216 protein-coding genes, 7 tRNA genes and 1 pseudogene (1 of these 224 cut by a window edge) are annotated in these 230,686 nt (G+C 40.6%); 170 read left to right on the top strand and 54 right to left on the bottom strand.

Annotated elements, in window-relative coordinates:
* Window positions 1–32 precede the first annotated feature (32 nt).
* Complete coding sequence (gene eno, locus NH454_RS01890) at window positions 33–1,331, top strand: phosphopyruvate hydratase (RefSeq protein ID WP_138557317.1); 1,299 nt, start codon at window positions 33–35, stop codon at window positions 1,329–1,331.
* Window positions 1,332–1,379: 48 nt separating this feature from the next.
* On the opposite strand, the gene mutH is transcribed toward eno, so the two are convergent.
* Entirely contained in the window at window positions 1,380–2,051 is a 672-nt protein-coding gene (gene mutH / locus NH454_RS01885) for a DNA mismatch repair endonuclease MutH (RefSeq protein ID WP_063707194.1), read from the bottom strand.
* 540 nt (window positions 2,052–2,591) lie between these two features.
* On the opposite strand from mutH, the gene rppH reads away from it, so the two are divergent.
* The 14 genes from rppH to NH454_RS01815 all read left to right on the top strand — a co-directional run bounded on the left by rppH (window position 2,592) and on the right by NH454_RS01815 (window position 14,917).
* Window positions 2,592–3,110 (top strand): RNA pyrophosphohydrolase, encoded by a 519-nt coding sequence (rppH, locus tag NH454_RS01880; protein ID WP_138557318.1) that lies wholly within the window; start codon window positions 2,592–2,594, stop codon window positions 3,108–3,110.
* A gap of 33 nt (window positions 3,111–3,143) precedes the next feature.
* Entirely contained in the window at window positions 3,144–5,420 is a 2,277-nt protein-coding gene (ptsP, locus tag NH454_RS01875) for a phosphoenolpyruvate--protein phosphotransferase (RefSeq protein WP_138557319.1), read from the top strand.
* A gap of 241 nt (window positions 5,421–5,661) precedes the next feature.
* Window positions 5,662–6,471: a sulfite exporter TauE/SafE family protein gene (locus NH454_RS01870; RefSeq protein ID WP_135923800.1), complete on the top strand. Its 810-nt coding sequence runs from the start codon at window positions 5,662–5,664 to the stop codon at window positions 6,469–6,471.
* 14 nt (window positions 6,472–6,485) lie between these two features.
* The gene (lgt, locus tag NH454_RS01865) at window positions 6,486–7,289 is read left to right on the top strand and encodes a prolipoprotein diacylglyceryl transferase (RefSeq protein ID WP_130052128.1); all 804 of its coding nucleotides are present in this window, start codon (window positions 6,486–6,488) and stop codon (window positions 7,287–7,289) included.
* Between the two features lie 13 nt (window positions 7,290–7,302).
* Complete coding sequence (locus tag NH454_RS01860; RefSeq protein WP_135923801.1) at window positions 7,303–8,154, top strand: thymidylate synthase; 852 nt, start codon at window positions 7,303–7,305, stop codon at window positions 8,152–8,154.
* 26 nt (window positions 8,155–8,180) lie between these two features.
* Window positions 8,181–9,062 carry a UTP--glucose-1-phosphate uridylyltransferase GalU gene (gene galU / locus NH454_RS01855; protein WP_135923802.1) on the top strand — a complete coding sequence of 294 codons (882 nt, stop codon included), beginning with the start codon at window positions 8,181–8,183 and terminating at the stop codon, window positions 9,060–9,062.
* Between the two features lie 548 nt (window positions 9,063–9,610).
* Window positions 9,611–10,003, top strand: coding sequence for an SPOR domain-containing protein (locus tag NH454_RS01850; protein ID WP_168246716.1), 393 nt, complete (start codon window positions 9,611–9,613; stop codon window positions 10,001–10,003).
* A gap of 138 nt (window positions 10,004–10,141) precedes the next feature.
* Complete coding sequence (locus NH454_RS01845; RefSeq protein WP_168246717.1) at window positions 10,142–10,477, top strand: SPOR domain-containing protein; 336 nt, start codon at window positions 10,142–10,144, stop codon at window positions 10,475–10,477.
* 381 nt (window positions 10,478–10,858) lie between these two features.
* Window positions 10,859–11,452, top strand: a complete 594-nt coding sequence (locus tag NH454_RS01840; RefSeq protein WP_138558642.1) for a FlgO family outer membrane protein — start codon at window positions 10,859–10,861, stop codon at window positions 11,450–11,452.
* Window positions 11,453–11,466: 14 nt separating this feature from the next.
* Window positions 11,467–12,141, top strand: coding sequence for a FlgO family outer membrane protein (locus tag NH454_RS01835; RefSeq protein ID WP_135923806.1), 675 nt, complete (start codon window positions 11,467–11,469; stop codon window positions 12,139–12,141).
* A gap of 3 nt (window positions 12,142–12,144) precedes the next feature.
* On the top strand, window positions 12,145–12,798 hold the full coding sequence (locus tag NH454_RS01830) for a FlgO family outer membrane protein (RefSeq protein WP_235382536.1): 654 nt from the start codon (window positions 12,145–12,147) through the stop codon (window positions 12,796–12,798).
* 161 nt (window positions 12,799–12,959) lie between these two features.
* Window positions 12,960–13,034 (top strand) — tRNA-Arg (locus NH454_RS01825).
* A 223-nt stretch (window positions 13,035–13,257) separates the two neighbouring features.
* Window positions 13,258–13,620 (top strand): helix-turn-helix transcriptional regulator, encoded by a 363-nt coding sequence (locus NH454_RS01820; RefSeq protein WP_235382552.1) that lies wholly within the window; start codon window positions 13,258–13,260, stop codon window positions 13,618–13,620.
* Window positions 13,568–14,917, top strand: coding sequence for a HipA domain-containing protein (locus NH454_RS01815; RefSeq protein ID WP_253038110.1), 1,350 nt, complete (start codon window positions 13,568–13,570; stop codon window positions 14,915–14,917). Before NH454_RS01820 ends, NH454_RS01815 begins: the two co-directional genes overlap by 53 nt.
* Before the next feature lie 72 nt (window positions 14,918–14,989).
* Here the strand turns inward: NH454_RS01815 and NH454_RS01810 are convergent, their stop codons facing one another.
* From NH454_RS01810 to NH454_RS01800, 3 genes are all read right to left on the bottom strand, one after another.
* Complete coding sequence (locus tag NH454_RS01810) at window positions 14,990–16,054, bottom strand: zinc-binding dehydrogenase (RefSeq protein WP_138557381.1); 1,065 nt, start codon at window positions 16,052–16,054, stop codon at window positions 14,990–14,992.
* A gap of 280 nt (window positions 16,055–16,334) precedes the next feature.
* On the bottom strand, window positions 16,335–17,768 hold the full coding sequence (gene nhaD, locus NH454_RS01805; RefSeq protein ID WP_135923810.1) for a sodium:proton antiporter NhaD: 1,434 nt from the start codon (window positions 17,766–17,768) through the stop codon (window positions 16,335–16,337).
* A gap of 233 nt (window positions 17,769–18,001) precedes the next feature.
* A complete protein-coding gene (locus tag NH454_RS01800) occupies window positions 18,002–18,730 on the bottom strand; it encodes a glutathione peroxidase (RefSeq protein ID WP_138557383.1) in 729 nt (242 codons plus the stop codon).
* 110 nt (window positions 18,731–18,840) lie between these two features.
* Here NH454_RS01800 and NH454_RS01795 point away from each other — a divergent pair, with 110 nt between their 5' ends.
* The gene (locus NH454_RS01795; protein ID WP_235382555.1) at window positions 18,841–19,740 is read left to right on the top strand and encodes a LysR substrate-binding domain-containing protein; all 900 of its coding nucleotides are present in this window, start codon (window positions 18,841–18,843) and stop codon (window positions 19,738–19,740) included.
* Here NH454_RS01795 and NH454_RS01790 read toward each other — a convergent pair.
* Entirely contained in the window at window positions 19,711–20,898 is a 1,188-nt protein-coding gene (locus NH454_RS01790; RefSeq protein ID WP_168246754.1) for a flagellar assembly protein FlgT, read from the bottom strand. The genes NH454_RS01795 and NH454_RS01790 overlap by 30 nt on opposite strands.
* Window positions 20,899–21,026: 128 nt before the next feature.
* Here NH454_RS01790 and NH454_RS01785 point away from each other — a divergent pair, with 128 nt between their 5' ends.
* Window positions 21,027–21,485 (top strand): LPP20 family lipoprotein, encoded by a 459-nt coding sequence (locus NH454_RS01785; protein ID WP_135923814.1) that lies wholly within the window; start codon window positions 21,027–21,029, stop codon window positions 21,483–21,485.
* Between the two features lie 97 nt (window positions 21,486–21,582).
* On the opposite strand, the gene NH454_RS01780 is transcribed toward NH454_RS01785, so the two are convergent.
* The 3 genes from NH454_RS01780 to flgA all read right to left on the bottom strand — a co-directional run bounded on the left by NH454_RS01780 (window position 21,583) and on the right by flgA (window position 23,111).
* The gene (locus tag NH454_RS01780; RefSeq protein WP_135923815.1) at window positions 21,583–22,014 is read right to left on the bottom strand and encodes a flagellar protein FlgN; all 432 of its coding nucleotides are present in this window, start codon (window positions 22,012–22,014) and stop codon (window positions 21,583–21,585) included.
* On the bottom strand, window positions 22,007–22,327 hold the full coding sequence (flgM, locus tag NH454_RS01775) for a flagellar biosynthesis anti-sigma factor FlgM (protein WP_135926250.1): 321 nt from the start codon (window positions 22,325–22,327) through the stop codon (window positions 22,007–22,009). The genes NH454_RS01780 and flgM overlap by 8 nt, the downstream gene beginning before the upstream one ends.
* A gap of 79 nt (window positions 22,328–22,406) precedes the next feature.
* Window positions 22,407–23,111 carry a flagellar basal body P-ring formation chaperone FlgA gene (gene flgA / locus NH454_RS01770; RefSeq protein ID WP_135923816.1) on the bottom strand — a complete coding sequence of 235 codons (705 nt, stop codon included), beginning with the start codon at window positions 23,109–23,111 and terminating at the stop codon, window positions 22,407–22,409.
* A 142-nt stretch (window positions 23,112–23,253) separates the two neighbouring features.
* Between flgA and NH454_RS01765 the strand changes: the two genes are divergently transcribed.
* The 26 genes from NH454_RS01765 to NH454_RS01640 all read left to right on the top strand — a co-directional run bounded on the left by NH454_RS01765 (window position 23,254) and on the right by NH454_RS01640 (window position 50,563).
* Window positions 23,254–24,186 (top strand): chemotaxis protein, encoded by a 933-nt coding sequence (locus NH454_RS01765; RefSeq protein WP_135923817.1) that lies wholly within the window; start codon window positions 23,254–23,256, stop codon window positions 24,184–24,186.
* Window positions 24,187–24,207: 21 nt separating this feature from the next.
* Window positions 24,208–25,038 carry a protein-glutamate O-methyltransferase CheR gene (locus NH454_RS01760; RefSeq protein WP_135923818.1) on the top strand — a complete coding sequence of 277 codons (831 nt, stop codon included), beginning with the start codon at window positions 24,208–24,210 and terminating at the stop codon, window positions 25,036–25,038.
* 134 nt (window positions 25,039–25,172) lie between these two features.
* A complete protein-coding gene (gene flgB, locus NH454_RS01755; RefSeq protein ID WP_135923819.1) occupies window positions 25,173–25,583 on the top strand; it encodes a flagellar basal body rod protein FlgB in 411 nt (136 codons plus the stop codon).
* 2 nt (window positions 25,584–25,585) lie between these two features.
* On the top strand, window positions 25,586–26,017 hold the full coding sequence (flgC, locus tag NH454_RS01750) for a flagellar basal body rod protein FlgC (protein WP_135923820.1): 432 nt from the start codon (window positions 25,586–25,588) through the stop codon (window positions 26,015–26,017).
* Window positions 26,018–26,030: 13 nt separating this feature from the next.
* Entirely contained in the window at window positions 26,031–26,711 is a 681-nt protein-coding gene (locus tag NH454_RS01745) for a flagellar hook assembly protein FlgD (RefSeq protein ID WP_135923821.1), read from the top strand.
* Between the two features lie 56 nt (window positions 26,712–26,767).
* Window positions 26,768–28,120, top strand: coding sequence for a flagellar hook protein FlgE (gene flgE, locus NH454_RS01740; RefSeq protein ID WP_253038109.1), 1,353 nt, complete (start codon window positions 26,768–26,770; stop codon window positions 28,118–28,120).
* 149 nt (window positions 28,121–28,269) lie between these two features.
* Window positions 28,270–29,034, top strand: coding sequence for a flagellar basal body rod protein FlgF (locus tag NH454_RS01735; protein ID WP_054553307.1), 765 nt, complete (start codon window positions 28,270–28,272; stop codon window positions 29,032–29,034).
* A 21-nt stretch (window positions 29,035–29,055) separates the two neighbouring features.
* Entirely contained in the window at window positions 29,056–29,844 is a 789-nt protein-coding gene (gene flgG, locus NH454_RS01730; protein WP_135923823.1) for a flagellar basal-body rod protein FlgG, read from the top strand.
* A gap of 15 nt (window positions 29,845–29,859) precedes the next feature.
* Window positions 29,860–30,543 (top strand): flagellar basal body L-ring protein FlgH, encoded by a 684-nt coding sequence (flgH, locus tag NH454_RS01725; RefSeq protein ID WP_135923824.1) that lies wholly within the window; start codon window positions 29,860–29,862, stop codon window positions 30,541–30,543.
* A gap of 12 nt (window positions 30,544–30,555) precedes the next feature.
* The gene (locus tag NH454_RS01720) at window positions 30,556–31,650 is read left to right on the top strand and encodes a flagellar basal body P-ring protein FlgI (RefSeq protein WP_054553304.1); all 1,095 of its coding nucleotides are present in this window, start codon (window positions 30,556–30,558) and stop codon (window positions 31,648–31,650) included.
* 204 nt (window positions 31,651–31,854) lie between these two features.
* Window positions 31,855–32,811, top strand: a complete 957-nt coding sequence (flgJ, locus tag NH454_RS01715; RefSeq protein WP_135923826.1) for a flagellar assembly peptidoglycan hydrolase FlgJ — start codon at window positions 31,855–31,857, stop codon at window positions 32,809–32,811.
* Between the two features lie 13 nt (window positions 32,812–32,824).
* Window positions 32,825–34,834: a flagellar hook-associated protein FlgK gene (gene flgK, locus NH454_RS01710; protein WP_135923827.1), complete on the top strand. Its 2,010-nt coding sequence runs from the start codon at window positions 32,825–32,827 to the stop codon at window positions 34,832–34,834.
* A gap of 2 nt (window positions 34,835–34,836) precedes the next feature.
* Window positions 34,837–36,069 (top strand): flagellar hook-associated protein FlgL, encoded by a 1,233-nt coding sequence (gene flgL, locus NH454_RS01705; RefSeq protein WP_135923828.1) that lies wholly within the window; start codon window positions 34,837–34,839, stop codon window positions 36,067–36,069.
* 345 nt (window positions 36,070–36,414) lie between these two features.
* Window positions 36,415–37,380 carry a flagellin gene (locus NH454_RS01700; protein WP_135923829.1) on the top strand — a complete coding sequence of 322 codons (966 nt, stop codon included), beginning with the start codon at window positions 36,415–36,417 and terminating at the stop codon, window positions 37,378–37,380.
* 426 nt (window positions 37,381–37,806) lie between these two features.
* Entirely contained in the window at window positions 37,807–38,775 is a 969-nt protein-coding gene (locus tag NH454_RS01695) for a flagellin (RefSeq protein ID WP_135923830.1), read from the top strand.
* A gap of 162 nt (window positions 38,776–38,937) precedes the next feature.
* Window positions 38,938–39,903 (top strand): flagellin, encoded by a 966-nt coding sequence (locus NH454_RS01690; protein WP_135923831.1) that lies wholly within the window; start codon window positions 38,938–38,940, stop codon window positions 39,901–39,903.
* 88 nt (window positions 39,904–39,991) lie between these two features.
* A complete protein-coding gene (locus NH454_RS01685) occupies window positions 39,992–40,411 on the top strand; it encodes a flagellar protein FlaG (protein ID WP_135923832.1) in 420 nt (139 codons plus the stop codon).
* Between the two features lie 26 nt (window positions 40,412–40,437).
* Entirely contained in the window at window positions 40,438–41,841 is a 1,404-nt protein-coding gene (gene fliD, locus NH454_RS01680) for a flagellar filament capping protein FliD (RefSeq protein ID WP_135923833.1), read from the top strand.
* Between the two features lie 38 nt (window positions 41,842–41,879).
* On the top strand, window positions 41,880–42,302 hold the full coding sequence (gene fliS / locus NH454_RS01675) for a flagellar export chaperone FliS (RefSeq protein ID WP_135923834.1): 423 nt from the start codon (window positions 41,880–41,882) through the stop codon (window positions 42,300–42,302).
* Window positions 42,292–42,588, top strand: a complete 297-nt coding sequence (locus NH454_RS01670) for a hypothetical protein (RefSeq protein WP_253038108.1) — start codon at window positions 42,292–42,294, stop codon at window positions 42,586–42,588. Before fliS ends, NH454_RS01670 begins: the two co-directional genes overlap by 11 nt.
* Before the next feature lie 11 nt (window positions 42,589–42,599).
* Window positions 42,600–44,696, top strand: coding sequence for a 6-hydroxymethylpterin diphosphokinase MptE-like protein (locus NH454_RS01665; protein ID WP_253038107.1), 2,097 nt, complete (start codon window positions 42,600–42,602; stop codon window positions 44,694–44,696).
* A 160-nt stretch (window positions 44,697–44,856) separates the two neighbouring features.
* Window positions 44,857–45,825, top strand: a complete 969-nt coding sequence (locus NH454_RS01660) for a glycosyltransferase (protein WP_253038106.1) — start codon at window positions 44,857–44,859, stop codon at window positions 45,823–45,825.
* Window positions 45,818–47,014: a UDP-galactopyranose mutase gene (glf, locus tag NH454_RS01655; RefSeq protein WP_253038105.1), complete on the top strand. Its 1,197-nt coding sequence runs from the start codon at window positions 45,818–45,820 to the stop codon at window positions 47,012–47,014. The genes NH454_RS01660 and glf overlap by 8 nt, the downstream gene beginning before the upstream one ends.
* Complete coding sequence (locus NH454_RS01650) at window positions 47,014–48,222, top strand: hypothetical protein (RefSeq protein WP_253038104.1); 1,209 nt, start codon at window positions 47,014–47,016, stop codon at window positions 48,220–48,222. Before glf ends, NH454_RS01650 begins: the two co-directional genes overlap by 1 nt.
* Before the next feature lie 7 nt (window positions 48,223–48,229).
* Window positions 48,230–49,372 carry a methyltransferase domain-containing protein gene (locus tag NH454_RS01645; RefSeq protein ID WP_253038102.1) on the top strand — a complete coding sequence of 381 codons (1,143 nt, stop codon included), beginning with the start codon at window positions 48,230–48,232 and terminating at the stop codon, window positions 49,370–49,372.
* A gap of 6 nt (window positions 49,373–49,378) precedes the next feature.
* Window positions 49,379–50,563, top strand: a complete 1,185-nt coding sequence (locus NH454_RS01640) for a glycosyltransferase family 2 protein (protein WP_253038100.1) — start codon at window positions 49,379–49,381, stop codon at window positions 50,561–50,563.
* Between the two features lie 14 nt (window positions 50,564–50,577).
* Here NH454_RS01640 and NH454_RS01635 read toward each other — a convergent pair whose 3' ends face one another.
* Genes NH454_RS01635 through NH454_RS01605 form a run of 7 tightly spaced genes read right to left on the bottom strand, consistent with a single transcriptional unit; the run spans window position 50,578 to window position 57,561 of the window.
* The gene (locus NH454_RS01635; RefSeq protein WP_253038098.1) at window positions 50,578–51,492 is read right to left on the bottom strand and encodes a glycosyltransferase family 2 protein; all 915 of its coding nucleotides are present in this window, start codon (window positions 51,490–51,492) and stop codon (window positions 50,578–50,580) included.
* Window positions 51,464–52,816: a sulfotransferase gene (locus NH454_RS01630; RefSeq protein ID WP_253038097.1), complete on the bottom strand. Its 1,353-nt coding sequence runs from the start codon at window positions 52,814–52,816 to the stop codon at window positions 51,464–51,466. The genes NH454_RS01635 and NH454_RS01630 overlap by 29 nt, the downstream gene beginning before the upstream one ends.
* Window positions 52,809–53,468, bottom strand: a complete 660-nt coding sequence (locus NH454_RS01625) for a class I SAM-dependent methyltransferase (protein ID WP_253038096.1) — start codon at window positions 53,466–53,468, stop codon at window positions 52,809–52,811. Before NH454_RS01625 ends, NH454_RS01630 begins: the two co-directional genes overlap by 8 nt.
* Window positions 53,469–53,475: 7 nt before the next feature.
* Window positions 53,476–54,465 carry a hypothetical protein gene (locus NH454_RS01620; RefSeq protein ID WP_253038095.1) on the bottom strand — a complete coding sequence of 330 codons (990 nt, stop codon included), beginning with the start codon at window positions 54,463–54,465 and terminating at the stop codon, window positions 53,476–53,478.
* A 2-nt stretch (window positions 54,466–54,467) separates the two neighbouring features.
* Window positions 54,468–55,706, bottom strand: coding sequence for an aminotransferase class III-fold pyridoxal phosphate-dependent enzyme (locus tag NH454_RS01615; RefSeq protein WP_253038094.1), 1,239 nt, complete (start codon window positions 55,704–55,706; stop codon window positions 54,468–54,470).
* A gap of 2 nt (window positions 55,707–55,708) precedes the next feature.
* A complete protein-coding gene (locus NH454_RS01610; RefSeq protein WP_253038093.1) occupies window positions 55,709–56,707 on the bottom strand; it encodes a class I SAM-dependent methyltransferase in 999 nt (332 codons plus the stop codon).
* Window positions 56,704–57,561, bottom strand: coding sequence for a radical SAM/SPASM domain-containing protein (locus NH454_RS01605; RefSeq protein ID WP_253038092.1), 858 nt, complete (start codon window positions 57,559–57,561; stop codon window positions 56,704–56,706). The genes NH454_RS01610 and NH454_RS01605 overlap by 4 nt, the downstream gene beginning before the upstream one ends.
* A gap of 519 nt (window positions 57,562–58,080) precedes the next feature.
* Here NH454_RS01605 and NH454_RS01600 point away from each other — a divergent pair.
* From NH454_RS01600 to NH454_RS01560, 9 genes are read left to right on the top strand one after another with little or no spacing between them, the layout of a single operon-like run.
* Entirely contained in the window at window positions 58,081–59,073 is a 993-nt protein-coding gene (locus NH454_RS01600; RefSeq protein ID WP_253038091.1) for a hypothetical protein, read from the top strand.
* Between the two features lie 24 nt (window positions 59,074–59,097).
* Window positions 59,098–60,174, top strand: a complete 1,077-nt coding sequence (pseI, locus tag NH454_RS01595) for a pseudaminic acid synthase (RefSeq protein WP_135923844.1) — start codon at window positions 59,098–59,100, stop codon at window positions 60,172–60,174.
* The gene (locus NH454_RS01590; RefSeq protein WP_253038090.1) at window positions 60,171–60,911 is read left to right on the top strand and encodes a glycosyltransferase family protein; all 741 of its coding nucleotides are present in this window, start codon (window positions 60,171–60,173) and stop codon (window positions 60,909–60,911) included. Before pseI ends, NH454_RS01590 begins: the two co-directional genes overlap by 4 nt.
* 1 nt (window position 60,912) lies before the next feature.
* A complete protein-coding gene (locus NH454_RS01585; RefSeq protein ID WP_253038089.1) occupies window positions 60,913–61,452 on the top strand; it encodes a GNAT family N-acetyltransferase in 540 nt (179 codons plus the stop codon).
* 1 nt (window position 61,453) lies between these two features.
* Complete coding sequence (locus NH454_RS01580; RefSeq protein ID WP_119853507.1) at window positions 61,454–61,696, top strand: acyl carrier protein; 243 nt, start codon at window positions 61,454–61,456, stop codon at window positions 61,694–61,696.
* On the top strand, window positions 61,686–62,432 hold the full coding sequence (locus tag NH454_RS01575; protein ID WP_253038088.1) for an SDR family NAD(P)-dependent oxidoreductase: 747 nt from the start codon (window positions 61,686–61,688) through the stop codon (window positions 62,430–62,432). Before NH454_RS01580 ends, NH454_RS01575 begins: the two co-directional genes overlap by 11 nt.
* Before the next feature lies 1 nt (window position 62,433).
* Window positions 62,434–63,780: an AMP-binding protein gene (locus NH454_RS01570; RefSeq protein ID WP_253038086.1), complete on the top strand. Its 1,347-nt coding sequence runs from the start codon at window positions 62,434–62,436 to the stop codon at window positions 63,778–63,780.
* Window positions 63,764–64,807: an acyl-protein synthetase gene (locus NH454_RS01565; RefSeq protein ID WP_253038085.1), complete on the top strand. Its 1,044-nt coding sequence runs from the start codon at window positions 63,764–63,766 to the stop codon at window positions 64,805–64,807. The genes NH454_RS01570 and NH454_RS01565 overlap by 17 nt, the downstream gene beginning before the upstream one ends.
* Window positions 64,791–65,924, top strand: coding sequence for an acyl-CoA reductase (locus NH454_RS01560; RefSeq protein WP_253038084.1), 1,134 nt, complete (start codon window positions 64,791–64,793; stop codon window positions 65,922–65,924). Before NH454_RS01565 ends, NH454_RS01560 begins: the two co-directional genes overlap by 17 nt.
* Here the strand turns inward: NH454_RS01560 and pseC are convergent.
* Both pseC and pseB read right to left on the bottom strand, forming a co-directional pair.
* Window positions 65,916–67,091, bottom strand: a complete 1,176-nt coding sequence (gene pseC / locus NH454_RS01555; RefSeq protein WP_253038083.1) for a UDP-4-amino-4,6-dideoxy-N-acetyl-beta-L-altrosamine transaminase — start codon at window positions 67,089–67,091, stop codon at window positions 65,916–65,918. The genes NH454_RS01560 and pseC overlap by 9 nt on opposite strands.
* An 8-nt stretch (window positions 67,092–67,099) precedes the next feature.
* Complete coding sequence (gene pseB / locus NH454_RS01550; protein ID WP_253038082.1) at window positions 67,100–68,101, bottom strand: UDP-N-acetylglucosamine 4,6-dehydratase (inverting); 1,002 nt, start codon at window positions 68,099–68,101, stop codon at window positions 67,100–67,102.
* 193 nt (window positions 68,102–68,294) lie between these two features.
* Here pseB and NH454_RS01545 point away from each other — a divergent pair, with 193 nt between their 5' ends.
* Window positions 68,295–69,080 carry a flagellin gene (locus NH454_RS01545; RefSeq protein WP_138557424.1) on the top strand — a complete coding sequence of 262 codons (786 nt, stop codon included), beginning with the start codon at window positions 68,295–68,297 and terminating at the stop codon, window positions 69,078–69,080.
* Window positions 69,081–69,221: 141 nt separating this feature from the next.
* The gene (locus tag NH454_RS01540) at window positions 69,222–70,661 is read left to right on the top strand and encodes a sigma-54 dependent transcriptional regulator (RefSeq protein WP_138557426.1); all 1,440 of its coding nucleotides are present in this window, start codon (window positions 69,222–69,224) and stop codon (window positions 70,659–70,661) included.
* Between the two features lie 53 nt (window positions 70,662–70,714).
* Here the strand turns inward: NH454_RS01540 and NH454_RS01535 are convergent, their stop codons facing one another.
* Window positions 70,715–71,302: a DNA-3-methyladenine glycosylase I gene (locus tag NH454_RS01535; RefSeq protein WP_135923855.1), complete on the bottom strand. Its 588-nt coding sequence runs from the start codon at window positions 71,300–71,302 to the stop codon at window positions 70,715–70,717.
* Between the two features lie 128 nt (window positions 71,303–71,430).
* On the opposite strand from NH454_RS01535, the gene NH454_RS01530 reads away from it, so the two are divergent.
* From NH454_RS01530 to NH454_RS01380, 31 genes are all read left to right on the top strand, one after another.
* Window positions 71,431–72,543 carry an ATP-binding protein gene (locus tag NH454_RS01530; RefSeq protein WP_135923856.1) on the top strand — a complete coding sequence of 371 codons (1,113 nt, stop codon included), beginning with the start codon at window positions 71,431–71,433 and terminating at the stop codon, window positions 72,541–72,543.
* A complete protein-coding gene (locus NH454_RS01525; RefSeq protein WP_135923857.1) occupies window positions 72,540–73,943 on the top strand; it encodes a sigma-54 dependent transcriptional regulator in 1,404 nt (467 codons plus the stop codon). Before NH454_RS01530 ends, NH454_RS01525 begins: the two co-directional genes overlap by 4 nt.
* Before the next feature lie 169 nt (window positions 73,944–74,112).
* Window positions 74,113–74,445, top strand: coding sequence for a flagellar hook-basal body complex protein FliE (gene fliE, locus NH454_RS01520; protein WP_135923858.1), 333 nt, complete (start codon window positions 74,113–74,115; stop codon window positions 74,443–74,445).
* Between the two features lie 20 nt (window positions 74,446–74,465).
* Entirely contained in the window at window positions 74,466–76,181 is a 1,716-nt protein-coding gene (fliF, locus tag NH454_RS01515; protein WP_235382074.1) for a flagellar basal-body MS-ring/collar protein FliF, read from the top strand.
* The gene (gene fliG, locus NH454_RS01510) at window positions 76,174–77,214 is read left to right on the top strand and encodes a flagellar motor switch protein FliG (RefSeq protein ID WP_036970138.1); all 1,041 of its coding nucleotides are present in this window, start codon (window positions 76,174–76,176) and stop codon (window positions 77,212–77,214) included. The genes fliF and fliG overlap by 8 nt, the downstream gene beginning before the upstream one ends.
* Before the next feature lie 3 nt (window positions 77,215–77,217).
* The gene (gene fliH, locus NH454_RS01505) at window positions 77,218–78,036 is read left to right on the top strand and encodes a flagellar assembly protein FliH (protein ID WP_135923860.1); all 819 of its coding nucleotides are present in this window, start codon (window positions 77,218–77,220) and stop codon (window positions 78,034–78,036) included.
* Between the two features lie 17 nt (window positions 78,037–78,053).
* Window positions 78,054–79,388 (top strand): flagellar protein export ATPase FliI, encoded by a 1,335-nt coding sequence (fliI, locus tag NH454_RS01500; RefSeq protein ID WP_235382073.1) that lies wholly within the window; start codon window positions 78,054–78,056, stop codon window positions 79,386–79,388.
* On the top strand, window positions 79,388–79,843 hold the full coding sequence (gene fliJ, locus NH454_RS01495) for a flagellar export protein FliJ (protein ID WP_063706592.1): 456 nt from the start codon (window positions 79,388–79,390) through the stop codon (window positions 79,841–79,843). The genes fliI and fliJ overlap by 1 nt, the downstream gene beginning before the upstream one ends.
* Window positions 79,844–79,943: 100 nt before the next feature.
* Window positions 79,944–82,160, top strand: coding sequence for a flagellar hook-length control protein FliK (locus tag NH454_RS01490; RefSeq protein WP_253038081.1), 2,217 nt, complete (start codon window positions 79,944–79,946; stop codon window positions 82,158–82,160).
* Window positions 82,161–82,235: 75 nt separating this feature from the next.
* Window positions 82,236–82,757, top strand: coding sequence for a flagellar basal body-associated protein FliL (gene fliL, locus NH454_RS01485; RefSeq protein WP_135923863.1), 522 nt, complete (start codon window positions 82,236–82,238; stop codon window positions 82,755–82,757).
* A gap of 9 nt (window positions 82,758–82,766) precedes the next feature.
* A complete protein-coding gene (fliM, locus tag NH454_RS01480; RefSeq protein ID WP_135923864.1) occupies window positions 82,767–83,858 on the top strand; it encodes a flagellar motor switch protein FliM in 1,092 nt (363 codons plus the stop codon).
* 22 nt (window positions 83,859–83,880) lie between these two features.
* Window positions 83,881–84,282, top strand: a complete 402-nt coding sequence (gene fliN / locus NH454_RS01475) for a flagellar motor switch protein FliN (RefSeq protein WP_135923865.1) — start codon at window positions 83,881–83,883, stop codon at window positions 84,280–84,282.
* On the top strand, window positions 84,279–84,662 hold the full coding sequence (fliO, locus tag NH454_RS01470) for a flagellar biosynthetic protein FliO (protein WP_135923866.1): 384 nt from the start codon (window positions 84,279–84,281) through the stop codon (window positions 84,660–84,662). Before fliN ends, fliO begins: the two co-directional genes overlap by 4 nt.
* A 4-nt stretch (window positions 84,663–84,666) precedes the next feature.
* Window positions 84,667–85,407, top strand: coding sequence for a flagellar type III secretion system pore protein FliP (gene fliP / locus NH454_RS01465; RefSeq protein WP_135923867.1), 741 nt, complete (start codon window positions 84,667–84,669; stop codon window positions 85,405–85,407).
* A gap of 40 nt (window positions 85,408–85,447) precedes the next feature.
* Complete coding sequence (gene fliQ, locus NH454_RS01460) at window positions 85,448–85,717, top strand: flagellar biosynthesis protein FliQ (protein ID WP_054553264.1); 270 nt, start codon at window positions 85,448–85,450, stop codon at window positions 85,715–85,717.
* Complete coding sequence (gene fliR, locus NH454_RS01455; protein WP_135923868.1) at window positions 85,718–86,497, top strand: flagellar biosynthetic protein FliR; 780 nt, start codon at window positions 85,718–85,720, stop codon at window positions 86,495–86,497.
* Window positions 86,498–86,506: 9 nt separating this feature from the next.
* Window positions 86,507–87,637 (top strand): flagellar biosynthesis protein FlhB, encoded by a 1,131-nt coding sequence (gene flhB, locus NH454_RS01450; protein WP_135923869.1) that lies wholly within the window; start codon window positions 86,507–86,509, stop codon window positions 87,635–87,637.
* Window positions 87,638–87,708: 71 nt separating this feature from the next.
* A complete protein-coding gene (gene flhA / locus NH454_RS01445) occupies window positions 87,709–89,820 on the top strand; it encodes a flagellar biosynthesis protein FlhA (protein WP_235382071.1) in 2,112 nt (703 codons plus the stop codon).
* 20 nt (window positions 89,821–89,840) lie between these two features.
* A complete protein-coding gene (gene flhF / locus NH454_RS01440; protein ID WP_135923871.1) occupies window positions 89,841–91,322 on the top strand; it encodes a flagellar biosynthesis protein FlhF in 1,482 nt (493 codons plus the stop codon).
* On the top strand, window positions 91,315–92,175 hold the full coding sequence (locus NH454_RS01435; RefSeq protein ID WP_135923872.1) for a MinD/ParA family protein: 861 nt from the start codon (window positions 91,315–91,317) through the stop codon (window positions 92,173–92,175). Before flhF ends, NH454_RS01435 begins: the two co-directional genes overlap by 8 nt.
* A gap of 26 nt (window positions 92,176–92,201) precedes the next feature.
* Complete coding sequence (locus NH454_RS01430; protein WP_135926251.1) at window positions 92,202–92,912, top strand: RNA polymerase sigma factor FliA; 711 nt, start codon at window positions 92,202–92,204, stop codon at window positions 92,910–92,912.
* 40 nt (window positions 92,913–92,952) lie between these two features.
* Window positions 92,953–93,336, top strand: coding sequence for a chemotaxis response regulator CheY (gene cheY / locus NH454_RS01425; RefSeq protein WP_016708035.1), 384 nt, complete (start codon window positions 92,953–92,955; stop codon window positions 93,334–93,336).
* Between the two features lie 17 nt (window positions 93,337–93,353).
* A complete protein-coding gene (locus NH454_RS01420; RefSeq protein WP_138557430.1) occupies window positions 93,354–94,121 on the top strand; it encodes a protein phosphatase CheZ in 768 nt (255 codons plus the stop codon).
* A 15-nt stretch (window positions 94,122–94,136) separates the two neighbouring features.
* Window positions 94,137–96,413 carry a chemotaxis protein CheA gene (locus tag NH454_RS01415; protein ID WP_235382070.1) on the top strand — a complete coding sequence of 759 codons (2,277 nt, stop codon included), beginning with the start codon at window positions 94,137–94,139 and terminating at the stop codon, window positions 96,411–96,413.
* A gap of 63 nt (window positions 96,414–96,476) precedes the next feature.
* A complete protein-coding gene (locus NH454_RS01410) occupies window positions 96,477–97,616 on the top strand; it encodes a chemotaxis response regulator protein-glutamate methylesterase (RefSeq protein WP_199527889.1) in 1,140 nt (379 codons plus the stop codon).
* Window positions 97,609–98,373 (top strand): flagellar motor protein, encoded by a 765-nt coding sequence (locus tag NH454_RS01405; RefSeq protein WP_135923876.1) that lies wholly within the window; start codon window positions 97,609–97,611, stop codon window positions 98,371–98,373. Before NH454_RS01410 ends, NH454_RS01405 begins: the two co-directional genes overlap by 8 nt.
* A gap of 4 nt (window positions 98,374–98,377) precedes the next feature.
* Window positions 98,378–99,337 (top strand): flagellar motor protein MotB, encoded by a 960-nt coding sequence (locus NH454_RS01400; RefSeq protein ID WP_135923877.1) that lies wholly within the window; start codon window positions 98,378–98,380, stop codon window positions 99,335–99,337.
* Between the two features lie 11 nt (window positions 99,338–99,348).
* Window positions 99,349–100,119 carry a ParA family protein gene (locus NH454_RS01395; protein WP_135923878.1) on the top strand — a complete coding sequence of 257 codons (771 nt, stop codon included), beginning with the start codon at window positions 99,349–99,351 and terminating at the stop codon, window positions 100,117–100,119.
* Between the two features lie 2 nt (window positions 100,120–100,121).
* A complete protein-coding gene (locus NH454_RS01390; protein WP_199527888.1) occupies window positions 100,122–100,880 on the top strand; it encodes a chemotaxis protein CheW in 759 nt (252 codons plus the stop codon).
* Between the two features lie 21 nt (window positions 100,881–100,901).
* Window positions 100,902–101,399 (top strand): chemotaxis protein CheW, encoded by a 498-nt coding sequence (locus tag NH454_RS01385; RefSeq protein ID WP_054553251.1) that lies wholly within the window; start codon window positions 100,902–100,904, stop codon window positions 101,397–101,399.
* A 15-nt stretch (window positions 101,400–101,414) separates the two neighbouring features.
* Window positions 101,415–101,819, top strand: coding sequence for a DUF2802 domain-containing protein (locus tag NH454_RS01380; RefSeq protein WP_135923880.1), 405 nt, complete (start codon window positions 101,415–101,417; stop codon window positions 101,817–101,819).
* Between the two features lie 30 nt (window positions 101,820–101,849).
* Here the strand turns inward: NH454_RS01380 and NH454_RS01375 are convergent, their stop codons facing one another.
* Complete coding sequence (locus NH454_RS01375; RefSeq protein WP_135923886.1) at window positions 101,850–102,158, bottom strand: EscU/YscU/HrcU family type III secretion system export apparatus switch protein; 309 nt, start codon at window positions 102,156–102,158, stop codon at window positions 101,850–101,852.
* Window positions 102,159–102,163: 5 nt separating this feature from the next.
* On the bottom strand, window positions 102,164–104,797 hold the full coding sequence (locus NH454_RS01370) for a flagellar hook-length control protein FliK (protein ID WP_235382068.1): 2,634 nt from the start codon (window positions 104,795–104,797) through the stop codon (window positions 102,164–102,166).
* 102 nt (window positions 104,798–104,899) lie between these two features.
* On the opposite strand from NH454_RS01370, the gene ccmA reads away from it, so the two are divergent.
* The 10 genes from ccmA to NH454_RS01320 are packed head-to-tail and all read left to right on the top strand — an operon-like array spanning window position 104,900 to window position 112,612.
* Window positions 104,900–105,520, top strand: a complete 621-nt coding sequence (gene ccmA / locus NH454_RS01365) for a cytochrome c biogenesis heme-transporting ATPase CcmA (protein WP_135923887.1) — start codon at window positions 104,900–104,902, stop codon at window positions 105,518–105,520.
* Entirely contained in the window at window positions 105,520–106,206 is a 687-nt protein-coding gene (ccmB, locus tag NH454_RS01360; protein WP_135923888.1) for a heme exporter protein CcmB, read from the top strand. Before ccmA ends, ccmB begins: the two co-directional genes overlap by 1 nt.
* A 1-nt stretch (window position 106,207) precedes the next feature.
* Complete coding sequence (locus NH454_RS01355) at window positions 106,208–106,945, top strand: heme ABC transporter permease (RefSeq protein ID WP_135923889.1); 738 nt, start codon at window positions 106,208–106,210, stop codon at window positions 106,943–106,945.
* A 2-nt stretch (window positions 106,946–106,947) separates the two neighbouring features.
* Window positions 106,948–107,151: a heme exporter protein CcmD gene (gene ccmD / locus NH454_RS01350; RefSeq protein ID WP_054553244.1), complete on the top strand. Its 204-nt coding sequence runs from the start codon at window positions 106,948–106,950 to the stop codon at window positions 107,149–107,151.
* The gene (gene ccmE / locus NH454_RS01345; RefSeq protein ID WP_135923890.1) at window positions 107,148–107,627 is read left to right on the top strand and encodes a cytochrome c maturation protein CcmE; all 480 of its coding nucleotides are present in this window, start codon (window positions 107,148–107,150) and stop codon (window positions 107,625–107,627) included. The genes ccmD and ccmE overlap by 4 nt, the downstream gene beginning before the upstream one ends.
* Window position 107,628: 1 nt before the next feature.
* Window positions 107,629–109,584 (top strand): heme lyase CcmF/NrfE family subunit, encoded by a 1,956-nt coding sequence (locus NH454_RS01340; RefSeq protein WP_235382067.1) that lies wholly within the window; start codon window positions 107,629–107,631, stop codon window positions 109,582–109,584.
* Window positions 109,581–110,153 carry a DsbE family thiol:disulfide interchange protein gene (locus NH454_RS01335; protein ID WP_135923892.1) on the top strand — a complete coding sequence of 191 codons (573 nt, stop codon included), beginning with the start codon at window positions 109,581–109,583 and terminating at the stop codon, window positions 110,151–110,153. The genes NH454_RS01340 and NH454_RS01335 overlap by 4 nt, the downstream gene beginning before the upstream one ends.
* A complete protein-coding gene (locus tag NH454_RS01330; RefSeq protein ID WP_135923893.1) occupies window positions 110,150–110,611 on the top strand; it encodes a cytochrome c-type biogenesis protein in 462 nt (153 codons plus the stop codon). The genes NH454_RS01335 and NH454_RS01330 overlap by 4 nt, the downstream gene beginning before the upstream one ends.
* A complete protein-coding gene (ccmI, locus tag NH454_RS01325; RefSeq protein ID WP_235382066.1) occupies window positions 110,612–111,871 on the top strand; it encodes a c-type cytochrome biogenesis protein CcmI in 1,260 nt (419 codons plus the stop codon).
* Between the two features lie 9 nt (window positions 111,872–111,880).
* Complete coding sequence (locus NH454_RS01320) at window positions 111,881–112,612, top strand: VacJ family lipoprotein (RefSeq protein WP_135923895.1); 732 nt, start codon at window positions 111,881–111,883, stop codon at window positions 112,610–112,612.
* Between the two features lie 66 nt (window positions 112,613–112,678).
* Here NH454_RS01320 and NH454_RS01315 read toward each other — a convergent pair whose 3' ends face one another.
* A complete protein-coding gene (locus NH454_RS01315; RefSeq protein ID WP_135923896.1) occupies window positions 112,679–113,902 on the bottom strand; it encodes an HDOD domain-containing protein in 1,224 nt (407 codons plus the stop codon).
* A 370-nt stretch (window positions 113,903–114,272) separates the two neighbouring features.
* Here NH454_RS01315 and putP point away from each other — a divergent pair, with 370 nt between their 5' ends.
* Window positions 114,273–115,784, top strand: a complete 1,512-nt coding sequence (putP, locus tag NH454_RS01310) for a sodium/proline symporter PutP (RefSeq protein ID WP_135923897.1) — start codon at window positions 114,273–114,275, stop codon at window positions 115,782–115,784.
* 62 nt (window positions 115,785–115,846) lie between these two features.
* On the opposite strand, the gene NH454_RS01305 is transcribed toward putP, so the two are convergent.
* Entirely contained in the window at window positions 115,847–116,149 is a 303-nt protein-coding gene (locus NH454_RS01305; protein ID WP_135926253.1) for a YebG family protein, read from the bottom strand.
* Window positions 116,150–116,436: 287 nt separating this feature from the next.
* On the opposite strand from NH454_RS01305, the gene NH454_RS01300 reads away from it, so the two are divergent.
* Complete coding sequence (locus NH454_RS01300) at window positions 116,437–116,730, top strand: helix-hairpin-helix domain-containing protein (RefSeq protein WP_135923898.1); 294 nt, start codon at window positions 116,437–116,439, stop codon at window positions 116,728–116,730.
* 23 nt (window positions 116,731–116,753) lie between these two features.
* Here the strand turns inward: NH454_RS01300 and NH454_RS01295 are convergent, their stop codons facing one another.
* The 3 genes from NH454_RS01295 to NH454_RS01285 all read right to left on the bottom strand — a co-directional run bounded on the left by NH454_RS01295 (window position 116,754) and on the right by NH454_RS01285 (window position 118,853).
* Complete coding sequence (locus tag NH454_RS01295; RefSeq protein WP_235382065.1) at window positions 116,754–117,056, bottom strand: DUF6170 family protein; 303 nt, start codon at window positions 117,054–117,056, stop codon at window positions 116,754–116,756.
* Window positions 117,056–117,574: a disulfide bond formation protein DsbB gene (dsbB, locus tag NH454_RS01290; RefSeq protein WP_199527882.1), complete on the bottom strand. Its 519-nt coding sequence runs from the start codon at window positions 117,572–117,574 to the stop codon at window positions 117,056–117,058. Before dsbB ends, NH454_RS01295 begins: the two co-directional genes overlap by 1 nt.
* A gap of 127 nt (window positions 117,575–117,701) precedes the next feature.
* The gene (locus tag NH454_RS01285; RefSeq protein WP_135923901.1) at window positions 117,702–118,853 is read right to left on the bottom strand and encodes a chorismate mutase; all 1,152 of its coding nucleotides are present in this window, start codon (window positions 118,851–118,853) and stop codon (window positions 117,702–117,704) included.
* Between the two features lie 332 nt (window positions 118,854–119,185).
* Here NH454_RS01285 and NH454_RS01280 point away from each other — a divergent pair, with 332 nt between their 5' ends.
* On the top strand, window positions 119,186–122,185 hold the full coding sequence (locus NH454_RS01280; RefSeq protein WP_199527881.1) for an EAL domain-containing protein: 3,000 nt from the start codon (window positions 119,186–119,188) through the stop codon (window positions 122,183–122,185).
* A gap of 16 nt (window positions 122,186–122,201) precedes the next feature.
* Here NH454_RS01280 and NH454_RS01275 read toward each other — a convergent pair whose 3' ends face one another.
* Window positions 122,202–122,531, bottom strand: a complete 330-nt coding sequence (locus tag NH454_RS01275) for a stress response translation initiation inhibitor YciH (RefSeq protein WP_135923902.1) — start codon at window positions 122,529–122,531, stop codon at window positions 122,202–122,204.
* Between the two features lie 133 nt (window positions 122,532–122,664).
* On the opposite strand from NH454_RS01275, the gene NH454_RS01270 reads away from it, so the two are divergent.
* The 4 genes from NH454_RS01270 (at window position 122,665) to NH454_RS01255 (ending at window position 126,609) form a co-directional block, all read left to right on the top strand.
* Window positions 122,665–122,970, top strand: a complete 306-nt coding sequence (locus NH454_RS01270) for an STAS domain-containing protein (RefSeq protein WP_135923903.1) — start codon at window positions 122,665–122,667, stop codon at window positions 122,968–122,970.
* Window positions 122,970–124,640, top strand: a complete 1,671-nt coding sequence (locus NH454_RS01265) for a fused response regulator/phosphatase (protein WP_235382064.1) — start codon at window positions 122,970–122,972, stop codon at window positions 124,638–124,640. Before NH454_RS01270 ends, NH454_RS01265 begins: the two co-directional genes overlap by 1 nt.
* A 45-nt stretch (window positions 124,641–124,685) precedes the next feature.
* Window positions 124,686–125,345 (top strand): GAF domain-containing protein, encoded by a 660-nt coding sequence (locus tag NH454_RS01260; RefSeq protein ID WP_235382063.1) that lies wholly within the window; start codon window positions 124,686–124,688, stop codon window positions 125,343–125,345.
* A gap of 73 nt (window positions 125,346–125,418) precedes the next feature.
* The gene (locus NH454_RS01255; RefSeq protein ID WP_054553227.1) at window positions 125,419–126,609 is read left to right on the top strand and encodes an amino acid aminotransferase; all 1,191 of its coding nucleotides are present in this window, start codon (window positions 125,419–125,421) and stop codon (window positions 126,607–126,609) included.
* Between the two features lie 71 nt (window positions 126,610–126,680).
* Here the strand turns inward: NH454_RS01255 and NH454_RS01250 are convergent, their stop codons facing one another.
* From NH454_RS01250 to NH454_RS01215, 8 genes and pseudogenes are all read right to left on the bottom strand, one after another.
* On the bottom strand, window positions 126,681–127,430 hold the full coding sequence (locus NH454_RS01250) for a DUF3379 family protein (protein WP_235382062.1): 750 nt from the start codon (window positions 127,428–127,430) through the stop codon (window positions 126,681–126,683).
* Window positions 127,430–127,972: pseudogene (locus tag NH454_RS01245) on the bottom strand (sigma-70 family RNA polymerase sigma factor); the annotation flags it as partial. The pseudogene NH454_RS01245 and the gene NH454_RS01250, both read right to left, overlap by 1 nt.
* Before the next feature lie 78 nt (window positions 127,973–128,050).
* Window positions 128,051–129,700 (bottom strand): BatD family protein, encoded by a 1,650-nt coding sequence (locus tag NH454_RS01240; protein WP_199527877.1) that lies wholly within the window; start codon window positions 129,698–129,700, stop codon window positions 128,051–128,053.
* Window positions 129,694–131,571, bottom strand: a complete 1,878-nt coding sequence (locus tag NH454_RS01235) for a VWA domain-containing protein (RefSeq protein WP_235382061.1) — start codon at window positions 131,569–131,571, stop codon at window positions 129,694–129,696. Before NH454_RS01235 ends, NH454_RS01240 begins: the two co-directional genes overlap by 7 nt.
* A 1-nt stretch (window position 131,572) precedes the next feature.
* The gene (locus NH454_RS01230; protein WP_135923911.1) at window positions 131,573–132,559 is read right to left on the bottom strand and encodes a VWA domain-containing protein; all 987 of its coding nucleotides are present in this window, start codon (window positions 132,557–132,559) and stop codon (window positions 131,573–131,575) included.
* Window positions 132,552–132,992, bottom strand: coding sequence for a DUF4381 domain-containing protein (locus tag NH454_RS01225; RefSeq protein WP_138557445.1), 441 nt, complete (start codon window positions 132,990–132,992; stop codon window positions 132,552–132,554). Before NH454_RS01225 ends, NH454_RS01230 begins: the two co-directional genes overlap by 8 nt.
* Before the next feature lie 2 nt (window positions 132,993–132,994).
* Window positions 132,995–133,939 carry a DUF58 domain-containing protein gene (locus tag NH454_RS01220; protein ID WP_135923913.1) on the bottom strand — a complete coding sequence of 315 codons (945 nt, stop codon included), beginning with the start codon at window positions 133,937–133,939 and terminating at the stop codon, window positions 132,995–132,997.
* 3 nt (window positions 133,940–133,942) lie between these two features.
* Complete coding sequence (locus NH454_RS01215) at window positions 133,943–134,899, bottom strand: MoxR family ATPase (protein WP_135923914.1); 957 nt, start codon at window positions 134,897–134,899, stop codon at window positions 133,943–133,945.
* Window positions 134,900–135,258: 359 nt separating this feature from the next.
* Here NH454_RS01215 and fadI point away from each other — a divergent pair, with 359 nt between their 5' ends.
* From fadI to NH454_RS01200, 3 genes are all read left to right on the top strand, one after another.
* Complete coding sequence (gene fadI / locus NH454_RS01210) at window positions 135,259–136,569, top strand: acetyl-CoA C-acyltransferase FadI (protein WP_235382060.1); 1,311 nt, start codon at window positions 135,259–135,261, stop codon at window positions 136,567–136,569.
* Window positions 136,569–138,794, top strand: a complete 2,226-nt coding sequence (gene fadJ, locus NH454_RS01205; RefSeq protein ID WP_235382059.1) for a fatty acid oxidation complex subunit alpha FadJ — start codon at window positions 136,569–136,571, stop codon at window positions 138,792–138,794. The genes fadI and fadJ overlap by 1 nt, the downstream gene beginning before the upstream one ends.
* A gap of 138 nt (window positions 138,795–138,932) precedes the next feature.
* Window positions 138,933–139,463: a GNAT family N-acetyltransferase gene (locus tag NH454_RS01200; protein ID WP_235382058.1), complete on the top strand. Its 531-nt coding sequence runs from the start codon at window positions 138,933–138,935 to the stop codon at window positions 139,461–139,463.
* A gap of 14 nt (window positions 139,464–139,477) precedes the next feature.
* On the opposite strand, the gene NH454_RS01195 is transcribed toward NH454_RS01200, so the two are convergent.
* Window positions 139,478–139,864 (bottom strand): MmcQ/YjbR family DNA-binding protein, encoded by a 387-nt coding sequence (locus tag NH454_RS01195; protein ID WP_135923918.1) that lies wholly within the window; start codon window positions 139,862–139,864, stop codon window positions 139,478–139,480.
* 190 nt (window positions 139,865–140,054) lie between these two features.
* On the opposite strand from NH454_RS01195, the gene yeiP reads away from it, so the two are divergent.
* The 7 genes from yeiP to NH454_RS01160 all read left to right on the top strand — a co-directional run bounded on the left by yeiP (window position 140,055) and on the right by NH454_RS01160 (window position 147,364).
* On the top strand, window positions 140,055–140,627 hold the full coding sequence (yeiP, locus tag NH454_RS01190) for an elongation factor P-like protein YeiP (RefSeq protein ID WP_135923919.1): 573 nt from the start codon (window positions 140,055–140,057) through the stop codon (window positions 140,625–140,627).
* Between the two features lie 177 nt (window positions 140,628–140,804).
* Window positions 140,805–141,533, top strand: a complete 729-nt coding sequence (locus NH454_RS01185; RefSeq protein WP_235382057.1) for an RDD family protein — start codon at window positions 140,805–140,807, stop codon at window positions 141,531–141,533.
* On the top strand, window positions 141,530–142,480 hold the full coding sequence (locus tag NH454_RS01180) for a stage II sporulation protein M (protein WP_235382056.1): 951 nt from the start codon (window positions 141,530–141,532) through the stop codon (window positions 142,478–142,480). The genes NH454_RS01185 and NH454_RS01180 overlap by 4 nt, the downstream gene beginning before the upstream one ends.
* The gene (locus NH454_RS01175) at window positions 142,470–143,930 is read left to right on the top strand and encodes a hypothetical protein (RefSeq protein ID WP_253038080.1); all 1,461 of its coding nucleotides are present in this window, start codon (window positions 142,470–142,472) and stop codon (window positions 143,928–143,930) included. Before NH454_RS01180 ends, NH454_RS01175 begins: the two co-directional genes overlap by 11 nt.
* Entirely contained in the window at window positions 143,920–145,068 is a 1,149-nt protein-coding gene (locus NH454_RS01170; protein WP_253038079.1) for a hypothetical protein, read from the top strand. The genes NH454_RS01175 and NH454_RS01170 overlap by 11 nt, the downstream gene beginning before the upstream one ends.
* Entirely contained in the window at window positions 145,065–146,048 is a 984-nt protein-coding gene (locus NH454_RS01165) for a MoxR family ATPase (RefSeq protein WP_235382054.1), read from the top strand. The genes NH454_RS01170 and NH454_RS01165 overlap by 4 nt, the downstream gene beginning before the upstream one ends.
* Window positions 146,045–147,364, top strand: coding sequence for a DUF58 domain-containing protein (locus NH454_RS01160; RefSeq protein ID WP_235382053.1), 1,320 nt, complete (start codon window positions 146,045–146,047; stop codon window positions 147,362–147,364). Before NH454_RS01165 ends, NH454_RS01160 begins: the two co-directional genes overlap by 4 nt.
* A 78-nt stretch (window positions 147,365–147,442) precedes the next feature.
* Here the strand turns inward: NH454_RS01160 and NH454_RS01155 are convergent, their stop codons facing one another.
* On the bottom strand, window positions 147,443–147,919 hold the full coding sequence (locus NH454_RS01155) for a DUF4234 domain-containing protein (RefSeq protein ID WP_199527869.1): 477 nt from the start codon (window positions 147,917–147,919) through the stop codon (window positions 147,443–147,445).
* A 375-nt stretch (window positions 147,920–148,294) separates the two neighbouring features.
* Between NH454_RS01155 and NH454_RS01150 the strand changes: the two genes are divergently transcribed.
* Window positions 148,295–148,489 carry a hypothetical protein gene (locus NH454_RS01150; protein WP_135923927.1) on the top strand — a complete coding sequence of 65 codons (195 nt, stop codon included), beginning with the start codon at window positions 148,295–148,297 and terminating at the stop codon, window positions 148,487–148,489.
* Here the strand turns inward: NH454_RS01150 and NH454_RS01145 are convergent.
* Window positions 148,486–150,723: an EAL domain-containing protein gene (locus NH454_RS01145; RefSeq protein WP_135923928.1), complete on the bottom strand. Its 2,238-nt coding sequence runs from the start codon at window positions 150,721–150,723 to the stop codon at window positions 148,486–148,488. The genes NH454_RS01150 and NH454_RS01145 overlap by 4 nt on opposite strands.
* A gap of 53 nt (window positions 150,724–150,776) precedes the next feature.
* Entirely contained in the window at window positions 150,777–153,497 is a 2,721-nt protein-coding gene (locus NH454_RS01140) for an insulinase family protein (RefSeq protein ID WP_199527867.1), read from the bottom strand.
* Between the two features lie 196 nt (window positions 153,498–153,693).
* Between NH454_RS01140 and sixA the strand changes: the two genes are divergently transcribed.
* From sixA to NH454_RS01120, 4 genes are read left to right on the top strand one after another with little or no spacing between them, the layout of a single operon-like run.
* Window positions 153,694–154,170, top strand: coding sequence for a phosphohistidine phosphatase SixA (sixA, locus tag NH454_RS01135; RefSeq protein ID WP_135923930.1), 477 nt, complete (start codon window positions 153,694–153,696; stop codon window positions 154,168–154,170).
* Between the two features lie 49 nt (window positions 154,171–154,219).
* The gene (locus tag NH454_RS01130; RefSeq protein WP_235382052.1) at window positions 154,220–154,570 is read left to right on the top strand and encodes a RidA family protein; all 351 of its coding nucleotides are present in this window, start codon (window positions 154,220–154,222) and stop codon (window positions 154,568–154,570) included.
* Window positions 154,554–155,024, top strand: coding sequence for an ASCH domain-containing protein (locus NH454_RS01125; protein ID WP_235382051.1), 471 nt, complete (start codon window positions 154,554–154,556; stop codon window positions 155,022–155,024). The genes NH454_RS01130 and NH454_RS01125 overlap by 17 nt, the downstream gene beginning before the upstream one ends.
* Before the next feature lie 2 nt (window positions 155,025–155,026).
* Entirely contained in the window at window positions 155,027–155,761 is a 735-nt protein-coding gene (locus NH454_RS01120; RefSeq protein ID WP_235382050.1) for an SDR family oxidoreductase, read from the top strand.
* A 3-nt stretch (window positions 155,762–155,764) separates the two neighbouring features.
* Here NH454_RS01120 and NH454_RS01115 read toward each other — a convergent pair whose 3' ends face one another.
* Complete coding sequence (locus tag NH454_RS01115; RefSeq protein WP_235382049.1) at window positions 155,765–156,685, bottom strand: AEC family transporter; 921 nt, start codon at window positions 156,683–156,685, stop codon at window positions 155,765–155,767.
* Between the two features lie 24 nt (window positions 156,686–156,709).
* A complete protein-coding gene (smrB, locus tag NH454_RS01110) occupies window positions 156,710–157,267 on the bottom strand; it encodes an endonuclease SmrB (protein WP_135923935.1) in 558 nt (185 codons plus the stop codon).
* A gap of 101 nt (window positions 157,268–157,368) precedes the next feature.
* Here smrB and prmB point away from each other — a divergent pair, with 101 nt between their 5' ends.
* Window positions 157,369–158,304, top strand: a complete 936-nt coding sequence (gene prmB, locus NH454_RS01105) for a 50S ribosomal protein L3 N(5)-glutamine methyltransferase (protein ID WP_253038078.1) — start codon at window positions 157,369–157,371, stop codon at window positions 158,302–158,304.
* Window positions 158,305–158,369: 65 nt separating this feature from the next.
* Window positions 158,370–159,467: a chorismate synthase gene (gene aroC, locus NH454_RS01100; protein ID WP_235382048.1), complete on the top strand. Its 1,098-nt coding sequence runs from the start codon at window positions 158,370–158,372 to the stop codon at window positions 159,465–159,467.
* Between the two features lie 74 nt (window positions 159,468–159,541).
* Here aroC and NH454_RS01095 read toward each other — a convergent pair whose 3' ends face one another.
* Window positions 159,542–161,548 carry a fused MFS/spermidine synthase gene (locus NH454_RS01095; RefSeq protein WP_253038076.1) on the bottom strand — a complete coding sequence of 669 codons (2,007 nt, stop codon included), beginning with the start codon at window positions 161,546–161,548 and terminating at the stop codon, window positions 159,542–159,544.
* Window positions 161,549–161,678: 130 nt separating this feature from the next.
* Here NH454_RS01095 and NH454_RS01090 point away from each other — a divergent pair, with 130 nt between their 5' ends.
* Entirely contained in the window at window positions 161,679–163,682 is a 2,004-nt protein-coding gene (locus NH454_RS01090; RefSeq protein ID WP_235382046.1) for a winged helix-turn-helix domain-containing protein, read from the top strand.
* A 13-nt stretch (window positions 163,683–163,695) separates the two neighbouring features.
* Here NH454_RS01090 and NH454_RS01085 read toward each other — a convergent pair whose 3' ends face one another.
* A complete protein-coding gene (locus tag NH454_RS01085) occupies window positions 163,696–164,535 on the bottom strand; it encodes a LysR family transcriptional regulator (protein WP_235382045.1) in 840 nt (279 codons plus the stop codon).
* A gap of 101 nt (window positions 164,536–164,636) precedes the next feature.
* Here NH454_RS01085 and NH454_RS01080 point away from each other — a divergent pair, with 101 nt between their 5' ends.
* The 8 genes from NH454_RS01080 to NH454_RS01045 all read left to right on the top strand — a co-directional run bounded on the left by NH454_RS01080 (window position 164,637) and on the right by NH454_RS01045 (window position 176,238).
* Complete coding sequence (locus tag NH454_RS01080; RefSeq protein ID WP_235382044.1) at window positions 164,637–165,287, top strand: glutathione S-transferase family protein; 651 nt, start codon at window positions 164,637–164,639, stop codon at window positions 165,285–165,287.
* Between the two features lie 124 nt (window positions 165,288–165,411).
* Window positions 165,412–166,626 carry a GGDEF domain-containing protein gene (locus NH454_RS01075; protein ID WP_253038074.1) on the top strand — a complete coding sequence of 405 codons (1,215 nt, stop codon included), beginning with the start codon at window positions 165,412–165,414 and terminating at the stop codon, window positions 166,624–166,626.
* A gap of 89 nt (window positions 166,627–166,715) precedes the next feature.
* Entirely contained in the window at window positions 166,716–169,157 is a 2,442-nt protein-coding gene (locus NH454_RS01070) for an HD domain-containing phosphohydrolase (protein WP_235382043.1), read from the top strand.
* 122 nt (window positions 169,158–169,279) lie between these two features.
* A complete protein-coding gene (locus NH454_RS01065) occupies window positions 169,280–172,456 on the top strand; it encodes an HD domain-containing phosphohydrolase (protein WP_235382042.1) in 3,177 nt (1,058 codons plus the stop codon).
* 90 nt (window positions 172,457–172,546) lie between these two features.
* A complete protein-coding gene (locus NH454_RS01060; RefSeq protein ID WP_135923945.1) occupies window positions 172,547–173,116 on the top strand; it encodes an elongation factor P hydroxylase in 570 nt (189 codons plus the stop codon).
* Window positions 173,106–174,248, top strand: a complete 1,143-nt coding sequence (locus NH454_RS01055) for an ATP-NAD kinase family protein (protein ID WP_235382041.1) — start codon at window positions 173,106–173,108, stop codon at window positions 174,246–174,248. Before NH454_RS01060 ends, NH454_RS01055 begins: the two co-directional genes overlap by 11 nt.
* A 2-nt stretch (window positions 174,249–174,250) precedes the next feature.
* Window positions 174,251–174,529 (top strand): YfcL family protein, encoded by a 279-nt coding sequence (locus NH454_RS01050; RefSeq protein WP_135923947.1) that lies wholly within the window; start codon window positions 174,251–174,253, stop codon window positions 174,527–174,529.
* A 149-nt stretch (window positions 174,530–174,678) separates the two neighbouring features.
* A complete protein-coding gene (locus NH454_RS01045) occupies window positions 174,679–176,238 on the top strand; it encodes an AbgT family transporter (RefSeq protein ID WP_135923948.1) in 1,560 nt (519 codons plus the stop codon).
* Between the two features lie 135 nt (window positions 176,239–176,373).
* Here NH454_RS01045 and NH454_RS01040 read toward each other — a convergent pair whose 3' ends face one another.
* The 3 genes from NH454_RS01040 to NH454_RS01030 form a co-directional block, all read right to left on the bottom strand.
* Window positions 176,374–178,191 (bottom strand): DEAD/DEAH box helicase, encoded by a 1,818-nt coding sequence (locus NH454_RS01040; RefSeq protein ID WP_135923949.1) that lies wholly within the window; start codon window positions 178,189–178,191, stop codon window positions 176,374–176,376.
* Window positions 178,192–178,338: 147 nt separating this feature from the next.
* The gene (locus tag NH454_RS01035; RefSeq protein WP_054553185.1) at window positions 178,339–178,602 is read right to left on the bottom strand and encodes a GrxA family glutaredoxin; all 264 of its coding nucleotides are present in this window, start codon (window positions 178,600–178,602) and stop codon (window positions 178,339–178,341) included.
* Between the two features lie 111 nt (window positions 178,603–178,713).
* The gene (locus NH454_RS01030) at window positions 178,714–179,172 is read right to left on the bottom strand and encodes a TlpA disulfide reductase family protein (RefSeq protein WP_235382040.1); all 459 of its coding nucleotides are present in this window, start codon (window positions 179,170–179,172) and stop codon (window positions 178,714–178,716) included.
* A 330-nt stretch (window positions 179,173–179,502) separates the two neighbouring features.
* Between NH454_RS01030 and NH454_RS01025 the strand changes: the two genes are divergently transcribed.
* Complete coding sequence (locus tag NH454_RS01025; RefSeq protein ID WP_135923951.1) at window positions 179,503–179,949, top strand: Hsp20 family protein; 447 nt, start codon at window positions 179,503–179,505, stop codon at window positions 179,947–179,949.
* Window positions 179,950–180,027: 78 nt separating this feature from the next.
* On the opposite strand, the gene NH454_RS01020 is transcribed toward NH454_RS01025, so the two are convergent.
* Window positions 180,028–181,584: a cryptochrome/photolyase family protein gene (locus NH454_RS01020; RefSeq protein ID WP_253038072.1), complete on the bottom strand. Its 1,557-nt coding sequence runs from the start codon at window positions 181,582–181,584 to the stop codon at window positions 180,028–180,030.
* A 129-nt stretch (window positions 181,585–181,713) separates the two neighbouring features.
* Between NH454_RS01020 and NH454_RS01015 the strand changes: the two genes are divergently transcribed.
* Window positions 181,714–182,493, top strand: a complete 780-nt coding sequence (locus NH454_RS01015; RefSeq protein WP_235382038.1) for a DUF4124 domain-containing protein — start codon at window positions 181,714–181,716, stop codon at window positions 182,491–182,493.
* Here the strand turns inward: NH454_RS01015 and NH454_RS01010 are convergent.
* Window positions 182,488–182,949: a globin gene (locus NH454_RS01010; protein ID WP_253038070.1), complete on the bottom strand. Its 462-nt coding sequence runs from the start codon at window positions 182,947–182,949 to the stop codon at window positions 182,488–182,490. The genes NH454_RS01015 and NH454_RS01010 overlap by 6 nt on opposite strands.
* Before the next feature lie 245 nt (window positions 182,950–183,194).
* On the opposite strand from NH454_RS01010, the gene NH454_RS01005 reads away from it, so the two are divergent.
* The 22 genes from NH454_RS01005 (at window position 183,195) to purF (ending at window position 207,148) form a co-directional block, all read left to right on the top strand.
* Window positions 183,195–183,271: transfer RNA gene (locus tag NH454_RS01005), tRNA-Met, on the top strand.
* Window positions 183,272–183,566: 295 nt separating this feature from the next.
* The gene (gene rimP, locus NH454_RS01000) at window positions 183,567–184,022 is read left to right on the top strand and encodes a ribosome maturation factor RimP (protein WP_062569821.1); all 456 of its coding nucleotides are present in this window, start codon (window positions 183,567–183,569) and stop codon (window positions 184,020–184,022) included.
* A gap of 38 nt (window positions 184,023–184,060) precedes the next feature.
* Window positions 184,061–185,560, top strand: coding sequence for a transcription termination factor NusA (nusA, locus tag NH454_RS00995; protein ID WP_135923955.1), 1,500 nt, complete (start codon window positions 184,061–184,063; stop codon window positions 185,558–185,560).
* A gap of 25 nt (window positions 185,561–185,585) precedes the next feature.
* Window positions 185,586–188,243, top strand: coding sequence for a translation initiation factor IF-2 (gene infB, locus NH454_RS00990; protein ID WP_135923956.1), 2,658 nt, complete (start codon window positions 185,586–185,588; stop codon window positions 188,241–188,243).
* Between the two features lie 110 nt (window positions 188,244–188,353).
* Window positions 188,354–188,758: a 30S ribosome-binding factor RbfA gene (gene rbfA / locus NH454_RS00985; protein ID WP_036969898.1), complete on the top strand. Its 405-nt coding sequence runs from the start codon at window positions 188,354–188,356 to the stop codon at window positions 188,756–188,758.
* On the top strand, window positions 188,758–189,702 hold the full coding sequence (gene truB, locus NH454_RS00980) for a tRNA pseudouridine(55) synthase TruB (RefSeq protein ID WP_253038068.1): 945 nt from the start codon (window positions 188,758–188,760) through the stop codon (window positions 189,700–189,702). The genes rbfA and truB overlap by 1 nt, the downstream gene beginning before the upstream one ends.
* 108 nt (window positions 189,703–189,810) lie before the next feature.
* Complete coding sequence (gene rpsO / locus NH454_RS00975; RefSeq protein ID WP_036969894.1) at window positions 189,811–190,080, top strand: 30S ribosomal protein S15; 270 nt, start codon at window positions 189,811–189,813, stop codon at window positions 190,078–190,080.
* A 243-nt stretch (window positions 190,081–190,323) separates the two neighbouring features.
* Window positions 190,324–192,453, top strand: coding sequence for a polyribonucleotide nucleotidyltransferase (gene pnp, locus NH454_RS00970; RefSeq protein ID WP_253038067.1), 2,130 nt, complete (start codon window positions 190,324–190,326; stop codon window positions 192,451–192,453).
* A 128-nt stretch (window positions 192,454–192,581) separates the two neighbouring features.
* The gene (nlpI, locus tag NH454_RS00965; RefSeq protein ID WP_135923959.1) at window positions 192,582–193,460 is read left to right on the top strand and encodes a lipoprotein NlpI; all 879 of its coding nucleotides are present in this window, start codon (window positions 192,582–192,584) and stop codon (window positions 193,458–193,460) included.
* Between the two features lie 151 nt (window positions 193,461–193,611).
* Entirely contained in the window at window positions 193,612–194,646 is a 1,035-nt protein-coding gene (locus tag NH454_RS00960) for a hypothetical protein (RefSeq protein WP_253038066.1), read from the top strand.
* A gap of 212 nt (window positions 194,647–194,858) precedes the next feature.
* Window positions 194,859–197,651, top strand: a complete 2,793-nt coding sequence (locus NH454_RS00955) for a monovalent cation/H+ antiporter subunit A (RefSeq protein ID WP_253038065.1) — start codon at window positions 194,859–194,861, stop codon at window positions 197,649–197,651.
* Window positions 197,651–197,995, top strand: a complete 345-nt coding sequence (locus NH454_RS00950) for a Na+/H+ antiporter subunit C (protein WP_135923962.1) — start codon at window positions 197,651–197,653, stop codon at window positions 197,993–197,995. Before NH454_RS00955 ends, NH454_RS00950 begins: the two co-directional genes overlap by 1 nt.
* The gene (locus NH454_RS00945; protein ID WP_135923963.1) at window positions 197,992–199,509 is read left to right on the top strand and encodes a monovalent cation/H+ antiporter subunit D; all 1,518 of its coding nucleotides are present in this window, start codon (window positions 197,992–197,994) and stop codon (window positions 199,507–199,509) included. Before NH454_RS00950 ends, NH454_RS00945 begins: the two co-directional genes overlap by 4 nt.
* Window positions 199,509–200,045, top strand: coding sequence for a Na+/H+ antiporter subunit E (locus NH454_RS00940; protein WP_135923964.1), 537 nt, complete (start codon window positions 199,509–199,511; stop codon window positions 200,043–200,045). Before NH454_RS00945 ends, NH454_RS00940 begins: the two co-directional genes overlap by 1 nt.
* Window positions 200,039–200,308: a K+/H+ antiporter subunit F gene (locus NH454_RS00935; protein WP_135923965.1), complete on the top strand. Its 270-nt coding sequence runs from the start codon at window positions 200,039–200,041 to the stop codon at window positions 200,306–200,308. The genes NH454_RS00940 and NH454_RS00935 overlap by 7 nt, the downstream gene beginning before the upstream one ends.
* A gap of 8 nt (window positions 200,309–200,316) precedes the next feature.
* On the top strand, window positions 200,317–200,649 hold the full coding sequence (locus NH454_RS00930) for a Na+/H+ antiporter subunit G (RefSeq protein WP_135923966.1): 333 nt from the start codon (window positions 200,317–200,319) through the stop codon (window positions 200,647–200,649).
* Window positions 200,650–200,751: 102 nt separating this feature from the next.
* Window positions 200,752–201,546, top strand: coding sequence for a tRNA pseudouridine(38-40) synthase TruA (gene truA, locus NH454_RS00925; RefSeq protein WP_253038064.1), 795 nt, complete (start codon window positions 200,752–200,754; stop codon window positions 201,544–201,546).
* Between the two features lie 158 nt (window positions 201,547–201,704).
* Window positions 201,705–202,580, top strand: a complete 876-nt coding sequence (gene accD, locus NH454_RS00920; protein ID WP_135923968.1) for an acetyl-CoA carboxylase, carboxyltransferase subunit beta — start codon at window positions 201,705–201,707, stop codon at window positions 202,578–202,580.
* Window positions 202,581–202,605: 25 nt separating this feature from the next.
* Entirely contained in the window at window positions 202,606–203,871 is a 1,266-nt protein-coding gene (folC, locus tag NH454_RS00915) for a bifunctional tetrahydrofolate synthase/dihydrofolate synthase (protein ID WP_135923969.1), read from the top strand.
* 11 nt (window positions 203,872–203,882) lie between these two features.
* Window positions 203,883–204,536 carry an SPOR domain-containing protein gene (locus tag NH454_RS00910; protein ID WP_253038063.1) on the top strand — a complete coding sequence of 218 codons (654 nt, stop codon included), beginning with the start codon at window positions 203,883–203,885 and terminating at the stop codon, window positions 204,534–204,536.
* A gap of 572 nt (window positions 204,537–205,108) precedes the next feature.
* Window positions 205,109–205,603 carry a CvpA family protein gene (locus tag NH454_RS00905; RefSeq protein WP_135923971.1) on the top strand — a complete coding sequence of 165 codons (495 nt, stop codon included), beginning with the start codon at window positions 205,109–205,111 and terminating at the stop codon, window positions 205,601–205,603.
* Window positions 205,604–205,621: 18 nt separating this feature from the next.
* On the top strand, window positions 205,622–207,148 hold the full coding sequence (gene purF / locus NH454_RS00900) for an amidophosphoribosyltransferase (RefSeq protein WP_135923972.1): 1,527 nt from the start codon (window positions 205,622–205,624) through the stop codon (window positions 207,146–207,148).
* 77 nt (window positions 207,149–207,225) lie between these two features.
* On the opposite strand, the gene NH454_RS00895 is transcribed toward purF, so the two are convergent.
* Window positions 207,226–207,825, bottom strand: coding sequence for a Yip1 family protein (locus tag NH454_RS00895; RefSeq protein ID WP_135923973.1), 600 nt, complete (start codon window positions 207,823–207,825; stop codon window positions 207,226–207,228).
* Between the two features lie 230 nt (window positions 207,826–208,055).
* On the opposite strand from NH454_RS00895, the gene miaE reads away from it, so the two are divergent.
* The 3 genes from miaE to NH454_RS00880 all read left to right on the top strand — a co-directional run bounded on the left by miaE (window position 208,056) and on the right by NH454_RS00880 (window position 213,208).
* Complete coding sequence (gene miaE / locus NH454_RS00890; RefSeq protein WP_253038137.1) at window positions 208,056–208,814, top strand: tRNA isopentenyl-2-thiomethyl-A-37 hydroxylase MiaE; 759 nt, start codon at window positions 208,056–208,058, stop codon at window positions 208,812–208,814.
* 246 nt (window positions 208,815–209,060) lie between these two features.
* On the top strand, window positions 209,061–211,280 hold the full coding sequence (locus tag NH454_RS00885) for an EAL domain-containing protein (protein WP_253038062.1): 2,220 nt from the start codon (window positions 209,061–209,063) through the stop codon (window positions 211,278–211,280).
* A complete protein-coding gene (locus NH454_RS00880; RefSeq protein WP_253038061.1) occupies window positions 211,280–213,208 on the top strand; it encodes a HAMP domain-containing sensor histidine kinase in 1,929 nt (642 codons plus the stop codon). Before NH454_RS00885 ends, NH454_RS00880 begins: the two co-directional genes overlap by 1 nt.
* Here NH454_RS00880 and NH454_RS00875 read toward each other — a convergent pair whose 3' ends face one another.
* From NH454_RS00875 to ppiB, 3 genes are read right to left on the bottom strand one after another with little or no spacing between them, the layout of a single operon-like run.
* Entirely contained in the window at window positions 213,209–213,994 is a 786-nt protein-coding gene (locus NH454_RS00875) for a transporter substrate-binding domain-containing protein (RefSeq protein ID WP_199527842.1), read from the bottom strand.
* Window positions 213,995–214,051: 57 nt separating this feature from the next.
* Window positions 214,052–214,783: a UDP-2,3-diacylglucosamine diphosphatase gene (locus tag NH454_RS00870; protein ID WP_253038060.1), complete on the bottom strand. Its 732-nt coding sequence runs from the start codon at window positions 214,781–214,783 to the stop codon at window positions 214,052–214,054.
* Window positions 214,784–214,839: 56 nt separating this feature from the next.
* On the bottom strand, window positions 214,840–215,331 hold the full coding sequence (ppiB, locus tag NH454_RS00865) for a peptidylprolyl isomerase B (RefSeq protein ID WP_135923978.1): 492 nt from the start codon (window positions 215,329–215,331) through the stop codon (window positions 214,840–214,842).
* A 177-nt stretch (window positions 215,332–215,508) separates the two neighbouring features.
* On the opposite strand from ppiB, the gene cysS reads away from it, so the two are divergent.
* Window positions 215,509–216,888: a cysteine--tRNA ligase gene (gene cysS / locus NH454_RS00860; protein ID WP_253038059.1), complete on the top strand. Its 1,380-nt coding sequence runs from the start codon at window positions 215,509–215,511 to the stop codon at window positions 216,886–216,888.
* 135 nt (window positions 216,889–217,023) lie between these two features.
* Window positions 217,024–217,908, top strand: coding sequence for an EamA family transporter (locus tag NH454_RS00855; RefSeq protein ID WP_253038058.1), 885 nt, complete (start codon window positions 217,024–217,026; stop codon window positions 217,906–217,908).
* 50 nt (window positions 217,909–217,958) lie between these two features.
* On the opposite strand, the gene folD is transcribed toward NH454_RS00855, so the two are convergent.
* Window positions 217,959–218,813: a bifunctional methylenetetrahydrofolate dehydrogenase/methenyltetrahydrofolate cyclohydrolase FolD gene (gene folD, locus NH454_RS00850; RefSeq protein ID WP_135923981.1), complete on the bottom strand. Its 855-nt coding sequence runs from the start codon at window positions 218,811–218,813 to the stop codon at window positions 217,959–217,961.
* A gap of 341 nt (window positions 218,814–219,154) precedes the next feature.
* On the opposite strand from folD, the gene NH454_RS00845 reads away from it, so the two are divergent.
* The 13 genes from NH454_RS00845 (at window position 219,155) to NH454_RS00785 (ending at window position 229,714) form a co-directional block, all read left to right on the top strand.
* Window positions 219,155–219,231, top strand: a tRNA-Pro gene (locus NH454_RS00845).
* A 50-nt stretch (window positions 219,232–219,281) separates the two neighbouring features.
* Window positions 219,282–219,358, top strand: a tRNA-Arg gene (locus NH454_RS00840).
* Between the two features lie 23 nt (window positions 219,359–219,381).
* Window positions 219,382–219,457, top strand: a tRNA-His gene (locus tag NH454_RS00835).
* Between the two features lie 15 nt (window positions 219,458–219,472).
* Window positions 219,473–219,549 (top strand) — tRNA-Pro (locus NH454_RS00830).
* A gap of 42 nt (window positions 219,550–219,591) precedes the next feature.
* Window positions 219,592–219,668 (top strand) — tRNA-Pro (locus tag NH454_RS00825).
* Window positions 219,669–220,160: 492 nt separating this feature from the next.
* Window positions 220,161–221,465 (top strand): trigger factor, encoded by a 1,305-nt coding sequence (gene tig / locus NH454_RS00820; RefSeq protein ID WP_135923982.1) that lies wholly within the window; start codon window positions 220,161–220,163, stop codon window positions 221,463–221,465.
* Window positions 221,466–221,740: 275 nt separating this feature from the next.
* Window positions 221,741–222,358 (top strand): ATP-dependent Clp endopeptidase proteolytic subunit ClpP, encoded by a 618-nt coding sequence (clpP, locus tag NH454_RS00815; protein ID WP_135923983.1) that lies wholly within the window; start codon window positions 221,741–221,743, stop codon window positions 222,356–222,358.
* A gap of 135 nt (window positions 222,359–222,493) precedes the next feature.
* The gene (clpX, locus tag NH454_RS00810) at window positions 222,494–223,777 is read left to right on the top strand and encodes an ATP-dependent protease ATP-binding subunit ClpX (RefSeq protein WP_135923984.1); all 1,284 of its coding nucleotides are present in this window, start codon (window positions 222,494–222,496) and stop codon (window positions 223,775–223,777) included.
* 143 nt (window positions 223,778–223,920) lie between these two features.
* Window positions 223,921–226,281: an endopeptidase La gene (gene lon / locus NH454_RS00805; RefSeq protein WP_135923985.1), complete on the top strand. Its 2,361-nt coding sequence runs from the start codon at window positions 223,921–223,923 to the stop codon at window positions 226,279–226,281.
* Between the two features lie 196 nt (window positions 226,282–226,477).
* Window positions 226,478–226,768: an HU family DNA-binding protein gene (locus NH454_RS00800; RefSeq protein WP_175580427.1), complete on the top strand. Its 291-nt coding sequence runs from the start codon at window positions 226,478–226,480 to the stop codon at window positions 226,766–226,768.
* 197 nt (window positions 226,769–226,965) lie between these two features.
* Window positions 226,966–228,867, top strand: coding sequence for a peptidylprolyl isomerase (gene ppiD / locus NH454_RS00795; protein ID WP_253038056.1), 1,902 nt, complete (start codon window positions 226,966–226,968; stop codon window positions 228,865–228,867).
* Between the two features lie 89 nt (window positions 228,868–228,956).
* Window positions 228,957–229,355, top strand: a complete 399-nt coding sequence (locus NH454_RS00790) for a GNAT family N-acetyltransferase (RefSeq protein WP_253038054.1) — start codon at window positions 228,957–228,959, stop codon at window positions 229,353–229,355.
* Window positions 229,352–229,714, top strand: coding sequence for a cupin domain-containing protein (locus tag NH454_RS00785; protein WP_253038052.1), 363 nt, complete (start codon window positions 229,352–229,354; stop codon window positions 229,712–229,714). Before NH454_RS00790 ends, NH454_RS00785 begins: the two co-directional genes overlap by 4 nt.
* 83 nt (window positions 229,715–229,797) lie before the next feature.
* On the opposite strand, the gene NH454_RS00780 is transcribed toward NH454_RS00785, so the two are convergent.
* Window positions 229,798–230,559: an ATP-binding cassette domain-containing protein gene (locus NH454_RS00780; protein WP_135923989.1), complete on the bottom strand. Its 762-nt coding sequence runs from the start codon at window positions 230,557–230,559 to the stop codon at window positions 229,798–229,800.
* Window positions 230,559–230,686, bottom strand: the 3' portion of a protein-coding gene (locus NH454_RS00775) for an oligopeptide/dipeptide ABC transporter ATP-binding protein (RefSeq protein WP_135923990.1). The gene runs 865 nt beyond the window's last position; 128 of the gene's 993 nt are visible here — the last part of the coding sequence; the start codon falls outside the window, past its right edge — the gene reads right to left on this strand; it ends in the stop codon at window positions 230,559–230,561. Before NH454_RS00775 ends, NH454_RS00780 begins: the two co-directional genes overlap by 1 nt.

Genomic DNA, 230,686 nt, shown 5'->3' with positions numbered 1-230,686 from the left:
AACTCACCATTTTCGGGAAAAGAGGAATCAAGATGTCAGAAATCGTAAAAGTGATTGGTCGCGAAATCATGGACTCGCGTGGTAACCCAACTGTTGAAGCTGATGTACATTTAGCTGATGGTTCATGGGGCCGTGCTGCAGCACCGTCTGGTGCATCAACAGGTACTCGCGAAGCGCTTGAATTACGTGATGGTGATAAAGCACGTTACCTAGGTAAAGGTGTTTTAAAAGCAGTAGGCTATATCAACAACGAAATCGCTGAAGCGCTTAAAGGTCAAAACGCAGTTGATCAAAAAGCGGTTGACCAAGTAATGCTTGACTTAGATGGTACTGAAAACAAAGAAAAACTAGGTGCTAACGCTATCTTAGCTGTGTCTTTAGCAACAGCTAAAGCGGCTGCAAACTCAAAAGGCGTTGAGCTTTATGAGCACATTGCAGACCTTAACGGCACACCAGGTGTTTACTCAATGCCATTACCTATGATGAACATCATCAATGGTGGTGAGCACGCTGATAACTCTGTTGATATTCAAGAATTCATGATCCAGCCAGTTGGCGCTAAAAACTTCCGTGAAGCGTTACGTATGGGCGCTGAAGTATTCCACAGCCTAGCAAAAGTACTTAAAGCTGAAGGTCACTCTACATCAGTTGGTGACGAAGGTGGTTTTGCTCCTAACCTTGAGTCAAACGAAGCGGCACTTGCAGCAATTAAAGTAGCTGTTGCAAATGCAGGTTACGAGCTTGGTAAAGACATCACGCTAGCATTAGACTGTGCGGCATCTGAGTTCTACGACAAAGAAGCTAATATCTATGACCTTAAAGGCGAAGGTAAAAAATTTACTTCTGAAGAGTTTAACCACTTCCTTAAAGATCTGACAGAGCAATACCCAATTGTTTCAATTGAAGATGGCTTAGACGAGTCTGATTGGGATGGTTTTGCTCACCAAACAAAACTTATTGGCGACAAAGTACAATTAGTTGGTGATGACCTTTTCGTAACTAACACGAAGATCTTAAAGCGTGGTATTGATAACGGTATTGCTAACTCAATCCTTATCAAGTTCAACCAAATCGGTTCATTAACTGAAACGCTTGCTGCTATCAAGATGGCTAAAGATGCTGGCTTCACAGCTGTTATCTCACACCGTTCAGGTGAAACAGAAGATGCAACAATTGCTGATTTAGCAGTAGGTACTGCGGCAGGTCAAATCAAAACGGGTTCATTAAGCCGTTCTGACCGTATTGCTAAGTACAACCAATTACTTCGCATTGAAGAAGTACTAGGTGAAAAAGCACCTTACAATGGTCTTAAAGAAGTTAAAGGTCAGTAATTTGGCTTAGCTCATTGAGACTTTAAAAACCTCCTACGGGAGGTTTTTTTATAGCTGAAATTGCTGTTTTAGGATCTCGCCGGTGAAGCTTGTTTTTAGATAAAAGCCGCGAGGTAAGGTTTGTACTATCTGGCCATTCGGGCCAATTGCATCAGTTAGCGCTTTGCTATTGGCAGCTTTTGGCCTTATTTGCATTACATCACCTAAGTGCCCCGAAATTTCATCTACGCGACCAAGGGCGATTAGCTCCATTTGTTCTTCCCAATCACGCTGTAAAAGGGCATCTTGCTCTGCGCTTGGCTGCCATAAAAAGCCGCTGCCTATGGTACGGTGAAAAGGCAGTATTTCGCGTTCGCCTAAAATCGGTAACCATAAAACATGATTTAATTTTTTACGAACCGTACTTTGCTGCCAAGTCATCCCTGTAACATTTAATAGCGGCGTAACTGACACAAAGGTTGTTTCGAGTGGTTTGCCTTTAAACGAAATAGGCAGTGTTTTTAATTCAATTCCTAACTCTTCAAAATCAGGTGTTGGTTTTGAGCCTGCTGTTGCGCCAAGCACATATTCGATAAGTTGCCCTGTCCAGCCTTTTTCACGCAGTAAATCGTCAGGTGTTTTAAATTGGTATTGCTCAGCTAATTGCCCAAGGGTAAGGCCGGCAATAGCATCAACACGTTGCATTAATTCGTTTACTGAGGCTGGTTTTATTGGTCGCATAAGGCGTTTATTTGATTGTCTAATTAACCGGTTCATGATAGCAAATGCGCGCCTTAGTGGATATCTTTGTGTTTGGGTGTTTTTTGCGCATGTTAAGTGTGAGCTAAAAATAACCAGTGGAATATGTGGGCTTGATTGTATAACCAGTTGAAATTTATATGTTTTAGTTGTTTTGTTGCGTTGTGCTTCGATATTAAGTGATTAGTTGTTTGTATAAATACAGATATATAAACATGTTTATCCACAGTTTCTGTGGAGAAAGTGGATATTTCAACTGTGGATTGTGGATTTGTTTGCAAATTAGGCATGTTTTATAAAAGTTATGCACAAGCTGTGGGTAAGATGGTAAAAAAGAGGTTGTAAATAGTTATTTTATTCAAACAGCGTATTTTTATCAAAATAGCTTTGTAACACCTTGATTAAATGGGCGTGTTAAATGAGTTATTTTAAATCTCCTTTATGCTTGGGTGTAAAGTGTTTGCTGTATCGCGGGTTATGTGGAACAATCAATAAAAATCGACTTACAAATGAGGCACTAAGGTGATTGATGCCGAAGGTTTTCGTGCCAATGTCGGAATTGTAATTTGCAATAATCAGGGACAAGTATTTTGGGCTCGTCGTTATGGTCAACACTCTTGGCAATTTCCCCAAGGTGGTGTGGACGATGGTGAAACAGCAGAGCAAACCATGTACAGAGAATTACACGAAGAAGTGGGCTTGCTTCCTGAAGACGTCGAGATCGTCGCAAGTTCAAAACATTGGTTACGCTATAAACTACCCAAACGTTTAATTCGCAGAGACTCAAGTCCTGTGTGTATTGGGCAAAAACAAAAATGGTTTTTACTGAAACTTCGTTGTAAAGATGAAGATGTAGATTTACTTAAAACTCATCACCCCGAGTTTGATGATTGGCGATGGGTGAGTTATTGGTATCCGGTTAGGCAAGTTGTTTCGTTTAAGCGCGATGTATATCGTCGAGTAATGAAAGAGTTTGCTCCGTTTGCAATGCCGTTTAATAAACGAGAGCAACAAAAAGATCATTGGCGACAAAAACGATAAGGCCTGCCTTATCTAAATTATAGGAGCAGCATCATGTTAGCCACGCTCAGATCAATTGCTGAGGCAGTGTCGCAACAGGCGGACTTAAACAGTGCGCTAGCGTGTTTTGTGCAAATGGTAAAAGATGCCATGCAAACACAGTGCTGCTCGATTTATTTTGCAGATTACAGTCAAGACAACTTTGTATTGATGGCCACCCAAGGCCTCAACCCAGATGCGGTTGGAAAGTTTCGTATAGGCTTTACTGAAGGTCTCGTTGGGCTTGTTGCGCAGCGTGAAGAGCCTATCAATATTGCTTTTGCAAAGTCACACCCTCGCTTTAAACTCTCGCCAGAAGTTAATGAAGAAGGCTATAACGCGTTTTTATCAGTGCCAGTCGTGCACCAAAAAAAGGTTTTAGGCGTTATTGTTGTTCAACAAAAATTAGCGCGGGTTTTTAGCCCTGACGAAGAGTCATTTTTAATTACGCTTTCGGCACAACTTGCTTCTCAGCTAGCCCATGCAGAAATAAAAGAGTTACTAAGGCTAGATGATTTTGCCCATCAGACTTCGGTACTTAAAGGAGTATCGAGTGCACCAGGCATAGCGATAGGCGAAGCCTTCGTGGTGATCCCAAAGCTAGATTTTACGTCTATTGAATTACAAAAAGATGATGACATCAGCGCTCAGCGTAAGTTATTCACTCAAGCTGTTGCTGCGACGCGTAACGAGTTTAATACTTTATCGATGACACTTAGCGATTCAATACCTCAAGAAGCGCTTGCTGTATTTGATGTGTACCAACAATTACTTGATGCCAAAAGTCTAGGACAAAATGTTGAAGCCCAGCTTCAACAGGGGTGGAGTGCTAAAAGTGCACTTAAAATTGTAATCGAAAAGCTTGTTTCACAGTTTAATGCCATGCAAGACCCATACATCAAAGAACGTGCCGTTGATGTTAAGGATATCGGCTTGCGGGTTTTACATCACTTAGTGAATACCGAACATGCAGCAAAGCCTTACCCTAAAGATACTATTTTAATTGCCAGTACGCTGACACCAGCAATGCTTGCAGAAGTGCCAAAAGGGCATTTAGCAGGGGTGGTGAGTGTGAACGGGGCTGCGAACAGCCATGCTTCAATTTTAACCCGCGCGATGGGGATCCCAGCTATTTGGGGTATTGAAGATGTGCCGTTATTGCAGTTTGAAGGCAAACCAATGATTTTAGACGCCTATGCGGGGCGTTTATATATTTCTCCTTCGCAAGTGTTACACGAAGAATATAGCCAACTTAAATACCAAGAAACGCTATTAAATGATCGCTTTTTTGCAGAGCAAAGTTTAGAAGCTGTAACGCGTGATGGTGAGCACATTAGCTTACTACTTAATGCAGGCCTTGAGTTAAACACCGAGCATGATAATAAACCTTTCTGCGACGGTGTTGGGCTTTATCGTACTGAAGCTTGGTTTATGCAAAAAGGCCAGTTTCCTTCCCAATCTGATCAAGAAACTTGGTACCGCGAAGTACTAACCAGCTACCACCCGAACCCTGTGGTGATGCGTACTTTAGATATTGGTGGCGATAAAGTATTAGACTACTTCAACATAACAGAAGAAAACCCGTTTTTAGGTTGGCGCGGTATACGCGTTACTCTTGATCACCCAGAGCTATTTTTAGATCAACTTAGAGCCATGTTAAAAGCGAATATTGGTTTAGGTAATCTAAAAATAATGCTGCCGATGATCAGTGGTTCAGAAGAAGTTGATGAATCATTAAAGCTGCTTGAACAAGCATACTTTGAATTAAGTGAGCAATATCCAGAGCAAGCTATTGAACGCCCAGAAGTCGGGGTGATGCTTGAGGTTCCTTCAAGTGTATTTATGCTCGAAGAGTGGTCACAAAAAGTCGATTTTTGCTCAGTGGGTAGTAATGATTTAACCCAATATATGCTCGCAGTTGACCGTTCTAATGCTCGCGTTGCCGAGTTGTTTAATCCATACCATCCTAGTGTGCTGCGGGTGTTGTTAAAAATTGCCCAAGAGTGTCATCAACATGAACTGCCATTTAGTTTATGTGGTGAGTTAGGCGGCGACCCAGAAGGCGCACTACTGCTCATTGCTATGGGTTATCGAAGCTTGAGTATGAACTATTCATCAATTAGTAAAATTAAGTTTGTGCTCAGACGTTTAAATGTCAGTGATATGGAAAAGTTACTTGCAGAGTGTTTAATGCAGCCAACGGCAAAACACGTACTTAGATTAACGCGCAACTTCATGATAGAGCATCAACTGGGTGAATTATTTTACACCCCTAGCCAAGGGCAATCATGAGGTCAAATTGTGCTGTGAAGCTCCTATACCCAAGCCACCTCAAGATGTGAAACGCCCAAAGGGTTGGTTTAAAAGCGATTTATACTGCGTTATTGATTTTAACAATAGAACCACTATTACTTGCAATCAATGCCTTGCCTAAATCGCTTTTAATTCCAACTGAAACTCGCATCTTGAGGTGGTTTGGGTATATATATTAGTTTAGTATATGTATATAACAAACTGAATATTTGAGTGTGCTATGCATGACGTAATACTTTTAATGGTGTACTGCGCAATTTTAGGAAGCGTAGTGGGGTTTTTAGCCGGGTTGCTTGGGATTGGCGGTGGACTAATTATTGTTCCTGTTCTTAGTGCGCTATTAGTGTCGTTTAATGTTGCCGACCCAAGTCATGTATTAGTTATCGCGATAGCAACCTCGTTAGCATCCATTATTTTTACCTCGACTTCTTCAGCCCTTGCTCATCATCGCAATGCTAATGTTCCTTGGCAAATTGCCCCTTGGGTGATGACTGGAGTTGGGCTTGGCGCATTGATCAGTGGCTTTGCAGCAAGCTTTATTCCTGAACAATTATTACGTTTTGTATTTGCTGGCAGTGTGGTGTTTATTGCGCTCAGAATGGTGTTATCAACTCGGGCTAAAGCGGCTAGTGAAAAACCATTACCTTCAGGCCCCATTTTAGGCTTTTTATGTGCCATAATGGGGGCTTTATCAGGACTTATTGGTATTGGTGGTGGTGCTTTAATTGTGCCGTTACTGCATTATTTTTCTGTTGATATTAAAAAGGCCATTGGTTGTGCTGCTGCATGTGGTATTGTCATTGCGCTGTTTGGTTCAGTGGGCTATGTCTCTGCTGGATGGCAATTAACATCTTTTAGTGATGGATTTGCCGGATTTGTATATTTACCTGCTTTAGTGGGGATTGTGGTTACCTCGTCGCTGATTGCACCAATAGGTGCTAAAGCAACGCATTACTTGCCAGTGGCAACAATAAAAAAAGTATTTGCGCTCTTACTTGTCATAATTGCGCTTAAAATGGTGTTCAGTTAAAGGTTTTTATTTATATGGCTCTTCAATTTCCAGATATCGATCCGGTTATTTTTTCGGTAGGCCCGCTCAGCGTACGTTGGTACGGTTTAATGTATTTAATTGGTTTTGCTTTGGCTATGTGGCTTGCTAATCGCCAAGCAGAAAAACCAAACTCAGGTTGGACAAAAGAACAAGTAAGTGACCTGCTATTTTACGGCATGCTCGGGGTAATACTCGGTGGTCGTATTGGTTATGTATTGTTTTATCAGTTTAGTTATTTTATTGAAAACCCGCTTTATTTATTCAGAATTGACCAAGGCGGCATGTCTTTCCATGGTGGTACGCTAGGTGTTATTACAGCAATAGCTATATTTGCGTGGACACGTAAAAAGTCATTGTTTGAAGTCGGCGACTTTGTTGTACCTTTAGTGCCGCTTGGCCTACTTGCAGGGCGTATAGGTAACTTTATCAATGGTGAATTATGGGGCCGAGTAACTGATGTGCCATGGGCGTTTATCTTCCCTACAGGTGGTCCAGAGCCTCGTCATCCATCACAATTATACGAAGCCTTTTTAGAAGGTTTAGTGCTGTTTTTAATCTTACAATGGTTTATTAAAAAGCCACGTCCAGCGGGCAGTGTTGCTGGGGTGTTCTTACTTGGTTATGGTGTGTTTAGATTTATTGTTGAATACTTCCGTGAGCCAGATGCTCATTTAGGTTTATTCGCAGGCGTTATTTCAATGGGACAAATCTTATCATTGCCAATGGTCATCGGTGGCCTTGGTTTGTTAATATGGGCCTATAAAAAGCCGCAACACAGCGTGGCAAGCAAAGCATAACAAGAGCTAATCAATGAAACAGTATTTAGATTTATGTCAACGCATCGTTGATGAAGGTGTGTGGGTTGAAAATAAGCGCACTGGCACCAAATGTTTAACCGTTATTAATGCCGATCTTGAGTATGATGTGGCAAACAATAAGTTTCCACTGATCACTACACGCAAGAGCTTTTATAAGGCTGCAATCGCAGAGTTACTTGGTTACTTGCGTGGTTACGATAGCGCTGCACAGTTTCGTGAAATTGGCTGCATGACTTGGAATGCAAACGCTAACGAGAATAAGGCTTGGCTCGAAAACCCCCATCGTCGCGGCGAAGACGACATGGGTCGTGTATATGGTGTGCAAGGCCGCAGTTGGCAACGCCCTGATGGCAGCCACCTTGATCAGCTAAAAAAGGTTATTGATAACTTATCAAAAGGTATTGATGATCGCGGTGAGATCATCACTTTTTATAACCCTGGTGAGTTTGAGCTGGGCTGTTTACGCCCTTGCATGCACACTCATACCTTTTCTTTGTTGGGTGATACTCTATACTTAACATCATATCAACGCAGCTGTGATGTGCCGCTAGGCTTAAACTTTAATCAAATACAATGCTTTGTGTTACTTGCTTTAGTTGCACAAATCACTGGGCACAAACCGGGCAAGGCATACCATAAAATTGCTAATGCGCATATTTACGAAAATCAACTGGAGTTGATGCGTGATGTGCAGCTTAAGCGTGAGCCTTTCGCGTCGCCAGAATTAAAAATAAACCCAAATATTAAATCACTAGAAGACATTGAAACCTGGGTTACAAAAGACGATTTTGAAGTAGTAGGTTATCAGTGTCACGATGCAATTAAGTATCCGTTTTCAGTGTAAGAACAATAAAATTTAAGGAGAAATCAATGAAAGCTGTGATCCCAGTTGCTGGCCTTGGCACGCGAATGTTACCTGCAACGAAAGCGATTCCAAAAGAAATGTTGCCTATTGTCGACCGTCCTTTGATTCAATACGTAGTGAATGAAGCGATTTCGGCTGGTATTAAAGAAATTGTTTTAGTTACCCATTCAAGTAAAAACTCAATTGAAAACCATTTTGACACGAGCTTCGAGTTAGAAGCGACTCTTGAGAAGCGTGTTAAACGCCAATTACTTGCTGAGGTACAATCAATTTGCCCTAAAGATGTAACCATCATTCATGTTCGTCAGGGTGAAGCGAAAGGGCTAGGTCATGCTATCAACTGTGCAGCTCCGATTATTGGTAATGAGCCATTTGTGGTTATTTTACCTGATGTGATCATTGATGATGTAGCAAGCGATCTTAAAAAAGACAACTTAGCAGAAATGATCCAACGCTTTGAAAAAACAGGTGAGAGCCAAATTATGGTCGAGCCTGTGCCAAAAAACGAAGTAGACAAATTTGGTGTTGTTGACCTAGGCGATGCAAAAATTCAGCAAGGCGAAAGTGCAGCTATTTTAAACATGGTTGAGAAACCGCCAGTTGATCAGGCTCCTTCAAACCTTGCGGTTGTTGGCCGTTACGTATTAAGCAAAAATATTTGGCCACTACTTGCAAAAACTCCAGCAGGTGCCGGCGATGAAATTCAATTAACTGACGCTATTGCTATGTTGATGGAAAAAGAAATTGTTGATGCTTATTCAATGAAAGGCAAAAGCCATGATTGTGGTAGCAAGATTGGCTACTTAAAAGCAATTGTTGAATTTGCGCTTCGCAGAGAAGAATTTAAAGATGAATTAAGCGACTTTATTAAATCGCTTGTTAAATAGTTAAGCTATCTAATTAAAAATAATATAAAAAGTGCCTATACGGCACTTTTTTTATGTTTATTTACCTTCCTAATTTTTTGTTCATTATGCAAATAATGACTTTTCTGATATACCTTTGTCCTAACACATTGTTATGATTGAATGTAATTAAAATGTTTCATTGCATATTGGTTGATAATTTATTCTACTCAAGTGTTGAAACCTAGCTCATTGCATTATTTGCCATTTTAGGACGTAGACTTGAAGTGGATGTTTTTTCATGGCCGCTTTTTGAAACGCTAAATAAAAAACAATGTGTTAGTATTTTTATTTGATACCTAAAATGATCTTATTCGCCTTGGTGTACAGGTAAGTGCTAACAGCGAGTCTTCTTGAATGAGAAGAAATTTTTTATGGTATGTTTAAGAACTCTGATTATGAAATGTTGTGTGAAGCCTTTACGTTACAGTATATGCCTAGTGGCGTGTTTGACTGTGTCAGGTTGCAATAATACGACAACCTCTTTTCTTTCCCCTAAACAATGGCCCTTATTGCACCTTGTGCAATTGTTGAGTCAAAATATTATAAAAGTAGATAGCTCTCCCTCTTTCGTTAACCAACACGCAGCGCTTGAAACAGTTCCTGCTGGTTCATTGAATAGCACGTTAATTGAGCAACCGTTTAAACATGAATATGCCTTTGCTGTGCAGCTTGCATCGGTTCAATCAAAGCCATTACTCGCTTATTCTGTTAAAAAAATGACCAAGCGTGCTCCCAATATTTTTCAAGGTGAGCCTATTTTAAATATTGAAACCGCTACTGTTGAGCAACACACGTTTTATCGTCTTAAATATGGTGGTTACAAGTATTTTAAAAACGCACAAGCAGACTGCGAAGCCATAAAACGTCAAGGGATCGATTGCTTCGTAAGCAAGTACACGGATAATCGCGTTTACTTTTAATGTAATTCTTTTTAACTGGGTTGGCATTTTGTTTGCTAGAATTTATGCCTATTTTTTAGAGTTGACGATTACATGATTTTTTTTACTCTTCTTAGGCATTTGTTCATTATCTTAAGTTTATCAACTTTGGCAGCGTGTATGATGACGCAAGAGCAAGATGAGCCTGTTTACACTAAGCAGCAAGTGCAACCTGAGCTTGCTACTGACAATAATCAAGCTGCAGGTGTGCAGCTGGGGCTATATTTGTCAGTGAATAAAGTGAGTCATCAAGTATTGAAGCTAAAACATGATTATCCTAATGCTTTACAAGGGCTTAGTTTTCGCTTTAAACAGCGTGATCAAAAGGGAGTCACTTTGTATGCGCTGCGTGCAGGACCATTTAAAAACTACAGCCAGGCCAGCGCTTTTTGTGAGATTGCTAAAAAAATGGGTCAGTCATGTGTAACTGCAACATTTGTTGGCGAGATGCTTTAGCTATTGCTTTTTGTATTAAATAATAATCGCAGCTACTTTGCTCTTCATAATTAACAGCCTCGCATACTCGGCCTGAGTAGCGATTATAAACAGTAAGCAGACTTATCATTAAAAGGCTTATTCGCTTAGATAAATACCAACCCGAAATACAGAAACCACCCATGGGGATAAGCCTGAAGCTAGCTGCGTTAAAAATTACTTATCTACGATTGTATGGATGCAGAGGGTAGGGCAATGCAGGAGCAACTGCCAGGAACAGCTAAAAAACCAAATTGGTATCAGAGTTTCTCGTTTTTAGACTATCAAAGTAAATCTCGCCAATAGTAATAGTTAGGCATAATTATTGCTTTGTATTTGTCATGTTGAAAGAGGATGGCAAATATGCGTCTGTTAGTTTATTTCGTTTTTTTAGTGTTAGTGGGTTGTAGCTTAACCGAAGAGCAACAAAAAACGCCCCCTAGAGAAACGCCAAAATCACCGATGGCTCCTTATACAGTGCATCAATATGTTACTGATTTAAGTAGTCAGTTAAGTCGTATTCAAGGCCCTTACAAAGGTAATGCGCGCATTGCTGTTACGAGCTTTTACATGGCAGATGGCTTGGGTACTAAGTTGGCGCAAGACCAAGGCAGTGGCTTGAGTCAGCAAATTCAAGAGAGCTTACTTACGCAATTTACCCAGCTAGGCTTTCATACTATCGAATATCGACTAGAAAATACTTTAAATTTGCAGCCAACGGCCGATAGTGTACTTAGTCGCGATATAAAAACCTTACGCCAACGTCAGAATATTGACTTTGTTATTACCGGCACACTTACCCGGCAACAACATGCCTATATAGTGAATGCTCGACTCGTCAATACAAAAGATCAGCGTGTTGTATCTGCGGCAAGTACAGAGATCCCGATAAACGTTATGTGGGGAGCTGAAAAAGTACAGCAGCGTAATGGTCAGTTGTATCGAAGCGAATATTAAGAGGAATTCAATTAATGAAACGTTTAATTTTAAGTATGTGTTTGCCTATGGGATTTGGTTGCTCTTCGATGCTTGCTAGTGATACACCTGAACAGCACGATGAACCACAGCTAATGGCTCAACGAGAAGTGGCTGCACCGCATAGTAACGACAGCGTATTTCAAACTAATCAAGCCGTGTTAAACAACAGTAGCTTTACCGCAGCGCCAACTCGTAAAAATATCAATCATTATGTACGTGGCATCATGCAAGACTTAGTTGAAAACTTGCAATATGTGAACGATAAAACTCCCATTGCTGTTTCAAGCTTTGTGTATCTTGATGCTGACTACAACTCAACCACGTTACTAGGTAACCAGCTCGCTGAAAGTTTTATTCACGAACTGCATACCTTTGGTGTACCTGTTGTCGATTTCAAAACGACCGATTATATGCGTGTAACGCCTAGTGGTGATTATGTATTTAGCCGAGATTATTTAGAGCTTAACCAAGACCAAAACTTTAATTATGTGCTAGCCGGCACCCTAGTTAACCATCAAAGCGGGGTACTGGTGAATGCTCGTATCGTTGGTTTGGCAAGTAAAGCCGTGGTGGGATCTGCACAAGGGTTTATTCCGCAATCTGTGGTCGATGCCTTAGATAGCACCAATCGTAGCGACGGAATAATGCTAAAACAAGCAAGTGAGTAAGGTATGAAAGGTATTTTATTAGCATTCATATTATTAGCGCTGTCAGGTTGCCAATTACTTGCTGAGCAAGGTGAGGCAAATCAAAACACGGCTAACACCACATCATCACAAGCTGATTATGTTGCTATGTTGCAAGAGCTCGAGCAAAAAGAGTCGCAACAAACTAACGAAAATCACCGCTTATTTGTGCCATATCAGCATCACAAAACGCTGGTTAATTATGTTGAGCAAATGGCACTTGAATTAGTTGATACCATGCAGCAAGAAAGTGAGTTAGGTATTGCAATAACGACGTTTGTCGATCTTGATACAAGCTTAAAAAGCAGCTCGCAACTTGGCAATCAAATCGCCGAGTCTATGATGTATCAACTACAAAAGTTTGGTTATGGGGTTGTTGATTTTAAAGCGATGGATGTGATTAACGTAACCGCCCGCGGTGATTTTGTCATGTCGCGTGACGTTGAAGAACTTGCAGAGCGCCGTATCGCTAGCCATGTGTTAGCAGGCACACTAATCTATCGAACCAATGGTGTAGAAGTAAATGCCCGAGTAGTGAATTTAAATTCCAAACTCGTTGTTGCTAGCGCGCAAAAAGTGATCCCGTACTTTGTACTCAAAAATGAGTCGATTCAATTCGCAACAGCCAAACTAAATTAGCAGCTTATTAATACCAATCGGTAAAGTACCTTACCGATTGGTACAAATGCTTGATTCAAAAAGCCTTAGCCCGTTATAATTTTAGCTACAAGCTACAAGCTACAAGCTACAAGCTACAAGCTACAAGCTACAAGCTACAAGCTTTACCTCAGCTTTTGAGTGGCCTCTTAGTTAAATGGATATAACGGCCCCCTCCTAAGGGGCAGTTACAGGTTCGATTCCTGTAGGGGCTACCAAATCTCACTTTTTGAATATCACCCCCAATAATTTCACCATAAATGTAATTATTAATGACCAAAGTAATACTGAAAATTTTTAAAGTCTATCAAAGCAGACTTTAATAGAGGTATTGTAATTATTTACATATAAAGTCTACTGTATTGGACTTTATTTTGACTTTTAAGTCTTATAACTGTAAAAGTCCTTTTAAGTAGACTTTATTTGATTTTATGGTGTAGGTTGAAATTAAAGTCTGATAGATTAGACTTTAATAGAAGCATTGTTCAAATTGAGATTGTGATGGCAAAGAAAGTTAAAGCGAGTAAATCTCCAGATTTAAGTAGGGCGTTCACACCTTCTTTGCTTGGTGACGTTATTAAAGCGAAGAGAACACAAAGCAATATCACGCAAACTGACGCTGCATTACTTTCGGGTATATCAAAGCAGACATACATAAATATTGAACAAGGTAGTGCTGATGTAAAAGTAGCCTCGTTAATGAAAGTTGTCTCGGCATTAGGCGTAAAGATATCAATTGAGCCATGGCAAAGTGATAGCACAGCTAACTCACCGCTGGAGGATGAGAATGACGTCTGGGTCTGATAGATATACGCTCGATATAATTTATAGCCAAAAGCTGGTTGGTAAATTACATCTTTCTAGAGAAAGCGATAATTTATCATTGAGTTATCAACAAGAGTGGGTGGATGAGGGCTTTCCAATATCTCCTCATTTACCTTTTGGACATGACATACCTTCTGTCAATATCAGACGTTTTTTACAAAACTTACTACCCGAAAATAAGGGTCTAGATTATTTAATAGATTACTTAGGGGTATCACGGACGAATGTATTTGCTCAGATCGGTGGAATTGGTAAAGATACCTCTGGGGCTATGATGTTTTTACCTGAAGGTGCTTTAAACGATAAAGTAAAAAGTAACTTTATCGCTATTAGTGATGCTGAACTGATCAAAAAGTTATCTGATCCTCAATTTTGGCATTTGGAAGTCTGGGACGGCAAACCAAGATTGTCAGTAGCAGGTGTTCAATCAAAATTAAATGTATTGTCAGTTGATGGCAAGTTAGGTTTTGGTGAAGGAGACCTTTGTTCTACCCATATTATTAAGTTTGAAAAGAATAATCAGCAACATCTTGTTATAAATGAATTTGTAACAATGAAACTTGCAAAACTGGCTGGGCTAAGTGTTGCAGATGTTGAACTTAAATATTTTGATCACCACCCTGCATTACTTGTAGAAAGATTCGATAGAAAATTGTTTAGCCCTGAAAATGTAAAGCGCAGGCATATGATTGATGCATGCCAAGCTTGTAATTTAGGGGTTGATAAAAAGTACGAAAGAAATTTAGGTAAGCAGCGAGATGTTCGTCACATTCGTGATGGTGCAAGCTTTGAAAAATTGTTTGCGCTATCTAAACTCTGCGAAAACCCAATAGCGGCAAAAATTGAAATTTTAAAGTGGGCGTTATTTAATCTTTGTATCTACAACTCAGATGCACATGGCAAAAACTTTAGCTTTTTTGTGCAAAAATCAGGTCTAATCTCTGCGCCATTTTATGATTTAGTAAACGTTAAAATGTATCCAGAGTTTGAACAGGATCTAGCTATGAGTATAGGAGATGAGTTTGACCCTGATGCAATTAATGCCTATCAGTTAGTTGACTTTGCAGATGAAAATGGAATTTCAAAAAAGTTACTACAAAGCCATCTAACTAAAATAGCGACAAGTATTAAAAATAATTTACAACAGGCAATATCGTTTGTTGATAGCCCTTCAAAATCACAAGTGTCATATTTAAAGCATTACTTTGATATAGTTAATGCACGTTGTGAGCACTTTCTTGAACAGGCAACTGTAATCCCTGATATCGAACTATAGTTTATAGCTTAGAAATTAACGTTTGATTGTTAATTTCTAAATTGCAGGGTTATTGCTCGTTTTTAAACTAAATTAACCCGTTACTTTTTCAAGCTCACCTGTGCGCCATGGTTCAATGATGATTTTGATATGGTCATTTGGTTTAAATAAGGTGTCAAACGCACCTTGTACGCCGTCTATGCCGACTTTACCAGTACGCATTTTTTGCCATGCGATCTTGCCTGACGCGATGTTCTCAAGTGATTGTGCAAACTCTTCTGGCTGGTAGTAATAAGAGAAAATAAGGTCTAACTCTTTCACTGTGGCATAGGCAAAGTTAACGTTTAGTGGCGCGGTATGTACACCTGTTACAACGATTTTTGCTTTTGCTGGCGCCCGTAAAATGTAGTCGTTTAATAAGCGGCTTACACCAGCACATTCAAAAATAACCACTTTATTATTGTCTGCAAGGGCTGCTGCTTTGGCTACTTCATCATCTAGGGTCGGGTTGACATATTCAGTCGCACCAAACTCAAGAGCGACGTGTTTTTTACTCTCTTGTGGGTCTGAGGCAATAATATGTTTAACACCTTGCAATCTAAGTGCTGCAATTGCGGCAAGGCCAATTGGGCCACAACCAACCACGATTGCTATGTCGTCATTACTCATTTGTGCGCGGTTTACCGCATGCAAGCCAACAGCAAGGGGTTCTGTAATGGCTGCAGCTTCTGATGGTACTGCATCAGGAATAGGTAATAACAAAGCTTCATCAACGATAAAGTATTCAGAATAGGCACCATATAGCCCTGGGGTTACACCTACGCCAGCACCGCCGGCAGAGAGTAAGATTGGCACTGAGGTTACACGGGTGCCTTTAGCAAGTTCGCCTTTGGTATTTGGGCCGTAGCTGACGATTTCTGCCGCATACTCGTGACCTAGTAATACTTCTTGGTCATCACCTGCATCGTTTGCCATGATGCCCAAGTTTTTATAGATATCAAATACATCACTGGTATGGCGGGTGATATGAATATCTGAACCGCAAATACCGCAAGCAAGGCTTTTTACGAGTACTTGGCCTGGTCCTGGTGTTGGAATATCAATTTGTTTTACATGCAGTTTACCATTTTGCATGGCAACAGAGTTCATTTGGGTCATTTGTGTGTCCTCGATCAATCACGAAGAAGTTTCTTCGTTTCGATCTCTAGACTAAAGTAAAGTGACTGGTGATATCTTGACTTTTTACGCCAAAAATACAACAAATTGCGACAATGCTGTTTATAAATTCTTCATTTATGATTTTTTAAAACAAAAAGATCATGAGTATTTATTAGTTTCTTGGTACGAATTTGAAACGAGTAAGCCTTTAATTGTCGATAGAATTGAAGTTAAAACCCTAAATTAACCATCAGGGTTTTAACTTTGACATTTTTAAGGCTTAGCCGAAATAGGCAGTATTGAGGTATAAATGTGTAAATACACCAGCAAAGTAACCCAGTAAAATGACAGGCGACCATTTTAAGTGGCTATTAAATGTGTAAATCCCTCGTGCTTGGCCCATTAGTGCAACACCCGCGGCTGAACCTATCGATAGTAAACTACCGCCAATCCCAGCTGTTAGGGTGATCAAAAGCCATTGACCATGAGACATCTCTGGCATCATTTGAAGAACAGCAAACATCACAGGAATGTTATCTACTACCGCTGACATCAAGCCTAATATAATATTTGCGCCAGTTGCTGACCAATTCGTATAAAGTAAATCAGAAAGCAGTGCTAAATAGCCTATAAACCCTAAACCACCGACGCAAATAACAATACCGTAGAAGAACAATAATGTATCCCACTCAGCGCGTGATACCCGGCTAAATACATCAAAAGGAACAACGTTACCTAGGCGAGACAAGCGCTCTTTATCTCCTTCACGCTCTGCCATCGCGCGTTTTCTGGCAAGCGAGCCGGGCAGGGTGACTCGTAAAAAGTAACCAAAAAATTGTAAGTAACCTAAACCCATCATCATGCCTACAACAGGAGGTAAGCCAAAGGCTGTTTTTAGTACTACGGCGGTTAAAATTGTTAATAAAAACAGGCATAAGATTCGTAGCGCACCGCGTTTTAATTCAATATCTTCGTCGACAGTATCAGGGTGTTTATTATTGATGAATAAAGACATTACCGCCGCTGGAATGATATAGCTTACAAGTGCAGGTAAAAACAATACAAAAAACTCTGTAAATTCAACAACGTCAGCTTGCCAAACCATTAGCGTGGTAATGTCTCCAAACGGGCTGAATGCACCGCCGGCATTGGCTGCTATCACAATATTAATGCATGACATGGCGATAAAGCGGTTATCATTTGCGGCAACTTTCATTACAACTGCACACAATAGTAGCGCTGTTGTGAGGTTATCGGCGATGGGAGAAATACAAAAAGCCAGTACGCCACTGATCCAAAATAATTGTTTATAACTAAAGCCTCTGGCAACCAGCCAACAACGTAGGCCATCAAACAGTCTGCGCTCTTCTAAGGCATTAATATAGGTCATGGCGACCAATAGAAATAGCATCAGTTCAGAGAACTCAAGCAAGGCATGGCGAAATGCATCTGTGCTCAAGTCTGACATATTGTAAGCACTGTATTGCCAAGCAATTAATGTCCAAATGATACCTGCAGCAACAAGAACGGGTTTTGACTTACGTAGATGGATTTTTTCTTCAAGGATAACCAGTACATAAGCAAAGATAAAAATGACAAGGCAGATAATACCAACAGGGTGGGTGAGTAGATCGATAGTACCGGTTGACGCAGCATGAGCTTGGCCAGCGAAACTTAGCAAGGACAGGATCAATCCTTGTAGTAGTTTTTTCATTGTATGTTCCAATTAATTCATTTTAATTTCGTTACGGGTAGTGTGCATGTAGCTGCAGACATTTTAGATTCATTCTTTTGGTTATGTAACAAATTAGTAACTAAGAAGTTAGTATTTTGAATATAAATATGGATGATGGCGAGAGCAGACCAGTTGATTAATCTATATATTAATCAATAAGTTGTGGGGGTTTTAATTGAAAAGGGCTGCATAGTGCAGCCCTAACTTGAAAATTATGCAAAGTGTTTCTCTAAATCGTCAGAACCACCTATATGCTCACCACCTATAAATACTTGTGGTACCGTTTCACGGCCTGAAATGGCTTTTAAACTAGTTAGTGAAGCGTGTTTACCTAAAATAATTTCTTCGTAAACATAACCTTTGCTGTCTAACAATGCCTTAGCTTTTGTGCAAAATGGGCAGTTAGGTTTAGTAATAATGCTCACTGGCTCAGGCTTTACTTGAGCTGGGTTAATATATTCAAGCATTGTATCAGCGTCAGATACCTCAAATGGGTCGCCAGGCTTTTGTGGCTCAATGAACATTTTTTCAATAACGCCATCTTTCACTAGCATCGAGTAGCGCCAGCTACGCTTGCCAAATCCTAGGTCGTTTTTGTCGACTAGCATACCCATGCCATCAGTAAATTCACCGTTGCCATCTGGTAATAGGGTGATGTTTTGCGCTTCTTGATTTTGTGCCCAAGCATTCATTACAAAGGTATCATTTACTGATATACACACAATGTCATCAACACCATTTTGCTTAAACACACCTGCAAGTTCATTGTAACGTGGCAAGTGAGTTGATGAGCAAGTTGGTGTAAATGCGCCGGGTAATGCAAATAGCACAACCGTTTTACCTTTAAAAATTTCATCAGTAGTTACTGACTTCCATTGCTCGTCTACACGGGTTGCGAATGTAACGTTTGGTACTTTTTGACCTTCAATATTGTTTAGCATTGTTTTAATTCCTCTTGATTTGTTGAGTGCTATTATGTCGTCCATATCTTAATAGTTCCAATCGTTTGTTTTTATCGTTATGATAGTTAAAAACTATTGATGAGTTTGCGATGAATTTAAAAGATTTTGAATATGTAAAAGCGGTGGCGCAGTTTAAACACTTTCGTAAAGCCGCAGATGCTTGTTATGTCAGTCAGCCAACTCTCAGTGGACAAATTAAAAAGCTTGAACAAGAGCTTGGAGTGACAATATTTGATCGCTCTACTAAACAAGTAACCTTAACTGCACAAGGAACGCGTTTACTTAGTCAAATTTCTCTTATCCTTGAACAAACCAAGGTACTTAAAGAGTTGGCGGCAAGCTCTCACGATCCACTCAAGGGGAAGGTTAATGTTGGTATTATTCCTACCATCGCGCCTTATTTATTGCCGACCTTGTTAACTTCAATGAAGCAGGCCTTCAACGAAACACAATTTTCATTCATTGAAATGCAAACTGCACAAATACTGACAGCACTCGATGCCGGCGATATTGATATTGCGATTGTCGCTGATGTGCCAGATTTAGCGAGCTATCATATTTCGTCTTTGTATAAAGAAGATTTTTTAGTGGCAGTGTCTGAACAACACCCACTTGCAAGCCGAACAGAGGTGGCACTGCGTGAGTTAAACGAATGCGATATTTTAATGCTAAACGAGGGGCATTGCTTTAAAGAGCAAGCTGAACAGTTCTGTTTTTCGGCAGGAGTTGAAGTGTCTAATCAGTACAAAGGTAATAGCATCGAAACTTTACTTGCGCTGGTGGCGATGAATGACGGCATTACCTTTGTACCAAAACTAGCATGTACAGCACGTGCAGGAATAAATTACCTTACGATGAAACCAAACCAGCAACGTCATGTGGTTATTGCAACGCGTAAGCATTACCCACATATTGCTGGAGTAGAGTTGTTAGCGCAATGGCTAAGCCACCATGAAGGTTTAAAAGCTCATTTGCTCTTTTCCAGCTAGTTCAACAATATCGTTAATCTGAATATTTGGCAGTGGCTGTTGGTCAATGCTTATTGCAACCGCAGACTGCTGATAAAGCTGTGTAACTTTTAACTGGTTTAACGTGGTTATCTTATGGGGCAACTTGTTACCTTGCGCATCGGTTAAGTAATTATGATGTGCAATATTTAGTATTTGCCCTTGTTCAAGACCATGCGCTTTACCAAGATTAATGATTAGCCTATCGTTTTCAATATGTAGAATTTTACCTTGAGTAGGCAAGCAAGCCATAACTGCTTGCAAGTCATAGGTCAATGTTTGGTTTATGTCGGTAATGGCTTTGCCATAATCGGTTGCCCAAAATCGGTCGCTGTAAACATCGATAATTTCGGTTTTTTTGTATGGCCAAATCCCTTCTGTTTGATAGCTTTTTTGCCAAAGTTTTTCGTATGTCGTGCCATCAAATAACACATAGTCAACTTTGTATGCACGCTTAAAACTATCGTCTTGCCAAAAAGCATAGTCGTTATTGATTTTATGGTTGACCGATAAGTCGCGAATACGACTTAACAATACATATTGCGAATTGCTGCGGCTGGTGATCTCTTCAAGTAATGCATTACTGTAGTCATATTGCTGTGTAAAGAAATGATCGACTCTAAGCGGCAAATTATAATAAGCCGTGGGTTTAGCAGCCATTTGAGTGTTCTCTAAGCTGGTATACAGGTGCTCACTAATCGCTTTGTTTACGTCAAAAATTTGGCCCATACGAGCTTGTTCACGATTAGCCAACTGGCTTTGTGTAACTGCAATAAATTTAGTGTATTGATTTGCTGGGCACTCTTCAGCTTGTGGAAAAATATCTAAACGCAGGGTAATGGCATAGGTGTCGTTATGGCGGTTTTCGCTGATCAATTCAATTTTTTGTATTTCACCATGGCTACTGATCTTTAGTTGATCTTGTGTCAAAACCCCGTCAACTAAGGTTTGTACAGAGGAAACTCGAGCGCCAGAGAATACTAAAGCTTGCGTTATCGCATCTTTTATCGCGGCTGACTTTGCTTGACTAGTATCACCATTTTTGACCGTAGCATGCCCTGTAGACTCAAACCATTGAGCTAAACTATTGTTTGAAAAAACAATTGCACTGACTAAACCAAGCCATTTTATATTTGCCATAATTTTAACTTTCATGCTGACACCTAGCATTGATACTCATAGATTACAGGTAAATGAGCAAGGACTGTACCAGATGTGGCATTAAACGTGCATATTTACGAGAAATGAGTTCTAAGCGGAAGCAAATTATGCGAGCACTTTTATTAAGCGGGCTAGTTGCCTGCACAGCATTAACAGGCTGCAGCAGTATTTTCGACAAGCATGTCGAGTATCGCTATGTAGAGCCTGATAATTATCCAGTACTTAAAGCAATAGGTTACGCGCCAATTAGCGCTCAACCAAGTAGCAATGAGTCGCAACGCACCTTACTTGCAATTAAAGCGTCAAAGCTTGAAGCTTACCGTGAACTTGCTGAGCAAGTGTATGGGCAAAAAATTTCCGCAGGCACAACAGTGCAAAATAGTATTGCTCAAAACGATCAATTACAAAGCCAGGTATTAGGTGTCATAAAAGGTGCGCAGGTTATAAAAACTTATGCAGTAGGCGATACCTACGCAACAGAATTACAACTTGATATGAAACGCGTACATGACCTTTATATTGGCGAAATAAAACCACGCGAAGTGAAAAAAGTAACCTATTATTAGGTTACAACATCAGAAATGTATAATCTGCTCTAAAAAATAAAGCGCGATAATTTGGCATTATCGCACTTTATTTTTGTATTCAATTTAATATCAGTTGCTAGGCTTTTAGGTTATGTACAATTGTTTTGTCGCCTTGAACCACACTGCCGCCTTGATCGTAGGTCATCGATGAAGGCGAACCGATTAAGATGTCTTTAAGTTGTTTAACACTTAGTTGAGCTTGATGCGCAGCATGAGCGTTAACATCGTTTTTCTTTTTACATTCAGCAAGTAGGCTGTTCACTTGCTTAATAAGAGCAGTAACGTCGTCATCTTTAGAATCATTATTGACTGATAGTTTCTGCACTTCTTTGTCGATAGTTTGAATTTGTTGCAGCAAAGAGATTTTCTGTTGGGCAATACTTTTTAACCCTTCGCCACGTTTCGATGCGATTGCATTGAGTTCATCATCTAAAAGCGCAGCAATAGACTCCAAGCAAGAAACTTGTTGTGTTAGTTTACTGGCAATTAAATGATTATGATTAGCCATAGACATCAAACTCAAATGCGGCGATGTTCTTCGCTAGTTTTTCAGCATCAATTTGGTATTTACCTTCACTAATTGCTTTTTTTAATTCGGCAACTTTGTTACTGTCAAAACCAGACGATTGCTCAGCTTTTTCTTGCAAAGATTTAAGCTGCTTAGCTTGAGGTGTTAAGCTTACAGAATCTGCACTTGCTTTTGGCGCAGCTGATTTAGCTTCAGCAGCGTTAGCATTATCTTTTTGTAAATCAAGCTTTTTTTGCTTGGTATTTGTCAACACAGAGGTTTGTTGTTGACCATTATTGACATTGCTTACCATAATATTTGACCTATACATTACCCAACATATGCCTTTATATCGGCAGGCACAGCGGATACTTTAGCATAAATATAAAAAATTAAATATTTACCTGAACAGACTCGACACCATCCACACGTGCATTTAATACTTTACCTGATTTTTTGTTTTTTACACGCACTAATTCGTCTAACGTACCATCTTCAAGGGCAATGCCTGTCGTTTTAATTCTAAGGCCTCGTAGTGAAGCGTAAATAGTCACGTTGTCGCCTTTACAAACCATGCAAACCTGACTCATTACAATTGGTGTACCGTCACGCAAATTGCGCTTAATTCGACTGCCAATAAGTATAGACTCATCTTGCACATATTGCGTTCTAACAAACTGTTTTGGTTTCATTTCAAGGCGTAAATGTTCAGCCCTGATCACTTCACCACGACTTAAATGAGTTGTCACAACAACCACAGGCTCAAGCTCAATGATGCGCACGTGTACGTATTGGGTCCAACTATTTATATCTTCGCACTTAAGTTGTACAGTTACCTGCCGATTAAAAGGAGGTGTTGTTGGTACTTCTTTACTTAAAGGTGATTCGCACACTCTGTCGGGTATGCGGCTATCAAGCGGCAATGCACTCACTTGTGGTGTACTTTCTAGATCAGTAAGCTGCTCACTAACAAAATCGATAGCGATCTGTTGAAGCTGCTCGTTTTTATATACTTCTGCATGCACTTGTGTAATGGACAACAAGCTAGCAAGGAAATAAAAAACACTGTATCTTCGGCTTTTTTTTAACAAACTCATATTGTTTCGACTATGCTTATGGTTGAAAACAAGGTATAAATATTTTGCGTCAAAAAACAGACGCTTTGTAACCTTATGTAGCTTTAACACAAAGAAAGCAATTATTGTTCCGGCTCTGATTGTTTATCTTTAGGAGATTGAAATGGCAGGCATTTTAGACTCAGTGAACCAGCGCACGCAGTTGGTTGGGCAAAACCGCCTTGAATTACTATTATTCAAACTCAGAGGGCGACAACGCTTTGGTATCAATGTGTTTAAAGTGAGAGAGGTTTTGCAATGCCCACCACTCACAAACATGCCCAAATCTAATGCTTATATACGAGGCGTAGCTCACATTCGCGGTCAGACTATTTCAGTCATTGATTTATCAATGGCCGTTGGCGGTCCTGCTATCGAAAATATCAAAGACAGCTTTATTATCATTGCTGAATACAACCGCTCTGTGCAGGGGTTTTTAGTTGGCGGTGTTGAACGTATCGTTAATATGAATTGGGAAAAAATAATGCCTCCACCATCAGGTGCGGGTCGTTATTCTTACCTAACTGCGGTCACCGAAATCGAAAACGAGCTGGTTGAAATTCTAGACGTAGAAAAAATCTTGAATGAAATTTGCCCTGTAAATACAGAAGTAAGTGCAGAAGTAGTGGGTGATGGTGAAATCCAGCGAGACTTAGGTGAACGTATTGTCTTTATAGCAGACGACTCTGCTGTTGCGCGAAACCAAGTTAAGCGAGCGCTTGAGCCATTAGGTGTACAAACTGAGCTCGCTAAAAATGGTAAAGAGGCTTTATTACGGTTACGTGAGATTGCAAAACTCGATTGCCAAAACGATATTACTGAACGCGTAGGGTTATTAATTTCAGATGTTGAAATGCCTGAAATGGATGGTTATACCCTTACGGCAGAGATAAAAGCGGATCCAAAATTATCACCTTTGCATGTGATCTTACACACTTCTTTAAGCGGTGTATTTAACCAAGCAATGATCCAAAAAGTAGGTGCAGATGATTTTATTGCAAAATTTAACCCTGACGAATTAGCAACGGCTGTTAAAAAGTGGGTTCATTGTGATTAATTATTTATAGGTGGTATTACTTTGGAAAATAAGCACTTACAACAAAGCGAATACGATCAATTTCGCTCTTTTCTAGAGCAACAGTGTGGCATTGTGTTAGGCGACAATAAGCTTTACCTAGTGAAAAGTCGTCTTGCGCCATTAATGGTGCGCTTTAACGTTGAGTCTTTATCGCAATTAGTTAGTAAAACGCTCAGTCCACATGAAAGACAGCTTCGTGCTGCTGTTGTGGATGCGATGACGACGAATGAAACCTTATGGTTTCGTGATCAATACCCATTTGAATTGCTTAAAACAAAGCTGTTTCCTGAGTTGAAAGATGTGCGTAGGCCACTAAAAATCTGGTCAGCGGCAAGTTCATCAGGCCAAGAGCCGTATTCAATTGCTATGTCGGTTGCTGAGTTTCAGGCGAAAAACCCTGGCGTACTTAAAATGGGCGCGCAGATTATCGGCACTGATATATCTAATACCATGCTTGATATGTGTAAAAATGCTGAATATGACTCGTTGGCACTGGCCCGTGGTTTATCAATTGAAAGACGGCAAAAGTTTTTTAAAGACAGCGGCAATGGCATGGCGCAGGTGATTGATCCAATCAAAAAAATGGTGAGCTTTAGGCATTTGAATTTATTAGATTCTTACGCCTTAATGGGCAAGTTTGATATCATTTTTTGCCGCAATGTACTGATCTACTTCTCTCCAGAGGTAAAAGCAAAGATTATTTCTCAATTTGCTCAGGCCCTTAATCCAAAAGGGTATTTATTTTTAGGGGCATCTGAATCTATGGCTGGCTTAAGTGATAGCTTCGAGATGGTTCGTTGTAACCCAGGTATTATCTACCAGAAAAAGTAATCTCTTCTTAGCAACCTAGCTCTTAGGTTGCTAAATTATTTATTATTCAAAAGCTTACCGTGCTTTATCTATCTAGTTAATTTTGGCTTGCCTTTTGCATCTGCACTAGCAGAGTCAATTTTTTGGAGATGGTTATGGCTATCAGTTTTGATAAAGCATTTGGTGTGCACCCGCATGCAATGTTGATCCGTTCACAACGCGCTGAGTTATTAGCGACAAACATCGCTAATGCTGATACGCCGGGCTACAAAGCAAAAGATATCGATTTTGCGGCGGCTCTAAAAGCGGCAAAAAGCAACCAGCAAGGCGGCAATAACATGGTACGAACTGACGCAAAACACCTTGCCGGTGGCAGTCGGTTTGTTGGTAACGCAGAAATGTTTCGTACGCCAAATCAAGCAGATACAGGTGATGGTAACTCAGTTGATATACAAGTGGAACGAAACTTGTATGTACAGAACTCATTAGAGTATCAGGCAAGCCTGCAATTTATGAGTAGTAAAATTAAAGGCCTTAAAAAAGCCCTCGGTAGTCAAGGAGCTTAATCATGAGTTTATATAATGTTTTTGATATTTCAGGCACTGGTATGAGCGCGCAAAATGTGCGTCTTAATACAACAGCAAGTAATATCTCGAATGCGAATACGATTAGCTCTAGTCAAGACAAAACATACCGAGCGCGCCATCCTGTTTTTGCTGCGGAGTTGACTAAAGCGTCAGCAACACAAAGCAATCCTCAGGGCTCTTCTGTTGGCGTAAAAGTGTTGGGTATTGTTGAGAGCGATAAGCCTCTGCAAATAGAGTACAACCCTAATCACCCCAGTGCGGATGAAAACGGTTATATCTACAAACCTAACGTTAATGTCGTAGAAGAAATGGCTAATATGATTTCTGCCTCTCGCTCTTACCAAACAAATGTGCAAGTTGCTGATGCAGCTAAGCAAATGTTAAGTAAAACACTGTTGCTTGGGCAGCGGTAACCGAGGATAAGTTATGAGTAACGACATCAGCAGTGCGTCATCCACGTATTTAGATAATTTACGTTGGCAGGACAATCAAAACAAACCAGAAGAGAAAGATGACACTTTAACGCAAGAAGACTTCTTCTCGCTTTTAACACAACAGTTGTCGTTTCAAGACCCAAGCAAGCCGGCTGATAATGATCAAATGATTGCTCAGATGACCAACTTTACCATGGCTGAAGGGATCTCGAATTTAAACTCAAAATTTGATGCACTTACTGCGTCAATGACATCGAACTCGGCATTACAAGCTTCGACCTTAGTTGGTAAACAAGCACTATTAGAATCAAATACGATTGATTTTGATGGTAGTAACGTTGCTAAAGGTTCGGCAATTGCAGAAACGCCTGTTGAAGATCTTACGCTTCGCATTACTGATGAGTCAGGTCAACTTGTACGTACCATCAGCATGGGCGCTCAATCGGCTGGCGCAGTTCGTTTTGAGTGGGATGGTAAAAATGACGATGGAGAGCTTTTGCCTCCAGGCGAATACGAAGTTAAAGCTGAAGGATTCCAAAATGGTGACTATAGCAGTCTACCTTTAGCGACTTTCAAAAATATTGAAAGCGTTAATATCAATGGATCTAGCGGCATTATTATTAATACTAAAGAAGGCGCGGTTAGGCTAACTGATGTTGCAGAAATCGCTTAATTACACAGATTAACTAGTTAGCCTAGTGCTACAGATTGACACTTTAGAGGTGACTTATGAGCTTCAATATTGCATTAACCGGCCTTGCTGCCGCGCAAAAAGACTTAGATGTAACAGCAAACAATATTGCTAACGTTAACACCACAGGCTTTAAAGAGTCTCGTGCTGAGTTTGCTGATGTGTACGCATCATCAGTATTTAGCTCAGGTAAAACTAAAAATGGTGACGGCGTAAGAACTACAATGGTGGCACAACAATTCCACCAAGGTTCATTATCTTTCACTAATAACTCACTGGATTTAGCAATTACTGGTGAAGGCTACTTTGCCATGGCAAATGACCTAGGTGCACAAGATTTTACATATACTCGTGCTGGTGCGTTCAAACTGAATAAAGACAACTTTATTGTGGATGCTAGCGGAAACTACTTACAAGGTTTCCCTGTTGATGAAGCAACGGGTGATACAACTTCTGTTAGTTTAAGCACATCTTCTGCGCTACAAATTCCTGATGCATCAGGTTCTCCACGCGCTACGACCAATGTTTATTCGTCGTTTAACTTAGATTCGCGTGCATTAACGCCAGCAGTTACACCATTTGACCCTGAGACAAGTGCGTCGTATAACAGTTCAACATCAACAACGGTGTATGATTCTTTAGGTGAGCCACACATTTTACAGTTCTTCTTTGTTAAAACTGACGCAGCAGCGACTGGTAATGACAATGAATGGCAAGTGTTTGCAACACTTGATGAAAAGCCGTTTGCTGCTAATGGTACTGAGCAAACTGCGTCGCCATATACACCTATTTCAACTTTTCAGTTTGACTCAAGTGGTTTACCTCAAAGCACTGATGGGACTCCAAATACTGATGCTACGTTTAATCCATTAACAATACCTTCAGGCGGTATATCTGGTTTATTATCTAACGGTGCGAGTTTCCCTGATGATGTAAACATCAATTGGCGCGATGAAGCTGGTACAACGAATAAAATACCGACTCAATATGCAAGTAACTTTGAAGTGAAAGCGCTAGAGCAAGATGGTGCGACTGTAGGTCGTCTATCAGGTATTGATATTGGTACAGATGGTAAAATCGTTGCTTCTTACAGTAATGGTGATACTTCATTCTTAGGCCAAGTGGCAATGGTGCGCTTTTCTAATTCACAAGGTTTACAGCAAGTGGGTAACACGGCATGGAAGAAAAGCTTAACCTCTGGTGAGCCAATTGCCGGTGAACCAGGTTCAGGTACATTAGGTTCAATTAACTCATCAGCTCTTGAGCAGTCAAACGTTAACTTGACAAGTGAACTTGTTGATTTGATCAGTGCACAACGTAACTTCCAAGCAAATTCACGTGCATTAGAAGTTAACTCAACACTACAACAAAACATCCTACAGATCCGTTAATCTTAACGGCTCTGAGCTTAATCCGACACGAAGGCTGCTCCCTCAATTGGCAGCCTTTTTTCATTTTTACCATCCTGTTTATGCGTCAATTTTACTTTGGCACTTTTATTGCATTTCTTTAGTTATCGTATTTTTAGTGAGTCAATGTTATGGACAAAATGGTCTACATTGCCATGTCTGGTGCCAAGCAAAGCTTGCGTGGTCTTGAGTTAAAGGCTAACAACCTTGCTAATGCTAACACCACTGGCTTTAAAGCTGATTTTGCACAAGCGCGTTCCATGCAGGCTTTTGGTGAAGGCTTGCCATCACGTGTGTTTGCGATGCAAGAGCGTCCTGGTTCAAATATGGAATCGGGTGGATTCGTTGAGACAGGCCGAGAGCTTGATATTGCCATGAGCGACCGTGGTTGGCTCAGTGTGCAAGATGCATCAGGTAACGAAGCTTATACCAAAACAGGCACACTAAACATCACACCTGACGGCGCATTGATCACCAGCCATGGCCGTCAAGTTATTGGCGAGGGCGGGCCTATTATCTTGCCTTTGCCAATTGAGAAGGTTGAGTTTAGCGAAGATGGCGCGATCCAAGTGCGCCCGCAAGGTGCACCTGCCAACTTTTTAGAAGTAGTTGACCGCTTAAAAGTGATCGAAGCTGATAACACTCAGCTTGAAAAAGGTAATGACGGTTTATTTAGACCAAAAGAAGATATGTTGGTCAATGATCTTTGTGGGTTCTGTGATATTTCACCCAATGTAAAAGTACTGTCAGGTACGCTTGAAATGTCGAACGTTAATCCAGTCCATGAAATGGTCGACATGATCAGCAACCAACGCCAATTTGAATTACAAGTTAAATTGATGAAAACAGCCGAAGAGCTTGATGAGCGTCAAGATCAGCTGTTACGCATTGTTTAAGATGACTGAGAGGGTAGAGTTATGAATCCAGCATTGTGGATCAGTAAAACCGGGCTTGACGCCCAGCAAACCGATATTTCGGTGATCTCAAATAATCTCGCGAATGCCAGCACGGTCGGTTACAAAAAAAGCCGCGCCGTATTTGAAGATTTACTATATCAAAACATTAATCAACCAGGTGGTCGTTCGTCTCAAGATACTGAAATGCCATCAGGTTTAATGCTTGGTGCCGGTGCTAAGGTTGTAGCAAACCAAAAGAACTTTTCGCAAGGTAATATGTTAACGACCGAAAACTCACTGGACTGGATGATTTCAGGCCCAGGTTTTTTTGAAGTACAGTTACCTGACGGCAATATTGCTTACTCACGTAATGGTCAATTTACGACAGATGAAGACGGTCGTATCGTAACTTCAGGTGCGGGTTTCCCGTTGCAACCTGAAATGAATGTGCCAAATGATGCGCAATCAATTACGGTGTCACAAGATGGCGAAGTATCTGTTCGTGTAGCAGGTCAGGCAGAAAATGTGGTAATTGGTCAGCTCACTATAACAGACTTCATCAATCCATCGGGTCTTGAGCCAATGGGGCAAAACTTATACACAGAAACAGCTGTAAGTGGCGCACCAGTGCAAGGTAATCCGGGGATTGATGGTTTAGGTACTGTGGTACAAGGTTCGCTTGAAACGTCAAATGTAAATGTAACAGAAGAGCTGGTTAATCTGATTGAAACGCAACGAATTTATGAAATGAATTCAAAAGTGATTTCAGCAGTGGATGAAATGCTTAGTTACATCAATCAACAGTTATAAGTCGTAGGAGGCAGCATGCGTAATCTTATCTTAGTCACATCAGCAGCTTTTATGCTGGGTGGTTGTATAACAACGCAAAATCATCATGTGGTTCAGGATGACCCTTACTATGCGCCTATGTACCCAGAGCCTACAACAGAACAAATGGTGCCAACAGGGTCTTTGTTTGATAGCTATACATCAAACGATTTGTACTCTGATAAAAAGGCACTGCGTGCTGGCGATATCATCACTGTTAAATTGCAAGAGTCAACGCAAGCAACTAAAGCAGCAAAAACTGAAACCGATAAAGAAACAGATGCTAACTTAGACCCTGTAATTGGGTTAGGTGGAAATCCGGTTAACATTGGTGGTGACAGCATTCAATTTGGCATTGGTTCAGGGTCATCATTTAAAGGTGACTCAAAGTCGAATCAATCGAATAGTCTATTTGGTGATATCTCTGTCAATGTGATGCGCGTTTTACCTAATGGAAACTTAGTGATCCGTGGTGAAAAATGGCTCACGCTAAATACCGGTGAAGAGTTTATTCGTTTGGAAGGGTTAGTTCGTCCAGAAGATGTCTCAGCAAGTAATACAGTCACGTCAAACCGTATAGCGAATGCACGTATACAATATTCTGGTAAAGGGCAAATGCAAGAAACACAAAGTGCTGGCTGGCTTTCTCGATTCTTTAGCAGTTCGCTTTTCCCATTTTAGAGGAACAAAGTCATGAATGGGTTTAAATACATTATTGCTCTTTGCTTAATCAGCCTGCAGTTTTCTGCTCAAGCTGAGCGAGTTAAAGATGTGTCTATGGTTGAGGGTGTACGCTCTAACCAGTTGGTAGGCTATGGCCTTGTTGTTGGTTTGCCAGGCACAGGTGAGCAAAGCCGGTTCACACAACAAAGTTTTAAAGCCATGCTAAATGGCTTTGGTATCACTTTACCTGATAGCTTAAAACCCAAAATAAAGAATGTCGCAGCGGTGGCTGTGCACGCCGAGCTTCCAGCGTTTAGAAAGCCTGGGCAAACTATTGATATTACGGTTTCGTCTATAGGTAGTGCGGGCAGTTTACGTGGCGGTACTTTATTACAAACCTTCTTAAAAGGGGTTGATGGCAATACTTATGCGATTGCACAAGGCAGCTTAGTTGTGGGCGGTCTAGGTGCTGAAGGTGCTGATGGTAGCCGAGTTATTATTAACACACCCACAGTGGGCCGTATTCCAAACGGTGCCATTGTAGAGCGTGCTATTAAGAGCCCGTTTATGCAAGGTGACTACATTACCTTTAATTTAAATCGTCCTGATTTCACAACGGCTAAACGCTTAGAGCAAACTATTAATGATTTAGTGGGTCCTGACAGCGCTCAGGCAATCGATGCAGCTTCAGTACGAGTGTTAGCACCGCGTGATGCTTCTCAACGTGTTGCTTATTTGTCGACACTTGAAAACTTAGAGTTTAAGCCAGCAGACACAGCAGCAAAAATTATTGTGAACTCTCGCACAGGCACAATAGTGATTGGCAAAAACGTGAAGCTACAGCCTGCGGCGATTACACATGGTGGTTTAACGGTCACCATTGCTGAGCAGCAAAATGTGTCACAGCCAAATGCTTTAAGTGATGGTGAAACCACGGTTACCAATCAAAGTATTATTGATGTGAACGAAGATGATTCACGTGCTTTTGTATTTAATCCAGGTGTTAATCTTGATGATCTCGTGCGCGCAATCAATGAGGTTGGGGCTGCACCGGGTGACTTAATGGCAATACTTGAAGCTTTAAAAGAAGCGGGGGCGATAAACGGGCAACTGGTTATCATTTAAATTAAAACGCGCTCTAGGGCGCGTTTTTTGTTTTCATATCTTTTAGCACTTTTTATATCTTTCACTCTTCAAGCATTAGCTAAAACTATTGTTTTAAAGTTAGTCAAAACCAATATCACTTATTAGCTATTCATTTCTAAAGATTTTTATTGGCGCAATTTTTGCATTTTAATTTGCATTATTAACTATTGTGTCAAAAAGCTGATGGATACTAATCATCTCGACAAGCAAAACTTTTTTGATTTAGGTAACTTAGACTCACTACGTCAAAGTGCCCTGAAAAGTGATGCCTCTAGCGATGCGTCAAAAGAGGCGCTGAAAAAAGCGGCGGCACAATTCGAATCTATCTTTACGCAAATGCTGCTTAAAAGTATGCGTAAAGCCAATGAGGCATTCGAAGATAAAGATAGCCCATTTAATTCAAGTGGCGTGAAGTTCTTTGAAGAAATGCATGACCAACAGCTTTCAGTCGAGTTGTCGTCGAATGGCTCGCTAGGCTTAGCTGATTTAATCGTTCAGCAGTTATCACCAGACGGTAAACAGTTTACCCCAGGCTCAGTATTAAGAACGACGACTGAGTTTGATAGTGATAAACGAGCAAGAGGGCAAGATGATGCTAATGCTCAAACTAAATCGGTTACAGATACTGAGCTAAATGAGCAGGCTAATAATCGTTTTGACGATGCTGAATCGTTTATTAGTTCTATCTGGGAACATGCCAAAAATGCTGCACAAAAGATTGGCCTGAATCCGGCGGTTATGGTTGCTCAAGCCGCACTTGAAACGGGTTGGGGTAAACACATCATCAGCAAAGCGGATGGTACAAGCAGTAACAACTTATTCAATATTAAATCAGATCAGCGTTGGCAAGGTGATAAAGCAAGTAAGCTTACCCTTGAGTTTGAACAAGGCGTGCCTGTTAAAAAACAAGCAAGTTTCCGCGCATATCAATCAATTAAAGACAGTGTGAATGACTTCGTTGACTTCTTAAATGAAAACCCACGTTACGAAGAAGCACTAAAAAACACTGCAGAACCTGCTGCCTTTTTAGATTCGTTACAAAAAGCAGGTTATGCAACTGATCCAAATTATGCCGATAAAATAAAGCAGGTGCTGAAGCGTGTTGAGCTTCAAAGTGTCGCTGCTTCATTGGTACGTTAAGGAGTAAACCCTCATGTCATTTAGCTTATATGACATTGCTAATGCCGGTGTAAGAGCGAATTCTGAGCTTTTACAAACCACCAGTAAAAACATAGCGAATGTGAATACTGAAGGCTATGTGCGTGAACGCACTGAGTTCACAACCATGATCGACAACCAAGTGGGTCGTGGCGAAACGTATCGCTTGTTAAATGAGTTTGCCCAAAAGCAATTAAATCGTGATACCTCAAATAAGGCATTTTTTGATCAGTTTGTAACTGAAGCAAGCCGAGTAGATAGCCTGTTTTCAGAAGAATCAAATAGTTTATCGACCAGTATCAACTCGTTTTTTAACAACGTACAAGAAAGCTTAAATCAGCCTTCATCAAGAGTCGCTCGTTCACTAGTAATGACTGATGCACAGAACTTGATTGATCAGATGGATAGGTTATCGAGCATCGTGGTTGATCAAAAAGCGGTTGTGAATGAACAATTAGAAATCTTCTCAGATGAGGCGAATAACCTTATCCAAAATATTAGTGATTTGAATACTAAAATTGCGGCGGTACATGGTACTGATCGTGAGTCAGTCTCTAGTGGTTTATACAATGAGCGTGATAAAGCAATTCGTGATTTATCTGAGTTGATAGATATTGAAACACTTGATGGTAATAACGGCGAAAAACAAGTGTATTTAGGCTCAGGTCAAGCACTTGTTATGCAAAGCGGTACATTTAACCTGTTTTCATTTAGTGGCGACCCCGATCCAAACTTTAAAGAGTTAAAGCTCGATGTCAATGGTGGCAAAGCTGTGCCGCTTGAAGTTGATGTAAGTAAATTAAAAGGCAAAATTGGTGGGCTGCTTGCTTTTCGTGATGACATTTTAGTCCCTGCCCAGAATCAACTTGGTCAAATGGGGTTAGCGCTGGCAGATGCATTTAATCAGCAAAACCGCCTAGGTATGGACGCCAATGGTGAAATTGGTGGTGATATATTCGCTATTCCAACCGTTGATGCATTTAGCTACCAAGCCAATACCGGTTCATCAACCATGACGGCAACGGTTGAACCAGGTAAAGGCAGCGAATTGCCAGCAAGTGATTTTATTGTCACCTATACCAGTGCTACCACTGTCGAAATTCAAGCTATTGATAATAAAGGTGAGCCAATTGGCACAGCGTCAACAGCGAATGTGACGGCAGGGGTGATTGATTCATCAACCATCACAGGCGGTGAAGCGTTTGGTTTACAGCTTAATGTATCAGGCACAGCAAATGCCGGTGACCAATTTATGGTGAAGCTTAACTCACAAGCAGCAACAACGTTAGAGCTTGCAACTGAGCGTCCTGAAGACTTAGCGCTTGCTTCGCCCATACGTACTCAAAATGATATAAACAATACCGGTGACGCTAATATTTCGCCGGGTACGGTTACTGACATAGCAAACTCGACGGGTATAACAGTGGGGCCTCCACCTAGTTTGGCTAATAGCGATATAACATTAGTAAAAACAGCGAATGCTAACGAGTATCAAATCACAGACGGTAACGGTACTAGCACCTTTACAATCACACCTCCGGCAGAGAATATTCTTGCGCAAGCAGGGGCGCCATATGATAGCTACGGTTTTGACTTTAATATAGAAGGCACACCTGCTACCGGCGATACCTTTACGCTTGAATTTAACACAGGTGGTTTTGATGATAATCGTAATGGTTTATTACTGGCAGGCTTACAAACTGGCGACTTAGTGCGTCAAAATGTTGAAGCAAGCAGCACCGCTGATAATCATAAAACATTCAACCAAGCATACTCTGGCATTGTCACTGATATTGGTGTTGTTACGAGTCAAGCGCAAACCAATGGTGCGGCCTTTACCGCATTGGCTGATCAATCTGAAGCTTGGTACGAGTCATTATCTGGTGTAAACCTTGATGAAGAAGCGGCAAACCTGCTTCGTTTTCAGCAGTCTTATGCGGCATCAGCGCAGGTACTTGCAACAGCACGTACTATTTTTGACACCTTATTAAGTGCGGCGAGGTAATTATGCGTATTTCAAATAACATGATGTATAAGAATAACCTTAATTCTATTCTTAACTCACAGCAAAATGTTAATAAAGCACAAGAGCAGGTTAATACCCAAAAGCGCGTATTAACTGCTGCGGATGATCCTTCAGCAACTGCACGTGCGTTACTTTATAGCGACCGCATTCAAGGTAATGAACAGTTCACAAAAAATATCACTATGCTGAATAGTCGTTTAACGACGGAAGAAAGTGTGCTGCAAAACATCAAAGGCGCACTTGAATCTGCTTATACATTATCTATTCAAGCAGGTAATGGTGCTTATAGTGATATCGACCGTGAAGGTATTGCTGAAGAAGTTAAAGCATTGCAAAGTACGGTGCTTGATTTAATGAATGCAAAAACGGAAGACGGAAAATATATCTTTTCTGGTTACCAAGATAACACGCCTACTTATAGCTATGACAGTGCATCAGGTCGTTACGAATACGGTGGTGACCAAGGTCAGCACAAAATTAAAGTGGCCGAAGGTGTAGAAATAAAGTCGAGTGATAATGGTTTTGATACGTTCGAAAAAGTAAATGCCCGTTTAAATGTAGCGTCAAATAACGGTACTGTGTCAGGTGGTATCACAAGTTCTAAAATTTATGTCACAGAGCAGGGCGATTTTGATAGCTTCCATAAATCTAACTACAATGCTGATCCGGCTGCAGCAGCGAATGCAAATACATTAAGCTTTATTACCACCACAGGTACACCAAATACTTACGTGGTACAGCAAGCGGGTGTAACAATTGGCAGCGGTAGCTTTGATGAAGGCAAAATTAATTTTAAAGGAATGCAAGTCACTATTGACCCTGTTGCTAACGGGCAAGTTGATGTAGACCTAGAAGCACCACAAAAAGAGAATGCCCTTAATACCTTAGATGATTTAATTGCTGGCCTTACAGCGCCGAACTTAACGCAAGAAGAGTTTGATCAGGTGCTTGCCGATGCTGTTGTACAGCTAAATAATGCTAAAAACCAAGTATCTCTGGTTCAAGCCGGTTTAGGTGGCCGTTTAAACACAGCAAAGAAAATTGAAGAGTCTAATAGCGATCTTGATATTAACAACAAAGCTGCAAAAGCCGAGTTAGTTGAGCTTGATATGGCTGAAGCAATTACAGAGCTTACTAAACAAGAGACTGCACTGCAGGCATCGCAGGCCACATTCGGTCGTTTAGCCAATCTTTCTTTGTTTGATTATCTATAATTAATCTAGGTTAAGCTCATTTTTTGGGCTTAACCTTTAAAACCTGCTTTAAATTACCTACCAAAGAGCCTTTTGAGCGAAATATTTATAAAGTTTTAAACGTCTACAATACATTTCTAAAACTATTTTTTAGCTACTCTAAAATGATTGATAAAGATTTTTAAAATTAATTTTCATTTAAATACAGTGATTTAAATAAAAAATGAAAAATTGTTTAAAAATTCGCTAAAGGATTTTTTGACCGGACCGATAACTTAATTAACCAAGCAGCGTAGCAAATAACAGTTACCGCTTAATTAGAGTAAGTTTGAGAGTAAATGATAAGTTTACTTCGGGAGAAATATCATGGCACTTTATGTAAATACAAATGTTAGTTCATTAAACGCACAAAGACAATTAATGAATTCTGGTAATGCACTAGACACTTCATTCCAACGTTTATCATCAGGTCTTCGTATCAATAGTGCGAAAGATGATGCGGCAGGTCTACAAATTTCAGACCGTTTAACATCACAAATTAACGGCCTAAACCAAGGTAACCGTAACGCGAATGATGGTATCTCTTTAGCACAAACAGCTGAAGGTGCATTAGACGAAGTAACATCAATGTTCCAACGTATGCGTACACTTGCACAACAAGCAGCAAACGGTTCAAACACTGATGAAGACCGTTTAGCAATCCAAGAAGAGATGCGTTCTCTTTCTGCAGAAGTTAACCGTGTTGCAGGTGATACAACTTTCGGTGGTCAAAACCTACTAGATGGTACATACGACGCGAAGTTCCAAGTAGGTGCTGATGCAGTACAAACAATTAACTTCAGTATGCAAACGGTAGGCGCTACAACGAATAGCCTTGAAGCAAATGGCGGTTTCACTATCTCTGGTATCGCGGGTGTTGCTGCAGGTGTAACTGGTAATACACTAGCTGAACTTGCTGAAGGTATCAGTGCAATTGATAGCTCTGTTACAGCGGCATCACTAGATTTCGCAACGACATTTACAGCGGGTGGTATCAGTGTATCTACTCAAGCAAATGCACAGGCTGTACTAGCAGGTATGGATTCACTTATCGCAGTAGTAGATAAGAAACGTGCAGAACTAGGTGCGGTACAAAACCGCTTCCAATCAACAATTCGTAACCAATCGAATATTGCTGAAAACCTAAGTGCTGCTAAATCACGTATCAAAGATACTGACTTCGCTCAAGAAACAGCTAACTTAACTAAGATGCAAATCTTACAACAAGCTAGCCAAACAATCTTAAGCCAAGCAAACCAACGTCCTCAAGCGGCATTAAGCTTACTAGGTTAATAGTTGGGAACTTGAGTTGAAGTGAAGTCAAAACTTTGACTCAAAAGAAAAGCGCCTTTGTCTAATGGGGTATTAACAAAGGCGCTAAGATCGGATTATAAAGCGGAGGCGCTCAAAATCCTGACAGTAGTGTTCTAACATTTGTAAGAACATAAAATACTAAGCACAGACTGTGCCATAGTTTGTGTTGATTTAACCCACTCTCAACTTATCTCTTTCAAGGCTCCTTTTAGGAGCCTTTTTTCATTCTGTTACTATTTTATCAATAGTTGGCCTATTTATTGCTCTATTTAATTCAAGTTAACTAACTAACACGCAAAGTGGCAGCTTTTTGCCTTAGGCAACTTAGAATTGCCGCCTAGTAAGCCACTTTGTCAAAACACTTTTAAAGTGACTTAACTTTGACAGATAAGAAGAGAGTTTATTATGGCTTTATATGTAAATACTAATGTTAGCGCATTAAATGCACAAAGACAGTTAGATCGGTCTGGTACAGATTTAGACACTTCATTTAAGCGTCTGTCATCGGGTCTTCGTATTAATAGTGCTGCCGATGATGCTGCTGGTCTACAGATTTCTGACCGTTTGCAATCACAAATCCTAGGCCTTAACCAAGGTAACCGAAATGCAAATGACGGTATTTCTTTGGCACAAACTGCTGAAGGTGCGTTAGACGAAATTACTTCAACGTTCCAACGTATCAGAACCCTGTCGCAACAAGCTGCCAATGGTTCTAATACAGATGAAGACCGATTAGCTCTTCAAGAAGAGATCCGTCAATTATCTGCTGAAGTAAATCGAATTGCTTCAGATACAACCTTTGGTGGTCAAAACTTACTTGATGGTAGTTACTCAGCGAGCTTCCAAGTGGGTGCTGATGCAGTGCAAGTTATTGGTTTCAGCATGCAGTCAGTGGGTGCTACAACGAATAGCCTTGAAGCGAATGGTGGTTTCACTATTTCAGGTATCGCTGGTATCGCTGCTGCAGTTGGTGGTAAAGATTACGATGTACTTGCTGCAGGTATTAGTGCTATTGATGGTACAACAACAGCGGCCTCTTTAACATTTGAGTCAGTGTTTACAGCTGATGGTATCAGTGTTTCGACCCAAGTAAATGCACAAGCTGTGCTTGCAGGTATGGATTCACTGATTGCGGTTGTTGATAAAAAACGTGCAGAGCTTGGTGCTGTGCAGAACCGTTTCCAATCAACTATTCGTAACCAGGCTAACATTTCAGAAAACTTGTCAGCAGCGAAATCGCGAATCAAAGATGCTGACTTCGCAGCAGAAACGGCTGCATTAACTAAAAACCAAATTCTACAGCAAGCAAGCCAAACAATTTTAGGTCAAGCAAATCAACGACCTCAGGCTGCTTTAAGCTTATTACAAGGTTAAAGTTAAAAAATAAAGTTAAAAATTTACAAATAAAGCTAAAGCTTTCGCTTTATCAGACGATAACTGAGTTAGAGAACTATAAATCTAGGACTCTAAGTCGGTTAAATAGCAGGGTAGGGGTATCCCGCTGTTTAGCTATAAAATGATAAAGCGGAGGCTAATATGGCTTTATACGTAAACACTAATGTGAGTTCATTGAACGCACAACGCCAGTTAATGAAATCTGGCAATTCACTTGATACATCTTTTCAGCGTTTATCTTCAGGTTTACGCATTAACAGTGCAAAAGATGATGCTGCAGGTATGCAGATTGCTAACCGTTTAACTAGCCAAGTTAATGGTTTAAATCAAGGTAACCGAAATGCTAACGATGGTATTTCACTAGCGCAAACTGCTGAGGGTGCACTTGACGAAGTAACGTCAATGTTCCAACGTATGCGTACACTTGCACAGCAAGCGTCAAATGGTACAAATACCGACGAAGACCGCTTAGCACTACAAGAAGAAATCCGTTCACTTTCTTCAGAAGTAAACCGTGTTGCTGCAGATACTACATTTGGTGGTCAAAACCTTCTTGATGGTAGCTATGATGCGAAGTTCCAAGTAGGTGCTGATGCAGTACAAACTATCAACTTCAGTATGCAAACTGTAGGTGCAACAACAAATAGCCTAGAAGCAAATGGTGGTTTCACTATTTCTGGTATTGCGGGTGTTGCTGCAGGCGTGACAGGTAATACACTAGCAGAGCTAGCTGAAGGTATCAGTGCAATTGATAGCTCAGTTACAGCTGCATCACTAGATTTTGCAACGACATTTACAGCGGGTGGTATCAGTGTATCTACGCAAGCAAATGCACAAGCAGTGCTTGCAGGTATGGACTCTTTAATTGCTGTTGTTGACAAGAAACGTGCAGAGCTAGGTGCTGTGCAAAACCGTTTCCAATCTACAATTCGTAACCAATCAAATATTGCTGAAAACTTAAGTGCTGCGAAATCACGTATTCAAGATACAGACTTTGCTCAAGAGACAGCTAACTTAACGAAGATGCAAATCTTACAACAAGCTAGCCAATCAATTTTAAGTCAAGCAAATCAACGTCCTCAAGTAGCGCTTTCATTACTAGGCTAATTTACTTGATTTATAAGCCACTTTGGACTTAGGCATTTTTTCCTGAAGTGGCTTATACTTTTGACTATGAACATTTTGAGGTGCGATTATGATAGATCTTAATTCAACACAAAGGTCTAGTGACAACCTATCAACAGCGAGTGGGGCAGCTAATTTAAAAGCTGAATTAAATGACTCGAAGCTAGTTAAAGGCACGGAACTTGCTGGTAGGGAGCCAGTAGATATAGATACGGCAGCCAAAGCTGAGCAAAAAGATAAAAAAGATCTGATTGCTGAAGTTAAGCAAAATCTAGAAAAGTTAAATGATTACATACCAGTAACGTCAACTAATTTAATTTTTGAATTTGATGAACTTGGTGATCCACCCATCATAAAAGTACTGGATAAAGAAAACGATGAAGTGATCCGAGAGATCCCGACAGAAGAGTTTCGAGAAGTTGCTAAAGCTTTGGAAGAATTTGCCGATAAACTAACCAATAAAGGTTTGTTGTTCAATAGAACCGCTTAGCAGTATTAGAATTTGGGAGTATTATTATGCCATTAATCACATCCGCAGGGGTTGGCTCTGGATTAGATCTTGAAAGTATTATCAGTGCGACTCTTGATGCTGAGAATACCCCTAAATTAGCTGCGTTTGCAAAAAAAGAAGAAACGTTACAGGTTGAGCTATCTTCGTTAGGAGAAGTAAAATCTGCAATGTCTAAACTGCAAGACACCATAGAAAAACTAGCAGATATCGATAACTTCAATAAGCGTATTGCCAATATTCAACAACCGGCAAGTGATGACGGTGATCTTATTTCAGTTACACCTACATCAAAAATTACTCCAGGTGACTTTAAAATTGAAGTACTGGAGCTTGCACAAGGTAGTCGCGTTACATCTAATGATGGTTTATTTACCTCAACTGATGACGTTGTCAGTGCGTCAGGCGGAACGTTGTCGTTTGCTGCGGGTGACAAAAGCTTTGACCTAACTCTAGAAGCTGGCGCTACACTTGCAGATTTACGTGATGCAATAAATGATTCTGAAGACAACTTTGGTGTGACCGCGAATATCGTGAATACCGGCACAGAATCAAAACTTGTACTCACTTCATCGGTAAGTGGTACAGGTAATGACCTTGTAATAACAAACGATAATGCCGAACTTGATAAGGTTTCGACACTGGCAAATGATGGGGTCACTGCAGGCGGAATGGCTATTGCAGCCGGAAACGAAGCCTCTAGTGCGATGATCAAAGTGGATGGTATTACCATCACAAATGATACAAACACCTTCAAAGACGCTGTTCAAGATATGACAATTGTAGCGAAACGCCAAAGCGTTGACGGAGAAACCGCAAAACTATCTGTTGCAGTTGATAGAAACAGTGTTACCAAATTGGTTGATGAACTTATAACTAATTACAACAACTTAATTGGCCAAATTGGTTTGCAAACACGTGTTGGTAAACCGTTAAATGCAGATTCGACAATTCGCTCATTTGATTCACAATTATCAAGCACATTAGCTACAAAGCTAACTGATGCAGGTCCCTTTACAAGTATTTTTGATATTGGCCTGACAGTCAACAAGGATGGATACCTTGAAAAGTCTAGTCTTGTCCGTAGCTTAAATGAAGCAATGGATGAAAATTATGACGATATTGGCAAGGCTTTTGCAGGTGAAAACGGAATTGCTAAGCAATTAGAATCACTTCTAGATAATTATGTTGATTCTAAAGGTATAATGAAGCAACGTGAGGATTCGTTAAATTCGCAACTAGACGAATTAGAAGATGATGTTATAAATCATGAGTTTCGAATGGAATCACTGGAAGCGCGTTTAAGAAAGCAGTATTCGGGCTTAGATGTTTTGCTTGCGCAAATGCAATCTACTCAAACGTATTTAAGTGCCCAGCTTTCAAGCTTACCAGGCTTTTCGAAACCTAAATAAGCGAATTTAAATTTATTATTTAAGACCAAAGGTGAACTATGTATAACGCCAGAGTAAAAAACTATCAAAAAGAAGCGCTAAAGACGCGAGTCGCCGGCGCAGACAGATACGAAATTATTCAGATGCTTATGTCAGGTGCAATTGAAAAGATGGTCTTAGCAAAAGTAGCAATCGACAAGAAGCACTTAGAAGCTAAAAGCGAGCATTTATCTAAAGCTTCCGCAATTTTAGAAGCGCTTAGAGGCTGTTTAGATTTTGAAGTAGGCGGTGAGGTTACTGAAAATCTATACGCTCTGTATTCTTATATGATTGATCGTCTAATTGATGCAAGCGTTAAAAATGACACTAGCATCATTGATGAAGTTTCTGGTTTATTAAAAGAGATTAAATCAGCATGGGATGCAATTCCTGTTGATATACGCAATCAAACCTTTGCTGAAAATAGTGCTCATGCAAGCTAAATTAGAGCAAATTGAGTTAACTCTATCTGAACTAGAAAAACACTTAAATGAGCTAGATATTAATGAATCTAGCTCTCGTATTCAGCAGCTTACCACTAGCTTAGAGTCTATTTTCGATTCGGAAGACCCTCTCACTGAACAGCAAAAAGAAGTGCTCACTTCTATTAACTCTCGTTTGATAAAGCTCTGTAAAGACACAGCTGAAAAGAAAGAGCAAACTAAGCAAGAATTATCTACACTTGTAAAAAATAAAAAAAAGGTTGGGATCTATAACCAACTGAAATAGGCATACTACTTATGACCCTCCCAGAAAATTTTAACGAAGAATTTAAACAGCTCGAGCAAAGATTAACTGAAGCTCAAGCACATGAGCTAAGAGAGCAAAAGTTTGCTATTGAAGCGAATGAACGATTTTCTAAAAACCTCGCAGCCTTTGAACAATACTACCCAGATGTATTTAAAGCGATTCAGGAGTTTCAACCGAGAGAAGATTTTTGTATTCATGTGACTAAGTCTGGTCATGGCAATTTTGTGCCAAAAGGCAAAAAATTACCATTGTATGATGAAAATCCACTTGAGCAAGTAAGCAAGCAGGTGTCAGAAGCAATTAAAAACCCAGTTTTTACTTTAACTGAGTACACTAAGTACAACCCAAATAATACAGATTTGAGGTTGCATATCAGATATATGCAAAGCTTAGGAAAGCTTATGCACGAGATGAAGGTTGAAGGCGAGCCTGAATTATTGGAAAGTTTACCGAATAAATTTCCAACAGCATTACTATTTGGTCTTGGTTTAGGTTATCAAATTGAGTTGCTAATTGAGCATACGACGTTTGATTATATGTTCATTGTAGAGCCTGATTTTGAAGTCTTTTATGCTAGCCTTTATTGTATAGATTGGTTTTCTATTATTCAAAAAGTTGATGAAAATCGAAATTGTTTATTTTTGCATATAGGCTCTACAGAACAAGAGCTTATAAATGATATAAATTTGGTTGTCGAAGATATTGGTGCGTATTCTATTGTACGTAGTTTTTGTTTCCAACATTACAAGGACGAAACTTTATCGGCTTTAATGGCGAAGTTTTATTCAGATTATTTCCGCTTCCAATTTGGATTTGGTTTCTATAACGACGCAATTACTGGTTTAGCGCATTCATTTCAGTTATTGAAAAAAAATACACCATTCTTTGATGCTCAAGCAGCAAAAATTGATTCATTAAAAAACTTGCCAGTATTTATTGTAGGTAATGGACCTTCACTAGATGAAGCTGAAGAGTTTTTAAAAAATAATCATAAGAAGGCAATTATTTTTGCTTGTGGCACGGCTCTTGGTTCATTAACCAGTATGGGTATTAAAGCTGATTTTCATATATTAGTTGAACGTCCATATAGAAACTATCAAGCTGTACTTGATATGGCTAGTTTAGACGTTTTCAAAGAAATAAACTTATTGGCACTGAACACTGTATACCCTGATACAGTCGATTTGTATAAATGGGCTGGTCTTGCGTTGAAAGGGAATGAGGCTGCAACTGATTTTATAAATATAATGCTAGCATTACATGGGTTAGGTAGCTATATGACGGCTCCATTTTCGAATCCAAATGTTGCAAATGCAGGGCTATCTTTTGCCTTGTGCTTTGGCTTCAAAGATATATATCTCTTTGGTGTTGATAATGGTGTTGTAGAAACTGAGCATCATTCGAAATACAGTATCTACAATTACGAAAAAAAGACTGAGTTTAGATACTTTCCAACAAAAGTAGGTGAACACCTTCTTCCAGGTAACTTTAACAAAACAGTTAAGAGTAACAGTATTTACGCTACTTCAGTTAAGCAACTCGAAGATCTTATAGAGTATAAACCAGGTGCTTCCATATACAATGTTGGTAATGGAGCTGTTATCAAAGGGGCTAATGAAACCCATGTAGAAGATCTTATGGAGTTACATGGTGATTTGGAGAAAGAAAAGTACATCAATGAAATCAAGGATAAATTTAAGTTACTGCCCATAAATAATATTAAAGAGAGTGATGTGTTTATCGATAAAGCCATAGAAGTTGGGGAAGAGCTTCTTGGAATGGCAAAATCTGATTTTTCAACAGTCGCAGAAGCCAATGAAGTAATTAAAAGACAACAGAGATACCTTTACTCTTTTAGAGGAAGTGTATATAGCCATATTTTTCAAATATTTAAAGGTAGCTTACTTTATTATCACTGCCCGATGATTACTGTATTGTATAAGTACAAAAGTGAGGTTGAGTGCTTAGGTGTTTTTGCGCAAGTTAATGAGCTTTGGAAAGCGTATTTAACTGAAATTATTGAGCACTTGAAGGCTGAACCTTTGGCGAAGTGTGACTGGGCTTTCTATGAACATATGAGGAAATAAATCAGAGAAAATTAGATATGCCTTTAAAAATGTTGATGACTTTACCTTAGTAAATCTAAAGATATTTTTATCTTTCAAGTCATACCTTGCTACTTTTTTAAAGTGAACTGTTTTTAAATTTAAAGGCTTATATTTATAAGGTTAATTGGAGAGTAGCTTTTTGAAATTAAGTGTTATTATACCTGCGTACAATCTTGAAAAATACATAAGTGAGTGTTTGCTCGGTGTGCTTGAACAGGTTACATCATTTTCATTTGAAGTTATTTGTATAGATGACTGTTCAATTGATGGGACATGGGGATTATTAGAAAAACATTCTAAAGAGTACACAAACTTAAAAGTCATAAAAAATAGCTCAAATTTGGGGTTAGCAAAAACTCAAAAAGAACTGCTTCAACTTGTAACTGGTGAATATATAGCTTACCTAGATGGTGACGATGTTGCATTACCTGGAAAACTACAAGCATTAGTTGACTATATGGATGATAACACTTCATGTGCCTTGGCTTATCATGAAGCAGAGGTGTTTGATTCAGATACAGGTGAAACACTAGGTTTATATTCAAAAGGCTTTTACAACGCAAAATACGTGCCTCAACGTGCGACGGTGGAGCACCTTATAAAGTATGGTTGTTTTGCAAATGCTAGTTCAATTATTTTCCGCAGGCATGAAAACCTGATGAATGCTATTGAAGAGAATTGTAAGATTATATTGGATTACCCATGGCATATACTGAACGTTCTACATATAGGTGGTACAGTTGATTTTATAGATAAAGTATATGGACGGTATCGAATCCACAACCAAAGTTTTGGTGGCCAAACGAGGAAAAACCCTCATAGAAGGGTTCAATCCATGAATGATCAAATCTTAGCTGTCAATAATGCGAGTAAATTTGGAGTTGTTCAAGAGGTAATTGATAAAGGTATTGCCCATCACCAGTTTGCAACAGCATTGTATTTTTTAAAGCTTCGTGATTTTGAGCGTTTCCAAAAATATATAGAACCAGTAGGTCTGCAAGAAGTATTCTTCGATAAAAGACATACTTTTGCTTTTGCTAACAGAGAGCATCCCGAGCTAGTTTTGCAAAAGTTATTCCCAGAAATAATGGGTGATAATAATGTTTAGTTGGAAAGGCAGAGAGTTTGATGTATTAGTTATTGGCGCTGGCTTTTCTGGAGCTGTAATGGCTGAAAGGTTCGCTTCACAAAAAGGGTATCGTGTTTTAGTTCTTGAAAAAAGAGCTCATATTGGTGGGAATTGTTACGATAAATTAGATGAAAATGGCATTAGGATTCACCAATATGGCCCACATTTATTTCATACTAGCCATGAAGATGTTTGGAGTTACTTAAATAAATTTACTGAATGGCACCCATATGAACATCAAGTTCTAGGTTTTATTGATGGAAAATTAGCACCCGTTCCATTTAACTTAAACTCAATAGATGCCTTCTTTCCAGAAAGTCATGCTAAAGAACTTACTAAGCGCTTGCTCGAAAGGTATGAGTTTGGAGCAAAGATACCAATTTTAGAGTTATTAAGGACAGATGACTTAGAATTAAAAAAACTATCTGAGTTTATATATAATAAGCTATTTGTAAATTACACATGTAAACAATGGGGCTGTAATCCTGACGAAATCTCACCAGAAGTAACAGCAAGAGTGCCTGTCGTTATTTCAAGAGATAATAGGTACTTTCACGATAAATACCAAGCCGTTCCTGCAAATGGTTATACTGGATTGGTTGAAAATATATTAGCACATAAAAATATTAAAGTAGATAACAGTGTAGATGCTAAAAACCTTCTCACGCTAAAATTTAGTGAGGATACTATTATATTTGATGGTAAGCCCTTTAATGACCCAGTTATTTATACTGGAATGCTAGATGAGCTTTTTGATTTTACTTTAGGGGAGCTTCCTTACCGCTCTCTCAAATTTAAGTTTGAACATCATAGTCGTGAAAAATTTCAACCAACTACTACCGTCAACTACCCTAATGACGAGGCGTTTACCAGAATAACTGAATTTAAGCATATAATGCCAGAAGAGCAAACGAAGCTGAGCGTTGGTAGCACAATAGTCAAAGAATACCCACAAGACTATAACAGAGAAAATCCTAGTAAAAATATTCCTTATTACCCTATTTTTAATGACGAAAATGAGCTTTTGCATAAAAAGTATTTGAAAAAATTAAAAAAGTATAAAAATTTAACGTTAGTAGGTCGCTTAGCTCAGTACAAATATTTTAATATGGATGATGCGATAAAGAACTCTCTAGATACATTTAATATTCTGAAGGAGAGACTATAATGTACTTAACATCAATTAGTATTAATGACCTCCCAGATAGTTATGTGATTGTAGGTACTGGAAGGTTTACTGAGAGTTTTTTAAAGTTATTAGAAAATACTACGTTACCTCGCCCACATGTAATTTTAGACCTCAATACACCTCACCATCATGATAAGCAGTATGGTATTCCTGTTTTAGGTTTTGAGCAGTATGATTCCAACCTTTCAGAAAATATAGTTTTAGGATCTGACGTTTACCAGGTTCAGTTAATAGATAAATTTAATGCACACTTTAACACTCTTGTTAGTTTTATAGATGTTTCTAATGATGTACAGGTTTTCAACAACAAAACACATTGTTTTAATCATTTGAAAGAAATTACATCTGATTATGTTTTGTTTTTTTCCGTTGGTTCTAAACTTCCTTTAGCAAAGTGGTTGGGAAACTTTTATCAATGGTTAAATATTCAGGGTATTCATTTAGTTTCAAGGCATCCAATGGAGTACGTTTCTGAAGAAGAGTTAAAAAGTGCTAAGGCTATTATTTTATGGAATGGTGAAACTCCTCATTTTTTAAGTTTAAAGTCTAAAATTAGCAGCTTGGGCTTATTAGTTACATATTCAGAATGCGGTCACTTTCCTCAACATGAAAATTACTATTTTGATAAAAGAGGCGTTAACTTTAACTCACAATTATTACATGATGATTTAAGTTGGGTTGATACGCATGACTATAAAGTTATGAAAACTGTGCGTGAACATTTTTTTAAGGGTTATAAAGGCAAGAATGAAGGCTATGTTTTTGTGCCATTGCAAATCGAGTCAGACTCTAACCTGCAAAATTACTCTAGATTTAAATCAGGAATGCAAGAATTTATTGATTTTATAGAAAAGCTTTATCCACAAAAAAAATTGATTTTTAAAGCTCACCCAAAAGATATGTATAAAAATAAGTATCGTTTTAACCATGGAATCCTTTCTAATTTAGATACGAAGGAATTAATCGTAAACTCCTCTTTTGTACATGGAATTAACTCAGGGGTTTTATTCGAAGCAGTGCTTTTTGGAAAGAAGGTAATTGCTGAGGGCGAGTGTTTATTAAATCATAAAGCTGCAACGATGGAGGATGTTGTAGCTGCTATGCTAAGCAGGCAAAAAAACATAAAAGATACTCGATTCAATGCTGAGTATTTAGATAGGTTTACAAATTTTACTGGAATACGTTGAGCTAAAAATGAATTCAATCACTATACAATATGCTTCAAGAAGTACGGTTACAATTATAAAAAATGAATCTACTGAATTGTTCACAACACTAGCATGGCATGTCTCGAAAAGCATCTCAAATTGTGGGAAAATAGTAAGCGATAATCATTTACAATATTTAACTAACATGGAAGCTGATTCGTGTCTAAATGATCTCCATAATGCACTGAATATTGGTGGTACTTTGGAGTTAAATGTCCCTGATTTTGATTATGTAGTTAGCTTATGGCAGGAGGCTACTTGGAAGGAAGCTGAAATCCGTAATCCACACTCTGCAGCAAGTAGCAGCATTAAAGGGATTTTTGGAGAGCAGCATAACACTAATCCTATGTTAGAAAATTATGACAACAAATTGTTGAATAGCTTTCACTCTTGTTATTCTAAAGCAAGATTGAAGTTTTTGTTAGAGAGGGTTGGTTTTACTGATGTGCAAGTTACTTCAAATGCTGGCTGCTTGAACGCTATTGCTAATAAAACAATGAATAAAGGTGAACGTCAAATATCAACCTCATTGGATAATATTAGACCTGACCATCTCAATAGATATGAATTTGCAGCTGACTTTCTGAAGAACAAGATTTCGCTTAAAAAAAATGCAACGCTAAATATTCTTGATTTAGCATGCGGAATTGGTTACGGCTCTTGGATTTTGGCAAACTCGCTAGATGCCAGTGTAACATCTGTAGATGTAGATTCTGGAGCTATTGACTATGCAAAAGAATATTATCAGCATGAGAAAATTAAGTATTTATGTGAAGATGTCAAAACGTGGTCAGAAGTAGACAATGAAAGTTTTGATGTAATTGTATCTTTTGAAACAATTGAACATATCACTTTTGATAAATGGTTATTAAATAGATACTTTCAACTTTTAAGGCCGGGTGGGCTATTAATTGTTTCAACACCTAATGAGACATATATGCCTTTTGATAAGCATATGTTTCCTTTCCATGTAAAGCATTACACAAGCGAAGAAATCTGTGGCCTTTTAACATCTTGTGGTTTTGAAGTTATCGATGAGTTTATGCAGCTGGATAACAAGACCGGAAAAATAGAAAGAGGTAATAGTGGTGTATTCTCTTTATTACTTGGTAGAAAAAAGGAATTATAGGCAAGTATGCTATTCTCTGTTGTAATTCCAGTATTTAATAGGGTGTTAGAGCTTGAGAGGGCCTTAAATTCAGTTGCTTCTCAAACATATAAACCTGAAGAGGTAATAATCATAAATGATGGCTCTGAACTGCAATATACTAAAAAGATACAGTGTTTAATAAAAAACTATGCTGAGATAAATGTTAGACTGATAACTTACCCAAACAATGTTAATGGTGCATACGCGCGCAACGTAGGTATTAATAACGCTAAGGCTGAATTTATTTGCTTTTTGGATTCTGATGATGAGTGGGAAATAGATAAACTTGATAGAATAAGGTCATTACATGTAAATAATCCTCAATGTCAATTTTTTTATAACCAATATCGAAATGTCATAGCAGGCAAAGCTCGAGAACCTTTGCCAGTTAAAGGAATTTGTAAGGATCAGTCTGTAGCTGAATATACTTTCATTAGTAATCAAGGTAAGTCAGGCATTCAATCTAGCTGTATTTGTATCAAAAGTAATTTAGCAAAGCTTATAAGATTCGATGATAGCCTAACAGGACATCAAGATTGGGATTTTGCCATTCGCGCTTTAAGCAACTGTGATGACGTTTTATTTATAGAAGAAGCCCTTACTCTAAGGCATGTAGATGGTTCTGAAGAAGGGAAGGTGTCTACAAGTCTAGCTTATGATTTCTCCTGCTCATTTATTAAAAAACTAGAAAATTATTTTAGTATTAAGGCTATGGCTGCATATGCGCTTAATATTCTTTTGCCTAAAAAATTATTTTCAAATAAACCATTGATTTACATTAATAAATATGAAGTGTTGGCTTTTGTTTTTTATCCATTTGAATTTATGTCTGAGTTTAGAGCTCATTATTTGTTTAGGAAAAGATACACTAGAATACTAAGGCTTTGTAAAAAGAATGATTTTAATAAAGTAATTTTAGTTGGTTGGAATAGCTATAGCCGATACATTGAACAGCAGATGGTAAAAAGTGGGATAGAAGTCGTGTGTGTTATTGATAAATATAAGCGCATATCCTCACATAATTCAGTAAATGTATTAGGGTATGATGTTTTAAATACTGACTTAACCAAAGATGTTAAATGTGTTATTACTGTAACTGATCTTCACCATGAAAGTATGGCGGCTGATGTTCGCAGTTATCAGCCAAAAACTAGATTAGAGTATTTCTAAATCTAATAAATATATTATTTCCTTATGTAGCCAAAAAATAACCCAAATACAAATGAAATACTTGCCATTTTATAAACACATGCATTAATGCTTCTAAACTTTTTAAAATCCTCGTAAGGAGAGAGTTTATGTAACTTTTGAGTAGAATATCTCTTTAAATTTTCATAATCCTTTTTCTTATTGTATATTTCCCAAAAATCTCTTCCCAAGGCAAACTGTTTTTTCCATGACCATACTAAAGACTGTTTTTTCAAAGGTGTTAGATGTATCATTTTCCATAGTTTACTAAACCCAAGTTTATATCCAGCCATAGCTAAGTTTCTTTGAGTATGTATTTCTTCACCATAGCTAATTTTATTATTACTCATACCTATGTCAGTAGGAAAGCCACCAACAGACTTCAAAGGTAAAAGTTTGTAAGCTGCAATACCTCCAGAAAAATATGAAGTTTTTAATATACCTTCAGACTCATCTTTTGGAAACATGTGTACGTTGGTTTCAAATTCATCATAAAACCATGCTTTTTTTCCTTCGGCATACCAAGGAGTGTATAAGCCCCCAAAAGCATCAAACGGATAAGTACTTGCAATGCGATTAAGTTGAATAAGCCAATCATCAGCTACCAGAGCATCATCATCGAGGTAGACAATCCATTCTGTGTCACAATGACTTATAGCTGCATTTCTTGCATTGCCTAAACCAACCTCAGTACAATTTATAGAATCAATTTTTTCATTTTTTTCACTAATAAACTTTATATATGAAGCCGTGTTATCTGTTGAGTTATTATTGACTATTAATAGTTTTGATTCATTAGATTGGTTAATTAATGTTAGTAACTGCTCTACTGTTTTTGATAGATACTTAACCCTATTTCTTGTACATATTACAATTGTATACTTATGGGATATAGAAGATGTTTTTGTCATAGGTAAAGCCTAATTCTTCCAACATTTTACGTGCAAAGAAGTAATGGTATGTTGTTGTTATTAATACTATATCACTGTCAGGGGTGAGAAGGTGCGGTGATAAAATTGGTAGTTCAAACCTTGAATCATTTTTCTTAGCAGGAGATAAATCAATAACTCCTTTTAAAGGAAGTATTTTATTTAGATAGTAATCATTTAAACAATGAAGAGTTTCACTACCAGCACTATATAAATAGTAGCTTTTATCTTTTTTAAAGGGGATTAGGTCTAGAAAGCTATGAGCTCCTTTGTTGTTTGAATGTTCTACTTTATTAACTCTAAGGTCATTACTTTCTACCCTTAGATCAAAAGTTATTATATTTTCAAATACTTTGCCTTTTATTTCTTTTCCTTTGTACTCTAATGTTGCTTCGTTTTTTGATAGGCTTTGAATACTTTTGTCAAAAATAAGGCAAATACAACCAAGAGATTTTAATCTTAAAGTATGCGTTGTAGATTTTTTTTCTATTTCGGCACCACAACAAATAAAGTGTATTTCAGCTATACTTGTGGGAAGTCTCAGATAAGCGGTATCTTCATATACTTCATAGCCAAGTTCTTTAACATAATTAAATTGGTAGTTTTGTAATGCTAGATCTATGGATGGAATTTTAGTTTTCCATTTAGAGAGTACAGATGAATTTTTTTTATGTACTCCTTGCTCTTCACTCATAGCAGTATCTTGAGCATGTGATATTCGTTTCAAAAGTGGGAACAGCATACTCTGGAAATAATTAACATTTAAAAAATTTGATAACTTTCTTAAGGTTTGCTCAGGAATTGAGCAAAGCTGCTCATATTGTATTGTTATGTACGGATTTCCACTTTCCTCTACAACTTTAGTAATGTTAAGTAAATCTTTTCCAGAGTTGTAATGACCAATACCTGTACTCAATAGGGATAAATGAAGATCTCTGGGATCTCTCAAAAGCAAGATTACTCTAGCTTTTGGGTAGAGAGCTATTAAATCCTTTATGTATGGTATATTCCTTGTGCCGATAAATTGAAGCCCCCACTTTTTACTTTTAACATCATCAAACAATATTGAGTGGGATGCTTTTATAGCTTGCCACCACAATGAAGGTGCTGGTAAGTGTTGGGCTGAAATATCATCAACCTCAAAAAAACGGTGATATTGAAGTCCTGCACTTTTCATATGTGGAAACCAGTGAACTTCATCACTTAAATGGAGGCTAGGATGACTGTTAACAATAGATTGGAACAAGGTAGTACCACAGCGACCTAAGCTAAAAAATAAAAAATGAGGCTCATTAATTTTATTCATGCAAAGGTCTCATTTGGAAGTGACCGTCAGTATGAGTTTCATTATCATCATAATACTCTGCGCTTATTAGTTGCCATTCATTCATATTTGCTAAGAAGCGTTGAGTTCCATCAAAATATGGTAATTTTTCGAGCCCATACTTTTGTTCTCTAGCGAAGGCGTTTGAGATAATAAGTAAACCATTTTGCTTAAGAACTGCTCTAATAGAAGATAAAGCTTCTTCTATATCGTCGACTATATACCACAATAACTGGTTCAAAATTACAACATCTACAGATTTTCTAGAAAACTGTGAAGACAATTCTTTTGCGTTGCAAACGAAAAAGTTAGGGTCGGAAAATAACTTTTGAGCTTTAATTATAGCTGTTTGACTTAAGTCTACACCAAAGACTTCTGATGTCGGGTGGTGAACTTTTATTTGGTTTGTAAAATGTCCTAAACCACAGCCAACTTCTATAATTAAGCTTTTTTCTTCTTTATTATCAATTTTATTGAGAATTCTCTGTCTTGATTTTTGGTAGTATCTTGCCATATCACCTTGGCCACTTTGGCACCAAGGGTCTTCATCCGCTTGGTAAAATCCTTCAAAATCACCAATAAAGTCTAGTTTGCCATTCGTATTTTTGAAAATGTAATCCTTTGAATCAGCCATAATTTTCCTAACTTTCAATTGAAGATGTAGCGATGTAATCTGATAAAAGTGATTGTTCATTACAAACACTTAATTTTATCCCATTTGGCTTTAACACCACTCTATCGATAAGATTGATATATGTAACTATATCTAAGCAATTTAACTTCTCAGTGATCTTTCTATCAGCACTGGCATGGATTTTTGTTACATTTTGATTCCATTGAGCTATTTCATAGTCTCTGCGAACAGCCTCTCTTACGCCGGAGTAAATGCCCTCTTCGTCATCTTGTTGATTCCAAAAATAGTCGCTATTCCCAAGATCTACACCCAAAAGTCGAATGTCTTTATATCCCAATTTACAAGCAAAATGTATAGCGCAGTCTAAATTAGAAGCATGATGAATCAACGGGTGATTATTATCTAAGAAGTGTCTTTTTAAATAGGATTCTATAAATTTTTCTTCTCTGGATTTGAGTACCAAAGGGGAATAGAACTTTATTCTAGAGGCATTATTAGGCTCTAAGCTATTTGGGTTCTGTAGCAGGTGGCGTATATGGACAAGCACTGATTCATTGTGCCTTGTAGAATTATTTATAAGTTTGCTTTCAATTAAGCGGAAAGCTTCACTAGATTTACCTAGTTCTACAATATGTATGTCAGGACTAAAATGGTGGTTATAGAAATAATTTACACCGATTGAATAGTTTTCTTTTATTTGTGACCAATTTTTATCCGATAACTCATTTATACTTGCGCCACACCCAAGTATATATGCAATATCGCCTTTGGTTGTAATATTATTAAAATCCTTAAATTCTTCGCCTTTTAAAATCCTAGACTCCTTTAAGAACATTCTCGAAAGAAATCTATCCCACTTGATTTCTTGTAACTGCTTATGACTGATGTTTTCATATTGACCAAATAGTATGCTTAATTTTGACAACATACCATATGATTTAAATAAAAAAGGTGCATACTTTCGATATGTTTTAGTTTTGAAAGATAGGCTTTTCATTTTTACAAAAACTCACATGTTTCAATACAACTTGATATTATGGCCTCTCTAGCTAACCTGAGTTCGGGTTCTTTATGCTCAAAAGAAGGAAGAATAATTCCGTTTGTTGGCCAGAAAATCTCCTTTTTTTTAATTATGTCCTTAAACGTTTTTTGTAAAGTAGCTGGCATTTCAAGCTTATCTCTCTCAGCTCGAGACTTAAAAGGTTTATCTGTGAATGCAAGCCTCAAGAATGGGCCATTGGAAATTATTTTGAATGGTAAGTTTTTGCTTAGTAACTCGGAGTTTATAGTGTTTTTAAAGGTATCCGATTCAGTATTAAAAGAAGTATAATTTTTTTGTATTAACTGCTTTAATGTTGCCGTTGCAGCTACAGCCATCAAAGGGTTCGCAGAATATGTTCCACCTGTAATCACTGCATTTTCAGGATTCCCAAAACTCATTTGAGATACTTTTTCATTTATAACAGTAAGCCCAACTGGTAAGCCTCCTGCGAAAGATTTTCCATATGTAATTATGTCAGGTTTCAAGCCTAATTTAGGTGATGCGCCAGAGAGTGATACTCTAAACCCTGAAATGATCTCATCCGCAATTATTAAGATGTTATGTTGTGAACAAAAGGCTGTTAATTTTTTAAGAAACCCAGAAATATTTTTTTGTGGGTTAGAGCCTTGGATCGGTTCTATAATAATTGCAGCTAACTTTTCTTTGTGCCTTTCTAAAGTTTCGAAAGTTTTATCACAATTATAAGGAACAATTAATCTATCTCTATTAATAGAAGTAGGTATACCAAAGTTTAATGCTTGCTTATCTAGATCAAATCGTGAGCCTGAATCATGTAATGTCCATTCATTTGAACCATGCCAGCCGCCTTCAAATGAGGCGATTAATGATTTGCCTGAGGCTAACCTAGAAATTCTTATCGCTTTTTGAGTTGCTTCAGTTCCACTATTACTAAATATATAGTCTGAATATTCAGAGGGAACTACTTGTGATAGGAGTTCACAAGTCTCATGTATATATTGATTGTTTGAAAGGTAAATAGTGCCTTTACTCACCTGACTTTGTATTGCAGATACAATTTCAGGGTTAGAATGACCTAGAAGTTGAGAACCTGCAGCCATACATAAATCAAGTAGTCTTTGACCTCTTTTAGTATAAAGGTATGCACCTTCAGCTTTTACTATTTGATTTGAATCTTCGTTTGACTCATAGCCAGCATGCCTGAGGGAATAGTTCATAATCATCTTACTTTCTGAGCTATAACAAAAATATTACCAGCTAACTTGCAGTCACTTAGTAACTGAGAAAAGCCTGACGCAAATTGTTCATTATAAATTTGGGTTTGTAGAAACTCTCCAATAGAGTTGCTGGAGTTTTCTAACAGAAATTTCTGTACGTATGAAACATCTAAAGAGCCATTTAATGTAAAGTAATCGACTAGTTTAAATCCTGATTTTTCAAGTAAGACATTAATAGAGTCAAGATTGAACAGGTTTATATGTCCTGGTGGCAAAATTTGTACATGCTCAGTACCTGCAATTTGCCACTCGAAACTTGAAGTATTTGGAGTTGAGAAAAACCAAAAGCCATCCTCTCTAAGAACTTCACTGATACTTTCAGAGAGAGCTATAGGATCACGTATATGCTCAATCGTATCCCACATTGTAACTAAATCAAAAGCCTGAGGGTTATTCAAGTTCTCTATAAGAGTGGTGTATATCTCAATATCGGGATAGCGAGATTTTAATTTATTACATGCATCTACGCTGGGATCACAACAAGTTATATGGAAGGACGAAGCATCTCTTTTTAAGGCTTCAATAAAAATACCAATTGCACTCCCAACATCTAGCAATTTACCTGACGAGATATAGTTTTTAATTTTTTCAATACGTTTGGTGAATATCGGAACTCGATTTTCGAAAGACTCTTCAAAAAACTCATTTTCGAACTCCTTCATTTCACTATTATAATAAATCTCTAGTTGCTCTTCGCTAGGCATAGGGTTACAAAAAATATGAGAGCACTCTGAGCACTTATCAAGATTAAAGCCAAATTTCTCAGTGAAATCAATTAAACTCTTGCTGCTACAAACTGGACAGCAATCTAAAGACTCTGAATTTTTCGTTTGACTTAAAATCCTCTCAGCAATCTGACTCATCATATCTTTTAGCTTTATTTGCTTTTTTTTGGTGTGAACTTGGTCAAAAGTTATATTATTTGAATGCTCTTTTGTCATAGTTTAAGTTCCCAATGCTCTTTATGCTTGTACCCGTGAAGAGTGCCATCTGTATTACACTTATGGCATGGGTCACATGTTCTTGATCCTTTTAGAAGCTTCTTTCGATAGTTATTGAATGCTTGCCCTTGCCAAACATCTAATAAACTTTGACCGGCAACATTTCCAAATTTAACTTTCTTATTCCAATCTTGCATGCAGAGTAATACATCTCCATTCCAGTCGATTGTCATTGAGTAAGCCGTGTAATAGCATGGGTGGTTGGGGATTATTTCAGGTTGATCTCCTGTTTGAATCGTGCCTGCTCTGTTTGTTAGCTTTAAACCAAAGTCATCCTCACCAGTATGCCATCTATCTCTTAATATATAGTCATTCTCAGATAACCCAGATTCGGCAAAAAGACTTTTAAAGTGTTCGATTTGCTCTGGGCCATCATACATACTTACAACGAAATAATTTAGCCCAGCTGCTTTTAGCTTTTGTATATAGCGAGGTTTTAACTTATCGCCATTTGTAACCATTTCAAGGCGAATCTCTTTAGGAAAAGCGGCTATGATTTCCTCAAAGTGCGGACATAAAGTAGGCTCAGAGTACCCTGAAAATACAACAACACCTTTATAGTTTAATTCTAGTAGTTCTTGCCCAATTTTTCTTGCTATATCAACAGACATATGTAGGTTTTGGTTCGGGTAGATTGAATCATCAATTCTCGGGCAAAATTCACATTTTCTGTTGCAAAGCTCTGTAATATTAATATCTAACCAGCTAAAAAGAGGCACATCATCAATAAATTGAACATCGTCGATATAAGAAGATTTTCTTCTAAGGTTACTTTTGGTCGCTTCGTTGAGCATAATTCTCTCTTTTTTTAGCGCTATACAGTATACAAACATGCAAGCATGTTTGATGCCATTTTGTCAATTTGACTCAAACTTTAATGTTAGATAATAAACACACTTTTAGGGTAAAAGTTAAATCACGCTTTGTTCTCTAAAAGTAATTGATTTCTTCACAGTTTGAAAGCTAGTTAAGAAAGAACAAGAAGTTACAGTGTTGTTTTTAATTGCTAAACTTTCAATTGAGTGTCAATTTGAATCTCAGTTAATATTTATCGGCAATAGTTTAATTTTCTAAATGGCCTAGGCTATTTTGTTACCATAAAGTTGCTTCTAATGATTATTTAATTGAACGACAAAATTCATCTTAAACTATTTTGAGCCTAAATTTCAGTCCATCATAATAGTAGCGGTCGTTACATAATGTGATTGTATCATGTTTTTTTTGTTTTATTTTCAATGTGTTGTGGTTTTTATTAAAGAAAGGTGTTTTGTGAACCTAAACTAAATATTATGACTATTTAATGGGCGAATTAAGTGAAGGTAAGTGCAGTTTTAAATTTAGCAATCTATGCAAATGCAAGCCAGCAAATTGGCTATGGGCATGTAATGCGACAAATAGCGTTGATCGAAGTGCTGCTTAACAAACAGCATAAGGTCACACTTTTTTACCGTGATTTAGCCCCTCAATTGCATGGTAAACTCAGCGGGATGGGGGTGGTTCTAAAGTGTGCTGTAGATGAAATCGCTCTTGTAACCATGCTATCAAAAGCCGATATTTTAATTGTCGATGATTATGCTCTATCAAACGAAACAATAATTCAGTTAAAAAACACCGTAAAACAACTTGTTATATTTGATGATGGCACGTATCAGGAGCCATTAGAATTTGATTTAATCGTCAATCCTAGCGATGTAGTCGATACAATTCATAAAGCGCCTAGGGTGTTACAAAGTTTAGATTATCGGCTAATAAGAAGTGAGTTTAAATCGTATAGGGCGCGCGAACGCTTTATTGAAAAGAGTATCTTCATTAGTTTAGGTGGTACGGATGTCAAAATGTTGACTCCCGAGCTTTGCCAACAACTTGTTGCTAGTAATGATATTACAAAGCTCGTTGTTGCAGTGAGTAGTAGTTGTTCAGAAAATACACTTACTTTGCTCAAAAGGTTAAAGCAACATGCTAAATTTGAATTACATATTGATTATCCAAATCTCGCTAGATTAATGAGTGAAGCTGATATTGCTATTACGTCAGCAGGGGGGAGTTTGTACGAATTAATGTATTTAGGCGTACCAACGATTGCTTTAGTTTTGGTTGATAACCAATCTCAAGCATTAGACTCAACACTAAACAATGCGGCTTATCAATGCATAGATTTTAGAAGTGAGCAGCCTGACTTTGCTAATGTGGTAAAACAGGCTCTATTTTTGCTTAATTCAGCCGATAAAAAGAGAAAGTTGTCACTTTATAGCCAACAGGCAATTGATGGCATGGCAGCAGAGCGCATTATTGAAGCGCTAGATTAATCAAATAATGGTCGAAGTAATATAATGAAAAAATTTGATGTTGGGCAATTGCACAAGAGTATCAATATTGATGGTGTCGATATTGGTGAAAATTATCAACCTTACACGATTGCCGAACTTTCAGGAAATCACGGTGGCGATATTAATAAAGCACTTGAACTAATTGATGCAGCAGCAAAAACGGGTGCAAGTGCAATTAAAATTCAAACATATCGTCCAGATACAATTACCCTGGATCATGATGGTCCTGAATTTGTTGTGAAAGATAAATTATGGCAGGGTCGCACCTTATATGAATTATATGAGGAAGCACATACACCTTGGCATTGGCACGAGGCATTATTTGCACGAGCTAAAGAGCATGGCATCACTTTGTTTTCTTCACCATTTGATAAAACAGCAATTGATTTACTCGAAGATTTAAATTGCCCTGCATATAAAATAGCCTCATTCGAAATTACTGATATTGGTCTGATTCAATACGCTGCTAAAACGGGTAAGCCTATCATCATGTCGACGGGGATGGCGACGCTCGCTGAGATTGAAGAAGCAGTCACTGCTGTGAAAGAAGCGGGTGGCACGCAGTTAGCTATTCTTCATTGCGTGAGTGGGTATCCTACTCCAATTGCTGATTGTAATCTTTCAACCTTGGCCTATTTACATCAGTATTTAGATATACCTGTAGGGTTAAGTGATCACAGTTTGGCGGATACTGCTGCGATTGCCTCTGTTGCCTTAGGTGGCAGTATTATTGAAAAGCACTTCAAAATGGCGAACGATACAACAAGTGTCGATGCCGCTTTTTCATTAGATCCAAATGAATTTTCTCGCATGGTGTCTGCGGTTAAAAATACCAAAAGCGCACTGGGTGAGCCTAGTTTTAGACTGGCAAAAAGCGAGCAAGATAATGTTGCATTTCGTCGTTCACTTTATATTGCAGAAGATATCAAAGAGGGCGAGTTATTTACCGAACAAAACCTGCGTTCTGTACGTCCTGGCTTGGGATTGCATCCGCGTTATTTAGATGAATTAATTGGTAAACCTGCGAAACAAGCGTTAACGAAAGGAACACCGATGAAACTAGAGTACGTAACACAATGAAGATTGTAGCCTGCTCACAAGCGCGACTTGATTCAACACGGTTACCTGGAAAAGTATTGCTACAGGTTGGGGGGAAGTCGTTACTTGACTACCACATCAGCCGTGTTACTCAAGCTACAAAATTGGTTGAGCATGTTATTGCGACCAGCGAGAATGAAAATGACAATAAGATAGTCACATTTTGCGAGCAACGAGGCGTTAGAGTTATTAGAGGCAGCAAAGATAATGTACTGCTTCGTTTCAACACAGTGGCAGATGAATTAGCATTAGATAACGAGGACCGTATTATTCGTTTGACGGCTGATTGCCCATTAGTTGATAGTAAATTGATTGATGAGTTAGTTAGTAGTCACTTAGCGCAAGGTGATGACTATACAAGTCTTAATACGGGCAATCTTATTCGTGGATTTGACGCAGAAATTATGTCAGTTGCAGCACTTAGGTATGCAGCTAAACAGGCTACTAAAGACTATGAGCGTGAACACGTTACACCTTACATCTATCAGCATCCTGAGTTATTCAAATGTGGTCACTTTAAAGCGTTGACTAATATCAGTAGTGCTGCGAGGTTATGTATTGATGAGCCTGCCGATTTTACAATGTTTGAAGCGCTAGTTGCTGCCTACCCTGATGATCTTCTGTGTGCAAGCAGTCGAGATATAATGGCTTTTTTAGCACAGCATCCAGCTATTGCGCAGCTTAATTTACATGTACATCAAAAGCGCTTAGGTGAATAATATGCACATCGCAAATTATGCTGTTACATTAAAGCGGGTAACCGAACAAGATTGTGAGCGTGTATTGCAGTGGCGCAACATGCCACATGTGCGTCAGCAAATGACCAACCAACAATCTATCCCATGGGATGATCACCAAATTTGGTTTAAGAATATGTTGGTTGATAATTGCCAACGTCATTTTGTTATTTACTACAAAGAGCAGCCAATAGGCGTGATTAATGTTAAGTCAGATCAGCCGATTGAAAACGCCAACCGCGCTGAAATTGGTATTTATATCAGTGACACTCATTTTTTGGGTAATTTAATTGCCTTTGCGCCTTCGCTTGCATTGATTGATTATCTTTTTAATGAGTTAAATGTTAAAGAGTTATATTCAGAAGTAAGGCGAGAAAATACAGCGGCAATCCGCTATAATCAACAACTTGGCTACCAATTGGCAGACCACCCAACAAACCAGGCGTTAGTCAGTATTTCGTTAACTCATGACGACTATTTTCATGCAACGCCTAAACTTAAGTCATTTTTAAACCGAGGTTAATGTGTCACTTAATAAACTGACAGATGCGTTTGTTAGCGTATTAGAAATCGAACAAGACGAAGTATGTGACCAGTTAAGCTATTCAGAGCATCCCAAATGGGACTCTATGAGCCATATGATGCTGGTAGCAGAATTAGAAGCGCAATTTGATATTATGCTTGATACGGATGATATTATTGATATGAGTTCGTTTTTAAAAGCCAAACAAATTCTATCAAAATATGGGGTGTCATTTGACGAGTAATAGCAGCCGAGTATTGATCACTGGTGGTAGCAGCGGTATTGGCTTTGCGGTGGCAAAGCGACTGCTAGAGGATGACTCAAAACTATTATTGGTAGCGCGGGACGAACAACGTTTACAAGCAGCGCAGCAAGCGCTTAAAGCGGATTATCCAGATGCAGATGTTATTGTTTTTGTTGCCGACACGTCTGTTCCTGCTGAAATAAAGAAAATATTTGCTTATTTGCAGCAACAAAAATGTTCATTGTCAGGGCTTATCCATTGCGCGGGAAGTATGCTTGAAGCGCCATTGATGATGGTACGAGAAGAGCAAATTGATGATCAATACGCTGTCCATTTAAAATCTGCACTAATGCTTTGTCAAAGCGCCAGTAAAATGATGCTTAGAGCGAAACAGGGCAGTTTAGTCCTGGTAAGCTCTGTTGTGGCTGAACAAGGAAGCAGTGGGCAAGTTGTTTATGCAAGTATGAAATCAGCAATGAGCGGGTTGGTTAAAAGTCTTGCTCAAGAGCTTGGTACATTTAATATTCGCGTTAACTGTGTAAGCCCGGGCGTAATAGACACTCCTTTGCTTGCTCACTACGATGATGAAAAAAAGCAGCAACTGGCTGAAAAGTCAGCACTAAAACGCTTAGGCAAGGCAAGCGAAGTCGCTAATTTAGTTCGTTTTTTATTAGCTGATGAAAGTCGCTATATTACAGCTCAAAATATCGCTGTTGATGGTGGTTTAAGGTTGTAATATGCATGGTGAGTTTTGGCAATTAGATAATAAAAACCCTGAGGCAAAGCTTTATTACAAAGACCATTGCATAGATTACAATGAGCTAGAAGCTCAAGTGCAGCAGGCCGTAAACTCATTGCCATCTGAGCGATGTTTAATTGCTTTAGTTGCGCAATCAACTCTCGATTTTGTCATTTTTTACTTAGCAGCGCTTAGACAATCTCATGTTGTGTTATTAGTTGATGCAGCCCTCGCTGAAAACGACAGAAATGCGCTACTAGAGCACTATCAAGTTAATCTGCTTATTGAAGGAAATAAAATTCACTCATTAAGTGATTACACACATCAATTAGCTGATGAACTATGTTTGTTACTATCAACCAGTGGTTCAACAGGCTCCCCTAAGTTGGTAAAGTTAAGTAAAGCTAATTTGGCTGCAAACTGCGCTTCAATAAATCAGTTTTTACCGATACTTAAAGATGATGTGGTAATGACCTTTTTACCGTTATCCTATTCGTTTGGTTTGTCTATTTTGCATACCCATTTAGCAATGGGAGCGAGTATTGTGTTGCAATCAGATAGCCCTATGTCGGCTGATTTTTGGCATAATTTTGAGCACTATAAGGTGACCAGCTTTTATGGTGTACCACTGAGTTATCAATTACTTAATAGACTGGGCCTTGAAAAAATGCCGCTTGGCAATGTTCGTTACATGGCGCAAGCTGGTGGTAAGTTACTCGCACGTGATTGGCAATTATTAAGTGATTACACGCACAACAATGACATTGATTTTTTTGTTATGTATGGTCAAACCGAAGCAACAGCGCGCATAGCCTATTTACCCGCAGAGTATTTTAGTCGTCAAATTGGTTTTATTGGTAAAGAGATCCCCGGTGTTGAGCTACAGCTTCTTGACTCAGAAGGTGAACGAGTTGAGCAGTTTGATAGCCAAGGTGAGCTGTGTGTTCGTGGTGGCAATATATTTGGCGGTTATAGTGAAACACTGGCAGAGCTGGGCTATTTCGAAGATATTTCTTTGCTCCATACCGGCGATATTGCAATACAATCGCCATCGGGTTTATATCAAATTGTCGGGCGCTCTAAGCGCATCTGTAAAATAGCTGGGCGTCGGATTAATCTTGATGAATTGCAATCGTGGCTCGACGCTTTGTGCCAATTTGAAGTGGTCTGTGTTGGTAGTGAAGATGAAATAGTTGTTTACTCAGAGCAACCTATCGAAGCGGAAGTAATAAAACAATTAGCCGCTAAGCTTAAGTGCCATAGTCGTTTAATACAAACAGTCGTGCTCGAAGCGATCCCAAGACTAAGTAACTCTAAGGTGGACTATAATGCACTTAAGCAATGAGCAACTCCTCGAGTTGCCAATTTATGGCTTAAACAAAGCGCAAAAGCAGGCGTTTCTTGCATCGCAATTAAGCTTTTTAGATAACTACCACATTCAGCACTGTGCCTTGTATCAGCGCTTACAACAATGCTGTGAGCAAGTATCGCCTTTGACAGTACCATTATTTAAAGAGTTTTTGTTAACCAGTATTACAGCCCAGGATCAGCATCGTTTGCTAACCTCATCAGGCACGCAAGGACCTACCTCTAAAATAACGTTAGATTCTGAAACTGCGCAGTTACAAAGCCGAATTTTAACGAAAACTTTACAGCATTGGCTAGGGAAGCAACGGCTTCCAATGCTTGTTATTGATGCAAAGGCAACCATACAAAAGAAAGCTGGTATGTCCGCCCGCGCAGCTGGTATTCAAGGCATGTTGTTTTTTGGCCGCGATCCACATTTTGCATTAAACGATGACATGACATTAAATATTGAAGTCATTGAGCAATTTTTTGCGAAGTATAAAGACACCCCAGTTTTTATGTTTGGCTTTACTTTTATTGTTTGGCAGCAGTTTATTCAACAGCTGGTGCAAATGGGGAAACGCTATTCGTTTTCAAAAGGCATGCTACTTCATGGTGGTGGCTGGAAAAAAATGCAGCAATCAGCGGTAAGCAATGATGTGTTTAAGCAGCAAATAGCTCAATCTCTTGGTGCTATTAGCGTGCATGATTATTACGGTATGGTTGAACAAACTGGTACCATTTATATTGAGTGTGAACATGGTCATTTACACGCACCTGTTTGGTCAGATATAACTGTTGTTGATGCAGCCACCGCTGAGCCTCTTGGTAACAATCAAGCGGGCGTGATTCTTCTTAATTCGGTTTTGCCAAAGAGTTACCCTGGTCATCGATTATTGACCGAGGATTTAGGAGTGATCCATGGTGAAGATGATTGTGCTTGTGGTCGCTTAGGTAAATATTTTTCAGTGCTTGGCCGTTTGGCGAAGTCACAGGTGAGGGGTTGCAGTGATACCTTTAGTTGATGATCCTCAAGTAGAGTTTTTATTTGGTAACCCGGCTAACTTGAGCAGTTTAGACACCGCATTTAGTGATGATGTCATAAATGAAATAACTGCTTTTTCAACTTTTCTTTTAAAAGCACAGCACTCTAATGCTCATTCGGCGTTGGGCTTTTGGTGCCGTAAAAGTAACGTATTGGCAATGAAGAGCGATTTTAAAAGCTTTGCTCACTCATCATCGAAAGGGCTTATCTTTCATATTACCCCAGCAAATGTTGATACCGTTTATTTTTACAGCTTAATCCTTAGTATTCTGTGTGGTAACAGCAACATAGTGCGCATTAGTGATCGAAGTGGGGATGAAGCGTATCAGCTAATTGATTCTCTAAAGCGCTTTTTAAGTCAGCGTCCTCAATCAGTATTACATGCTTTAATTTGCATTGTTTCTTACCCAAGTTCAGCTGAAGAGCTAACACGATATTTTAGTGAACTATGTGATATGCGGGTAATTTGGGGCGGTGATGACGCAATTGCTAAAATTAACCAGCAATCACCCGTAACAAACCAGATTTGCTTTCCGGATCGCTTCTCCATTGCCGTGTTACACCTTGAAAGTGAAGCTGAAATAGAAGATGCTGCTATACGCTTTACACGTGATTATGTACCTTTCTCACAACAAGCTTGCTCTTCTATAAAAGCTGTTTTGTGGCATAAAACAAGTAAATCTTTACAAGCATTATTCTGGCAGTCTTTAAAGGATAAAGTGCAGTACAATGATGAAGCATTTTCACAAACCGCTCAATATAATCGTTTATATAACTTTCAGCGATTATTATTGATGCATCAATTTAGTGTCGACAACACTTATAAATCTGTTGCGGGTTTAATTTGTGAAGCTGCACCTTTTGATTTAGCTATTTTAGCTGATCACAAAGGCGATGGACTCTTACTAAGCTTTGAACTGGAAAATTTTGATTTTGCAACACATGCAAAATTACAAACTGTTTCTTGTTTTGGCTTAACCACTTCCGAGCTTGAAAAGTTATCTTTCCAAGCGCTTAGAATAACACCTCTCGGTTCAGCGTTAACGTTCAATTACCTGTGGGATGGCGAAAATCTATTAATGGCGTTTTCAAATTAATTGCTGATAGGTTTTAAGCACAGCCTGCTTAATATAATCAATGTCTTGTGATGACAAAGATGGATGCAATGGAATTGTCATTGCTTGTTGGTAATACTGCATGCTTTGCGAGAAGTCACACTTATTAAACCCAAGTTCTTGGTAGTAAGGCTGTAAAAAAATCGGAATGTAGTGAAGGTGAGCTTGAACATCTTGCTCTCTTAGCTGTGTAACCATCTGAGCTTGTTGTTGCTGGGTCGTAAAGTTGATTTTTAAGATATATAAATGATAACTGCTGTAACACTCTGACTTTTGTTTTAGCGGCTCAAGCCCCTGACTTGTAAAGTACTTATCAAAATCTTCAGCTATTTGGTTTCTAATAGAAATAAAGTTATCTAATTGTTTTAACTGGCTAAGCCCTAATGCGGCTTGCAATTCAGTCATTCTATAATTAAAACCAAGTTCAATTTGTTGATAATACCAAGGGCCGTGACTTGGCTCGGTCATTTCATCAGGATGATTTGTAATGCTATGACTTCGTAAGCGTTTCATCTTTTTATCAAGCGCTTCACAGTTGGTAACAGCCATACCCCCTTCAGCAGATGTGATTATCTTAACTGGGTGAAAGCTAAAAACAGTGATGTCAGAGTAATCACAACTGCCAACAGGGTTGCCTTTATACTTGGCGCCAATAGCATGAGAGGCATCTTCAATCACTTTAAAGCCATACTCTTTGGCAAGTTCATTGATTGCTGCCATATCGCATGACTGGCCTGCTAAATGAACTGGGATCACAACTTTAGGGAGTCGCTGGTTTTGTTTGGCTATCGCTAGTTTTTCTTTAAGGGCAACAACAGACATATTGCCTGTCTCAAGGTCGATATCAACAAAGTCGACACTTGCGCCACAATACAGTGCGCAGTTACTTGATGCGACGAATGAGATTGGTGATGTCCATACGATGTCACCAATACCTACACCTAAAGCTAGGCAAGCAATATGTAACGCTGAAGTAGCACTGTTGGTGGCACAAGCATGGTTAGCACTGCAATATTCAGCAATAGCACTTTCAAATGCGGGTACTTTAGGACCTTGTGTTAACCAGTCAGACTGCAAGACATCAATTACGGCATTAATGTCATCTTGCGAAATACTTTGCTTACCGTAGGGAATTAGCTTGTTTGTCATGAGAAGTATTACAGTAAAGCTTGAACATTGAAGTTTTTAATCTCTTCAATGCTCATATAATCAGGGTTATCAAGTGAGTTATACTCAAATCCTTGCGCTACTTTTTTACCCTTCTCACCAATAGCATTAACTGTAAAATCGTTACTACGGCTACTAAATTTAATGCCCGGTGCGATAACAAAATGATCATTGTATTCGTACGTTTCAAAGCATAAGTCGGCCGGGCACATGACTTCATGTAACTTTTCACCTGGGCGAATGCCTATAACCTTAATTGGTAAGTCAGGTGCCATGGCTTTGGCAAGATCAGTAATACGAATTGAAGGGATCTTCGGCACGAAAATCTCACCACCCAGCATACGCTCAAAATTAGTTAGAACAAAATCAACACCTTGTTGTAGGCTAATCCAAAAGCGGGTCATTTCTTCATGAGTAATCGGAATATGGTCACGGCCTTGGTCGATAAACTTTTGGAAAATAGGCACTACAGAGCCACGCGAGCACACTACGTTACCATATCTAACTACAGAAAATGTTGTACGATTACCGCCAGCAATATTATTAGCAGCAACAAATAGTTTGTCTGATGCAAGCTTCGTTGCGCCATATAAGTTGATTGGGTTCGCTGCTTTATCAGTCGACAGTGCAATGACTTTTTCTACGTTATTATCAAGGGCAGCATCAATGACGTTTTCAGCACCATTAATATTGGTTTTGATACATTCCATTGGGTTGTATTCAGCGGCAGGTACTTGTTTTAATGCTGCTGCGTGAATCACATAGTTCACGCCGCGCATAGCACGGCGAAGCCTGTCTTTGTCACGTACATCACCAATGAAATAGCGCATACAAGGTTGGTCAAACTCTTGTTGCATTTCAAACTGCTTTAGTTCGTCCCGTGAAAAAATAATGATCTTTTTAGGTTTATAGCGTTCGAGCAGTGTTTTGACGTATTTTTTACCGAATGAACCGGTACCACCGGTGATTAAAATCGTTTTGTTGTCGAACATAGCGTTACCTAAGTTATTTATCATTGGCGTTTGATACGCAAAAAGAGAATTTTGACTCAATTCTCAGTAATTTAACTATTAACTAATACACTAGCAAGTCAGATGCCAAGTTAATTTATCTAAACCATGGTACAAAGTACAAATTTTGGCAAATTAAGCTATAATTTAAGCAATCGGTTTGTCGGAGGCCGCCATGAAAATTCAATCACCCAATACCGGGTTTTTAAATCAGACTCAGCAAACAGGTAATAAGCTTGCTGAGCAATTAGCGTCAGGTAAAAAAGTAAACTCAGCAGCAGATGATGCCGCTGCACTGCAAATTATTGATAGGTTAACATCGCAGCAAGATGGTTATAGCCAAGCTATCAACAATGCCTACGATGGTATTTCTTATTCACAAGTTACTGAATCAAACCTATCAGGTGTAAATGATGCAGTATCACGCATTAGAGAGCTGTCTATCCAAGCGGGTAACGGTGCGCTCACAGATACTGACAGAGCAGCACTTCAAGAAGAAGTGTCACAATTGCAAACGCAAATTTCAGAAACATTTGAAAATGCGACATTTGCTGGCAAACCTTTATTTGATGGTGAGCAAGTGTCGTTTCAGGTTGGTCCTGATGCCAACACGACGCAATCAGTAACGCCATCTGATGGCAGTATTGCTTCTGTGATTGCGGGTATTGATATATCTACCCAAGCAGGTGCGCAAGCGGCCATTGATATCAGCGATCAAGCTGCTGAAGAGATTAATAATCAGCGTGCTGAACTTGGCGCTTTCCAAAACACTTTAGAAAGTACGATAAAAGGGTTGGGAAACCAACGGGAGAACATTGCTGCGAGTCGAAGCCGCATTGAAGATACTGATTACGCAAAAGCAGTGTCTGATCAAGTAGCTAACGATATTTTGTCGCAAGCTTCAATCGCTTTACGTGGTCAAGCGAATCGTTCAGCAGAATCTATCCTAGGTTTACTTTAATACTTTAGTCTTATTTTTGGGCGTTAAGTGACTATTTTTTGGCGTTGATGTCAATAAATTGCCGCTTAGCGCTTGCATCCCTCCTAAACTCGCTTACAATTTAACATTAACAAACCCCGTGGTAACTGTGGTTCGCCAATAATGATCTTAATTTTAGACAATAATAATAATCGTGCGATAGGTTTACATGCTTCACTCACCTTCATTGGTGAAACAGCACAATTAGTTGATGAAACAAATCTTCAAGCATTTTGTGAAAAACACCAGCAACAAGAATGTATGGTCATTTTGGGGGCTCTACAGCAGCTTAATCATGAAGCTGTGATCAAACAGTTTCCAGCTATTCCATTTTTGTTAATAGGTGAAACCCTCAAACCCCTTCTTAGTATTGCTAATGTTGTAGGCTTGATATGTGAGCCTTTCAATCATGACGTAACCACTCAGTTATTGCATGACTGTCAGCAATATCAGCGTATGCTGCCTGGTGCTCATAAACAGTCTAAGTCGCAAAAATCGTTTGATGGACTTGTTGGTGAAACTGATGCTGTAAAAGATGTTCGTTTTTTAATTGAGCAGGTGGCTAAAACCGATGCCAATGTACTTATTTTAGGTGAGTCTGGCACAGGTAAAGAGGTGGTAGCACGAAACGTTCACCTACTATCTAAACGAAATAGCGGGCCATTTGTGCCAGTAAACTGCGGTGCTATTCCTGGTGAGTTACTTGAAAGTGAGTTATTTGGTCACGAAAAAGGGGCGTTTACTGGGGCAATTTCAGCGCGAAAAGGGCGTTTTGAATTAGCACAAGGCGGTACACTGTTTTTAGATGAAATTGGTGACATGCCACTGCAAATGCAGGTTAAGCTTTTACGAGTATTACAAGAGCGCAGTTATGAACGAGTAGGTGGGACAAAGCCTATTCAAGCTGATGTACGAATTATTGCTGCTACCCATCGTAATCTTGAAGAGATGATTGAAAAGGGCGACTTCCGCGAAGACCTTTTTTATCGCTTAAACGTGTTTCCAATTGAAAACCCTTCGCTAAGTGAGCGTGCTGACGACATTCCTCTACTTTTAAAAGAGTTAATGCGCCGTGTGAATGAGCAAAGTGGCACAACAGCAAAATTCACCGAACGGGCAATTCAAAGCTTAAAAGAGCATGCATGGCCGGGAAATATCCGTGAGCTAGCCAACTTAGTGGAGCGCATGGTCATTATGTTCCCTGATAAAGTGGTTGATGTGCCAGACCTACCAGCTAAATATCGTTACATTGAGGTCGAAGCCTATGAGCCTGAGTACCCTGAAGAGCTGATGGAACGAGATGCTTTCAACGATATTTTTAGCACAGGCTTTAGTGATTACGAAGACGAAGAGCTTGATACGCCAGCAACAACAGTTGATTCTGGTTTATTACCCGATGAAGGCATTGAGCTGAAAGAGTACCTTGCTGAGCTTGAAATCAGCTTAATTAGCCAAGCATTAGAGCGCTATGATTATGTCGTAGCGCGTGCGGCAGAAATCTTAGGTGTTCGCCGTACAACTCTCGTTGAGAAGATGAAAAAGTATAACCTATCGCGAGATTAACTCGCGGTAGGTTTAACGCTCTCTACATAAAGCATGTTTCTGCAGATTTGCGGCTAATATTCACTCACTATTTCGGCTTTTCTAAAACAATCATTACTGTGATCATTCACCATACCGCAGGCCTGCATATGCGCATACACAGTCGTTGGGCCTAAAAACTTAAAACCACGCTTTTTTAAATCTTTGGCAAATGCTGTGGAGGCTTCAGTAATAGCCGGGTAATCCTCTAGTTTATCTAGGTTGTTTACCAAAGGCTTACCACCTACAAACTGCCATTGGTAGTTTGAGAAACTACCAAACTCTTTTTGAATTTCAATAAAACGCTGCGCGTTATTGATAGTCGCGGCGATCTTGGCTCGATTACGAATAATGCCATCAAACTGCATTAACCGCTCGACGTCGTCCTCAGTCATTTTGGCAACCTCTTCAACAACAAAGTTTTTAAAGGCGCTGCGATAGCCATCACGCTTTTTAAGTATGGTATACCAACTAAGCCCGGCTTGTGCTGACTCTAAGGTTATAAACTCAAACAAACGGTGATCATCATATAATGGCACCCCCCATTCTTGGTCGTGGTAGGCCACATAATCTTCTTTGCTGGTGTCGAGCCACGGGCAGCGACAGTGGTGTTCTTTTTGCATTGTTCCCTCGCAAATGTCATTTTTTTGTCGGTGTTTATTTTGATTTTAATTTATTGAAATAAAACAAAAATAATTATGGTATGAATTGTGCATTTAGCTGTGTAGACACGATTTTTTGAGTATCGATTATGGCCTTGGCACATGTATTAAAACCACAATTTATCACAGCTAATCAATATAACCCATGCTTACAGCAAGAAGAGTATGTTGGCGAGTTGAGTGAGCTTCGCCAGCAAGCTAGTTGGCTAAGTCATTTAGTGCATACTATGCCTGCGGGCGTTGTGGTTTTAGATGGTCGAGGCATGATTGCAAAAGCAAATCAAATTGCTATTGATATGCTGGGTGAACCGCTTGAAGGTGAAAAATGGTTTAGCGTTATTCAGCGCTCATTTCGACCAAAGCAAGATGATGGTCATGAGGTATCACTCAAAGATGGGCGTTTAATAAAGCTTGATATTACTGCGCTTGCACCTGAGCCAGGGCAGTTAATTTTAATGACAGATTTAACAGAAACTAGGCGTTTACAAAAACGAGTAGCACATATGCAGCGCTTAAGTGCGCTTGGTAAAATGGTTGCTTCGCTTGCTCATCAGGTCAGAACGCCGTTGTCAGCCGCTATGCTTTATGCCGCAAACTTGGGTTCAAAGCGTTTACCAGAAAGCTCGCGTGGTAATTTTCATACTAAATTAATGTCACGTTTAAAAGATTTAGAAACCCAAGTAAATGACATGCTGTTATTTGCAAAAAGTGGCGAACAGCAAGTTGTTGAAAGTGTCTCGATGCAACAGTTACTCAATGAAGTAAAAGCGGGGGCGGATGCAATGGTTGCACAAAACCAAAGTACCTTAGCCGTTAACTTGCCAGAACCAGACATTGAGATTGTGGGTAATAAAACCGCACTTGCCAGTGCGATTCAAAACTTAATTCATAACAGTATTCAAATAATTGGCAAACATGCAGAAGTATCGCTTAGTGCTGAGCGCGACACCGCAAATGATAATAGTGTTCGCATCAGTGTAAGTGACAACGGTCCTGGCGTAGATATGAGTCAGGCCGAGAAATTATTTGAACCTTTCTTTACTACAAAAAGCCAAGGCACAGGGCTTGGACTTGCTGTTGTGAGTTCAGTCGCTAATGCGCACCAAGGACGGGTTGAAGTGACTAATAATGCCCATGGGGGGGCATGTTTTAGCTTGATCCTGCCAATAAGTGCAGAATTTACGTCAGCGGAGGCAAAATGAATACGAACGCAATTTTAGTCGTTGAAGACGACGCAGGCTTACGAGAAGCTTTGATTGATACACTCGAAATGTCAGGAATTGATTGCATCGCAGCAGATAGTGCTGAGCAAGCAATGGTGCTTTTAAAACAAGGCACGTATTCATTAGTGGTCAGCGATGTACAAATGGGCGCGATGAGTGGCCTTGATTTACTTCGCAGTATTAAGCTCAACTACCCTGAACTACCTGTACTTATGATGACAGCTTATGCCACCATTGATGATGCAGTTGAAGCGATGCGTTTAGGTGCGATTGATTACATGGCAAAACCATTTGCCCCAGAAGTATTGCTTAATATGGTCAGTCGTTATTTACCTGAAAAGGAAAAAGAAACAGACGGGCCAATTGTTGCAGATCCATCGAGTATTAAGTTACTCGAACTTGCGAGCAAAGTAGCGCGTTCAGATGCCAGTGTTATGGTTCTTGGCCCAAGTGGTTCAGGTAAAGAAGTGTTAGCCCGCTATATTCATGATAAATCGAATCGTGCAGATGCTCCCTTTGTTGCCATTAACTGTGCCGCTATTCCTGAAAATATGCTTGAAGCAACCTTATTTGGTTACGAAAAAGGCGCGTTTACCGGTGCCATTCAGGCCTGCCCTGGTAAATTTGAACAAGCACAAGGCGGTACCATCTTACTTGATGAGATCACCGAGATGGATTTAGGTCTGCAAGCAAAATTACTGCGTGTACTACAAGAGCGTGAAGTAGAGCGCTTAGGCGGCCGTAAAACGATTGAGCTTGATGTTCGTGTCTTAGCTACGAGTAACCGTGATTTAAAAGAAGCGGTGAGTGAAAATCTATTTAGAGAAGATTTATATTATCGCTTAAATGTGTTCCCGCTGATGTGGAAACCATTAGCAGAACGCCCGGGCGACATTGTTGTATTGGCAGAGCATTTAATTGAGCGCCATTGCCTGAAAAGTAAAGAACCCATTGCTATGTTGACCGAGTCAGCTAAGCAAAAGCTGCTAACACATGCTTGGCCGGGTAATGTGCGAGAGCTTGATAATGTTATTCAGCGTGCGCTGATATTATGTGATGGTAACAGCATTCATGAAGATGATGTCTTCATTGAAGAGTTACTAACGGTAGAGATAAAGTCAGTTGCTACGCCACCGCACAATGCACCGGTGTATCAAGAGCAACCCGTTGAAGTTAATTTAGATACAGTGCCACAGGTGAGTGAGCAAGGTAATTACAAAGACGAGCTTAAAGACAAAGAGCATCGTATTATTTTAGAAACCCTCGCACGCTGTAATGGTAAGCGAAAAGAGGTGGCTGAGACCTTAGGTATTAGCCCTCGCACCTTGCGATATAAGCTAGCGCAGATGCGCGATCTTGGGATTGCACTGCCAGCCTAATCCCCCTGCCAAAACAGTGTCAAACAAGCTCACAGCATGTGGGCTTGTTTGCTGTCAAAACTCTGACAAGCAAAATGAATTGTATAAGCCATTGAAAATGTTGGTTTTATTTTGTGGCACGGTTTGTGCTTTATCAGTTTATAAGTAAACTGTATTGTCAGAGAGTATTATGAAAGTTCAAAACAGCGCATTATTTCAAGAAATGCAATCTATGGCCCTTGAAGCTAGCCGTAGTAACTCAATTACAAATTTACCAACTCAGACACAGCCTACATCAACGGCACAATTTGGTGATCTACTTACCAATGCATTAGATACAGTGAATGGCTTGCAACAAGAAGCCAAGCAAAAAGTGACCGCTCTTGAAATGGGTGATCGTAGTGTATCGCTTGCAGATGTGATGATTGCTTCACAAAAATCATCAGTTGCATTCGAAGCAACGGTACAGGTTCGTAATAAACTTGTTGAAGCATATAAAGAAATCATGAACATGCCTGTGTAACTAGGTAGTGGAGAATTATCGTGGCGCAATCTAATCAATCAACTGATCTAGCCCTAGCCGGCGGCGGTATCGATTCAAACGATACCGATGATCAACAAGAGCAAAAGTCAGGCTACTTAAGTGCCTTAAACGGTGTAGATGTTTTACGCCAGGTAACTTTAGTGATTGCTTTGGCAATTTGTTTGGCTATCGCAATTTTTATTATCATTTGGGCACGTCAGCCAGATATGCGTCCGCTTGGTAAAATGCCAACGGAAGAGCTTATTCAAACGCTAGACTTTTTAGACGCGCAAAAGATTGATTACGAACTCGATGGTAATGTCATCTCTGTTGAAGAAGGTGAGTACCAAAACATTAAGTTATTGATGGCTCGTGAAGGCCTTGAGCAAGCGCCAAGCTCAGGTACTGACATCATCATGCAAGATATGGGATTTGGTGTAAGCCAACGCCTAGAACGTGAACGTTTAAAACATGGTCGTGAGCAACAACTTGCTCGCACTATCGAAGAGCTAAAAAATGTTACTCGCGCCAAAGTACTTTTAGCTATTCCAAAAGAAAACGTATTTGCTCGTCGCGAAAAACAACCTTCAGCTACAGTGGTTTTAACACTTAAACGCGGCCGTACGCTTGATGGTGAAGAAGTTGACTCAGTTGTTGATATTGTTGCCTCAGCGGTACAAGGTTTATCGCCAGAGCGTGTTACTGTTACCGATCAAAATGGTCGCTTACTAAACTCAGGCTCACAAAACTCACTCGCTGCACGTTCTCGTAAAGAGTATGAAATAGAGCGCAAGCGTGAAGAAGAGTACTTAAATAAAATCGACAGTATTCTCATTCCAGTGGTTGGTTTAGGTAACTACACTGCACAAGTTGATTTAAATATGGACTTTAGTGCAGTAGAAGAAACTCAAAAACGCTATAACCCAGACTTACCCGCTGTGCGCAGCGAAACGACTTTCGAAGAAAATAACATCGGCGGTCTTGCTGTAGGTATTCCTGGTGCGCTTACAAATCAGCCACCTGCAAACTCAAATATTCCTGAAATTGCTGGTCAAGGCAGTGCAGGCTCAGCGACTAACCCTAGCCGTTCTCACAAAGAAGCAACACGCAACTACGAGTTAGATACCACGATTTCTCATAAGCGTCAGCAAACAGGTGTTATTCGTCGTATTAGCGTATCAGTCGCTGTTGATTACGTACCAGAAGTTGGTGAAAACGGTGAAACGACTATGGTGCCTCGTTCTGTCGAAGCATTGTCAAATATTCGTCGTTTACTACAAGGTGGTGTAGGCTTTGATATGCAACGTGGTGATGCACTTGAAGTGGTCACAGTTCCGTTTGTTCGTGAAAACACAGAAATGGCGATTGAAGTGCCGCTGTGGGAACAAGACTGGTTCATGAAAATGCTTCGCTTAGCGTTAGGTGCCTTGGTTATTATCGTACTTATCTTGGCTGTTGTTAAACCAATGCTGAAACGCTTAATCTACCCAGACGATACACTTGAAGAGTATGATGAAGATGCGTTAAGTGCGGGTGTAGATATTGGTGATAGCACGCTAGATATGCTAAATAAAGACTTTGACTCTGCTGCTGTAGGATTCTCAAGTGATGGTACACTACAGCTGCCAGATTTACATGGCGATGAAGATTTACTCAAAGCAGTTCGTGCATTGGTTGCTAATGAACCAGAACTGTCTTCTCAAGTGGTGAAAGCGTGGTTAACTGAAGATGACTGATCAAGAACAAAAACAACTACCACCGGCGTTTGATGTTGATAAATTAGACGGTGTCGATAAAGCAGCTATTTTATTGCTGAGTTTATCGGAAGAAGATGCTGCGCAAATTCTAAAACATTTAGAGCCTAAGCAAGTACAAAAAGTAGGTATGGCGATGGCGGCGCTGGATGATTTATCACAAGCGAAAATTAGCGCTGTTCACAACTTGTTTATTGAGCAAATTCAAAGCTTCAGCACCATAGGTTTCCAATCTGAAGACTTTATCAAAAAAGCGCTTACAGCGGCACTTGGTGAAGATAAGGCTGCCAGCCTTATTGACCAAATTGTTATGGGTTCTGGCGCCAAAGGCCTTGATTCACTGAAGTGGATGGACTCAAAACAAGTAGCGAATATTATTCGTAATGAGCACCCGCAGATTCAAACTATTGTTTTATCGTATTTAGAGCCTGAGCAATCAGCTGAAATCTTGTCGCAATTTCCTGAAAAAGTGCGCTTAGATTTAACCATGCGTATTGCTAACCTTGAAGAAGTTCAACCAGCAGCACTCCAAGAGCTAAACGAAATCATGGAGAAACAGTTCGCAGGTCAAGCAGGTGCGCAAGCTGCGAAAATGGGCGGCTTGAAAGCAGCGGCAGATATCATGAACTACCTAGATACCAATATTGAAGGTCAGTTGATGGATTCGATCCGTGAGCATGACGAAGAAATGTCGCAGCAAATCCAAGATCTCATGTTTGTATTTGAAAACTTAATGGATGTTGAAGACCGAGGCATTCAAGCAATTCTTCGTGAAGTACAACAAGATGTACTTATGAAAGCAATTAAAGGAACAGATGAAGCACTGAAAGAGAAGATTTTAAGTAACATGTCGAAACGTGCTGCTGAGCTATTAGCTGATGACCTTGAGGCGATGGGACCTGTGCGTATCAGTGAAGTTGAAGCCGCACAAAAAGAAATCTTGTCGACAGCACGTCGTTTAGCTGACTCAGGCGAAATAATGCTTGGCGGCGGCGGTGGTGAGGAGTTCCTATAAACCATGTCTAAACCTTCTTTACATAAAGGTCGGCCAATTCACCCTAGTGAAGCAGTGGATGAACTTCTTGAAAACTGGCCAATTCCTGATGTTGCACAAGACACCAGAAAGTTGGCTGGACGTTCAACTGCCTATGGTACGCCTTTAGCTGACATGTACCGCAAGGAGCGTCAAAAACAAGCGGTAGAAGAACAGCCCGAAGAGCCGGAAATTCCTGCTCTGACCATGGCAGAGCTTGAAAAAATTCGCCAAGATGCTTACGAGGAAGGGCTTAAGCAAGGTCATGAGCAAGGTTATATTGATGGCTTTGAAAAAGGGGCTCATGAAGGCAAAGAAGCAGGCTTCAAAGAAGGCGTTGAACTAGGCAAAGAGCAAGGCCAAGAAGAAATAAAGCCAATTTTAGAAGAGCAGTTAACTACACTGAGAAGTTTGCTTGATAGCTTATCTCAACCATTAGCAAAAGTTGATGAAAGTGCAGAGAAGCAGTTGGTGCAGTTAGCGGTCATGCTAACTGAGGTATTAGTTTACCAAGAAATTAAAACTTCACCAGAAGTCATCTTGCATGCATTAAAGCAGGCCATTGACGCATTAGGCGAAGAACAAGCGAAAGTACGTATTCACTTACATCCTGATGACATAGCATTAATTACACAAAGTTATGGCGAACAAACTATTGCAGATAATCACTGGCAGTTAGTTGCAGAGCCGACCTTAGAACGTGGTGGTTGTGAAATTAAAACCCCGCAGTCGTCTTTGGATATGACAGTTAAAACTCGCGTCAAAGAAACGTTGGAAAACTTTTTGCATAGCAGTGGTATATAACATTTATTAGGCTCTTTATGAGTACTCACGCAATGACCCTTAGCGATCGTTTAAAACGCTACGAAAAACATATCAAATCCCCAAAACCAGCTGTTGCTGGTATTTTGACGCGTGTTGTTGGTTTAACACTCGAAGCGAAAGGGCTCAGAGCGCCGGTTGGTAGTCAATGTAAAATTGAGACGATAAATGGCTTTGTTGATGCAGAAGTGGTTGGCTTTAACGACCAAACTTTGTATTTAATGCCCAATGACCATATTTCTGGTGTGTTGCCTGGGGCACGAGTGATCCCACAGATGAATGAAACTGGTTTACCTGTGGGTATGAGTTTGCTTGGGCGTGTCGTTGATGGTCTTGGTCGTCCACTCGATGGTTTAGGGGCGATTAATGCTGAGCACCATCTTAAATTTGCTCAAAATTCCATAAACCCCCTTGCAAGACGTCCAATTAGCCAGCCTATGGATGTAGGTGTACGGGCTATCAACTCTGTTATTACCGTAGGTCAAGGCCAGCGTATGGGGCTATTTGCAGGCTCTGGTGTTGGTAAGTCAGTGCTACTTGGGATGATGACACGTGGCTCTGAGGCTGATGTGATTGTGGTCGGTTTGGTGGGTGAACGTGGCCGCGAGGTAAAAGAATTTATTGAAGAGATTTTAGGTGTTGAAGGTCGTAAACGTTCAGTTGTAGTAGCTGCTCCGGCCGATGCTTCACCATTAATGCGTTTAAAAGGTTGCGAAAGTGCAGTAACCATTGCTGAATATTTTCGTGATCAAGGTCTTAACGTATTGTTGTTACTGGACTCTGTTACCCGTTATGCCATGGCACAACGTGAAATCGCTTTAGCGGTTGGCGAGCCGCCTGCAACCAAAGGTTACCCGCCTTCAGTATTTGCTAAACTGCCTGCGCTGGTGGAGCGTGCTGGTAATGGTGGTGAAGGGCAAGGTGCGATTACGGCATTTTTCACCGTGCTCAGTGAGGGCGATGATATGCAAGACCCAATTGCAGACTCTGCCCGTGCTATTTTAGATGGTCACATTGTTTTATCTCGGGATTTAGCCGACAGTGGTCATTACCCGGCTATTGATATCGAAAAATCAATTTCACGTGTTATGCCACAGGTTGTTTCAGAAGCGCATATGCAGCAAGCGCGAGTGCTTAAGCAAGTGTATTCAATGTATCAACAGAACAAAGACATGATCACGTTAGGGGCCTATCAAAAAGGCACCGACCCTATGCTCGACCAAGCAATCAATATGATGCCGCGAGTCAATCAATTCCTTCAGCAAGGCATGAAAGACGTTATTAGTTATGATGATGGTCTGCAAGGTCTTGCGCAGTTATTAGGACAAGGCTAATGGCTAAAAGTAAACTTGATTTATTGTTAAAACTTGAGAGCGATAAAGAAGAATCGTTACGTATGGATTACTTAAAAGCGCAGCAGCACTTACAAAGTAATCAACAAAAACTGCAAGGGCTAAATAACTTTCGCATGGAGTATTCTCAGCAGTTACATTTGAAAGGGCGCTCAGGTTTGTCTAGCGCTGGGTTTAGCCAATACCATGCCTTTATTGCCAAAATAGAAGAAGCGATTCGCCAGCAAGCAAGCACTGTTAATACTGCAAAGCAAGTTGTTACGCAGCGCAAAGCCTTGTGGTTAAAACAGCAAGTGAAAGCAAAAGCGGTGGCAAAGTTAATTGAGAAACAAGCTGAAAAGCAAGCGATGCTAGTGGCAAAAGCGGAGCAAAAAATGTTGGACGAATTTGCTTCAAATCAGTTTTATCAACGTCAGCTTAAAAACGCACTTCTCTAAAATCCTAACCTTTTTAGGCATGTTAATTGCATTTACTTAATCAGAAGCATTAATTTTGGCACTTGCGGCGGCAAATTGCCTCTTTCTTTTTAGGTGAATTATGGCGATCAGTGATATCAATTTGCAGGTTAAAACTGAGCAAGGTACTGGTTTTTCTAGCAAAGAGACGGAGTCTTACGATACAGCTTCAGGGTTACGCTTTTTAACGTCATTAACAGAAGCAAGTGAAGCGGCAAATGCCCAAACAACCTCTCAATCTAAAAATGACAACGAGTATTCTCGTCTTGAAAAAAGTGAGCAAGAGTCTGAAGAGCTGACTGTCGATACAGACAATGACCACGAATCAGCCACAGCAGATGAAAGCGATAGCAAAAAGAATACGAATGAGACTGTAACAAAAGAGCAAGATGAGTCACAAACAGACTCAAGCCTAAATGAAGAAAACTCATTACTTTCGCAAATTAATGCAGCCCAAGCGATGAGTACACGGGTTAATAAACTTATTGAAGATAATGAGTTAGGCGATGATGTAACTGCTAAAAAGCCAGTCTCTGGTGATTCTGTTACTCCAATAATTCCATCACCAATGAACTCTATGTCTGATGCTGATAAGTCTGCTGGCAATTCTGATATCAACAATACTGCTGCGAGCGTATTACATAAATCAAAAGTTGCGACAGCTGTCGATAATCAGTTAAAAGCTGGTACTGAAATACCGCAGAAAGATGCAAAAACGTCTGATACTGATAGCCCATTAATCGATAAAAAACTGACTGTTTCTGCAGCTGATACGCCAAATACAGTGCCGCAACAGTCAGAATCAGCTAAAGAGACAAAAGCAAACCTCTCGGAAAAAAATAGCCTTAATAGTCTGTTAAAGGCTACGGGAGAGGCTGATGCTCAAAAACCAACATCAGCACAGCTCGCCGCTCAAAATAACCAAGCTAGTGTCGCAAGCTCAGTGGTTGCAGAAGTCACTAATGCCAAAACTGCTTCCTCTACTGAGCAAAACCTTGATTCACCTAAAGTTAACCAAGGGATAGAAAATTCTGTAACAGATAAATCAATTATCAGTTTGTTTGCTAAGGTGCAAAGCGGTGATGGTAAAGCTGTCAGTGAATTTGCAAAAGGTTTATCACTTACCCACGAGCAGCAACAACAGCTTGAACAACAAATTAATCAGTTAAAGACAGATCACAAGTTAGACTCAAAAGACGCTGAAACTATTAAAAACTTGCTTACAGAATTGATGAACAAAACTACACCGTTGCAAGTCACGCAAAATCAAGCCTCACAATTAACGGCTGATGAGTCGCAAATACAGCAAGATGTTAAGTTATCTGAGCAAAAAACAAGTGACTTTAAATTGCCTGTAGGTGTTGAAAAGCAACTGGCTGCATTGACAAAAGATGAGCAACAAGCGCTGTTGAACAAGGTTAATGCACAACTACAAACAGTCACAGCTGGTACTAGCCAATTTGAAAAACTAACAGCAGCTAAGGCTTGGCTTTCAGAGGCTGTTAACACTACCGAGAAAACAAATCTAACTACGCCGGTTACTTCAGCCAATGCAAGCGCGGTAGAGAATAGTAATACAACACCTACGCGAGCTGAAAAGTTAGCCCCTGCGGTAGGTAACGTAAATAATTCTGAAGAGTCATCAGCTGAGCAAGATATTAAGCTTAATGCTGAACGTTCGCAGGAGGTTAGTACCCCGCGAGTTACTCAGTTATTAAATCAGTTAACGTCGCCTGTGGCGACGTCGATTCAGCCAACAGCACATGATATTGCTCAGCATCATCATGAAAATGCAATAGATGCGCATATTATGCAGACGCAAACAACTCAGCAAGCACAGAGCAAGTCGGTGAGTGTAGATCCTGGGGTTATGCAAGCGATTAATATCATTAAAAGTGATGCCGCGAAAATGCTTCAGGAACGAGTCAGTGCTTTGTTAAATATTAATAATAAAGAAGCTGAAATCCGTCTTGATCCGCCTGAAATGGGCAGTATGCAAATACGTATCCGCAGTGACGCAGAGCAGGCACAAATAAACTTTGTAGTACAAAACCAGCAAGCTAAAGAAGCGCTTGAACAATCTATGCCGCGACTACGCGAAATGCTTGCTCAGCAGGGAATAGAGCTAGGTGAAAGTAGTATTCAGCAAGGTAGCCCTGAGCAGCAGCAGGATGGAGAGCCTGGTCAAGGCCAGTTAGCTGGTAATCAGCACAATGAAGAGCAGCAACAAGAGGTAACAGCACAAAGTGCAGAAACTTCTCGACAACAATCTTCATCATCAATAGATTACTATGCATAAGTCCTGCTATTATAAGAAATAAAATAGTTACAATGAGTATATTTCCTAACTGTTGTAACGCTTAAGGAAGTGACAATGGCCGAAGAAGCAAATTTAGAAATAGAAGATACAGGTAAAGGTAAAAAGAAGCTCATAATTATCATTGCTGCGGTCGTTGTGATAGTGGCTGCTGCAGCAGGCTACTTTTTATTTATGGGTGGTGAAGAACCAGTAGAAAGTCTTGCCGACGAAACAACGGCAGCAGAAGCCGCGGCACCTTCAAGTTCTGCTGAAATTGGCTCTGCTTTGTATGTTGCTATGCCTCGTCCTTTTGTTTTCAATGTACCGGGCGCTAGTCGTGACCGTATTGTGCAAATTAAAGTGCAGCTTTTAGTACGTGGCGAAGTAAATGAAGAAACGGCTAAAAAGCATATTCCACTCATTGAAAGTACCTTATTAAGCGTACTGTCAACAACGACAGCGGATGAGCTAGGTACCAGTGAAGGTAAAGAGTCTGTTCGTGTTGCAGCACTTGAAAAAGTGCAATCTGCTTTAAATGATGTGGAAGGCAGCAAAGTGATCGAGCGGGTACTGTTTACCGGCTTTGTGATGCAATAAGGGGTCAGCGTGAGCGATTTATTATCTCAAGACGAAATTGATGCGCTCTTACATGGTGTTGATGAAGTCGATGAGGAAGATATTCACGAAGGTGATGACTTAGACAGTAATACACTGCAATATGATTTTTCTTCACAAGATCGTATCGTACGTGGTCGAATGCCGACGCTGGAAATCGTGAATGAACGTTTTGCGCGTCACATGCGCATTAGCTTATTCAATATGATGCGCCGCACCGCTGAAGTCTCGATTAACGGCGTACAAATGATCAAATTCGGTGAATATATTCATACCTTATTTGTTCCTACAAGCTTGAATATGGTGCGTTTTCGTCCGTTAAAAGGCACAGGGCTTATCACCATGGAAGCACGCTTGGTGTTTATTTTGGTGGATAACTTCTTTGGGGGTGATGGTCGTTACCATGCTAAAATTGAAGGCCGCGAATTTACCCCAACAGAACGCCGTATCGTGCAAATGCTGCTTAAAATTATCTTCGAAGATTATAAAGAAGCATGGGCGCCGGTAATGGATGTGTCGTTTGAGTATTTAGACTCAGAAGTAAACCCAGCCATGGCCAATATCGTTAGCCCAACAGAAGTGGTTGTTATCAGTTCATTTCACATTGAACTTGATGGCGGTGGTGGTGATTTTCACATCGCCTTGCCTTACTCAATGCTTGAACCTATCCGTGAATTACTTGATGCCGGTGTGCAATCAGATACAGAAGATACTGATTTACGCTGGAGTAAAGCACTGCGCGACGAAATTATGGATGTTGAGGTTGACTTATCAACACAGCTTCTCGAAATAGATTTAACGCTACAGCAGATTATGGAGCTTAAAGCGGGTGATATTATTCCGGTTGAAATGCCAGAGCATATCACTGTGTTTGTTGAAGAGTTACCGACATTTAGAGCAAAAATGGGCCGCTCTAGAGATAATGTTGCTCTACAAATTAGCGAAAAAATTAAACGCCCTGAATCAGTTAAGTCTGAGCTTCATGTGTTCACAAAAGGTGGCAAAAAACTGGATTCAGATGCAGAATTAGCAGAACTAGAAGAAGATCTACACCTTTCTGATGGTGTCGATTTAGACTGGTAGTCGATTTATAAGGTTAAATATAATGAGTGATGATCAAGATACAATGGACGAATGGGCTGCGGCCTTAGCCGAAGCTGAGGAAGCCGAAAATGCCACAAGTGATGCTTCTGTGGCAGAGCTTGATGAATTAAAAGATGAAAGGCATGAGCTCTCAAGTGACGAAAAACGAAAGCTTGATACCATCTTAGACATTCCGGTGACTATTTCGATGGAGGTCGGTCGTTCAAAAATCAATATTCGTAACTTATTGCAATTAAACCAAGGTTCTGTGGTTGAACTTGATCGGGTTGCAGGTGAACCGCTTGATGTGTTGGTTAATGGTACGCTAATTGCGCATGGTGAAGTGGTCGTTGTAAACGACAAGTTTGGTATTCGCTTAACGGATGTGATTAGCCAAGTAGAGCGTATTAAAAAGTTACGATGAACGCACTTATCGCTTTATCGAGTGCGTCGAGCACTGTGTTTCCAACGGCATCACCGACGGCAGATCTTCTGTCTATGGTGATGTCTTTGCTTTTGGTGTTGGTTGTTATTATTGGATTAGCCTTTTTTGTAAAAAAGCTTAATCCGAATCTCGCTAACAGTGATGAGTTTAAAGTTGTCCGAAGTTTACCGTTAGGCTCACGTGAGCGATTAATGGTAATTGAAATAGATAACGCTCAACACTTAATTGGTGTGACACCTCACAGTATTAATTACTTACATAAGCTTGAAACACCCTTAAAAGAAAAAGAATTGCCAGAACTAGCAAAACGATTTGGCAAACTATTAAACCCACAATCACCTTCTAATAAAAAGAATTAACGCTATGATCAAGTGGCTCGTTATTTTAGCAAGTGTGTTGTTTTTACCTTCCGTCAATGCAGAAGGTGTCGAAGCGCTCACTATCACCACTAACCCTGATGGCTCGCAAGATTACTCGGTAACGCTGCAAGTGTTAGCGATTATGACTGCGCTGAGCTTCATTCCTGCCGCAGTCATCATGATGACCTCATTTACACGTATCATAGTTGTACTTGCTATTTTGCGTCAGGCTATTGGTTTACAACAAACTCCATCGAATCAGATATTGCTTGGTATGTCACTGTTCTTAAGTATTTTTATAATGGCTCCTATCTATCAGCAGGTAAACGAACGTGCAATTGAGCCTTATTTAAATGAACAGGTTACTTCTACACAAGCATTGGAGCTTGCAAAAGAGCCAATGAAAGCTTTTATGCTCTCGCAAGTTCGCATAAAAGATTTAGAAACCTTCGCAAAAATTGCCGGCTACGATAAATTAGATTCACCAGAAGATACCCCGCTAATTGTTTTAATTCCTGCGTTTGTTACCAGCGAATTGCAAACGGCCTTTATCATTGGTTTTATGTTCTTCATCCCGTTTTTGATAGTTGATTTAGTTGTCGCCTCGGTATTAATGGCCATGGGTATGATGATGCTCTCACCTATGATTGTGTCCTTACCCTTTAAGATTATGCTGTTTGTGCTAGTAGATGGTTGGAGCCTTGTGATGGGCACATTGGCGAAGAGCTTTGGGCTTGGGGTGTAGCCATGCAATTACAAGCACATAATTAGGTAGGAGAGACAAAATGGAACCAGAAATTTTTGTCGATATACTCAGTGACGCGCTGTTTTTAGTCATAAAGTTAGTGTCAGCAATCGTGGTGCCAGGCTTATTAGTTGGTCTTGTAGTGGCAGTTTTCCAAGCGGCAACATCAATCAATGAGCAAACCTTAAGCTTCTTACCGCGTTTGTTAATTACCATAAGTGCACTTATTATCGGGGGCCATTGGTTTACTCAAGAGCTTATGGATTACTTTACGCGTTTAGTGATGTCGATACCGGAGATTGCAGGCTAAATGGAGTTTCCATTTGCAGTCATAATTCAATGGCTCAGTGATTTTCTACTGCCGTTGGTCCGCATAAGCTCAATGATCATGATTATGGCTGGTCTTGGCGCGAAAAACGTTCCCACACGAATTAAACTAGGTTTAGCTATTGTAGTAACGTTTGTTGCTGTACCTATGTTGCCGCAGGCAAGCTTTAATAATCTTTTCTCATTTGAAATGATATTAGTCGTGATACAGCAAATGCTGATTGGTGTTGCGATTGGCTTTGCTTCAGTCTTACTGCTCAATACCTTTGTTCTTGCCGGACAAATACTAGCAATGCAAACCGGTCTTGGTTTTGCGTCGGTCGTTGACCCGTCAAACGGTATGAATGTTCCAGCAGTGGGCCAGTTTTATCTCATTTTGGCTACTTTGCTGTTCTTTGTGTTTAACGGTCATTTGATGATGATTCAAATGGTTATTCATAGCTTTGAGGTATTGCCAATCGATGGTAATTGGTGGGCAGTGGATCATTACTGGGATATCGTTACTTGGGGCGGTTGGATGTTTACCACAGCCTTAGTACTTGCCTTGGCACCACTAACAGCTATGCTGGTTATTAACATGTCGTTTGGTGTAATGACCCGTGCAGCACCGCAACTTAATATCTTTTCTATAGGTTTCCCGTTTACTCTTGTTGCTGGGCTTGTGATTATTTGGGCAACGCTTGGTAACTTTATGACTCAGTTTGAGTTTCAGTGGTTAAAAATGGTTGAGTTAATGTGCAGCCTTGTTGGTTGTACACCTTAGGAGCGAGCCATGGCTGAAGATTCAGGTCAAGAAAAAACCGAAGAACCCACCGGGAAAAAAATAGAAGATGCCAAGAAAAAAGGCCAAGTAGCGCGCTCAAAAGAGCTCGGCACTATGTTTGTACTTATTTTCTCAGCAATTTCGTTACTAATTTATGGTCCTGAAATCGGCAAAGGTTTGTACAACATTATGGGCCGATTATTGAGCCTGAATCGCAATGAAACCTACGACACAACTAAAATGTTCTCTGTGTGGGGAATTGTTGCTGATGCGTTGATTTTCCCTATGGCGATGTTCGTTTTTATCATTGTCATTGCTGGTTTTATAGGAAATACCTTGCTAGGCGGATTTAATTTTAGCTGGGAAGCCGCAGCACCAAAAGCGAGTAAAATGTCGCCTGCGAAAGGTATTAAACGTATGCTTGGCCCTCAAGCTGGCGTAGAGCTTGTTAAATCCATTTTGAAGTTTGCAGTGGTTGCAGGCTTTGCGGTGTTTTTAATTAATACCTTTTTTGATGAAATACTTCATTTGAGCCAAGAAAGCGCACCCAGTAATTTTATTCATGCGCTTGAGATCCTCTCTTGGATGTTTTTAGGATTGACCTGCACATTGATAATCATCGCAGCGATTGATGCTCCATATCAAAGCCACAAGCATCATAAAGAGCTGAAAATGACCCTACAAGAAGTAAAAGACGAATACAAAAACTCAGAGGGTGACCCACAAATTAAAGCGCGTATTCGCCGTACACAGCGTGAAATGTCGCAAAGGCGCATGATGCAAGATGTCCCCGATGCCGATGTTATTGTTACCAACCCGACTCATTACTCTGTGGCGCTAAAATATGATACAGCCAAAGCCGGAGCGCCTATTGTGCTTGCTAAAGGGGTTGATGAACTTGCTATGCAAATTCGTAAGGTTGGTAAAGGAAACGATGTGCCTATTGTTGAGTCTCCAATGCTTACTCGTGCGCTTTATCACACCACCGATGTGGGCCAGCAAATTCCGGATCAGCTGTTCACTGCAGTTGCTCAGGTTCTCGCTTATGTATTCCAGTTAAAACGCTTCCAAAAAGGGCGTGGTAAACGGCCTGTTCCACTCGACAAAAAGTTACCGATTCCAGATGGTTACAAATATTAATTCCTAGCCATATAACTTGGAATAGTTATTGCAAATTCCGTGTAGTGTCAATTTTTTGAAATTGTTGAATTATGGAATTTAAAGCGGTATTACAACAACTTAACAGAGATAAAAAAGAATATGCTAAGGGTGTCGGTACGCCACTGCTGGTACTTGCAGCCTTGGGTATGGTTATTTTACCCCTGCCTCCATTTCTTTTAGATATTCTTTTTTCGTTTAATATCGCGTTAGCTCTAGTGGTGTTACTTGTTACTGTGTACACCATGAAACCGCTTGAGTTTGGTATGTTCCCAGCGGTACTTCTGATTGCAACCATCATGCGCTTAGCACTGAATGTAGCCAGTACCCGTGTGGTATTGCTTGAAGGTCATAATGGTGGGGACGCTGCGGGTAAAGTAATCGAGGCCTTTGGCTCGGTGGTTATCGGTGGTAACTATGCGGTTGGTTTAGTCGTCTTCCTTATTCTTATCATCATTAACTTTGTGGTTATCACTAAAGGTGCTGGCCGTATTTCTGAAGTGTCAGCTCGTTTCACCCTTGACGCAATGCCAGGTAAACAAATGGCAATTGATGCTGACTTAAACGCTGGTTTCATTAGTGCTGAACAAGCCCGTGAACGCCGTGAAGAAGTAACTCGCGAAGCCGATTTCTATGGCTCGATGGATGGTGCGAGTAAATTCGTAAAAGGTGATGCGATTGCTGGTATTGTCATCTTGGTTATTAACATTGTTGGTGGTTTATTTGTTGGTATGATCCAGCATGATCTTACTTTTGGTCGAGCAATGGAAGTTTACACTCTTCTAACCATTGGTGATGGTCTTGTTGCGCAATTACCTTCGCTATTATTATCAATCGGCACCGCGATTGTTGTAACCCGTCAAAATGAATCGCACAACATGGGCGATCAGTTTAAAACGCAATTGGGTAATGAAAAATCGTTATTCATTGCCTCTGGTATCCTAATCATTATGGGCTTAGTACCGGGCATGCCACATATTGCATTTTTAAGCTTAGGTGCATTGTTAGGTTATTTAGCGTATTACACGCAACAGCAAAAACTTAAAGCTGCAGCTGAGAAAGCAGAGCAAGAAGCTAATGGCGGTGCACCGGGTACGGGTGTTGCTAACAAACAAGAACAAAAAGAACTTGGCTGGGATGATGTACAGCAAGTTGATGTGATTGGTTTAGAAGTAGGTTATCGCTTAATTCCACTTGTTGACCAATCTCAAGGTGGTGAACTGTTAAATCGTATCAAAGGTGTGCGTAAAAAGCTGTCTCAGGAGCTTGGCTTCTTGGTGCCTCCTGTGCACATTCGCGATAACTTAGAACTTGACCCTAACGCTTACAGAATCACGATGATGGGTGTTTCAAGCGGCGAGGGCGAGCTTAAGCATGGCGATGAGCTCGCGATCAATCCTGGTCAAGTATTTGGCCCAATCAAAGGCGTGGCTACTAAAGACCCTGCATTTGGTTTAGATGCGGTATGGATCAAACCAGATCAAAAAGATGAAGCGCAATCATTAGGCTACACCGTAGTCGACTCAGCAACTGTTGTTGCGACTCATATTAGTCAGTTACTTACTAACAGTGCAGCGTTACTACTTGGCCATGAAGAAGTGCAAAACTTATTAGATATGTTAGCGAAGAGTCATCCTCGTTTGGTTGAAGGACTGGTTCCTGACGTATTACCACTCACAACAATCGTAAAAGTGCTACAAAATTTACTAAACGAAGGGGTGGCAATTCGCGATATGCGCTCAATTGTACAGACCCTTGTTGAATATGGCCCACGTAGCCAAGACCCTGATGTACTAACGGCTGCAGTGCGAATTTCACTGCGCAGACTAATTGTTCAAGACGCCGTTGGTATGTCTTCAGAAATCCCTGTCATAACCTTGGCGCCTGAGTTGGAACAGATGTTGCATCAGTCACTTCAGAATGCAGGTGACGAAGGTGCCGGAATTGAGCCAGGCCTTGCAGAGCGACTTCAACAATCATTGAACGAAGCGCATCAAAACCAAGAAATGGCCGGTGAACCTTCGATACTGTTAACGTCAGGAATGTTACGTACTGTGTTATCTCGCTTCGTTAAGTACACCATCCCAGGTTTAAGGGTGATGTCTTACCAAGAGGTACCAGACGAAAGACAGATTAAGATTGTCAGCTCAGTAGGCCAACAATAGGATAGTAAAGGGGTTGAACCATGAAAATTAAACGTTTTTTTGCCAAAGATATGCGTACAGCACTCAAGGAAGTGAAAGACGAGTTAGGTGTTGATGCGGTAATTATGTCAAACAAAAAGCTAGCCAACGGCGTTGAAATCGTTGCAGCTGTTGATTATGACAAAGCAGCCCCGAAAGCAGAAGCAAACCCAGCGCCAGTGCAATCAGCACCTGCGCCACAGCATAACTTCGTCAAACCTGAGCCAATGCGTGCCAAGCCTGAGCCGCAAGCAAAAGTTGCCGATAGCTTACAAGCGTTACTAGAGCGTCAAGCCCCACGCCCTCGTTCGCCAGAGCTGGCGTCAATGTTCAGTCAGTCAGGTATTGATACGAGTGAACACTATCAACCTAAAGAGCAAAGTTATGATCAACCTCGTCCTGAATATGCTCCAAAACCACGCTATCAAGAGCAAGCTGCTCCACGTATGCAAACACAAGCGCACAGTTTAGGTTTTGATGATGACTTAGACTCAGGGTTTGATGATCTTGATACACCTACAGAGCGCAAACAAGCAGCGCCGGCAAACCAATCTGAAATTGCGACAATGCGCGAAGAAATGAATGCCATTCGTCAATTACTTGAACATCAAGTATCAGGCTTAATGCAACAAGATATGGCGCGTCGCGATCCGACTCGTGCGTGTATGATTGACCGTTTAGCTGGTATGGGTATTGAGCGTGACGTTGCAGAGCAAATGGCCTGTTTTATTCCTGACGATGTATCACGTCAACAAGCTTGGCAAGCACTTCTGCAAATGGTTGAAAACCAAATGCATACAACGAATAACGAAATCCTGCGTCAAGGTGGTGTATTCGCTTTAGTTGGCCCTACAGGTGTTGGTAAAACAACCACTGTTGCAAAACTCGCAGCACTTGGTGCACAAAAATATGGTGCCGATAAAGTGGCGCTTATCACGACTGATACTTACCGTATTGGTGCCTACGAGCAACTTGCAACTTATGGCCGTATTATTGGTTGTGGTGTGAAGCAAGTAAAAGATGCCAATGAATTGGCTGAAGTGCTATACCATTTACGAAATAAGCGTCTAGTATTAATAGACACTGCAGGTATGAGCCAACGTGATTTACGCTTAACTGAGCAACTTAATACCTTAATGCGTAATCAGCGAGTTGATATTCGTAGTTATTTAGTGTTGAGTGCTACAGCACAAATTAATGTGCTACAAGAAACCGTAAGACACTTTAAAAAGGTTCAGCTAAGTGGCTGTATCTTCACTAAATTGGATGAATCGTTGAGTTTAGGTGAGATTATTAGCATAGCGATTCAAAATCGCCTGCCAATAGGGTATCTTACTAATGGTCAGCGTGTTCCAGAAGATATTCGCGTAGCGAATGCTGAAAAACTAGTGAAAAAAGCTGAACAATTGTATTTAAAACGAGCAAAAGCACAACATTCACGACGTCAAGCAGTAGCGTCGAACACAGTAGGGATGTATGATTAACACAGTATTAGATCAAGCAAGCGGCCTGCGCAAAATGAATCAAAATAATAATAGTGGCGTTAAAGTTATCGCTGTTACTGGCGGCAAAGGTGGTGTGGGCAAAACGAATGTATCACTCAACACTGCAATTGCATTAGGTCAGCAAGGAAACCGCGTATTAGTATTGGATGCCGATTTAGGATTGGCAAACTGCGACGTGATGCTTGGTTTACGTGTTGAACGTAATTTATCTCATGTTTTATCTGGCGAATGTGAGCTTGATGAAATTCTTGTAGAAGGCCCTGCTGGTATTAAAATTGTGCCAGCAACGTCTGGCTCGCAAAGCATGGTGGAGTTAACTCCTTCTGAGCATGCAGGCCTTATTCGCGCTTTTAGCGAATTAAACACCGAGTTTGATATTTTAATTGTCGATACCGCCGCAGGTATTTCGGACATGGTATTAAGCTTTTCACGTGCAGCACAAGATGTCGTTGTGGTTGTATGTGATGAACCTACCTCAATTACAGATGCCTACGCGCTTATTAAAGTGTTAAGCCGAGAGCATGGTGTATATAAATTTAAAATTGTTGCCAACATGGTGCGTAGCATGCGTGAAGGGCAAGAATTATTTGCTAAACTTTCAAAAGTAACGGATCGTTTTTTAGATGTTTCTATGGAATTAGTCGCAACGATTCCCTATGACGAAAATATGCGTAAATCTACGCGACGTCAAAAGGTTATCGTTGAGTTATTTCCAAACTCACCAGCAGCGGTGGCGTTTAAAACATTAGCAACGAAAGCAGTTAAGTGGCCGATCCCTAACCAACCGTCTGGTCACTTAGAATTTTTTATTGAGAAACTAGTAAACGGCTAACTATGACAACATCGGTGAATAAAGCGATGGGATATCAATCAGCACAGAATTTAAATGCGATTGTTGAAAAGCACGCCTCTTTAGTCAAAAAAGTGGCGTGTCATTTGATTGCTCGTTTACCTGCTAGTGTTCAGCTCGATGATTTAATTCAGTCAGGCATGATCGGCCTTATTGAGGCGTCAAAAAACTTCGACGCTAGTAAAGGTGCAAGTTTTGAAACCTTTGCAGGTATCAGAATTCGCGGTGCAATGCTTGATGAAATCCGTCGAGGCGATTGGGCACCACGCTCTGTGCATCGAAATGCACGTCTAGTCGCAGAAACAATTGCTGAATTAGAAAGTACCCTAAACCGCGAGCCCAAAGACACAGAAGTTGCTGAAAAACTTGATATTACACTAGATGAGTACCATCATATTCTACATGACGTTAATTCTAGTAAAGTATTAGGTATCGAGGATTTAGGTGTTGATGAAGACGTAATAACACCAATGGGTCATGATTTAGCACTAGACAAACCGTTTAATAACGTTAAAAATGAGCGGTTTAACCAGTCTCTATTAACGGCTATCCAATCGTTACCAGAAAGAGATGCCCTTGTTTTGTCTTTGTATTACAACGATGAAATGAACTTGAAAGAAATAGGACACATACTCGATGTTAGCGAGTCGCGTGTGAGTCAAATACATGGTCAGGCGATGATTAAGCTCAAAGCAAAAATCAATGACTGGATTAATTAGTAGTAAGTAAATATAGGTTCAAACCTCACCGGAGGATGTTTTGGATAAAAACATGAAGATTCTTGTTGTTGACGATTTTTCTACAATGAGACGTATCATTAAAAATCTATTAAGGGATTTAGGTTTTACCAATGTGCAGGAAGCTGATGATGGTTCAACAGCATTACCAATGCTACAAAATCAAGAATTTGATTTTGTTGTAACAGATTGGAATATGCCTGGCATGCAAGGTATTGACTTGTTACGTGCTATACGTGCCGATGATAGCCTTAAACACATTCCTGTTTTAATGGTAACAGCTGAAGCGAAAAAAGAACAAATTGTTGCTGCTGCTCAAGCAGGTGTTAATGGCTACATTGTTAAACCATTTACTGCTGCGACACTTAAAACCAAATTGGAAAAAGTGTTTGAACGTTTAGGTTAATCTAAGGGGAGAGGCTTATGTCAGCACCTGCTGCGCCTCATATAAGTTTAGAGCAAGCTCGTCAACTTGTTGAGTATCTTGAAAAAGGTGAACAAGAAAAGGCAGATAAGCTAATTCTTGAAGCCGCATCAAAAGAACAATCAGAGTTGTTTGCCGAAGTCGGTAAATTGACGCGTCAACTGCATGAAGCGTTAAAGAACTTTGATCTTGATACTCGTCTCGCCGATTTAACTACCGATGCGATACCCGACGCTAAACAGCGATTAAACTATGTCATGGAAATGACAGAAAATGCAGCAAATAAAACCATGGATGCTGTTGAGGCAAGTTTACCTATTGCACAACAACTTGCTGATGAAATTGCAACAATCAAGCCCACGTGGGATCGATTGATGAACCGAGAAATTGAGCTTGGTGAGTTTAAAACCTTATGCCATAGCTTAGATAAGTTCATGAACAACTCTCATGCTAAAACTGATGAATTACAAGGCTTGATGACCAATGTGCTTATGGCACAAGACTACCAAGATTTAACTGGTCAGGTAATTCGCCGTGTTATTGAACTAGTACGAGAAGTTGAAGACAGTTTAATTAATCTCTTAACTGTATTCGGCAGTCAAGAAGATGGTCAGCAAAAACAAGAAAAACAGGCCACAGAACAAGCACCTGCAACAAGCGATACGCTAGCAGGTCCTGAAGGGCCAATTATTGATGCAGAGTCACGTGATGATGTTGTCTCAGGACAAGATGAAGTTGATGACCTATTATCAAGTTTGGGCTTCTAAGAGGAGAGTAACTGCATGAGCTTTGAAGTCGATGAAGATATTTTACAGGATTTCCTTGTTGAAGCAGGGGAAATTCTAGAGCTTTTGTCAGAACAATTGGTTCAGCTTGAGAACAACCCAGAAGACAAAGACTTACTTAACGCAATTTTTAGAGGTTTCCACACTGTAAAAGGTGGGGCAGGTTTCTTGAGTATGACAGAGCTTGTTGACGCTTGTCATGGTGCAGAAAATGTCTTCGATTTACTTCGCCAAGGTGTGCGTAGTGTAACACCTGAATTAATGGATGTTATTCTTCAAGCTCTTGATACCATCAACGAAATGTTCTCAACTATTCAAAATCGTGAGCAACCAGAGCCTGCCGATCCTGCTCTACTTGATGTACTTCATAAGTTAAGTCAGCCACCAACAGCAGAAGAGCTTGCAGGAGAAGACACAAGTGTTATTGAAGACACAACCCCTGCACCTGAAGAGCCAGTAGTAGAAGAACCTGTTGTTGATACCACTGATGTAACAGCCGACATAAACACTGATAATATTGATGAAAGCGACCCGTTTGCTTTTGATATGCTATTTGATGGTGGTGGTTTAGCCCAAGAGAGTGCTTCACAGAATATTGATGAAATCACTGAAGACGAATTTGAAAGTTTACTTGATGAGTTACATGGTAAAGGTCAAGGACCTGCAGCTGCAACTCTCGATTCAAGCAGCAATGATAGTGATGACATTACCGACGATGAGTTTGATAGCTTATTAGACGAACTTCATGGTGTGGGAAGTTTTGGTGAAGTTAAACAACCCGATACCCCTCAACCTGAAGCTCCAAAACCTGCTGTTCCTAGCACCACCAGTGTAAGTAGTGATGGTGATGACGAGATCAGTGATGATGAATTTGAAGCATTACTTGACGAATTACATGGCAAAGGGAGTGCACCAAAGTCACTTGAAAGCACCCCAACAGCCGCACCGAACGTAGAGCCAAAGAAACCAACGCAAGCAGAGAAACCTGTTGCTAAAGCTGCGCCACAACAAGCTGCACCGAGTAAACCAGCAGCACCAAGTAAAGCGACTCCTGCACCAGCTAAAGCGCCTGAGTCTGCTGCTGCACCGAAAAAAGCGCCGCCACCTCAGGCCGAAACCACTGTACGTGTTGATACAAAACGCCTAGATGAAATTATGAACATGGTGGGCGAGCTTGTATTAGTGCGCAATCGATTAGTGAGCCTTGCTAATAACACAAACAGTGAGTCAATGGGCAAAGCTATTTCAAACCTTGATGTGGTTACAGCAGACTTGCAAGGTGCGGTTATGAAAACCCGCATGCAACCAATTAAAAAGGTATTTGGTCGCTTCCCTCGCGTAGTACGAGACTTAGCACGTAGCTTGAAAAAAGATATTAATCTGCAGCTGGTTGGTGAAGAAACAGATTTAGATAAAAACCTTGTAGAAGCGTTAGCAGATCCATTGGTGCACTTAGTGCGTAACTCTGTTGACCATGGTATTGAAATGCCAGAAGTGCGTGAAGCTGCGGGTAAACCTCGCACAGGTACTGTTACTTTATCGGCATCTCAAGAAGGTGACCATATCTTACTGACCATTCGTGATGATGGTGCAGGTATGGATGCTGAAAAGCTGAAGAAAATAGCGATTAGCAAAGGGGTTATTGACCATGATCAAGCAAGTCGTTTATCTGACACCGAGGCTTATAATCTAATTTTTGCACCGGGTTTCTCAACGAAAGAAGAGATCTCTGACATTTCAGGCCGTGGTGTAGGCATGGATGTAGTAAAAACGAAGATCACCCAGCTTAATGGCTCGGTTAATATCCAATCAGAATTGGGAGTAGGTACTGCGCTTGAAATCAAGGTGCCATTAACACTGGCTATCTTACCGACCCTTATGGTTGTGGTTGGTGAGCAAACTTTCGCATTACCACTTGCAGGTGTTAGCGAAATTTTCCATCTTGATTTAACTAAAACTAACGTTGTTGATGGTCAGCTAACAATTATTGTGCGTAAAAAAGCGATTCCGCTTTTCTATTTACAACACTGGTTAGTGAAAGGAGCCAACCGCCAAGAGCGAAAAGCAGAAGGTCACGTGGTGATTGTGCAAATTGGTACCAAGCAAGTAGGGTTTGTTGTTGACTCATTGATTGGTCAAGAAGAGGTCGTAATTAAACCTCTTGATGCATTACTTCAAGGTACACCTGGTATGGCTGGTGCAACAATCACATCAGATGGTGGCATTGCGTTAATTTTAGATGTACCGAGTATGCTCAAGCACTACGTTGGCTAATAAGAAATAGTAATTTGCAGCCAATAGGCTGCATTAAATACGATAAATAACAAGAGAGTGCCAATGGCAGTCAAAGTATTAGTTGTTGATGATTCAAGCTTTTTTCGCCGTAGAGTGAGCGAAATATTAGAGCAAGACAGCAATATTCAGGTAATAGGGTTTGCAGTAAATGGGCGCGAAGCGGTTGATAAGGCCCGAGAACTAAAGCCTGATGTAATTACCATGGATGTGGAAATGCCTGTACTTGATGGCATAAGTGCCGTTAAAGAAATTATGGCAGCCACACCCACGCCTATTTTAATGTTTTCATCGCTTACTCGTGATGGTGCAACAGCCACTCTTGATGCATTAGATGCCGGTGCGCTTGATTTCTTACCAAAGAAATTTGAAGACATTGCACGTAATAATGAAGATGCAATTGCATTATTACAAAATAAAGTAAAAGAGATTGGCCGTCGTAGAATCTCTCGATTTACCCGCCCAGCACCTGTTGTAAGACCGTCAACTTCTACCAGTTCACGCAGCAGCGGTATTGTACAGCCAGATCGCAGTTTTAGTCGTTCAACACCGACTGCGGGCTCTTCATCGCCATCTGCAGCAAGTAACATTCGGGCTTCTGGTAAACAATATCAGTTGGTCGCAATTGGTACGTCAACGGGTGGCCCTGTGGCATTGCAAACTATTTTGACGCAATTACCTGCTAATTTTCCGCATCCTATTTTACTTATCCAACATATGCCTGCGGCGTTTACTCCGGCATTTGCAGCACGGCTAAACGGCTTGTGTAAAATTAACGTAAAAGAAGCACAGCAAGGCGATAAACTGGTTGCTGGCACAGCTTATTTAGCTCCGGGCGGTCAGCAAATGCTGGTAGAAGGACGTGGCAGCTCACGTACGCTACGCGTGTTTGAAGACGATAGTCCTCGTATTACTTATAAACCAAGTGTAGATGTTACTTTTGCCAGTGCAGCCAAAGCGTACGGGGCAGATGTATTAGCTGTCGTGTTAACGGGAATGGGGGCTGATGGCCGAGATGGTGCCCGCATGCTCAAGCAAGCAGGTGCGACAATTTGGGCTCAAGACGAAAAAACGAGTGTCGTATATGGTATGCCTCAAGCTGTTGCTAATGCAGGCCTTGCCAGTGAAAGTCTTGCATTAAATGATGTTGCGGCTCGTTTAACGCGAGAGACTGGCTGTGGATAAGCTTTCCTTTCTTGGTTTAATCGTTGCTGTCAGCGCAATTGCCTTTGGTTATGCGCTAGAAGGAGGAGTGGTAACAGCCTTATTCAACGGGCCTGCGCTAGTTATCGTACTTGGCGGTACCTTAGGTGCGGTGATGCTCCAAACCCCAGGCAGTGTTTTTGCAAAAACACTTAAAATTAGTCATTGGGTTTTTTTTCCTCCATATCATGATATCGACGCCGCCATTGAGCAAGTAAAACGCTGGTCACATAAAGCGAGGCAAGAGGGCTATTTATCATTAGAGTCTGAAGCACTTGCTCATTCAGACCCCTACGCGGCAAAAGGGTTGAACTTATTAGTCGACGGTATTGATGAGAATAGACTTAGAGATACGCTAGAAATCGACTTAATGCTTGAACGTGAGCGCTTGCTTGAAGTTAGCAGAGTGTATGAAGCGATGGGGGGTTACAGCCCGACAATCGGTATTTTAGGTGCCGTATTAGGCCTAATACAAGCAATGCAATTTATTACTGATCCTGAAAAACTAGGTGCTGGTGTAGCAACCGCCTTTATCGCTACCATTTATGGTGTTGGCTTAGCAAATCTGTTGTTTTTACCTATGGCGAACAAGCTGAAGCAGCAAATTGAACAAAAAATGCTTTATCATGAGTTACTTGCTGAAGGTATTATTGCAATCTCTCAAGGCGAAAGCCCACTAAATATTGAACTTAAACTTGAGGCGTACCGTGTTGATCGCCCAAGTTTAGTTGACGAGTAATATCATGTTGCGCCGTCGCTTGCGTCAAAACACTCAAAAAAGTCAGCATACTGAACGTTGGTTGGTTTCATACGCAGATTATATGACTATTATGTTTGCGTTTTTTGTGGTGATGTACGCGATCGCAATTAGTAAAAATGAAGATTTCCAAATCCTCTCAGATTCTCTTGAACAAGTTTTTGAAAAATCAGCCCGTCAGCAGCAGCAAGTTGGAACAGGTGTCAACGGCACGGGTATTTTGACTGACCGAGTCAGTCCCGAAAATGATATTTTATACGGAGAAAGCATCCGTAAAGATGAACAAGGCCCAGAGCTACTTGATGGGCAAAGTGAGACCAGTAATATTGATAAGAAGCACCTAGGTAAACCACTCGATAGCCTTCTTACCAAGTTACAGTCTGCACTGATAGATGAAATTCGCGATGGTGAGGCAAGTCTTGAGTTACATCAAGATTGGCTAATTATAGAATTGAGTTCGGGTATGCTGTTCTCTTCTGGAAGTGCGGTGGCTCAGCAACGAGCCAAGCAAGTTGTAAGCTTAGTCAAAGATATAATTGCCCCTGTAGATAACTATATTCGTGTACGTGGTTATACCGATAACGAAGGTATTCGCAATGAAATGTTTCGTTCTAACTGGGAATTGTCGGTTGCACGTGCCACTTCTGTGCTAGTTGAACTTGAAAACTTAGGTATCAACCCTGCACGTATGGCGATTGAAGGCTACGGACAATATTCACCGTTTGCGAGTAACGATACAGAACAAGGCCGAGCTGAAAACCGTAAAGTGGTGGTTGCGCTTTCTAAATATGGTTTACCACCAGAACCGACAACCCCTAGTGATGAAGACACTGAAAAGCCGCAGCAACAAGCTCCTGAAATTGAGTTGCCAAGCAATGATAACACCATTAAAGTGATTCAATTACCTCATGGTGGCATTCGAATAACCACGCGCAATGAACAATAATAAGGTGTGATGTGAAAGTTTGGACAGTAGCAAATCAAAAAGGTGGCGTAGGGAAAACAACAACAGCTGTCAGCCTTGCGGGTATTCTTGCATTACAAGGTAAGCGTGTTTTACTTATTGATACCGATCCACATGCATCTTTAACTTATTATTTTGGTATTGATTCTGAAGAGCTTGAGGTTAGCGTGTATGATATTTTTGCACGCGGCAACAGCATGGCAAGTGAAGAAATTTTGCAAGCGTTATGCCCTTCAACATTAGAAAACCTTGATATTTTACCTGCCACTATGGCAATTGCGACACTTGATAGAAGCATGGGTAATAAAAATGGTATGGGCTTAATTCTTAAGAAAGCGCTGGCAAAAATTAGTGACCATTATGACTATGCAATTATTGACTGCCCACCAGTACTAGGGGTGTTGATGGTTAACGCCTTGGCAGCCAGTGAGCGTATTTTGGTGCCAGTACAGACTGAGTTTTTGGCTCTTAAAGGCCTTGACCGAATGATGCGGACGATGGAATTAATGCAAACATCGCAGTCAAAGCAGTATCAATATACTATTATTCCTACAATGTACGACAAACGGACTAAAGCATCACTTGAAGCGTATAAAACTCTGCAGGATAATTACAAAGACAAAGTATGGTCGGGTGTTGTCCCAGTCGATACAAAATTTAGAGATGCTAGTTTAGCACAACAAGTGCCGATTCAATTTTGCCCTCGTTCTCGAGGTGTATTTGCCTATCGCGCCTTGCTTGATTATTTAGTTGCACAAGGTTAATGATGAGTAAGCATTTATTTGCTAATGAAAAAGTGATGACCCAATATTTGGGTGCTTTGCTGTGTGAAGATGAACCTAGCGAGCAGAATCTTGAACCCGTAGCTAAATTACTCGAGCAGGTTAATGAGCCTGAACAAAAGCAAGAAGAAAAGATTACCTCCACAGTAATTGCTGCTGAACCGCCTTTACCGAGTGTTGAGTCAACTAAAGAGCTTGAGAAAACCGAGAACCAAGCTAATATCAAAGATATAGTTGCAGAATCTAATGCAGATATTATTGCTAAGACATCGTCTGAGCGCCAAGAAGATTACTTTGATGGCGAGTTTCAGGCACTGTTTTTTGAAGTTGCAGGTTTAACCTTAGCAGTACCACTAAAAGCATTAGGGGGAATTCATCAACTGACAGAGGTTAACCAATTGTTTGGTAAACCAAAATGGTTTAAAGGCGTAATGCTTAACCGAGATGAAAAGCTCAATGTTGTTGATACTGCACGTTGGGTTATGCCAGAAAAATATGATGAAAGATTAGAACAAGCATTAAATTATCAGTATTTAATCACTTTAGGTGATAGTCAATGGGGATTATTGGCAGAAAAGCTCGTAAATAATATTACGCTTCAAAAAGAAGATGTAAAATGGCGAGCAAAATCAGGTAAGCGGCCATGGTTAGCCGGTGTTATCAAAGAGAAAATGTGCGCCTTGATTGACGTTGAAAATTTATATCAATTGCTAGAGCAGGGCTTAGACAGCCGTGAGCAGTAACTATTTTTACGGAGTAATAGCATGAGTGAAGAAAGACTACTGTCAGCTAATAAAAATGCTGATAGCAACGATGAAGTGTTACAGTGGGTAACCTTTAAGCTTGAAGAAGAAACGTACGGCATTAACGTAATGCAAGTACAAGAGGTGCTTCGCTATACCGAGATTGCTCCTGTTCCAGGCGCACCTTCGTATGTGTTGGGTATTATTAACCTTCGCGGTAATGTTGTAACAGTGATCGACACCCGTGCACGTTTTGGTTTGATGGGCGCAGAAGTTACCGACAACTCACGTATTGTCATCATCGAAGCTGAAAAACAAGTTATTGGTATTTTAGTTGATAGTGTCGCTGAAGTGGTTTACTTACGCAGCTCAGAAATTGACAGTGCGCCAAATATTGGCACAGAAGAAAGTGCTAAGTTTATTCAAGGTGTATCAAACCGTGATGGTGAGTTATTGATCTTGGTAGACCTTAACAAGCTTTTAAATGACGATGAGTGGGACGAGCTGAGCGCACTATAAACGCTTGGAAACTATATGCTGTTATACTCTTTGTTTGGTGCCTCAATCTTACTAGTTTTAGTGTGTTTGGGGCTTATTTTTGTCAATAACAATAAACAAGCTGCCGCAATTCAGGCTAAGCAAAAACAGCTGCAAGATGCTCAACAACAATTGAGTATATTACGCAGTGAAGTTGCAGAAATGCGTGCGGGAATGCTCAGTATTGGCAAACGTGTTGTAGCTGTTGAAGAAAAAAGTAGAGAACTTGAGCAACTACAAGACGCACAAAAATATGATGACCCGAATGCGAAAATCTATTCGCGAGCGGTTAAAATGGTTGAGCTAGGTGCTGATTTAGAAGAAATAATTCGTGAATGCGAGTTACCCAGAGCCGAAGCTGAACTTCTTATGTCTCTTCATAAACAAAAAGGCGCCCAATGAGGCGCTTTTTTATTGGAACACTTCTAAGCCCTAAGCTTGAATGTTGAGCTTACCCTGAAAATCTTGCCAACCCGGTGGAAATTTACCACGCAATACATACGAAAATGCAATTAATTCAGCAATGACATAGTAAAGCTCTTTTGGTATTTCTTCACCTAACTCAAGGTGCGATAAGGTTTGTGCTAAGTCAGCGTCTTGATGTATTAAAATGCCTTTTTGTTCGGCAAGTTTAACAATTTCGTCAGCAAGTTCACCAAAGCCTTTACTGGTTACTCGTGGCGAACTGCCCGCTTCGTAAAGTAGGCCAATAGCAGATTTATGTTGATATTGTTCGCTCATAAAATTTAGACCTTGATGTTAATAATCGCATGTGACTTGTAAAAGGCTTGATGACTTGGCGTACCTTGTTGCAAATTAAGCTCACCAACATTTAGACCATGGCTTGCTAGCTTATGACGCAGCGTTTCTAAATGCGGATGTGCAAGAGCCGTGACCTCTTGTGAAGAGGCTAATAATTGGCAATCTACCGCTGTGTCCATAACCTCTGCGGTAACTTGTAATTTACCAAGCTGCGCATAGTCAAAGTTTAGCCTAACAAACCATACATTTTTACTTTCAAGCTTGTTTTTGCTCGGCTTTTTATATTGGCCTAAGCTGATTTCTGTTTGCCCTGCCTCTGCTGGGAGTTTCATCGGTAAGAAAAATTGTGCAAGCGGGTTACTATCTTGCTGTTGGTTTATCGGCGTCGTTTGTACTTGCGTGAGAGTATTCTTTACTTGGCTTAACTCACCCGCTAAGGCTTGCAAATTGGGTTGTTGTAATTGCTCCAGTAACTTACTGCCATTAACGGCTTTAAAATTGGGTACTAGCACTTGCAATAAAGCATCAAGACCTGTTTGGTTGTTAAAGTTTAAATTAGTGGGGGCCTGATTAATAATAGGTGCAGCCAAAGCGGTTACTGCTAGTTGCTCTAGACCTTGATTAAAACTTGCTTGTTGGTTTTGTGGTGTTAAAGATGCTGGTCTAAGTATACTTAGTAGTTCACGCTCGATCGTTGCTGGGTGTATGTTTTGACTTGAAATCATGCGGTTAAATGCTTGATTAACTAACCTATTTAGATCAACAGAAGAAGACGTACTTTGCTCACTAAGAGCGACTAACTTTTCACTCAACTGCACAGGTAGTGGCGTGCTTGTGGGCTTTTGACTCTGTGGCATTGGCACTAACTTGGCTATTAGTGCAGCTTCAATAGGCCTAATAGCGAGTAGGGGTTGGCGTAAATTAGGCTCTTTTGCTGCTAAAAAAGGAGCGAGAGAAGAAACCTGATTTGTTATTGATGCAGGCAGTTCCGCTTTAACTTTTAAATGATTTGTCGTTTGCTCTGTAATTACGCCCTTTATTCTCGCTAAGGATTGCAACTGATCACCACTCACAGTTTGTTTAATCGCCTTAGTTGCAAGCGCTGGATTGTCTTTCGATACTGCGTTATCAATATTAGTGGCGATGTTTGAAGCTTGAGCGGGTATAGAGTTCGCCTTATTTATAGCATTTGCCGCTGAAGTTGTAGGAGGCTTTTCGGCTATTTGAGCGCTACTAATGAGTGCTGCTTTGTCATTGATTGCGGGCGTATTTATTAATGGTTCAAGACTTACTTTAAGTTGCTGAAACAATTGAATTAGCGGCGCCGACTTATTAAAGCTGACAGGCAACATAGGTTGTTCGCCAGCAGACTTTGTGGCGGGCAACTGCACATTGTTATTGATGGTAGGCAAAAGTGGGCCCGGCTGTTGTTTTAAAGGCGAGTTAGGGTGCATTAACCTCGACCAATTTGGGTCTAAAGACGCGAGCTTAATTATATTGATTTGTTTAGCATTATACCCTAGCTGGCTTACACTGTTGCTTATGCCCGGCGTTTGACTAACAGATAAGTTAGCTGTTGATTTTGTTGTTGCTGGTAAACGCTCAAAGTAACGCACTGCATCACTAATACGGGTTTTCAAATCGGCAAAACTGTCTTTTAACCAAGAGCGTATTGGTGAATCATTACTACTTGATGGAGCCAAAGGCGTTGTCTTACTGTCAAGTGGTTGGCTTTTAAGAGCATGTGTAAATGTATCTGAGAGTGAGTTTTTTAATAACAAATGTTGTATAGGCGCTTTGTTGACAAGTTCAATGGTCTCTTTTACGCGCTGTGATAGCAGTTTTAGCGTATGAGGATTAAATTGCCAATGCGCTTGAATTTGTTTTGCTTGTTTTGGGGGGATTGCTGCAAGTGGCAGCGTTAACTCGCTATTTTGTTTGGTTGCTAAACTCAATTGTAGCTGTTGGCCGGTGAGTTTTAAGTCTATTTCTGGGACTAGTTTAGCGACTAAATCAGCGACTTTTTGTTGGCTAACACTTTGTTGATGCAGTGAATCCCCAAAGCGATTAATGATGTTTAAGTTAAAACTATTTTGCTGATTTGTAGCTGGCAACAAGATTGCTTTGAGTGGCGCTTCAGTTTTTAACAGTGTTGCCAAGGTGTTGTTAAGGGCAAACTCTGTTTTTAGTGATGGCAGTTGCAATATTGGCTGATTGCTGGCAATAGTTGCCGGGTAGGGCATGTTTGTATTTGCATTCCCCTGTGTGAACAAGTTAAGAAGTGCTTGCATTTGCTGACTTTTACCCAGTGTAATTGTGATAGGCAGAGGTGTAATAGTGAGCCCTTTGCCATCATTACTTAATTGGATGTTTGCCGATAAGAATCGTTCAGTTTTGGGATTTTCTTGCTCAGTAGATAAACGCAATGTTTGCCATGCATTGTTGATTAATACATCCATCTGCACACTGTGTTTGCTAATCACGATATTACGGGCAGTTAGACTCTGATCAGCGAGCATTTTTAGTGCCTCGCTTGATGAATGTTGTGAAGCACTGCTAATACTTTTAGGGTCAATATTAAGCTGGGTGCTGAGAGTCAACTGGCTTTGTTTATTCATTATTTTAGATCAAATATAAGTTAATCGTTTTAAAGCAATATTCGTATTACCCTATCATTATGGTAGACTAACGCCTAATTTTGGGTATAGAGAATCGTCATCTTGTTACACATTAAGGCCGTCACCTGCATCAAGCAAGATCGTTGTTTGTTTGCGGATCTTAATTTCAGCTTAAAATCTGGGCAAATTATGCAGTTAGCTGGTCCAAATGGGGCTGGTAAAACATCATTATTGCGTATTATCGCAGGTTTCGCTATGCCTGATGAAGGTGAGGTATTATGGCAACAACGTTCTATCGCAAAATACTATGATGAATTTGCTGATGAGTTATTATTTATCGGTCATAAGACAGGTGTAAATAGTCAACTTACGGCACTTGAGAACCTTGCTTTTTGGCTGAAAATAAACGGCTATGATAGCAAGCAAGACTTATATCCGGTCTTAGCTAAGATAGGTCTAGTGGGTCTTGAAGACGTACCTGTGCGCATGTTATCAGCAGGACAACAGCGTCGTGTTGCATTGGTTCGTCTTTGGTTAAATAACGCCAAACTGTGGATATTAGATGAGCCTTTTACTGCGCTTGATAAAAGTGGGGTGGCGTTTTTGCAAGAGCGATTTGTTGAGCATCTTAATGCGGGTGGAGCTATTTTATTAACCACCCACCAAGATTTAACGGCACATTTTAGTGACCTTAAAACAGTGACTTTGGAGTATCGCCACTGATGGTAAAGCAGCACTCGTATTGGCAACTATTCTCTGCGGTTTTTTCTAAAGATCTTAAATTAGCGTTTCGTCAGCGTGCTGAAATCGTTAACCCTATCTTGTTTTTTCTTATTGTAATTACACTTTTTCCGTTAGCAATTGGCCCTGAGCCCGGTCTACTTGCTCGTATGGCGCCAGGCATTATTTGGGTCGCAGCATTACTCTCGACCATGTTAGGTTTAGATAAGTTATTTCGTGATGATTATCACGACGGAACATTAGAGCAGTTAATCGCTTCGGCATACCCATTACCACTGACCGTTCTTGCTAAAGTTGCGGCTCATTGGGTGATTACGGGGCTGCCTCTTGTGCTTATGACTCCGGTATTTGCTTTATTATTGAATTTAGAAAGTTCAGCGCTGTTAGCAACCGTTCTGACGTTATTGTTAGGGACGCCATTGCTGAGTTTCATTGGCGCCATTGGTGCTGGACTGACTGTGGGATTACAAAAAGGTGGCATTTTAATGAGTTTACTTGTTTTGCCTTTGTATATCCCTGTACTAATTTTTGCAACCTCGGCTATCGATACCAGCTCTATGGAGCTTGCCTATAGCGGACAGCTTGCAATTCTTGGTGCCATGCTAATCGTAGCGATTATAGCGGCGCCAATTGCCATATCGTCAGCATTGAAAGTGAGTGTAAGTTAATATGTGGAAGTGGTTACATCCCTACGCAAAAGCAGATCGTGCTTACCAATTGTGTAACACCTTACTGCCTTATTTCGCCGTCGTTACGGTGGTCTGTATGATTGTTGGATGGGTCTGGGGGCTTGCTTATGCCCCAGCCGATTACCAACAAAAAGACAGCTACCGAATTATTTTTATCCATGTGCCTTCAGCTATTTTATCTATGGGCGCTTACTCTTCTATGGCGATTGCTGCAGTGATCGCACTAGTATGGCAATTACGTAATGCAGAACTCGCAGTGATTGCAATTGCACCTGTTGGGGCATGTGTGACAGCGATAGCATTAATTACCGGTGCTGCATGGGGTAAACCTATGTGGGGCGCTTGGTGGGTGTGGGATGCACGCCTAACCTCTGAGCTCATTCTGTTATTTTTATACCTTGGTGTGTTATCGCTTTATCATGCTTTTGAAGATAAAAAAGCGGCGGGTCGGGCAGCCTGTATTTTAGCGATTGTCGGGGTGATCAATTTACCGATTATTCACTTCTCGGTTGAGTGGTGGAATACCTTGCATCAAGGTGCAACCATTACAAAGTTTGATACTAAAGCCATTGATCCAAGCATGTTTTGGCCACTGATGGTGAATATTGTGGCATTCGCAGCGTTCGTCGGTACGGTGACGTTAATACGTCTTAAGAACGAAATTTTACAACGTGAAAAGCACCGCCCTTGGGTGCGTGATATGCTTGAGCGAGGTTAATCATGCAGTTTGATTCTTTTGCAGATTTTATTGCCATGGGTGGCTATGGCTTTTATGTTTGGCTGTCGTTTGGCAGCTGTGCATTAATTTTACTTGGTATTTTATTTAGTTCGTTAAACGACACAAAACGTATTTTCTCTTCAGTAAAGCAGCAAGCACAACGTGAAGAGCGCATTAAGAAAGCGAAGCAAGAGGCAGGGCAATGAATCCAAGACGTAAAAAGCGTTTATTAGCGGTTGTAGCCATTATTTTTGGTGTGGGTGCAACGATTGGTTTAGTGCTGTATGCACTGCAAGAAAACATTAATTTATTCTATACACCAAGTGAATTGGTTGATGGAAAAGGGCCTAATAAAGAAAAACCGCATATTGGGCAAAAACTACGTATCGGCGGCATGGTTGTGCCAGGCTCAGTTGTCCGTGACGAATCAAGCTTAAAGGTAAGCTTTAAGTTAATCGATACGGGCCCTATGGTGACAATTAATTATCAAGGAATTTTGCCGGACTTATTCCGTGAAGGCCAAGGGATTGTGGCGCAGGGCGTGTTAGTGAAAGCGAATGAAATTGATGCCTTTGAGGTACTTGCAAAGCATGATGAAGAATACATGCCAGCAGAAGTCGCAGAAGCTGTGAAGGGTATCAAACACGAAAAACCGACCTATAACTTAGATAACGGCAATTAATATGATCCCAGAACTCGGTTATTTTTCTTTAACACTGGCCATGGTGCTCAGTGTTCTACTGTGTATTTTTCCTTTGTGGGGGGCGCATACCGGCAATTTAAGGTTAATGCGTGCAGCCCCATCACTGGCAATTGGTCAGTTCGTATTCGTACTATTATCTTTTGCAGCACTTATTTATGCCAGTTTAACCGACGACTTTACCGTTTCGTATGTTGCTTATCACTCAAGTAGCACCTTACCTTGGTACTACAAAATAACCTCAACATGGGGTGGCCATGAAGGAGCAATTTTACTTTGGTTAGTGATGCAAGCAGGTTGGACAGCGGTTGTTGCTATGCGCTCACAATCATTACCTTGGGTATTACGTGCTCGTGTACTGGGCGTGCTAGGCTTTTTAGGTGTTGGCTTTATGCTGTACACCTTATTAATGTCGAGCCCATTTGAGCGCTTATTACCGTATTTCCCTGTTGAAGGTCGCGATTTAAACCCATTACTGCAAGACCCAGGTATGATCATTCACCCGCCATTGCTCTATATGGGCTATGTTGGGTTATCTGTGTCGTTCTCATTCGCCATTGCGGCGTTACTTACAGGCAAACTTGATAATACTTGGGCAAAGTGGTCTCGTCCTTGGACAATGACTGCATGGGGCTTTTTAACACTCGGTATTACCATTGGTAGTTGGTGGGCATACTCAGAACTCGGCTGGGGTGGCTGGTGGTTCTGGGATCCCGTTGAAAACGCATCACTAATGCCTTGGCTTGTGGCAACCGCGTTGTTGCACTCATTATCAACCACAGAAAAACGTGGTGTATTTAAGTCTTGGACCGTATTACTAGCTATAGCAGCATTCTCGTTAAGCTTACTGGGTACCTTTATTGTTCGTTCGGGCATTATTGTATCTGTGCATGCTTTTGCGTCAGACCCTAATCGCGGCATGTTTATTTTAGCTTTCTTGGCCATTGTTGTTGGCGGTGGTTTATCGCTATATGCACTGCGTGTATCACAGGTGAAAAGTGAAGGCCGTTATAAGTTTGCTTCGCGTGAAGTTGCGCTTTGGCTAAATAATATTTTCTTAGTTGTGGCAACGCTGATTGTATTGTTGGGTACATTATTGCCAATGATCCACAAAGAACTTGGCTTAGGCAGTATCTCGATAGGTGAACCATTCTTCAATAAGATGTTTGCTATTTTACTCGTGCCATTTGCTATCTTAATGGGGATAGGTCCGCTGTTACGCTGGAAGCAAAACAAGTGGTCAATGCTACAGAACAAGCTGTTATTATCGGCTGTGGTCAGTGTGGTTGTTACCGGTGCATGGTTATATTCTAGCTACGACGTAATTGCGCCAATTACCTTTATTGCAACCGCATTAGCAGTATGGATTTTTGTTACTACACTGATAGATTTAGCTGCAAAAGTAACTATTCATAAAACCATAGGTGAAGGCTTTAAGCGATTAGGTCTAAGCTATTGGGCAATGGTTTTAGGTCACATTGGTTTAGCGTTTGTAATTGCAGGTGTCACGTTAACCTCTGCTTACTCGGTTGAGCGTGATGTATCAATGAAACCGGGTGACACAGTGGCTTTAAATGAATACCAGTATCGCTTTGACGGTGTTAAGTCTATTCGCGGGGCTAACTACAGTGGCCATGCTGGGGTTGTCACCGTGATGAAAAACGATAAACAAGTGACGGTTTTACATGCTGAAAAACGCCGTTATGACATTGGCATGCAATTTATGACAGAAGCAGCTGTTGATGCAGGCTTCACCCGTGACTTGTATCTAGCGCTAGGTGAGCAATTAAGCCAAGGTGCGTGGTCGTTACGTATTTACCATAAACCGTATGTTCGTTGGATGTGGCTCGGTGGCATCTTGATTTCACTGGCAGGCTTTTTAGTGCTTGGTGATAAACGCTATCGCCAGAAATCGACTAAGCAGGAGGCTTCAGCATGAACCGCAAATTGTTAGCGCTAGCGCCATTATTGGTTTTCGTTTTGTTGTGTGTGTTTTTATATCAAGGCTTGTTTGCAAACCCGCGTGAGCTGCAAACAGGGCGTATTGGTCAGACTATGCCAACATTTAACCTACCTGATTTGATGGATGAGTCAAAGCGTTGGACAGATGCCGATCTGAAAGGCGAAGTATACCTGCTGAATGTGTGGGGCACATGGTGCCCGACCTGTTTAGCTGAGTTAGGTTATTTAACAGAGCTTAGAGAGCAGGGCGTTAAGATTATTGGCTTATATTACGAGCAAGGTTATGACCCTGACTTTGATGGCCAGTTTGATATTAATGCGTTACGTGAAGATGTAACCAGCATGCTAAATCGCGCTGGCGACCCTTATCAGTTCAATATTTTGGATTTAAAGCGTACATTAGCCCTTGATTTAGGGGTATCTGGTGCGCCTGAAACATTTTTAGTTGATAAGCAGGGCACAATTTTGCTTCATCACACCGGTGATATTAATCCACGTGTTTGGCGTGCTAAATTTGCACCGTTAATGCAGGAATTACAGCAATGAGATTCGTTATTCTTCTAGCAAGCTTGCTGATCGCCTTTAGTGCAATTGCAGAGCAAGACAAGTACCAGTTCGATGATAAAGAGCAAGCTACGCGTTTTAGTGAATTAACTAAAGAGTTACGCTGCCCTAAATGTCAAAATCAGAATATTGCCGACTCAGACGCCGTTGTTGCCAAAGACTTGCGCGATAAAGTATTAGCCTTAGTAAAAGAAGGCAAAACAAAAGACGAAGTGATTGACTATATGATTGACCGCTACGGTTACTTCGTTCATTACGATCCGCCTGTCACTCCAGCAACACTTGTGCTTTGGGTTTTACCAGTGCTCATTGTGGTGCTTGGCTTTGGCTTTATTGTATTGCGTCAGCGTAAAGCATCAGTAAAGCAAACATGGACTGAGCAAGACGAGAAATTACTTGCAAAACTAATTGAACAAAATCAACGTCAGGAGCAAAGCTAAATGGCATTAATGTGGGCTTCTTTTGTTTTACTCACACTGATTGCATTGCTGTTTGTTGTCGTGCCGTTTTTTAAACGCGAACGTATTCAACGCCTTGATCACAATGCAAACTCGGAATTGATCCGAATTTATTACCAACGTTTAGATGAGCTTAAAGACGATCTTGAAAATCAACGTATCGATGCACAAATGCATGACGAGGCAGTTGTTGAGCAAAAGCGTCGTTTACTTAATGAGTTATCACCAGAAAAAGCCTTAAACAGCAAAGGTAACAATCGTATATTTGCTTTAACAGGAGCAGGCTTTTTAATCGTTTTAACAGCTATTTTCTATGCCTACACTGGCAGTCAGCAGCAAATAAAAGGCTGGCATGATGCAATGGCAAATCTAAAGTCATACGGTGAGCGAGCTGTGATGCAAAATGGTGAGCCGTTGACTGCAAATGAACTTCAAGCATTTGCATTAGCGCTGCGTACTAAACTTGATCAAAGTGGTGATGACGAAGTAGCTTGGATGCTACTTGGACGTGTTGCGATGTCGTTAAATGAATTTGATATGGCAAAGCAGTCATTTGATAAAGTATTGAAAATGAATCCGGATAACAAGCAAGTGCTGATCAGCTACTCGCAAGTTCTGCTGATGGAAGGCAATGACGCGAACATGTCTCAGGCTGCGACTATGCTTTCAAAAGTGTTAAAAGCAGAGCCAACCAATATTGATGCAATCTCATTGTTGGCCCTAATTGCCTACGAGCGTAAAGATTGGCTGCAAGCTAAAACCGCGTTTGAAGTACTGCTAGCGAGCATGGAGCAAAATGACCCTCGTTATAGCATGATTGCAGAGCGTATTGCTGAAATTGATGCCCATTTAAATAATGAGCAAGTCACAAATACAGAAGTAGTTGATGCTTCAAACAGTGAAATTAGCATCACAGTTGATTTGGACCCAGCACTTGCTGACTCACAGCCACAAAACGGCACGTTATTTGTTTTTGCAAAAGCAGCCAGTGGTCCGCAAATGCCATTAGCTGTGGTAAAAATGACAGAATATAGCTTTCCACTAACAGTGACGTTAAGTGATGCTAACGCAATGGTTGATGGCCTGAATTTATCGAGTGTTGAGCAAATTATTTTAACCGCGCGTTTATCGAAAGATGCAACTGTGGTAACTTCTAGCGGCGAGTTGGAAGGCAAGTCGGATGTCTTGGAGCGTACTAACGTTAAAGAATATTCGTTGCTAATTAATGAGTTAATACCTTAAGGATAGCCAATGTTTAGGCATAGTATATTTTTAATTTTTTTTGCTGTACTTGCAGGATGCGCACAAGTACCCGAAGAAAAAGCGGATGAGCGAGATCCATTGCAGTCATTCAATCGTCCTATGTATGACTTTAATATGGATGTGCTTGATGCTTATATTCTGCGCCCTGCTGCGGTGGGCTATGTTACAGTGACACCTATGCCTGTTAGGCGCAGTATTGTTAACTTTACTGATAATATTACTGCACCAACTGATATGGTTAACGCTGGTTTGCAGGGCAAACCAGGGAATATGGGGATCAGCCTTGCGCGTTTCTTAGTGAACTCGACGGTTGGCTTATTTGGCTTTTTCGATGTGGCCTCTTCATTAGGGCTAGAGATCGTTGATGAAGATTTTGGCCAAACGCTAGGTGTGTGGGGAGTAGGAGATGGTGCCTACTTGATGATACCTGGCATGGGGCCAAGTACAGTACGAAATTTAACGGGTGATGTAGTTGATAACATAGTATTACCTGAAATAGCGTTAACAACACCTCAAACCATTTTAGTGTTTGCACTGAAAGCGGTTGAAGCGCGTGCTTCTTTGATACCTCAAGAAAGTCTATTAAATGAGTCACTTGACCCGTACATATTTGTTAAAGATATCTATTTCCAGCGTCAATTATATGAGCTTCATGATGGCAATCCACCAATGGAAAAAGAGCCAGACGATTTTGATGAAGACTTCTTAGAAAACCTTTAATAGCGTTGACCACAACGAAAAAATGCCAGCTATATTGCTGGCATTTTTGTATTCACATTTCGAACATTAGTCGCCGAATACAGACATTTGTTCATTCGACCAGTTCAATGCATCGTGATATGCATCGGGCACCTCTTCGGGTTTGAGGCCGAGTTGTTGTTGGATCTCTTTGGCACTTTCCCAGTCAGCTTGCTCGTAAAACTTCACAAGGCGTAAATACGTTGCTAATAAACCTTCGTCATGAAGAAGGGCACCTTTAATTTCATTTGTTAGCGGTAATTTGCCCATTACGCTTGGCATATCTTCATCTAAGATTGCATCCATAAGCGACATCATACCGGTCAAAAATGCCATTCCAGTATCGCGTAATTGCCCATGACTGATAGCTAACAGCTCAGCAAAGCGAGCTCGCGTGAGTGATAAGCGGATGAGTTCAGCAGGCTTATCTGCAGCCACTTGTGCGGCGAATAACAGCGATAAGAAACGTTTAATTTCTTCGCTACCTAAAACGATAAGTGCCTGTTTGATGGTGCTGATTTCAGCACGACGTTTAAATGCTGCAGAGTTTGAATAACGCAGTAACTTGTAAGATAAGTTAACATCTCTTTCAAATACATCGGTGATTTTTTTAAGATTTAAGTCAATACTCGATGTTTCATACAAAAGCTCAGCTAATGCCATCTCAGACGGTGGTAAAGTTTTGCTTTGCACCATCTCAGGTTTCGAAAAGAAGAAGCCTTGAAAGTAGCTAAAACCCATATCGATGGCCAGTTGGTACTTCTCATGGGTCTCAACTTTTTCTGCCAACAACTTAATGTGTGGGTGAGGCTTTATAGCTTCAATCACCGTCTGCAGAGATTCAGGTGTACAGGTTAGAAAATCGATTTTTATAAGATCAATATACGGGTAAAAATGACGCCAAACTGGTTGGTGAATATAATCATCAAGTGCTAGCGTATAGCCTCTTTCTTTCAAATCTTTGACAAGAGCCAGTAATCGTTTACCTGGTTGAATAGTTTCAAGAATTTCAACTACAACATTGTCTTTACCTAATAATAACGGGTAACCCTTTTGTAATGTTTCTAACGTAAAGTTTATATAAGCAGGTTTGTTGTCTGTTAAGTCTTCCAAACCAAAGTTAAATTGGCTGCCTTCAATGAGCCGTGACGTTGCTTCATCGCCATCAATATCTGGAAACACATTATCTACTCCATCCCTAAAGAGGAGTTCGTAGCCGACTAGTTTCTTTTCCTTATCTAAAATCGGTTGGCGCGCAGCGTAAAAATACATAGTCCAAGCTTGTCCACATCAGTTATTTCATTATCCCCTCGCAATATATGCCATTGTATCTAAAATAGCATTAATAAAATGACAAGATATGGGGATAAATTATGATTTTATCTTAACGTTAAGACTAGGATAAATCGTAATGAAATTCTATAAGTTATGATTAAATATCACAATTTTGTTAGCGTATCGTTGTAAATGTAAACTTAGTTGGTTATCGGCACCATTGGAGTTATAGTGTCGAAGCGTGGTATAGTCATGAGTGATATCGGTTTTTACCCCAATAATGTCTTATAATTAAATAACTTGCGAGTCATTATTCGGATTAAAAGCCAACATTAACTAATTTTTGGAGGCTAATTTGGAAACAGGAATGATAATTTCGTTAGCATTATACTTCATCGTAATGTTGGGAATAGGGCTATATGCCTATAAGCAATCAACAGATGATGTGTCAGGTTATATGCTAGGTGGACGTAACTTATCTCCAAGTGTTGCGGCGCTTTCAGCGGGTGCATCAGACATGAGTGGTTGGTTATTAATGGGCTTACCAGGTGCAATGTACTTATTTGGCCTAAGCAAGGTTTGGATTGCAATCGGTTTAGTGCTTGGTGCATGGGCTAACTACTTTTTAGTGGCACCTCGGTTACGTGTTTACACCGAAAAAGCAAATGATTCGATAACTATCCCTGATTACTTTGCAAACCGTTTTGAAGATAATAAAAATATCTTACGTGTTATTTCTGCAGTCGTTATCATTGTATTCTTTACTCTATATACCTCATCAGGAGTTGTCGCGGGCGGCAAGCTGTTCGAAAACTCATTTAATATGAGTTATGAAATGGGCTTGTACATTACTACGGGTGTTGTTGTGCTTTACACCTTATTTGGTGGCTTTTTAGCAGTGAGCTTAACTGACTTCGTGCAAGGCTGTATCATGTTTATCTCGCTGTTAGCGGTGCCTATTGCAACCTACACTATGCTTGATCAACCATTTATGGATACGCTTGCAAATGCACGCTATGACTTATTATTAAGTTCTCCTAAAGAAACAGAAATACATGCACTTAACATGATGGACTGGTTCGCTGGTGGTTCAACAATTGCCATTATTTCTGCAATGGCATGGGGCTTAGGCTATTTTGGTCAGCCACATATTATTGTTCGTTTCATGTCAGTTCGCTCTGTTAAAGATATGCCAACGATGCGTCGTGTAGGTATGTCGTGGATGACGCTTTCAGCTATTGGTGCCGTATTTACAGGCTTATTTGGCGCAGCGTACATGCTTGAAAATCAAATGCCAATCGATGATAAAGAAACGATTTTCTTGGTGTTATCTGAGCTTATTTTCCATCCACTTATTGCGGGTTTCTTATTGGCTGCTATTTTAGCGGCGATCATGAGTACTATCTCGTCGCAACTATTAGTATGTTCAAGTTCACTAACAGAAGATTTCTATAAGATTTACTTAAATCGTAGCGCTTCACAAAAAGAGCTAGTGTTAGTGGGTCGTATCAGCGTTATTTTGGTTGCTTTATTTGCTATTTATCTTGCGTATGACCGTGACAGCTCAATCCTTGATTTAGTAAGTAATGCATGGGCTGGTTTTGGTGCTGCATTTGGTCCGCTTGTGCTAATTAGTTTGTACTGGAAGCGCATGAACTTACAAGGAGCAATCAGTGGCATGGTTGTTGGTGCAGCAACAGTGTTGTTTTGGATTTACGCGCCAATCACTATTGACGGCCAAGCTCTAAGTGCAATCATCTATGAGATTGTCCCTGGCTTTATTTTATCAACGATAGCGATTGTTGTTGTAAGCCTTATGACAGCCGAGCCTAAAAAGGAAATTACAGACTTATTTGATGAAGTTGAATCATCACTGTAATTTTTGATTAAACACAAAAAAGGGCAACAGATGTTGCCCTTTTTTAATTTTAAAGCGAATGGTTAGCTTGCAGCTTTCTCTTTTATATCTGCAACGTTATCGTCTGACTTTGCTTTTTTAGGCTTCGCAGGTGCTTCTTTTGCACCTTTGAGTACAGCCATAAATTGGTCTTTTTCTTTTGCCATTTCAAGCGCCAGTGACTCAATTTGTTGCTCGCTTAATGGTACATCAACTTTTTCAAGCATTAGTTCCAATGACTCAGCAATGTCGAGCATTTTGTCATACGCATCAGCTTCTTTTTTAGTAGTAAACGTCATGCGCTCGACTCCGTTTCTTTCTACAACATATTTAACAACAACAGCCATGATCTCTCCTGCATTTAAGCGTGGCATTTGTAGCGTAAAATCGCCATCTTGATTACTGTTTTTATATACAGTAATGTGTTGTGACATTATTTGCAAGTAGCAACTTACATTTTTCTTTCTATCATTTGACAAAGAAAGCGAAATTAGCTTAATTTAAATTGTTACCTAAAATCTATCCAAGCATCGGAAAACTGCTAGGCCTATAATTTTAAGAACACAAGCGATGGAGCGAGTGTTTGGTAACAAAGGAAATTAGTTGTCCAAGTAAGGACATCATGGAGGAAAATATGAAATTATTATCAAGTCTATTGTTAGCTTCAAGCCTTGCGCTTTTGCCCGCCACAGCTGCACTTGCAGCGAAACCTGTTGATGTTGCAGATGTTAAGCTACAAAAAGTAAGTTTGAATAAAGCCACGTTAGAGCAGCTTACTCAATTACCAGGTATTGGTGAAGCAAAGGCCAAAGCAATTATTGAATATCGTAAGAGCCAAGGTAACTTTAAAACTGTCGAACAGCTAAAAGAGGTTAAGGGGATTGGTGAGAAACTCTACCAAAAATTAAAGGGACAAATTACGCTTTAGAAAGCCACTCTGTCAAACAGGGCCTAACAGCCCTGTTTGTATTCTTTAATAGCGGTTTGCAGATGTGGCAATGCAAATATATTTTCGAGTGGTGTGGTTAGAAGCGGATAGCTTACCCCCGCTAACAGTAACCAGGGCAGAAGCATCCATCCTTCAAAATACGCGAGCCCTAAAAATAGTGGTGCCAAAAAAGCAAGTTTACAGACAGATAAAGTGATTTTGTGCATAGGGCTCAAATGGCTAAGTGCAAGGGCAATGATTTGCTGGCGCTGCCTCACTTTAAAGGCCTTTAATTCAGGTATTTGACTGGTAAAAAAATATATCATTACAGTGACTTTTTGCATACAAGGCGGCTAATTATAACCACTAAAAATACGACAGAGAACGCAGCGAAGATCACTTCCATCCAAGCTGGCATACTCAGTGATGCAAACTGCCAATCTATATTGCCGCAATCACCTGTAGCAGCAAAGAAACTTGGGATCCACTCATGAAGAGGCATAAAGCTCGGAAAGTTTGGTTCAAAAGCACAGCTGAATGCAAAAGGATCAGTGTTGTTTTGCATTGCAATGTGTTCTTTGGCGATAAAATAACCCCAAATTGCTGATATACCCCAACTGACAAATGCTACTACTCTACATACCATCGCCTGCGGGTTAATCGCACCTATAACACCTGCAGCAAGTAAGCCTAATACTGCTGTACGTTGATAAATACACATGATGCATGGCTCAAGACCCATATTGTATTGAAAAAACAATGCGGTGATTTCAAATGCTAAGGATATCACGGCTAATAATAGCCAAGGTGTTCTTTTAGTTGCTAATTCTGCTAACCAATTCATGTATGTTCCAGTTTAAAAATGTTTTCAAGATTATGCTTACACTGGGAAGGGGGTGCAAGTCTCTGCGATAAAATTAAACAAAAAGGAGCCTGTTGGCTCCTTTATTTAACTAATAGAATAAGGTGGATTAAACGCTTACTGCTTGTAATGATTCACTTTGATAACAGCCTAATACACGGGTGTACTGGGTGTGTTCTTTTAGCTCTTCGAGCGCTTGTTTAACATGTAAGTCATCAAGGTTCGCTTCAAGGTCGACATAAAACACTTCTTCCCATGGGTTACCAGGTACAGGGCGAGATTCAAGCTTTACTAGATTGATCTGATGGTGTTTGAAAATCATCAGTGCATCTGCCAAAGAACCGGCTTGTTGTTTTGTAGCCATAATTAAACTGGTTTTGGTCGGAATTTGCTTTGAAACTTGTAGCGGCTTACGTGCTACAACGATAAAGCGGCTATGATTTTCACTTTGATTAGCAAGACCTGACTTAACAACCTCTAGGCCAACATTTTTACCGGCTTGTGCTGAGCCAATTGCGGCACTGTTAGGTGTTTCAACAGCTGATTTTAAGGCGTGATAGGTTGAGTCGCAGGTTTCATGCTGAATATCTCCCAAACCTTGGATAAAGCGGCTGCATTGAGCAAAAGGCTGAGGATGAGCAAACACTTTGTTGATGTGAGAAAGCTCTGTGCCAGGCATCGCTAATAGGCAATGTTCAACACTGTGTGTCACTTCACCGACAATGGATACTTGCGCATGTTGTAATAAATCAAACACCTCATTAATACTGCCTGAGCTGGTATTTTCAATAGGCAATAAGCCAAAGTCTGCCTGACCACTTTCTACTTTACCTGTGATTTGATCAAAACTAGTACAGCCCATTTCAATTACTTTACCTGGGCGACGGCTAAAATATTTATGGCAAGCTAGTTGGCTATATGAGCCTTGTCCACCTAAGTATGCTACGCGGTGTGTTTCGCTCATTGCTTCAGGGTTGAGGTTCTTTTGCAACATGGCTTGCTGATTTAAAACTGAGTCTTCAAGAATAGTCTGAAAGACATTGTTTATGTAGTAGGCGTCTAGGCCAAGTGATTTACCATAGCTTATTAGCTTTTCGAGTAACGCTTGCTCACGTGCTTCATCTCGTATTGGTTTATTGTTAGCAATTTTATACTCAACAACGCTATGGCTTATTCGGCGTCTTTTGGCCAGTAAGACTAATAAATCTGAATCAATTTCATTGATATCGTGTCGTAATGCATTTAATACATCATTGCTCATGTTGGTTTCCTCATTCCAAAACAGTGCACAAACAAAAAAGCCTCCCAAGAGGGAGGCTTTAGCTATTCGGTGAATTTATCTCGCAAACAGTTAAGCCTCCTCTATCTAAAGAAGCTAAAAAACGAAAAACGTGTGCGAGAGATAATTTTATTCATTGCTTTAATGTAAAAACACTTGTACACAAAGTCAACTGCATATCGCAGTAATTTATAAATGAGTACACTGATTAGGAAAATTCATTAATCTTCATAAAAAATTTATAAATATAAAAATGAATCTGGTATATTTGTTTTTGCATAATAAATAATAACAATTATTAATAAGGTAGTCCTGTGGTGTATCGACGACCGCCATCACGGTTTGGTGTGAATTCATTAAGTATGAAATTGTCGCTGCTGATCTCTGCGATTTGTTTAATTGCGGGTATTTGTGCAGCGGCTTTAATGCTCAAATCCGAAGAGAAGCAACTCGTGTTTGAAGAGCATGATCTCTTAAAGCACTCAAGTGAACGCTTAACAAAGCAGTTTAATCATTTAATCAACACTAAAATTAATATTGCGGAACAGGCTAATTCCGTTGTTAGTAGCCAGTTGCTACAAAGCGACTCTCATTTGCAAAGTAATTTTAACTCAGAAATTAAATTTGCTGTAGACGGCAGTATTCGTAGCACTTCTGCTGATGGGTTATCAGCTGCATTTATACCACAAGAAAATTACTCACCGTTTTACAAACAATTAATTAATGATTCCGAGTCATTATGGAAAATTGTTTCACCTACCTTAATCCAAGACTTTTTCAATTTCTATCTGATCACAAAAGACAATTTTATTCGTATTGCGCCGCCTAACTGGGCGCTAAATGTTCCGGGCGATTTTAATTTTACGACTGGTAAAACCTTTAACTACGCTAAAGAAGCTACCAACCCAAGTCGTGAAGCTGTTTGGTCAAATGTTTATTACGATAATATATGGCACAAATGGGTTGTGAGTGTGCTCGTTCCTATTTATCGTGGAAATGAGTTTTTTGGTGTAACAGGAAGCGATATTGCACTTGAAACACTGCTTTCTCAATTACCGATTGGCGATCGCGAACAAAACCTATTTGTTTTTGATGCGAATGGTCAATTATTGGCGCACCCTGATTTAGATAAGAAAACATTAGAAAAGTACGGGCGTGAGGGGAAAAAATTAGCGACTCAAGATTTTGTGAATGCTGACTTGCAAAAGCTAGTCTCTGAAACCATTCGTCTTAGGTTGCCTGAGTCGGCAAATTCATTTGTACAAGATGGTGAAACTCATATTATCAATATCCGCAAAGTTGAACAGCTCGACTGGTATATTGGTATTTATAAAAAGCGTTCATCGGCATTATCTGCGTTAGAAGAGCTGAAAGTTAAATTTTTTGGCTTATTTATTTTGTACGCTATTTTAGTTGCACTGTTACTTCATCAAGCACTTTATCAATTAGTGTTACGCCGTATTCACTCTTTGGTTAATGCTGTGGTGAGCTTTGGTAAAGGGCAATTGCAAACAGAGTTTCCTAAAGAAAATAAAGATGAAATCGGTACCTTGAATGGTTCTTTCAGAGATATGGCCGTTGAGATCCGTAAATTGATAGATGGTTTAAATCAGCGTATCAGTGAAAAGGAAATTGCAGAAAAAGCGGCAAATCGATTATCTAAGGCTGTTGCATTCTCCGGAACGGGGGTGGTCATTACAGATGAAGAGTTTGAAGTAAAATACGTCAACCCAAAAATGGTTGAGATGACAGGCTTTGAAGAACGTCACTTTATAGGCTCTCCTTTACTGAGCATTATTTCACAAGAGATGGCAATATTAGTTGATGATATTGATATTGACCTGCGAAGCCGAAATTATTGGCGCGGTGATACCTTATTACAAGCAAATGATCGTCAATCTGTTTGGGTTTCTTTAAGTATTTCACCAATTCGTGAAGACAGTGGTGAGATAACCAGTTACGTGGCATCAGCTCAAGATATTTCTTTTGTAAAAGAAAGCCAACGTAAGATGGAGCAACTTGCTTATTTTGATACCTTAACGGGGCTTGCAAACCGTACTTTCTTTAGAATGCAATTGCGTAAGTCAATGGCCTTAGCAGAGCGTGGTCATTATGCCTTTGCTTTGTTCTATTTTGATTTAGATGAATTCAAGCGTATCAATGATACGTTAGGCCATGATGCAGGTGACCAATTACTGGTTGAAGTAGCCAATCGCTTGAAAAAACGTTTACGCACAGAAGATACCATAGCCCGTTTAGGTGGTGATGAGTTTGCGGTTTTACTTAGTGGTATTGAGCATCAAACTCATGCGACAGAAGTTGCTAATACCATTCAACGTACGCTTAATGAGCCAATTAAGTTAGGTAACAATGAAGTGATCATTAGTGCCAGTATTGGTATTACAATGGCACCATTTGATAGCCAAGAAGAAGACCAATTACTCAAACATGCTGATCTTGCAATGTATGAAGCAAAAGCAAAGGGACGAAACACCTATCACTTCTATAGCCAAGAATTAAATGCTGCTGCGAATGAACGATTATTCATTGAAAATGAGTTACGTACAGGTATTCGTGAAGGCCAATTCAGAGTGTACTACCAACCTCAAGTTGATTGTCGTAACAACCAAGTTGTTGGGTACGAAGCGCTGATACGTTGGTTCCATCCGGAAGAGGGAATGATCCCACCGACTAAATTTATTCCTATTGCTGAAGCAACTGGATTAATTGTTGAGTTAGGAGCCTGGATTTTAAAAGAAGCCTGTGAGTTTGCAGCTCGATTAGCAGATCAGAATTTAAAAAATAATATCTCGATTAACTTATCTGCTCGACAGTTTAAAGATGCCAACCTAGTATCGACGCTTGATAACATTATTAAGCAAACTGGTGTAGAGCCAAAGCGACTGCACTTAGAGCTCACAGAAAGTATGCTGATGGGGCATGTAGAAGCTGCTATCTTGCAACTACATCAACTGAAAGCGTTGGGCGTGTCGATTTCGATTGACGACTTTGGTACAGGCTATTCATCATTAAGTTATTTGAAGCGTTTCCCGGTTGATATTTTGAAAGTTGACCGCTCGTTTGTTAAAGATATTCCTGAGGATAGCAACGACATGGAAATCACGGCTGCAATTATCGCGATGGCGCAAAAGCTTAAACTAAACGTGGTTGCTGAAGGGGTTGAAACGATTGAGCAAATAGAATTTTTGCAAAATAACAATTGTTATATTGTGCAGGGCTTCTATTACAGTAAACCAGTCCCAGAAGATGAGTTACCAGCACTTTATGAGCACCTAAGCTCAATGAAGTCATAATGAGTGAGGGGGCTGACTAGCCCCCTGCAATTTTTACTTTAAATTTAAGCCCTTCGAGAATAGCTTTGAGTTTTTCTCTGTCGTCACCTTGCACCTCGATGATGCCTTCTTTAACGGCGCCACCTTGACCCATTTTACTTTTAATGGTTTTAGCCAGCTTTTTTAAGTCATGTTGCTCACTGTCAATACCAACAACTAGCATGACGCCTTTGCCTTTGCGGCCTTTTGTTTGACGCTCAATACGTAAAAAGCCATCTTTAAACGTTTTGCTTTGGGTTGGCTTTGTTTCTTTAGGTTGTTCAATACGGCCAGTCGCTGTTGAATAAACTAGATTATTGTCGCTCATAGTGGATCTCATTGTGAAAGCTTGCCCAAATAATAACAAATTTCATTCTAAGTGTTTTAATTTTTGGCTTATTTCTTTTAAGCAGTTATATTTAGATAATTCTGAGGAAGGAATTGTTTGTTAGGAGTTTATTATGAGTTTAACGTGCAGTACATCTGCAGATGGCGAAATTTTAACCGTTCAGATCAAAGGAAAGTTTGATTTTAATCTAGTGCAAACTTTTCGTCAGGCTTATGCTGACTTAAACGATAATATTAACAAGGTTGTTATTGACCTAAGAGAAACAGACTATATGGATAGCTCTGCACTAGGTATGCTGCTTAACATGAAAAAAAACCTTTCTGGTAAGGTCGACACAATTCAAATCAGTAACTGTCAGCCACAGCTAAAGAAAATTCTGCAAATTTCTCGTTTTGACAAAAAGTTTGATATTGATTGATGCTAAATATACTGGTTGTTGATGATTTAGAGTTAAATCGCCGTCTATTAACAGTGATGTTAGAGCAACAAGGTTATCGTGTTTTTACTGCCGATAATGGCTTGAATGCATTAAAGCTATTAGAAGAGAATAAAATCGACATCGTGTTACTTGATGTCATCATGCCAGTTATGGATGGCTTTGAAACTGCATCGATAATCAAAAAGCGCTTCAGCCAAGTTTACCTGCCAATTATTTTTATTACCTCATTAGAAGATGAGGCAAGTTTTGAGCGTTGTTTAGCTGTTGGGGGAGATGACTTCTTACAAAAACCATTTCAAGAAGTGATTCTAAACGCCAAGATAAAAGCACACAGCCGAATTAGAAACTTAAGCCAAAAAGCCCATGATCAGAATTTGCAACTTGAGTACCATCAAAATCAAGTTGAAAGAGAGCATGAGATTGTTGAGCATATCTTTAATAACGCATTAGAAAACCAGCAAGCATTTCCTGCTCATTTAGACTTCCATTTATCTCCTGCCGCCATGTTTAATGGTGATATGTTTCTTGTGGCACAAAGCCCTATTGGCAGTTTATATTGCATGTTAGGAGACTTTACAGGTCACGGCTTAGCTGCAGCGGTTGGTGCATTACCCGCTTCACGCGTGTTTTATACCATGGTAAGTAAAGGTATGTCGGTCAGTGATATTGCGGCTGAAATTAATACTGTACTGGGCAATTTACTGCCAGGCCATATGTTTTGTGCTGCGACTATTTTAGAGTTGAGTAAGTCTGGAAGAAGTGTTTCAGCATGGTTAGGTGGTTTACCTGACATTTATGTTATTAATGAAAAAGGCAACATAACCCGAACGCTAGAATCACAGCATATGGCGCTGGGTATTCTTGAGCCTGAAGAGTTTGAACGTGGTTTAATTCACATCGAAGTTGAGCCATCATCGCGAATCGTGATGGCAACAGATGGCATTATTGAAACAACTAACCTCAATGATGAGTACTTTGGTGAACAACGATTTAAAAAAGTATTAGCGTCAAAATCGTATATAAGTACGGAACAAATAATTGAGCGTGTTAATCGTTTTGCGCGTGGCAATCAACAACAAGATGACTTGAGCTTAGTGTTGTTAAATTGTTTGCCGGTTCCTTCACCAGAACAGACATATGAGCAATTTTCGCCTTTACCTTTTCATATCTCAATGAGTTTAAACGCAAAGCAAATTAAAAGTACCGACCCCGTTTTAGAAGTGATCGAACTGCTTAGCAAAATTGGTGGCTTAAATGATCATCGGGCTAATATATTTTTGATGTTATCTGAGGCTTATAATAATGCACTTGATCATGGTGTTCTTGGGCTTGACTCAGAGATAAAAAACCAAGAAGACGGTTTTTTAATCTATTATCAACAGCGAGAAGAAGCTCTGGCTTCGTTAAGCGAAGCATTAATCATTATAGATATTCAATATAGTCCCGAAACATTAGAATTAGACTTTACGATTTGTGACTCAGGGAATGGATTTTCAAAAACAGGGCAGAGTCAGCAAAACCTAGTTAGAGAACATGGTCGAGGTCTATGTTTACTTTCTGAGATAGCTTCTAAAGTCTCATTTAATAGCGCTGGCAACCAAGTCGAAATTAATTATAAATTAACTGCAAGCAAAGCTAGCTCGCACTAAAATCGCATGTTATCATTTCGGCATTATAGATGTTTGGATGGCTAAATGATTTCTACTTACTTATCTGTTGCCCAACTAGATTTACCTGAAAACCTTGTTGCGGAGCAATTATCAAACCTTGAGCAATATCTTGCAGAGTCAGCATTACCTTCAGTGCGCTGGCAGTACCAAATCCCTGAGCTAGGCGAGGGTGGTGCGTGTAGCTTATTTGGTTATTTGCAAGATGAACCATTCAAATTAAACGACTATGTTGCAGACAATGCTGTAAACACTGAAAAGCTGGCTAAGCTTCAACAAATCATCGATTTTGTCGTAGCCCAGACGCAAGTAGATTGGTTTGGTATTTATCAAGCAACAAATACAGACGAAGGCTCACAGTTATTGAAGCTGGTTTACCATGGCGCGCCAAGTCGTCCGTTATTTCCTCTAACAGACGCATTCGCTAAGGGTAGCAATAATGTACAGGTTGCACTATCTAAGCAAGGGCGTGTGATCAATAACGTTGCTGATTACCTTGCTCAAGGTGGTGAGTACTATACTTGCGATCCTAAAGTGAAAGCAGAGACCTGTTTACCATTACTTTCAGACAAAAACGAATGCTTAGGTATTATAGATGCAGAAGCATTTAATACTGATTTCTTTGATCAACAAACCCTTGCATTACTTGTGGCGTGTTGTATTAAAATTCCTCAACTCTTGGTCTAATTTAACTAGTAATTAGGCTGGGTTTTTATGTTAAGCTAGTGGCAACGCTAACCCCTATAAAAAGAGATAGTCAATGTTCTCAGAATTAAAACCATTACCAACAGATCCTATTCTTGGCCTAATGGCGGCCTTTAAACAAGATACAAACCCGAAGAAAATCGATTTGGGTGTAGGTGTTTATAAGGATGAGCAAGGCAATACGCCTGTATTAAAAGCGGTTAAAAAAGCGGAAGCGTTTCGTTTAGAAAACGAAACCAGTAAATCGTACATTGGCTTGGCGGGTAACTTAGATTACTGCCAAAAAATGGAAAACTTATTACTGGGTGAGCATCCTGCGTTATTAGCAAACCGTGTTCGCACTGCACAAGCACCAGGTGGTACAGGTGCACTTCGTGTTGCAGCTGAATTCATCAAGCGTTGCAATAAAGATGCAACGGTATGGGTTACTACGCCAACGTGGGCAAACCACATCAGCTTATTCGAAGCGGCAGGCTTAACAGTAAAAGAGTACCCTTACTACGATTACGAAAATAAAGACCTATTGTTTGATGACATGATAAACACCCTAAAGCAAGTGCCTAAAGGTGATGTTGTGTTATTCCACGCATGTTGTCACAACCCAAGCGGTATGGATTTAAATGCTGAGCAATGGAGCACAGTTGCTGATCTTGCTGTTGAAGTTGGTTTCACGCCACTTGTTGATATTGCTTACCAAGGTTTTGGTTCAAGCCTTGAAGAAGACGCTGCTGGTCTTCGTAAACTAGCTGCAGCGGTAGATGAGCTAATCATCTGTTCTTCATGTTCGAAAAACTTCGGTCTATACCGCGAGCGTATCGGTGCGTGTTCAATTATTGCAAAAGATGCTGCAACTGCTGATATCTCTAACTCTGTATTATTAAGCGTTGTACGTAGTATTTATTCAATGCCGCCTGCACACGGTGCTGATATTGTTAGCACGATTTTAGGCAGCACTGAGCTTACGCAAATGTGGCACGATGAGCTTGATGAAATGCGTAACCGTATTAATGGTTTACGTACTTTAATCAAAGAAAGCTTAGCAGCGAAAGGGATTGAACAAGATTTCTCATTTATTGACCGTCAAAATGGTATGTTCTCATTCCTAGGTATTAATAAAGAGCAAATCGAACGCTTACAAAAAGAGTACTCAATCTACATTGTTGGTTCTAGCCGTGTAAACGTTGCTGGTATCAGTGATGCAAACATTGATTACTTTGCTAATGCAGTAGCAGACGTTTGTAAATAATCGGCTCTATAGCGATAAAAAACCGCAGTCACTGCGGTTTTTTTGTATCTAAATTTTATTTGCGGACAGGGCTAATGTAACCAGCGTATCGCATCATTTAGCATTGCATTATAGCTATCAAGCGGTGCATCAAGGCTGGCTATCAGTATCGTGTCAGCTTGTTTACCGCGGTTTATATGCCCAGCAAAACGTTCATCACTGAAATCTTCTGAGCCAGTACCAAAAGGCTGTTCGTCAGCAGGGACGATAAAGACAGTCATTGGGCCAAAGTCAGATTCAAATACCAAGTGCAGTCCTTTTTTCCCCTGAAAATTACAAAACATTAAATAAGTAACTTTACCGGGTAGCTCATCTAAATGTCCGCCAATTGTGGCAAACTTTTCGTTCACATAGGCAAGGTCAATTGGCTCATGTTTATCAAGCGAGTCAATTTCATGATACAAATGAGTAAAAGCATGCTCACCAACACTGTATAACGTATGCTGTTTGTTAGTAACGAAGAACACACTAATTGCCACTAAAAACGACGCTGCAGCCGCTAAATAAAGGCGATTAAAGGCAAAGCGCGACTTAGCCTCAATAATAGTGTCTAACGGCTGCTCAGAGAGCTGTTCTTCTGCTGCATAAGTATTATCAATAATTCGCTTTGCTAGATTTTCAGGCACGGGTACGTTGAGTGCTTTACTTAGCTCATCATCTAAGGCACGTACATCATCGATAAACGCCTGTTTATCTTCGTCCTGCTCGGCAAACGCGTCAAGCTCCTTATCAGTCGTGCTTGGCTCGGCGAGGATGCGGCGGCGAAACTCGAGTTCATCCATTAATTTGATGCTCCTCTAAGTTGATCATCATCACTGCTTAAAGCCTCTTTAAGCTGGTTTCTGGCACGGAAAAGACGTGTCATTACCGTGTTTTTATTTAAATCGAGTATCTCGGCAATTTCATCACCCGAACACCCCATTACTACTTGTAACAGCAGTGGCTCGCGATACTCTTCTGATAACTTTCCAATTTGTCGTTGAATCACTGTTTGTTCCATTTCAGCATCAAGCGTCGTGCTTTTTTCATCTACAAGTGTGTCATTTTCAACATCGGCGTAATCAAATTGTTTACGTTCGAATCGCCGAGCATTTTCTCGTCGTAATATAGTGAGTAACCAAGGTTTAGCTGCTTGCTGATCTTGCAGTGAATCCAAGGCACGCCAAGCCCTCAGGAAGGTTTCCTGCACTAAGTCTTCTGCAATACTCTGATCACGACATAACCAATATGCAAAGCGAAAAAGCTCACTGTGGTAGATATGAACCAGTGCTTCATATCGCTTTTGTTTTTCTGTCATAGTAAATAAGACCCGCCCACCAGAAAAAAACTTTCTGAATTTATATTATTTTTACATAAAAAACGGCTAATTGTAGATTAGCCGTTTAAATTCAACGTATTAATATTAATCGTATAGATTCTTTAATACATCTTCTTGGTTTGTCGACTTAACGTGCTTAGTGGCTTGGCTAAGCAAAGCCACAATCTTTGCTAAATCAGGATGCTCGTCTGCTGAACTATAGAGTTTAGCGCGTAATTTAGCAATTTCCTCATTGAGGGCTTGATTGTTAAGTGTTGCTTGCAGGTGCTCAATTGGTCGTGTTGTGTGACCGGTTTGCTGTTTAGCGTAGGCCATTAACGTGCTGTAGAAGAGAGCATTGTTGCGTTGTTTAGCGACCTTCTTAAGCTCATCAAGTGATGTTGAAGAAGCAGCTACTGATTGTGGTGCGACTTCACGTACTGTTGGGCGTTTTTTAATATACAGAACCAAAGTGACTAACCACAGGCCATAGCCTACAGCTGCAACAATTACGAGCCAAGCTGGTGTGCTGACTTGAGTGACAGTTTGCACAGCCGGTGGTATATCTGTCACAGCGGCAGAGTTGTCAGTTTGGGGCTGTGTAAGCGTCGCTGGTGGCGGGGTTAATGGGTTAGTACTTGGTATCACCGTAATTGTGCGTGCAGGAAGCGTGGCATAACTGATACGGTTTATTTTAGTATTAAACCAAGGCAATTTTATTTCAGGTAAAGTGTATGTTCCTGGTGTTTGAGGTAATAACGCATAAGACGCTGTTTGCTGAGAAATAACGCGACCATCACGCACTAAGTGGTTATTCTCTTTTTGATCAGGGTAACTTCTAAAACCTTGTACTTGTGGCATCTCGATATCAGGCAGCTGTTCTTTGGTGACACCAAGCGCGGTGAGTTTGATTGTACGTGTAATTGGCGTACCTACCTCTACCGTGTCATCTTTTGGTTGCCATTGCTCATCAAGGTTGACTAATTCACTTGGCAGCCAAGCACCTGTGTAGTTATCAGGAATTGGTTTTATGTCTACATCAACATTTTCACCCATAGCTGAAATTGCCATTTGGCGATAGTTTTGACGGATACGGCCATTAAAGACAGGGGCTGTAATGGTATTAATGCCGCTTTTTTGTGGTTGCACTAGGTATTCGCGAGTGATCACCAAATAACGCTTTCCATCAATCAGCTCATAGCTTTCTGATTGTTTATTGATGGCGGTTAATTCGGCATTTTCCATTTCTGGTGTCGTAAGGTTGCCATCAAGTAGCTCTTTATTGTTGTCTATGTATAGCTTAACTGTATAAACACCAGCTTCTTGCACATACAAACTTTGCGGTTTAATACTGGTTTTGATAAATGCATCTTGGCTTTGTTCAGAGTTTTGACTCCGTTTGCTAACCGTTAACTCAATTGGCTGCGAAGTTGCACCTGCGACGGTAAATGCTGGGATTGTGTAAGTCCCTTCTTTGCGAGTCATTAATTTTACAGACCAACTCGTTTGCTTACTGATTTCACCATTAATAATGTTGGTGCGGGTACTAACGCTCGTTGGTCCAACAACAAAGTCTTTTAATAGTACAGAGGTATCAGGTTGCTCGCTGTTGATGGTGTCGTCAGCGGTAATAGTTAATATGAAAAACTCACCTGCAAGGACTGGGTTTTTATCAACACTTGCCTGTAGTTGGGTGGCAGCCCAAAGCGGCGCTGCCGCGATTAGCAATAAACAACATAATAATCGCATTACCATGATTTTTCGGCTCCTCGTGGACGACGTTGATAGTTTCGTTTTTGTGCTTCTAATTGCATTTTATTTCTTAATAAGATCGCAGGATCATCAGGGACTTTACGAAGTAACTGATTAAGCTGTTGTGCTTTTTCTTTCTCTTCATTAGTCAGTTCAGCTGCTTGTGCCTGCATAGCTTGTTGCTCTGCTTGCTGTTTAGCTTGTTCATCGCTTTGCGATGGCTCTGGCTTTGCATCTTGTTGCTCGGGGGACTGCTCTGGCTTTTGTTCACCTGATTGTGGTGACTGTTGTGCTTCAGATTCCATTTCAGGTTTGTTTTGCTGGCCACTTTCAGACTCGCTTTGCTCACCTTTTTGATCTGATTGTTCACCTTGCTCAGAGGGTTGTTGCCCCTCTTGCTGCTCACTTTGCTCAGAGTTTTCACCTTGCTGGGAATTCTCTCCCTGTTGCTTTTGCTGGTTATCTTGCTGGCCATCGCTGTTTTGTTGATCATTGTTTTGCTGTTGATCTTGTTGCTGCTGTTGTTGCTCTTGCTGCTGCAATAACTGTTCAACGAGGGCTTGGTTTTCTTTTGCTTCAGTAAAATCATTTTTAAGTTGCTGGGCTTGTTTATAAGCCTCTATGGCTTGCTCTAGCTCACCAGCCTTGGCAAGAGCATTACCATAGTTATACAAACCAGTAGCTGACTTATCTTCGCTAAAGGCGTCCATGGCCGCTTGGTAATTACCTTGCTGATAAAGGGCTGCGCCTTTTAGTTGCGCGTTTTCTGCTTGTGCGGCTTGTTCAAATTGATTCTGCTGATAGGCATCAAGGGCGCGTTGGTCTTGGTTTTTAAACACCTCTGGTAACTCAGCGGCGTAAACCTGTTGCTGAGGCAGTAGCATAACAAACAAAACCCCAAGCACTAGGCTGCTTCGGCGAATCAAAAAAAGTGCTAACGGTAGTAAAATAATCAGGCCATAAATACCCGCATCAACACGCCATAAAGCTTGGCTTTGTTTTTCATCTTTAAGCACTTCAGCATTGGCACTAGGTGCGAATGTTTTAATATCTTGATTACTGGTTTGATAAAGCGCAAATTTGCCACCACTATTACGTGCAAGTGCATTTAAGCGACTCACATTTAATTTTGGAATAACAATTTGTCCTTGCATGTCTTTCAAAAAACCACCTTCAGGAAGCTTGATTGGCGCACCTTGCTCAGTGCCTACACCATAAATATTTAAGCGATAATCCGATTCACTTGTAAAGCGAGCAATATCTTCTTGGTCAAGTTGGTCAACACCATCCGTTACTAAAATAATATCGCCTTCAAGGTAACCCGCTTGTTTAAGTAGCTCATTTGCTTTTTCTAAACCATCAATCACATTTGAGCCTTTGCTTGGCATGATATCAGGGCTTAGGCTTGGGATAAGATTAGCCAACGTGCTGGCGTCATTGGTTAGCGGCGAAATAGTAAATGCAGAGCCTGCATAAGCAACCAATGCTGTATCACCTTCTTTGAAAAGCTCAATCATATCAAGTGCTTTAAAGCGAGCTTGAACTAAGCGGCTTGGCGCAATGTCGGTACTGAACATAGAGTACGACATATCCATCACAATGACTCGAGCGTTTTTTGCTTGAAACACTGGCACTTGTTTTTTCTCAAAGCTTGGGCCTGCAGAAAACACAATAGCTAATAAGGTAAACAGCGCAACTAACCAAAGTGGTTGGCTTTGTTTTTTGTGGTTGTCGCTCATTACAAACTGTGCCAAATGGGGGGCTATTAAATCAGCTGGGGCGCTCTTTTTATTGCGCACTAACAACACACTAAAAATAATCAATGCTGGGATTAATAACCAAAGTAGGGCAGGGCGAATAAATTCAAAATCCATACTAGCTCTCCTGCTTAAATTGGCGGATAAAACTGACTAGCATTGCTAAGCTTATTAAGCCAAGCGCTATAAGCAGTGGAATATAAAACAAAGAAATTTGCGGGCGGAACGTTTGCTCATCGCTACTAATAGGCTCAAGTTTATCAAGCTCTTGATAAATTTGTTGTAAACCAGCCACATCTTTTGCTCTAAAGTATAAGCCGCCGGTTTGCTCTGCAATACGCTTTAATAAGCTTTCATCAAGGTTACCACCATTCATGCCACCCATATTAAATAGGCTAAAACCACGTGGGTTATCTGAGCCAACGCCAATGGTATATACTTTGATACCTTCTTCGCGGGCTAACAGTAGCGCATCTTCTGGATCGAGGTTACCAGCGGTGTTTTGTCCATCAGTTAATAGCACAACAATACGATTACTTTCATCTTTGTTGGCAAAGCGTTTTACCGATAAACCTAATGCATCACCGATGGCTGTTGCTCGGCCAACTAGGCCAATTTGTGCTTCGCTTAGCATTTGGCTCACAGTTTTAACATCACGTGTAAGTGGCGTTTGTAAAAATGCCGTATCGCCAAATAAAATAAGACCAAGGCGGTCACCCTGACGCTGCTCAATAAAGTCACTTAATACAGCTTTTACCATGGTTAGCCTATCGACATATTGATTCTGATAGGCCATATCTTGCTCGGTCATTGAGCCAGATAAATCCACTGCAAGCATAATGTCGCGGCCTTCATTAGGCAGTGTGATAGGCTCATCAAGCCAAGTTGGGTTTGCTATTGCAACAACCAGTGAACCCCATACTGCCCATTCGAGTAATGAAACTTTACGGCTATGTTGCTGCACTGTTTGATTATTCAAGCCAAGCTTAGCAAAGCCTGGGATACGTAAACGTAACTGCCCTTGCTGCTTTAGCGGCATAAAGCGGCTTAATAACCAAGGAAGTGGTAAAAGTACAAAACACCATGGCCAACTAAACTCAAACATTGATTGGCTCCTTGAGTTTAAAGTTGTGGATGGCGCTGCGTAATTTAGCCCCAAGCTCGGCATTATTCGTTTGCTGTTGATAAAGTGGCATTAGTTCATCGTAACTAAAGTTGTCGCCACTAAGCTTAGACAAGCTTTCTGACCACTTTGCTAAAGGCTGAGAGGCAAGCTGGTTGTTGTAATAATGACGAGTTAAACGTTTTAAAATAATGTGTAGCTGTTGTGCGTCATCATCAGCCACTGTTTTACTTAATTTAATGGCTTGTTTTTTGGCTTTTTTAAACTGCTGGTTTTTATATAAAAGCACTAAGCCGACAATTAATAACGAACCAACTAAGGCGATGATAAGCCACCAAATTGGAGCAAGTGGCCACCATGCAACCTCGGTTGGTGCAATGACATCATGTAAGCCATCTAGCGGATTTTTTTGCATTGTTACTTTCTCACTAATTGCAGCTCAAGTGGGGTGGCTGCACTGAATGAAATTAAACTAAGCCCAGATTTTTGTAAGCGTTTTAATCTATTAGAAAACGACTCTTCAGCAGACTTAGCAAAACGCTCGCGAAATTGCTTATCCATTAACGGTAAAGCCAGCTCTTGACCATTAGCCGACACGGTCACAGTTTGCTTAAAAGCCGGTAACTGATGCTCGAATGGGTCGCTAATATGGCAGCCAATTAACTCACAGTGTCTGCTTAGCATCTCAAGCTGTTTGAAGCTTGCTTCATCAAGGGCACTGAAATCAGAGACGATATAAACCAAGCTTCCTGGTTTTGCTAAATGATTAAGGCGTTTAAGGTTTTCGCTAAATAAGCTGGTGGTTGTTTTATCTATATTAGTCAGTGCTTGGCTGTGAATATCACATAAATTGTGACAAAGCTTTAGCACTGCTTTTTCGCGCGATGTAGGCTTTAATTCGTGATGGCTATGCTGATTAAACACCAGACCACCAATCCGATCACCGCGTTGACATGCTGACCATGCAACTAATGCGCTAATGTGCGCTGCTTGCACTGACTTTAATAATAACTTTGAGCCGAACAGCATTGAGTTTGAAAAGTCAGTAAATACGAAAACAGGGCGTTCTTTTTCTTCTTGAAACAGCTTAGTGTGGGTTTCGCCAGTACGTGCGGTAACACGCCAGTCGATAGAGCGTATGTCATCACCGGCTTGGTAATGCCGTACCTCGGCAAACTCCATACCGCGACCTTTATGAGGCGCAAGGTATTGCCCAGCTAAACTGTTTTTGATTTTTACTTTGGGCGCAAGTTCTAGCAAGCGAGCTTTGGCTTTGTAATACATCAACTCTTTGAGTGATAAGTTTACGCCTTGACTATGGCTTGCCGCTAACCACGCCGCTGTATCAAATTGGCTCGACATAGCTTATGGTACTGCCACCAATTCTAAAATACGGCTGATCACATCGTCTTTACTAATGCCATCGGCCTGCGCTTCGTAGCTCAATATAATACGATGACGCAACACATTGTGAAGCACAGCTTGGATATCATCAGGGGCTACAAAATCACGACCTTCAAGCCAAGCATGAGCACGCGCACACTTATCAAGGGCAATCGTTGCACGTGGGCTTGCACCATATTCAATCCAGCGGCCAAGTTGCTCATCAAGTTCAGACGCTTCACGGGTGGCAACAATTAATTGTACTAGGTACTTCTCTAGTGGTTCAGCTAAGTACAAACCCAAAATGGCTTTACGGGCAGCAAAAAGCTCACTTTGACTAATTTGTTGCGTCGTTGCTTGTTTATCAGAGATGGCCTCGCCACGGGTTAAGCGTAGGATATCTAATTCGTGTTCAGCACCCGGGTAATCAATGCTTAAATGCAGTAAAAAGCGGTCAAGCTGAGCTTCTGGCAGTGGGTAAGTGCCTTCTTGCTCAAGCGGATTCTGCGTTGCCATAACCATAAATAGGTCAGACAGTGGATAGGTGTTTTTACCAACAGTTACTTGGCGTTCGGCCATTGCTTCAAGAAGTGCTGATTGTACTTTAGCTGGAGCACGGTTAATTTCGTCAGCCAATATTAGGTTATGAAATAACGGGCCTTTTTCAAATACGAACTCACTGGTTTGCTGACGATAAATATCGGTACCGGTGACATCCGCAGGTAGTAAGTCAGGGGTAAATTGAACTCGTTGGAAGCTGCCTTCAACGCCTTTTGCTAATGCATTTACAGCACGGGTTTTTGCAAGACCCGGAGGGCCCTCAACTAATAAGTGGCCATCAGCCAAAATTGCGATTAACAGTGCTTGAGTTAATTGGGGTTGGCCGATAATTTGCGTGTCTAAGTATGTTTTTAATTGTGAAAATGCGTTAACTGCCATAATAAAAAGACTGTCCTAAAAGCGTGAGTCAAAAATTGTTTTTTATACCGCACAAACGTGAAACGTTCAGTGCTTATCAATCGTGTTTACGCTACCGTGAATGGGGCGCTATCAACAAGTTATAAGGATTCAAAAGTTATAACACAAGTGTTAGACAGAAAATCCTCAAATAGTTCGTTATTTTTTAAGGAATTTTATCCTAGCCTATAAAAATTTTAGCCTACCATATAAATACAGTGTTTTTTTGTAAATCGGTCGAAAAAAGCCTATGGTTGAAAACTTACTATTGGCATTCGTACACGGGTTGTTTTAGAATCAGGAAAAACAAACAGGTCAGACCTGTCAGCGGGAGAGCATAAATGTCTGAGCAAAATATACTTAAAACAGCAAAAGGCGATCGTATCGCAATCGTTAGCGGCCTACGAACGCCGTTTGCAAAGCAAGCCACAGCATTCCACCATGTACCAGCCCTTGATATGGGTAAGTTAGTTGTCAACGAAATGCTTGAGCGACTAAATTTCGATAAATCTGAAATCGACCAACTGGTATTTGGTCAAGTAGTACAAATGCCAGAAGCGCCAAATATTGCCCGTGAAATCGTATTAGGTACGGGTATGCCTGTATCTGTTGATGCTTATTCTGTATCGCGTGCGTGTGCGACAAGTTTCCAAGCCATTGCTAACGTGGCTGAGTCAATTATGGCAGGCTCAGTGCAAGTTGGTATCGCGGGCGGTGCTGACTCATCATCTGTATTACCTATTGGTGTTAGCAAAAAATTAGCGGGTAGCCTTGTTGATTTAAACAAAGCACGCACTTTTGGTCAGCGATTAAAGATTTTCTCAAAACTGCGTCTTAAAGACTTACTGCCTGTACCGCCAGCTGTCGCTGAGTACTCTACTGGCTTATCTATGGGTCAAACAGCTGAGCAAATGGCGAAAACGCATAACATTAGTCGCGAAGATCAAGATGCTTTAGCACACCGTTCTCACACTCTTGCAAGCCAAGCGTGGGCTGATGGTAAACTGAAAGACGAAGTGATGACTGCCCATGTTGCACCTTATAAGAGCTTTATTGAGCAAGACAATAACATCCGTCATAACTCAACAGTTGAAGGCTACGCCAAATTAAAGCCTGTATTTGACCGTCATCACGGCTCAGTTACCGCAGCTAACGCTACACCATTAACAGATGGTGCAGCAGCGGTATTAATGATGAGTGAGAGCAAAGCTAAAGCATTGGGTTACAACATTTTAGGTTATGTACGCAGTTTTGCTTTCTCTGCAATTGGTGTACATGAAGACATGCTAATGGGTCCGGCGCACTCAACGCCAATTGCCTTAGATAGAGCTGGTATCACATTAGCTGATTTAGATTTAATCGAAATGCACGAAGCATTTGCAGCGCAAACACTTGCCAACATGAAGATGTTTGCGTCAGATAAATTTGCACAAGAAAAGCTAGGTCGTAGTAAAGCGATCGGCGAAATTAACATGGACAAGTTCAATGTATTAGGTGGCTCTCTTGCATACGGCCACCCATTTGCGGCAACAGGCGCGCGCCTGATCACGCAAAGCTTACATGAACTTAATCGTCGCGGTGGCGGCTTAGCGCTTACGACTGCGTGTGCAGCGGGTGGCTTAGGCGCAGCCTTTGTATTGGAGAGTGCGTAATGACAGATTCAGTATTTAGTTTATCAGTGGCTGATGACGGCGTAGCCGTTGTAACTATTGATGTGCCGGGTGAAAAAATGAACACCCTTCGAAGTAGTTTTGCAGAAGATTTAAAAACCTTACTTAAAGACGCACAAGAAAAAGCGGTAAAAGGCATGGTATTTATCAGTGGTAAAAGCGATAACTTTATCGCTGGTGCTGATATTAAAATGCTTGATAGCGCCAATAGCCGTGAAGATGCATTAGCGTTAAGCGAAATGTGCCAGCAAGCATTTTTCGATATGAAAAAGCTGCCTTTCCCAACGGTTAGTGCCATACACGGTGCAGCATTAGGTGGTGGTTTAGAGTTTGCTTTAGCTTGTGATTATCGCGTGTGTTCAGACAGCGATATCACTAAGCTTGGTTTACCTGAAGTACAGTTAGGCTTATTACCAGGGGGTGGCGGTACACAACGTTTACCTAAATTAGTTGGTTTGCAAAAAGCACTTGAGTGGATGCTTACAGGTAAACAAGTGCGTGCAAAGCAAGCGAAGAAAACAGGCTTAGTAAATGATTGTGTCCCGCACAGTGTATTACTAGATGTTGCTAAAGAGTTTGCACTCAAAGGGAAGGCTAAGGTTACTAAACCTAAGCTAGACCGATTAAGCCAATTACTTGAGTCAAACCCATTTGGTCGTAATATTATTTTCAAAAAAGCACAAGAAAATGTGCTGAAGAAAACAGGCGGTCACTACCCAGCTCCTTTAGCGATTATTAAAGCGGTTCGTGCAAGTGTTGAGCTTGATCAGTTAAAAGCATACAAAACTGAAGCTGAAGGTTTTGCCACGCTAGTTATGAGCGATGAGTCAAAAGCATTGCGCGGTATTTTCTTTGCAACCACAGAAATGAAAAAAGAGTGGCGCAATGATGACGCACCAGCAATCGCTAAAGCAGCAGTATTAGGCGGCGGCCTAATGGGCGCGGGTATTGCTCATGTTAGTGCCGTAAAAGCCGGTGTTCCAGTGCGCATTAAAGATGTGGCTGAAAAGGGCATTAGCAATGCAATGAACTACAGCTATAAAATTTTAGATAAAAAGCAAAAGCGTCGTATTTTATCTAAAGCAGAACTACAACAAACCATGAACCGCATTACCGGTACCACCGATTACAGCGGCTTTAAACACATTGATATTGTTATTGAAGCAGTGTTCGAAGATCTTGCTTTAAAGCAAGGTATGGTGGCTGATGTAGAACGTGAGTGCCAAGACAACACGATTTTTGCAAGTAATACCTCGTCATTACCGATTGCGCAAATCGCTGCTGATGCAGCACGTCCAGAAAATGTAATTGGTCTGCATTACTTCTCACCTGTTGAGAAAATGCCACTTGTTGAGATTATTCCACACGCTGGTACATCTGAAGAAACTATCGCACGCGTGGTTAACTTTGCCCGTAAGCAAGGTAAAACTCCAATTGTGGTTAAAGATATGGCTGGCTTCTATGTAAACCGTATCTTAGCGCCTTATGTAAATGAAGCGGCTAATTTACTGCTAGCAGGTGAGCCAATTGAAAAGATTGACCAAGCATTGGTTGAGTTTGGTTTCCCGGTAGGGCCTTTAGCGCTTCTTGATGAAGTAGGGATTGATATCGGTTCTAAAATTGCGCCAATCCTTGAAAAAGAATTGGGCGAGCGCTTTAAAGCACCTGACGCCTTTAATCGCTTAATCGATTCTAAGCGCTTAGGTCGTAAGACTGGCCGTGGTTTTTATCTTTACGACAAGAAAGATAAAAAAGTGGATGAGTCAGTATACGAGCTACTGGGTGTTACGCCATCACCTCGTTTAAACAAGAGCGAAATTGCTAAACGTTGTGTTGCGCAAATGCTGAACGAAGCGGTGCGCTGTTTAGATGATGGCATTATTGCAAGCCCGCGTGACGGTGATATTGGTGCTATTTTTGGTATCGGTTTCCCACCATTCTTAGGCGGTCCATTTAGCTATATGGATAAACTGGGTGCCGCACAAGTGAGCTCAGAAATGGCGACTTTTGCTAACTACAATCCAATTTTCACACCTTGCGATACGTTAAAAGCAATGGCTGAAAAGGGTAGTCGTTTTTACCAAGCAGAAAGCGAAGAGCCGGCAGTTGAAGAAGCTGCGCCTGTCGATCCGGTTGAAGTAACCAAAGAAGTGGTCGAAGACGAGCAAGCGTCAGAAGAAGCTGATACTGAAACAACTAAAAGCTAGTATTTTAATTAATTAGCTAATTTAAAAGCCCTGCTCACGTTGAGCGGGGCTTTTTGCTTCGATATTGGCCATAAGTGGTATTTAACTCGCCATGTCGGTTTGTTATAACTAGGTTTATTTACTAATTGATTAATCACCATGACTCTCACCACTGAGCGATTAACATTACGGCTGTTAAATGCCGATGACTGGCCATTGTTTTATACTTTGCATAATGATGCCCAAGTAATAGCGAAATGCTTTGATAAGCCATCAGAAGCGCAGCTACGCGCTAAGTTTAATGAACGTTTAAAGCCTTGGCAGCCAAATTCGAATTCACCACTGTGTTTAGTGATTGTTGAAACCAGCACAGGAAAAGAAGTTGGCGTGACTGGATTTACCTCATCAACAGTCCCTGAGATACAAGAAGTTGGTTATTTGCTATTGCCTAACTTTCATGGTCGAGGCTATGCCACTGAGTCTTTGCAAGCGGTGCTCGATTATGCCACATCAGAACATGCTGTACGTGAATTTAAAGCGGTTGTTACCGAAGGTAATATCGGTTCAGAAAAAGTACTTGAGAAGTGTGGCTTTCAGCTGATTGAAAAGCAACCTGACGCCTATGCAATTGGTGGTATTTTGTATGCCGATCATCATTATCATTTAAGCTGCACTGATCACAGAGTGTGATCAGTGCAAAACTTTTACAGATGAAGCTCAATCGCTTTTCTGTCTTTTTCTGGCATATTCGCAACCACTAAATTAAACGAATTATCGATCATTCGTTCAATTTCTCCTTGTGGTACGGTGCCATCTAAAATAACCGTATTCCATAAACGTTTGTTCATATGATAACCCGGGATCACAGACGGGAAAATATCACGTAATGCTTGAGCCTCATCAGGGTCGCACTTTAGATTAAGCCACCATACAAGGTTGCCTTCATCATCTGTTTGACCTTCTTTGCCCTCTGCGAGGGTAGCAAACATTTTATGATTAACTTTATAAACATCGACATCTTGGCCAAATGGTTGTGTGATCATCACCAATGGCTTGTTCATTAAATATTCGTGTACTGCGTGTTGATTCATGATCCAATCCTTGAAGTCATTTTTCGTAGTTATAAACATAGCAGCTTTTTCGTAGTTTGGAGACAACTATTGCCATAATTTGCTGAAAAATAGGATAAATCACAGATGTGATTTAAAACTATAAATTTTTATTGAACAAACGCTATTACGTGGTAAATTCCTGTCATCAAAAAACGATAGGAATACACCCATGCCTAAGGCAAGTGAAGTTAAAAAAGGCGCCGCTATTGAGCATAACGGCCGTGTTTTAGTAGTTAAAGATATTCAACGTTCTGTACCGCAAGGTCGTGCAGGTGGTAGCTTATACCGCATGCGTTTATACGATGTAGTAACAGGCGGTAAAGTGGATGAAACATTCAAAGACAGCGACATGCTAAAGCTAGCTGACTTAACTCGCCGTGAAGCAATGTTCTCTTACATTGACGGTGAAGAGTATGTTTTCATGGATAATGAAGATTACACGCCATATAACTTAAACAAAGAAGCGATTAGCGAAGAAATTTTATTCGTTAATGAAGAAACTCAGGGTCTTCACGTAATTGTAATTGATGGTGCTCCGGTTGGTCTAGACTTACCATCAAGCGTTGAACTTGTTGTTGAAGAAACAGACCCTTCAATTAAAGGTGCTTCTGCTAGTGCGCGTTCAAAGCCTGCACGTTTAACTACGGGTTTAACGATTCAAGTTCCTGAGCATATTTCTACAGGCGACCGAATTCGTATCAACACCGTTGAGCATAAATTTATGGGCCGTGCTGAGAAATAATGGCACTCACTGATAGAAACCGGCTAGTTGCCGGTTTTTTTGTGTCAAAAAATAGTATTTCAGTGTTTTATTAAGCGACAGAATAAAAGTTTGCTCCTACAAAGGCATTGAAAAAGGGACAGAAAAGCCGCATCATTAAGGGCTTACGAAAACAATAATAATGCTAGTTGTCGATTAATGTTAAACCACGGATTGGAAAACAGAGAATATATAAAACTTCCCGAAGGCGTTGATATCGCCATAACTCCTGCTGGCGTTGTTGCCCGAAGCTACGCTTACCTTATTGATTTTATTATCCGAGGCCTTGTTTTAATTGCTGTGAGCAGCGTTTTGGCATTTTTAGGCGATGCAGGGCAAGGGCTTATTTTAATTGCTTACTTTGTAATTTCTTGGGGGTACAACATTCTTTATGAAATGGAGAATGGCCAAACACCCGGTAAAAAAAGACTTAAAATTCGTGTTGTGCAAGATAATGGCTTACCCGCGAGCTTTTCGCAAATAGTGGTGCGCAACTTATTACGCCCCGCAGATATGTTACCGATAGGCTATTTCTTGGGTCTTGTGGTTATGTTGTTTAACAACCGTTTCAAGCGAATTGGTGATTGGGCTGCTGGTACTATGGTTATTTATGAAGACGAGTTAGAAGCGCGACCAGAGCTGTCGAAAGGCCAAGTGCATGTCCCTACAGTAAGTTTAACTACCGAAGAGCAACTTGCAGTGCTGGCTTTTGCTGAGCGTCATGACGAGTTATCTGATGCTAGGCGCCACGAACTAGCGCGTATTCTCGCAGAGTCATTTGCGACAGATGAAAACAATATTGAGTGGCACTTGCTCAGTTATGCGCGCCATTATGCTGGACAAGTCAATGATAATACAGATTACCCACCGCAAGAGGGTAAACCATGAAACAAACTCAATTTGTAAAGTCGAATAGTGAACGCTGGGATGAATTTAAGACTTTGTGTGAACAAAAAAGTACAGAGACTTTACCTATTCACTTTCCTAATTTGTATCGAAAAGTGTGTAATGACTTAGCCATTGCGCAAAGTCGTCAATACAGCCCCGTGTTGATTGAGCAAATCAATAGACTCGTGCAGTTAGGGCAAAAGCGACTTTATTTATCGCGTAGTAATCAATTTTCTGAATTATGGCACGTAGCACGCACAGCATTTCCTCGCGCCCTATATGAAAACCGTTTAATGCTTGGTATTAACTTATTGGCATTTTGGGGATTGGCTCTTATTGCTTTTATTTGGGTGACACTTGACCCTGATGCCGTCTATACATTTTTAGGGCAAGGCGCCGTCCTTAATATCGAACAAATGTATAACCCCAGTGGTAGCGTACAATCGGCTGAGCGAGGCGCATCACAAGATCTCATGATGTTCGGGGTCTACATTTACAATAATATTGGTATTGCATTTCAGATGTTTGCAGGCGGTGTGTTGTTCTGTGTAGGCGCTGCCTTTTTCTTATTATTCAATAGCTTTTATTTTGGGGCTATTGCCGCTCATATTGTTAATGTTGGTTTTGAAGGGCCGTTTTTCTCATTTGTTATCACCCATGGCTCGTTTGAGTTAACCGCTATCATCATTGCCTCAGCGGCAGGCTGTCAGATTGGTTACGGGCTTTTAAATCCCGGCCAGTTTACCCGTGCATATGCGATGAAACAGGCTGCTCAAAAAGCACTCCCACTGATTGTTGGGGCGTTTTTAATGTTGGTGATAGCCGCTTTTATTGAAGCATTTTGGTCACCTCGTGATATTGCTAATGAAGTTAAATATTTAGTTGGCAGCGGTTGTTGGGCTTATGTCATTTTTCGCTTATATAAGGGTATGCGTTATGGAGCTTAATCACCTAAGCTTTAACCCTCGTAAGCGCAGCGCCTACGAAACCTTTGATTTAGCGGTATTACTGGTTAAGCAACACTTTGTAGCATTGGTAGCTATGTATTTAATAATGGCTGTCCCGGTGTTTTTAATGATTGGCCTGTTGTTTAATTGGGGAATAAGTGCTTTTGTTATCTGGTGGCTCAAGCCTCTATTTGAGCGGCCATTACTGGATTACATGTCAAAAGCGGTGTTTAATCAGCCGCTAAGTATTAGTCGTAGCTTAAGGTCAGTGAAACAGTTAAAAATGACCGACATGGTCGCTCATCTAACGATATATAGGCTTAGCCCAAATCGTGCATTTTTTGCGCCAGTTGAGCAACTAGAACGACTTTCAGGTGAACGAAAAACCAAGCGTAAGCAAGTATTGTTTGCCTCAACGAAGCCTAAGCAAACACTATGGATGCTGTTTTGTGTGCATTTTGAATACATTTTGTTGATGGGGATATCGGCACTGACTATCGCATTAATCCCCCAATCGTTTTCTGCCGAAGAGGCTATGTACCAAATTTTTGAATCTCCAGAGTGGCTAGAGATAGCTTTTAACCTTATCTACATAATTAGTATTTCGTTGGTTGCACCTTTATTTGTTAGTGGTGGATTTCTTGCTTATTTACACCGCCGTGTAGAGCTTGAAGGTTGGGACATTGAGCTGGCATTTAAAAACATTCGTACCCGCCTCGCAGGCTTACTCAGTGCTGTTGGGCTATTTATGCTAACAATGTTTACCCTGCAACCATCAACTAGTTATGCTGAGCAAATCGATAAGCAAGCGATAAAAGAGCAAGTCACCGCACTCTATAATGAGCCTAATGTCATCGAAACAGAAACCACCTGGGTGCCAAATTTAGAGCCTACAGAGAGTTCATCACACAGTGATTGGTCATGGCTTATCGATCTGTTTACAGCGATAGGTAATGGGTTTGGTGTATTAGTTTGGCTGTTAGTTGGATTATTATTGGTTTGGCTCGTTTATTACTTGATTAAAAAACGAGGTTTTTTTGCCAACTTAAGCTTACCTGAGCGCACAAAAGTAACTGAAGAGTCAGTGATCCCAACCTTATTTGCAGAGATTAAAAGTAAAGATTTACCATCAGATTTAATAGCTGCTGCACAGCAATGCTTTGAGCAAGGTGAGCATCGCTTAGCGTTAGCGTATTTGCTTCATCATACCCTGAGTTGGGCTCAGCAGCATCACCAAGTGCGCCTGCACCGCTCGATGACTGAACGCGAATGTAAACGTGCAATTGATGCAAAGGTGCCAAATCAAGGACAAGCGATATTTGCCCGCTTATTTTCTGCATGGGTCGCGGTTGCTTGGGGTCATAAAACCCCTGATATCAATTTTGTAGAGTTAACTGCACAAATTACAGCAATGACAGCAAATACTCAGGAGCAAGCCCATGAAGCTTAAGGTTGTGCTAATTGCTCTATTAGTCTTGTTTACCGTGTTTATCGTTGCCTCACTGGCCTCATTAGATTGGGAAAAAAGAGAAGTTGAAATAGGGTTTCATTCAGATGTTGCCAAAGATAACTTCACCATGGCCCAACGTCTTTTAAAGGCCAATGGAATAAGTTGGATCAAAGATAAACACTTGGCTGAACAAGCACAAAGTGAAGAGCTTGCGATAGATCCAAAAAGCATTTTAATTTTAGATGAAGCCGTACTTGCTGACTCTTATCTGCTTGATACTCAGCTTGCTGACTGGGTCGCTGATGGCGGGCGTTTAATTTATGTATTAAATAGGCAGCGCGAAGAGCTAGCAATCGATAATTCAGTGTTCTTTGGGCAGCTTGGCATCAATGTGCTAAGTCAAGAAGATGTCTTTGAGTATGATTTTGCGATGCGCAAAGAGGGAGATAAAAACAGTGTGTTGTCTATTGATGAAAATACTGAGCTCGAACTCGAATTAAGCCGTGCCTTTTACATCGAAAACTGCCCTGGTGTAAGTACAAATACTTCTGAGGGCAAAACCCTAATGTGTGATTTTGCCTTTGGTCAAGGCAGAGTAGTTGTGATGCCATCGTTATTACCTTTTACTAACTATCGTTTGCGCCACCTCGACCATGGCAGTCTATTACTTTGGTTAAGTAAAGGCGCTAAGAGTATTAGCTATGTTCCATACCTGACTTACCCTAATTGGCTTGCAAAGCTTTGGCACTGGAGCTGGCAATTTGTAGTGACTCTAGTGTTATTAATTGTGCTTGCAGTGTGGCATATTACGAGCCGTATTGGCCGAGCATATGCCCCTGATTTTGAAGCTAAAACCAGTTTTAATCAGCATATTCGTGCACTCGCAAATTTTTACTCTGAGCACGGCCATGAAGCCGTATTATTTGCCGCACTCAAGAAAGACTTTTACAGCAAGGTAGAAGCGCGTGTACCAAACTTTAAAATGCTAAGTGCAGAAAAACAGGCGCAGAGTATTGCTAATTTAACCCATTTTGAAAAACAACAGGTAGCGCAGCTATTGGCTAGCAAGTTACCTGACTCAAAAACACAAAGAACAAATTATATAAAACGATTTAAACAGTTAAGGAATGCCTTATGAGCACGGAATTAGACACTAATCGCATGAGCTTAGTTGAGGCCGCTGATGCAGTAAAACAAGTAAAGCATAACATTTCGCGTGTGTTAGTCGGTCAAGATGCCATTGTTGAAGATGTGCTTACCGTTCTTTTTGCGGGTGGCCATGTGCTGCTTGAAGGGGTTCCGGGACTTGGTAAAACATTACTTGTTAGAGCTTTAGCTAAAAGCTTAAGTGTAAATTTCTCACGTGTACAATTTACCCCAGACTTAATGCCATCGGATGTTGTTGGTCATAGTTTATATGATATGAAGTCAGGTGAGTTTAATATCAAAAAAGGCCCTGCCTTTACTAATATCTTACTTGCTGATGAAATTAACCGTGCGCCAGCAAAAACGCAATCAGCCTTACTTGAAGTGATGCAAGAACAACAAATCACTATTGATGGCGAATCGTTATTAATAAACTCCCCGTTTATGGTATTAGCCACTCAAAACCCACTAGATCAAGAAGGGACTTACCCATTACCAGAGGCCGAATTAGACCGCTTTATGATGAAAGTAGAGCTTGGTTTTCCTTCTCATGAATCGGAAGTTGAGCTTTTAAAACTGAATACACAAATAGTTTCTAATGAAAGCAAAGTGGAGCAGCTTCCAGCGGTATTAGATGCCAAGCGTATTGCTGAAATTAAACAGCTTTGTGCGGATATTTTAGTAGACGAGCAAATTCTTAATTATGCCGTTGATATAGTTCGTAGCTCACGAACTTGGCAAGGCGTGCTGCACGGTGCAGGGTCACGTGCCTCAATTAATATCATTAAAGCTGCAAAAGTAATGGCATTGATCAATGGCCGTGATTTTGTTACCCCAGATGATGTGAAGCTAGTCTCGCCAAATATTTTAAGGCACCGTTTAATTTTATCTGCGGATTTAGAACTGGAAGGTGTTTCGTTTGACGAAGTGATCAGTGCTATTTTAGCCAGTGTTGAAGCGCCACGCTCATGAGCCGTATCAAGCTTAGGCCAGCAAAACGTTTAGTTGTGTTAACAGCACTCATTCTGTTGCTTATGCTTGTGTGTGCTATTGCTCAGGTAAATGGCATGCTTTTAACCGCCTTGTTATTGGTGCCAGCTTTAGTTGCAATTGTTGATTGCTTGGCAGCTAAGTCAACGCCTTTACTCGAAGTAAGCGCAGAAACTAACCTAAATATGGCTTTATACAGACGCCAAGATTTAAACGTGTTGATTAAAAATAATGCCAAACATGCTAAGCAATTAGATGTGAGTGTGCATTTAAGCAACGCTATTGAATTGTTAAAGCCAGTGCAAACCCTATTCATTGACGCTAAGCAACAGGCAAAGCTGGTCTTTATGATACGCGCCCATAAGCGGGGGGATGCACAAATTAGTGCGATTGAGCTTAGGGTGGGGTCGCCACTAGGCCTTTGGCAAGCAAATTGGTTGGCAACTCAAGCTACTCAGTTAAAGGTCTACCCAGACTTTAGCCGTGTTACCTCTAAACAGCATTTAAACGGGATCGTGAATAAGCCTATTTCGGGGTTAAAACTCACCAAAAAGCGCGGTGATGGTATTGAATTCCAGCAATTACGCGAATATCGCCAAGGTGACAGCGTCAGGCAGATAGATTGGCAGGCAACAAGTAAACGCCGAAAATTAATTTCGCGAGAGTATCAAGAAGAGCAAAACCAGCATGTAATAGTTATGCTTGATGCCTCAAAAAAAATGGCCGTAGAAGCCAATGAAGGCAGCCACTTTGATCATGCTTTAAATGCATTATTGCTACTTTCTCACACGGTTTTAAAGCAAGGTGATTGGTTTAGTATGCAGAGCTTTAACCAAAACTTACGCTGGTTACCCGATGTTAAAGGCGCGCAGAATGTATCTCGGGTGATGAATCATTTTTATGATTTATACCCAGATAATAGCAGCAGTGACTATTTGGTAGCTGTAAACCAGTTAATTGCTAAGCGCAGTAAACGCTCTTTAGTGTTATTAGTCACCACCCTAGATGAGCAAAGTATTGACGAGTTAATGCCTGCAATAAAGCTATTGCAAAAACATCACTTAGTGGCACTTATCAATATTAACAATCGTGCCGTGAGTGAAGTGCTCGAAGAACCTATAGAAAAGTATGAAGATGCAACCAGTTACTGTGCAGCATTAGCACTACTAAATTCACATAAAGCCAATATGGCTAAGCTGAAAAAGCAAGGGGTGATAGCCATAGACTGTAACCCTGAGCAGCTGTTACCGCATGTGCTTAATACCTATTTGAATGTGAAGCACTCAGGGGCGTTGTAATACCCGAATATCAAGCGGCAATAAAAAAGGCATTGAATTCAATGCCTTTTTTATTAATTAACGAAACCTATGAAACGATTACTTTTGATTATCAATGGCCTCATTAATTTTGTATTGGAAATAAATCGCATAAAAGAAAAACGTGAGTATGCCACTTAAATGTACCGGCTCATTGCTGCCTTCATTAATTAACTCTTTGAGTGAAGTACGTAGCGAGAAAATGAATACCAGACCAACAATTAAAGAAATAATAGAAGCAATAGCAGACAAGGCTTCAGAAATATCGGTGAATGCCAAAACAAAGTTGATTACGTAAATAGCAACATAGCCATAAATTAAGTTTTGATTTACCTGATGTTTAGCAAGTGCGTTTGCTTTGTTTGCGCGGCTTACTAGCCAGTATAAGGCGTAGATACCTAATGTGATAAGACTCAAAAAGAATACGCCCCAAGCGGAGAAGCGCTCAAAGTTTAAAATAGGTTTATTGCCACTTGTATTTGCTTGAGTTAGCTCTGCTTCAGGTGCTTCATATACATTTGTTGATTCTTCAGACACAACGGATCCTCATTTTTTTGTTAGTTCCTTGATTACACCAATCCGCAATAATACTTAATCATTTTGAGGGATTAAACTTGTCGCTATCTGCGTTAAAAATTTCTGATTTAGAACAACAAAATAACGAAATTTTTGCCTTGCTATCAACGAGGTTTTATTGCCTCAAAATAGACCACTTAATTAAGCGAACTGGTATTAGTTTGTTCCTATATTAGTAAATCGTAATTATTTAGTACACATTAATTGTTGCTTTACCTAGTAAAAATAATAAAAAGTTCGTTGTATAAACACGCGTTATGCAGACTATATAAAGTGTGAAGTTCCAAAAGCTGTGTGAATTATGTACACTGCCGCTGATTTTTAATGAGGTGTTGTGTGCTATTTGTTATTTTAAGCTGTATGTTTGTTTTGGTGATGTATTTAGAGTCGTTGTCTAAAGGGATGCCAGTAAAGCGTTGGATGCTTCTCGGTGGAATGCTTGGCCCAATTGCCTGGTGTTTGTTTAACGTACATTATCGACGTGCCTTTATTCGTCATATCGGCCGCCAATCATGTGGCTGGCGACCTTAGGCCTCTACGCTTCTTAATAAACTTGGCGCAGACTTATCGAGCTGGCTTTTTAAAAATTCTGTAAATTCTGGCTGTGATAACGGTTTAGAATAGAAATAACCTTGTATTGTTTGGCACTTCAATTGCTCTAACATTGTCACTTGGTCAGCTTGTTCAACCCCTTCAGCAACTACATGTAAATCAAGGTTATGGGCAATGGTCACAATCGAGTCGACCATGTTGCGACCACGCTCTGATTGCATATCATCAATAAAGGCTTTATCAACTTTTAAGGTGTTAAGCGGAAATTGCTTTAAATAGGCCAATGATGAGTAACCCGTACCAAAGTCATCCATTGCTAGGTGAATACCACGAGCGCTTAGTGAGCGCATAATTGTTATCGCTTCTTTAGGGTCATCCATTACCGTACCTTCGGTAATTTCAAGTTCTAAGAAATAAGATGGCAGCTCATTTTTTTGTAAAATTACATCAATGCGAGTGGTCAAATCAGGCAAGCTGAATTGTTTCGCTGATAAGTTAACCGCAACTCGGCCGTTAAATAAGCCTTGATCAATCCAGTTTTTTACATCACGACATGCTTTGTTTAATACCACTTCACCGATTTCGATGATTTGCCCGGTTTCTTCTGCAATAGGGATAAATACGCCCGGGCTTATAATGCCTTTTTTCGGAGTAATAAAACGAACCAGTGCTTCCATACCATCTAGTTTGCCAGTGCGAATATTCATTTTCGGCTGATAATAGACTTCAAAATGATCTTCTTTTAAACCGTAGCGCATCAAGTTTTCGATTTGTAGCCTTTTGACGGCTTGGCGGTTCATAGTGTCGTTGAAAAATAGGTAACTATTCCCTTTTTTCTTGGCATGATACATGGCTGTATCGGCATTCTTAAGCAATAACTCTGGGGTATTACCATCTTCAGGAAATAACACAATACCGACGCTCGATGTGATCACCAGCTCATGGCCTGCCATGTTGAATGGTGTAGCTATCGCCGCTAAAAATAGCTTAGCCATACGAGTAATGGTGTGTATGTCGTTGGTACCCGACATGACCAGTGCAAACTCATCTCCACCTAGGCGATAAAATACGTCTTTTTCGCGGGTAAGTTTATTCAAACGCATCGCAAGCTTAGACAGCAAGCTATCGCCAAGTTGATGACCAAGTGAGTCGTTGATCTTTTTAAAGTTATCTAAATCGAAAACTAACAGGGCATGATGGTTATCTTGCTTAGCGAGCTTCTTTAAATTCGTGAAGAACAGATTTCGATTAGGTAAGCCTGTTGTGCGGTCACGGTTTGATAAATTATGAAGTTGCGATTCGGCTTTTTTTCGTTCAGTTTGATCTGAGAATACAACCACATAATTACAAATTTGATTGTGCTCATTTTTGATTTCATCAATTGAAATTTCAATGGGCAGTAGCTGTCGCTTGGCGTTTCTCAGTTTGACTTCTTGTTGCCAATGTTCAGTGGCTTTAACAGTTGCTTTAACTTCATCTACATAACTTTGGTCATAACCATTAAGCATGAAGTCTTTTTTTAGGTATTGCTCGCGGCTGCCACCAAACAAGGTTAAAAAGCTTGGGTTTAAATCGACTAATTTGAAGTTTTTATCGTAAATAGCAATCGCGTCAGTTAATGACTCAACACATTTAGCAAATAAGTTTAAGCGTGCCTCAGTGGACTTTAGTTGCGAAATATCCCGCACGGTGCCAGTCATGCGTAATGGCTGTAAGTTTGCGTCTTTTTCTATAATTTTTCCGCGGTCTAATACCCAGTGCCAACGGTCAAAATTATCTTTAATACGGTAACTTGCTTCGAAAAAAGCAGTGTGTTCTGCAAAATGTTTTTTTAGTGCTTTTTCTACTTGGTGAACATCATGGGGATGGATAAGGTCACGATTAGGAGGGAAGGCGCTGGTATTATTAGTATTCGCGGTGTATTTGTCGTTAATACGTAGCACTTCGCCTGTTTTTATATTCCAATCCCACAATGTATCTCCGCTTCCCTCTACAGTACTTTTTAGTCGATGTTCTGAGATACGGAGTTGATGGCGAGAGCGTTTGAGCTTGAAAATTATAAATAATAGGTACGGCAATAATAACAACATCACCCCACTTGGTATTAATAGCAAAGTTGTTTGCTCAAGTTCTATGGGGCTTGCAGCGGCGCTAAAAACGCTCGCTATACTTATTGTTAGAAAAGCAGAAATCATTGTTATTATTTTTGTCATTAATGCATTACCCTAATTCGCACCAGTTAATTTAATCCAAGCTGACGAATGAGTCAAAGAGAATGCGAATAAAGGGTGGTTTTTGCTGTCTTTTTAGTCTTAGGTTCGCTTAAAAGTTCTATTCTTGGGCGTTCATCGCTGAATATCTCGCACACATATTGCTGCATATCGCTCAGACTTAATGCTTCTAGGGCAGTTAAAAGTTGCTGCTGCATGTTAAAATCACTGTCGCGATTACCTATGGCTAGCCATAAACGCTGTGAGCGAAGACGCAAGTTTTTGTCTTTTTCTGCGATATGAGTCACTAAGCCTGCTTTTGTATCAAGCCATTGTTGCTCACTGATTTGTGAGATCTGTGTCACATAATTTTCAATAAACTGCTTATGACGTTTTAAAATTTCATCAGCGCTATGTTTAGGGGATTGCACATAAAAAGCGATACCAGCGCGGGTATTGAAAGGTGCGTAACCTGCGCCTACCAAATAACCTAGCTGTTGCTTGGTTCTTAATTCGTTGAAGTAATCTTGATTGATGAGGTGGTTCAACAACATCATTTTTACTTTTTCTTCAGTCGCATCAGTTTGAGCTTGGTAATAAAGAACCATCGCATGGTCATTACAATTTAAACAAAAGCGCTGCTGCGACACATCCGTAATAGTAGATAGAGGTCTGGTTAAATCAATAATGGTATTGCTGCCAGCGAGGTGCTCAGCGATTTGTTTTTGAAATTTCAATGCATCGCTACGCTGCCAATTACCATGCAAAAAAGACTCTACATGCAATGCTTTGAAAAACTCTTCTCTAAAGCAATTAAATTGATGAAAACTCGTATCTTTTAAAGCTTGTGCAAGCGCATTTGGTTCTGGGTTCCAAGGCATTATCTGTGCACCAAGGATACTAAATAATTCACCTACAGGTTTGTTTTGATTGCTGTTTCGCCAATGCCTAACTAGTTGCTTTTTATATTCTGCAAAGCGTTTTGCGCAGATCTCAACATTAAAGAGTGCTTCAAGTAACTCATTAACCAGCTCTAACTGACTCGATGAAAGGCCTGCAGTATGTAAGGTCAAACCGCCTTGGTGAGAGGTTAAATGATAACTAAGGCCTGCCAGTTCTGCTGGATAAAATTGTTCAGCGACACTGTCCATAAATAAGTCGGCAAACAAACGTGTGAGTGCCATATGCTTAACATCTTTTATCGCAAAGGAAGAGTCCATTGCTAAATAAAAATGCCCTTTTGCAACACGAAAGGTTGCATCTTGCTTAAACCAAAAATCAAAACCTTCTTGTTTTACAAGTAATTCTGGTGTTTTTGTTGGCGCGTCTAAGGGGAGTAACTCAACCTCTTTATTAAGGTAAGGATTCGCGCTTGGTAAGCACATTTTAGGCAGGGGGGTGTTTATTTCGCCGAGTGCTTCTAACCAGCAAGGAGAAATATCCTCAATTTTATAAGGCGTATTGTACCATGCTGTCGTATGCTCAGGTTCGACACCTGGGTGAATTAACACTAAGCGCATATTGTCTGGCGTAAGCCATTGCATAGCAATTTCATGGGCACACTGATTAAAGCCTTCCATAAGGTAGTCACCCTGAACATAGTTAGCTTCATCATAATGCTGCATGTTAATGCTTAAATTACTTACCCAATCAATTAAGCGTGCTTTTTCTTGATTATCAAAGGCGATTTGCAAAAGGTTCTTTTTATCTTGATAAAGACGCGGCAACTTATCGCAGTTTTGGTTAATTAAGCAGATATATTCAAACACCATTTCGACGATATCTTCATAGTATTCAATACCTTCATCTGTCAACGCCATGCTGATGTTAAAGTCTTTGAAATTACTGCCATTGATACCACCACCTGCAGAAAGCGCGTTGATCCAACCTTGCTCTTTCAAAATTGAATACAGCGACCCTTTGCCTTCATAGCCGAGTAAGTGAGCAATAAAGCTCACCGTTTTGTGACGATAAAAGTCATCAATGTTCGGCATTGCAAAACTTATAATTAGCTTTTGCATATGCTTGTGTGGCTCAATATGCAGCACTTTACCTAAGTCTTGTTTGCGATAAAGAGGCTGCTCAATGATCGCCTTACTTTTTTGCTGCCCTTTAATGGCGCTGAAATATTGGCTTACCCAGTCGCTCATCGTGGCAATATCTTCGTTACTGCAAATGACTAAAGTCATCCATTGTGCTTGGTAGTGGCGGTCAAAAAAGGCACGTAATTCATCGCTAATACAACCTTCACGATCTGCAAGTGTTTGTTGGTTACCAACCGAGAACTTAGCAAAAGGGTGAGCAGGATTAACGGTTTCTTTATGGGCTTGGTAAATACGACGGCCATCGTCTTTTATTTTTAATTTAAACTCTGCATCAATCGCATTTCGTTCTTTAGCAGTTTCGTTAGGGCTTAATAATGGCGCAATAAAAAAGCGACTAAATTGAGCCAGAGCTTCTGAAAATTGTTGGTTATTGATATCAAAGAAAAAGCAAGAATGCTCAGTGCCTGTCCATGCGTTGGTACTGCCACCTGACTGTGAAACAAAATTAGAAAACCCGCCTGACTCTGGGTACAGATCGGTACCTAAAAAAAGCATATGTTCTAAAAAGTGAGCGAGCCCTTGTCTATCAAGAGGATCGTCAAAGTGACCAGCGTTTATCGCCATAGAAGCCGCGGATTTTGTTGACTCAAGGTCTTGCACCAAGAGCACTTTTAGACCATTGTCCAGTGTTAGGGGCTGATATGTTCTGTTATCATTGCGGCTGATATTCAAAAGATGCTCCTGAAAGAATGCGTTAACTCGCTAACAACAGATGATAACTTCAGGAAGGCTAAAAATGGCACAGCAATGAAAATCTACCTGAATATCAATAAGCGGATGTTTAATGTATCTAGTGATGATATTCTAATATAGCTAACAATCAAGCAAACTGGCTACTGTTTTATATTCTTTAATCGGTTGATTTTTTATGAAAACAATCTTAATCATGCGCCATGGCGAAGCAACGCCAATGCAAGCAGATGATGCAGCAAGACAACTGACCGAAAATGGTCATCAAGAAGCCAGTAGAATGGGGCAATGGTTAGCAACACATTATAAACCAGATGCTCTGTTGGTGAGTCCTTACATTCGCGCTCAACAAACCGCTACTGATGCAACGCAAAATATTTCGTTACAATTTAATGAAACTTGTAGCGATATTACGCCAGATGGCGTGCCACAAGTTGCTGCTGATTATTTAGAAACCCTCATTGCCATGCACCCTCAGTGTAATACTTGGTTAGTGGTAGCGCACATGCCAATAGTCAGCTATTTAGTTGATCAGTTGAGTCCTGGCCACATGCCTATTTTCAATACTGGCGCAGTCGCCGTAATTGAATATGATGAGCACAATCAGCGCAGTTACTACCATAGTATTCACTCACCAAATAACGTCGAAATATAACAGTGGATTTGCTAAATTAGCGCCACTGTTAATTTTTTAAGTCCTTACTATGACAATTGAACGCTTACAAACGGGTGCGCGTATGAGCCGCATCGTTAAGCATAACGGCACTGTTTACTTGTGTGGCCAAGTGTGTGCTGATGCTGAAAAAGATATCACTGAACAAACTCAAACTATGCTTGATAAAGTTGAAGCCTTACTCATTGAGGCTGGTAGTAGCAAAGAGCATATGTTAAGTGCCACTATTTATCTGAAAAGCATGGAATATTTTGCCAAGATGAACGCTGTTTGGGATGCATGGGTACCTCAAGGCCATGCACCTGCTCGCGCTTGTGTTGAGGCAAAAATGGCGCGCGATGCTCTGCTTGTAGAGATATCTGTTGTTGCAGCCGTTAAGTAACGAGCAGCGTATAGCGCAAATGATTGCTCGCTTTAATGAGCAATCAGGGCGCGCAGTTGTTCAATTACCAAGTTGGCATTTTTGCGACAATGAGCAAGATGCCAATGACTGCGCATTGCTGGTTTTAAAGGGTGTAAAACAAGCAACAACCCCTTCACTTTATTGGTTTAAAGCCAACAATGAAGCCCTTCCTGAAGTGGGTGATTTGGCCATTTTTACCAATTGGCTAGGGCAGCCGCTAGGTATTATTGAAACTGTCTCTGTAACCATTACCGCATTTAATCAAATAAGCGCAGATTATGCCGCGCTAGAAGGCGAGGGCGACAAAAGCCTTGAATATTGGCAACGCGTACATTGGGACTATTATCAGCGAGAATTAGCTGGCACAGGCTATCAATGTCACCCCGATATGCCTTTAGTGTGTGAACAGTTTAAGTTAATTTTTAAGGAGTGAGCATGAGTTCAAATCCTGTGGTTCTTATCACTGGCGGTGGACGAGGTATTGGTGCCGCGACAGCAAAGCTGTTTGCTAAACATGGCTATGATGTGTGTATTAATTATAAGTCAGATCAAGTAAGTGCAGAGCAGGTAGCCCAACAGCTAAAATCCCTTGGTGTGAATTCGTACTTATTACAAGCTGATATCGCAGATGAGCAGCAAGTAATCGCCATGTTCGCCAAACTCGATGGGCTGGTTGCGCGCTTAGACGTGTTAGTGAATAACGCGGCGATGATGATGCCGCAAATGCCGTTATTAGAAATGGATGCTAAGCGAATCAACGCTATTTTAAGTTGCAATGTCACAGGGGCATTTTTGTGTGCGCGAGAAGCAATTAAGCGCATGGATAAAGGCAGTATTGTGAATGTGTCATCGGGTGCGTCGCGAACCGGCTCGCCAAATGAATATTTAGACTATGCTGCATCTAAAGGAGCACTTGATACCTTCACTATTGGCCTTGCCAAAGAAGTAGCGAGTAAAGGCATTCGAGTTAATGCGGTAAGGCCTGGTCTTATTTATACCGATATGCATCGTGATGGTGGTGAAGTAAACCGCGTCGATCGTTTAAAATCTAAATTGCCGCTGGGGCGTGGTGGAGAAGCTGATGAGGTCGCTTCAGCGATTTACTTTTTGGCAAGTGAGCAAGCATCATTTACAACAGGCAGTTTTATAGATGTTTCAGGTGGTTTATAAAAACTAAAGTAAAATAGTTAACCAAACACTAAAGCTCACTACACTTAACACCGTTGAAAGCACAACGCTACTTGCCAGTGTCGCCTGATGTTGTTTAATTTGATTAGCAATTAAATAAGCGTTTACACCTAAAGGAGAGGCGCTTAATAGAACAAGTACTTTCAGCAGAGATTGCTCCAAATTAAAAATGTGGCTAGCAAAAAAGTATACAGCACAAGGTAAAACGGCAAGTTTGATGATGGTAGCAATAACGGAGGCCTGCCAGTTGTCTGCAACTTTATAGAACACCAAATTTGCCCCTAACACGAATAACGCACACGCAATGGCGGGTTTAGCAAGTAAGCTCAGGCCATTTGCTAAATTATCAAAAAGTTTAAAGCCAAGTAGGTTAACAGCCAAGCCGCTACTGATACTCAACACGACTGGGTTCAGTAGCATGTTTTTAGCAAACGCTCGCCAAGAGAATGTTTGCTGCGACTTAGCGCTGAGCAAAAAGGTGAGGGTAAACAATAATGCGCTGTGAAAAGTGATGATCATAAACACAATGCCGACCATTTGCTGTCCAAGAGCAGCAATAATAATAGGCAGACCTACCAGTACGGTATTTGAGTAACTACTGCCAAGAGCAAATACAGCGTGACGCGATGGTGCAGATTGCGTTGCTATAAAATACCGGTCAATCACATAGCCAAGGGCATAAATAGCTAATACTGGAATATAAAAACTTAAAAAGCCGGCAACAGAAACACTATTTTTTAAATCGGCTTGTGCCATATTCAAAAATAGAAAAGCAGGCACGCTAATGTAAAAGGTAAACTTGCTTAACCCTGCTATGTGCTCTTTCGATAAAAACTTGCTACGCGAGCTGATGTAACCACTTAAAACGATAAAAATCAGTGGAAAAATAATCGAAAAAATATGCACATTAGGCCTTATGACAAGAAGACGTTAGCGTCTGAACTCATCACTTTGTGGAAGATTAATTAAAATAAGTACCGCACCTTTACCGCCAAACTCAAGAGGTGCTTGATGCATAGCAATTACATCAGGGTGTTGTACTAAATATTGTGGCACTTTGTGTTTGAGTATGCGCTCACCAATACCATGCACAATACAGGCACAATAGTAGTGCTGTTTTTTACACTCATGAATTAATCCAGCCAGCTCATCTTTGGCTAACTCTTTATTTAAGCCATGTAAATCAAGGGTTAACTCAGGCGGGTAATCTCCACGGCGAAGTTGCTTTGCTAAAAAGCTATCGTGACCTGGTTTGACATAACTGACAGTGCCATGAGTGTCGATGTCTGGTACATATTCATCAGAAAAGAAAAATTCTGCCTGATGTTGCTTTTTTTGCTGGGAAAATTGCTTCGCTTGTGACACTTTAGGCTTATTGGTGAATCGAATAGTGTCTTGTTTAAAGGCTTTGGCACCACTAATACTCTGACGAAATAAATCAATATCGTCAGGGCTAATGTGATTGTTGGCGTGGGGATCTTTTTTCATGGCGGCAGTCTAAACAAAAAAACGCTAAAAATCGAGTAAAAACCAACTGAAAAGACGGTACAATACGCGTCAGAATAGACTTTGAAAGTTAAGGAACATACATGAACCATTTCCAGATTGAAGATGCAATTTTAGACGAGGCAATTGCAGAACTTTCAACGTTGCACGATTGGTTACGTTGGACAACCAGTCAATTTGCCAGCAGTGGTATTTTCTTTGGGCACGGCACAGATAATGCGTGGGATGAAGCAGTTAGCTTATTATTACCCGCATTAAGTTTGCCTATCGACGCGCCAAAAGAGCTAATGCATGCGCGTTTAACCAGCACCGAGAAGAACCGTTTAGCTGAACTAATTGCAGAGCGTATTAATGATTGTACGCCAGTACCATACCTGACCAACATAGCATGGTTTGCAGGTATGCCGTTTTATGTCGATGAGCGCGTGTTAATTCCACGCTCGCCATTTGCAGAGCTAATTAACAACCGCTTTGCACCTTGGTTAGAAGAGCCAAGCTCAGTAACGCGCATTCTTGATTTATGTACCGGCTCTGCGTGTATCGCCATTGTACTTGCACAAGCATTTGAAGATGCTCAAGTTGATGCGGTTGATATTTCTTATGAAGCGCTCGAAGTTGCTGATATTAATATTAGCGATTACATGCTCAATGACCGCGTACTACCAATTCAGTCAGACGTGTTTAGTGGCGTTCCGGGTCAAAAATATGATCTGATCGTAGCAAACCCACCTTATGTCGATGCTGAAGATATGGCTGATTTACCGCGTGAATTCCACCATGAACCAGAACTTGGTTTAGCATCGGGTCATGACGGCCTAGACGTAACGCGTACAATTTTAGCTGAAGCCGCTGAACATCTAACTGATAACGGTTTGTTATTTGTCGAAGTCGGCAACTCTATGGTACATATGGAAGCGTTATATCCAAATGCACCGTTTGAGTGGGTTGAGTTCGAGCAAGGTGGATTAGGTGTGTTTGTGATCAGCAAAGAGCAACTAGTTAAGTATTTTGCTGACTAACGGCAGATTTTAAAAGCCGAGCCTGAGGGCTCGGTCTCAGTAGTCATTAGGAATGAGGAAAGTTAATGGCAGGTAATAGCATTGGACAACTATTTAAAGTGTCCACCTTTGGTGAGAGCCACGGCGTTGCATTAGGCGGCGTTGTTGATGGTACACCAGCAGGCCTTGAAATTTGCGAGGCCGACTTACAAATTGATTTAGACCGTCGTAAACCGGGGCAAAGTCGTTATACAACGCAGCGCCGCGAAAGTGACGAAGTAAAAATTCTTTCAGGTGTATTCGAAGGTAAAACCACAGGCACTAGCATTGGTTTACTGATTGAAAACACCGATCAACGTTCAAAAGACTACGGCAAAATCGCTGAGGTGTTTCGTCCAGGTCATGGCGATTATACCTATTGGCATAAATACGGTATCCGTGATTACCGAGGGGGAGGTCGCTCTTCTGCCCGTGAAACGGCTATTCGTGTAGCGGCAGGTGCAATTGCTAAAAAATACTTAAAACAGTTTCATGGTATTGAAATTCGAGCATGTTTGAGCCAACTAGGACCAATCAAAGCAGAAGACTACAACTGGGATGAAGTAGAAAATAATGCATTTTTCTTTCCAGACACCAGCAAGCTAGAAGCGCTTGATGAGTACATGCGCGACCTAAAAAAACAAGGTGATTCGGTAGGCGCTAAAGTTAAAGTGGTTGCTAAAAATGTGCCTGTAGGCTTAGGTGAGCCAGTATTTGATCGCCTAGATGCAGAGCTTGCACACTCATTAATGAGCATTAATGCGGTAAAAGGCGTTGAAATTGGTGATGGCTTTGATGTGGTTGAGCAAAAAGGCTCTGAGCACCGTGATGAATTGACTCCTGATGGCTTTACATCAAACCACGCGGGTGGTGTACTTGCAGGTATCTCTACAGGGCAAGATATCATTGCCTCTATCGCACTTAAGCCAACCTCAAGCATTACCATACCGGGCAACAGCATTAACACCAGCAACGAAGCGGTAGAGATGATCACCAAAGGACGCCATGATCCCTGTGTAGGCATTCGTGCTATTCCTATTGCTGAGGCGATGATGGCGATTACTTTAATGGATCACTTATTGCGCCAACGTGGTCAAAACCCACATGTAAGCCACGGACATGGACCAATCAAAGGTTCGATTTAAGCGCAGTCTTAAATAAAGTAAAAGCAGTTAATAAGCGCGATGATTAGTAAAATCATCGCGCTTTTTTATGCCTGTTAGAATTTTAATAAGGGGAGTAGGCTGTGTTTGCTATCAGTCCACATTGCCAGCTCGCTATGTGGGTAGCGTTTAATAGGCGACAAATCACTGATAGATACGCGATTTAAAAAAGCCTGATTATCAGTTAGCACCACCCAGTCTGAGCCTATGTCTGATGGGCTATGGCCTTGATAGCTAAACTTTAACATTGCCTTATTAAAATATTGGCTATGTGCCTGTAATACAGGCAGTAAGTCGATATGATTATTTGAGATATGCACAATCAATACGCCATTTTCATTGAGCCTTTGCCAATAAAGTGACATTGCTTCTTGGGTTAGCAAATGTGTAGGAATTACATCACTGGTAAATGCATCAATAATTAAGACATCAAATACTTCGTTCGCATTATTTTTTAGCGCAATACGACCATCCCCTAAGCTGACTGTGAGCTTGGCTTCACTGTTTTCTAAATATGAGAAATAACGCTTTGCCATCTCGTACACAGCAGGGTTTAACTCAAAAAAGTGAATACTATCCTGTTGGTCTGCAAACCGAGCTAAAACGCCTGCACCCAAACCAATCACGCCAATGTTTAGTGCGCTGTTTTGCTTTAGTATGGCAAGTGATTTAGCGACACCAGTATGCTGGTGGTAATAACTTTGCCCCAACTGTTGGTTTGGATTTAGTGGCTCTGAGCCATGAATCGTGGTGCCGTCAATTAAGCGCCTTTCTTTTATTGATTGAGTGTTTATATCTTTTACCGCTAAATAGCCATAAAAATTGCGGCTAGTGGCAATGTTATATTGGTTAAAGTTTACCGCTAAAAAACAATAGCATGCTAACCAAGTAACTGAGCTGGTCATGAGAGTGAATTTGAGCTGGTTTGTCTTTGTTTTAGCTTTTGTTTGGTAGTAACACACAAAACTAAAGATAACCGCTAATGTAAGTAAATACTCGTCAATCTGGACAAATAGCAATGGGGCAACGAGCGTACTGAAAAGCGAACCTAACACACCGCCAAGGGCGATATAAAAATAAAAAACGGTAAATTGCTCGTTTTCAGGGGCTTTGTTTCTCAGCTCACCATGACAGACCATACCGGCGGTTAATAGAATAAAGCTGTAAATTATAAGCTGGGCTAGGGCATTGAATAAGCTGCCAAAATAAAACATCAGCAGGCCTGCAAAAGCCGAAAATATAAACGCATATGCCCACACATGACGCTGATAATTTACTTTGTTGGCAAACGTGTAACTAAAGGTGAGCAAGTAAATTACAAGAGGTAACGACCAAAGTAATGGCATGGGTGGAATATTAGTGCTGATCATATGCGTGGTAGATACCAACATGGCCGAGCTTAAGGCACTTAATAACAGCCATTGACCTTTACCTTTTAATAGCGTGATATGCCTAGTCTGAATAGATGCTCTTGATAAATCGGGTGCTTTTTTTAGTAAAAATATTACAAGAAGTGCTAATAACAAGCAGTAGCTGATGTGTCCAAATAGCCAGTAAGTAGTTTGCTGCTCTAAAGAAAATAGTAATTCATAAACGAGTGGGTAGCTCATTAACGCCATTAAAGAACCCAAGTTTGAGATGGAATACCAATGGTAAGGCACCTGTGCTGAAGCAGTTTGCACATACCATCTTTGTAAAAGAACGCTGGTAGCGCTCAGTAGAATAAATATTGGACCAATTTCTATAAATAAATTAACAAACACCGCAAGCGTAGGCGGCCAATTTGTGAGATTTGGTGCTGCAAATTCTGTCACAACAATGAGTGTGGCAAAGCTGACTAAAACTATATGGGTGACTACCTGCAACTTAATATGAAAGCGACCCATACCATGCGCATAGAAATAGCCAATAAGTAACATGACTTGATAAAACACTAAACTTGCTGACCAGATAGAAGCACCACCACCAAATTGTGGTAGAAGTTGCTTTGAAAGCATCGGCTGAATTTGAAAAATTAAAAAAGCACTGATGAAAATAGTGAGCGTTGATAAATATTTATACATTGTTTTTATTACCTATTTTGAGATAGCAAAAACAATCCAATAGCCAGAGCAAAGTGACAATGGAGTAACGCTTGAGTTTCTCTTAAGAAAACCTTAATCTTTGATTCGTAAATATTTATTGGAGAAGTAAGTGGCGCGTTATCGAATCGGCAAATTTGCAATTGATGAGAGTCGATGTTTAATTTCATCGCAAGATTATGAGCAAATAGTCGAGCCAAAGGTCATGGATGTATTACATACCCTTTATTTAAATAAAGGTGAAGTTGTAAGCCAAGAAGTAATCTTTGCAAAAGTGTGGCCTAATGCTACCTACAACCCAAGTTCTGTACAGCGTTGTATCGCATTGCTACGAAAAGCACTCCAAGAAGATGCCAAAAATCCGCAGTATATAATTACACACCCTAAGCGCGGTTATAGCCTTGAAAAAGTAACACAGGGGCAAAGCAAAAAACTAAAATCGCAACATCTTGGGTTGCTGTTTGTTTTACTAGTAAGCCTTATCGCTATTGCGTGGCAACTAGTCCCTAAGCAACAAGATAATGCTCACTTTACCCAACTGATGCCACTCACTTCGAGTGAACTAAATGAAGCTAATTTGTCACTTTCACATAGTGGTAAGTACCTTGCTTTTGTTCGAGGTAATAAAGGAAGTCAGCAGATTTGGATTAAAGAGCTTGCGACTGAGCGAGAGGTGAGGCTAACTGAAGATGCTGCAAGCTACTACGCTTTGGGGTGGTCGACCTCCGATAATGAGATTGCGTTTGTGAAAAGCGCAGAGCAGAAACAATATCTGAACACATTAAGCATTGATTTATCGAAATTTCAGCCATTAGAACAAGCGACGGTGAGTGTTTTAAATGACACCGTTCTGACCAGTCACCATATCGATTGGCATGCTGATAAGCTGCTCTATTACATAGAAAAAGATAAACTAAACAACGATACTCGACTGGTTTCACTCAACTTAGAGTCTAAACAAAAGGCACATTTACTAGCCGCTACACAGCAAGATTGGTTACTCGTTAATGCGTTATCGAAAGACGGCCGTAAAGTCGCAATGGGGATTGAAGCGGGTCAAAACAAATACCGTATTGATGTACTCGACCTTGCCAGTAAAAAAATACAAACTATTGCTATCATAGAAAACGGTATTCAAGGGTTAAGTTGGCACCCGAACAATCAAGCGCTATTGATTAGTCAACGAAATCAGCTTATTAATCTAGAGCTAGATGGTGAGCTTCAGCTAATTTCATTTAATAATTATCAAATAATTCGTGATGCCCAGTATACACCAGACGCTGAAGCCATTTTGATGGAGTTAGTGAATGTTGATGTAGATATTGTTAGCCAAACACGCGCCACCCCTGACAAATTGACCAAACTCGTTGATACCTCATCAATCGACTTTCTACCCGTGTTTTCGCCAGACTCAACGAAATTTGTTTTTGAGTCACATCGTTTTGGATTAAAACAATTATTTTTATACGATAATGGCAAGCAAACGCGCATTTTTGCTAATCCTGATAACCATGAGTTATTTGGCATTGTTTGGAGCCAGGACGCACGACAGGTGTACACCGCAAGTAAAGATACATTGTTTAAAATTGATTTAAGCAGTGGCACTTATGAAACAATTCCTCACGGCAATCATTCTTTCTATTTGAGAGAAATGTATCACAATCAAGACGCGATTTTAGTTTCGTATCGAGCAGAGGATGGACAGACGTTTCATCCGGCTAAATTCGATTTAACAAGCCTAAAGTTGACAGCATTCACAGGCTCAGGGAAACGTTTAAGCTGCTATGGCATGGATTTAGATGAGCAAGACCAGATCTATTTTTCAAATAGCAACGAAGTGTTTCGAGTTAATAGCCGAGGAGATATTGAGACTGTTTGGCAAGCAGCTAACAATGACATCATTGGTATATCTGTAAGCAACCAGCAATTAGCGGTCACTATGGAGCATGCTGATACTATTAATTTCCAGCGTATCGATTTGGCAACCGCTGCAACAGAAAGTTGGCAATTAACTCAACCTAAGCAACATATGCTGATCAATAGTGCCCATGATTTAACAGAGTTTTTATACCTTACAGAGCCTAATAGAACTCGTAAGTTAGTAAAGCTTCTTTAGCTTGATATGGTCTTTATGTCTTAATCAACTCCACAAGCTGCTTAAGCTGTTCATGACTGAGAGGGTTGTGGGCGTGATTACCGTATAGCAGGACGATATCAATGACAGGCAGTACCGGAAGTGAGTTATCGCTGATTTCTTCCACACCCGATTGCATGCTTATTCGTGCCATACTGCCAATTGCCAGTCCTTGTTTAATCAAGCCATGTAATGCTCCCGCTGAGCCACAACAGGCAATAATATTAAAACGACGCTCGGCTTTTAATAGACCCTCAATACTAGCTTGGTGAAACTTACAGTCTCGTTGAAACAAGGCGATAGGAAGTGGGGTTGACTCTTTAATCTCAAAAGCAGGATTTTTCACCCACACACCTTGACTTGATTGCAATAAGTAGCCTTCTTCGCTGTCTGGCGAGCGAGTGGCAATTACTAAATCGAGCATACCTTGGTCTAGCTTGGCTCTAAGCTCAGTACTTGGGGCGCAGCTTATTTGTAAATCTAGCGCATTAAACTGTTGATGTAAGGCACCAACAAGCTCTGGTAGTAAAGAGTGGGCATAGTCGTCAGGACAACCTATGCGTACGCGCATATTGCCTGTGCCTGCTTTTAATTGCTTAAACGCTTCATCATGAAGCGCTATCAATTGTTTTGCATAGCTTGCTAGCTGGTGGCCTTGATGGGTTAGCACCAGTTGACGACCTTGCTTTTCAAATAGGGGGTTTGCAATGTCTTGTTCAAGCTTTTTCATTTGCATACTTACCGCAGATTGGGTTCTGCAAATCTGTGCTGCAGCGCGGGTAAAACTGCCTGTATCAACAAAGGCACAAAAAGTCCTGAGGGCATCAATATCCATAATGTATCAACTTTACTTATAGGTAGCATAAAAACAATTGGCGAGTAATTACCCAATTGCTGTTTTATAGTGAGCCTAATCTAAACGTTAAAGGAAGCGCAATGCAATTATTTATTGGTAATAAAAATTACTCAACTTGGTCATTAAGAGCGTGGTATTTACTGAGTAAATTCAATATCTCTTTTACAGAGCAACAGTTGGTTTTAGATACGCCTGAGTTTTATGAAGCATTAAAAAGTAAGTTTCCAGTGCAAAAAGTGCCGGCACTTATTGATGCTGAGTTAATCGTGTGGGATTCACTCGCTATTTGTGAATATATCAATGATGCTTATCTAAATAGTGCAGCTTGGCCTAGTGAAATAGCCCAAAGAGCAAAAGCGCGCAGTCTAGCTGCCGAGATGCATTCTGGGTTTGCTGCACTTCGCAATGAAATGCCGATGAACATTCGCGCTAAAAGGCATGTTGAATTATCAGAGCAAGCTAAAAAAGATATCGCACGTATCGATGAGATTTTTTCGGCTCAGCAGCAGCGTTATCCTAATGCGTGGTTATTTGGCGAGTTTTCTATTGTTGATGCGATGTTTGCACCTGTGGTGTTGCGTTTTAAAACCTATCAGGTGGAGCTATCGAGTGCAGCACAAGCTTATTGCCAGTATGTGCTAGCATGCCCTGTGTTGCAAACCTGGATCAATCAAGCATTAAAAGAAACCGATATTGTTGTATGTGATGAGGCAGGAAAAGAGATTTCATAACATAATTACGGAGTATTTCATTAATACTTCGTTTGTCCCTACTTATATTGTGCTGGTTAAAATGTGTTATTTTTATACAAAATAACTAGTTCAATTCTAATCTCTTCCTTCTATAATAGAGTTGTTGCTCTTTAATTCAACACTTCTCATTCTCCCTTTTGTTGTAGGCACATTTATGGGCGTTTATGCTGCAAAGTTATTAAACAAAGATATGACTATTAACCGTTATGCTTGTCAGTTCAAGTCGAAACAGGTTGAGTTGTTGTTTATACAAAGTAAATTGGTGCAAGATAAAAAGCTTGCTCAATTTCTTGCATGTATAATCGCCGTTGTGACTATGCTCGTCACTTTTTTCGATAAGATGATTATTCAGCCAGATTTCTGGCCTGATATTGCTTTGATTGGCAGAACTATCACTGTATTTGTATGCGTTAGCGCTGCTTTTGGTATTAGTTTTGTAAAGTCACCGAAGCAGTTAATAAAGATGGTCATCGCCTTTATGATATTTATGTTTTTGAATATGCAATTTATGGTTATCACCTATGAGCGTCATTATATATTGCATATGTTTTTTGATGTCATTGTATTGATTACATTTTACTTCTCGACTTTGCTCTCCTTGAAACTATCAGCGCTATTAGGTGTGTTTTATAGCTGTTTGGCTATTTCCGTTATTTATTTTAATAAAGATATAAATTTGCATTCTTTTTATGTGGTTATTTTAGCTCACATAGCGGCTAATTTAGCGGGATCGATCATGGCTGCCCATGAACACATTATTCGTCGTGAGCTATTTGTACGTAATACGCAATTAGGTCAATTAGCTCAAGAAATGAAAAAGCAGGCCTTGAAAGATGCGCTTACACAGTTACCTAACCGCAGAGCGTTTGATAATACTTATGAGCATTACCAAAAACTCAGTAAAGAAAATCAATATAAATCAAAACAAGTATGCGTTGTTTTAGCTGATATTGATTACTTTAAACGTGTTAATGACACCCATGGGCACGAAGTTGGCGACGCTGTGCTAGAAAAGTTTTCAACATTCCTTACAAAGTCTTTGAGAGCTTCTGACGATGTTTATCGTTTTGGAGGAGAGGAGTTTGTAATTGTGTTGCCGCTTTGTTCTGTTGAAGATGCGACGATAATTGTCAATAAAATGATTGAAACACTGAATGCTGAGCCGTTACATCTAAATGATATGTCTTTATCAATAAGAGCAAGCTTTGGTTTGACAGTTATGCGTGAGGAGCTTCAAAAGTCTGTTATTGCTCGAGCAGATTCAGCGTTATACGAAGCCAAAGAGGCTGGTCGCAATCAACTGGTCGTCAAAATCTAGCGAGTCTGTCTAAATAAGTTGTTTTAGATTTCACTTTTATTTTTATTTTATACCTAGATAGGTATATTCAGCATGCAAGGAGCCGCAATATGCTACCAGGCCAACCTAAGGGCTTTAAAGTTTCAATTCGCGTCAGTGTGTTACTGGTGTTTGCCTTAGCAAGTTTATTAACAGGCATTGTGGCAATTAGTCTCCATTATTACTTTAGTGAAAAGTTTGTACTGCAGACAAAAACGGACCAATTTAAGCAGACCAGCCAACAAATAGCAGACCATATCTCGAGAATAAATCATCGGGTTGATAATACGCTCAGCGTAATGATCCATGATACTCGACTCTTTTCTGAAGATAGCAAGGATAAAGACACCTTGCGTAATGTGTTGATAGAGGTATTAAGTCGACATGCGGATTTTTACTCATTAATTCTTGCGCATCAAAATGGTGATATGCTGCAAGTAATTAATTTAAAAGGTGATGCAACCTTACCCGCTAGTTTTCAAGTCCGGCCTTTGGAGCGCTGGTTGATTTATAAAGTCTCCGGGCAAGGTGATGCTCGCAAAACCGTAAAGTTATTCTTGGATGAAAGCCTTTCGGTTATTAGAGTCAACGAAGAAAAAACTGACTATGATCCTCGTACCCGAAAGTGGTTTAAGGAGGCCTCTAGTGAGTCAGTCTCAAAGTCTGAGCAGTATGTTTTTAATCTATTAGAAATGCCGGGCTATACCTATTCAATACAGTCAGAAGACACAGGTGATGTACTTGCACTTGATATAGCCAGCTCCAGTTTGAGCCACTTTCTTGTAGAGCAACAACTTAAAATGCAGTACTTAGTTTCTTCTGAAATGTATGTTTACCGGGGTGATGGCGAAATCATCGCAGCAAGTCGTAATCAAAGTCAGCAACGAACATTCGACGACTTATCTGCGCTTATTCGACTTGATGAGCAACAACCTGGGCTTGCCAATAAAAAGCAACAGTTCGGTAAAATGCTTGATGTGCACGAAAATGGTCAAGAAAAATATATGTTTGTAGTGCCATTGCCACTTAGTGGCGATATGCACTCTGATGAAGTGGATTACTTTACAGTGCTAGTTGCGAAAGAAGATGTGCTAGCAATTATTAAAGAGAAAATCAGAATCTCAATTTTAGTCACAGGGTTATGTTTATTGTTACTTTTGCCCGTATCGTGGTTTTTTGCATCTTCGATTGTTAATCCTATTTTGAAATTGGTGGGCGAAAATAAAAAAATCCAACAGCGTGATTACAATGAGGTTTCTACACTTTCGAGCCATATTCTAGAGATTCATTATTTAGCCAGTTCTATGGTTGATATGAGTCGCTCAATTGAGCAGCATGAAAACTCGCAAAAAGCGTTAATGGAATCTTTTATTGAGCTTATAGCGCAAGCAATTGATGATAAATCACCTTACACGGCAGGGCATTGTGAGCGGGTGCCAGAGCTCGGCATTTGGCTTGCTGATGCAGCATCAGATTCAAAGGATGAGGCGTTTTCTGAGTTTAGTTTTAAAACCCCAGATGAACGACGAGAGTTTCGTTTAGCAGCATGGTTGCATGACTGCGGTAAAATTACTACGCCAGAACATATTGTTGATAAAGGCACTAAGCTTGAAACAATTTACAACCGAATTCATGAAGTTCGTATGCGCTTTGAAGTACTGCTGCGAGATGCAAAACTAGACTACTACGAAAAACTGCTTGTAAACCCAGAACAAAAACAGCAGTTACAACAGCAATTAGACGCTGAGATTGAAAAGTTGCATGCAGATTTTAGCTTTATTGCGGCATGTAATGTCGGCGGAGAGTTTATGGATGAGTCGCAATTAAATCGTTTACATCAGATTGCCAGCATCAAGTGGTATCGTCACTTCGATGCTAGTCTTGGTTTATCGCCACTTGAAGAGTTGCGCATGGTAAACCTTAAAGATCAAACTTTGCCTGTTGAAGAATCACTATTGAGTGATAAACCAAGTGATTTAATTCCTCATGAAAAGGCCGTTGATTACGAACCTGATTTAGGGATAAAAATGACAATCCCTGAGTATAAATACAATCTAGGTGAGATTTATAATTTATCTATTTCACGCGGTACGCTCACTGCTGAGGATAGGTTTAAAATTAATGAACATGTTATCAGTACTATTCGCATGCTTTCTAATGTTCCTTTTCCGAAAGAGCTTGCTCGGATCCCACGCTATGCCTCGACGCATCATGAAACATTAAAAGGTACTGGATATCCTCGCCAATTAACTGCAAAAGATTTATCAATACCTGAACGAGTGTTAGTGCTGGCTGATATTTTTGAGGCTCTAACTGCGACAGATAGGCCGTATAAAAAAGCCAAAACTCTGAGTGTTGCCGTTGATATTTTAGCGAAGATGGTCGATGACGAGCATATTGATCGTGATGTATTTGAGCTATTTTTAACCTCAGGCATATACCTAAAATATGCAAAACAGTTTTTAGATGAGTCGCAAATCGATTCGGTCGATATTCAAAAATATCTAAGATAATTATTTGCTTATGCTTTAGGCTAATATTGCAGTGTTTTTGTTTGTAATACAAAGTTATTGGTGTATACATATTATACAAGCTAATATTATTTACGAACAAAGCATTGCAAGGAGATGCATAAGTGCTGGTATCTGCTTTTCAAAAACTCAAACAAAAAATTCGTTTTTCGATTCGTCTTACCGTTGTTGCTGTGTTCGTATTAGCAACCTCACTCACCGCGTTAATTGCCATCAGTTTGCAATATTATTTCAGTGAAAAAATGGCGTTAGAAGCCAGTGTCAAAAACTTTAATTTAGCCACAGGCTCTGTCGCTGATTACCTGACCGGTGTGAACGAAAAATCTGAAAACACTTTAAGTGTGATGGTACAAAACGGTAGTCTTATCAGTGCCAACAATGAAGATAAAAGTGAACTGAGAAATGTCATGAGTGAAATCATGCAGCTCAATCCATTGTTTTATGCTTTATATGTGGGGTATGAAAATGGTGACTTTTACGAATTAATTAATTTAGAGAGTAGTGAAATAGTTCGCCAACAGCTGCAAGCCATCGAAGCTGATCGCTGGGTGGTGATCCATATTACCGATGAAGGGGCAGATCGAGTTCAGCACACTCATTATTTTGACCAGCAATTTAATTTACGCATCTCTCAAACAAAAGGTACCAGCTATGATCCGCGAGAGCGTTTGTGGTTTAAGCAAGCAAACTCTACCCGTGTCAATAAAACCAAACCATACTTCTTTACCCACCTGCAAGCACCAGGGCAAACCTATTCGATAAAGTCAGCAAGCGAAAATAGTGTGTTGGCGTTAGACGTTAGCTTATCGAGCATTTCAGAGTACCTAAGCAAACAGCAAAGTAAAATGAGCAGCCAGTATTTAAGTGAGCTGTATATTTATAATAAAGAGGGTGAAATTGTCGCCTCTAACCAACAAAAGCATAGCTTACTTCTGCCAACGCTTGAAAAACTCCCTCTGACTGAGGCCCAGCAAAGTGTCTTGGCTAAGTACCCTTATTTAAGTGTCTCAAACGAAACTAATTGGCCGCCAATGGATTTTAGTGTTGGCGGTAACCCCAAAGGCTATAGCATTGATTACATTAATGGCTTGGCCAATATGCTCGGAATTAAAGTGACCTTTATCAATGGGTTTACTTGGTCTGAGTTTTTGAATCAATTTGCTAAAAAAGAAATAGATGTTATTCAGCCTATTTTTAAAACGCCTGCCAATGAGCCGCTTGGTATTATGAGCCAAACCATGGCAACCTTGCCATTTAGTATTATTACTGCACAAGGTACGCCCCCAGTTGTTAGCATGAAGCAGTTGGCGGGTAAGCAGCTTGCAATTGGCGAAGGTTGGTCGGTGATCAAAGTGATCAAAGAGCACTTTCCCGACATCGACATTGTTGAGCTGCCAAGTACAAAAGCGGTACTTGATGCGGTAAGCCAAGGGCGGGTCTTTGCAGGCCTAGATAACGAGGCGGTGTTCAAATACACCCAAAAGCAGTTTTTTATTGATGGGGTTCAATATAATCAGCTTGATAGTTACAGCCATGACCTTTTACCCGATACGCTGCATTTACTGTTTCACCCGGAGGATGCAGCGCTTAAAGATTTAATTGATATGGCAATAGAGCAACTGCCAGATTCGTATATTGCAGCACTTGAGCGTAAATGGTTAGGAAGCGACCCCAATCAGCAACCACAAGTGATTGGCACCGTGCCTTACCCTGAATTTTTAACCTTAATTAAAGATAAAACAAACTTTGCCCATTTACGTTTGATGACTCTTAATGGGGTTGAAAAGTACGTATATATCACCCCGCTTTCTGAGATGGGCGATAATAGCGATTTCCTAGCGATAGTGGTGCCCAAAGAAGGTGTATTAAGCTCTACTCGCGAGAAAATTAAGCTGTCAATTTTAATCACTGCCGCATGCTTAATTATGGTTTTACCCGTGTCGTGGTTTTTTGCCTCACCTATCGTTGCACCAATTAAGACCTTAGAGGGCGAAAACTTAAAGATTAAACGGCGTCAATTTGACCAAGTTTCTACGCTAAAAAGCAGTATTAAAGAAATTAACAACCTATCTCGCTCTATGGTGCAAATGAGTCAATCGATTCAGCAACATGAGCAAAAGCAAAAGGCCTTAATGGAGTCATTTATTGAGCTTATCGCACAGGCTATCGATGATAAGTCTCCCTATACAGCAGGGCACTGCGAACGGGTACCAGAGCTTGGCATTATGCTAGCCAAAGCAGCTTCAAGCTCAAATGAACATGCTTTTAAAGAGTTTACGTTTAAAAATAAAGACGAGCTAAGAGAATTTAGTCTCGCAGCGTGGCTACATGACTGCGGTAAAATTACCACGCCAGAACATATCGTAGATAAAGGCACTAAGTTAGAAACAATATACAACCGTATACACGAAGTGCGTACACGTTTTGAAGTACTTTGGCGAGATGCAGAAATCGCTTATCTAAAAGCATTGCAAGCCACACCCGAAAAGCAGCCAGAGCTTGAGGCTGAACTTACTAAACGCCAAGCAGAGCTGCGGAGTGATTTTTCGTTTATCGCTACCTGTAATGTAGGGGGCGAGTTTATGGATGAAGCTAGCCTTGAGCGTTTAGAAGCGCTCAGCACTATTACTTGGCAGCGCTATTTTGACGATAAAATAGGCCTTTCACCAGTCGAAGAGCTGCGAGTTCATAGCAATGATGAGCAACTCCCTGTAACTGAAAAGCTACTTTCAGATAAGCCTGAGCATTTGATTGCCCACGATAAACCAATTCACTATGATGAACGGTTAGGGATAAAAGTAGATATTCCTGAGTATAAATATAACTTAGGAGAGTTATATAACTTACAGGTTCAGCGCGGTACATTAACAAGTGAAGACCGATTTAAAATTAATGAGCACATTATTAGCACTATACGTATGCTCGATAATGTGCCGTTTCCTGAAGAATTAGCCCGTGTGCCACGTTATGCCTCGACTCACCACGAAACTTTAAAAGGCACGGGGTATCCGCGTAAGTTGTCTGCGGATGATTTATCGATACCTGAACGCGTGTTGGTGCTTGCTGATATATTTGAAGCATTGACCGCAGCCGACAGACCCTACAAAAAAGCCAAACCGCTGAGTGTTGCCATTGATATTTTAGCGAAGATGGTGGCCGATCAGCATGTTGATGAAGATGTATTCAAATTGTTCTTAACGTCAGGTATTTACCTTGAGTATGCAAAGCGCTATTTAAACCCAGAGCAAATCGATGATGTTGATATCGCAAAATACCTGTAACTGAGGGCGGTTGCTTTTACTTTAGGCTGAAAAGTCCGTACAATTCGCCTCGTTTTTAGTGACGCTTTTAACGAGACGAATTCAAGCCGTATGCATCAGATTGCTGACTTAATCACTATTTTTGAAAACACCTTTTATCAAAGTCATAATACACGTTTGATAAAAGGTGATGATGAACCTATTTACCTGCCTGCTGATGAGCAAACGCCTTATCATCAAATTGTATTTGCCCACGGTTTCTATGCCAGCGCCTTGCATGAGATTGCCCATTGGCTGGTGGCAGGAGAGGCACGTCGGTTAAAAGAAGATTATGGTTATTGGTATTGCCCAGATGGCCGTGATAAACACCAGCAAGCTGAATTTGAAGCGGTTGAAGTAAAACCGCAAGCCATTGAGTGGGCGCTCAGTACAGCAGCGGGTTTCGATTTTAATGTATCGGTTGATAATCTTAATGGCGAGCAAACCTGCCGGTTTGATTTTCAGGCGCGGGTTCATCAGCAAGTATTGGATCTATTAGCATCTGGCTTTAATCAGCGCACAGAGGCGTTACTTAAAGCATTGAGCGATTTTTATAACACCCCATGGCCATTATCCGCTGCACAGTTTACGTGGCAGCGCGATTTTCATAGCAACCCAGGAGTTTTAGCTGATGCAGTTTAAATTAGGTTTAATTGTAAATCCGGTTGCCGGCTTAGGCGGCAGTGTCGCACTCAAGGGCAGTGATGGGGCAGATACCGCAGCAAAGGCAATGCAACTTGGCGCAGAGCCAAAAGCAAACTTACGCACCCGAGCGGCACTTGAGGTTCTGCTTGCACATCAAGATAAGTTAACCATTTACACTGTAAACGGTGAAATGGGTGAGCAAACGGCAAGCCAGCTTGGTTTTAATACTCAGGCCATTTACCAAACCAATGAAATCACTACTCCTGATGACACAGAGCAGGCAGCCAAGCTATTGGTCGAGCAAGGTGTCGATCTTATTTTATTTGCTGGTGGTGACGGCACTGCTCGCAACATTTGTCACGCAGTTGGTGATAGCACTCCTGTATTAGGTATTCCTGCAGGCTGTAAAATTCATTCTGGGGTTTATGCTATTACCCCAAAAGCAGCTGGGCGTGTTGTTGAGATGCTAGTTAAAGGTGAACTTGTCAGCCTTAGCGATGCCGATGTGATGGATATCGACGAAGAAGCATTTCGCGAAGGCACGGTAAAAGCTAAGCGCTATGGTGAAATGCAAGTGCCTAGTGAAGTACGTTATGTACAGGCAGTTAAAAATGGCGGTAAAGAAACCGATGAATTAGTGCTTGCCGATATTGCGGCTTATGTTGTTAGTGAAATGGATGAAGACTGTTTATATGTGATGGGCAGTGGTTCAACCGTGGCTGCAATAATGGAAGAAATGGGCCTTGAAAATACCTTGTTAGGTGTTGATTTAGTGGCTGATCAAGAGCTCGTTGCACAGGATTTAACGGCTCAGCAATTACTTGAGCTTACCGAAGGTAAAGCGACTAAATTAGTGATTACCTTAATTGGTGGCCAAGGCCATATATTCGGCAGAGGAAATCAGCAATTAAGCCCTGCACTTATTCGTGCTATTGGTCGTGACAATATTATTGTAGTGGCGACTAAAACTAAATTACAGGCCTTAAATGGCCGACCGCTGATTGCCGATACCGGCGATAGTGAGTTAGACGATGAATTAAGTGGTTATATACGCGTAACCACCGGTTTTAATGACCATATTATGTATGCAGTGGGTCATCAAGATGGGCTGCACCCAGAGGAGAAGTAACAATGAGTTTAGTAAGTTATATTGATGCAGCGCAGCAATATTTTGATGATTTAGTTGATAAAGCGACTGACGACGAACTGTTTGCGGGTGGCTATTTACGTGGTCACTTTGACTTAGCGGTAGGTTATGCACAAGTAGAAGAATTAAACTTGTCAATTGAGGAACTTAACAATCAAGTAGAATCAAGCTTAGTTAAAGCTTACCGCAATGGTGAGCTAAACGAAGAAGATAAAGAGCTTGTTGTGCGTCTGTGGGATGAAGTTAAAGCGCTAGCAGCTTAACTTAGTATCTAAACTAAATTTATAAAGCGACCTGTGTCGCTTTTTTTACAGCTAGACCTTAGCATTATCAGTAAAGCTATTAACTTAAAATTTACCTTATTACTTAGATACGTTAAGGTTAACGAGAATTTTTTCTAGGGAATTTGAAAATGAATAACAATAATGATGTGCAAGCACAAAGCGGTGCGATAGCACGTTTTCTAAATACGATTGAAAGGGTGGGTAATAAACTGCCCGATCCGGCGATTATCTTCTTAGTCGCTATGCTATTAATTTGGTTTTTATCTTGGCTCTTTTCGGGCACCACATTTGACGCTATAGACCCACGCACAGGCGAAGCCATCGTTGTAAATAACTTACTTGCGGGTGATTCATTAGCCACCTTCTTATCGTCGATGGTGAAAACATTTACCAGCTTCGCCCCGCTTGGTGTGGTACTCGTTGCTATGTTAGGTGTCGGGGTTGCTGAGCATTCTGGCTTCATCAACACTGGCCTTAAGTTAATGCTAAAAGTAACACCAAAACAGCTTTTAACGCCTTCTATTATTTTAGTGGCGATTGTCAGTCATACCGCCACTGATGCCGGTTATGTGTTAGTTATCCCATTGGCTGGGGTTATTTTCTATGCGATGGGTCGTCACCCGCTTGCCGGTATTGCTGCAGCGTTTGCTGGGGTAAGTGGTGGCTTTAGCGCAAACTTTATTCCATCAGGCATTGACCCGTTACTACAAAGCTTTACGCAAAGTGCAGCGCAAATTATTAATCCTGATATGGCAATAAACCCGCTTAACAACTGGTTTTTTACCTCGGCTTCGAGCCTATTTATTATCTTATTAGGCTGGTATATCACAGATAAAATCATCGAGCCGCGCTTACAAAACACGCCACTTGATGGTGACACACAAGATTTACCTGCCTTTGACGAAGCGCGCAGTGATGAAAAACGAGCGTTTTATATTGCAAGCACAGTGATGATTGCAGGCCTTGCTTTACTTTGGTTTGTTTCGGCCCCAGCCGATTCAGCAATGCGAAGCAGCGATGGCTCATTAACTAACTTCCGCTCACCGTTAATGCAATCAATTGTACCGCTTATTTTCTTACTGTTTTGGATCCCAGGCGCCGTCTACGGTTTTGCAGTGGGTACCTTCAAAAGTTCTAAAGATATGATAGATGCCATGAGTAAAGCCATGAGCGGTATGGCTTACTATATTGTTATGGCGTTCTTCTGTGCGTTATTTATTGCCGCATTTAGTAAATCAAACCTTGGCGCATTACTTGCGATTGAAGGTGCAGAGCTACTTAAAGCAATGGCACTGCCAAGCTCAGTCACTGTGGTAGGTATTATCTTTTTAACGGCGTTTGTGAACCTATTTGTTGGCTCAAGCTCAGCAAAATGGGCGCTGTTAGGGCCAATCTTTGTTCCAATGTTGATGCAACTGGGCATTTCACCTGATTTAACGCAAGCTGCGTATCGTGTAGGTGACTCAAGCTCGAATATCATCACGCCACTGATGCCATACTTCCCACTGGTTGTAGTGTACTGTCAGAAGTATGTAAAAGGCACAGGTATCGGAACATTAATCGCGATGATGTTACCTTATTCAATCGCCTTTTTAATAGGTTGGAGTATCTTCTTACTTGCGTACTGGGGCTTAGGTATCCCACTAGGTCTACAATCAAGCTACGCATACCCAGCCATTGGTTCATAATGATTAAGTTTTAAAGCCTCAGCAATCCAGCTTGAGGCTTTAAAAACTGCGGTCTGATAGCTGACAGCTTTACTACAGACACAAAAAAACCTTGTCACTCGCATGACAAGGTTTTTTTATTGCTTACAGCTTACATTAGTTAGCTGTGAAGCTCACTGGACGACGCTCTTTACGAGGGCCACCACGTTTTTCACCACGGTCTTTGAAGTTACGCTTTTTATCACCACGGTCACCACTTGGGCGTTCTGCGCGAGGAGCAGCAGGACCTTGATCTTGCGTTAGCGTCATATTCATCGGACGTTTACAGATAAATACCTTTTGGAAGTGATCAAGCACATCTTTTGGCATGTTCTGTGGTAACTGTACTGTGCTGTGGCTGTCGTGTAAGCGAATATCACCAATAAACTTGCTTGAGATATCAGCTTCGTTAGCAATCGCACCAACAATGTTTTTAACTTGTACACCGTGCTCGCGACCTACTTCGATACGGTAAGTATCCATAGGACCCATGCTGCGGCTATTGCGCTCGCGCGGTTCACGAGGTTTACGCTCGCGTGCAGAACGCTCACCACCACGATCACCACGTTCGTTGCGACGACGGTCGCCACGTTCGCTGCGTTCGCCACGCGGTTGAACTTTAACTTCTTCAACCTTGATTGGTGATTGTTGCTGCGCTAAACAAAGTAACGCACCTGCTAAGTCTTCAGTACTTAACTCAAGTTTTTCAGCCATGTTAGCAGCTACTTGATTAAAGAACGTAATGTCTTTGTTTTCAAGCGCAATTGTTAACTTGTCTTGAAGTGCTTTAATACGCTTTTCTTCAACGACTTTTGCAGTTGGCAAGTCAACTTGTGCGATCTCTGATTTCGTATGACGAATGATATTTTTAAGTAAATAACGCTCGTTGTGTTTTACGAAAAGAATCGCTTTACCTGTACGACCTGCACGACCTGTACGGCCGATACGGTGAACGTAGGCTTCAGAGTCTTGCGGGATATCGTAGTTGATAACTAAGCTTAAACGATCTACATCAAGACCACGTGCAGCAACGTCTGTTGCAATAACGATATCAACTAGGCCGTTTTTCAAACGATCTACTGTACGTTCACGTGCTTGTTGGTTCATGTCACCATTAAGTGGTGCCGCAGAGAAACCTTCGCGCTCAAGTAATTCAGCTAACTGTACCGTGTCGTTACGCGTACGTACGAAAACAATTGCACCATCGTATTCTTCAGCTTCTAAGAAGCGAACGATTGCTTTGTTTTTGTGTACATGTGCATTCCAAAATACTTGCTCAACTGTTGATACAGTTGAGTTACGAGCAGAAATATGAACTTGCTCAGGCTCATTCATGTACTTGCTGCTAATATTTTGGATTTGCTTAGGCATGGTCGCAGAGAAAAGACATGTTTGCTTTTCACGTGGCGTTTTCTCCATGATGCTTTCTACATCATCAATGAAGCCCATGCGTAACATTTCGTCTGCCTCATCAAGAACAAGGGCTTGTAAGCTCTCAAACTTGATAGTGCCACGGTTAATGTGGTCAATTAAGCGGCCCGGCGTTGCAACAATAATTTGCGCGCCACGACGAAGTGCACTTAGTTGGATGCTGTAGCTTTGGCCACCATATAGGGCTAAAACTTCCACACCACGAGTATGCTTAGCATATTGTTCGAATGCCTCAGCTACTTGGATCGCAAGTTCACGCGTAGGCGTTAAAACAAGGATCTGTGGCTGCTTCACAGACGGGTCAATATTATTTAGTAACGGCAGTGCAAATGCTGCTGTTTTACCTGTACCCGTTTGCGCTAGTCCCAGTACGTCCTTTCTTTCTAGCAATAACGGTATACATTGAGCTTGGATTTCAGATGGAGTCTTGTAACCCAACTCTTCAACTGCTTTAAGGATTGCAGGAGAAAGATTTAGAGATTCAAACGTGACTGGTTCTGACATTAATACGCCTCAACGAATTTAAAGAGGCGCGCATTGTATAGGAAATACAAGGCAATTGCTTGTATAAATTACAACTAATTTGTATGTGGTTGATGTTGGTCATAATTTAATCAATTTAAATTTGCAAAAATCAACCACGTTTACAATTTATTGATATAACCCTAAATTTTCTTTAGCGTATGCTTCGAACTCAGTGAAGCCACCAATATGGGCTTGGTCAATAAAAATCTGTGGTACGGTTGGGCAAGGTTTGCCAGCAGACTGCTCTAAATCTGCTTTGCTGATGCCTTCTTTAATGATGTCGATATAGCGGTATTTAAAATCATCACGCTCATTAGCTAGTTTTTCAGCAACGTCTTTTGCACGTACACAGTATGGGCAGCCTTCACGGCCAAAAATTACAGTTAACATATCGCTCTCCTCGATGGTTTATCTGGTTATCATCTTAACGAATTAAATGAATAAAAACAGTGCATAAAATCGATTGTACTGTTCTATTTTTTCTCAGCAAATGTGATTGAGCTAATCAAGTGTGCGGATTCTGAGGCCGAGTTCTGTTGAGTAACCCATAGAATGCGCAGTGATAGCCAGCTGCTCATCAATAACATAATAAGTTGGGTAGGCACTGATTTTATAATCTTGGCCTGTACTTTTACTGCCAAGTAACACAGGCATGGTTAATTCGAGTGAATCAGTAAACTGTTTTACTTCAGTAATATTCTCATAATCGAGGGCAATCGCTATCGCATTTAACTTACCTTGCTGATAGGCAGTTTCTAAATTTGGCATACTGTAGCGGCAAATTGAGCACCATGGCGCAAAGAAATACACCACTGTTTGCTTTCCTTGCAATTGCGCAATAGTCATTCGCTGTGTCGGGTCTTTTAACGTGGCCAAATTAAAATAGGGGGCAGGGGTTTTATCAGTTGAGAGTAAATTTCGCTGCTGAAATGTGGTCACGGCATACACAATGACTGCCATTAACACGACATTTTTTAGCACACTTAAAAATTTTTTTAAAAAAGTTGGATTTTTTTTCATTGTTATTTTGTACGTGGTTAGCCCTTTAAAATCAACTTATTCAGACCAGTTTGAGAGCACTTAACTTTCATTTAATTTAAAAAAATTGCAATTTTTTTTTGCTAAAAATCTTGAAAAGAATTTACCCGCCCATAAATAGTTTAGTGAGGACGCCTGATGGGTCCCAAACAAACTAAAGTAATTGAAATATATAGTATTAATTTAACTTTGTTAGCACTGGTTCAATAGAAGAGTACTAACAAAATATCGCTTAAATATGAGGATATAATTATGCGTACAGTAGACTTATCACCACTTTATCGTTCATTCATCGGTTTCGATCATTTAGCATCATTAATGGATGCGGCAGCTCGTACAGACAAGCAGCCAAGTTTTCCTCCGTATAACATCGAAGCACTCGATAAAGACAAATATCGTATCACTATGGCTGTTGCCGGTTTTAGTGAAAGTGAATTGACCATCGAGTCAGAAAACAACACATTAAAAGTCAGTGGCACAAAAGCTGACAAAGAAGACAATGCAGAGCGTAAGTTCATTCATCAAGGCATTGCTGAGCGTAACTTTGAACGTAAGTTCCAATTAGGCGACCACGTTAAAGTATTAGGCGCTGACCTTGAAAACGGCTTACTAAGTATCGATTTACAACGTGAAATTCCAGAAGCGCTGAAACCACGTAAAATCGAAATTGGTAATGGTAAATTACTCGAGAATAAGTAATTTTATACTTATCAACAAAGCATTGTTTCCCTAGTTATTTGTTAGTAATAAGCCGCCTCAATTGAGGCGGCTTTTTTATTACAGCTTTTCTAAATTATTTAAACACCATTTGGCTCGCTCAAGCGTCGCTTGCTGAAGAGCTTCATCTTGTTTATACCAGTTTTTATAGATCATACCGATCCGTGGGTTTTGCGATAACTGTTCCTCATGCTCTAACATAAAGTGCCAATATAAACTGTTAAATGGACACGCATCGTCAGTGGTTTTCTCTTTTACTTTGTAGCTGCAGTGTTTGCAGTAATCACTCATTTTATTAATGTAATTGCCACTAGCAGCATAGGGTTTAGTGGCAATTAACCCACCATCAGCAAACTGACTCATTCCCCGAGTATTGGGCATTTCAACCCATTCAATAGCATCGATGTAAATACCTAGATACCATGCATCAACTTCAGTTGGCTCGATTGCGGTCAATAAGCAAAAATTCCCAGTGACCATTAAGCGTTGTATGTGATGGGCATAAGCTGTTTCAAGGCTTTGTTTGATGGCATGCTGCATACAATTCATGTTTGTTTTACCATGCCAAAAATACTCTGGTAGAGAACGCTGTGCATTTAAGTGATTTTTTTCACTGTATTGAGGCATATTCTGCCAGTAAATCCCTCTTACATATTCGCGCCAGCCAAGGATTTGTCTAATGAATCCTTCAACTTGCGCAATATCTATATCATCAGTATGTTGCTCGTAGGTGTCTAACACTTGTTTAATGACTTGCATCGGATGTAGCATCTTGGTGTTAAGAGCAAATGACAAGCGGCTATGATACAAAGACCATTGATGCTGTGAATTGCAGGTCATTGCGTCTTGAAATTGGCCAAAATGGGGCAGCAGGTTTTCATAAAAAAAACGCAGCAGTTGTTTGGCATCATTACGTGTAGTTGGCCACAGCAAAGTTTTTCCGCATTCACCGAAGGTATTTACTTTATGTTTTTCGATACGTTTTAAGATGTGGATCACGTCATGGCTAAAACATAATGGAGCTGGGATTTTATCAAGGTCGTTTTGTTTTAACTTATTTCTGTTTTGCTGGTCAAAATTCCATTGCCCGCCGCAAGGTTGATTATCGTCGTCTATGAGAATATTAAAGCGCTTTCTCATTGCACGATAGAAAAATTCCATTTTGACGTGTTTATCTTTTTTAAAGTGCGTACTTATATCTTCAAACGGCAGTAGAAAGTGCTCTGTATCATAGCCTTTGACGTCTAAATCACTTTGCTCAGCAAATTCTGACATTTGTTTTTTTAGTCTGAACTCATCAGGGTATTGATATTCAATAGTGCTGCACTGATAGTGTTTGGCCAGTCGGGTCAATAATTCACACAAGGTGCTGTCATCTTTTGTATCATCAAGCGTAAGGTGTAGGCAATTTAACCCGACTTTATCAAGCGCCTTAGCAAAGTTTTCCATGGCTGCGAAAAATGCAGCTACCTTTTGGATATGGTGCTTCACATAGTTTGTTTCTTGTTTTAATTCGGCAACAACATATAGTATATGTTGTTGATCTTGCTCTTTGTACCAGCTGTGGTTGGCGTTTAGCTGGTCGCCAAAAATAAATCGGATGGTAGAAAATTGCACGCTGTCTATACCCAGTCTGAGGTAAATTATTCTTTACGACGTGAACCTGAATATCGATCTATTATAGAGTATGAATAGCAATTAGGGTGTTACCATTTAATTGATGTGCACCACTACGGAAGGTGAAATATGAATAATAATGTCATTCAATTAGTAATTGCCATCACAGGGGTGTTGGCAAGTTCAATTGCAAATGCGGCCATTTACAAGTGCGAGCATGATGGTACTGTTGAATTTAGTCAGCAACCATGTGGTGTTGATGCAAAGCTGATAGTTATCGAAGACCATCAGCTTCAAACTAACCCTAACTCAGTACCTAAACCTGTCGCACTTGCTAAGCAAAATGATGAGCTTGATAGATATATTCGTTTGAAACAAATCGCTGTGAAAAAGGCTGAGCATTTCGATAAGATAGATACCTTTACCGCGCGATTAAATAGTGAAATAGCTGCATTGAATAATCAGGCAGATGAGTACTTTCGCTCTTCATTTGGAGCAAAAAAGGCAGCCGCAGTTGCTGAACAAATGACTGCTGTTTCAGAGCGTTATAATTTATTAATCGATAATGAACAACGTAATATTGATAGATTAAATGCAGAGCAAGCTAGCTTAGAGTCAACGCTATCAAAGACTGAAAACACCGAGATTGATAGCTATATTCGCAGTGAACAGATCAAGCGAAAAATGACTGAACACAATAACAAGATAGACAGCTATTACGATGAATTGAATCAACAGATAGTCAAATTACAACAGCAAGCTGATAAACAGGCAATTAATCTTAGTAATGTGAATAAAGATTATGCGTTGTCCGCCAAAATGAGTGCAGTAACTAAAAAGTACAATACTCTAATTGCAGTAGAACAACGCCAATTAGACAGATTGAGTAATGAGCTGGTTAAATTATGAGGTTCGTCTTACTGCGAAATTGTCTTGCAGTGGTATGACATTGCTGTATGAAAACAAATAGCACTTAACGATATTTGCAAAAAGGAGAGTTGCTAATTGCCACGCATCTTTAAGTTGTTCACTCATAGGTTCTTGCATTGATTCAACGGTTTTCATAAAAGCATTCGTTAAATTATCTATATCTTGACTTGTTACGTTTAAAAAACTGAGGTTGTTGGCTAAGTATTCTATGAAAGGTGTTACTTGTTTCAAATCATCTAAGTGCATGACAACTTTATTCAAAGCACAAAAAAGCAGATAACTACGCCTATTAATACTTTCTTGACTGGGCAGGGTCATGTGTAAACTGTGCTTATTTGCCAGTGTGTGGAACTGTAAAGTAAATTGATGGAAATTAGGTTTTAAATGTTTAATGTTTTGCTGTAAAAGCCTTTTTTGTGCAGTGGATAAACTCATCGCAGCTCACTTATATAGTCTTGGCTATAGGTTGTTCTTATTATATGACTTAATATAGACCAGATTTAATAAAACAATAAATTTTATGACAATGCTGTCATAAAATTTTTAGGTAAAAAATAGTCTAACTAATTCATGCTGGAAGGTTGCTAATTGAGCGCTACATGCTTATAATGGCCGCCATTGAATTGAGGTGTTAATACTCGATTAGATGATATTAAGTAATTTACTTTAATATCGATTGGCGCGGGATGGAGCAGCCTGGTAGCTCGTCGGGCTCATAACCCGAAGGTCGTCGGTTCAAATCCGGCTCCCGCAACCAACTACATACTAAGGCATTTTAAATGCGCTTAGTGTGCTCAGTAATTAATTTACTGTATGAAGTCGCGCATTCTGGGTAATGCGCGTTTTGCGTTTAGGCTATCTAGTTTAATTTAGTCAGATATTTGACTCGCAACCAAGCTTGGCCCTAGGCCACACAGTTTTATGCTTTAGGTGTGACGCCCCGCTTGGTTCGGGGCGTTGTTGTATCTGGTCTAGCATGATGTGTTTTAATCATCATTAAACTCAGTATTTCAGGGCTTTATGCCCTTTTTTTGTTTGTATGGAGGATTTTCGTGACAAAACTTGAGCAAGATTTAGTAACCATGCTCTCACCAGCCGTAGAAATGTTAGGCTTTGAGTTACATGGTCTTGAGTTTGTGCAAGCTGGTCGCCACTCTACATTACGTGTTTATATCGATCACGATGCAGGGATTACGGTTGACAATTGTGCCGACGTAAGTCGTCAAGTTAGCGCAATTTTGGATGTCGAAGATCCAATTACAAATGAATATGATTTGGAAGTGTCGTCTCCTGGTGTTGATCGTCCATTATTCAAACAAGATCATTACGAGAAGGCGCAAGGAGAAGAAGTACGCGTGCGTACTAAGCTTCCACAAGATGGTCGTCGTAACTTTAAAGGCGACTTAGTATCAGTTAGCAGTGATATGATCACACTTTCGGCAGATGGCACTGAGCATATGATTATGCTTAGTAATATCGAACGTGCGAACATCATCGCAAAGTTTTAATTCGAGTGCGAAGGAATAGGGCAAGCGAGGCATAACCCATGGCAAAAGAAATATTATTGGTTGCTGAAGCCGTCTCCAATGAGAAAGCGGTTCCAAAAGAAAAGATTTTTGAAGCGTTAGAGTTCGCATTAGCGACTGCTACAAAGAAAAAACACGATGGCGAAATTGATGTTCGCGTAGCAATTGATCGTAAAACAGGTAATTACGATACATTCCGTCGTTGGAAAATTGCAGAAGTTCTTGAAGATGGTTCATTAGAACATCCTTACAGCGAAATCACATTAGAAGCAGCACAAGTTGAAGACCCGTCTTTACAACTTGGTGATTACGTTGAAGAGCAAATCGAATCAATTAAATTTGACCGTATTACAACGCAAATGGCGAAGCAAGTTATCGTACAAAAAGTACGTGAAGCTGAGCGCGCACTTGTTGTTGAAGAATATAAAGATCAACAAGGTGAATTAGTAACAGGTGTTGTAAAAAAAGCAACACGTGACGCTATTATCCTTGACCTAGGTAACAATGCTGAAGCGGTTATTTACCGTGACGACATGCTACCGCGTGAAAACTTCCGTCCGGGTGACCGTATTCGTGGTTTACTTTACGAAGTAAAACCAGAAGCACGTGGAGCACAATTGTTCGTAACACGTTCTAAGCCTGAGATGCTAATGGAGTTATTCCGCATTGAGGTGCCAGAGATTGGCGAAGAAATGATTGAATTACGTGCCGCGGCGCGTGATCCTGGTTCTCGTGCAAAGATCGCTGTTAAATCAAACGACAAACGTATTGACCCTGTGGGTGCGTGTGTTGGTATGCGTGGTGCACGTGTACAAGCTGTTTCTACAGAGCTTGGCGGTGAGCGTGTTGATATCGTTCTTTACGATGACAACCCAGCTCAATTCGTTATTAATGCGATGGCACCAGCAGAAGTTGCGTCAATCGTAATGGACGAAGACACGCATTCAATGGATATCGCTGTAGAAGCAGATAACCTAGCGCAAGCAATCGGTCGTAACGGTCAGAACGTACGTCTTGCTAGCCAATTAACTGGCTGGGAATTAAACGTAATGACAGTTGATGAAATGCGTGAAAAGAATGAAGCTGAGTCTGATAAACTAATCAACTTATTCACTGAGTACCTAGATATTGATGATGAGTTTGCAACATTACTTATCAACGAAGGTTTCTCAACACTTGAAGAAGTTGCTTACGTTCCAGCATCAGAATTCTTAGAAATCGACGGTTTAGATGAAGAAACAGTTGATATCTTACGTTCACGTGCAAAAGACGCGTTAACAACAAAAGCGCTTAAGACAGAAGAAAGCCTTGAAGGTGCAGAGCCTGCAGAGGACTTACTTGCACTTGAAGGTCTTGAGCGTCACCTTGCATTTGTTATGGCAAGTAAAGGTGTAGTAACACTAGAAGATTTAGCAGAGCAAGGCATTGATGAGTTAGTGGATATCACTGAACTTTCAGAAGAAGAAGCTGGCAAGCTAATTATGGCTGCGCGTAACATTTGTTGGTTCGCAGAAGAGTAATTTATTAACGGAGGTATTACACACTATGGCAGAAGTAAATGTTGAAAAACTAGCCGGAGATATTGGTACAACTGTTGATAAACTACTACAGCAGCTTGAGCAAGCCGGTATTTCTAAAAAAGCAGGTGATATGGTAACTGAGTCTGAAAAGTCGACGTTACTTGACCACTTGAGCAAGCAGCATGGCGGTACGGGTTCTGAAGGCCCAGCCCGCATGACTTTGCAACGTAAAAGCAAAAGCACGCTTAGCGTGACTGGCTCAACAGGTAAAGCAAAGTCTGTCCAAGTTGAAGTACGTAAAACTCGTACTTATGTTAAGAAAAGCGCCATTGAGCAACAGCAAGAAGAAGAGCGTTTAGCTGCAGAAGAAGCTGCCCGTAAGGCAGCAGAGCTTAAAGCCCAGCAAGAAGCTGAGGAGCTTAAAGCGAAACAAGAGGCAGAACGTAAAGCGAAAGAAGAAGCTGACCGTAAAGCCAAAGAAGAGGCTAAACGCAAAGCTGAAGCTGAGCGTAAAGCGAAACAGAAGCAGATGACCCCAGAGCAAAGTGCTAAGTCTGAAAAAGATCGCGCCGAAGCTGAGCGTCTGCAAAAAGAAGCAGAAGAGGCCGCATTGAGAAAAGCTGAAGAAGAAGCGAAACGTCAAGCAGAAGAGGCAAGAAAGCTAGCTGAAGAAAATGAAGCTCGCTGGAAAAAGGAAGAAGAAGAGCGTAAGCAGCGTGAAGAAAACGCTGATCACCACCTTACAACTTCAACTTACGCACGTGAAGCAGAAGATGAGTCTGATGCACGTGAAGAGCAAAGCGCTCGTCGTAAGAAAAAGAAAAAAGGACCTCAAAAAGAGAAAATGCCTGTTGGTCCTAAAGGCAAAAAAGGCAAGCTTAAAGCACCAACGTCTTTACAACATGGTTTCCAAAAACCAACGGCTGACGTGAAAAACGAAGTTCGTATCAGTGAAACAATCACTGTTGCAGAGCTTGCATCACGTATGGCGGTTAAAGGTGCTGAAGTTGTTAAAACAATGATGAAGATGGGTGACATGGTTACCATCAACCAAGTGATCGACCAAGAAACAGCACAACTAGTTGCTGAAGAAATGGGCCACAAGGTTATCATCGTTAAAGAAAACGAATTAGAAGAGAAAGTACTAAGCGACCGTAGCGAAGAAGGTAAAGCCATTCCTCGTGCACCGGTTGTGACAGTAATGGGTCACGTTGACCACGGTAAAACGTCAACACTTGATTACATTCGTTCAGCAAAAGTTGCTTCTGGCGAAGCCGGTGGTATTACTCAGCACATTGGTGCATACCACGTTGAAACAAATGGTCACATGATCACATTCTTAGATACTCCGGGCCACGCCGCGTTTACATCAATGCGTGCTCGTGGTGCGAAAGCAACAGATATCGTTATTCTAGTTGTTGCTGCGGATGATGGTGTAATGCCACAAACTAAAGAAGCGGTTCAGCACGCCCGTGCTGCTGGCGTTCCTTTAATCATCGCAGTTAACAAGATGGATAAAGAAGGTATCGACCCAGATCGCGTTAAGAACGAGTTAGCTCAGTTAGACGTTATCCCTGAAGAGTGGGGCGGTGATACGCAATTTGTACACATCTCTGCAAAAACTGGTTTAGGTATCGATGACCTACTTGAAGCTGTATTAATGCAAGCTGAGATCTTAGAACTTACTGCACCAGCAGAAGGCATGGCTGCAGGTGTTGTAATTGAATCACGTCTTGATAAAGGCCGTGGTCCAGTTGCGTCAATCCTAGTTCAGTCTGGTACGCTTAACCAAGGTGATATCGTACTTTGTGGTCTTGAATATGGCCGTGTACGTGCGATGAAAGATGAGAACGGTAAAGACATCAAGTCTGCAGGTCCATCTATCCCAGTTGAGATTTTAGGTCTATCTGGTATCCCTGCTGCGGGTGATGAAGCTACTGTTGTTAAAGATGAGCGCAAAGCGCGTGAAGTAGCACTTTATCGTCAAGGTAAATTCCGTGAAGTGAAGCTTGCTCGTCAACAAAAAGCGAAGCTTGAAAACATGTTTACTAACATGACGGAAGGCGATGTTTCAGAAGTTAACATCGTACTTAAAGCTGACGTACAAGGTTCGATTGAAGCGATTGCTGATTCACTAACTAAGCTTTCTACTGATGAAGTTAAAGTGAAGATTGTTGGTTCAGGTGTAGGTGGTATCACTGAAACTGATGCAACGCTTGCTGCGGCATCTAACGCAATCGTTGTTGGCTTTAACGTACGTGCTGATGCTTCAGCTCGTAAAGTGATTGAGTCAGAAAACCTAGACTTACGTTACTACAGCGTAATCTACAGCCTGATTGAAGAAGTTAAACAAGCGATGTCAGGTATGCTTGCTCCAGAATTTAAGCAAGAGATCATTGGTCTTGCTGAAGTTCGTGACGTGTTCAAGTCACCTAAGATTGGTGCAATCGCAGGTTGTATGGTTACTGAAGGTATCGTTAAGCGTAGCGCGCCTATCCGTGTACTTCGTGATAACGTGGTTATCTATGAAGGTGAACTTGAGTCACTACGTCGCTTTAAAGATGACGTACAAGAAGTACGTAACGGTATGGAATGTGGTATCGGCGTTAAGAACTACAACGATGTTAAAGTTGGCGACCAAATCGAGGTATTCGAGACGGTTGAAGTACAACGTTCACTTTAATTTCGTTTAAGTCACTATTTTAAATGGGGGCCTAGCCCCCATTTGTGTATTCGTAATTAAATTAACTTATTGTTTAACATCAATAAGTTATTATTTTAGAGTGAAATGAAATGAGAGAATTTTCTCGCACTGATCGTGTTGCTCAGCAAATTCAAAAAGAGATTGCTGTTATTCTTCAACGCGAAATCAAAGATCCACGCTTAGGCATGGTGACAGTGTCTGCGGTTGAGGTATCTCGCGACTTATCTTATGCAAAAGTATTTATCACAGTGTTTAATACTGATGATGAAGATAAAGCCAAGCAAAGCGCTAAAATCTTAAATGAAGCAACGGGTTATATTCGTTCTTTATTAGGTAAACGCATTCGTGCGCGCATCATGCCTGAGTTACGATTTGTAATCGACAACTCGCTAATGGAAGGTATGCGTATTTCAAACTTGGTTGACTCAGTTATTCGTGAAGATAATGCCAAGCATGTAAACGAAGATGATAGCGAAGAAGGCACTAAAGACTAATGGCTAGACGCAGTAAAGGTCGTGCTATTGACGGCATTTTATTACTTAATAAGCCGCAAGGTATTTCATCAAACAAAGCATTGCAGCAGGCAAAGGGTATTTTCTTTGCACAAAAAGCAGGCCATACCGGTGCGCTTGATCCGCTCGCGACGGGTATGCTGCCAATTTGTTTTGGTGAAGCGACTAAGTTTACCCAGTTTTTGCTTGATACAGACAAAACTTATGTTGTACGCGCAAAACTTGGCGAGCGAACTACCACCTCTGATTCAGATGGTGAAATCGTTGAGACGCGTGAAGTATCAGTTACGCGTGAGCAATTAGCTGAGCAAATTGCCAGTTTTATAGGTGAGTCGGATCAATATCCTTCAATGTATTCAGCGCTTAAATACCAAGGTCAGCCTTTGTATAAATATGCGCGAGAGGGCATTGAAGTGCCGCGCAAGTGTCGAAAAATTAATGTATTTAGTTTAACGCTTGATGAGTTTGACGAAGCGAACAACGAAGTACAAATGACGGCGCATGTGTCTAAAGGTACCTATATTCGTACAATTGTTGACGACTTAGGTGAAAAGCTAGGTTGTGGTGCGCATGTTATCATGTTACATCGCAGTGCTGTGGGCCATTATCCTAGTGAGAAAATGGTCACTCTTGAGCAACTTGAAGAAAAGCTACAACAAGCAAAAGCAGATGATTTGGCACCTTCAAGCTACCTAGATGAGCTACTTTTGCCAATGGATACCGCACTGGTTGATTTACCTGTGATTGAAATTACACAAGAGCAGGGCGTGGCGTTCAGCCATGGTCAAACAGTGGTAATTGGTAAACCTGTGCCTGATGGCGTGGTAAAAGTTATGGCTGATGGCGTGTTTATTGGCACTGGTGAGCGTCATAAAGATGGGCACCTAAAATCAAAGCGCGGTTTATCAAATCAATTGCCTGAGTAAAGATTACCTTGTAGTTATTACTAAAGCTGGTAGAATACGCCCGCTCAATCGTTTTGGCTGAATTAGTGATCGGCTAAAACACAATTTAAATTAATTTTTGGAGTTACTATGTCACTAAGCAATCAAGAAAAAGTTGAAATCATCGCTAAATTTGCACGCGCTGAAGGCGACACTGGTTCACCTGAAGTACAAGTTGCACTTCTAACTTTCGATATCAACAAGCTTCAAGGTCACTTTGCTGATCACAAGCACGACTTCCACTCACGTCGTGGTCTTTTACGCAAAGTAAGCCAACGCCGTAAACTGCTTGATTACCTTAAAGGTAAAGACATTGCACGTTACACTGCGTTAATCCAAGAGCTTGGCCTACGTCGCTAAGAACTAGATTACGAGAAAAGGGGCTATATAGCCCCTTTTTTTGTGCGCTTATGAAAGGTATACTAGCGCACATCTTAGTAGGCAAATCTGCTAAGTGATTGAAAAAACATCATTGCCAATTGTAGTACTTAATTAATTTTTCTTAAGTTTAATTAAGTACTGTAATTGGTACTTTGATGGACTATTTTTTACCAATTCGGAGCACTGCTCTGAGTTGCTTTTACATTTAAAGGACATTTTTAAGTGCAAGCAATTATTAAAGAATTTCAACTAGGTCAACACACTGTGACTCTAGAAACAGGTGCTATCGCTCGTCAAGCTGACGGCGCAGTACTAGCAAGCATTGGCGACACTTCAGTATTAGTTACTGTTGTTGGTAAGCGTGATGCACAACCAGGTCAAGACTTCTTCCCACTAACAGTTAACTATCAAGAGCGTATGTACGCTGCGGGTCGTATCCCTGGTGGTTTCCTTAAGCGTGAAGGTCGTCCAAACGATGGCGAAACACTTATCGCTCGTCTAATCGACCGTCCGATTCGTCCACTTTTCCCAGACGGTTTCGTAAACGAAGTACAAGTAATCGCGACAGTTGTTTCTGTTAACCCAGAAATCCAACCTGACATGGTTGCTATGATTGGTACTTCAGCAGCACTTGCTATCTCTGGTATTCCATTTAATGGTCCTATCGGTGCAGCACGTGTTGGTTTCATCAACGGTGAATACGTACTTAACCCAACACTCGCTGAGCTTGAAGAAAGCCAATTAGACCTAGTTGTTGCTGGTACTGATAACGCAGTACTTATGGTTGAATCAGAAGCTGAAACACTATCTGAAGACGTCATGTTAGGTGCGGTTGTTTATGGTCATGAGCAATCTCAAGCTATCATAAACGCAATCAACGAGTTCAAAGCAGAAGCTGGTAAACCAGCTTGGGATTGGACTGCACCAGAGAAAAACGTAACTCTTGCTGAGAAAATCTCTGCAATCGCTGCTGAAAAAGTAGGTGAAGCTTACCGCATCACTGACAAAGTAGCGCGTAAAGAAGCACTTGGTGTTGCGAAAGAAGAAGTTGTTGCTAAATTAACAGCGGAACTTGCTGAAGGCGAAGAGCTAGATACACAAGAAGTTGGCAAACTATTCGGTTCTTTAGAAAAAGAAATCGTTCGTGGCCGTATCATCGCTGGTGAAAAGCGTATCGATGGTCGTGAACCAGACATGGTTCGTGCACTAGATGTAATGACGGGTGTTTTACCACGTACTCACGGTTCTGCAATCTTCACTCGTGGTGAGACGCAAGCACTTGTGACTGCAACACTTGGTACTGAGCGTGATTCACAGTTAATCGACGACTTAACTGGTACTAACAAGCATCACTTCATGCTTCACTATAACTTCCCTCCGTTCTGCGTAGGTGAAACAGGTTTTGTAGGTTCTCCTAAGCGTCGTGAAATCGGTCACGGTAACCTAGCTAAACGTGGTATTGCTGCGGTATTACCAACACTAGCTGACTTCCCATATTCAATCCGTGTTGTTTCAGAAATCACTGAATCAAACGGTTCATCGTCTATGGCATCAGTATGTGGTACATCACTAGCACTTATGAACGCTGGTGTACCAATCAAAGCATCTGTTGCTGGTATTGCGATGGGTCTAGTTAAAGAAGGCGACGATTTCGTTGTTCTTTCTGACATCTTAGGTGATGAAGATCACTTAGGTGATATGGACTTTAAAGTAGCGGGTACTTCAAACGGTATCACAGCACTACAAATGGATATCAAGATCGAAGGTATCACTAAAGAAATCATGCAAATCGCGCTTAAACAAGCGAAAGCTGCACGTTTACACATCTTAGGTGTTATGGACGAAGCGATTTCTGCTCCTTCTGAAGAGTTATCTCAGTTCGCACCACGCATCTACACAATGCAAATCCCTGCTAAGAAAATCGCTGAAGTTATCGGTAAAGGTGGCGCAACTATCCGTCAACTTACTGAAGAAACTGGCACAACGATTGAAATCGAAGATGACGGTACAATCAAGATCGCTGCAACTGATGGCATGAGTGCAAACGAAGCTATTAAGCGTATTGAGCAATTAACTGCTGAACTAGAAGTAGGTGCAATCTACACTGGTAAAGTTGTACGTATCGTTGATTTTGGTGCGTTCGTTAATATCCTTCCGGGTAAAGACGGTCTAGTGCACATTTCACAAATCAGCACTGAGCGTGTTAACAACGTAGCTGACCACCTAAGCGAAGGCCAAGAAGTTAAAGTTAAAGTTCTTGAAGTAGATCGCCAAGGTCGTGTACGTTTAAGCATCAAAGAAGCAATGGAACCAGCTGCTGAAGAAAAAGCTGAAGAGCCAAAAGACGCTTAATGATGATTGAGTAGCCAGTTATTTGCTGGTTATAAGAAAAAGGGGCTGTTTAGCCCCTTTTTTTATGCTTTAATGAAACCTATTAGCTTCGATTTTGTCTACAGAAAATTCAGGTATTAAGGAATTTAATGATTTTTAAACACTTAGCATTGACCGCAGTGGCTATTTTTTCTTTAAGTGCGTGTCAAACAACCTCACAACCTGAGTCAGTTCCGATTGTTAATGTTCCATTTACTGCGCCGCTACTGCCTGATTTCCGCAATGAAATTACGATTGCGCGCTACTCTGAACTTTTAAATCGTGCAGATTTGAGTGCAGAACAACAAGCCAAACTTTATTATGACCGCGGTGTATTATTTGACAGCTTAGGCATGTCTACACTGGCACGTATCGATTTTAACCGTGCGATTAAGCTTAAACCTGATTTAGCTGAGGTGTATAACTTTTTAGGTATTCACCACACACTCATGCAACAGTATGAACAAGCTTATGAGTTTTTTGATTCAGCACTAGAGTTAAATGAGCAGCATGAATATGCTTATTTAAACAGAGGGATTGCGCTCTACTATGCTGATCGCCCGTTACTTGCTCAAGATGATTTGCAACAGTTTTTAAATCGCTCACCAAGCGACCCATACCGTGTACTTTGGCTTTACTTAGCTCAATCAGAAGCTGATAAAGCACAGGCCTTAATTGACTTAAAAGCAAATGCACAAGGTGTTGACGAGTCTCAATGGGGTTACCAGTTACTTGCACTGTATCTAGGCGATGTCAGTGAGTTTGAATTCTTGTCTGGTATCATCGAAGGGGTTACCTCTGAACAAGAGTATGCACACCGCTTATGTGAAGCCTATTTTTACCTCGCTAAGATGCATCAAGCGGCAGGTGATAATTACTTGGCTGCTGATTACTTTAGACTTGCCCTTGCCACCAATGTGCATGAGTTTGTTGAATATAAATACGCTCGCTTAGAACTTGAGTTAATGGCTGGTGAAGACGCGAGCTAGTGTTTATTTGCTGGTTATTACTTTACTGAGCTTGGGCTGTGTTTCAAGCTCAGTATCATTGTTTTCTCCGAGTTACGTTTTTTACGCTCAGAAGAGACCTTCCCAAGCCGTTGCTATTTATCACCTAGCGCCTAATGCCCTCAACACGCAATTGGACACACTTTCAACCCTGCAATTACGAAGGCTCGCTGAACTTAAAAATATTAATGCAACCTATCAACTTGCCATGCGATTTTTACAAAAGGGTGATTACTCTGCTGCGCAATTATGGTGGCAAACTCAGTTTGATAGCTTCAGTCCTTTACAGCAACAACGCTTAGCTGATCATCTGGCAGCGGATCAACAATGGCAGGCTATTTCTATGCTGTGGCGTAGCGGCCAATTACCAAATGGTAATGCCAAACAATCTTGGTATTTACGACAAAGCATGGCAACAGCAAATATAAGTCCTCAATATGCTGAACAACATCAATTTGTGTTATCGCTAAATGATTTGAAAGCACAGCCACAGTGCCATTTTAATGTGCTGATGATGACTGATCACGCTGATGGAATTGCTACGCTGAAGTTGTTTAAGCAACGTTACGAGTCAAAGCCAGAACCTTCGATCAACAGTTTTTGTTTTAGCGAAGTTGTTTATGTAGCAGACCAATTTCAATGTAACAGCAGTGATAATGTGCTGCAGTGTGATTGGTATCAGGCAGAAGATTACACGTGGCCCGCTGGATTTGATTTTATTGTTATGATGTCTGAACAGGGCAGTGCTAACGTGCGTGGCGGAATAATGCATATTAATTCAACACAGCCTTATGCTGTATTTTTACATGAGTTGATGCATTTTAATGGCTTTGAAGATGAATACACATTGCCAACTCAAAAGCAGCAGTGGCTATGTCAGCAGCAGGGTCATGTTGCACCCAATTTATTTATAGCGCGTCAGCTTAAACCTCCAGTAGGCTGGCAAAAGAGTATCGCTTGTAATAATAATTTGGCTTATAAGCCAAGCCCTGATTGGTCAATTATGCAGTATCAGTTAATGGGGCTGTCTGAACAGTATCGACAACTTTGGCAAAAGCAAATTAACCAGCCCTTAACAAAGCCTGTTCGATTTTTAGATTACTTTGCTTTTTTGGGCTTAAAACCTTCAATTACAATGGCTTCAACTAAACATAGTTTTTCTGACTAATCGTCAATTTATTGCTATTTTAGTATGTAAAGTGGTTAAAACTTGTGCGAATAGGTGTGGCTGCTATAGACAAAATAGCCCCTGATCAGTATAACTATACGCATTGTAAGCTTTTTTTGAAGCCAACTTTTAACCATCCAAATGAACAGTACGCAACTAATTATAACTAGCAGCAGTATTGATATTCTTATGACACTAAAAGGCTCTTAATTATGACTTTGCTCTGGATACCCCTGTTATCCTTAATCGGCAGTGTTATTTCATCCTGCACCTCAAAAATAACGCGTAATCAAAGTACCGCTTTGACTATGCTAGCGCCTTTGCTTGCCCTTGGAATAGTATTCTCGTACACACCTGCGGTATTTTCTGGTGAAATGATTCGCTACAGCGCAGAGTGGATCCCGTTATTAAACATGCAAGTGTCTTTTAGACTTGATGGTTTAACCTTGCTTTTTTTATACATGATCTTAGGTATTGGTACCTTAGTGATTTTCTATGCGCGTTATTATTTAAGTAATAACGACTCCCTGCCTAAGCTTTATTGCTACTTAATGCTATTTATGACCGCGATGGTCGGAATAGTAATGTCGAATAATGTTATCCAGCTTTGGCTATTCTGGGAGCTTACCAGTATTAGTTCCTTTTTGCTTATTAGCTATTGGTGGCATAAATCTGAAGCCCGTAAGGGCGCGCGCATGGCGCTTGCTATTACAGGGGCGGGCGGTCTTGCGCTATTGGCAGGCTTATTATTGATTGGTGACATCGTTGGTAGTTATGATCTGGATGTTATCTTAGCGAGTAAAGCACTCATTCAATCTCATGCGCTCTACGAAGTAGCATTAGTATTGGTGCTTTTGGGAGCGTTTACTAAATCGGCGCAATTCCCGTTTCATTTTTGGTTGCCGCATGCAATGGCTGCACCTACACCTGTGAGTGCCTATCTACATTCAGCTACCATGGTTAAAGCTGGTATCTTTTTGCTTGCCCGTTTCTACCCAGCATTAGCAGGCACTGATACGTGGTTTATCTTGGTTGCTATGACTGGTCTTGCTACTTTATTGGTTGGCGCTTATATCGCATTATTCAAGCATGACTTAAAAGGTTTACTTGCTTATTCAACCATCAGTCATTTGGGTCTTATCACGTTATTACTTGGCTTAGATACTGAACTTGCCACGGTTGCAGCGATTTTCCATATTATTAACCATGCAACGTTTAAAGCCTCATTGTTTATGGCAACCGGTATTATTGATCATGAAACGGGGACTCGTGACATGCGCAAACTAAACGGTATGTGGCGCTTTATGCCTTATACTGCCACGCTTGCAATGGTTGCTGCGGCTGCGATGGCTGGTGTGCCATTGTTAAATGGTTTCTTATCGAAAGAAATGTTCTTTGCTGAAACCTTGCATCAGCAAGTACTAGGTTCGATGTCGTGGCTCATTCCGGTTTTAGCAACTGTAGCTGGTGCTTTATCGGTCGCTTATTCTGCACGTTTTATTCATGACGTGTTCTTTAATGGTGACCCGATTGATTTACCTAAACAGCCACACGAACCACCACGTTACATGCGTGTGCCAATCGAAATTTTAGTGGTGTTATGTTTATTAGTGGGTATGTTCCCTCACTTTGCTGTGAGCGATATTTTAGCGTCTGCTTCGTATGCGGTACTTGGTGATGCAGCTCCAGATTATAAGCTCTCGGTATGGCATGGCTTTAATTTACCTTTATTAATGAGCTTTATTGCTACTTGCTGCGGTGTGCTTATCTATGTGCAACGTAAGCACCTGTTCCATTTCCAAGCTTCATTACCGACATTAAATGCTAAAAAAGGCTTTGAACGAGGCCTGTATTCTGTGATCAAATGGTCACAAGCTAAAGTTAACCGTATTGAAAATGGTTCATTGCAACGATACGCTTTTGTAATGATTGCGGTTGTTTTGATGTGTGCTGGTTGGCCATTGTTTGAGATGCAACAACTTGCGGGCACAAGTGAATTAACACCTATTGATTTTCATAACGCCATTGGCGCGGGTCTGTTAATTATCGGTGCGCTTGTCACTGTTATTTGGCATCGTTCGCGAATGATATCTTTGATTATGATTTCAATTGTAGGTCTGATGGTATCTGTAGCTTTCACTCGATTCTCTGCGCCAGACTTAGCACTGACTCAGTTAACAGTTGAAGTTGTCACTGTGATGCTACTGATGCTCGCATTATTCTTTTTACCGCAGCGTACCCCTAAAGAATCTAGTTCATTGCGTGTCTTGCGTGACTTAGGGATTTCCTCAGCTGTTGGTGTTGTTGTGGCCAGTATCTGCTACGCGCTGTTGACCAGACCGCTTGAATCAATTTCTGATTTCTTTATTGCCAATGCTAAAACTGGCGGTGGCGGTACTAACGTTGTAAACGTGATTTTAGTTGACTTCAGGGGCTTTGATACCCTTGGTGAAATAACCGTACTGGGTATTGCCGCATTAGGTATTTATAAATTACTTATTAATCTGCCATTGTTTATGCCGGCAAGTGATAGCGAAGGGCGCCCATGGGCTAGAGAGCGTTATCCAATCTTACTGTCGAGTATTTCGCAAAGTTTATTACCACTGGCATTATTGGTGTCTGCTTATATTTTCTTACGAGGTCACAATTTACCGGGTGGTGGTTTTATTGCAGGTCTAGTAACGGCGATTGCGTTTATTTTGCAATATATGGCAAATGGTTCACACTGGATTGCAGACAGATTTGATGTGAATTATCGCAAAATTATTGCATCAGGTATTGCCATTGCATTGTTCACAGGTGTGGGGAGTTGGTTCTTTGACCGTCCATTCTTAACAACGTGGTTTGATTATTTTGATATTCCGTTAGTCGGCAAAACAGAACTTGCCAGTGCTATCGTATTTGATTTAGGTGTGTATTTAACTGTTGTAGGTGCAACGCTGATGATTTTGGCAAGTTTAGGTAAATTGACTGCCGATACACCCAAGCGAGAGGTAAATATTTAATGGAAGTATTGTACGCATCATGCGTGGGCGTGCTGGTTGCATGCGGGATTTTCTTAATATTAAGAGCACGTACCTTTCCGGTTGTGCTTGGTTTAACCATGTTATCGTACGCGGTTAACCTATTTTTATTCTCGTCAGGTCGCTTAACGATTAATAAAGCTGCAGTACTAGGCAGTGCTAGTGAGTATGCGGATCCATTACCGCAGGCACTTGTGCTTACCGCTATAGTTATCGGTTTTGCGATGACCGCCTTTGTGGTTATTTTAGCTATTCGTGGTCGTGCTGATTTGGGTAATGATCATGTTGATGGTCATTTATTAAAATCATCTAAGGAGCAAAAATGATTCAGCATTTAGCTTCTTTACCCATTTTAATCCCTATGTTGGCAGGCGTTATTTTATTAATGCCACCGTGCGGTAAAAACTTACATATTCGTCGTGTAGCTTCCGTTATTTTATCGATAGTTACGTTGCTAATAAGTGCTTATTTGCTATTTCATGTTAATACTACTGCATCATTGGTTTATGCTATCGGTGATTGGTCAGCACCTTTTGGTATTGTGCTTGTGGCTGATAGGCTCTCTGCATTACTGGTGCTACTAACCAGCCTATTGGGCGCGGTGATTGTGCTTTATAGCTGTGCAGGTGACGACAAAAAAGGCAGCTTTTTTCACCCGCTAGTCCATTTTTTAATTCTGGGTGTGAATGGTGCTTTTCTAACTGGTGATGTGTTTAACCTATTTGTATTTTTTGAGGTGTTACTGATTGCCTCTTATTCGCTATTGATGCATGCCGGTGACAAACACAAAACACGAGCAGCACTGCAGTACGTGATATTAAACCTAATTGGTTCAAGTGTATTCTTAATCGCGTTAGGTATTCTATATGGTGTCCTAGGAACATTAAATATCGCTGATTTAGCACAAAAAGTCCCTTTACTAAAAGGTGATGATGTATACCTTGCGAAAATAGGTGGTTTGTTACTGATTGTCGTGTTTGCACTTAAAGGCGCGCTCTTACCTTTACATTTATGGCTACCGAATACTTACGCAAGTGCAATGCCATTGGTAGCTGCATTATTTGCGATTATGACAAAGGTAGGTGTCTATGCCATGCTGCGTGTATACACCGTTATATTTGGTGAGAATGCAGGTGAGCTTGCTCATATGGCACAGCCTTGGTTGTGGGGCTTAGCACTGGCGACAATTGTAATGGGCGCTATTGGTGTTTTAGCTAGCCAAGATTTTCGTAAGTTGATTGCCAACTTGGTGGTGGTGTCGGTTGGTACTCTCGTTGCGTTGGTGGCCATTCAAAATGTCTCTGCCACAGCTGCGTTACTCTACTATTTAGTTCATTCAACTTTAATTTGTGCTGTCCTGTTTTTATTGGCTGATTTAATTGCGCAGCAGCGCGGTAAGGTCGCTGACCGCTTAGTGGCGGGGCGTGCAGTTGCTCAGCCATTCTTGTTAGGTATTTGTTTTGTTATTGCGGCACTTGCCGTGGTGGGGATGCCACCATTGTCAGGTTTTGTCGGTAAAATTTGGATTTTAAAGAGTACTCTAGATAGCGAAAAAGCCATGTTGTTTTGGCCTATTTATATTTTATCTAGCTTGGCACTGTTGGTTGCGATATCGCGTGCTGGTACAAGCCTTTTTTGGGATCACAAATATAAAGATAGTGAAGCAATTGAGGGCGTAAAAGCACACCCTTTACAAGTGACTGCGGTCATTGTGCTGTTAGCATGCTCACCGTTAATGGTTATTTTTGCAGGGCCAATATCTGAATATATGCTAGCAACCTCTGAGCAATTGTTTGATATAAACCAAGGCATTCAGAATGTATTACAAGGAGGCCAATAATGCGTTTAGAAGCTCGTTTTCGTTGGCTACCGACTCCATTTCGTAGTGTATTACTTTTTGTTGTCTGGTTATTACTCAATAATAGCGTGTCGCCAGGGCATCTGCTGTTAGCTACTTTTTTTGCTATAACAATTCCGTGGATCACTTTTCCATTTCGCGATCCACAGCCCCTTATTGTTAGACCAGGATTGGCGTTTAAGTACTTACTTTTAGTGTTGTACGATATTGTCACTGCCAATTTACAAGTTGCGCTTTTAATACTCGGGCCGACTAAAAAGTTGCGTCCGGGCTTTATAAAAGTACCACTTGATTTAAGTCATGAAATGCCAATCACTATTTTGGCAAGCACTGTGTCACTAACCCCAGGCACTGTGAGTGCAGAGGTTTATCCTATTCCTGAGTCACTCGAAGAGGGCGAAGAAATTGAGCAGCGCTATTTACTGATCCATGTGCTCGATTTAGCAGATGAACAGGCGTTAATTAATACTATTAAGCAGCGCTATGAAGCACCGCTTAAGGAGATTTTTAGATGCTAGATACCGTATTTTTAATTGTCTATGCGATGATCGCCATCTCGTTATTACTAAATTTATGGCGCTTAATAGTGGGTCCATCGGTACCTGACCGTATATTAGCGCTAGATACGATGTTTATTAACACTATTGCGCTGATAATTCTTTATGGCATGAGTATGGATACCGGGCTTTATTTTGAGGCCGCTTTATTAATTGCCATGCTTGGTTTTGTTAGTACCGTTGCAGTATGTAAATATTTGCTGCGCGGCGATATTATTGAATAAGGTAACAAATAATGAGTGAATGGATTGTATCAATCTTACTGTTAATTGGTGGTTGCTTTATTTTGATTGGTTCGATTGGCTTAGTGAAAATGCCAGACTTTTTTATGCGTTTACATGGGCCAACTAAAGCCACTACTTTAGGAATGGCATCATTACTTATCGCTGCAATGGTGTATTTTAGCTATCACCATGATGGAGTGAGCGTTAAAGAGATCCTAATTTCAATTTTCTTACTGATCACCGCACCTATCAGTGGTTACATGTTGATTAAGTCAGCTATTCATCACAAACTTCGCGCTAAAGAAGGTACCAAGGGCTTAGACAACGTCGAGGACGATTAAAAACTAATCGTGCTAACAGGGTGAAGTACAAGGGTGCTTTTATTGCGCGAGCAGATCGCATAAAATGCCCCGTCATTTAGCACAGTAGGTAAATAGGTCATTATGCGAGTAGCACTTGGAGTAGAGTACAACGGCGCCCGTTACAGTGGTTGGCAACGTCAATCACATGTCAATAGCGTACAGCAAGAAGTAGAAACGGCGTTGTCGCGGATTTGTAATCACCCAGTCGAAATCGTATGTGCTGGCCGCACTGATGCTGGTGTTCACGGCACAGGGCAAGTGGTTCACTTTGACACTCATGCAGAACGTGAAATGGTTGCATTCACAATGGGCATGAATACCCTGTTACCGAAAGATATTTCTATTCGGTTTGCCGAGCCTGTCAGTGAAGATTTTCATGCTCGTTTTAGCGCCACAGCTCGTCGCTATCGTTACGTTATTTATAATTACACCTATCGCGGTGCAATCATGAGCGAAGGGGTGACGCATTTTCATCACCCACTCGATGAAACTAAAATGCAAGAAGCCTGTCAGTATTTAATTGGTGAGCATGACTTTACCTCTTTTAGGGCACTGCATTGCCAAGCGAATACAGCAAATCGTACGATTCACCATTTGTCGGTAAAACGCCAAGGTGACTATGTGATAATTGATATTAAAGCGAATGCATTTTTACATCATATGGTACGAAATATTACTGGCTGTTTGATGGATATTGGTCTGCATAAACATGAACCAGTCTGGTTAAAAGAATTACTTGATTTAAAAGAACGCGCTAAGGCAAGTGCCACAGCAAAGGCTGCTGGTCTTTACTTAGTGGATGTGGATTACCCTGAACACTTTGGTATTCCTAAAACACCATTAGGACCTCTGTTTTTACCTTATTCAGATAGTTAACTGAAAGTGCTGCACTACTAAGACCAGTTTTTTATATCGTCTACGGGTAATTCATGTTTTAATTGAAAAAATCTGTCTGTTTAATTACTAGAAGTAGTGCATCGAGCATACTTGATTAAACAGACTGCGACACAGAACAGCATTTAAGAGAGTTGCAAATGAGTTGGTTAGAAAAAATCTTACCTAAAACGACTAAATCATCAGGTCGTAAAGAAATCCCTGAAGGGGTTTGGGCTAAGTGTACAGACTGTGATTCAATTTTATACAAAGCAGAATTAGAAAAAGCACTCAACGTATGTCCTAAGTGTGATCATCACATGCGTTTAAGTGGCCGTAAACGTTTAGAAAACTTTTTAGATGATGCTGATCGTCACGAAATTGGTGCTGAACACGAACCAAAAGACGTATTAAAGTTTAAAGATTCTAAAAAATACTCTGACCGCATCACCCAAGCACAAAAAGCAAGTGGTGAAAAAGACGCACTTGTTGCAATGAAAGGCCGTTTAAAAGGCATTCCTGTTGCTGCTGTTGCATTTGAATTCTCATTTATGGGTGGTTCAATGGCGTCAGTAGTAGGTGCACGTTTTGTTGAAGCTGTTGACCAATGCTTAGAACATGATATGCCACTTATCTGTTTTTCTGCATCGGGTGGTGCACGTATGCAAGAAGCCCTTATGTCATTAATGCAAATGGCTAAAACAAGTGCTGCGCTTGCAAAGATGAGCGAAAAAGGTTTACCGTTTATTTCAGTATTAACTGATCCAACAATGGGTGGTGTATCTGCATCGTTGGCAATGCTTGGTGATGTGAACGTTGCAGAGCCTAAAGCATTAATTGGTTTTGCGGGTCCTCGCGTAATCGAGCAAACAGTACGTGAAACGCTACCAGAAGGTTTCCAACGCAGTGAATTCTTGTTAGAGCATGGTGCAATCGACATGATTGTTGACCGCCGTGAAATGCGTGACACCCTTGCACGTATCTTAGCGAAATTTATGAACTTGCCTTCTACTGAACAAGAGCATAGAGTAGCGTAAATTTCAGCTTAACTGATTAAACGCTATGACAGAAATCCTTCCTAGCCAATCATCAAGCCTTGATGATTGGCTTTGTTATTTAGAAAGTGTACATCCAGCCAATATCGAAATGGGGCTAGAGCGCGTAGAGCGTGTGGCAAACCAAGTCGGCTTACTCGATACATCAAGCAAAATAATCCTTATTGCAGGTACGAATGGTAAAGGAACGACAGCTCGTTGCTTAGAAAGCTTACTGCTTGCACAAGGTTTTAGTGTCGGGACTTATGCTTCTCCGCACCTTATTCGTTACAACGAGCGCGTGCGTATTAATGGCCAAGAGCTTGATGATCAATACCATGTTGATGCTTTCGATATGCTCGAAAAAGGTCGTGGTGACACACCACTGACTTATTTTGAATACGGAACACTGGGCGCTTTAGCTATTTTTAAACGCCATGCGGTTGATTATGTACTCTTAGAAGTGGGTCTTGGTGGTCGTTATGATGCTACTAATATAGTCAACCCATATGCTTGTGTGATCACTACAATAGATTTAGACCATAAAGAATACCTTGGTGATACTCGTGAGTTAGTTGGCTACGATAAAGCAGGTATATTCCGTACCAATACGCCCGCAATCGTTGGCGATTTAGCTATTCCACACACAGTAACTGATTACGGTAATGAAATTAACGCCGATATGGTGTTATCAGGTCGCGACTTTAAATTCACAGAAGACAGTGAAGGCTTTAATTGGCAATATAAAGCCAATGACTGGCGTTTAGCTAAACCTGCGATCCCTTGTCAAAATGCTGCCACAGCATTGACTCTACTTAGTAAGCTTGATTTATTACCAAACGAACAACAAGTAAGAGACTGTTTAGCAAACTTAACGGTTGAAGGTCGCTTTCAGCAGCTAAGTGAGCAACCACTTATTTTTACTGATGTAGCTCATAACCCAGAGTCGGCTCGTTATTTAGCACGTAAATTAAGCGTGTATAAAGATCAAGGGTTTAAAATTCATGCATTAGTCGCTATGCTTGCAGATAAAGATAAAGTGGCTGCTATGTCGGCTGTGGCCGATGTAGTTGATGAATGGTCGTTGGCGAGTTTAGACTGTTTTCGTGGAGATACCGTCGAAAACCTTGCCAGCGCATTAGCAGAAACGCCATCAACAGCGCCTAGCACCCATTATAAGAGTGTTGAAGCTGCATTAGATGCAATGTTACCAAAGCTAGATAAAAGCACCTTATTGATTGTGTTTGGGTCATTTATAACTGTGGCTGCTGCTATCAATTACTTTAAAGAATAGAGAGGAAATCGGTGAACGCAGGGTTTATTAATCGCTTAGTAGGAACCACCATTGTGGTTGTAGCGGCTATTGTTTTCATTCCAAATATTTTGGACGGAGAGAAAGTTCATCATGCAGAAAACTTTAAAGCGATCCCTGACCGCCCTGAGTTCACTACGATTGACTTACAACAAGCTATAGACAATAAAGTGGCATCAGCTGAGCAACCCGCCGAAGTTGCTGTTGAAGATGTTAAAGCTAATGATGCCGAGTTAACGGCAACAGAACAGCAATCATTTAGCGATGCCCCGAAAATGATTGAAGCATCAATAGATGAGCCTGTGAGTAATCAAGCTGAGCCAAAAGTTGCAGTGCAAGAGCCTGCAAAGCCGGTCGCTAATACTCCTGAGCCAACCCGTAAGCCAGAAGAAAACCTCACCAAAATGGCGTATGTTATTCAATTGGGGAGTTTTTCTCATGCACCTAATGTGAAATCGCTTCAAGAAAAACTAAAAGCGAATGGTTTCAAAACTTTCACGCGCCCGATAAAAACCCCGAACGGCACACTGACAAAAGTCTTTGTAGGTCCTTCACTTAACAAGAAAGAGTTAGAGAGTAAGCTTCCTGAGTTAAAGCAGTTAACCAAGCTAAATGGTAAAGTTACTCAGTTTGAAATTACGAAGTGATCTGGTAAAGGATACCCAAACCACCTGTAGATCCATGATTCAGCGCTATCACAGGGCTTTCAATACACGGCGTGGCAATACAGGAATGTAGGTACCTTTCAAGTTGCCACAACACAGTAGTAGAAGCCCTGTGAAGCGCCCGAAGGGCATGGCTAAAACGCATTTACTCTGCGTTATTGATTTTGCTAATGGGTACACCATTACCTACAATCAATGCCTTGCCTAAATACGTTTTATCTCATGCTGAATTCTTGCATCTACAGGTGGTTCTTATACCCAAACCACCTGTAGATCCATGATTCAGCGCTATCACAGGGCTTTCAATACACGGCGTGGCAATACAGGAATGTAGGTACCTTTCAAGTTGCCACAACACAGTAGTGGAAGCCCTGTGAAGCGCCCGAAGGGCATGGCTAAAACGTATTTATTCTGCGTTATTGATTTTGCTAATGGGTACACCATTACCTACAATCAATGCCTTGCCTAAATACGTTTTATCTCATGCTGAATTCTTGCATCTACAGGTGGTTTGGGTATAGAATGCGCCCCAAATTAACGACTAGTTGGTTCTTATGATCTGGGTTGATTACGCCATACTTGGCATTATTGCACTATCCACTATCATCGGTTTAATACGTGGCTTTATAAAAGAAGCAATGTCTTTAGCGGTGTGGGCTGGCGCATTTATCATCTCTAGTTTGTTTTACCAATATTTAGCATCCTTCCTAACAAGTATTTCAGAACCCCTTTTAAGAAATGCAGCCGCAATTGCCATATTATTTTTTGCGACACTCCTGTTGGGTGGTTTACTAAACTATATTTTAGGTGAACTTGTACAGCGTACTGGTTTATCTGGCACAGACCGTGTTTTTGGCATTGTGTTTGGTGCTCTTCGTGGCGTGTTGGTCGTGAGCGCGTTACTTTTCTTTCTTGATGCTTTTACCGGTGCACCAAATACGCATTGGTGGGGCAACTCTATTTTGATTCCAGAATTTGGCTTTGTTGTTGAGTGGTTCTTTTCGTACCTCGAAAACAACTCAAGCTTTTTAAATTCGGTAAACCGTTAATCGGCGAGGATAAATTTAATGTGTGGTATCGTTGGCATAGTCGGCACTTCTCCTGTTAATCAGGCGTTATATGACGGCTTAACTGTTTTGCAACACCGTGGTCAAGATGCAGCGGGCATCATTACCATTGAAAACAACACGTTTAGCTTACGCAAAGCCAATGGCCTAGTGAAAGATGTGTTTCATACCCGTCATATGAAACGTCTGCAAGGCACTATTGGTATTGGCCATGTACGCTATCCGACAGCTGGTTCATCTAGCTCGTCTGAGGCGCAACCTTTCTATGTTAACTCGCCATTTGGTATTGCGCTTGCGCACAATGGTAACTTAACAAATGCAGAAGCATTAAAGCAGCAATTATTTTCAGAAGCTCGCCGTCATGTTAATACAACATCAGACTCTGAAATCTTACTTAATATCGTGGCGCATGAGTTAAGTAAGTCAAATAAGCTTAAGTTAGATGCAGAAGATATTTTCACCGCGGTAACCGAAGTTAATAACAAAGTGACAGGTGGTTATGCAACGATTGCAATGATCATTGGCCACGGTATTGTTGCTTTTCGTGACCCTAACGGTATTCGTCCATTAGTTTTTGGTAAGCGTGAAACTGCAAATGGCACTGAATATATGTTTGCATCTGAAAGCGTTGCATTAAAAACTGATGGTTTTGAGTTTGTGCGTGATGTTGCGCCAGGTGAAGCAATTTACGTTACTGAAGACGGTCAGTTTTTCTCGCAAGCGTGTGCAGAAAAAGCTACTTACTCACCATGTATCTTCGAGTTTGTTTACTTTGCGCGCCCAGATTCAACAATTGACCGTATGTCTGTTTATGCAACGCGTGTAAACATGGGTACTAAGTTAGGTGAAAAAATCGCTCGCGAATGGGCCGACAAAGACATCGACGTTGTTATTCCAATTCCTGAAACATCATGTGATGTAGCACTTGAGATTGCCTCAGCTCTTAACTTGCCATACCGCCAAGGTTTTGTTAAAAACCGTTACATTGGCCGTACTTTCATTATGCCTGGTCAAGAGATGCGTAAGAAATCAGTTCGTCAAAAACTGAATGCTATTGACCGTGAGTTCAAAGGTAAAAACGTATTACTTGTTGATGACTCAATTGTTCGTGGTACAACGTCAGCACAAATCGTCGAGATGGCTCGTGAGTCAGGTGCAAAGAACGTTTACTTCGCTTCAGCTGCGCCTGAGATTCGCTTCCCGAACGTGTATGGTATCGACATGCCATCGGCTGCAGAGTTAATTGCTCATGGTCGTGAAGTTGAAGATATCAATGCTAGCATTGGTGCGGATGGTCTTATCTATCAATCGCTAGATGACTTGATTGCGGCGGTTAGCCAAGAGAACCCTGAAATCACTCGTTTCGAAACGTCTGTATTTGATGGCCAGTACATCACTGGCGATATTGATCAAGAGTACCTAAACCACATTGACCGTTTACGTAACGATTCAGCAAAATCAACGCGTGAAAATGCTATGTCTGCGGGTTTAGAACTTCATAATCAAGAAGAAAATAGCGCTGACTAGTCACTGTTTTCAAGATGATAAAAAAGGAGCTTTACAGCTCCTTTTTTGTTTTGGAAAGAAAGGAAATAATAATGAAATCAAGTAAACATGGGGTGAACAATACCGTTTGTCCAGAGTATAGCTGTTGCAGCTAAAATAATTACTAACAGAATAAGCCCGCAAGTAACGACCGAGCTTGCATAAATAAAACCTCTTTCCTCAGGAATATGCATGAGAATAGGCACGCCTGTGTAAAGTAGGTAAACAGAATAGGCCAGTGCAACTAAGCCAACACACACTACAAACCAAAGCTCTGGCAAAAATGCTGCAAATGACGACATGAACACTGGCGTTGCTGTATAAGCGGCAAGTTCTAGCGTTTGTGTAAAAGTGGGTTTAGCACCAAATGTTACTGCCATCCAATGAGCTAGATAAGCAAGCGCAAATACGCCTACTATGAGTGCAAAATACATCGCTACTGCGATCATCAATGCACTATCATGGGTTAAAAATACAGCTTCACCAGAACCAATACTCCATCCTAAGTGAACCGACGAATAGTAGCCCATAATTGAAGGGATACATGCAATTAATAGGATATGAGATAGGCTATAGCGCAAACTCTCATGGCGATTATCAATCGTTTGCCATTCTTCGAGTGGATGGGCGTATAAGCCCCATAAGTGGTTTAAAATCATAATTGTTGCCCCTGTAAAAAAGGAATAGTAGCTGTTTTATTTTTGTACAGCTTTGATTAAGTTATGGTTCAGTAATTAAATCTTGTCAAGAAGCTGAAATAATCGAAACAGTCGATTGAATGTAACTCTTTAGTGCATATAGGAAATTACTTTGCACTGATATGGGTCATGGAATGCAGGCTTAATTATGTGGTAAAATCAAACCAAGATTTTTGATGAGAAGTTATTCAGTGCCTTATTCTGATTTGTTAGCGCCAATTCATTCTTTTTTAAAGTGCGAAACGCCTGATGAGTGGATTGCTGCGGCAACCAAAAAAGAAAACTTAGATGTGGTTTTAATCGATCACCTTATTTGTGAATTAAAAGCAGCTCAGTCTGCCATGTTTTTAATTCGTAAGTACGCGGTTGATAAAGAAAGCAGTGATGCGTTGCTTGAGTGGTTAAAACCATTTGAAACACTTATTTACAAGCGAGAAGGGGATTGGCGTGAGCTTGCAGATAAAAACAAGCTGACTAAATCAATGATCCCAAAATCTAACTCACCTTATGGGCAAGACCTTATCGATAAAATGGTGATGCTTATTAAAGAAGAACTACATCACTTTTATCAAGTTCTTGAGATCATGGATGAATACGGCATTGAATATAAAAGCATTACCCCATGTCGTTATGCCAAAGGGATGCTGCGCCACGTAAAAACTTACGAGCCAGATGCCTTGGTAGATAAGTTAATTATCGGTGCTTACATCGAAGCCCGCTCTTGTGAGCGTTTTGCTAAATTAGCCCCGCATGTTGATAAGCGTTTAGGTGATTTTTATATCTCACTCCTGCGCTCTGAAGCGCGCCATTATCAAGATTATCTAACCCTTGCCCAAGAAATCAGTGAGTTTGATATCACAGAGCGTGTTGAGTTCTTTGCTCAACTAGAAGCCGATCTTATTTTAACACCTGATGAAGATTTTAAGTTTCACAGTGGTGTGCCCGCATAAACAGCTTCCCATCAAGTTCTGTAATAATTTGGTGGGATCTGTGTACTTTTCTATATTTTTTACAACTCCTTGCTGTCGCATGTTGTAAGTGTAAATGCTCACTAACATGTAGTTTTATAAGTGTTTATTCCTACTTAATTTGGTTAATTGGTTTTATCTTTTTGGTTTAGTGTACTATTTTTTAGTTATATTTGATGTTCCCAAATCATAATTGTTTGCATCGTGTGCTTAAAAAATGGAGAAGCCATGCTAGATCCGCAATCAACTTTTAAATTTATAGAGCCAAGCGTAAAACCCCAAAAAAAAGTAACAACTTGGAAAATTTTAACTGTTGAAGATGATGCTGACTATCAGCAAGCACTGTTAAATAGTTTTAAAGCTATCAGTCTTGACAGTGGAGATGAGTTACATGTTTTGACTGCAGATTCTGCTTTAGAAGCTGCGTCAATTCTATCCCAGCATAAAGATATCGCGTTGGTATTTATAGATGTTGTGATGGAAGAGGATGATTCTGGTTTAAGATTGGTCAACAGTATCCGTAATGTGTTGGGTAGAAATGATATGCGTATTGTTCTGCTAACAGGCCAACCAAGTTTTGCACCTGAGCAGCAGGTCATGGATACACTCGATATTGATGAGTACTGGAACAAGTCAGATATGACTGCGGAAAAGCTAAAATCTATTGTTAGCAGTCATCTTCGTACTTATCACTATATTTCGCAAATTTCGAATGCCAAACAAGGGCTACAGCTGGTACTTGATGCGGCAAGAAGCATTAATAGTAAAAATAACATTCACTCATTTTCTCAAGCTGTTTTAGACGAAATTGGCAAAATTTTACAATTATCGAATGGTGGGGGAGTGATATGTGTTGGAAATAGCAAATTAGCTTTAGCTGAGGTTATTTCTTGCAGTGGTTGCTATAAAGGACTTGAAGGCAAAAGTCTTTCATCAGAATTTTTAAGCTCTGAGGTGCAAGATAATATCGAAAAAGCAGTTGAAACTCGCCAGCACGTATTTTCAACGCACTATAGTGTCTTTTATTTTACCACACAGAATGTTGATGTGAATTACTACATCACAATTGTTAAATCTGATAACCAAATAGAAGAACATAATATCTATCTATTGCAGGTATTTAGTGAGAATGTGAGCACTGGCTTTGCAAACATTGCATTAATGAACCGGTTAACAGAGCTTGCCTATACAGATGTTACGCTGAATATGCCTAATCGAAATTGGCTGTTACGTGAAATTGATATGATGAATGCAGAGGAGCTGGCAAATACTCATTTAGTTATCTTTGAAATTTTGCAGTTTGATGAAAAGTCATTTCGTTTTGGTTATGAGTTTTGTAAGAAAACCCATAAAAAAATGCAAAGTAATATTCAGCAACAACTTCAAGCCTATTATCCTCGCATAGCGTTATTTAAAAATGACAGCTTGGGAGTATTGGTTGCTAGCGAGGTATTCAAAGATGAACAGTTAATTGACTCGCTAAAACAGCAATCTTTCGAAATTGACGGGGTAAAGCAATTTTTAAATGTGCGCATTTTGGTTATGCAACTAGATGCGTTTCCTGAGCATTCAGCCGAGCAAATTTTCAATCTTGCAGAATCAACACTTAGTGAAGAAAAGTCGCAAATGGCTGAGCTACTTTGTTATTCTGCTAAAAGCACTGAAGCAATCACACGCCGTTATTCATTAATGCAAGAGCTGCGCACTGCGATTCGTAAAAAACAACTTAAAGTGGCATTACAGCCTAAAGTTAGTTTAAGCACAAATGAAGTGGTAGGCTTTGAGGCGCTAGCACGTTGGCAGCTAGATAGTGGTGCTTTTGTCCCTCCTGACGAGTTTATTGAGCTTGCTGAAACAGCTGGACTAATAAGTGAATTAGATAAGCTTATTTTTGATAAAATCTTACAAATAATATATCAGTTAACAGAACGAGGTTTCACCATACCTATTGCGTTTAATGTATCTACGTATGATTTGTTGTCAGCAAGTTATTTTGATGAAATTCAAGCGCGCTTAGCTGAGCATCAAATATCCCCAGAACTACTTGAGCTAGAAGTGACAGAGACTCAAGCTATCTTTAATTATGAAAAAATAAATGCACGTTTGTGTCAATTTGCTGCGCTTGGCATGAAAATTAGTATTGATGATTTTGGTACGGGCTACTCCTCACTTGAACATATTAGTAGAATTCCTGCACAGGTCATCAAAATAGATAGGTGTTTCGTAGACAAAATTAATGAATCAATATCAAACCAGCATATTATTGAAATGATTATGATGCTGGCTGAAAAATTTGCTTTTCAAGTAACCGCTGAAGGTATTGAAACAGAAGCTGAGCACCAATGGCTTAAACAGTTAGGTTGTAGCTTTGGGCAAGGATATTACTACGCAAAGCCAATGTTTTTTGAAGATGCACTTGAGTGGCTGCAAAGTTGGTCTGAAAAGTAATGGTAGAAAAAGCGGTTTCGCAACTAAATGCGCTGCGTAAAAAGTCCATTATTAAATTAGCTATTGCGCTTGGGGTATGTGTAGCAATTAGCTTACTTGTGTTTTTACTTTTTTATCAAATAAAAAAAACTAATTTAGGTCTTTTGCAAGATAACACTTTGCATGCGACACATAGTATTTTTAGCCGGGAGCTCGGTGATGTTAGAAAAGTAGTAAAGTTACTAGTTGCAGATCAGTCATTAAAGCGCAATGACGTGTCAACGGTATCAGCAGAACAAGTTCGTTATTTAAATAACGTACTAAATCATTTTACTGATTTTGGCTTGGCTGCAGGCACAATTTCACAGATCCGCTGGTTAGATACACAAGGGCAGGAGCGACTGCGAGTTAATTTCAAAGCTGGAATTGCAGAGGTTGTACCTGAGCAACAGTTACAAAATAAACGAAACCGATATTATTTTACTGAGGGAATGCAGCTAAAAAATAATAATATCTACATCTCTCCTATTGATCTAAATGTTGAGTTTGGTGAGGTAGTGACACCTTTTCAGCCAACCTTAAGAGCTTCGTTTCGAACCTTGCCTGATGATTATCTTTTAGATGGGTTAATTGTGGTTAATTTTGATTTATCGTCGACATTAAATCATATCAAGGAGCTTGGTTCTGCGAAGGCTCAGGTGCAATTAATTAATGGAGAAGGATATTGGTTACTTCATCCTAATAAAGCAATGGAATGGGGCTTTATGTTAGCGCAGCCCGATTTAAGCCTGAAAAAAAATGACCCAGCGCTGTGGAACACAATGATTAGCGCGGCGAGTTCAAAACAGCTCGTTATTTCAAAGAGCATGTCGGCTAGTTTCTTAAAAATGAACTTGGGTAACGCTAATAGCCAACCCGTTGAAAATGATATTTTCATGTTAGTGAGTGCTAGTGACGGGGTTGTTGATGCGGTATTTATTCAGTCTTTAGTAACCGCTTTAGTTTTTGGCTTACTTCTTGTTGCTTTATCAATATATTATCAACTGCGTAGTTTTCGTTATCAGAGCAAGATTATTCAAACCTCAATCAACTTGGAAATTGAGCAGCAAGAATTACTAACGGCTAACACTAAATTACAGCGGTATATAAAACAGCAACACGAATTACAGGGAGAATTGATTGAGGCAAAAAGGCTTTCATCGCTTGGTTTAATGGTTGCGGGTGTTGCCCACGAAATGAATACTCCTCTGGGCGGGGCTGCGATTTCACTGTCTAATGCCGAAATGATAAACCAAAAATTACAAAAGCAAATTGAGCAGGGGCTAACTAAAGAGTTTTTAGAAACGAGTATCGAGGGGATCGATGTTAACTTAAAATTGTCTAAAGTAAATTTAGATAAAGCTATTTGTCATGTTAAAAGCTTTAAAGAAATGGCGCACGACAGAACAAATGATAACCATATAAAATGTGATATAAATAAAGTCATTGAAGACTTATTGCTCGGATTAAAGTCACGATTAAAGACCTTCAATGTGACAGTGCAAACTGATATAGAAATTGACAGAGAGATCGTTACGCGGCCAGGTGTCATTTCCCAAATTATTGAGAGCTTAATTGTTAATGCCATTTCACATGCATTCACAGAGCAAGACAATAAATTGATAGTTGTACGGGTGTTCGAAGAAAAATATAATAGCTTGTGTATCACTTTATCTGATAATGGTGTTGGTATTGATGATTCATTACGCAGCAATCTATTTGAGCCCTTTGTAACAACTTCAAGAAAACATGGCCATACAGGTCTTGGGCTGTACTTAGTTTATCAATGGGTAACAGAGATATTAGGGGGGCGAATAAGCTTAATTAGTCGTCACGATTTACCCGCTAATATTGCCACACAATTTAAAATAACTATTCCCTTGAAAGCCCAAGAGACAGTGGTTAAATAGTCAAATTTTACTAAGCAAGCGTTTAATTTTGTTGATCTCGATATCACTGAATTCATAGTGACGTAAAATTTTCTCAAGTCCACCACTGGCAAGTAATTCTTCTACGCCAATTCGTAGGCTATTTTGAAAGTGGAGTGCTTGAGGATGGCTTTTAGCGCTTATTACATGTAAATACTGGCTGGCTAAATAAGGCTTAAGCACACTAACTTGCTTTTCTTTGAATGCGCGCAAACGCTCATTATTAGCTAACCAATATTGGCCGACTTCTTTGCTGCCAGCAACAAGATCAACTCGTCCATTAAGTAAAAGCAGTAAGCTGTCAGCAAGGCTATCTGCGGTAACAATCGTTAGCTGAGGATGGCTTTCAAAGCTATCACTCACTACATAATCTTCCCCTTTACTAATTGTATAAGGAGCAAGCGAATATAAAGATCCCGTATAGAGAATGTCAGTATCGGCACGTTTAAATAATACCGTATTGGCAACGGCTAAAGGGTGTGAATAATAATAATCAGCTGCTCTGGCATGATTATGAAATGCACCGAGTACCGCAACACGCTTATTTCGTTTAGCAAGTTTCAGTGCGCGAGCCCAATGTGTATATTCTATGCTGGCTTTTTGCCCTTGAGTTTTTAATGCGGCAACAATAACTTCATGTAACCAACCAGGCTTACTCTGCTCACCAATAAAATAGGGAGGAAAAGGCTCAGTGACCAACTGCCAGGTTTGGCTATTAATCGAAAAGCTAAGCACTAAACAGCTACACAAGTATATAAATCGGTTCACCTAACATGCCCGTTTTTATTTGATACACAACTAAAGCATAGCTAATAAACTGATGATTTAAAGCGGAGTGTAAATTAGCTCTTGTTTATCTGGAGTTACTCTTAGGTATGACCCTTGTTCATACCAATCACCCAGCACGGTGCGAGTATGGGTCTCGCCATTAACATTATAGTAGTGAACATTAGGGCGGTGGGTATGACCATGGATCATATTCTTAACCTGATGTTTTTTAAACATGGCTAATACCGCATCTTCTGTAACATCTAAGATTTCTAATGCTTTACCAGCTTGGCTTTGTTTTGATTTTTCGCGGGCGTTGCGAGCAATCTTCTTGCGATACCAAAGCGGCATAGCAAGCATTAATTTTGGCCACCACCAACCACGGCTTTTTTTGCGAAACTTTTGATATTCAACATCTTGGGTGCACATTTCATCACCATGCAGGATAACCGTTGGGGTGCCGTATAAATCAATAACAACTTGTTCGGGTAGTAAAGTCATACTTGCGCTTTTGGCATAGCCTTCACGCATAATGAAATCGCGGTTACCATGAATAAAGAACACCTTAGTACCACTTTCACTTACCTGGCTTAAACGTGTGGCAACGCTCACTGAAAGGTCAGTTTGATAGTCATCACCTACCCATACTTCAAAAAAGTCACCTAAAATATACAGGGCATCAACGTCATTATTAATAATCTTGCTATCAAGAAAATCAAAAAATGCCGCAGTGATGTCTGGGCGGTTTTCTGTTAAGTGGAGATCGGCAATAAAATAACTTTGTTTCATGGTTACTCGCAAAAAAGCGGGCAAAGGCCCGCTTAAAAAAGTACTAAACGATTAAATTAGCTAACCGTTACTTTTTCGATAATTACATCTTCAAGTGGTACGTCTTGGTGGAAACCTGCGCTGCCAGTTGCAACACCTTTGATTTTGTTTACCACGTCCATACCTTCAACAACTTCTGCAAACACGCAGTAGCCCCAGCCTTGTGAAGTTTCACTGCTGAAGTTTAAGAAGTCATTGTCGTTAACGTTAATGAAGAACTGCGCAGTTGCTGAATGTGGATCCGGCGTGCGCGCCATTGCTAATGTGCCTACTTTATTCGCAAGACCATTGTTTGCTTCGTTTTCGATAGGGTTGTTTACTTCTTTTTGAACCATACCTGGCTCAAAGCCACCGCCTTGTACCATAAAACCATCAATTACACGGTGAAAGATAGTGCCGTTGTAAAAGCCAGAGTTTGCATACTCTAAGAAGTTTTTAACTGTGTTTGGTGCATCGTTTTCGTGCATTTTGATGGTGATGTCACCAAAGTTTGTGTGTAGTACAACCATGAGGTTTCCTATATCTGGTTTAATAATGGCACTATTTTATAGTAGTTGTCTTTGATTAACAAAGAGCTTGTTTAAAACGATTAACAAAGTGCTTATTCAATTGATAAAGCGCTAGAGCAGCGGCTTTGCAAGTGTTAACATAGAGAATCTCGAAACACCGTTAAGGACATTTTATAAATGGTACAAATTTACAACACACTTACGCGACAAAAAGAGCAGTTTAAACCCCTTGTTGATGGCAAAATCGACATGTATGTGTGTGGTATCACCATTTATGATTACTGCCATATCGGTCATGCACGTACATTTGTAGGGTTTGATGTAATTGTTCGTTACCTTCGTCACATCGGCTACGATTTAAAATATGTACGTAACATCACCGATGTTGACGACAAAATTATCAAACGTGCTAACGAAAAAGGCGAGTCTATCAATGATTTAACGACTCGCATGACTAAAGCAATGCATGAAGACTTTGACAGCTTAAATATGTTGCGTCCTGATGTTGAGCCAACCGTAACAAACCATATGGATGAAATCATCGCTATGGTTGAACGTTTAATTGCGAAAGGCCATGCCTACATTGCAGCTGATGGTGATGTATTATTTGATGTCTCTACATTTGAGCAATACGGTGCTTTATCACAACAAGACTTAACCATGCTACAAGCAGGTTCACGCGTTGAAGTTGCACAAGATAAGCAAGATCCACTTGATTTCGTGCTATGGAAAAAAGCCAAGCCAGGTGAGCCTTCGTGGTCATCACCATGGGGTGAGGGTCGTCCAGGATGGCACATCGAATGTTCGGCAATGAGCTCTAAGCATTTAGGTGAGCATTTTGATATTCACGGTGGTGGTTCAGATTTACAATTCCCACACCATGAAAACGAAATTGCTCAGTCATGCTGCGCAAATAACGGCAAGTACGTTAATACGTGGATCCACACAGGTATGGTACAGGTTAATAAAGAGAAGATGTCTAAGTCATTAAACAACTTCTTTACCGTGCGTGACGTATTGAAAGAGTACGATGCTGAGTCAGTTCGTTACTTCTTAATTTCAGGTCATTACCGTAGCCAACTTAACTATTCGCAAGAAAATTTAGAGCAAGCGCGTTCGTCACTTGAGCGTATTTACACCGCACTGCGCGGGGTAACACCAATCGAATGTGATTTAGCCAGCAATGAATACGTGGCTAAATTCAGAAAAGCAATGGATGATGACTTTAATACGCCAGAAGCACTACCTGTGTTATTTGAGCTTGCGAAAGAACTAAACCGTGTTAAAGACTGCGATGCAGAACAAGCTGGTAAGTTGGCTTATGTACTTCGCAGTGTTGCAGAGGTATTAGGCGTTGCACAACAAGACCCTGAAGCCTTCCTACAAGGTGGCCAAGCTGATGACGAAGTCGCACACATCGAAGCCTTGATTGCAAAACGTAACGAAGCTCGTGCCAGCAAAGATTGGGCAGCTGCTGATGAAGCCCGTGATGCACTTAATGCACTCGGTGTTGTACTCGAAGATTCTGCGGGTAAAACAACATGGCGTAAAGCTTAAGTATCCACCGAGATATTACAAATTGAAAAGGTTGCCAAGAGGCAACCTTTTTTGTTTTTAACTGGGCATAGCTATTGACCTAAACCTTACTTGAGGTTTTATTTTTACGCTACTTTTCACTAACAAGGACTTACATTGAATATCTTACTTGCCATGATCCCTGCTTTTTTATGGGGTACTACCTATGCTGTGACTAAATATGCCACTCCAGATTGGCCGCCATTATTATTAGGTGCATTGCGCGCATTGCCTGCAGGATTATTACTTTTATTAGTTAAGCCTAGTTTACCAACTCGTTCACAGTGGCCAAGTTTATTGACTTTAGGTGCTGTGAATATAGCGCTGTTTTTTGCGTTTATTTTTATCATGGCGGTGAATCTTCCTGCAGCTATTGCTGGGGTGGGGATGGTGTCAGTGCCGGTTGTCGCTTTGCTGTATGCATGGATTGTAAAAGGACAGCGTCCAGCAAGAGTTCAAGCATTTTGCGCCATAGCCTTGGTTGTACTGGCGTGGTTATTGTTTGATCCAGCTTACGTCACATTAAATGTATTGGGAGTGACGGCTTTATTGGGTGCCTTACTTACTATTGTGATTGGTAGCACCTTAGTACAAAGTTTGTCGGTGCATATACATTGGTGGGTTGTGCTTACTTGGCAATTAATCATTGGTGGCAGCATATTATTGCTAGCTGCTTTTATCGATGGAAGTTTGCTAAACCCAGAGCAATACCAAGTGGTATTTGAGCCTATTTCAGCGCTGCAATACTCTGTGCTATTTTGGTTAATCGTGCCCAATACTGCCATTGCCTATACTCTGTATGTTTGGTTATTAGGGCGCATGAGTGTGGCTGAGTTTTCATTTGGCACCATTGCCAACCCAATCGCGGGAATAGTATGCGCTGTTTTGCTCATAAACGAACAATACCAAGACTGGCAATACCTATTAATGTTTATGATGATTGTATTTTCAGTGCTACCTCAGATGCTAAAGCTTAAGCAGTTAAAACTACAAAAAACTTAAAAGCAAAAAAGGCTGCCCATTGGCAGCCTTTTGCAATAATTTAGCTCTTCTTAGCTGTGATATTTTTCACATGCTTCAAGCGTATTTTCAATTAAGCTTGCAACAGTCATCGGGCCAACACCACCTGGTACAGGTGTAATGAAATGCGCTTTTTGTTCAGCAACATCATATTGAACATCACCAACAAGTTTACCTGATTCAAGACGGTTAATACCCACATCAATCACAATAGCGCCTTCTTTAACCCAGTCACCCGGAATAAATTCAGGTTTACCAACCGCAACCACTAATAAATCAGCGCGGCGAACATGTGTTTCTAAATCTTGTGTAAACTTGTGACATACCGTTGTTGTACAGCCAGCAAGTAAAAGCTCAAGCGACATAGGACGACCAACAATGTTAGAAGCACCAACAACGACTGCATGCATCCCTTTATAGCGAACACCTGTAGAGTCGAGTAGGGTGATGATCCCCTTTGGCGTACAAGGACGAAGTGCCGGCATACGCTGTGCTAAACGACCAATATTGTAAGGGTGGAAACCATCAACATCTTTATGAGGAGTAATACGCTCAAGAATTTTTTCAGCATCAAGGCCTTGTGGTAAAGGCAGTTGCACTAAGATACCGTCTACTTCTTTGTCTTCATTAAGTTGGTCAATTAAAGCAAGTAAGTCGTGTTCTGTGGTGTCGCCAGGTAAATCGTAAGACTTAGATACAAAGCCGACTTCTTCACATGCTTTACGCTTAGAACCAACATAGACTTGGCTTGCTGGGTCTTGACCAACTAACACTACTGCTAGTCCTGGTGCACGTAAACCGTTTGCTACACGCTCTGCAACACGTTCAGCTACATTACTGCGTACTTGTTTAGCTATTGCTTTACCATCGATGATGTTTGCCGTCATGGGTGACCTTTCATTGGGGTTAGTTAACTTGATACTGATACATCAAAATATGATCATCCAATAAAGGGGGCGTGGATACACAAATCATGTTTGTTTGATCATATTTATTAATGTTGTGTATTTTCGCAGAAAAGCATCATAGCGCCAAGATGCAATTGTATATAAAGCGATACTTTATAAAAAAGAGTTCAAATTTTAGCTTATATTTGCAATATTTAACCATTATGAACTAAAAGTGACCGATTGAATTATTTTCTTAAAAAAAAGTTTGACCTAACACGGCCAAATCACTATTATGCACCCCGTTGTTAACGAGGTCACTCGCAAACAACAGTAAGCATCGGCGATTAGCGCAGTTTGGTAGCGCACTTGGTTTGGGTCCAAGGGGTCGCAGGTTCAAATCCTGCATCGCCGACCACTTCTTCTTTAAGAAGCGGTGCTTACAGGCAAACTTTTGAAGTTTTCGATGCGCCCGTAGCTCAGCTGGATAGAGCAACGCCCTTCTAAGGCGTTGGTCGAAGGTTCGAATCCTTCCGGGTGCGCCATTTGAAAATATGTAAATGCCGTGGTGATTGTAGCTCAGTTGGTAGAGCCCCGGATTGTGATTCCGGTTGTCGTGGGTTCGAGCCCCATCAGTCACCCCAACTTACTTAAGATATCGGCGATTAGCGCAGTTTGGTAGCGCACTTGGTTTGGGTCCAAGGGGTCGCAGGTTCAAATCCTGCATCGCCGACCACTTTTCTAAAGTGGTCTTAATTTTCAAAGCTTCTCTCAGTATCGGCGATTAGCGCAGTTTGGTAGCGCACTTGGTTTGGGTCCAAGGGGTCGCAGGTTCAAATCCTGCATCGCCGACCACTTTTAAAGATTTATGGTCAAAGAACGATTGGTTTGGGTATATCCAATTCAGTCGCAGGTTCAAATCCTGCATCGCCGACCACTTTTAAAGATTTATGGTCAAAGAACGATTGGTTTGGGTATATCCAATTCAGTCTCAGGTTCAAATCCTGCATTGCCGACCACTTCTTAATATCTAAATACCTCCTTTAAATCAGCCTAATTTAACTTTGTTATTTTACTGCGTTCGTTTTTTCAGCACTTAAACGCTGAATGCTGCTATATACGCCAAATAATTGCCCCCTAGACTCGACTATCATAAATATTAGGTTATAATGCCGCGTCTATTGTTTAACATAGTGCCCATAGAGGCAAAGCAGCAATGGTATCTCATGGTTACAATGCGCCGTTTTAAGTTGAATTTTTCAGCATTAAAACTTGCTATCACTCATGGAGATCACCTTGTTTGTAAGGAAGGCGAACAGTCGCCAAAATTGAAGATTGAGGTAAATCATGCAAGTTTCTGTTGAGACGACTCAAGGCCTTGAGCGCCGTCTGACCATCACCGTTCCTGCAGAGAACGTTGAGACTGAAGTTAAAAAACGCTTACAACAACTGTCTAAAACCCAGCGTATCGATGGTTTCCGCCCAGGTAAAGTACCTGCGTCTATCATCAACAAGCGTTACGGTGCAGCAGTGCGTCAAGAAGTTGCTGGCGAATTAATGCAACGCAACTACATCGAAGCAATCGTTTCAGAAAAAATTAACCCAGCGGGTGCTCCAACTTTCGCACCTAAAGCATTAGAAGCTGGTAAAGATTTAGAATTCGATGCAACGTTTGAAGTTTACCCAGAAGTTGAAATCCAAGGTTTAGATAAAATTGCTGTTGAAAAACCAGCAGTATCTGTAACTGACGAAGACCTAGCTAACATGCTAGAAACTCTACGTAAGCAACACGCTTCTTGGGCTGAAGTTGATGCAGCTGCAGGCGAGAACGATCGTGTAACTATCGACTTCGTTGGTTCTATCGACGGTGAAGAGTTTGAAGGCGGTAAAGCTGAAGACTTCCCACTAGAACTTGGTCAAGGTCGTATGATCCCAGGTTTTGAAGACAACATCGTTGGTAAAAAAGCGGGCGAAGAAGTTGTTGCTGAAGTAACTTTCCCTGAAGAGTACCATGCTGAAAACCTTAAAGGTAAAGCTGCTTCTTTCGCAATCACTGTTAAGAAAGTTGAAACTCAAGAGCTTCCTGAGCTTAACGATGAGTTCGCAACTAAATTCGGTGTAGCTGAAGGCGGTGTTGACGCTCTTAAAGAAGAAGTTAAAAAGAACATGACACGTGAGCTTGACCAAGCGGTTAAAGCTAACGTTAAAGACCAAGCTATCAAAGGTCTTTTAGCTAACAACGAAATCGAAGTGCCTAAAGCGCTAGTTGATCAAGAAATTGATGCACTACGTCAGCAAGCTGCACAACGTTTTGGTGGCGATGCTAAAAACATGCCTGAGCTTCCAGCTGAATTATTCCACGAGCAAGCTGTAACTCGCGTTAAGACTGGCCTATTACTAGGTGAAGTTATCAAGGCGAACGAGCTTAAAGTTGACGACGCTAAAGTTGAAGAGTTAATCGCAACTGTAGCTTCTGCATACGAAGATCCAACTGAAGTTGTAGAATACTACAAGTCAAATGATCAACTTATGCAACAAATGCGTAACGTAGCGATGGAAGAGCAAGCAGTTGAAGCTATCCTAGCTAAAGCAAACGTGACTGAAGTTGAAAAAGCATTCGACGACATCATGAATCCACAGCAAGGTGCTTAATAAGTCATTGACTTAAGCTCTCGCTAGCGATTAAATGGCTCGTGTTACTCTGTATATTTACAGCGTACCCGGGCCATTTTAGTTTGTGGTAGCAAGTTTCACAAAAACCGACAATACTAGATGTTATTTCAGAACATTTTTCAGTAAAGATTGAAATAGTGCCGAACCGTTCACATATATTTAAAAAGATTGAACAGTTACTTTAATTAACATTAGTATTAATGTGCTTTCCTTATAGTAAGGATGAGTCGCAGCGGATAAGGAATTAAATAAGAATGAATAGCGGTATGATAGACCCTCTAAACGCATTAGTCCCTATGGTTGTTGAGCAAACAGCAAAAGGGGAGCGCTCATATGATATTTACTCACGTCTTTTAAAAGAGCGCATTATTTTCTTAACAGGCCAAGTTGAAGATAACATGGCAAACCTGATTCTTGCACAAATGCTGTTTTTAGAATCAGAAAACCCAGAAAAAGATATTTATCTATATATCAATTCGCCAGGTGGCTCTGTAACTGCTGGTATGGCAATCTACGATACAATGAATTTCATTAAACCTGATGTAAGCACTATTTGTGTGGGTCAAGCAGCTAGTATGGGTGCTTTTTTGTTATCAGGTGGCGCTAAAGGTAAGCGTTTTTGTTTACCTAACTCACGCGTGATGATCCACCAACCATTAGGTGGTTTCCAAGGTCAAGCATCTGACTTCGAAATTCATGCGCGCGAAATCTTATCGATTAAAGATAAGTTAAACCGTTTGATGGCAGAGCACACAGGTCAACCATTAGAGGTCGTATCACGCGATACTGACCGTGATAACTTTATGACCGCAAGCGAAGCGGTTGAATACGGCCTAGTTGACTCTGTATTTTCTAGCCGCGAAACGAAGTAATCTGAATAGCTAATAATAACGTATTGTTAGCTATCACCCTTTACTATGCGAAAACTGATATTCTTTGATATAGTTAAACATAGTGAATTAGCAGTAGCCCAGTGCTGCTGCCAACGTAATAAATGAGGTAGCTGAATGTCTGACACTCCTACAGACGGCGACAAAAGTAATAAATTGTTATACTGCTCTTTTTGTGGCAAAAGCCAGCATGAAGTTCGTAAACTTATTGCAGGCCCTTCAGTATACATTTGTGATGAATGTGTTGAGCTGTGTAATGATATCATCAGGGAAGAAATCAAAGACATTGCGCCAAAGCATAATGCGTCTGATAAATTGCCTGTTCCAAAAGAAATTCGTAATCACTTAGATGATTATGTTATTGGTCAAGATCATGCAAAAAAAGTGCTGTCGGTAGCGGTATACAATCACTACAAACGCCTTCGCAATCAAAGTATTAATGCAGAAATTGAGCTAGGTAAGAGTAACATCCTATTAATTGGTCCTACTGGTAGTGGTAAAACATTACTTGCTGAAACCATGGCTCGTTTGCTCGATGTACCTTTCACTATGGCTGATGCGACTACGCTAACAGAAGCAGGTTATGTTGGTGAAGATGTTGAAAACATCATTCAAAAGCTACTGCAAAAATGTGACTACGACGTAGAGAAAGCGCAGCGTGGTATTGTTTACATTGATGAAATTGACAAGATTTCTCGTAAGTCTGATAACCCATCGATCACTCGTGACGTATCGGGCGAAGGTGTGCAACAAGCGTTACTTAAACTGATTGAAGGTACGGTTGCGTCTGTACCACCACAAGGTGGACGTAAGCATCCGCAGCAAGAATTCTTGCAAGTTGATACATCGAAGATTCTATTTATTTGTGGCGGTGCATTTGCTGGCCTTGATAAAGTGATCGAACAGCGTAGCCACAAAAATACAGGTATTGGTTTTGGCGCTCAAGTTAAGCAATCGGCAAGTAGCCGTAGTTTAAGCGAAACGTTTAAAGATGTAGAGCCAGAAGATCTTGTTAAATACGGCTTAATACCGGAATTTATTGGTCGTCTTCCTGTTGTCGCTACACTGACAGAACTAGATGAAGCGGCACTTATTCAAATTCTTAGCGAACCAAAGAATGCTCTAACTAAGCAATTCTCTGCATTATTTGCAATGGAAGATGTTGAGCTTGAGTTCCGTGAAGATGCGCTCAGTGCGATTGCTCACAAAGCAATGGAGCGTAAAACAGGTGCACGTGGCTTGCGTTCAATTGTTGAGGGGGTGTTACTTGATACTATGTATGAGTTGCCTTCAATGGATGATGTAAGCAAAGTGGTTATTGATGAAACCGTTATTAAAGGTGAATCAGACCCAATCTTAATTTACCAAAGTGGTAATCAAGATAAAGCTGCATCAGAATAAAGCTTTAATAGATTAATATTTGATCAGTTGAGTATAAAAAAGGAGCCAAAGGCTCCTTTTTTTACAAATATGTTGAACTTTCCCTTACATATCCCCATATACTTGAGTAATCTTTAAAATAAATGAAGTGCGAAGAGAATATAATGACGCTTGAGAGAACCGATCGAGTCGAAATCCCCGTGTTGGCACTGCGCGATGTTGTGGTATACCCGCACATGGTGATCCCGCTATTTGTTGGTCGTGAAAAATCAATAAAATGCCTAGAAGCGGCGATGGACAAGGACAAACAAATTTTCCTAGTGGCGCAAAAAGACGCCTCTGTTGATGATCCGCAGCAAGACGATATCTACCGTGTTGGCACCATTGCCACAGTACTTCAGTTATTAAAACTACCTGATGGCACCGTTAAAGTGTTGGTTGAAGGCACTCAACGCGCGAAAGTAGAAACATTTCTAGACAATGATGATTTCTTTGTAGCTGAAGCGCAGTTTATTGAGTCAAACCATATTGATGAACAAGAGCAGGATGTCTTCATACGCAGCGCAATTAGCCAATTTGAAGGCTATGTAAAGCTTAATAAGAAGATTCCACCAGAAGTACTCACTTCTGTATCAGGTATTGATGAAGCCGCACGTCTTGCAGATACTATGGCAGCTCATATGCCACTGAAAGTGCCTGAAAAGCAAAAAGTACTTGAGATAGCTGATGTCACTGAGCGTCTTGAATACCTAATGGCGCTGATGGAAGGTGAAATTGACTTACTGCAAGTTGAGAAGAAAATCCGTACTCGCGTTAAAAAGCAGATGGAAAAATCGCAGCGAGAGTATTACCTCAACGAGCAAATGAAAGCGATTCAAAAAGAGCTTGGCGAACTTGATGATGTACCCGATGAATTCGAAGCAATTAAAAAACGCATCGAAGAGTCAGGTATGCCTAAAGAAGCGCAAGAAAAAGCGAACGCAGAGTTATCTAAATTAAAAATGATGTCGCCTATGTCGGCTGAAGCAACCGTAGTGCGCTCGTACATTGATACGCTTATCAATGTGCCTTGGAAAAAACGCTCTAAGGTGAAAAAAGACTTAGCTGGCGCACAAAAGATTTTAGACAGCGATCATCATGGTCTAGATAAAGTAAAAGAACGCATTATTGAGTATCTTGCGGTACAACAACGTACTAATAAACTCAAAGGCCCAATTTTATGTTTAGTCGGCCCTCCTGGAGTGGGTAAAACCTCATTAGGTCAGTCAATTGCACGTTCTACTGGTCGTAAATATGTTCGTATGGCCCTTGGTGGCGTTCGTGATGAAGCTGAAATTCGTGGTCATCGTCGTACTTACATTGGTTCTATGCCTGGTAAGTTAATCCAGAATATGACCAAAGTCGGCGTGAAAAACCCATTATTCTTATTAGATGAAATCGATAAGATGTCTTCTGATATGCGTGGTGACCCAGCATCAGCATTACTTGAGGTGCTTGATCCTGAGCAAAATAGTCATTTTGCTGATCATTACCTAGAAGTTGATTACGATTTATCAGACGTAATGTTCGTTGCAACATCAAATAGCTTCAACATTCCAGGCCCATTACTAGACCGTATGGAGGTTATTCGTCTATCGGGTTACACCGAAGACGAGAAGCTGAATATTGCTAAGCAGCATTTAATTCCAAAGCAAGTGAAGCGTAATGGTCTAAAAGAGGGTGAAGTTGAAATAGCTGATAGTGCAATTATTGGCATTATTCGCTACTACACTCGCGAAGCTGGTGTGCGTAACCTAGAGCGTGAAGTATCTAAACTTTGCCGTAAAGCTGTTAAGAATATCTTGTTAGATAAAGACACTAAAAAAGTGACTATCGATGAAGATAATCTAGAAGAGTTTTTAGGTGTACAACGCTTTGACTATGGTAAAGCTGAAGATGGTGACCGCATTGGTCAAGTAACCGGATTAGCGTGGACTGAAGTAGGTGGTGATTTACTGACTATCGAATCAGCTGCTGTTCCAGGTAAAGGTAAACTTACTTTCACCGGTTCACTTGGTGATGTAATGCAAGAGTCGATTCAAGCGGCCATGACGGTTGTTCGGAATCGTGCTGAAAAATTACGTATTAATAGCGACTTCCATGAAAAACGTGATATCCATGTTCACGTACCAGAAGGAGCAACACCAAAAGATGGCCCAAGTGCGGGTATCGCAATGGTAACTGGTTTAGTCTCGAGCTTAACAGGTAACCCGGTACGTTCTGATGTTGCTATGACAGGTGAAATCACCTTACGTGGTGAAGTGTTACCGATTGGTGGCTTAAAAGAAAAGTTACTAGCGGCTCATCGTGGTGGTATTAAAACCGTTATTATTCCAAAAATTAACGAACGTGACTTAAAAGAGATCCCAAACAATGTATTAGAGGGCCTTGAAATTCACCCAGTTACATGGATTGATGACGTTTTAAAACTGGCTTTAAAGCACCCAGTTGAGAGTTTTTCTGTCGAAACTGAAAAAAACCAGTAAAAAACCGCAAAAAAGTGCATTTAGGGGCTTTTCAAATACTAAGGGTATGATAAGTTAAGCACTAGTTTTCAAGCCTAGGCCTTATGTGGCCTAGGGTTGAGAAAAATATAATAAACTGAGCATAAATTTAATTTGCTTATAAATTTTCAAAACAGTGATGTTATTTTTTAAAAAATAATCGCTCTTGATAATAACAATGAAAGAGGATGATATTGTGAATAAATCTCAATTAATCGATCAAATCGCAGCTGACGCTGACATTTCTAAAGCGGCTGCAGGTCGTGCACTAGATTCATTCATCGAGGCTGTTTCAGGCGCTCTTAAAGATGGCGACTCAGTGGCGCTTGTTGGCTTTGGTACTTTCTCAGTACGTGAGCGTGCAGCACGTTCAGGTCGTAACCCGCAAACTGGTGAGACTATCCAGATTGCTGCGGCAAATATCCCTTCTTTCAAAGCAGGTAAAGCGCTGAAAGACGCAGTAAACTAACCAATAAGATTAGTTGGTGAGGATACCTAAGGACACTTAAATAGAATTTAGGTAACTTATCACCAGTTACTTCAAGTGAAAAAGCGTATCTGGTAAGATACGCTTTTTTTACATGAGCAGGGTTGATATCAATCAGCAATCATCCTTGATTATGCTAATTGGTATATTTTGTACCTGATCAGAATAGAGATAGATAAATGCTTGAGAAAATCAGAGAAGGTTCGCAGGGACCTGCAGCCAAAATTATTTTAGGCGCGGTGATTTTATCTTTTGCTTTAGCTGGGATTGGTGGTTATTTAGGACAAACCACAGAGCAACCCGTTGCAGAAGTAAATGGAGTTAAAATTAGCCAAACCGAGTTCAGCCGTGCTTACCAAAATGAACGCAATCGTTTAGAGCAACAGTTTGGTGAATACTTTGCACAAATCGCAGCTGATCCAAATTACATGGCACAAATTCGCCAAGGCGTGATTGACCGCTTAGTACAACAAGAATTGCAAACTCAACTAGCGGCAGAGTTAGGCCTTCGTGTAAGTGATGAGAGTGTTCGTAAAGCTATTTTAGAAATGCCTTACTTCCAAGTTGGCGGCCAATTTAGCAACGATCGTTACTTACAAGTTATTCGTCAGATGAACTTCCAGCCAGACGCTTTCCGAGAGTACTTACGTAAAGACATGACTCGCAGCCAACTTGTTGGTGCAGTTGCTGGTACTGACTTTATTCTTGAAAACGAATTAAATAATACTGTAGCGCTTCAACAGCAAACTCGTAGTATTGACTATTTAGTTGTGTCAAAAGAATCATTACAAGCGGGTATTGAAGTAACAGAGCAAGAAATTGCAGATTACTATGAATTAAATCAACCGCAATTTTTAGCGCCTGAACAAGTATCTGTCAGCTATATTGATTTAAATGCTGCAAACTTAACGTTGGATTCAAGTGTTTCAGAAGAAGATATCAAAGCATACTACGATCAAAACAGCGCACAATATATTGAGCCTGAAAAGCGTCGTGTATCACACATCTTAATTGATAACAGTGAAGACGATGATGCAGCAAAAGCGAAAGCTGAAGAGCTATTAGCACAACTGCAAAACGGTGCTGATTTTGCTGAGCTAGCTGAATCATCTTCGGATGACGTTGTGAGTGCTGAAATGGGCGGTGATCTTGATTGGATCGAACGTGACATGATGGACCCAGCTTTTGAAGATGCAACGTATGCACTTGAGAACAAAGGTGACATTTCTGACGTTGTTGAATCAGAATTCGGCTATCACATCATCAAGCTCACGGATATTCAAAAACAGCAAGTTAAACCGTATGCTGACGTAAAAGATGAGCTTCGTGCTGAACTTGAACGTACTAAGAAAGTGAATGCGTTTTATGAAAAGCAAACTCAAATGGGAGAAATTGCTTTTGAAATTTCTGATACATTAACAGACGCTGCAGACGCAGCCGGTGTTGAAGTACAGAAAACAGAACTTGTGACGCGTAACTCATTACCAGAGCCTTTAAATAACCCGCAAGTTGTTACTGCAATTTTCTCTCCTGAAGTGTTAGAAGATCGTATGAACTCAGAGGTTATTGAAGTGGGTGATGAGCACGCTGTTGTTGTTCGTGTAAACGACCATAAACCAGCAACGACTAAGCCACTTGAAGATGTATCAGAGCAAATTAAAGCAACACTGGTTGCACAGAAAGCCTCTGAACTAGCTAAAGAAAAAGCACGTACTTTATTTGCAGATATCGAAGCAGGTAAGAGCTTAAATGATGTTGCTACTGCCGAAGGTATTGAAGTGCGTCAAGAGTCTGCACTTGCTCGTCAAGCGTATACTGTGTCTCCGGCAATTGTACAGCAAGTATTTAAAATGCCGCATCCTCAGGACACGCCAGTGGTAGATGTTGTTGACCTGAATAATGGTGACTCTGCTATCGTTGCTTTAAAAGCAGTGAATGAAGCACAAAGCACCGATATTAACGAACAACAAAAACAAAACATCACTATGGCTCAAGTGAATAAAAACTACATGGTATTCATTGCTGCACTTAAAGCGCAAGCAGATGTAAAAGTACCAAAAGTTGTACAAGCTGCTGAATAAGTAGCAAAACAACTTAAATAAAAGGCGCCTTATGGCGCCTTTTTTGTTACCGTTGAAGGTAATCGCACTCGCAACTACAAGGAGTATTTATGGAGTATCGCCTAATAGAGCAGTTACCAAGTGCGGAAGAATACTGTGCAATGCGCCTTAAGGCCGGCTTATCAGCTCGTTCATTAGCTGCGGCGAAAGCAGGGCTGCCAAACTCTCTTTATGCTATTTGTGTTCGCAAAGACGATGAGTTGATTGGCATGGGCCGTGTTATTGGTGATGGTGGTTGTAATTTTGAAGTGGTTGATATTGCTGTATCACCTGAATATCAAGGGCAAGGGGTAGGGCGTGTCATTATGAAACATGTAGACCGCTACATTGAAGCTGCCGCTTTTGAAGGCAGCTATGTCACTATGGTCGCTGACAAACCTGGTTTTTACGAAAAGCTTGGTTACAAGTTTGTCGCACCACAAAGCCAAGGGATGTATAAAAAGTTTTGAGCACTATAGATAAACAAACAGCAGAGCACTACAAGTGGGGCAACAACTGTGATGGATGGCACTTAGTAAAGTCCAATACATTAAGTATTATTCAAGAGCATGTCCCAGCAGGTGAGGCTGAAGTAAAACACTACCATAAGCATGCAGAACAATTTTTCTTCGTACTTAGTGGTTGTGCCACCATTGAACTTGATGGCCAAATACACAAACTCACTGCGCAACAAGGTTTGCATGTAAGTGCTGGCCGAGTACATCAGCTAAGCAATCAAGGTACTGAACCACTGCATTTTATTGTTACATCTACACCACCAAGCCATGGTGATAGAATTGATGTGAAAAGCAGCAAGGAAAAAGAGTAAAGTTAATAGAGATATCAACATACTCGCGAAGGGGGGCGTTTAACGCCGAATTAAATTTAAAGTTGACGGCTGACACTTCAATGTCAGCAGTTCAACAATTTCTGTGTCACTTTAGATTGTGGGTCTTGGAAAATTGCTTCGGTTTGGCCGTATTCAACAATCTCGCCGTGATCAAGTACTACGAGCTGGTCGCTGATGTGGCGCACCAGACTTAGATGATGGGTTATAAGCACATAGCTAAGTCCAGTATCTTTTTGTAGACGTAGTAATAAGTTTACCGTTTGTGCGCGCACAGAAGGGTCTAGAGACGATAACGCTTCATCAAGCACTACAACCTTGGGATCTAAAATTAAAGCCCGTGCAAGTGCTATACGTTGCAATTGGCCACTACTAAACATGTGTGGGTAATAATGTTGATGATCTAACAGCAAGCCCACTTTTGCGAGAGTTTGTTTAATTTTTTCTTCTCGCTCATCTTTATTCAAATCAGTGTTGTACTGTAAACAATCGTTCAGCATGTCGCCAATAGTTAAACCCGGATTTAATGACGCCTCAGAATCTTGGAAAATCAAGCGAATGTGGCGGCAGTCGTTATCACGTATGCCATCATTTTCTATAATATTGCCATCGAGCAATATCTGTCCTTTATCGGCACTGTCAGCGCCCGCTAATAACTTTGCAAGAGTACTTTTGCCCGAGCCGGTTTCACCGATAATAGCAATGGTCTCACCTTGGCTTAAGCAAAACGAAATATCTTTTAAAACAGAAAAGCGTTTTCGAGCAAACAAACCTGCTCGCAAGTTAAAACTTTTCGATAACGCTTGAACTTTTAGCAGCGGTTGCATTATTTCATCGCCTTAATTAACGGAAAATGACAGGCATAACTGTGACTATGGTGTTTAGTTAATTTTGGTGTAACCACACACTCTTTTTGCGCTTGCGGACAGCGCGGCCCTAATCGGCAGCCTATTG

This window comes from Pseudoalteromonas sp. Ps84H-4 (assembly GCF_024124645.1).
In the GTDB taxonomy this organism is placed as follows: Bacteria; Pseudomonadota; Gammaproteobacteria; order Enterobacterales; family Alteromonadaceae; genus Pseudoalteromonas; species Pseudoalteromonas lipolytica_C.
Note: the sequence above shows the minus strand (reverse complement) of the source record. Positions and strands in the feature narration are given on the sequence as shown.

Coding starts and splice junctions, on each gene's coding strand:
- eno (WP_138557317.1), top strand. CDS start 33: ATGTCAGAAATCGTAAAAGTGATTGGTCGCGAAATCATGGACTCGCGT.
- mutH (WP_063707194.1), bottom strand. CDS start 2,051: ATGCGACCAATAAAACCAGCCTCAGTAAACGAATTAATGCAACGTGTT.
- ptsP (WP_138557319.1), top strand. CDS start 3,144: ATGTTAGCCACGCTCAGATCAATTGCTGAGGCAGTGTCGCAACAGGCG.
- NH454_RS01870 (WP_135923800.1), top strand. CDS start 5,662: ATGCATGACGTAATACTTTTAATGGTGTACTGCGCAATTTTAGGAAGC.
- lgt (WP_130052128.1), top strand. CDS start 6,486: ATGGCTCTTCAATTTCCAGATATCGATCCGGTTATTTTTTCGGTAGGC.
- NH454_RS01860 (WP_135923801.1), top strand. CDS start 7,303: ATGAAACAGTATTTAGATTTATGTCAACGCATCGTTGATGAAGGTGTG.
- galU (WP_135923802.1), top strand. CDS start 8,181: ATGAAAGCTGTGATCCCAGTTGCTGGCCTTGGCACGCGAATGTTACCT.
- NH454_RS01845 (WP_168246717.1), top strand. CDS start 10,142: ATGATGACGCAAGAGCAAGATGAGCCTGTTTACACTAAGCAGCAAGTG.
- NH454_RS01840 (WP_138558642.1), top strand. CDS start 10,859: ATGCGTCTGTTAGTTTATTTCGTTTTTTTAGTGTTAGTGGGTTGTAGC.
- NH454_RS01835 (WP_135923806.1), top strand. CDS start 11,467: ATGAAACGTTTAATTTTAAGTATGTGTTTGCCTATGGGATTTGGTTGC.
- NH454_RS01830 (WP_235382536.1), top strand. CDS start 12,145: ATGAAAGGTATTTTATTAGCATTCATATTATTAGCGCTGTCAGGTTGC.
- NH454_RS01810 (WP_138557381.1), bottom strand. CDS start 16,054: ATGACCCAAATGAACTCTGTTGCCATGCAAAATGGTAAACTGCATGTA.
- nhaD (WP_135923810.1), bottom strand. CDS start 17,768: ATGAAAAAACTACTACAAGGATTGATCCTGTCCTTGCTAAGTTTCGCT.
- NH454_RS01800 (WP_138557383.1), bottom strand. CDS start 18,730: ATGCTAAACAATATTGAAGGTCAAAAAGTACCAAACGTTACATTCGCA.
- NH454_RS01795 (WP_235382555.1), top strand. CDS start 18,841: ATGAATTTAAAAGATTTTGAATATGTAAAAGCGGTGGCGCAGTTTAAA.
- NH454_RS01790 (WP_168246754.1), bottom strand. CDS start 20,898: ATGGCAAATATAAAATGGCTTGGTTTAGTCAGTGCAATTGTTTTTTCA.
- NH454_RS01785 (WP_135923814.1), top strand. CDS start 21,027: ATGCGAGCACTTTTATTAAGCGGGCTAGTTGCCTGCACAGCATTAACA.
- NH454_RS01780 (WP_135923815.1), bottom strand. CDS start 22,014: ATGGCTAATCATAATCATTTAATTGCCAGTAAACTAACACAACAAGTT.
- flgM (WP_135926250.1), bottom strand. CDS start 22,327: ATGGTAAGCAATGTCAATAATGGTCAACAACAAACCTCTGTGTTGACA.
- flgA (WP_135923816.1), bottom strand. CDS start 23,111: ATGAGTTTGTTAAAAAAAAGCCGAAGATACAGTGTTTTTTATTTCCTT.
- NH454_RS01765 (WP_135923817.1), top strand. CDS start 23,254: ATGGCAGGCATTTTAGACTCAGTGAACCAGCGCACGCAGTTGGTTGGG.
- flgB (WP_135923819.1), top strand. CDS start 25,173: ATGGCTATCAGTTTTGATAAAGCATTTGGTGTGCACCCGCATGCAATG.
- flgC (WP_135923820.1), top strand. CDS start 25,586: ATGAGTTTATATAATGTTTTTGATATTTCAGGCACTGGTATGAGCGCG.
- NH454_RS01745 (WP_135923821.1), top strand. CDS start 26,031: ATGAGTAACGACATCAGCAGTGCGTCATCCACGTATTTAGATAATTTA.
- flgE (WP_253038109.1), top strand. CDS start 26,768: ATGAGCTTCAATATTGCATTAACCGGCCTTGCTGCCGCGCAAAAAGAC.
- NH454_RS01735 (WP_054553307.1), top strand. CDS start 28,270: ATGGACAAAATGGTCTACATTGCCATGTCTGGTGCCAAGCAAAGCTTG.
- flgG (WP_135923823.1), top strand. CDS start 29,056: ATGAATCCAGCATTGTGGATCAGTAAAACCGGGCTTGACGCCCAGCAA.
- flgH (WP_135923824.1), top strand. CDS start 29,860: ATGCGTAATCTTATCTTAGTCACATCAGCAGCTTTTATGCTGGGTGGT.
- NH454_RS01720 (WP_054553304.1), top strand. CDS start 30,556: ATGAATGGGTTTAAATACATTATTGCTCTTTGCTTAATCAGCCTGCAG.
- flgJ (WP_135923826.1), top strand. CDS start 31,855: ATGGATACTAATCATCTCGACAAGCAAAACTTTTTTGATTTAGGTAAC.
- flgK (WP_135923827.1), top strand. CDS start 32,825: ATGTCATTTAGCTTATATGACATTGCTAATGCCGGTGTAAGAGCGAAT.
- flgL (WP_135923828.1), top strand. CDS start 34,837: ATGCGTATTTCAAATAACATGATGTATAAGAATAACCTTAATTCTATT.
- NH454_RS01700 (WP_135923829.1), top strand. CDS start 36,415: ATGGCACTTTATGTAAATACAAATGTTAGTTCATTAAACGCACAAAGA.
- NH454_RS01695 (WP_135923830.1), top strand. CDS start 37,807: ATGGCTTTATATGTAAATACTAATGTTAGCGCATTAAATGCACAAAGA.
- NH454_RS01690 (WP_135923831.1), top strand. CDS start 38,938: ATGGCTTTATACGTAAACACTAATGTGAGTTCATTGAACGCACAACGC.
- NH454_RS01685 (WP_135923832.1), top strand. CDS start 39,992: ATGATAGATCTTAATTCAACACAAAGGTCTAGTGACAACCTATCAACA.
- fliD (WP_135923833.1), top strand. CDS start 40,438: ATGCCATTAATCACATCCGCAGGGGTTGGCTCTGGATTAGATCTTGAA.
- fliS (WP_135923834.1), top strand. CDS start 41,880: ATGTATAACGCCAGAGTAAAAAACTATCAAAAAGAAGCGCTAAAGACG.
- NH454_RS01670 (WP_253038108.1), top strand. CDS start 42,292: ATGCAAGCTAAATTAGAGCAAATTGAGTTAACTCTATCTGAACTAGAA.
- NH454_RS01665 (WP_253038107.1), top strand. CDS start 42,600: ATGACCCTCCCAGAAAATTTTAACGAAGAATTTAAACAGCTCGAGCAA.
- glf (WP_253038105.1), top strand. CDS start 45,818: ATGTTTAGTTGGAAAGGCAGAGAGTTTGATGTATTAGTTATTGGCGCT.
- NH454_RS01650 (WP_253038104.1), top strand. CDS start 47,014: ATGTACTTAACATCAATTAGTATTAATGACCTCCCAGATAGTTATGTG.
- NH454_RS01645 (WP_253038102.1), top strand. CDS start 48,230: ATGAATTCAATCACTATACAATATGCTTCAAGAAGTACGGTTACAATT.
- NH454_RS01640 (WP_253038100.1), top strand. CDS start 49,379: ATGCTATTCTCTGTTGTAATTCCAGTATTTAATAGGGTGTTAGAGCTT.
- NH454_RS01635 (WP_253038098.1), bottom strand. CDS start 51,492: ATGACAAAAACATCTTCTATATCCCATAAGTATACAATTGTAATATGT.
- NH454_RS01630 (WP_253038097.1), bottom strand. CDS start 52,816: ATGAATAAAATTAATGAGCCTCATTTTTTATTTTTTAGCTTAGGTCGC.
- NH454_RS01625 (WP_253038096.1), bottom strand. CDS start 53,468: ATGGCTGATTCAAAGGATTACATTTTCAAAAATACGAATGGCAAACTA.
- NH454_RS01620 (WP_253038095.1), bottom strand. CDS start 54,465: ATGAAAAGCCTATCTTTCAAAACTAAAACATATCGAAAGTATGCACCT.
- NH454_RS01615 (WP_253038094.1), bottom strand. CDS start 55,706: ATGAACTATTCCCTCAGGCATGCTGGCTATGAGTCAAACGAAGATTCA.
- NH454_RS01610 (WP_253038093.1), bottom strand. CDS start 56,707: ATGACAAAAGAGCATTCAAATAATATAACTTTTGACCAAGTTCACACC.
- NH454_RS01605 (WP_253038092.1), bottom strand. CDS start 57,561: ATGCTCAACGAAGCGACCAAAAGTAACCTTAGAAGAAAATCTTCTTAT.
- pseI (WP_135923844.1), top strand. CDS start 59,098: ATGAAAAAATTTGATGTTGGGCAATTGCACAAGAGTATCAATATTGAT.
- NH454_RS01590 (WP_253038090.1), top strand. CDS start 60,171: ATGAAGATTGTAGCCTGCTCACAAGCGCGACTTGATTCAACACGGTTA.
- NH454_RS01585 (WP_253038089.1), top strand. CDS start 60,913: ATGCACATCGCAAATTATGCTGTTACATTAAAGCGGGTAACCGAACAA.
- NH454_RS01570 (WP_253038086.1), top strand. CDS start 62,434: ATGCATGGTGAGTTTTGGCAATTAGATAATAAAAACCCTGAGGCAAAG.
- NH454_RS01565 (WP_253038085.1), top strand. CDS start 63,764: ATGCACTTAAGCAATGAGCAACTCCTCGAGTTGCCAATTTATGGCTTA.
- pseC (WP_253038083.1), bottom strand. CDS start 67,091: ATGACAAACAAGCTAATTCCCTACGGTAAGCAAAGTATTTCGCAAGAT.
- pseB (WP_253038082.1), bottom strand. CDS start 68,101: ATGTTCGACAACAAAACGATTTTAATCACCGGTGGTACCGGTTCATTC.
- NH454_RS01545 (WP_138557424.1), top strand. CDS start 68,295: ATGAAAATTCAATCACCCAATACCGGGTTTTTAAATCAGACTCAGCAA.
- NH454_RS01540 (WP_138557426.1), top strand. CDS start 69,222: ATGATCTTAATTTTAGACAATAATAATAATCGTGCGATAGGTTTACAT.
- NH454_RS01535 (WP_135923855.1), bottom strand. CDS start 71,302: ATGCAAAAAGAACACCACTGTCGCTGCCCGTGGCTCGACACCAGCAAA.
- NH454_RS01530 (WP_135923856.1), top strand. CDS start 71,431: ATGGCCTTGGCACATGTATTAAAACCACAATTTATCACAGCTAATCAA.
- NH454_RS01525 (WP_135923857.1), top strand. CDS start 72,540: ATGAATACGAACGCAATTTTAGTCGTTGAAGACGACGCAGGCTTACGA.
- fliE (WP_135923858.1), top strand. CDS start 74,113: ATGAAAGTTCAAAACAGCGCATTATTTCAAGAAATGCAATCTATGGCC.
- fliG (WP_036970138.1), top strand. CDS start 76,174: ATGACTGATCAAGAACAAAAACAACTACCACCGGCGTTTGATGTTGAT.
- fliH (WP_135923860.1), top strand. CDS start 77,218: ATGTCTAAACCTTCTTTACATAAAGGTCGGCCAATTCACCCTAGTGAA.
- fliI (WP_235382073.1), top strand. CDS start 78,054: ATGAGTACTCACGCAATGACCCTTAGCGATCGTTTAAAACGCTACGAA.
- fliJ (WP_063706592.1), top strand. CDS start 79,388: ATGGCTAAAAGTAAACTTGATTTATTGTTAAAACTTGAGAGCGATAAA.
- NH454_RS01490 (WP_253038081.1), top strand. CDS start 79,944: ATGGCGATCAGTGATATCAATTTGCAGGTTAAAACTGAGCAAGGTACT.
- fliL (WP_135923863.1), top strand. CDS start 82,236: ATGGCCGAAGAAGCAAATTTAGAAATAGAAGATACAGGTAAAGGTAAA.
- fliN (WP_135923865.1), top strand. CDS start 83,881: ATGAGTGATGATCAAGATACAATGGACGAATGGGCTGCGGCCTTAGCC.
- fliO (WP_135923866.1), top strand. CDS start 84,279: ATGAACGCACTTATCGCTTTATCGAGTGCGTCGAGCACTGTGTTTCCA.
- fliP (WP_135923867.1), top strand. CDS start 84,667: ATGATCAAGTGGCTCGTTATTTTAGCAAGTGTGTTGTTTTTACCTTCC.
- fliQ (WP_054553264.1), top strand. CDS start 85,448: ATGGAACCAGAAATTTTTGTCGATATACTCAGTGACGCGCTGTTTTTA.
- fliR (WP_135923868.1), top strand. CDS start 85,718: ATGGAGTTTCCATTTGCAGTCATAATTCAATGGCTCAGTGATTTTCTA.
- flhB (WP_135923869.1), top strand. CDS start 86,507: ATGGCTGAAGATTCAGGTCAAGAAAAAACCGAAGAACCCACCGGGAAA.
- flhA (WP_235382071.1), top strand. CDS start 87,709: ATGGAATTTAAAGCGGTATTACAACAACTTAACAGAGATAAAAAAGAA.
- flhF (WP_135923871.1), top strand. CDS start 89,841: ATGAAAATTAAACGTTTTTTTGCCAAAGATATGCGTACAGCACTCAAG.
- NH454_RS01435 (WP_135923872.1), top strand. CDS start 91,315: ATGATTAACACAGTATTAGATCAAGCAAGCGGCCTGCGCAAAATGAAT.
- NH454_RS01430 (WP_135926251.1), top strand. CDS start 92,202: ATGGGATATCAATCAGCACAGAATTTAAATGCGATTGTTGAAAAGCAC.
- NH454_RS01420 (WP_138557430.1), top strand. CDS start 93,354: ATGTCAGCACCTGCTGCGCCTCATATAAGTTTAGAGCAAGCTCGTCAA.
- NH454_RS01415 (WP_235382070.1), top strand. CDS start 94,137: ATGAGCTTTGAAGTCGATGAAGATATTTTACAGGATTTCCTTGTTGAA.
- NH454_RS01410 (WP_199527889.1), top strand. CDS start 96,477: ATGGCAGTCAAAGTATTAGTTGTTGATGATTCAAGCTTTTTTCGCCGT.
- NH454_RS01400 (WP_135923877.1), top strand. CDS start 98,378: ATGTTGCGCCGTCGCTTGCGTCAAAACACTCAAAAAAGTCAGCATACT.
- NH454_RS01390 (WP_199527888.1), top strand. CDS start 100,122: ATGAGTAAGCATTTATTTGCTAATGAAAAAGTGATGACCCAATATTTG.
- NH454_RS01385 (WP_054553251.1), top strand. CDS start 100,902: ATGAGTGAAGAAAGACTACTGTCAGCTAATAAAAATGCTGATAGCAAC.
- NH454_RS01380 (WP_135923880.1), top strand. CDS start 101,415: ATGCTGTTATACTCTTTGTTTGGTGCCTCAATCTTACTAGTTTTAGTG.
- NH454_RS01375 (WP_135923886.1), bottom strand. CDS start 102,158: ATGAGCGAACAATATCAACATAAATCTGCTATTGGCCTACTTTACGAA.
- NH454_RS01370 (WP_235382068.1), bottom strand. CDS start 104,797: ATGAATAAACAAAGCCAGTTGACTCTCAGCACCCAGCTTAATATTGAC.
- ccmB (WP_135923888.1), top strand. CDS start 105,520: ATGGTAAAGCAGCACTCGTATTGGCAACTATTCTCTGCGGTTTTTTCT.
- NH454_RS01355 (WP_135923889.1), top strand. CDS start 106,208: ATGTGGAAGTGGTTACATCCCTACGCAAAAGCAGATCGTGCTTACCAA.
- ccmD (WP_054553244.1), top strand. CDS start 106,948: ATGCAGTTTGATTCTTTTGCAGATTTTATTGCCATGGGTGGCTATGGC.
- ccmE (WP_135923890.1), top strand. CDS start 107,148: ATGAATCCAAGACGTAAAAAGCGTTTATTAGCGGTTGTAGCCATTATT.
- NH454_RS01340 (WP_235382067.1), top strand. CDS start 107,629: ATGATCCCAGAACTCGGTTATTTTTCTTTAACACTGGCCATGGTGCTC.
- NH454_RS01335 (WP_135923892.1), top strand. CDS start 109,581: ATGAACCGCAAATTGTTAGCGCTAGCGCCATTATTGGTTTTCGTTTTG.
- NH454_RS01330 (WP_135923893.1), top strand. CDS start 110,150: ATGAGATTCGTTATTCTTCTAGCAAGCTTGCTGATCGCCTTTAGTGCA.
- ccmI (WP_235382066.1), top strand. CDS start 110,612: ATGGCATTAATGTGGGCTTCTTTTGTTTTACTCACACTGATTGCATTG.
- NH454_RS01320 (WP_135923895.1), top strand. CDS start 111,881: ATGTTTAGGCATAGTATATTTTTAATTTTTTTTGCTGTACTTGCAGGA.
- NH454_RS01315 (WP_135923896.1), bottom strand. CDS start 113,902: ATGTATTTTTACGCTGCGCGCCAACCGATTTTAGATAAGGAAAAGAAA.
- putP (WP_135923897.1), top strand. CDS start 114,273: ATGATAATTTCGTTAGCATTATACTTCATCGTAATGTTGGGAATAGGG.
- NH454_RS01305 (WP_135926253.1), bottom strand. CDS start 116,149: ATGGCTGTTGTTGTTAAATATGTTGTAGAAAGAAACGGAGTCGAGCGC.
- NH454_RS01300 (WP_135923898.1), top strand. CDS start 116,437: ATGAAATTATTATCAAGTCTATTGTTAGCTTCAAGCCTTGCGCTTTTG.
- NH454_RS01295 (WP_235382065.1), bottom strand. CDS start 117,056: ATGATATATTTTTTTACCAGTCAAATACCTGAATTAAAGGCCTTTAAA.
- dsbB (WP_199527882.1), bottom strand. CDS start 117,574: ATGAATTGGTTAGCAGAATTAGCAACTAAAAGAACACCTTGGCTATTA.
- NH454_RS01285 (WP_135923901.1), bottom strand. CDS start 118,853: ATGAGCAATGATGTATTAAATGCATTACGACACGATATCAATGAAATT.
- NH454_RS01275 (WP_135923902.1), bottom strand. CDS start 122,531: ATGAGCGACAATAATCTAGTTTATTCAACAGCGACTGGCCGTATTGAA.
- NH454_RS01270 (WP_135923903.1), top strand. CDS start 122,665: ATGAGTTTAACGTGCAGTACATCTGCAGATGGCGAAATTTTAACCGTT.
- NH454_RS01265 (WP_235382064.1), top strand. CDS start 122,970: ATGCTAAATATACTGGTTGTTGATGATTTAGAGTTAAATCGCCGTCTA.
- NH454_RS01260 (WP_235382063.1), top strand. CDS start 124,686: ATGATTTCTACTTACTTATCTGTTGCCCAACTAGATTTACCTGAAAAC.
- NH454_RS01255 (WP_054553227.1), top strand. CDS start 125,419: ATGTTCTCAGAATTAAAACCATTACCAACAGATCCTATTCTTGGCCTA.
- NH454_RS01250 (WP_235382062.1), bottom strand. CDS start 127,430: ATGGATGAACTCGAGTTTCGCCGCCGCATCCTCGCCGAGCCAAGCACG.
- NH454_RS01240 (WP_199527877.1), bottom strand. CDS start 129,700: ATGGTAATGCGATTATTATGTTGTTTATTGCTAATCGCGGCAGCGCCG.
- NH454_RS01235 (WP_235382061.1), bottom strand. CDS start 131,571: ATGGATTTTGAATTTATTCGCCCTGCCCTACTTTGGTTATTAATCCCA.
- NH454_RS01230 (WP_135923911.1), bottom strand. CDS start 132,559: ATGTTTGAGTTTAGTTGGCCATGGTGTTTTGTACTTTTACCACTTCCT.
- NH454_RS01225 (WP_138557445.1), bottom strand. CDS start 132,992: ATGCAAAAAAATCCGCTAGATGGCTTACATGATGTCATTGCACCAACC.
- NH454_RS01220 (WP_135923913.1), bottom strand. CDS start 133,939: ATGTCGAGCCAATTTGATACAGCGGCGTGGTTAGCGGCAAGCCATAGT.
- NH454_RS01215 (WP_135923914.1), bottom strand. CDS start 134,899: ATGGCAGTTAACGCATTTTCACAATTAAAAACATACTTAGACACGCAA.
- fadI (WP_235382060.1), top strand. CDS start 135,259: ATGTCTGAGCAAAATATACTTAAAACAGCAAAAGGCGATCGTATCGCA.
- fadJ (WP_235382059.1), top strand. CDS start 136,569: ATGACAGATTCAGTATTTAGTTTATCAGTGGCTGATGACGGCGTAGCC.
- NH454_RS01200 (WP_235382058.1), top strand. CDS start 138,933: ATGACTCTCACCACTGAGCGATTAACATTACGGCTGTTAAATGCCGAT.
- NH454_RS01195 (WP_135923918.1), bottom strand. CDS start 139,864: ATGAATCAACACGCAGTACACGAATATTTAATGAACAAGCCATTGGTG.
- yeiP (WP_135923919.1), top strand. CDS start 140,055: ATGCCTAAGGCAAGTGAAGTTAAAAAAGGCGCCGCTATTGAGCATAAC.
- NH454_RS01185 (WP_235382057.1), top strand. CDS start 140,805: ATGTTAAACCACGGATTGGAAAACAGAGAATATATAAAACTTCCCGAA.
- NH454_RS01180 (WP_235382056.1), top strand. CDS start 141,530: ATGAAACAAACTCAATTTGTAAAGTCGAATAGTGAACGCTGGGATGAA.
- NH454_RS01175 (WP_253038080.1), top strand. CDS start 142,470: ATGGAGCTTAATCACCTAAGCTTTAACCCTCGTAAGCGCAGCGCCTAC.
- NH454_RS01170 (WP_253038079.1), top strand. CDS start 143,920: ATGAAGCTTAAGGTTGTGCTAATTGCTCTATTAGTCTTGTTTACCGTG.
- NH454_RS01165 (WP_235382054.1), top strand. CDS start 145,065: ATGAGCACGGAATTAGACACTAATCGCATGAGCTTAGTTGAGGCCGCT.
- NH454_RS01160 (WP_235382053.1), top strand. CDS start 146,045: ATGAGCCGTATCAAGCTTAGGCCAGCAAAACGTTTAGTTGTGTTAACA.
- NH454_RS01145 (WP_135923928.1), bottom strand. CDS start 150,723: ATGACAAAAATAATAACAATGATTTCTGCTTTTCTAACAATAAGTATA.
- sixA (WP_135923930.1), top strand. CDS start 153,694: ATGAAAACAATCTTAATCATGCGCCATGGCGAAGCAACGCCAATGCAA.
- NH454_RS01130 (WP_235382052.1), top strand. CDS start 154,220: ATGACAATTGAACGCTTACAAACGGGTGCGCGTATGAGCCGCATCGTT.
- NH454_RS01120 (WP_235382050.1), top strand. CDS start 155,027: ATGAGTTCAAATCCTGTGGTTCTTATCACTGGCGGTGGACGAGGTATT.
- smrB (WP_135923935.1), bottom strand. CDS start 157,267: ATGAAAAAAGATCCCCACGCCAACAATCACATTAGCCCTGACGATATT.
- prmB (WP_253038078.1), top strand. CDS start 157,369: ATGAACCATTTCCAGATTGAAGATGCAATTTTAGACGAGGCAATTGCA.
- aroC (WP_235382048.1), top strand. CDS start 158,370: ATGGCAGGTAATAGCATTGGACAACTATTTAAAGTGTCCACCTTTGGT.
- NH454_RS01095 (WP_253038076.1), bottom strand. CDS start 161,548: ATGTATAAATATTTATCAACGCTCACTATTTTCATCAGTGCTTTTTTA.
- NH454_RS01085 (WP_235382045.1), bottom strand. CDS start 164,535: ATGGATATTGATGCCCTCAGGACTTTTTGTGCCTTTGTTGATACAGGC.
- NH454_RS01080 (WP_235382044.1), top strand. CDS start 164,637: ATGCAATTATTTATTGGTAATAAAAATTACTCAACTTGGTCATTAAGA.
- NH454_RS01070 (WP_235382043.1), top strand. CDS start 166,716: ATGCTACCAGGCCAACCTAAGGGCTTTAAAGTTTCAATTCGCGTCAGT.
- NH454_RS01060 (WP_135923945.1), top strand. CDS start 172,547: ATGCATCAGATTGCTGACTTAATCACTATTTTTGAAAACACCTTTTAT.
- NH454_RS01055 (WP_235382041.1), top strand. CDS start 173,106: ATGCAGTTTAAATTAGGTTTAATTGTAAATCCGGTTGCCGGCTTAGGC.
- NH454_RS01050 (WP_135923947.1), top strand. CDS start 174,251: ATGAGTTTAGTAAGTTATATTGATGCAGCGCAGCAATATTTTGATGAT.
- NH454_RS01045 (WP_135923948.1), top strand. CDS start 174,679: ATGAATAACAATAATGATGTGCAAGCACAAAGCGGTGCGATAGCACGT.
- NH454_RS01040 (WP_135923949.1), bottom strand. CDS start 178,191: ATGTCAGAACCAGTCACGTTTGAATCTCTAAATCTTTCTCCTGCAATC.
- NH454_RS01035 (WP_054553185.1), bottom strand. CDS start 178,602: ATGTTAACTGTAATTTTTGGCCGTGAAGGCTGCCCATACTGTGTACGT.
- NH454_RS01030 (WP_235382040.1), bottom strand. CDS start 179,172: ATGGCAGTCATTGTGTATGCCGTGACCACATTTCAGCAGCGAAATTTA.
- NH454_RS01025 (WP_135923951.1), top strand. CDS start 179,503: ATGCGTACAGTAGACTTATCACCACTTTATCGTTCATTCATCGGTTTC.
- NH454_RS01015 (WP_235382038.1), top strand. CDS start 181,714: ATGAATAATAATGTCATTCAATTAGTAATTGCCATCACAGGGGTGTTG.
- NH454_RS01010 (WP_253038070.1), bottom strand. CDS start 182,949: ATGAGTTTATCCACTGCACAAAAAAGGCTTTTACAGCAAAACATTAAA.
- nusA (WP_135923955.1), top strand. CDS start 184,061: ATGGCAAAAGAAATATTATTGGTTGCTGAAGCCGTCTCCAATGAGAAA.
- infB (WP_135923956.1), top strand. CDS start 185,586: ATGGCAGAAGTAAATGTTGAAAAACTAGCCGGAGATATTGGTACAACT.
- rbfA (WP_036969898.1), top strand. CDS start 188,354: ATGAGAGAATTTTCTCGCACTGATCGTGTTGCTCAGCAAATTCAAAAA.
- truB (WP_253038068.1), top strand. CDS start 188,758: ATGGCTAGACGCAGTAAAGGTCGTGCTATTGACGGCATTTTATTACTT.
- rpsO (WP_036969894.1), top strand. CDS start 189,811: ATGTCACTAAGCAATCAAGAAAAAGTTGAAATCATCGCTAAATTTGCA.
- nlpI (WP_135923959.1), top strand. CDS start 192,582: ATGATTTTTAAACACTTAGCATTGACCGCAGTGGCTATTTTTTCTTTA.
- NH454_RS00955 (WP_253038065.1), top strand. CDS start 194,859: ATGACTTTGCTCTGGATACCCCTGTTATCCTTAATCGGCAGTGTTATT.
- NH454_RS00950 (WP_135923962.1), top strand. CDS start 197,651: ATGGAAGTATTGTACGCATCATGCGTGGGCGTGCTGGTTGCATGCGGG.
- NH454_RS00945 (WP_135923963.1), top strand. CDS start 197,992: ATGATTCAGCATTTAGCTTCTTTACCCATTTTAATCCCTATGTTGGCA.
- NH454_RS00940 (WP_135923964.1), top strand. CDS start 199,509: ATGCGTTTAGAAGCTCGTTTTCGTTGGCTACCGACTCCATTTCGTAGT.
- NH454_RS00935 (WP_135923965.1), top strand. CDS start 200,039: ATGCTAGATACCGTATTTTTAATTGTCTATGCGATGATCGCCATCTCG.
- truA (WP_253038064.1), top strand. CDS start 200,752: ATGCGAGTAGCACTTGGAGTAGAGTACAACGGCGCCCGTTACAGTGGT.
- accD (WP_135923968.1), top strand. CDS start 201,705: ATGAGTTGGTTAGAAAAAATCTTACCTAAAACGACTAAATCATCAGGT.
- folC (WP_135923969.1), top strand. CDS start 202,606: ATGACAGAAATCCTTCCTAGCCAATCATCAAGCCTTGATGATTGGCTT.
- NH454_RS00905 (WP_135923971.1), top strand. CDS start 205,109: ATGATCTGGGTTGATTACGCCATACTTGGCATTATTGCACTATCCACT.
- purF (WP_135923972.1), top strand. CDS start 205,622: ATGTGTGGTATCGTTGGCATAGTCGGCACTTCTCCTGTTAATCAGGCG.
- NH454_RS00895 (WP_135923973.1), bottom strand. CDS start 207,825: ATGATTTTAAACCACTTATGGGGCTTATACGCCCATCCACTCGAAGAA.
- NH454_RS00885 (WP_253038062.1), top strand. CDS start 209,061: ATGCTAGATCCGCAATCAACTTTTAAATTTATAGAGCCAAGCGTAAAA.
- NH454_RS00880 (WP_253038061.1), top strand. CDS start 211,280: ATGGTAGAAAAAGCGGTTTCGCAACTAAATGCGCTGCGTAAAAAGTCC.
- NH454_RS00870 (WP_253038060.1), bottom strand. CDS start 214,783: ATGAAACAAAGTTATTTTATTGCCGATCTCCACTTAACAGAAAACCGC.
- ppiB (WP_135923978.1), bottom strand. CDS start 215,331: ATGGTTGTACTACACACAAACTTTGGTGACATCACCATCAAAATGCAC.
- cysS (WP_253038059.1), top strand. CDS start 215,509: ATGGTACAAATTTACAACACACTTACGCGACAAAAAGAGCAGTTTAAA.
- folD (WP_135923981.1), bottom strand. CDS start 218,813: ATGACGGCAAACATCATCGATGGTAAAGCAATAGCTAAACAAGTACGC.
- tig (WP_135923982.1), top strand. CDS start 220,161: ATGCAAGTTTCTGTTGAGACGACTCAAGGCCTTGAGCGCCGTCTGACC.
- clpP (WP_135923983.1), top strand. CDS start 221,741: ATGAATAGCGGTATGATAGACCCTCTAAACGCATTAGTCCCTATGGTT.
- clpX (WP_135923984.1), top strand. CDS start 222,494: ATGTCTGACACTCCTACAGACGGCGACAAAAGTAATAAATTGTTATAC.
- lon (WP_135923985.1), top strand. CDS start 223,921: ATGACGCTTGAGAGAACCGATCGAGTCGAAATCCCCGTGTTGGCACTG.
- NH454_RS00800 (WP_175580427.1), top strand. CDS start 226,478: ATGAAAGAGGATGATATTGTGAATAAATCTCAATTAATCGATCAAATC.
- ppiD (WP_253038056.1), top strand. CDS start 226,966: ATGCTTGAGAAAATCAGAGAAGGTTCGCAGGGACCTGCAGCCAAAATT.
- NH454_RS00790 (WP_253038054.1), top strand. CDS start 228,957: ATGGAGTATCGCCTAATAGAGCAGTTACCAAGTGCGGAAGAATACTGT.
- NH454_RS00780 (WP_135923989.1), bottom strand. CDS start 230,559: ATGCAACCGCTGCTAAAAGTTCAAGCGTTATCGAAAAGTTTTAACTTG.